Origin of the sequence: Ideonella alba (assembly GCF_018069875.1) — a bacterium.
Classification (GTDB): domain Bacteria; phylum Pseudomonadota; class Gammaproteobacteria; order Burkholderiales; family Burkholderiaceae_C; genus Ideonella; species Ideonella alba.
The window spans coordinates 1-224792 of record NZ_JAGQDF010000001.1; the positions used below are offsets into that span (position 1 = coordinate 1).

The following is a 224792-nucleotide window of genomic DNA, read 5'->3' on the forward strand; positions in this document are numbered from 1 at the left end:
TTCGCTTGTCCTCATGTCCCCCGGCCTGCGGCCTCCTCCTTGACTTCGGCCAAGCGAACTCCCCCTCACCCGCTGCCGACGTCCTCGCACTGCTCGCACGAGCAGTCCCGCAACGGCTGCCCAGACAAGGACCGAGCGGCCAGGGGCTGGCGGCGCTGTCGGGGGCGCCGAGGAGCGCAGGGCTGCAGGGCAATCCCTTCTGACTGGCCCACACTGTTTGAGCAGAGCGAGCCGCAGGCGAGCGGAGCGAGTTTGTGGGCCGCCCTGCAGCCCGAGCACCGCAGGGGAGTCGGCGCAGCCGACCGCCACCGTCTGCGACGACAGGCCCTGGTCGCTCGGGCCTTGGCTGCGCCACCACCTCTGAAGTCAATCAGGTCGACTGGCGGCTCTGGGCAGGTTGCTGACTTCAACCTTGGCCCGCCTGGGGGAATGGGACAATCGCCGCATGAGCGAGACCCTGACCCTGATCCGCCCCGATGACTGGCACCTGCACGTGCGTGATGGCGCGCCGATGCAAGCGGTCGTGCCCTACACCGCGCGTCAGTTCGGTCGCGCGATCATCATGCCCAACCTGCGTCCGCCGGTGACCACGGCGGCGCAGGCGGTGGCCTACCGCGAACGCATCCAGGCGGCGGTGCCGGCTGGCGTGGACTTCACGCCGCTGATGACGCTGTACCTGACCGACAACACGCCGCCCGACGAGATTCGCCGAGCCAAGGCCGCGGGCGTGGTGGCGCTGAAGTTGTACCCCGCCGGCGCCACCACCAACAGCGATGCCGGTGTCACCGACCTGCGCAGGACCTACGCCACGCTCGAAGCCATGCAGCGCGAAGGCCTGCTGCTGCTGGTGCATGGTGAGGTGACCGATCCGGCGATCGACCTGTTCGACCGCGAAGCCGTGTTCATCGACCAGGTGATGCAGCCGCTGCGGCGCGATTTTCCTGAACTGAAGGTGGTGTTCGAGCACATCACCACCCAGGAGGCGGCGCAGTACGTGGCCACGGCGGGCGCGCACACCGCGGCCACGATCACCGCGCATCACCTGCTCTACAACCGCAACGCGATTTTCCAGGGTGGTCTGCGGCCGCACTACTACTGCCTGCCCGTGCTCAAGCGCGAGGTGCATCGCCAGGCCCTGGTGGCGGCGGCAACCAGCGGCTCGGACCGCTTCTTCCTGGGCACCGACAGCGCGCCGCATGCCTCGGTGATGAAAGAGGCGTCGGTGTGCGGTGCAGGGTGCTTCACGGCGCTGAGCGCGCTGGAACTCTACGCCGAGGCCTTTGAGGCGGCCGGCGCAATCGACAAGCTGGAGGGCTTTGCCAGCCGCCACGGCCCGGCCTTCTACGGCCTGCCGGTCAACGCCGGGACCGTCACGCTGCGCCGCGAGGCGCTGACGCTGCCCGAGTCCGTGCCCTTCGGTGAGGCCCAACTCAAGCCGTTGCGTGGCGGCGAGACCCTGGCCTGGCGCCAGGTCGACTGAGTGCACCGGGGCACGTGCGCGCCCCGGTCCGTCATCACTGGATGATGTAGGCGTTGTCGAATTCGCCAGAGATGCCGCCCTTGATGCGCTGTGTGGTGCAGTTCTGGATCTCGTTGCGCATCGACATGTTGGCGAACAGCGCCGCCGGCGCCGTGCCGTCGTTCTCGGTGTAGGTGATCTGCGCGGTGATGTTGCCGTCGCGGACGTAGGTGAAGGTGTTTGCCTTCTTGTCCCACGAGAACTGCAGGCGCATCGGGGTGCCCGGCGTCACTGTGCCCAGCTGCACAACCAGGGCCGAGGCTCCCGGCAAGGCGGCGCTGGCCGAGCAGTCGGCGTTCGTGCACTGCGACAGCACGCCCTGGACCTGCATCACGCCCGGGGCGTCGACCGAGTTGCTGGTGCGGCGCGCACGGATCTGGGCCAGCACGTCACCGGTGCGGTCACCAGGCACCGGGCCGCCCGGACGGATGTTGAAGAACGAGCCGATCAGGCGGGCACTGGACTGACCCACGGCCGGGTTGGCAGCGCAGCTCTCGCTCTGCCAGATGTTGTCCACCGTCACATCGGCACGCAGGCCCTTGATCGGCGCCGCGATGGGAATCGTGGTGTTCCACGACTCCATCGTCAAGCCGGTGTCGGAAGCGGTGTTGCCGTACAGGAAACGACCCAGCGTCAGCTTGTTGTTGTCGACGAAGCGGGCCGCCTCGCTCTCGTTCCACTTGATGCGGTCCAGGCCGGTGTTGACATTGAAGTCGTCGTACTTGACGGACGCGGCCTGCGCGCTCAGCGAGAGCAGGCCCAGGGCCATCAGCGGAATGAAACGGAAATTCACAGCAAAGTCTCCTAGGTGTCTGCGGGGTACTGCTCACGCAGCGACCCCGCCATTGTGGTGGCGCAGCGCGAAGGGCAGAAGCCACTGCCCCCTAGCTTGCAGAGTGGCCTCGTGCGCACCTCTTCACGCCTTGTGCCGGCGCATGCGTCAGCGGACGATGCCGTAGTTGTCGAACTGCGCGCCGATGCCGGCCTTGGCACGGCCGGCCATGCAGTTGGCCACTTCGGCGCGGGCCGACACGTTGTTGAACGGTCGGCCTGGCGTGCCGGTGATGGTCACCGGGTAGGGCACGGCCACCGGTGCGCCACCGTCGCGGATGAACAGGAACTGGTTGTTCGCCGCGTCCCATTCGATCTGCAGCGTCACCTTGTCACCGACGTTGGCGGTGCCCAGGTCGACACCGCCCAGGTTGTTCGAGGTTGAGCAATCGGCGTTGGTGCACTGCGGCACGCCGCCCGCCACCCGCAGCACGCCGGGGGCGTCGGTGGAGTTGGAGGAGCGGCGCAGCCAGGCCTGGGCCAGCACGTCGCCGGTGAAGTCACCGGCCACCGGGCCGCCAGCGCGCGTGCTGAAGTAGTTGCCGATCACCCGCGCCCGCACCGTGCTGGGCGTGGTGTTGGCGGCGCAGCCGTCGAGGCGGTCGACGTCGTCCACCGAGATCGTCACCTTCACCGCGCGGGAGGGCGAGGCATCGGTCTGGCTGGTGCTCAGCTGGGTCACCGTGACCCCGCTGTTGCTGGTCGTGTTGCCGAAGCCCCACTGGCCCAGGGCCAAACGGCCGTTGTCGATGAAACGGTAGCTCTCGGGCGCGGACCAGCGCGTGTTGTCGATCTCGGGCAGGTTGAAGTTGTCGCCCACCACGGCGGCGACGGCAGAGAGACTGGCCAGCACCAGGGCACTGGCGGCGAAGAGGCGCTTCGTGTGCGTCATCATGGACTCCTGTGTGATGTCGCGGCGCGGCTCAGTAGCTGAAGCGCACGTTGTCGAAATCGGCGACGATGCCGGCCTTCACCTTGGGTGTGCTCAGGCAGTTGGCCACCTCATTGCGGATGCTGGGCTGTACGAAGCCCAGCACCGGCGGCGTGGCGCTCGAACCGGTGTAGGACACCGTCTGCGTCACCCCATTGGCGGTGAAGTCGAAGGTCTTGGCCTTCTTGGCCCAGTCGACGCGACTGATCACCTTGGTGCCCAGCGCCACCGGCGCGAAATTGACGACGCCGATCGCGGTCGAGGCGCTGCAGTCGGCGTTGCTGCAGGTCGACAGGATGCCCTGCACATCGACCTGGCCTGCCGGCAGCGTGGTGTCGCTCAGGCGGCCCAGTCGGATCTGGGCCAGCACATCACCGGTGCGGTCACCCGGCACCGGGCCACCCGGGCGCTGGTTGAAATAGGCGGCGATCAGCCGCACCCGGGCGTTGGTGTTGAAGGGGTTGGCGGCGCAGGTCTCGTCGGTCTTGACGTCGACGACGGTGATGTCGGCGCCCATCGACTTGGGCGGCGTGGTGTCGATCAGCGGCTCGTTGAAGGTGTCGGCGACCAGCCCGCTGTCGCTGGCGGCGCCACCATAGGTGAAGCGCCCCAGGCGCAGCTGCTTGGCCTGGACAAAGCGGCCTTGCTCGCTCTCGATCCACAGCGCGCGGTTGAGGCCCGGCGTGCTGAAATCGTCCTGCGTGGGCACCTTGACGGCCCAGGCCGACCCGGCCAGCGCCACCGCGGCCAGCGCGGCGACCTGCCGGGGAATTCTGCTTTCCATGTTCACCTCCAGGGACTGCTGCCGGAGCGTGAACACCACGACCGGTCGAAAACGATTGTTCCGACCGACGTGGCGGAGGTCATCCACACAATGCCCGATGACCCCCTAGTTTGACGGCGGTCAAGCCGCGGGCAGGAAGCCCTCGATCGACAGGTAGCGCTCGCCGGTGTCGTAGTTGAAACCCAGCACCTTGGCGCCGGCCGGCAGCTCGGGCAGCTTCTTCGCAATCGCTGCCAGTGTGGCGCCGCTGGAGATGCCCACCAGCAGACCCTCCTGGGCGGCGCTGCGACGGGCGTACTCGCGGGCCTCCTCGGCCTCGACCTGGATCACGCCGTCGAGCAGCTCGGTCTTCAGGTTCTTCGGGATGAAGCCGGCGCCGATGCCTTGAATGGGGTGCGGGCTGGGCGCGCCACCCGAGATCACCGGCGACTGGCTGGGCTCGACCGCGTAGACCTTCAGCTGCGGCCACTGCGCCTTCAGCACGGAGGCCACGCCGGAGAGGTGACCGCCGGTGCCCACGCCGGTGATGATCGCGTCCAGACCCTCGGGGAAGTCGGCCAGGATCTCCTGCGCGGTGGTGCGCACATGCACCTCGATGTTGGCGGGGTTCTCGAACTGCTGCGGGATCCAGGCGCCGGGCGTGGCGGCGGCCAGCTCCTCGGCCTTGGCGATCGCGCCCTTCATGCCCTTCTCGCGCGGGGTCAGCTCGAAGCTGGCGCCGTAGGCCAGCATCAGGCGGCGGCGCTCGACGCTCATGCTGTCGGGCATCACCAGCACCAGCTTGTAGCCCTTGACCGCGGCCACCATGGCCAGGCCGACGCCGGTGTTGCCCGAGGTGGGCTCGATGATCGTGCCGCCGGGCTTCAGCTGGCCGCTGGCCTCGGCCGCCTCGATCATCGCCAGCGCGATGCGGTCCTTGATCGAGCCTCCCGGGTTGCTGCGCTCGGACTTGACCCAGACCTCGTGGGTGTCGCCGAACAGGCGGTTGACGCGGATGTGTGGGGTGCGGCCGATGGTGGCCAGGACGTTGGCAGCCTTCATGGTCATCTCCTGTGAGCCGTCGATGATGCCCCAGACCGTCCCGCTCTGCCGGCATAAGCTTCTGACCGCTTCTCATGCCTCGGGCAGGGACACGGCGTCCATGGGACAATGCAGGCCGTGAAGCCGACCAGACCGCCGCTGGTGCATGGTGCCGAAAGGCCGCACTGGAGGAAGGTCCGGACTGCATAGAGCAGCGTAGCGGGTAACGCCCGTCCACCGCGAGGTGCGGATCAGAGCCACAGAGACGAGTCTTGCCGGGGGTCCCAACGGGGGTGCTCAGCGAGGGGCCGGCGCAAGCCGGCTGGCCGTCGGCGCAAGCCGGCGGCCTCGGGCGCAGCCCGAACCGAGCAGCCGCCCTTGACGGGGCAACCGCCCCGTCAAGGGTGAAACGCGGCAATCTCTACGCGCAGCAACACCAAATAGGCCGGCATTGAAGCGGCTCGCTGAGCCGGCGGGTAGGTGGCATCGAGCCAGGGTGGCAACACCCCGGCCCAGAGGAATGGCGGTCACGGCGGGTCTCGCAAGAGGCGCCGCCGCACAGAATCCGGCCTATCGGTCGACTTCACTTTTTTTTCCATGGCATTCACCGGATGAACCCTGAAGCCTCGCGCGTCTGGCGCGGTCCCCGCTGGATGCTGGCGGCGCTGCTGGCCGGCCTGGGCATGCTCGGGCCCTTCTCGATCGACACCTATCTGCCGGCCTTCACCGGCATTGCGCAGAGCCTGGGCGCCACGCCGGTGCAGATGCAGCAGACGCTGTCGGCCTACCTGCTGGGCTTCGCGCTGATGAACCTGTTCCACGGCGCGCTGGCCGACAGCTTCGGCCGGCGGCCGGTGGTGCTGGGCGGGCTGGCGGTGTTCACGCTGGCCTCGCTGGGCTGCGCGCTGTCACTCAACATCGGGCAGCTGGTGCTGTTCCGCGCGCTGCAGGGAATGTCGGCGGGTGCGGGCATGGTGGTCTCGCGGGCCATCATCCGCGACCTCTTCCACCCGGATCAGGCGCAGAAGGTGATGTCGCAGGTCACCATCTACTTCGGCGTGGCGCCGGCGGTGGCGCCGATCATCGGCGGCTGGCTGTACGTGCACCTGGGCTGGCACGCGATCTTCTGGTTCCTGGTGGGCGTCGGCCTGGTGCTGATGGTCACGATGGCGCGCATGCTGCCCGAGTCCTTGCACCCCAGCCAGCGCCAGCCCTTTGAGGCGCGGCCGCTGATGCAGGGCTACTGGCAGATGGTCAGCAACCCGGTCTTCCTGGCGCTGGCCTTTGCGTCGGGCGTGCCGTTCAACGGCATGTTCCTCTATGTGCTGTCGGCGCCGGTGTTCCTGGGCGACATCCTGCACCTGGGCCCGACCGAGTTCTTCTGGTTCTTCCTGCTGACCATCGGCGGCATCATGGGCGGCGCCTGGTGGTCCGGCCGGCTGGCCGGGCGCATCGAGCGCAGCCGGCAGATCCGCCGGGGCTTTCGCATCATGGTCGGCGTGTCGCTGCTGAACGTGGCGATGAATGCGCTGCTGACACCGCATCCGGCCTGGGCACTGCCCTTGATCGCGGTATTCGCTTTCGGCTGGGCGCTGATGGTGCCGGTGGTCACGCTGCTGGTGCTGGACCAGGTGCCCGAGCGCCGCGGCATGGCCAGCTCGCTGCAGGCCTGCCTGGGCAGCGTGGCCAACGCCTTCGTGGCGGGGGTGATCGCGCCGCTGGTGATGCATTCGGCGCTGGCGCTGGCGCTGACCTCGCTGGGGCTGATGGGCATTGGCCTGCTGGCCTGGCACTGGGTGCGGCGCCGCGTGCCGGCCTGAGCGCGTCGCGGCGACAATCACCCCGTACCCGCTGGAGACCCGATGGACGCCGCCGACACCCCCGATCAGACCGATGCCCAGGGTCTGGAGATCTCGCTGCCCGCCGCGCTGGAGCTGTGCCGGCTGGAGCTGGCCACGCTGATCGACATCCGCCAGTCCTTCGAGATCGAGATGAAGGGCGCCATCCCCGGCACCGTGCACATCCCGATGTTCGAGGTGAAGGTCATGCTGGGCGATGCACTCACCGAGGATGAGCAGGACATCCTCGACGCCGGCACGCCCAAGGACATCGACGCCAAGACCTTCTTCACGATGATCAACCAGCTGCACCACGCGCGCGACCACCTGCTGCTGTGCGTGTGCAACAGCGGCCGGCGCAGCCTGGCGGCAGCGCGCCTGCTGCGCTCGCTGGGCTACCCCAAGGCCTTGTCGGTGGCGGGGGGCTTCCAGGCCTGGAAGAAGCTGCAGGCGGCGCCGCCTGCGGCCGCTTGACCCCGGCGGGCGGCCGTCAGCCCTGGCCTTTTGGGGCGCTACCCGCGGGCGGGTGGCGCCGCAGGTGCTCCTCCAGGGCCAGCAGCAGGCTGGTGCGGTGCTGCCGCGCGACCTGCTGCCAGGGCAGGCCGCTGATCGCGCCCTCCAGCGCCCACAGCAGGTTCAGGCTGGCGCGCGGCTGCCGCGCCCGCACCTGGGCGTAGGCCGCCACCGCGCCCAGCCGGCGCAGTTGCTCGGCCGAATCGATCCCTGCCGCGCGCAACCACTCGGCGGAGCGGGGACCCAGACCGGGCAGCTCGGCCAGGCGGTCCGGCTCAGGCATCGGCCTCCGAGCTGGCGGGGTTCAGGCGCTCGAACAGCGCAATGTCCCGGATGTTCTTCTGTACGGCCACCGCACCGAACAGCGCCAGCAGGAAGGCCATCGCGTAGTAGCCCTTCTCGCTGCCGGTCAGCGTCGCATTCCACAGGCCCACCGTCAGTAACAGCAGCGCCAGACCCAGCGCCACCCAGCACAGGCCGTAGTAGATGCCGGTGACCGGGATGGCCTCCAGCCGGTCACGCACCGTCTTCTGCAGCGACACCGCAGCGAACAGCCCGAAGGCCAGCACGGTGAAGTAGTAGCCCTTCTCGTTCAGCGCCATCTGCGCGTTCCACAGACCGGTGACATAGGTCACGGCGCCCACGAAGAGGGCTGCCCAGGAGGCGCCGACGAAGGCGCCGGTCGGACGTTGCGCGGTGAGGGTGTTCATGGTGGTCTCCCTGAGTGGTCATGGTGTGCGCCGGTCGCCCGTGGCACGGGCCGATGATGCCATCGCGACCCCGCGCCGGGCTCAAGTCGGGCGCCGGTGTTCCGATAGAGCGGGTTGACATCCGCACTGGTCGGACAGGAGAACGCCATGCCCCACGCCCCTCGCAGGCTCCGCCTGAGTCTTGCGCTCGCCACCCTTGCCCTGGCCTCGGTGCCCGTCTGGGCCGGCGGTGAGCATGGCCACGCCGAACCTGCGGCCAAGCCCGCCGCCAAGCCCGCGACCGAGCCCAAGGCCGCGAACGGCAAGGAAAGCATCTCGATGGACGAGCTGCGCGAGCGGCTGGCCGCCCGGCTGGGCGCCACCAAATCGCCCGAGGCCAAGAGCAACTACGTGATGCGGGTGACGAACAAGGCCGAGGCGCCGTCGGAGCCGGTGCGCCGCGCGGCACCCAAAGCGGCGGAGCCCGCCGCCGACAGCCATGGCGGCCACGGCGGCGCGGGCGCCGCGGCCCAGCTGCTGCCGCACGCCGCGCACGATCCGCACTGGGCGTACGAGGGCGCGAACGGCCCGCAGTCCTGGGGTTCGCTGAAGCCCGAGTTCGCCACCTGCGCCAGCGGCCAGCGGCAAAGCCCGATCGACATCCGCGACGGCATCCCGCTGGAGCTGCAGCCGATCGAGTTCGCCTACATCCCCACCGGCTTCTCGGTGATCGACAACGGCCACACCGTCCAGGTCAATGTCCCCCAGGGCAACGCGATCAGCGTGCAGGGCAAACGCTTCGAGCTGCTGCAGTTCCACTTCCACCGCCCGTCGGAGGAGCGCATCAACGGCCGCCAGTTCGACATGGTGGTGCACCTGGTCCACAAGGACCTGGACGGCCGCCTGGCGGTGGTGGCGGTGATGCTGGACCGCGGCAGCGCCCACCCGCTGATCCAGGCGGTGTGGAACGCGCTGCCGCTGGAAAAGGGCGTGGCCGAGCCGGCCCCGACCACGCTGGACCTGAACCAGCTGCTGCCCAAGGACCGCCGCTACTACACCTACATGGGCTCGCTGACCACGCCGCCCTGCAGCGAGGGCGTGCTGTGGATGGTGATGAAGGAGCCGGTGCAGCTGAGCCCGCAGCAGATCGGCATCTTCGCGCGCCTGTACCCGATGAACGCCCGGCCGATCCAGAAGACCGCGGGCCGGATGATCAAGGAAGGGCAGTGAGCCGCACCTGAGGCCGCCCGGCGCGGTCGTGGGCTGCCCGGGCCGCTGGGCCGCGCGCTACTGCACCCGCTTGTAGGTGGTGTAGCCCTCGTTGGGCGCGGTGTCCGGGCTGAGCACCAGCACGCCCCAAGGCGGCACGGTCACGCCCAGCAGGCCGGCGACCGGCACCACCGGTGAGGGGCTGCCGGTCAGCAGGTCGCGCAGCGCCGAGAAGTTCATGATCTTCGAGTTGGCCACCAGCACGTGGTCCTCGACCGGCTGGTCGCTGGGATTGGCCAGCACCAGCACGGTGTCGGCGACGCGGTCGGTGTGGCGCTCGAAGGCCAGCAGCCGGGCGCTGGTGATCTCGCGCAATTCACCCACGCGCAGCGCGCGGTGGGCGCGGCGCAGCGCGATCAGCTGCTTCGTCCAGCGCAGTTCAGGGTGCCCGTCGTGGACCAGGTCCCAGGGCATCGGGGCGCGCATTTCCGGGTCGTCACCGCCGGCCAGGCCCAGCTCGCTGCCGTAGTACAGGTTGGGCGCGCCAGGCAGCGCGAACTGCAGCACCTGGGCCAGGCGGCGGGCGGCGGGGTCGGGCAGCGCGGTGGCCAGGCGGATGGTGTCGTGGTTGTCCAGCATCAGCCAGCTGCGCAGCATGTTCTCGATGCCGGCCTCGTCGACCACGCGCTGGATCATCCGCGCCGCCACCGGGCCGGGGATCTGGCCGCGCATCGTGCGCAGCAGCACCTCGCGCACGGTGAAGTTCATCACCGCGTCCAGCGACGGGAACCACTCCTTGGGGTAGTTCCAGGTCTCGCCCACCACCAGCGAGCCTGGCTTTTCCGCGTGGGCCGAGCGGGTCAGGTCTTCCAGCAGGTTGAAGCCGATGTCGTGCGCCACGTCCAGGCGCCAGCCGTCGACGCCATCGCGCAGCGCCTGGCGCACCACCGAGTTCGCGCCGGCATGGATGTGCTCGCGCACCGCCGGGTGTTCCATCACCACCTCGGGCAGGTTCTGGGCGCGGAACCAGGCGCGGGCGCCGCCGGGCAGCGCGTCGTTGAAGTCGAACCAGGCGCGGGTGGGTGCGGCCGGATCGGCCTGGGCCTGCTGGAAGGCCGGGGCGTTGCGGCCCATGTGGTTGAACACGCCGTCGAGCACCAGCTTCATGCCGCGGGCATGCACCGCGTCGGCCAGGGTGCGCAGGTCGTCGCGGGTGCCGAACTCGGGGGACACCGCGGTCCAGTCGAGAGCGTCGTACTTGTGGTTGGTCCAGGCCGCGTGGATCGGGTTCAGGTAGAGCACGTCGGCGCCCAGACCGTGCACGTGGTCCAGGCGGCTGGCGGTGCTGGCCAGGTCGCCGCCCCAGAAATCGATCTCGTGGCTCCAGACCTTGGCGTCCGGCAGGTACTCGCCGGCGCGCGGCTGCTCATGCCAGGCCCGCAGGCGCTTGGGCGCGGGGTAGAGGTGGCGCTTGGTGTCCAGGTCGGCGCTGGGCGCGAAGCGGTCGACCAGCACCTGGTAGACGATGGCGCCGCAGCGCCAGTCGGCCTCGCGGCGCTCGAAAGTGCCGGCCAGGGCCCGGTCGTGTCGGTTGGCGTGGTCCATGGCGGCAGGGTCAGGGCACCCGCTTGTAGCGGTCATAGCCGCCCATCGGCTCGGGGCGGGGCTGCAGCACCAGCACGGTCTGCGGCGGCACCTCCACCTCCAGCAGACCGGCGATCAGCGTGAAGCGCGCCGGCGTGCCGCCGGCGCTGTTCAGGACGTCGACCATCGGCGTGCCGTCCATCAGCCAGGCGTCGGGCACCGGCAGGCGCTCCTTCACCGGCTCGCGGGTGGGGTTGGCCACCACCACGCGGCTGTCCATCGGCCGGTCGGTGTGGCGCAGAAAGGCCAGAAGGCGCTCGCCATCCAGCGCGACGTGGTCGCCGATGCGCAGCGCGCGGTGTTCGCGGCGCAGGGCGGTCAACTGGCGCACCCAGGCCAGCTCGGGGTGGCCGGCCTGCACGCGGTCCCAGCGCATCGGGCCGCGGTTGGCCGGGTCGGGGCCGCCTTCCATGCCCACTTCCACGCCGTAGTACAGGTTGGGCGCACCGGGCAGCGTGAACTGCAGCGCCTGCAGCAGACGGCGCGGCGCCACCTCGGGGAACTCGGTGTGCAGGCGCGGCAGGTCGTGGTTGTCGAGCAGGGTCCAGGAGCGCAGCGTGGGCTCGATCCCCGAACGCTTCACCAGGGCGTCGATGCGCCGGCCGGTGGCGCCGCCGCTGACCTGGCCGCGCGCCAGGTCGAACAGCATCAGGCGCAGCGTGAAGCCCATCACCGCGTCATGCGACTGCAGCCAGCGGTCAGGCCAGTTGACGATCTCGCCCACCACCAGCGAGCCGGGCTTCTCGCGGTGGGCGGCGTCGGTCATCTCGCGCAGGAAGCGCGGGCCCAGCTCATAGGCGGTGTCCAGGCGCCAGCCGTCGGCGCCGTCGCGCAGGTAGCTGCGCACCACCGAATCACGGTCCAGCCACAGGTGGCGGCGCACCGGCAGGTGTTCGAGGTTCAGCTCGGGATGGTTCTGGAAACCCGTCCACACCCGCGCGCCACCGGCGTACTGCGGACCGATCGCGAACCAGTTCCGGTAGGGGCTCTTCGGGTCGGCCAGCGCCTGCTGGAAGATCGGCGCGTTGCGGCCCATGTGGTTGAACACGCCGTCGAGCACCACCTTCAGCCCCAGGCCATGGGCCTGCGCGGCCAGGCGCTTGAAGTCGGCGCGGGTGCCGTACTCGGGCGAGATGGCCTGGTAGTCCAGCGCGTCGTACTTGTGGTTGGTCCAGGCCAGGTGGATGGGGTTCAGGTACAGCACGTCGGCGCCCAGGTCGCGCAGGTGCGACAGGTGGGCGCTGGTGCTGGCCAGGTCGCCGCCCCAGAAGTCCAGCTCGGCCGAATTGACCTTGTGCTCGGGGAGCTGCACGCCGGCCGCGGGCACCTCGTCCCAGCCGCGCAGGCGCTTCGGCGCAGGGTACAGCGCGCGCTTGGCGTCGAGGTTGGCGCTGGGCGCGAAGCGGTCGACGATGACCTGGTAGACCACCGCGCCATTGCGCCAGTCGCGCTCGCGCTGGTCATAGGCGCCGGGCCCTGCCAGGGCGGTCAGCGGGCTCAGGGCCGCCAGCAGGGCGGCGGCATGCAAGCAACGTCGGCGTGGGTTCATCTCGGTGCGTAGCCGCTGGCGGCCACGATCGCGGCCGGATCACGCAGCAGGAGCAAGGTGGTCAAGGCCTGGGCACGGTCGGGGGCGCGCGCGACGAAGGCCTCGCACAGCCGTTTGCCCAGCCAGTAGCCCATGTCGGCCGGCTGACCCGCACGCGCCGGGCGGGCGTTGTAGAGCCAGTCGCCGAAGCCGGCACCGCGCGCCACGTCGGCCTGGAACGCCCGCCACAGCTCGGCCTCATGGGCCAGGCCATAGCGCTCGCGGTCGGCGGACGGGCCGCTGGAGGCGCCGCGGGCCTGCTCCATCATGTAGTCGGCGAAGCCTTCCATCAGCGTGGCGTACAGCAGGTTGAAGTCGAGCTTGGCCGGCAGGTGGCGGTGCTGGTGCACATGCGTGATCTCGTGGGCGACGAAGTCCAGCAGCAGGGCGCGCGCGTCCTGGGGCGTGTCCACGCTCTGGCACAGCACCTCCAGGCCGAGGCCCAGGCCCTGCGCCTTGGCCGTGCCACCGGAGTTCATCGCGCCGAAGAGGGCAAAGGCCGGCGCGGCCTCGGCGGGCTGGCCCAGCCGGCGCGCCACCTCGACCATCACCGCGCCGGCCTCCTGCGCCACGGCGCGGGCGGCCGGCAGGCACAGCGCGATCGCCTTGCGGTAGGCCTGCGGGTGGGCCTGCAGTGCCTGGGCCAGGTTCTGCGCCGACTCGATGCGCCCGGGCGTGAACAGCGCCACGCCAACGCTGCCCGGGGTCAGGTAGGCGCGTTGCAGCGTGTCGGCATCCGGCAGGCGGCCGTCGGCCAGCAGCGCCGCAAAGCGCTCGGCGTCGTCGACCTGCAGCGCCTGCGCCGGCGCCGCCCAGGCGCCGACCTGCGCGAGGGCCAGCAGCAGCGCGGCACAGACCGCGCGCTTCATCCCTTGACCCCGCCCGAGGTCAGGCCCGAGACGATCCAGCGCTGGGCCAGCAGGAACACCGCGGTGATCGGCAGGCCCGAAAGCACCGCCGCGGCGGCGAAGTCGCCCCACAGGTACTTCTGATCGTAGAGGTAGTACTTGGAGCCCACCGCCAGCGTGAGATTGGGCTCCTCGCGCAGCAGCACCGAGGCGATCGGGTACTCGATGATCGTGCCGATGAAGGCCAGCACGAAGACCACCACCAGGATCGGCACCGCCATCGGCAGCAGCACGCGCCAGAACGCCTGCCAGCTGGTGGCGCCGTCGACCTTGGCGCATTCCTCGATCTCGGCCGGCACGGTGTCGAAGTAGCCCTTGATCGTCCAGACGTGCATGCCGATGCCGCCCAGGTAGGCCAGGATCAGGCCGCCGTGGGTCTCCACCCCCAGCCAGGGCACCCAGCGGCCGATCGCGTCGAAGATGGCGTAGACCGCCACCAGCGCCACCGCCACCGGGAACATCTGCAGCAGCAGCAGGCTGTTCATCAGCGGCGCCTTGAAACGGAAGCGCAACCGCGCAAACGCATAGGCCGCGGTGGTGGAGAGCAGCACGATGCCGGCCGACGAGATGAAGGCCACCTTGATCGAGTTCCACAGCCACAGCAGCACCGGGAAGGGCGGCTGCACGACGGTGCCGTCGGGCTGCGTGACGGGGATGCCCAGCGCCAGCTGCCAGTGCTCGAAGCTGATGCGCTCGGGGATCAGCTGGCCGATCGCGAAATTGCCCGGCCGCAGCGAGATGCTGATGATGGCCAGCAGCGGGAACAGCGTGACGGCGATCAGCGCCCACAGCGCCGCATGGGTGGCGATGACACGCCAGCGGTGACTCTTGCCGGTGACGATGGGCATCAGCGTTTTCCTTCCTGCGCCTGGGTGAGCTTCAGGTTCAGCAGCGACAGCACCGCCACCAGCGCGAAGATCACCGTGGAGATGGCCGCCGCCAGGCCGAAGTTGGCGCCGGCGTCGGTGAAGGCGATGCGGTAGGTGTAGCTGACCAGGATGTCGGTGGTGCCGGCCGGCAGCTTGGTGTTGAGGTAGTCGGGCCGGCCATCGGTGAGCAGGCTGATCAGCACGAAGTTGTTGAAGTTGAAGGCGAAGGCGCTGATCAGCAGCGGCGTGAGCGGACGGATGATCAGCGGCAGCGTGATGCGGCGGAAGTTCACCCAGGGGCTGGCGCCGGCGATCGCCGAGGCCTCATACAGGTCCGACGGAATCGCTTTGATCAGGCCGGTGCACAGCACCAGGAAGTACGGGTAGCCCAGCCAGGTGTTGACGATCAGGATCATCGTGCGGGCCAGCGCCGGGTCGGCGAACCACGCCGGCTTGATGCCGAAGAGGTGGTCGAGGATGGCGTTGATCTCGCCGAAGTTCTGGTTGAACAGGCCCTTGAACACCAGGATCGAGATGAAGCCCGGCACCGCATAGGGCAGGAACAGCAGCGTGCGGTAGAGCGTGCGGTACTTCAGCGCCTCCCAGTTCAGCACCACCGCCAGCGTGCCGCCGATGGCCGCCGAGAACAGCACCGTCAGGCCGGCAAAGGCCACGGTCCAGACGAAGATCGAGCCGAAGGGGCCGCGCATGTCCGGATCGCCGAACAGGCGCTGGTAGTTGCCCCAGCCGACGTTGACCTGGAAGCCCGGTTGCAGGCGCGTGCCGTCGGGCGCGGTGAAGAAGCCGCTGTCGCGGTCAGGCGTGTAGCGCGTGCCGCTGCCGGTCTGGGTCAGCGCGCCGTTCTCGGCGGCCGTCCACAATGGCGTGAAAGGGGCGAACTCGCGCAGGCCGGCATAGGCCAGCACGGCGCCCTCGGGCAGGGCCACCTTCAGCGGCCGCAGGCGCTCACGCACGGCGATCAGCGCCCGCAGGTCCAGGGCCGTGCCCACCTCGCCGGCCAGCGGCTGCAGGGGCAGCGGCGCCGCAGGCACCTGGTCCGGCACGGTGGCCGCCAGACGGGCGCCATCGCGGGTGGTGAACACCAGACGCACCTGGCCGTCGGCGTCGCGGTGCGCGGTGTAGGGCAGGGCGCGCTCCATGGCCACCTCGGCCTGCTCCAGCAGGTAGGCGCGGGCGCGCTCCTCGGTGAGCAGGTTGTTCGACGAGTAGTTGGTGAAGCCGATCTGTACCGTGTAGAGCAGCGGGAAGGCGATGAAGACGACCATCGCCACCACGCCCGGGTACAGGTAGCGCCAGGCCAGCGAGCGGCTCAGGCCGTAGGTGGCGATCGCCGAGCTGCCCAGCACCAGCACGGCCACCGCCCACAGCGGGTTGCCGGCGCGCATCATGCCGGTGACCAGCCACAGCAGGGTCAACTCGGCCAGCACGCTGGCGGCCAGTGTCCAGCGACGGGGCGTCATTTGGCCTGCATCCGGGCTGCGGCGCCGTCCAGCGCCTCCTTCGGGGACTGGCGGCCCTGGGTGATGGCTTCCAGGGCGGCGTCCATCGCCGGCCAGAAGCGGCCGGTCTCCGGGATGTTGGGCAGTGGCTCGCCGGCGCGGGCGTTGGCCATGGTGGCGGCGATCTTCACGTCACCCGCCAGCTCCGCGTAGTAGGCCTTGTTGGCGGGCGTGCCCAGCGGCACGTCGGCCGAGATGGTCTTCAGGCTGTCGACGCGCAGCAGGTGCTCCTCGATGAACAGGCGCGCGATGTCCTTGTTCGGGCTGGGTGCGGCGATCATGCAGCCCAGCACGCCGGCGAAGGGCTTGCTGGGCTGGCCCGGCACCACCGCGGGCAGCGGCGCCACGCCGATCTCGATGCCGGCCTTGCGCGCGTTGTCCCAGGCCCAGGGGCCGGTGATCATCATCGCCACCTTGCCCTGCGCGAAGCCGGCTTCCATCTCGGAGTAGCGCGCACCACGCGGCATGTGGCCGCCCTCGATCAGGCGCGCCAGCGCCTGGGCGCCGCGCACCGCGCCGGGGGTGTTGACGCCGATCTGCGCGGGGTCGAGTTCGCCCAGCGCATTGCGGCCGAAGACAAAGCCGCCAGCGCCGGCCAGCAGCGGCCAGGTGAAGAAGCTCTTGTTGTAGTCCCACAGCAGCGCATGCCGGCCCTGGGTTTGCAGCTGGCGGTCCAGCGCGATCAGCTCGTCCACCGTGGCCGGCGGCGTCTTCACCAGCGCCTTGTTGTAGACCAGGCCGATCGCCTCGATCGCCAGCGGGTAGCCCCAGGTCTTGCCGCGGTAGACGAAGGCCTTCCAGGCGAAGTCGTCGATGCCCTCGCGAACCGCCGGCGACGGGTGCACCGGCACGATCAGGCCCGAGCGCGCCCATTCGCCGGCGCGGTCATGCGGCCAGCAGAAGATGTCCGGGCCCTTGCCGGCGGCGGCGGCGGCCTGGAACTTGTCCGGTGCGCCTTCCGGGTGCTGCACCACCACCGGCACGCCCGAGACCGCGGTGAAGGCGTCGCCCACCTGCTGCAGGCCGTTGTAGCCCTTGTCGCCATTGATCCAGACCAGCAGGCGCGGCGGCGCGGCCAGCGCGCCCGCGCAGGCAGCCAGCCACAGCGCCGCGAGGCCGCGGCGCGCGAACGCGGCACGCTGCTTCATGCCGCCTGACGCAGGTCCTGGGCGGCGTGGCGGCGGAAGGCCAGGCCCTGGGCGTCGAACAGGTGGCAGGCACCAGCGGGCACGCCCAGCATCAGCGGCTCGCCGCTCTTCAGGCGCAGGGCGCCGTCGAGTTCGCAGGTCAGCGTCACCTCGGTGCCCGGCAGGCTGCCGTAGGCGAAGGTCGCGCTGCCCAGCTGCTCGACGAAGGTGACCTGGGCCTGCAGGCGGTTGTCGGCATGGCCCACCACGAAATGCTCGGGGCGGATGCCCAGGGTCACCGCATCACCCACCTGGGCGCGGGCGGCATCCACCTCGCAGCGCACCGTCTCGCCGGTGCCCAGGCGCACCACCGCGTCGGCGCCGCTGGCGCTGACGATCGTGCCGGGCAGGAAGTTCATCGCCGGTGAGCCGATGAAGCCGGCGACGAACAGGTTGTCGGGGTGCTCGTAAAGCGCCAGCGGTGAGCCCACCTGCTCGATCTTGCCCGCCGACAGCACCACGATGCGGTCGGCCAGCGTCATCGCCTCGACCTGGTCGTGGGTGACGTAGATCATCGTGGTCTTCAGGTCCTCGTGCAGTTTGGCGAACTCGTAGCGCATCTTCACGCGCAGCGCGGTGTCGAGGTTGGACAGCGGCTCGTCGAACAGGAAGACCTCGGGCTTGCGCACGATGGCGCGGCCGATGGCCACGCGCTGGCGCTGGCCGCCCGACAGGTCCTTGGGCTTGCGGTGCAGCAGGTGGTCGATGTTGAGGATCTTGGCGGCCGAGTGCACCGCGCGGTCGATCTCGTCCTTGGGCACCTTGGCGAGCTTCAGGCCGAAGGCCATGTTCTCGTAGAGGTCCATGTGCGGGTAGAGCGCGTAGCTCTGGAACACCATGGCCACGCCGCGCTCGGCGGGCGGCACGTCATTGACCACGCGGCCGCCGATGCTGAGTTCGCCGCCGGTGATGTCCTCCAGCCCGGCGATCGAGCGCAGCAGCGTGGACTTGCCGCAGCCCGAGGGGCCGACGAAGACCATGAACTCGCCGTCGCGCACCTGCAGGTTGATGTCCTTGAGCACCACGGCCTCGCCATAGGCCTTCTGCACATTGACGAGCTTGACTTCTGCCATGTCGGTCTCCGGGGGATCTGCGACCGGGCTGGGCCGGTCAGGATGTAGCGAATATACATTGCCAGTCGTCCCCATCGATCGGCTTCCATGCCGGGGTTTTCCCGGTCATGTACCTATGTAAGAGGGCCTTGTGTTGCGCCGTTTTGGCGACAAAGAATGTAGTCAAACTACACAAACGGGCGGAAATTGGTGATACTTGGCTCCATCGCGCCGATGGCGGCCGCACCGCGGTCCTGGCGCCATCCCTGCCTGGAGGATCGTGATGACCACTGCCACCCGTCCCGCCACCCGCGCCGCTGGGCGCACCGCGCCGCAGCGCTCCGAACTGCCTGCGCTGGCCCGCCGCGCGCTGGCGCAGCGCAGCGACGCGCCCGCGGGCGATGCCTGCTGGACCGCGCTGGCCAGTGCCGCCCGCGAACTGCTGGCCGAGCGCTGGGCCGCCACCCAGCGTGCCGATGCCCGCCGCGGCCGCACCCGCCGGGTGCACTACCTGTCGATGGAGTTCCTCATGGGGCGCGCGCTGGGCAATGCGCTGCAGGCGCTGGACCTGCAGGACGCCGCCCAGGCGGCCCTGCCCGAGGGCGCGCCGCCGCTGGGCGAGGTGCTTGAGCACGAGCCCGACGCCGCGCTGGGCAACGGCGGCCTGGGCCGCCTGGCCGCGTGTTTCCTGGACAGCTTCGCCACGCTGGGCCTGCCGTCCTTCGGCTATGGCCTGCGCTACCGCCACGGCATGTTCGCCCAGGCCATCCAGGACGGCCGCCAGATCGAACGCCCCGACACCTGGCTCGAGGCGGGCAGCCCCTGGGAGCTGCCGCGTCCCGAGCTGCGCTACACCGTGGGCTTCGGCGGCCATGTGCGCTTCGAGGGCGGCCAGCACCGCTGGGAGCCGGCCGAGACGGTGGCGGCGCAGGCGATCGACTTCATCGTGCCGGGCCATGGCACCGAGCGCGTCAGCACCCTGCGCCAGTGGCAGGCCGAGGCCGCGCAGCCGATCGACCTGACCGCCTTCAGCCGCGGCGACCACGCCCAGGCCGGCCAGCAGCGTCTGGCCGCCGAGCGCCTGAACTGGGTGCTGTACCCCGATGACAGCACGCCTGCCGGCCGCGAGCTGCGGCTGCGCCAGGAGTTCCTGCTGGTCAGCGCCTCGCTGCAGGACCTGCTGGCGCGCCATCTGCGCGAAGGCGGCGACATCCACCAGGTCGGCCGCGCCAATGTGGTGCACCTGAACGACACCCACCCCGCGCTCGCGCCGCTGGAGCTGATGCGCCTGCTGCTTGACGAGCACGGCCTGGACTGGGACGCCGCCTGGCAGGCCACCCACCAGGCCACCAGCTACACCAACCACACCCTGATGCCCGAGGCGCTGGAGACCTGGCCGCTGGATCTGGTCGAGCGCCTGCTGCCGCGTCACCTGGCGATCGCCTACGAGATCAACCACCGCTTCCTGGACGAGGTGCGCGCGCGCTTCCCCGGCGACGAGGCGCGCGTCGCGCGCATGTCGCTGTTCGACGAAGGCCAGTCCCACCACGGTGGCGAGCGCCGGCTGCGCATGGCGGCGCTGGCGGTGGTGGCCTCGCACAAGGTCAATGGGGTCTCGGCACTGCACTCGCAGCTGATGGTCGACACGCTGTTCGCCGACTATGCGCAGCTGTGGCCCGAGCGCTTCCTCAACGTGACCAATGGCGTGACGCCGCGGCGCTGGCTGGTGCAGGCCAACCCCGGCCTGGCCGGGCTGCTGGACAAGCACATCGGAGCCGAATGGCGCCAGGACCTGTCGGCGCTGGGCGCGCTGCGCGCCAAGGCCGGCGGCAAGCGCATCGGCGCCGAGTTCCTGCGCGTCAAGCGTGCCGCCAAGGCGCGCCTGGCGGCGCATATCCGCGAGGAGCTGGGCCTGGTGGTGCGCGAGGACGCGCTGTTCGACGTCCAGGTCAAGCGCATCCACGAGTACAAGCGCCAGTTGCTGAACCTGCTGCAGGTGATCGCGCGCTACCAGGCCATCGTCGCCGACCCCGGCGCCGACTGGGTGCCGCGGGTGGTGGTGTTCGCCGGCAAGGCGGCCTCGGCCTACCGTGCCGCCAAGGGCGTGATCGCGCTGATCCACGACGTGGCGCGGGTGGTCAACACCGACCCGCGCTTGGGCGACCGCCTCAAGCTGGTCTTCCTGCCCAACTACAGCGTCAGCCTGGCCGAGCTGATCATCCCGGCGGCCGACCTGTCCGAGCAGATCAGCACCGCCGGCACCGAGGCCAGCGGCACCGGCAACATGAAGTTTGCGCTCAATGGGGCGCTGACCGTGGGCACCTGGGACGGCGCCAACATCGAGATGGCCGAGGCGATGGGCGTCGACGAGATGTTCGTCTTCGGCCTGCGCGCCGACGAGGCGGCCCGCATCAAGGCGCTGGGCTACGACCCGCGCCTGTACATCGAGGGCAGCCGTGTGCTGCAGCAGGTGATCGACGCCATCGCCCATGGCAGCTTTGCGCATGGCGACCCGCAGCGCCACCGCGAGCTGCTGCAGCCGCTGCTGCAGCATGACCCCTACCTGCTGATGGCCGATTTCGACAGCTACCTGCAGGCCCAGGCGCGCGTCGATGCGCTGTGGCGCGACCCGGCGGCCTGGGCCGCCAGCGCCCTGCGCAACATCGCCGGCCTGGGGGGGTTCAGCAGCGACCGTACCATCGGCGACTATCTGCGCGAGGTCTGGGCTCCCCCGGCCCGCTGAGGACACACCCCATCATGCTCACCGACCACGACGCCCAGGCGCTGCTGCGCGCCGAACACCCCGACCCCTTCGCCGTGCTGGGCCTGCACGCCGACGCCGACGGGCGGCTGTGGGTGCGCGCGCTGCTGCCAGGCGCGGTGGCGGTGGAGGTGGTGGCGGTGGGCACCGGCCAGCGCGTGGCCACGCTGACCGCGCGCGGCGGCACGCCGCTGTTCGAGGGCCCGGTGCCCCGGCGCCGGCAGCGCTTCGATTACCGCCTGCGCATCACCTGGGACCATGGCGGCAGCAGCGTCCTGGCCGATCCGTATGCGATCGGCCCGCTGCTGGGTGACGCCGACCTGCATTTCTTCGCCGAAGGCACCCACCTGCGCCCCTTCGAGATGCTGGGTGCGCTGCCGCTGACACTGGGCGAGGGGCCGCACGCATTGGCGGGCACCCGCTTTGCGGTCTGGGCGCCCAACGCGCGCCGCGTCAGCGTGGTGGGCGACTTCAACGCCTGGGATGGCCGCCGCCACCCGATGCGCTCGCGCGGCAGCTCGGGCGTCTGGGAGCTGTTCATTCCCGCGGCCGGCGTGGGCGACCGCTACAAGTTCGAGATCCTCGGTGCCGCCGGCCAGGTGCTGCCGCTCAAGGCCGACCCCTATGCGCGCGCCGCCGAGCTGCGCCCCGGCACCGCCAGCGTGGTTGCCGCGCTGCCGCCGCGGCGCGAGCGCGCGCCCGAGCGCCAGGTGGCCGACACCCGCGGCCAGCCGATCAGCGTCTATGAGCTGCACGCCGGCAGCTGGCGCCGCCACCCTGATGGCCGCTGGCACGACTGGGACGAGCTGGCCGCCGCGCTGCCCGCCTACGTGGCCGGGCTGGGCTTCACCCACATCGAGCTGCTGCCCATCACCGAGCACCCGTTCGACGGCAGCTGGGGCTACCAGACCCTGGGCCTGTACGCGCCCACCGCACGCTTTGGCGGCCCCGAAGCGTTTCAGCGCTTCGTCGACGCCTGCCACGCGCATGGCCTGGGCGTGGTGCTTGACTGGGTGCCAGCGCACTTTCCCACCGACGCCCACGGTCTGGCGCAGTTCGACGGCAGCGCCCTCTACGAGTACGCCGACCCGCGCGAAGGCTTCCACCGCGACTGGAACACGCTGATCTACAACTTCGGCCGGGTGGAGGTGCGCAACTTCCTGGTCGGCAGCGCGCTGTACTGGGTCGAGCGCTATGGCATCGACGGCCTGCGGGTCGACGCGGTGGCCTCGATGCTCTACCGCGACTACAGCCGCCCGGCGGGTGAATGGGTGCCCAACGTGCACGGCGGCCGCGAGAACCTGGAGGCGATCGCGCTGCTGCGCCGCACCGCCGAGGTGCTGGGCCAGGAAGCGCCCGGTGCGCTGCTGTTCGCCGAGGAGTCCACCGCTTTCCCCAAGGTGTCGGCGCCCACCTTCGACGGCGGCCTGGGCTTCCACTACAAGTGGAACATGGGCTGGATGCACGACACCCTGGCCTACCTGCGCGAAGACCCGGTGAACCGGCGCTGGCACCACGACAAGATGAGCTTCGGCCTGGTCTACGCGTTCAGCGAGCACTTCGTGCTGGCGCTCTCGCACGACGAGGTGGTGCACGGCAAGGGCTCGCTGCTGACCAAGATGCCGGGCGACGCCTGGCAGCAGGCCGCCAACCTGCGCGCCTACTACGGCTTCATGTGGGGCCATCCCGGCAAGAAGCTGCTGTTCATGGGCCAGGAGTTCGGCCAGCCCACCGAGTGGAACCACGATGCCGAGCTGCCCTGGGGCCTGCTGGCCCAGCCGCGCCACGCCGGCATCCAGCGCTGGGTGGCCGACCTCAACCGCCTCTACCGCGAACAGCCGGCGCTGCATGCGCTGGATTGCGATGGCGCCGGCTTCGAATGGTTGGTGGTGGACGAGCGCGAGCTGTCGGTGTTCGCCTGGGTGCGCCGCGATGGCCAGGGCCGCGAGGCCCTTGTGGTGTGCAACTTCACGCCGGTGCCGCGGCCGGGCTTCCGTCTGGGCGTGACGGGCGGCGCTGGCGCCTGGCGCGAGGCGCTCAACAGCGACGCCGCCGTCTATGGCGGCAGCGACCTGGGCAACGGCGGTCAGGCGCTGGCGGTGCAGGACCAGCCGGCGCAGGGCCGCGCCCGCTCGATCAGCTTGACGCTGCCGCCGCTGGCCACGCTGGTCCTGCTGCCGGCATGAGGCTTGCACGACGCTGCGCATGAACGTGCATCTCCCCACCCAGGTGCAGCCTGGCCGCCCCGAGCCGATGGGCGCGCTGGCGCGCGATGGCGGCGTGAACGTCGCCGTGTTCTCGCAGCACGCCGAGGCGATCGAGCTGTGCGTGTTCGACGCAAGCGGCACGCGCGAGCTCAAGCGCTACCGCCTGCACGGGCCGCACGACCAGGTCTTCCACGGCTTCCTGCCCGGCGTCGGGCCGGGCCTGGTCTACGGCCTGCGCGCGCACGGCCCCTACCAGCCCGAACAGGGCCACCGCTTCAACCCGCACAAGCTGCTGCTCGATCCCTGTGCGCGCGAGATCGTCGGCCACTTCCACTGGTCCGACGAGCACCACGGCTACGAGGTGGGCCACCCCGAGGGGCCGCGCAGCTTCGACCGCCGCGACAACGCCGTCACCGCGCTGAAGGCCCGCGTGCCCGAGGCCATCGGCCCGGCGCCCGGCCGCGCCAATGCGCCGCGCACCGCGGCCGCCGACCTGGTGCTCTACGAGGTGCATGTCAAGGGCTTCAGCCAGCAGCACCCGGCCATTCCGCCGGCGCTGCGTGGCAGCTACGCGGCGCTGGCCCACCCGGCCAGCATTGCCCATTTCCGGCGTCTGGGCGTGACCACGCTGAGCCTGTTGCCGGTGCAGCAGCGCCTGGACGAGTCCCACCTGGCCGAGCGCGGCGCCACCAACTACTGGGGCTACAACACGGTGGGCTTCTTCGCCCCCGAGCCCCGCCTGGCCAGCGCCGCCGCGCGCCACGACCCGGCACTGGTGCACGAGGAGTTCCGCACCATGGTCCATGCGCTGCACGAGGCTGGGCTGGAGGTGGTACTCGACGTGGTCTACAACCACACGCCCGAGGGCAGCGAGGCCGGACCCACGATCAGCTGGCGCGGCCTGGACCACGCCGCCTGGTACCTGCTGCGCGCCGACGATGCCAGCCACTGCGAGAACCACACCGGGTGCGGCAACACGCTGAACCTGTCGCACCCGCGCGTCACGCAGTTCGTGCTCGACAGCCTGCGCCACTGGGTCGAGGCCTATGGGGTGGATGGCTTCCGCTTCGACCTGGCGCCGGTGCTGGGCCGTGGCCGCCACGGCTTCGACCCGCAGGCTGCGTTCTTCACCGCGCTGCGCCAGGACCCGCTGCTGGCCCAGGTGCACCTGATCGCCGAGCCCTGGGATGCCGGCTGGGGCGGCTACCAGCTGGGCCGCTTTCCCGGCCGTTTCCTGGAGTGGAACGACAAGTTCCGCGACACCGTGCGCCGCTACTGGCTGGACCGCAGCGTGCGCCGGGGCGAGCTGGCGCGGCGCTTCACCGCCTCGTCCGATCTGTTCCACCACGGCCAGCGCAGCCCCAGCGCCAGTGTCAACTTCATCACCGCACACGACGGCTTCACGCTGGCCGATGTGGTCAGCTACGCCGGCAAGCACAACCAGGCCAACGGCGAGGACAACCGCGACGGCCGTGACGGCGAACCCTGCGCCCCCTTCGGCCCCGAAGGTCCGAGCGAGGACCCGGCGGTGATCGCGCTGCGCGGCCGGGTGCAGCGTGCGATGCTGGCCACGCTGCTGCTGGCCCAGGGCACGCCGATGCTCGGCGGCGGCGACGAGGCCGGCCGCACCCAGCAGGGCAACAACAACGCCTACTGCCACGACAGCCCCTTGACCTGGCACGACTGGACACGCGCCGATGACGCGCTGACCCAGGTGGTGGCCGACCTGATCGCGCTGCGCCGCAGTGAACCAGCGCTGCACCACGACCGCTGGTTCCAGCACGCGCCAGCGGCGGCCGGCGAGCGCAGCCTGATGTGGTTCACCCCCAATGGCCACGAGATGCAGGTGGCCGACTGGCACGACAGCCACAGCCACGCCTTCGCCTGCAAGATCCTGCCCGGCGCCGATGCGCCCGCCGACGAGCGCCGGCTGATGCTGGCCTTCAACCCCGACATCCTGCCCACCCGCTTCACGCTGCCCCCCGGGCGCTGGCAGGTGGCGCTGGACTCTTGCGGCGAACTGCTGCGCGGCCTGGAGCCGCCGCGTGGTGCGCCGCTGATGGTGCCTGCGCATGCGCTGGTCGTGCTGCGCAGCCTTGATTGACGGAGACACACGACCCATGAACCTGAACCAACGCGCCAGCGGCGTGCTGCTGCATGTGACCTCGCTGCCCGGCCCGCACGGCATCGGCGACTTCGGCCCCGACGCCTACCGCTTCGTCGACTGGCTGGCCAGCGCCGGCCAGCGCCTGTGGCAGTGGCTGCCGACCACGCCGATCGGCCCGGGCAACTCGCCCTACCAGAGCGTCTCGGCCTTCGCCGGCAGCCCGCTGATGGTGGCGCTGGAGCCGCTGGTGGAGCGCGGCTGGCTGCGCCTGGACACGGTGCCTGACTTCGACGCCAGCCGCGTCGACTTCGGCCGCATCGTGCCGTGGCGCATGGACCGCCTGCGCGACGCCTTCGCCGGCTTCGAGCGCCAGGCGCTGGCCAGCGACCGCGCCGCCCTGGCCGAGTGGCAGGCCGCCCAGGCCCATTGGCTGGACGACTACACGCTGTTCATGGCACTGGAGACGGCGCACGGCGGCCAGCCCTGGTGGACCTGGGACGACGGCCTGCGCCGCCGCCTGAAGAAGCCGCTGGCCGCCGCGCGGGCGCAGCACGCCGCCGAGATCGGCTTCTGGGCCTGGGTGCAGTGGTGCTTCGACACCCAGGCCGCGGCGCTCAAGGCCTATGCCAATGCGCGCGACGTGCATCTGATGGGCGACCTGCCGATCTTCATCGCCCACCACAGCGCCGACTGCTGGGCCCGCCCCGAGCTGTACTACCTCGACGAGCAGTGCCAGCCCACCGTGGTGGCCGGCGTGCCGCCCGATGTCTTCACCGCGCTGGGCCAGCGCTGGGGCAATCCGCTGTACCGCTGGGAGAAGATGAAGAAGGAGGACTTCGCCTGGTGGAGCGCGCGCATCCGCCGTGCGATGGACCAGGCCGATGTGTTCCGCATCGACCACTTCCGCGGCTTCGCCGGCTACTACGAGATCCCGGCCAGCTGCCCCACCGCGGTGGAGGGCACCTGGAAGCCCGGGCCGGGCAAGGCCCTGTTCGAGGCCATCGAGCGCGCGCTGGGCCCGCTGCCGATCATTGCCGAGGACCTGGGCCTGGTGACGCCCGACGTGATCGAACTGCTCGAAGCCACCGGCTTTCCGCGCATGAAGATCGTCCAGTTCGCCTTTGGCGACGACGGCACGCACGAGTTCCTGCCGCACAACTACGACCCCAACACCGTGGTCTACACCGGCACCCACGACAACGACACGGTGCGCGGCTGGTGGGCCACGGCCACGCCGCGCGAGCGCGAGTACGCCTGCTGCTACATGGCCTGCGGCGAGCACGACATCCACTGGGGCATGATCCGCGCCGCCGCCAACTCGGTGTCCAACCTGGCGGTGTTTCCGCTGCAGGACGTGCTGGGTCTGGGCCCCGAGCACCGCATGAACCTGCCGGGCAGCCTGGGCGACCACAACTGGAGCTGGCGCTTCGGCTGGGAGATGCTGGGCCCCGAGCCGGCCCGCGTGCTGGGCCTGATCACCGCGGCGGCCGGCCGCGGCCCGTTCGAGCTGCTGAAACTGCCGGCTTAGGGTCGACGCCACAGCAGGTAGGCCAGCAGGCCCAGCGAGCCGCCCACCAGCGTCAGCGCCACCCAGGGCCAGGCGGGGCGGCCCTGCGCGCGGCATTCGGGCACGACGTAGCCCAGGGCCACGCCGCAGGCCAGCACCAGGTCGATCGTGATCTGCGTGCTGCCCGGGCCGGCGAAGCCCTCGCGCCAGATGCCCAGGTAGCCCACCTGGGCCATGACCCACAGCGAGAAGGCGCCGAAGGCCGCGGTGACGATCCACAGGATGGGCTTGAGGGGGGACATGACCGGCTCCTTGGGTTGGGATGTCCGCCACTGTCGGCCCGCCAGCGCACCGCCGCAATGACCTGCCAGGTCATCGGCACCATCACCCGGCTGGCCTATGCTCGCGCCCATGCACCCCCTCACCGCCCTGCGCCGCGAGCGGCGCGTCAGCCAGATGGAGCTGGGCCTGCGCGCCGGTGTGTCCCAGCGCCACCTGAGCTGCATCGAGACCGGGCGCGCCCGCCCCACCCGCGCCACGCTGCTGGCCCTGCTGGATGCGCTGGACGCACCGCTGGCCGAGCGCAATGCCGCGCTGCTGGCCGCCGGCCTGGCGCCGGCCTACACCCAGCACGCGCTGGACGCGCCCCAGCTGGCCCCGGCACTGGATGCGGTGCGGCAGATGCTGCACGCCCCCGGCAGCCCGCCGGCGCTGGTGCTGGACGCCGAGTGGAACCTGCTGATGGCCAACGCCGGCGTGCAGCGCCTGCTGGCGCTGCTGGAGCTCTCGCTGCCCGAGGGTCCGCTGAACCTGCTGGACTGGATGCTGGGCCCGCAGGGCCTGCGCAGCCGGCTGCTCAACGAGGCCGAGACCTGCGGCGAGGTGCTGCACCGCGCGCGGCGCGAGGCCCAGCACCTGCCGGCGCTGGCGGCGCGGCTGCAGCACCTGTCGGCCGACCTGCCCGACTGGCCGATGCCCACCGCCCACACCCCGCTGCTGCTGACCCGGCTGCGCTCCAGTGCGGGCGAACTGCGGCTGTTCTCGATGTTCAGCAGCTTCGGGGCACCGCTGGATGTGACGCTGGCGTCGCTGCGCATCGAGCACCTGTGGGCGGCCGATGCCGCGACGGCGGCGCTGTTGCACGGCTGAGGGGCGCACCAGATCGGCGCATCGGCGGTCCAGTGCCGGCTTTGGCCCGTTGTTTCGCCTCAGTCAGTCGGCATTTGCGCCGATAGTGCGGGCATGCGATTCATGCGAAGGTGAGACCATGCTCCGCCACAAGCACTCCATCCGGCTGTCGGCCGTCGACCAGCGCCTTTTCGAGGCACTGACCGGCCCCGGTCAGCCCGCGCCCACCACGGTGACCGACTACAACCAGCGTCTTCGCCTGGCGGTGCAGACCTGGAGCCAGGCGCGCAGCCGCGACGAACGCGACCTGGGCGTGATCGCCGCCGGCCTGCTGCTTGACGAGCAGGACCACGCCGCGGTGATCGACCACCAGCGGCTGGCGCGCGTGCGCCACTGAGCCGCATCAGCGGGCCCGGCGCAGCAGCGCCAGCCCCAGCGGGATCAGCGCCACGCCGCTGACGAACAGCAGCCACTGCGCCGGCGTCCAGGGCGCGTCGCCCGCCAGTGCCACGGTGCCGGCGGCCAGGCAGAAGACGCCCAGGTAGATCGGCACATGGCCATAGGCCCACCGCCGCAGCTGGCGGCCGCCGGCCGCGCCGTCGACCACGCGCTCGTCGTGGGCGCGCGTCACCTCGAAGTAGCCCAGCCAGGTCAGGAAGGCCAGCGCCGCGCCCAGCAGCGCCGCCGCCACGGCCGTGCCGTGCAGCGCCGGCCCATGGTCCAGCGCATGCACCACCGAGGCCATGCCCTCGCCCAGCAGGATGATCGTGAACAGGCCGAAGCGCTCGGGCAGGTGCTCGGGGTGCGGCGGCACCGCGGCGGTGTAGCGCGCCACCCACCACGGCGAGGCCATGTCCAGCGCCAGTGCCAGCCCCCACAGCGCCAGGCGCGGCATCGGCGGCAGCGCCGCCGAGACCGCCCACAGCAGCGCCTGCAGCCCGTACAGCCCGCCATAGGCACGGATCAGGCCCTGCGCGCCGCGCCAGCGCCGCTCGGCCAGGTAGGCCACGACCAGCAGGGCCTTGAAGGCTGCCATTCCCAGCGCGAAGCCGGCGGCCCGCTCGCCGAAGGCATCGCTGACGCCGTAGGCGATCACGCAGACGGCCAGGATCTGCGCCAGGCCCAGCCGGCGCTGGTCGGCTCGCTGCTGGTCGAAGCGCGTGGCATGGAAGGTGTGGCCCAGCCAGCACCACCACATCGCCATCAGCAGCAGCGCACTGCCGGCAGCGCCGACCGCATCGAAGTGGTGGGCGTAGTGGCCCGAGAGCTGCGCCACCGCCACCACGAACACCAGGTCGAAGAACAGTTCGAACCAGGTGGCCTTGCGCGCATGCACCAGCGGGGGCAGGGCGTCGGATGCATCGGGCTGGTGGCTCATCGGCTCATCCGCGCAAAGGCAAACTGCCGCCCCTGGCCCTGCTTGAACGCCAGGTGGATCCACACCATCGCCAGGGGCTCCAGGTAGCGGGCGGCACTGAGCGGGCCCATGTCCACGGCGTCGAAGCCGATCAGCGTGGCCAGCGCCAGCACCTGCTGGCGCGCGGCGGCGTCGTCGCCGGCCACCGGCATCATCGGCGCGCCCTGTGCGTAATGGCTGTCGGCCATGTTCTCGGCGCCGGTGGTGTTGAAGGCCTTGACCACGCGGGCGCCGCGGGCCCGCGCGGCGATCTGCTCGGCGCCGCTGGTGGTGGTGCCCAGGCTCAGGCCCGACAGCCCCGGTGCCAGCGGGTTGGTGGCGTCCACCAGCACGCGGCCCTGCCAGTCCGCCCGCTCGGCCGCGATGGCCAGCGCGGCGGCATAGGGCACGGCCAGGATCACCAGGCCGCCGCTGTCAATGGCCGCGGCGCTGCCGGTGAGGCGCGCCTGCGGCCCCAGCGCCGCCACCGCATCGGCGTAGCGGGCGGGTTCGGGCACGCCCAGGGTCACCGGCTGGCCGGCGCGCAGCAGCGCACGGGCCAGGGCCATGCCGACGTTGCCGGCGCCGAGGATGCTGATTGTCATCGTCGTCTCCTGCCGGTTCAGCGGCCCAGGGCCTCGATCACCAGGCGCGCGGTCTCGCCGCCCGAGAAGTTCTGCTGGCCGGTGATCAGGTTGCCGTCGCGCACCGCGAAGCTGCGCCACAGGCCTGCCTGCACGTAATTGGCGCCCAGGGCCTTCAGGCGGTCCTCGATGCGCCAGGGCATCACATGCTTGTCGCGCGGCAGCAGGCCGTAGGACCACACGGCGTTGTCGGCGAAGTCTTCCTCGATGTTGGCAAAGCCGGTGACGGTGCGGCCCTTGGCGATGTACTCGCCGCGGCTGTCACGGGCATAGGCCAGAATCGCGCTGCCGTGGCACAGCGCGGCGGCCACCTTGCCGGCCTCGAAGAAGGCGGCAAACACCCGGTGCAGCTCGGTCGCGCCCTCGAAGCTGAACATCGGCGCCTGGCCACCGGCCACGACGATGGCGTCGAAGGCCGCGATGTCGATCTCGGCCACCGGCCGGGTCTGCTCGACCAGCGCCTTGAGCTTGGGCGTGTGGAGGAAGCCCTGGCTGATCAGGTCGGTCTGGCTGTAGCCGCTGGGGTCGTTGGGGTCGCTCATCGCGTCAGCGGTGCAGGCGCCGCCCATCGGGCTGAAGACCTCGACCTCGTAACCCACCTCGACGAAGGCGTGGTACGGGTGGGTCAGCTCGCTCCACCAGAAGCCGACCGGCCAGCCGGTGGTGGTGGACACCGCGGGGTTGGCGATCACCATCGCCACGCGCTGGCGGCGCTGGGGGTTCAGCACATTGGGGTCCTGCAGGCTCATCGGGGTCTCCTGGTCGGTGGATGCGATGGCTGGCAGTCTGGTCGCTGGCGGCGTGGCTATCAATCCATCACAATGAGACGTACTGTTGACACACGGGGCAACAATGGACCTCTCCTCGCTGCAAGCCTTCGTCAAGGTGGTCCAGACCGGCAGCTTCACCCGCGCGGCCGATGCGCTGCAGACGCACAAGGCGCGCCTGTCGCGCGTGGTGAGCGAACTGGAGCGCGAACTGGGCGTGCGCCTGCTGGAGCGCAGCACGCGCTCGCTGTCGCTGACCGAGGCCGGGCGCGAGTTCTTCGAGCGTGCCCACGCCATCCTGGGCTCGGTCGACGAGGCGCGCCAGGCGATGCAGCGCATCCGCGGCGAGCCGCAGGGCACGCTGCGCCTGACCTGCGGGGTGGAGTTCGGCCTGGTGGCGGTGGGCGGCTGGATCGCCGAGTACCTGGCCACCTACCCGCAGGTGCAGGTCGAGGCCGACTACACCAACCGCGTGGTCGACATCGTCCACGAAGGCTTCGACCTGGCGGTGCGCGTGGGTCCGCTGGCCGACTCGTCGCTGGCCGCACGCCGGCTGGGGGCGCTGGACTACGGCCTGTATGCGTCGGCCGCCTACCTGCGCCGGCAGGGTCGGCCGGACAGCCCGGCCGAGCTGGTGCAGCACGCGCAGGTGGTTTATGCAGGCGCCGCGCCGCAGGGCCAGTGGATGCTGACGCGCGGCGACGACAGCCACCGCGTCAAGCTGCAGCCGCGGCTGCGCGTCAACACCAGCCTGGCCGCGCGCGAGGCGCTGCAGCGTGGTCTGGGCATCGGCCTGCTGCCGCGCCGCGTGGCCGAGCCGGACGGCCAGCGCGCGCTGCTGCAGCGCGTGCTGCCCGACTGGGCGGCGCCCGAGGTGCCGGTGCACGCGGTATTCGCCAGTGCGCGCTACCTGACGCCCAAGGTGAGGGCCTTCATCGACCTGGCGGCGCAGCAGTTTGGCGGGCCGGTCTGAACGCAGTGTCTCCGCCACGGGTGGGAAGCCTGTCCACAAGGTTTATATTGTTGTCATACAGCCTCCAGGCCGCTCCCACCATGCCCACCACTGCTGACCAGCCCTTCGGCAATATGCCAGCCCTGCGCGTGGGCGCCCGTCTGTCGGAGCAGTTGGCCGACGCGCTGGCGCTCAGCATCCGCGACGGTCAACTCAGCGCTGGCCAGAAGCTGCCAACCGAGCAGGCGCTGGTGGAGCGTTTCGGCGTCAGCCGCACGGTGGTGCGCGAAGCCCTCTCACGGCTCAAGACGCTGGGGCTGATCGAATCCCGCCAGGGGTCGGGAGCCTACATCAAGACCGCCTCGCCGCAGGCGCTGTCGCAACTGGCGTTCGAGCCCGACGGATCGCTCGACGCGGTGATCCAGATGGTCGAGGTGCGCCGCGCACTGGAGGCCGAATCGGCCGCGCTCGCCGCGGCGCGCCGCACGCCCCAGTCGGTCAAGCAGATCAGGCAGGCCCTGCAGGCCCTGGCCAAGGCCGTGCGCCAGGGCGGCGATGGTGTGCAGGAGGATGTGGCCTTCCATACCGCGATCGCCCAGGCCTCGCGCAATCCCTTCCTGCTGGCCACGCTGGCCTACCTGAATCGTTTCCTTCTGGACGCCACGCGCGTCACCCGGGCCAACGAGGCCACCCGCGCCGACCTCGAAGCCGAGGTGCACCGGGAGCACAGCGCCATCGTCGCCGCCATCGATGCAGGCGACGTGGCCGCGGCGCGCCAGGCCGGCGCGGCACACATGGTCAATGCGGCGCGCCGCATCGGCCAGGCCGACCCGGCATTCTGGGCGCGTCATGGCCAGCAATTGGCCGACCGCCTGCGTGCCGAACTGGGCCAGCCCCAGCCAGCGGCTGCGTCGCGCCGACGCTGACACTTCGGCGGCAGTCGCGCTGCCGCCACCGCCGCTCTGTGTGTCCCGCCGGCCACCGCCGCGCCACCACCGCGCCACCGAACGCCAAGGGAAAACCCGCTCGCCAGACCATCGCGCGATCTCCTAATATTTGTATGACAACCTGACGACATGACAGCAATCGGGTTGCGCCTCGAATCCATCCAGAAGGAGACCCCGATGTCCAAGCGTTCCCTCCTGCGGCTCGCGCCCGTCCTGGGCGCCGCCCTGCTGATCGCCGCGATCCCCGCCTCGGCACAGACCGTCCTGAAGCTCGGCCACGTGCTGGCCAAGGGCTCGCATTACGACGTCGGCGCGGTCAAGTTCTGTGAAGAGATCGAGAAGGGCACGGCCGGGCGCTACAAGTGCCAGGTCTACCCGGCCAGCTCTTTGGGCGGCGAGCGCGAGGAGATCGAGGCGGTGCAACTCGGTACGCAGGATTTCGTGCTCACCTCCACCGGCCCGGTCGGCAACTTCGTGCCCGAAATCAAGGTCGTCGATGTGCCCTTCCTGTTCCGCGACTATGACCATGCACGCAAGACGCTGGACGGCCCGATCGGTCAGGAGATGCTGACCCGGTTCCCGGCCCATGGCCTGGTCGCGCTGGCCTGGAGCGAGAACGGCTTTCGCCACATGACGAACAACAAGCGCCCCATCGTCAACGCTGCCGATGCCGCCGGCCTGAAGATGCGCACGATGGAGAACAAGGTGCACATGGAGGGCTACCGGACCTTCGGCATCCTGCCCACCCCAATGGCCTTCCCCGAGGTCTTCGGCGCGCTGCAGCAGGGCGTGGTCGACGGCCAGGAGAACCCGATCCCGGTGATCCTGGCGTCCAAGTTCTCCCAGGTGCAGAAGCACCTGTCGCTGACAGGCCATGTCTACTCGCCTGCTTTGCTGCTGACCTCGCCGCGGGTCTGGAACAAGCTCAGCGACGCCGACAAGAAGGTCTTCTCCGACGCCGCCAAGGCCAGCGTCGCCGCTACCCGCAAGAAGGTCAACGATGACGAGGCCAACGGCATTGCGCAGCTCGAAAAGGAAGGCATGCAGGTCGTCCGGCAGGTCAACAGCGCCAGCTTCCGGGACGCCACCAAGCCCGCCTATGTGAACTACGCCAAGGAGTTCGGCGCCGAGCGCATCGCCGCCATCCAGGCGATCAAGTGAGTCCGTGCCCTGCCGGTTCCGCCGCACTGCGCGCAGGAACCGGCGGGCGCCTCCCCGAACCCTGTCCGAGGCTACTGCCATGCAGACCTTCGAGAACGCCCTGATGCGGCTCAACCGTGGCGCCCTGGTGCTGCTGCTGGCGGCCATGGCCGTCATCATCTTTGCCAACGTGGTGCTGCGCTACACCACCAGCGAGTCCATCGAATGGGCCGAGGAAGTGGCGCGCTACTTGATGGTGTGGCTCACCTTTCTGGGGGCGGGTCCGGTGCTGCGCTACGGCGGGCACATCGCGGTTGAGAACCTGCAGGATGCACTGCCGCCACGCGCCGCGGTAGCGCTGCGTGCGCTGATCGCCTCGATGCTGTTCGCCTTCTTCGGCTTCATGGTCTGGTTCGGTCTGCTCTATGTGGAGCGTGCGCAGTACCAGATGACACCCACCACCCAGATCTCGATGTCCTGGGTCTACGCCGCCATCCCGGTCGGCGGGCTGCTGCTGGCGCTGCATCTGGCGCTGGTGCTGCGCGGCTATGTCGGCGAACGTCGCATGGCGGCCGACGACCACTTTGACGCCAACGCGAGCGCTTCCCTATGAGCATGAGCCTGATCCTGTTGCTGAGCGCCTGCGGACTGCTGGCGATCGGCATGCCCGTGGCCTTCGCGCTGGGGGTGTCCACCCTGTGCGCCGTGATGCTGGGCAGCGACTTCCCGCTGATCGCGATGCTGAAGCAGACCTACGAGGGCGTCGACAGCTTCCCGCTGATGGCAGTGCCCTTCTTCATCCTGGCGGCCGAGCTGATGAGCGGTGGCTCGCTGACAGAGGTGCTGCTGAAATTCGCCGCGCAGTTCGTCGGCCACCGCCGAGGCGGGCTGGGCTATACCAATGTGGTCTCGCTGACTTTCTTCTCGGGCATTTCGGGCTCGGCGCTGGCCGATGCGGCCGGTCCGGGCTCGATGATGATCCGCATGATGGACAAGGCCGGTTACGACCGCGCCTACGCCGCCGCGCTGACCGCCGCCACCGCGATCGTCGGGCCCATCATTCCACCGTCGATCATCATGATCATCTACGCGCTGCAGGACGAGCGCGTGTCGGTGGGTGCACTGTTCGTCGCGGGCTTCATTCCCGGGCTGCTGATCGCCGCCGGCATGGCGGCCGTCAACTGGCGCGTCTCCACCCAGCGCAACTACCGTGGCGACGAGGATGTCGCCACCTGGCAGGACAAGCTGCAGACCACCTGGCGCGCGCTGCCTGCACTGATGCTGCCGGTGATCATCCTGGGCGGCATGCGGGCGGGCTGGTTCACCCCCACCGAGGCTTCGGTGGTGGCGGTGTTCTACGCGCTGGTGTGTGGCAAGTGGATCTACCGCACGCTGCGCTGGGAGGCGCTGCCCGACATCCTGTCGCGCTCCTCGTTGCTGACAGCGTCGGTGCTGATCATCATCGGCATGTCCAACGCCTTCGCCTGGGTGTTGACTGTCGACGGTCTGCCGCTGACGCTGGCCGAATGGATGGCGGCTCAGCAGCTCAGCGCGATGGGCTTCCTGATCGCGGTGAACATCTTCCTGCTGATCTTCGGCATCTTCATCGAGCCGCTGCCTGGTGTGATGGTGCTGGTGCCCATCCTGGCGCCGGTGGCCGCCAAGTTGGGCATCGACCCGATCCACTTCGCGATGGTGGTGATCTTCAACCTCACGCTGGGGATGATCACGCCACCCGTGGGGGGGCTGCTGTTCGTCACCTCCAATGTGTCCAAGGTACCCCTTGCTGCGCTGACCCGCGAGCTCAAGCCCTTCCTGGTGGCGCATGCGGTGATCCTGGCGCTGCTGACCTTTTGGCCGGGCCTGAGCACCTGGGCGCCGCACGCGCTGGGCTTCCAATGAACCAAGAACGACCGAACCCCATGAGTGATAAGAGCATCGGTGTGATCGGCCTGGGCGCCATGGGCCGCGGCATGGCCGCCTCCCTGCGGCGCGCAGGCTGGAGGGTGCATGTCTGCGATGTCCGCGCGGAGGCCGCCCAGGCGTTTGCCGCCGAGGGCGGCGTGGCCTGTGGCAGCCCGGCCGAACTGGCGGCGCAGTGCGAGGTGATCGTCAGTGTGGTGGTCAATGCCGCGCAGACGGAGGCCGTGCTGTTCGGTGACGGCGGCGCCGCCGTGAACATGAAGCCAGGCAGCCTGTTCATCATGTGCTCGACCGTCGACCCGAACTGGTCGGTGCAGCTCGAGGCACGCCTGGCCGCGCAGGGTGTGCTGTACCTGGACGCGCCGATCTCCGGCGGCGCGGCCAAGGCCGCTTCGGGCGAGATGACGATGATGACGGCCGGCACGCCAGCGGCCTACGCCAAGGCCGGCGGCGCTCTGGAGGCGATGGCGGCCAAGGTCTACCGGCTGGGCGAGCGTGCAGGCAACGGCAGCAAGGTCAAGATCATCAACCAGCTGCTGGCGGGCGTGCACATCGCCGCGGCCGCTGAAGCCATGGCCCTGGGCCTGCGAGAGGGCGTGAAGGCCGAAGACCTCTACGACGTCATCACCCACAGCGCGGGCAACAGCTGGATGTTCGAGAACCGCATGGCCCATGTGCTGGCTGGCGACTACACGCCGCTCTCCGCCGTGGACATCTTCGTCAAGGACCTGGGCCTGGTGCTTGACACGGCACGCGCCACCAAGTTTCCGCTGCCGCTGTCTGCCACCGCGCACCAGATGTTCATGCAGGCCTCAACGGCGGGCTACGCCCGCGAGGACGATGCCGCGGTGATCAAGATCTTCCCGGGCATCACGCTGCCACCCGGCGCGGCCGGAGCCTGAGATGCGTCTGCTGATCACCGGTGGCGCCGGCTTTCTGGGGGCGAGGCTGGCGCGCGAGCTGCTGGCGTCGCCCCAGCTGGCCTGGGGAGGTGACGAGCCGTGCGGCCTGACCGAGCTGTGGTTGACCGACCAGGTGCCGCCGCCGGCGGACCTGTGCGAGGACCCACGGGTGCGGGTGCTGAGCGGTGATCTGCTGGACCTGCTGGACAGCGGCACGCTGAGCTTGCGCGGCAAGGATGCGGTGGTGCATCTGGCCGCGGCGGTCAGCGGCGACTGCGAGCGCGATCTGGACCTGGGTCTGCGCAGCAACATCGACACCACCCGCGCACTGCTGCAGGCGGCGCGGGCGGCGGGCCATGCGCCGCTGTTCGTCTATGCCAGCTCGGTGGCGGTGTTCGGCGGCGAGCCCGGTCAGCCGCTGCCCGCGCTGATCCGCGACGACACCCTGCCCGTGCCGCAGGGCAGCTACGGCGTCCAGAAGTTCATCGGCGAGCAGTTGGTCGCCGACTACGGCCGGCGCGGGCTGGTCCGGGCGCGCACGCTTCGGCTGATGACGGTGGCGATCCGCCCGGGGCGGCCCAATGGCGCCGCCTCGGGTTTCCTAAGTGGCATGGTGCGCGAGCCCCTGGCTGGTTTGCGCGCGAGCGTTCCGGTGCCTCCGCACACCGCGGTGGCCCTGGCCTCGCCTGGCAACACCATCGCCGGCCTGCTGGCCGCACTGACCTGCTCGCACCGGGACTGGGGTCCCCGCACCGCCCTGAACCTGCCGGCACTGAGCACCACCGTTGGTGAGATCGCCGGGGCCCTGGGCCGCCTGGCCGGCCCGGCGGCGTTGGCGCTGCTGGACTGGGTGCCTGACGCGCGCATCGGCGCGATCGTCAGCGCCTGGCCCAGCCGCTTCGACACCGCCCGCGCCCACGCGCTGGGTCTGTCGCCCGACGCCAGCGTGGACGAACTTCTGGCCCAGTACGTGCGCGAGAACCGATCCGCCGTCCAGTGGCCCTGAACTGAGAGACACCCATGAGCCTCCCCTTGCTCGGCTGCATCGCCGACGACTTCACCGGGGCCACCGACCTGGCCAACAACCTGGTTCGCGCCGGCATGCGCTGCGTGCAGACCATCGGCGTGCCGCAAGGCGATGTGCAGCTGCAGGCCGACGCCCTGGTCGTGGCGCTCAAGTCGCGCACCGTGCCGGCCGCTGACGCGGTGGCGCAGTCGCTGGCGGCGCTGCGCTGGCTGCAGGCGCAGGGCGTGCAGCAGATCTACTTCAAGTACTGCTCCACCTTCGACTCCACCGCCGAGGGCAACATCGGTCCGGTCACCGAGGCGCTGATGGACGCGCTGCACGGCGCGGGTCGGGGCTTCACGATCGCCTGCCCCGCCTTTCCGGAGAATCAGCGCACGGTGTTCAAGGGCCACCTCTTCGTGGGTGACGCGCTGCTGTCCGACAGCGGCATGCGCCACCATCCGCTCACCCCGATGACCGACGCCAACCTGGTGCGCGTGATGCAGTCGCAGACCCGCCGCCAGGTAGGACTGGTGGCCCACGACGTCGTGGTCGCCGGTCCGCAGGCGATCCGTGATCGTTTCACCCGCCTGCAGGCCGAGGGTGCGGGCGTGGCGGTGGTTGACGCCATCAGCCATCAGGATCTGATGCAGATCGGCCAGGCGCTGGCGGGCATGCCCCTGGTCACCGCCGGCTCCGGCATTGCCATTGGCCTGCCGCAGAACTGGCCGCAGCTGCAAGGCCGGACCGCCGCATCACCGGCCGACGCTTTGCCCCCGGCACGGGGTTGGCAGGCCGTGGTCTCGGGCAGTTGCTCGGTGGCCACCAACGCCCAGGTGCTGGCGTTCAGGCGCAGCGGTCGCCCCAGCCTGGGCATCGACCCGCTGGCGATGGCGGCGGGCGAGGATGTAGTCGCCCAGGCGCTGGCCTGGGCCGAGCCGCTGCTGGCTTCCGGCCCGGTGCTCGTTTACGCCACGGCCGAGCCGACTGCAGTCCGGGCGGTGCAGGAGCGCTTGGGCGTGGCCCGGGCTGGTGAGATGGTGGAGCACGCGCTGTCACGCATCGCCGCCGGGCTGGTGCAGCGCGGCGTGCGCCAGCTGCTGGTGGCTGGCGGCGAGACCTCCGGCGCCGTGGTGCAGGCGCTGGGCGTGCAGCGCATGACGATCGGCCTGCAAATCGACCCTGGCGTCCCGTGGACAGCGGCGGACACGCCGCTGTGCCCGGGCGAGCCGGTGCACATGGCGCTGAAGTCAGGCAACTTCGGCAGTCCCGACTTCTTCACCAAGGCCTTCGCACAACTGGCATCGCAGCCATGACCGAATCAGCACTGCGTGACGAGATCTGCCGGGTGGGCGAGTCGCTGTTCGCGCGCGGGTATTTACACGCGACGGCGGGCAACATCAGCGTGCGCCTGCCGGACGGTGGCTACCTGATCACACCGACCGACGCCTGCCTTGGCACGCTGGATCCCGCGCGCCTGGCCCATGTCAATGCAGAGGGTGTTCAGACAGCGGGCGACCGCGCCTCCAAGACCCTGACCCTGCACCGCCGGATCTATGGCGCCGACCCGCAGGCAGGTTGCGTGATCCACACCCATTCCACCCACCTGGTCGCGCTGTCGCTGGCGCCGCGCTGGGGTGCTGACACACCGACCTCTGACGATCTGTTGCCGCCGATCACGCCCTACTTCGTGATGAAGGTCGGTCATGTGCCGATGATTCCCTACCACCGCCCGGGCGACCCCGTGGTGGGTGAGTTGGTGGCGCAGCGCATGACGCGGATGCAGGCTGCCGGCATACCGATTCGGGCCGTCATGCTGGAGCGACTGGGCCCCACCGTGTGGCACGGCAGTCCGGCCGAGGCCAGCGCTGTGCTGGAAGAGCTGGAGGAAACCGCCAGGCTTTGGCTGCTGACCGGCGCCGCACCGCTGACCCCAGACCAGATCGACGAGTTGCGCCAGCAGTTCGGCGCCGCCTGGTGAACCCTTCACTTGCCCGACAGGACGCCCATGCCCCGATTCGCAGCGAACCTCACGATGCTCTACAACGAGCATGCCTTTCTGGACCGTTTCGCCGCCGCCGCGGCCGATGGATTCCTGGGCGTTGAGTACCTGTTTCCCTACGCCTTCCCGGCCCAGGAGATCGCGGCACGGCTGCGCGACCATGGCCTGCAGCAGGTGCTGTTCAACGCGCCGCCGGGCGACTGGGAGGCTGGCGAGCGCGGACTGGCCTGCCTGCCCGGGCGCGAGTCCGAGTTCCGCGCCGGCTTTGCGCAGGCGCTGGTCTATGCCGAGGAGCTGGACTGTCCGCGCATCCACGTGATGGCCGGCCTGGCCCCGGCCGGTGCGGAGCGCGCGGCGCTGCAGGCCACCTACGAGGCCAATCTGGCCTGGGCGGCAGCGCAGGCGCAGTCCGTCGGACGCGAGGTGCTGATCGAGCCGATCAACCCGCGCGACATCCCCGGCTTCTTTCTCAATCGGCAGGACGAGGCGCACCGCACCGTGCAGGCTGTCGGCGCACCCAACCTGAAGGTGCAGTTCGACCTCTACCACTGCCAGATCGTCGAAGGCGACGTAGCGATGAAGATCCGGCAGTACCTGCCCACCGGGCGCGTCGGCCACTTCCAGATTGCGGGTGTGCCGATGCGCCACGAGCCGGACCTGGGCGAGTTGCACCACCCGTACCTGTTCGATGTCATCGACGAGGTCGCGTTGGCCAGCGGCTGGCAGGGCTGGGTGGGTTGCGAGTACCGGCCGCAGCGCGGTGCAGTACCCGGCGGCACCCGTGATGGGCTGGGCTGGATGCGCTGCTGAGAGCGGCGCCTCAGGCCGCGGTCAGCGTGTTCAGCACATCGGCATACCACGCCAGGTTCAGGCCCAGCGTTTCGTCCTGCAGGCGATCGCGCGAACTCATGTCCATGCGGGTCGAGTGCACGCCCACCAGTTGCCAGGGCAGGCCAGCGTCGCCCGGGCCGCTCAGGCGCCGGCGCCGCAGCACCGGCGCGCCGCTGCTGCCGCGGTGGGTGCGCGCATCGGTGAGGAAACAGCCCTGGCGCTGGAAGCGGATGCCGTAGGCCGAGGCCACCGAGGCGTTGCGCGCCACGGCCAGGTGGTGCACCGTGTCGTGGAAGCCCAGCGGGTAGCCGACGATGGTCAGGGCATCGCCGATGGCGATGTCCTCGTCCAGCGGATCCAGGTGGCTGCGGTCGAAGGCCTGCAGCACCGCGTTGGCGGGCAGCAGGCCGGTCTCGATCTCGATCACCGCCACGTCCACCGGTCCGCCGCTGTCGGTGGCGTCGCGCCACTGGCTCAGGCGGTTGCGGTACAGCGGCAGGCTCAGCACCGTGCAGCGGCTCAGGTCGCGCGCGTCGGTGTGCAGCAGCACCTCGAGGCGGTCGGGCTGGTGGCCGCTGGCCTCCTCGGAGAACACATGCCGGTTGCTGACCAGGAACAGTCGGCCGTCGCGCCGGAAGAAGAACCCGCTGGCGCTGGTCAGCACCTGGTAGCCGACATAGGTGGTGATCTGGGTGGTGGTGAGCAGCAGGGTCTCGGCCGGTCCGGCCGGTGGCGCGCTGGCCGACTCGGCCGGGGCGGCGCGCAGCCGCGCGGCGATGCGGGCCACGTCGCGCTCGAAGGTCGACAGCACCAGCTCGGAGATGTCGGCATGCAGCATCACGGTGCGGGCCACCTCGGCGTGGCTGTCGAAGGAGTCCCGCAGCCGGGCGCGCAGCGTGGGCGGCAAGGCGTCGATCAGGGCCGGCACCAGGGCGTCCAGGGCCACCTGGCTGCCCTTGAGTTCGCAGATGCGCTCGGTCGCCTCTTGCAGGTTCTTCATCGCCGGTCCCTCCGCAGGCCTCTGGCAACGGCCAGGGCCAAGAAAAAAGCGCGGCTGGGCCGCGCTCTCGGTGCCTGGGGCGGGGTGAACTGCCAGCGGTGGCTGGCGCTTCACGGCCCCGGGGGGAATGTCACCCGATCGAGCGGATGCGCGAGGCCTGCGGGCCCTTCTGGCCCTGGGTCACCTCGAACTCCACGCGCTGGTTCTCGGTCAGCGTCTTGAAGCCGCTGCCCTGGATTTCCTTGAAGTGGGCGAACAGGTCCTTGCCGCCGCTGTCGGGGGCGATGAAGCCAAAGCCCTTGCCTTCGTTGAACCACTTCACGGTGCCGGTTTCAGTCGTCATGATGTCTATCCTTGCTGGATGCGTTGAAAAGATGCCCCAGCTTTCGCCAGTGCGGGTCAGCAGCCTCCGGACATGGAGGCTGAATACGGTGGGGGTCGGGCCCAGGCCGGTGCAGGCACTGGGGTCGAGGCGGGTCACGGCGGTGCTCATTGGCGCGGGCCGTGGGTGTCGATCCAGGCCAGGGCCTGGTCGATCGCGAACTGCGAGGCCTGGTCGGGGCTGTCGAACACCGGCATGAAGCGCATGATGCGGTCGTGCGTCATGCTGCCGCTGCCGCTGCGGATGGACACGCCAGCGCCGAAGCGGCCGCCGATCAGCGGGCGGGGGAGGGCAGACACGAGGTACTTGCCGACCTGTAGAGATGCTTGGATGAGGATTCCTTGGAGGACCTCGCCGTCACTGAAGCGGCGATGTCCTGACTGTCTGGGGTGGGGCGCGCAGCGGTGGCGCGGGCGTCGGTCGAGCTCTGTCCGGCGTCTGGCCCGCGGGGTCGTTCGCGGCGGGCCGGAGGCAGCCAGAGAAGAGAGACAGCCGAAGCGATCAGACAGTCTGGCAGGGGATGGAGATCAGCGGGTGATCTCGGTGCGGTTGGGAGCCGCCACCAAAAACAAGAGACCCAGTCTAGCACGTCCTGCCGCAGCGCGGTGGGTTCTTTCGTGCCACACTGGTCCATGACGCAACCGCTTCTGCAAGCCGCCGATCTGCGCGGCGCCACGCGCCTGACCACCGATGCGGTGGTCGGCCTCGCCAGCCTGGTCGAAGCGATGCACGCCCGCATTGCCAGCCCGCCCTGGCTGCCCGGCCTGGGCGGTGCCGTGCCCGGGGATGAACGCACCCGCGGCCTGACCGGCCTGGTCTACAAGACGGTGCGCGGTGTGACCCACCTGGTGGGTGGCAGCACCGAACACCTGCTGGGCTGGCTTGCGCTGGCCATGGCCGATCCGCAGCCCCTGCGGGCGCCACGCCCGGAGCGCGAGGCCTTTGTCGCTGCCCTCAACGGCGTGCTGGGCGATCACCTGGCCGCCACCGACAACCCCCTGGCGCTGGCCATGGCCTTTCGACAAGGCGGCCGCGCGTTGCCGCTGGACCGGCCCTCGCTGCGCGCTCGCGTGCCGGGCGCCACACCGAAGCTGCTGGTGCTGCTGCACGGCCTGTGCATGAACGACCTGCAGTGGCAGCGCGACGGCCACGACCACGGCGAGGCGCTGGCGCGTGAACTGGGCTACACGCCGGTCTACCTGCACTACAACAGCGGCCTGAGTGTCTCCACCAACGGGCGCATCCTGGCGCCGCTGCTGGAGCGCCTGTTCGATGCCTGGCCGGTGCCGGTCCAGCGCCTGGCCCTGCTGGGCCACAGCATGGGCGGACTGGTGGCACGCAGCGCGATCTACCACGCCGCGCTGATGCAGCGCGGCGGCCTGCGCTGGCCCGGCCGGCTCGACGACCTGGTCTGCCTGGGCACACCGCACCTGGGGGCGCCGCTGGAGCGCGCCGGGCATGGCGTCGATGTGCTGCTGGGCGCGGCGCCCTACGCCGCGCCGCTGGCGCGCATCGGCAAGCTGCGCAGTGCCGGCATCAACGACCTGCGGCGCGGCAGCATCCTTGGCGCCTCGACGGCCGAGGACGACGCGCAGCGCGCAGCGGCCGTGGGCCTGCCGCCCGGCGTGCACTGCCGCGCGATCGCGGCCTGCCTGGGGCCGGCGGGTGGCAGCCTGAAGGGCCGGCTGCTGGGCGATGGCCTGGTGCCGGTGGCCAGCGCGCTGGGCCAGGATCCCGACCCCGCACGCAGCCTGGACTTCGCGCCCGAGGACCTGGCCATCGTCCACGACACCGGCCACCTGGACCTGCTGTCCTCGCCGGCGGTGTACGCGCAGCTGAAGGCCTGGCTGGCCTGAGGGCGATGGCTCAGCCGGGCGCGTCGTCCGGCGAGGCCGGCAGGACGTGCAGCAGCTCGAACACGCTGCACACCACCGGCATGTCCGGCGCCGGCGTGCGGCCGATGCGGGCGCACTCGCGAGCAAAGAAGGCCTGGTGCGCCTGGCGCCAGAAGGCCAGCGAACCATCGCCCTCGCCCTCGATCGCGGCATAGCGTGCGTCCACCTGGTCGAAGGGGCGGATGTCGACCTCGGTCAGCCGCGTGACCAGGGCCGGGCGCCCGGCGTGGTCGATCACCACCTCGATGTCACCCACCTGCGGCAGGTCCTCGCCGTCGTGCAGGGTCGCCCACAGCAGGCCGGTGCCGGCGCGTTTGCGGCCGCTGATGATCAGCGCCAGCAGTTCCCGCGACAACGCGGGCGAGTCGCCGTAGCCGTCCACCCGCACCCGGCCGGGCGGCAGGACCACGCCGCGCTCGGCCAGCGTGCGCAGCACGGCAGCGGTGTCGATCATGCGCAGTCGCGTGCCCGGCGCACGCCCTTGAGGAAGGCCCGGCGCACAGTGCCGGCGGCAATCGCGGCGGCCACCTGGCGCGAGTAGCGCTCGGCCCCGGTGAGCTTGCGCACCCAGCCACGGAAGGGCACGATGCCCTCGGCCGTGCGCTGCACCGCGTCGGCCGCCAGGTGGCCACCGCGTTCGATCAGCCCCGGGTTGGCCTCGGTGGCGGGGGCATCCAGGTCGGGGCCCAGCACCTCGTCCAGCGCGCGGATGTCGGCGGCCAGGGTGTCGCAGCGCGCATCGGCGAGCAGCGCGTAAGGCGCCTTCTGGGCCTGCTGCAGCGCCTCGGGGATCGGGGCGTTGACCAGGTTCAGGTCGTTCAATGGCGTGACGGCGGCGCCGCTGAGCTTGGTCTGGTCGGCACTGGCGCAGGCGGTGAGCCACAGCGTGGCAGCGAGGAGCAGGGGCGCGGTTCTCATCGCGCCATTCTCGGTCAGCCGTCGATCGCGAACACCGCCACCGATTGCGGCGCCAGCATGAAGGCGCCGGCATCGGCCGGGCCCGGGGCGCTGCGCCACAGCAGCCGCGGACGCACGCCCTCAGGCAGGCCCTCGGGCCGGGCCTGTGAGGTGCTGGTGCCGTAGTTGATCAGCACCAGCGTGCGCTCGCTGCCCAGCCGGCGCTGGAAGGCCAGCACCAGGCCGTCGGCGCTGCTGTGCGCGAAGTCGCCGCGGGCCAGGCTGGCCCGAGCGTTGCGCAGGCCGATCAGCTGGCGGTAGAAGTGCCACAGCGACGTCGGGTCGGCGCGCTGCGCCGCCAGGTGGTGGGTGTCGGCGTTCGGCGCGCGGCCGTTGTACGGGCCCCGGGGGCTGAACCCGGCGCTGCCTGGCTCGGCGCTCCAGCTCATCGAGCCGCGCACCGGCCGGTCGCCCGGCAGGCTCGGCAGGCTGGCCTGTCCCACTTCCTCGCCGTAATACACGAACGGCGTGCCGGGCTGCAGCAGGTAGCCGGCGGCGGCCAGGCGGTAGCGGGCGTCGTCGCCACCCACCTGGTCCCACAGGCGCAGGCCGGCGAAGATGTCGTGGCTGCTGGTGAAGGTGGCCATGCGCGGCGACGCGCTGCGGTAGTAACTGGCCAGTGCGGCCACCGACGCGGCCTCGCCCTTGGCGGCCTGCACGAAGTGGTGCTGGTAGCCGAACGCGAAGGCGCCGCCGCAGACGGCCGGGTCGCCGTAGGCCTGGGGCTCGGCGGTGGCTTCGCAGACCACGAAGCGGTTCGGGTAGGCCAGGATCGTGTCCTGCAGCCGCTTGGTCAGCGCGCGGCTCTCAGGCTGGTCGTTCCAGCGCACCGCGTCGTTCTCGATCAGGTGCGGCACCGCATCCAGCCGGAAGCCGTCCAGGCCGCGGTTGAGCCAGAAGCGCAGCGAATCGAGGTGGTAGTCGAAGACCTCGGGGCGGCGCAGGTTGAAGTCGGGCATGTGCGGCCCGAAGGTGGCGAAGAAGTGGTCCTTCGCACCCGCGGGTGCCGGCGGCTGGGTCTTCGGATCGCCATGCTCCCAGGGCCGGCTGGGCAGCCAGTACCAGGGGTTGGCGTCCCAGATGCGCCAGCCGCTGGGAGCAGCTTCGCTGAAGACGAACCAGTCGCGCCAGGGGCTCTTCGGGTCGCTGATCGCCGCCTGGAACGCGGGGTGCTGGTACGAGGCATGGTTGACCACGTAGTCCATCACCACGCCGATGCCGCGGCGGTGTGCTTCGCGCAGCAGCGTGTCGACATCGGCCAGCGTGCCATAGGCCGGCTCCACCGCGCGGTGGTCGGTGGTGGCGTAGCCGTGGTCGTGGTCGGCGCTGGCGGTGATCGGCATCAGCCACAGGCCGCGGATGCCCAGCGCCTGCAGATCATCCAGGCGGCTGATCAGGCCCTTCAGATCCCCGATGCCGTCGCCGTCGCTGTCCTGGTAGGCGCGGACGAAGATTTCCATGAACACGCCATGCTGCCAGTCGGCCGGCAGGGCGCTGGCAGACGCCTGCATCGGCTGCGGGCTGCGGTCGAAGGCCGGTGTCGGGGCAGCCATCGCCCAGGTGCAGCACAGCGCCAGGCCGGCTGCGCGAAGATTGTGTAGTAAAGCTACATACATGGCCCGACATGCTGACACATCGCAGGACAATTGCCAAGGGAAGTGGTTTCATGGATGGCGAAGAGCAATGTAATTTGGGTACATTCGGCGCCATGACGTCTGTGCTCTGGCGCGCCCTGTGGGCGCTGAATGTCGCGCTGTGGACCCCTGCCGTCCAGGCCGGCGACGACTGCAACGACCCGGCCCCGTGGCGGGTGCTGTCCGCGGCGGCCGAGCCGGCGGTCCCGGCGCGTGCGGTGCTGGCCGATCGCTCGCACCTGCGCTGGGCGGGCGCGCCGGAGGACGGCGATGTCTGGTTGCTGGCCGCGCCGCAGGGCGGACTGCGCACGCCGCCGGGCCAGGCGCCGCAGGGCGCGGTGCAGCGCTGGCGCCTGTCCGCCGCCGGCGCGGTGCCGGCCGACCTCAGCCAGCGCCTGCGCTACCTGGGCGACGGCGCCTGGCACCGGCTGCCCGCCGACGCCGTGGCGGCGCTGCCCGCGGTGCTGCGAGGTGACGCACGCGTGGTCCGGCTGGACGACGACGGCCGTGTGCTCGCCGCCGCCGGCCTGCAGATCGCCGGGGCGCTGGATGATCTGTATGCCGCGGCCGAGTCACTCGAGGACCTGGGGGCCCATCCGGGCGCCACCGGGAGCCGCTGGCGCCTGTGGGCGCCGACGGCGCAGGCGGTCTCGCTGTGCCTGTACCGCAGCGACCAGGGCCCGGCCGTCGGCCAGCATCCGCTGCAACGTGACGAGGCCACCGGCAGCTGGCAGCTGTCGCTGCCAGGCGATGCCCGCGGCCGCTACTACCGCTACCTGGTGGATGTGTGGGTGCCGGGCACGGGCCTGGTGCGCCAGCGGGTGGCCGATCCCTATGCGGTGTCGGCGGGGGTCGACGCGCGCCGCTCGTACGTCAGCGGCCTCGACGAGGCAGCCGTCACCCCCCGGGGCTGGTCCCATGACCGTGCACCGGCCACCGTGCGCCAGGCCACCGACATGACGGTCTATGAGCTGCACCTGCGCGACTTCTCGGTTGGCGACGCCAGCGTGCCGCTGCGCGACCGTGGCCGCTACACCGCCTTCACCCACGCCCGCAGCACCGGCATGCACCACCTGCGCACGCTGGCCCGCGCCGGCCTGACCGACGTGCACCTGCTGCCGGTGTTCGACCATGGCGCCGTGCCCGAAGCCGGCTGCGTCACGCCCGCTCCCCACGGCGGCCCGGCCGACGCGACCCAGCAGGCTGCGGTGGCCGCCAGCGCAGCGCGCGATTGCTTCAACTGGGGCTACGACCCGGTGCTGTTCAATGCCCCGGAGGGCAGCTACAGCCGCCGGGCGGCCGATGGTGCGTCGCGCCTGCACGAGTTCCGCCAGATGGTGATGGCGCTGCACCGCGCCGGTCTGCGGGTGGGCATGGATGTGGTCTACAACCACACCGTGGCCTCTGGCCAGCACCCCAACGCGGTGCTCGACCGGGTGGTGCCGGGCTACTACCACCGCCTGAACGCCGACGGCGTGGTCGAGCGCAGCACCTGCTGCGACAACACCGCCACCGAGCACCGGATGATGGGCAAGCTGCTGGTGGACTCGGTGCTGCTGTGGGCCCGGGCGCACCACATCGACAGCTTCCGCTTCGACCTGATGGGTCACCAGCCGCGCGCGCTGATGGAGCGGCTGCAGCAGCGGCTGCGCAGCGAGCTGCCAGACCGTGTGATCCCCCTGATCGGCGAAGGCTGGAACTTCGGCGAGGTGGCCCACGGGACGCGCTTCGAGCAGGCCAGCCAGCTCAGCCTGAACGGCAGCGGCATCGGCAGCTTCAACGACCGCTTGCGTGACGCCGTGCGGGGTGGCGGTGCCGGCGACAGCGGCGTCGCGCTGTTGCAGCGCGCCGGCTGGGCCTTCGGCCTGGCCGACCGCAGCGCGGACGACGCCGAGCTGCAGCGCGCCGCCCTGTGGCTGCGCGCCGGCGCCGCCGGCAGCCTGCGCCGGTACCCGCTGCGCCAGCCTGACGGCAGCGTGCGCGAGGCGCAGGCCGTCGACTACGCCGGTCAGCCGGCCGGCTACGCGAGCCAGCCCACCGAGGTGGTCAACTACGTCGAGAACCACGACAACCAGACGCTGTTCGACAACGGCGTGATGAAGCTGCCGCCCGACACGCCGCGCGAGGTGCGTGCGCGCGCCCAGCTGGTGGCCCTGGCCACAGTGGCCTTCAGCCAGGGGGTGGCCTACTTCCACGCCGGGGGCGAGCTGCTGCGCAGCAAGAGCCTGGACCGCAACAGCTTCGACTCGGGCGACTGGTTCAACCGCATCGACTGGACCGGCCGGGGCAACTTCTTCGGCACCGGCCTGCCGCCCGCGGGCGACAACCAGGCCGACTGGCCGGCGATGCGCGAGCGCCTGGCCGACCCCCGCATCGCACCGACGGCGCGCGAGATCACGCTGGTGCGTGAGGGTTTCATCGACCTGCTGCGCATCCGCGCCAGCACGCCGCTGTTGCGCCTGGGCAGCGCCGACGAGGTGCTGCAACGCGTGCATGTGCTGCCCACCGAGCCCGCGCTGCTGGCTGTCCACATCGACGGGCGCCGCGGTGCAGACGCGGTGTTCGGCGCGCTGTTGCTGGTCGTCAATGCCAGCCGCGAGGCGCGGCGCTTCACGCCGCCCGAAGGACGCTGGGCCCTGCACCCCGCGCTGGCCAGCGGCACCGGTGTGCTGCAGCGCGGCGCCCGCTGCGCGGCCCCGGGACCCGAGGGGTCCATCACGGTGCCGGCCCAGAGCGTGCTGGCCTGTGTGCTGCCCCGGGCGTCATCGCCCTGAGGGGCTCACGCGGTCGTCAGCCCAGCACCTGGCGCGCGGCCGCGGTGTACAGCGGAATGCCCAGCACCAGGTTGAAGGGAAAGGTCAGGCCCAGCGACAGGCCGACGTAGACCGCCGGCCGGGCCTCCGGGACCGCGTGGCGCAGCACCGCCGGCACCGCGATGTACGAGGCGCTGGCGGCCAGCACCATCAGCACCGCGCCATCGGCGGCGCCCAGACCCACCAGCGCGGCCAGGGCCAGTGCCAGCGTCGCGTGCAGCAGCGGGCCGCCCACGCCGTACAGCCACAGCGCCGGCGGCAGGCCGCGCAGGCTGCCCAGGTGGCGGGCGGTCAGCAGGCCCATGTCCAGCAGGAAGAAGGCGAGCAGGCCCTTGAACAGGTCGCCGGTGAACAGCGTCATCGAGCGCGCGCCGGCATCACCCGTGGCCAGGCCCACCAGCAGGGAACCCATCAGCAGCAGCAGGCCGCCGTCGGTACAGGCCTCCCGCACGGCCGTGCCCAGCGGTGTGCCGCTGCCCGTCGTCACCGTGGGCGTGCCGCCGCCAGCAGGCGCCGCTGCGAGCCGGCTGCGCAGCACCTGGGCAGAGGCCACCGCCAGCAGGATCGCCGGCGATTCCATCAGCGCCATCGCGGCCGCCATGTGGCCACCGGCCGGCGTGCCCTGCTGCTCCAGCACGTGCATCGCGGTGATGAAGGTCACCGCGCTCACGCTGCCATAGGTGGCCGCCACCGCCAGCGCATCAAAGGGCGGCAGCAGGCGACGCAAGGCCAGCCAGGCCAGTGCCGGCACCACCACCGACAGCACCACGGCGCAGGCCAGGGACGCCGCGATGTCCAGCGTCATGCCCGAGCGGGCCAGGGCGAAGCCGCCCTTCAGCCCCAGCGCCATCAGCAGGTACAGCGCCAGGAAGCGGGAGAGCTGGGGCGGCACCTCCAGCGAGGATTTCATCAGGCCCGCGGCGACGCCGAGGGCGAAAAACAGCAGGGCAGGGTCCAGCAGAGCGTTCATGGGGACGGGATGCTAGGGCTTCAAGGGCTTGTTGAAAAATCGATAATCCGGATTCAGGACATATCAAATCATCTATGGATCCAAGTTTCCGACGACTGCGCCTGCTGCTGGCCTTGTCGCGCACCGGCAGCATCACGGCCGCGGCGCGCGACTGCCATGTGAGCCAGCCCACCGCGTCGATGCAGCTGCGCGAGTTGTCCGAGGCGCTGGGCCTGCCCCTGCACGAGGCCGCCGGTCGTCGGGTGCGACTGACCGCGGCCGGCCACGAGGTGGCCGCAGCGGCCCAGCGCATGGTCGACGAGTGGGAGGCGCTGGAGCAGCGCATCGCCGCGATGAAAGGCCTGGAGCAGGGGCGCCTGCGGGTGTGCATGGCCAGCACGGCGAAGTACTTCCTGCCGCGCATGCTCGGTCCGTTCTGCCAGGCCCACCCCGGCATCGACATCACGCTGGAGGTGCTGAACCGCGACCGCGTGGTGCAGCGCCTGCGCGAGCAGCTGGATGACCTCTACCTGCTGTCGCAACCACCGCGTGACATCGCCCACCAGGCCGAGACGCTGATGGACAACCCGCTGGTGCTGATCGCGCCACTGGACCACCCGCTGGCTGCCGTGCCGCGGCTGCGCTGGCAGCGACTGCGTGGCGAACCTTTCATCCTGCGCGAGCACGGGTCGGGCACGCGCCTCGCGGTGGATGCCCACCTGGCCGCGCTGGGCCTGCAGCCGCGCGTGCGGCTGGAACTGGGCGACAACGAGGCGATCAAGCAGGCGGTGGCGGCCGGCATGGGCCTGGGGGTGGTGTCGCGCCATGCGCTGGCGGCGGACCCGGCCCGCGAAGGCCTGGCGCTGCCGTCGGTACAGCGCTTTCCGGTGCCCTCGTCGTGGTCGGTGCTGTGGCCCGCGGGTCGCCGCCTGTCGCCCGCGGCGCAGGCCTTTGTCGCCCACCTGCATGCGGCGTCGGCGGGCTGGGAGGCGCACTCCTGAGCCGCTGGCCCCGGGCGCGCCCGGCGGCCCGGGTGGTCAGCGGCCCGCACCCGTGGTCGCGCCTCGACCCGGTCCGCCACCGCGGCCTGCGCCCGGCGACAATGCTGGTGTTCCATCCAGCTTCGATGCCCATGGGTCTTGAGGGTTCACTTTCGAACCCCTTCCCAAGTCCTTGTTTGTGAAGCGAAATTTACGCGACGCTGCCTTTGCAATCGCGTGTAAGTGACTGATTTCATTGAATTTTTTGCTCGGATGCGTTGACCCTGGGTGGGTGGTGGGGTAAAGTGGGGGAAAGTGCACTTTTGTAGGTTCTCGTGTCCGATTTTGTGTTCCAAGGCGAGTCTGCGCTGACGCTGGACGGCAAGGGGCGGGTCACCGTCCCCGCCCGTTTCCGCGATGTGCTGGCCGCCCTGTGCGCCGGACAGATGACCGTGACCAAGCACCCCAGCCGCTGCCTGCTGCTGTTTCCGCGCCCGGCCTGGGTGGAGTTCCGCGGCAAGCTGATGGCGCTGCCGATGGGCTCCGAGGCCTGGCGGCGCCTGTTCATCGGCAGCGCGATGGATGTCGAGATCGACGGCGGCTCGCGCGTGCTGCTGTCGCCCGAGCTGCGCCAATGGGCCGGCCTGGGCAAGGACCTGATGCTGGTGGGCATGGGCTCGCGCATGGAGATCTGGGACCGCGAGCGCTACCTGGCCAACGAAGAGGCCACGCTGGCCGGCCCGATGCCCGATGGCCTGGCCAACATGGTGATGTGACGTGAGCGACGCCCCGTTCACCCACACCACCGTGCTGCTGCACGAGACCGTCGAGGCGGTGCTCGCGCGGCCCGAGGGCTGCTATGTGGACGGCACCTTCGGCCGCGGTGGTCACTCACGGCTGCTGCTGTCGAAGCTGGCGCCCGCCGGTCGCCTGATCGCCTTCGACAAGGACCCCGAGGCGGTGGCCGCCGCCACCTCTGGCGCCAACGCCATCACCGACCCGCGCTTCGAGATCCGCCACGCCAGCTTCACCGCGATGGTCGAGCTGCTGGCCGAGCGCGGCGCCGGCACGCTGGACGGCGTGATGCTGGACCTGGGCGTCTCGTCGCCGCAGATCGACAACCCCGAGCGCGGGTTCAGCTTCCGTTTCGACGGTCCGCTGGACATGCGCATGGATCCGACCCGTGGCGAGTCCGCCGCGGATTTCTTGGCCCGCGCCGACGAGCGCCAGATAGCACAGGTGATTCGCGACTATGGGGAAGAACGGTTTGCTGTACCGATTTCAAAGGCGCTTGCTGCTCGCCGGGCGAGCGGGAAGCCTGTTCGAACCACAGGCGAGCTGGCCGAGCTCGTGGCTCGCACGGTCAAGACCCGCGAGCCGGGCCAGGACCCTGCAACGCGCACATTTCAGGCTCTACGGATTCTCGTCAACGCCGAGCTTGAAGAGCTCGAGCAGGGACTGAGTGCCGCGCTGGAACTGCTGCGTGAGGGCGGCCGCCTGGCGGTGATCAGCTTCCACTCGCTGGAAGACCGCATCGTCAAGAGCTTCATCGCCCGCGAGAGCAAGGCCGAGGTCGATCGCCGCGCACCCTTTGCGCCGCCCACGCGGCCGCTGCGCCTGAAGGCGCTGGGCCGCATTCGCGCCGGGCAGGCCGAGCTGTCGGTCAATCCGCGCGCCCGCTCGGCGGTGCTGCGCGTGGCCGAGCGCACGCCGGAGGGCTTCGTCGCATGATGCGCCTGTCCGTGCTGCTGCTGATCGCGCTGGTTGCCAGCGGCCTGTACCTGGTGCGCACCAGCTACGAGTCGCGCCGCCTGTTCGTCGAGATCGAGAAGGCCAAGAACGACGAGAAGCAGCTGCTGGCCGATGAAAAGCGCCTGGACGCCGAGCGCCAGGCCCAGGCGACCCACCTGCGCGTCGAGCGCGTGGCGCGCGAGAAGCTGGGCATGCGCATGGCGGCCCCGGATGTCACCGTCTATGTCAGTGATGCGCGCAGCGCGTCCGGTGCCTCGGGGGCCCTGCGGTGAAACTCTTCCAGCGCTCGGCCAGCACCGGCGTGCAGTCGGTGCGTGGCGTCAACTACTCCAGCAGCCCGCTGCTGGCCTCCAAGACCCCGCCCTGGCGCAGCCGCTTCCTGGTGATGCTGTTCGGCGCGGGCTCGGTGGTGCTGGTCGGCCGCGCGCTCTACATCCAGGTGCTGCAGTCCGAGTTCTTCCAGAAGAAGGGCGAGGAGCGCTATGCGTCCACCGTGGCGCTGCCGGCCAACCGGGGCCGTATCGTCGACCGCGAGGGCCGCATCCTGGCGATCAGCGTCAATGCGCCCACCATCGCGGTCAACCCGCAGCACTTCCAGGCCAGCGGCGAGCAGAAGAAGGAGCTGGCCACGCTGCTCAAGCTGCCGCTCAAGGAGGTCGACCAGCGTCTGGCCGACGGCGGCGCCTATGCGGTGCTGCGTCGCCAGGTGGACGACGGCGTGGCCCAGCAGGTGCGCGCGCTGAAGATCAAGGGCCTGCAGTTCGAACCCGGCTACATCCGCCGCTACCCCGAGAGCGAAGCCGCCGCGCACGTGGTGGGCTTCACCGACATCGAGGACCACGGCCAGGAAGGCATCGAGCTGGCTCTGCAGCGCCAGTTGAAGGGCCAGGGCGGCTCGCGCGCGGTGGTCAAGGACCGGCTGGGCCGGGTGGTCGAGGAACTGGGCGACCCGGTCGATCCGCGCGACGGCCGCGACGTGACGCTGACCATCGACTCCAAGGTCCAGGCCCTGGCCTACCAGCGCCTGCGCGACGCGGTGCAGCAACACAAGGCCAAGGCCGGCTCGGTGGTGGTGCTCGACGCCCAGACCGGCGAGATCCTGGCGCTGGCCAACTACCCCAGCTATGTGCCGGGTGACCGCCGCAACCTCAGCGGCAACCAGCTGCGCAACCGCGCGATCACCGACGTCTTCGAGCCCGGCTCCACCGTCAAGCCCTTCATCATCGGCCGGGCGCTGGAAGAAGGCCTGGTGCGCCCCGAGACCGTGCTGGACACCCGGCCCTTCATGGTCGGCCCGCTGCGCGTCAATGATGGCGACCACGGCCGCCCCGAGATGTCGGTGGCGCAGATCATCCAGAAGTCGTCCAACGTCGGCACGGTCAAGCTGGCCCAGCGCATCGACACCCGCACCATGGGCGAGCTCTACCAGAGCGTGGGCTTCGGCCAGAAGCCGCAGATCGGCTTTCCCGGCACCGCCACCGGCAAGCTGCGGCCCTGGAAGAGCTGGCTGCCGGTCGAGAAGGCGACGATGGCCTATGGCTACGGCCTGTCGGCCTCGCTGCTGCAGATCGCCCGCGCCTACACCGCGATCGCCCGCGACGGCGAACTGGCGCCGCTGACCCTGGTCAAGGGCGGTGAGGCCCTGCCCACCGCACGCGTCTTCCGCCCCGAGACCGCCCGCACTCTGCGTCAGATGATGCGCGGCACGGTCAGCAAGGACGGCACCGCGCCGCTGGCCCAGCCGCTGGGCTACTCGGCAGGCGGCAAGACCGGCACCGCCGCCAAGCAGGAAGGCAAGGGCTACGCCAGCCACAAGTACCGCGCCTGGTTCGCCGGCTTCTCGCCGGTGGACCACCCGCGCGTGGTGGTGGCGGTGATGATCGACGAGCCCAGCAACGGGGTGTACTACGGCGGCCTGGTGGCCGCGCCGGTGTTCAAGGTCGTCGTTGAGCAGGCGCTGCGCACGCTGGGTGTGCCGCCTGATCTGGATGTCAAGCCGCAGGTGGTGGCGCAGGCGCCCGCCACCACGTCCAACAAGGTGCAGTGAGATGCCGCTGACCCGCCTGAAGAATCCCGACGCCGCCGCCCGCTGGCTCAGCTCCTGGGTCACCGGTGCGCTGCGCACCGACAGCCGCCAGGTCCGACCGGGTGATGCCTTCATCGCCTGGCCCGGCTACGCCACCGACGGCCGCCGCTTCGTGCAGGCGGCGCTGGAGGCCGGCGCCTCGACCTGCCTGGTCGAGGCCGAGGGCATCGAGGCCTTCGGTTTCGACGACGCCCGCATCGCGGTGCTGCCCGGCCTGAAGGCCGCAACGCCGCTGATCGCCCATGCCTTCTACCGCCAGCCCAGCGCCGCGTTGCGGGTGGTGGCCACCACCGGCACCAATGGCAAGACCAGCACCGCCTGGTGGACGGCCCAGGCGCTGTCGCTGCTGGGCCAGCGCTGCGGCGTGGTCGGCACGCTGGGCGTGGGCACGCCGCCCACGCCGGGCGACGACGCCGGCGAGATCGTCTACACCGGTCTGACCACCCCCGACCCGGTGGTGCTGCAGCAGGGTTTTCGCCGCATGGTCGACGCCGGCTATGCGGCCTGCGCGATCGAGGCCTCGTCGATCGGCATCGTCGAGCACCGGCTGGATGCCACCGCCATCGATGTGGCGCTGTTCACCAACTTCACGCAGGACCACCTGGACTACCACGGCGACATGGCCACCTACCGCGCCGCCAAGCGCGCGCTGTTCGACTGGCCGGGTCTGAAGGCGGCGGTGATCAATGTCGACGACCCCACCGGCGCCGAGCTGGTGGCCGAGCTGGCTGGCCGCGGCCCGGCGCTGTGGACGGTGTCGGTCGAGGGTGAGGCGCGCCTGTCGGCCCAGCATGTGCGCTGGGAAGACGGCGGCCTGGTGTTCTCGGTGGTCGAGGGCGACCGGCGCGCCGAGGCGCGCACCGGCCTGATCGGCGACTACAACGTCAGCAACCTGCTGGTGGTGATCGGCGCGCTGCGTGCGCTGGGCGTGCCGCTGTCCGAAGCCGTGGCCGCGGCCGCCCGCGTGACGCCGGTGCCCGGCCGCATGCAGCGCGTGGTGGGCGAGGGCGCCGGCCCCGAAGTGGTGGTCGACTACGCCCACACCCCCGACGCCCTGGACAAGGCCCTGGGCGCGCTCAAGCCGCTGGCTGAGGCGCGTGGCGGCCAGCTCTGGTGCGTGTTCGGCTGCGGCGGCGACCGCGACCCGGGCAAGCGTTCGCTGATGGGCGCGATCGCCGAGCGCTATGCCCACCGCGTGGTGGTCACCAGCGACAACCCGCGCTCCGAGGACCCGCAGGCCATCATCGAGCAGATCGTCAGCGGCCTGTCGGAGGGCGCTGGCACGCTCAAGCTGACGGTGGAGGTGGACCGCCGCCTGGCCATCCTCGAGGCGCTGGCCGCGGCCGGCCCGCAGGACGTGGTGCTGATCGCCGGCAAGGGCCATGAGGACTACCAGGAGGTGCACGGCGTGCGCCACCCGTTCTCGGATGCCGCGGTCGCGGCTGGCGCGCTGCACGCGAGGGCCACCGCATGACGCTGATGTCGCTCGGTCGTGCTGCCCAGCTGCTCGGCGCCGATGCCGCGCTGTTGGGCGACGCTGGCGTGGACTTCGCCCGCGTGCACACCGACACCCGTACGCTGCAGCCGGGCGACCTGTTCGTCGCGCTGCTCGGCGAGCGCTTCGACGCGCACGACTTCCTGCCCCAGGCCCGTGCCGCCGGCGCGGTGGCCGCGCTGGCCGAGCGCGGTCTGGCCGAGGCCGGCCTGCCGGGCCTGCAGGTGGCCGACAGCCTGCGCGGCCTGCAGCGCCTGGCCACCGCCTGGCGTGCCACGCAGACGCTGCCGCTGATCGCCGTGACCGGCAGCAATGGCAAGACCACGGTCACGCAGATGATCGCCAGCATCCTGCGCGCCGCCCATGGCGAGCGCGCGCTGGCCACCAGCGGCAACCTGAACAACCACATCGGCGTGCCGCTGACCGTGCTGCGCCTGAACGGGCATGCGGCGGCGGTGGTCGAGCTGGGCATGAACCACCCGGGCGAGATCGCCGAGCTGGCCGCGATCGCCCAGCCCACGGTGGCCCTGGTCAACAACGCGCAGCGCGAGCACCAGGAGTTCATGGGCACGGTCGAGGCCGTGGCGCGCGAGAACGGCTGCGCGATCAGCGCGCTGCCCGCCGAAGGCGTGGCGGTCTTCCCGGCCGATGACGCCTACACCGCCGTCTGGCGCGAGCTGGCCGGCGCCCGCCGCACGCTGAGCTTTGCGCTCGGCGCGGCCGCCGACGTCACCGGCGAGGCGCGCTGGGACATCGACCACTGGGCGCTGCGTCTGCGCACGCCGCAGGGCGAGGCCGGTCTGGCGCTGCGCATCGCCGGACAGCACAACGTCAAGAACGCGCTGGCCGCGGCGGCTTCGGCGTTGGCCGCCGGCATCCCGCTGTCGGCGGTGCGCGACGGCCTGGCCGCCTTCGAGCCGGTCAAGGGTCGCTCGCAGGTCAAGCCGCTGGCACGCGGCGGCCGCGCGCTGACCCTGATCGACGACACCTACAACGCCAACCCCGATTCGGTGCGTGCCGCGATCGACGTGCTGGCCGCGTTGCCGGCGCCGCGCTGGCTGCTGCTGGGCGACATGGGCGAGGTGGGCGACCAGGGACCGGCCTTCCACACCGAGGTGGGCGCCTATGCGCGTGAACGCGGCATCGAGACTGTCTGGTGCACCGGCACGCTGGCGGCCGATGCCGCGCGTGCCGCCGGCGGGCGCCATTTTGCCGAGGTGCCCCAGCTGCTGGCGGCGCTGAACGAGGCGCCCGCGTTCGCATCGGTGCTGGTCAAGGGATCGCGCTTCATGCAGATGGAGCGGGTGGTGGCGGCCCTGCAGGCCGCCGATCCGGCGCAGGAGGGCGCATGCTGCTGAGTCTGGCCCAATGGCTGCAATCCCTGTACCCGGAGAGCCTGGGCTTTCTGCGCGTCTTCCAGTACATCACCTTCCGTGCGGTGCTGGCGGCGATGACCGCGCTGCTGATCGGCCTGGCCTTCGGCCCCTGGCTGATCCGCCGCCTGACCGAGCTGAAGATCGGCCAGCCGGTGCGCGGCTATGCGATGGAAACGCACCTGGTCAAGAGCGGCACGCCCACCATGGGCGGCGCGCTGATCCTGATCGGCATCTTCGTCGCCACGCTGCTGTGGAGCGACTGGAGCAACCGCTTCGTCTGGATCGTGATGATCGTCACCTTCGGCTTCGGCGCGATCGGCTGGGTCGATGACTGGCGCAAGGTGGTCGACAAGAACCCCGAGGGCATGGCCTCGCGCGAGAAGTTCATGTGGCAGACGCTGATCGGCGTGCTGGCCGCGATCTACCTGGCCTTCAGCGTGTCCGAGACCAGCAACCTGCGCGTGATCGAGCTGTTCTTCCGCTGGATCCAGAGCGGCTTCTCGAACGACCTGCCGCCCAAGGCCGACCTGATGCTGCCCTTCTTCAAGACGGTCAGCTACCCGCTGGGCGTGTTCGGCTTCATGTTCTTCGCCTGGTTCGTCATCGTCGGCATGAGCAACGCGGTCAACCTGACCGACGGCCTGGACGGCCTGGCGATCATGCCGGTGGTGCTGGTGGCGGCGGCACTGGCGATCTTCAGCTATGTCGTGGGCAATGCGGTGTACTCGAAGTACCTGCTGTTCCCGCACATTCCCGGCGCGGGCGAGCTGATGATCTTCTGCGCCGCGATCAGCGGGGCCGGCCTGGCCTTCCTGTGGTTCAACGCCTACCCGGCGCAGGTCTTCATGGGCGACGTCGGCGCCCTGGCGCTGGGTGGCGCGCTGGGCACGGTGGCGGTGATCACGCGCCAGGAGATCCTGCTCGGGATCATGGGCGGCGTGTTCGTCGTCGAGGCGGCGTCGGTGGCGCTTCAGGTGGGCTGGTTCAAGTACACCAGGCGCAAGTACGGCGAGGGCCGACGCATCCTGCTGATGGCGCCGCTGCACCACCATTTCGAAAAGTCGGGCTGGAACGAGACCCAGGTCGTCATCCGTTTCTGGATCATCACCATGCTGCTGTGCCTGGTCGGCCTGGCATCACTGAAGCTTCGCTGACCGTGCATTTCCTCCACGACCTCTCCGTGCTGATCCTGGGCCTGGGTGACTCCGGTCTGGCGATGGCGCGTTGGTGCGCCCGCCAGGGCGCGGCGACGATCCGGGTCTGGGATTCGCGCGAGGCGCCGCCGCAGGCCGCCGCGCTGGCGACCGACGTGCCCGCGGCCACGCTGTTCAGCGGTGCCTTGGGGGCCGGGCAACTGGGTGACGCCAGGCTGGTGCTGAAAAGCCCCGGCCTGGCGCCCACCGATGCGCGCATCGCGCCGCTGCTGGACGCCGCGCGCGCCCAAGGGCTGGCGGTGATGGGCGAGCTGGACCTGTTCGCCCACGCGCTGGCCGACCTGAAGACTGCGCGCGGCTATGCGCCCAAGGTGCTGGCGATCACCGGCACCAATGGCAAGACCACGACCACCTCGCTGACGGCGATGCTGGTCGAGCGCGCCGGCCTGCGCGTGGGCCTGGCGGGCAACATCGGCCCGACGATGCTGGACACGCTGGCCGCTGCGCTGGCGCTGGAGCCGGCGCCCGAGGCCGCCGCTGCCGAACAGACTGAGGCCGAGCACGAGACACCTGAGGACGTCGTTGGGCAGTACGCCGAACCCGCCGGAGACACGGCCGGGGCGGCGATCGACGCGCCAGGGGTGCATGGGGAGCCCGCGGACGATACCGCGGACGGATCTGAACCTGGGGAGGAGGGGGCGCCGCTCGTGCTGGCACCTCCCCCTCCCAAGGATCCGGTGTTCGCCCACCTGCCCCAGGTCTGGGTGCTGGAGCTCAGCAGCTTCCAGCTCGACGGCGTGCGCGGCTTCGAGCCCAGCGCCGCCACCGTGCTCAACATCAGCCAGGACCACCTGGACTGGCACGGCGACATGGCCGCCTACGCCGCGGCCAAGGCGCGCATCTTCGGCGAGCAGGGGCTGATGGTCATCAACCGTGACGAGCCGCTGGTCGAGGCCATGGTGCCCGCGCCGCAACTCGTCAAGGGCGGCCGCGGCAAGCCCGCCAAGGCGGTGGGCCGCGCGGTGCTGCGCTTCGGTCTGGACGCACCGCAGCGCCCGGGCGACTTCGGTCTGGTCACCGAGGGCGGCATGGCCTGGCTGGTGCGCGCGATGCCCGCTGATGAGACCATCAAGCGCAAGAAGGGTGAAGAGGAAGAGCTGATCATCCAGCGCCTGATGCCTGCCGATGCGCTGCGCATCCGCGGCCGCCACAACGCCAGCAATGCGCTGGCCGCGCTGGCGCTGGCCACGGCGATCGGCTGCCCGCTGGCGCCGATGCTGCACGGCTTGCGCGAGTACCGCGGCGAGCCGCACCGCGTCGAGCCGATCGGCATCGTGGGTGGCATCGAGGCGGTGGACGACAGCAAGGGCACCAATGTCGGCGCCACCGTGGCGGCGATCAAGGGCCTGGGCGAGGACCGCGTCAGCAGCAAGCTGGTGGTGATCCTGGGCGGTGACGGCAAGGGCCAGGACTTCGCGCCGCTGGCCCAGCCAGTGCAGCGCCATGTGCGTGCGGTGGCCCTGATCGGCCGCGACGCCGAGGCCATCGCCGCCGCGCTGGCCGGCACGGGGGTGCCGATGCAGCGCCACGACACGCTGGAGGCCGCCGTGCCCTGGTGCTTCGCGCAGGCGCAGGAAGGCGACGCCGTGTTGCTCAGCCCGGCCTGCGCCAGCCTGGACATGTTCCGCAACTACGCCCACCGCGCCCAGGTCTTTGCCGACGCGGTGCAGCAGCTGGCGCATGATCGCGGGGAGCTGCTGTCATGAACTTCGCCGCCGCGCTCAAGCCCGATGTGGCCGGCTGGCGCGCCCGCCTGGCGGGCCTGTTCGGCCGCCGGGGCGAGGGCAGTGAGCCGCTGCCGCCGATCCGCGACTGGGTGGGCGGCAGCGAAGGCCGCCCGGCCGCCATCGCCGGCATCGACCTGGCCCTGATCTGGGTGACGGTGGCGCTGCTGGCGCTGGGCCTGGTGATGGTCTATTCGGCCTCGGTGGCGCTGCCCGACAACCCCAAGTTCGCCAAGTACACGCCCACCTATTTCCTGGGCCGCCAGGCGATGTTCATTGTGGTGTCCTTCGTCGCCGCGCTGATCACGCTGCAGATCCCGATCGCGGTGTGGGAGAAGTGGGCGCCGTGGCTGTTCGCGATCTCGCTGGCGATGCTGATCGTGGTGCTGATCCCGCACGTGGGCAAGGGCGTCAACGGTGCGCGGCGCTGGCTGCCGCTGGGGGTGATGAACTTCCAGCCCAGCGAGCTGGCCAAGTTGTCGATCGCGATGTACGCGGCCAGCTACATGGTCCGCAAGATGGACGTCAAGGAGAACTTCTTCAAGGCGGTCTGGCCGATGGCGGTGTCGCTGGGCGTGATCGGCGTGCTGCTGCTGGCCGAGCCTGACATGGGCGCCTTCATGGTGATCGCCGCAGTGGCGCTGGCCATCCTGTTCCTGGGCGGCGTCAACGGCCGGATGTTCCTGCTCAGCGTGGCGGTGCTGGTCGGCGCCTTCGTGCTGATGATCGTCTTCAGCGAATTCCGCCGCCAGCGCATCTTCGCCTACCTCGACCCCTGGAACCCCGACTACGCCCAGGGCAAGGCCTACCAGCTGACGCACTCGCTGATCGCCTTCGGCCGCGGCGAGCTGTTCGGTCAGGGCCTGGGCTCGTCGATCGAGAAGCTGCACTACCTGCCCGAGGCGCACACCGACTTCCTGCTGGCGGTGATCGGCGAGGAGCTCGGCTTCGTCGCCGTGCTGTCGGTGGTGCTGGCCTTCTTCTGGCTGACCCGCCGCATCTTCGTCATCGGCCGCCAGGCGATCGCGCTGGACCGCGTCTTCGCCGGCCTGATGGTGCAGGGCATCGGCGTGTGGTTCGGCGGCCAGAGCTTCATCAACATGGGCGTCAACCTGGGCGTGCTGCCCACCAAGGGCCTGACGCTGCCGCTGCTGAGCTATGGCGGCTCGGGCATCCTGATGAACCTGATCGCGCTTGCCATCGTCTTGCGCGTCGACCAAGAGAATCGCCAATTGATGCGGGGAGGGCGCGCGTGAGCCGTCACCTCGTGGTCATGGCAGCCGGCACGGGCGGCCACGTGATTCCCGGCCTGGCGGTGGCGCGCGAGATGCTCTCGCGCGGCTGGACCGTCAGCTGGCTGGGCACCGAGGGTGGCATGGAGAACCGGCTGGTGCCGCCCAGCGGCATCAGCATGGACCGGCTGTCCTTCACCGGCCTGCGCGGCAAGGGTTGGCTGCACACGCTGACCGGCGGTGTGCGCCTGCTCAAGGCCTTCTGGGACGCGCTGCGCATCCTGCGCCAGCGCCGCGCCGACGCGGTGCTGGGCATGGGCGGCTATGTCTGCTTCCCGGGCGGGCTGATGGCCTCGCTGCTGGGCAAGCCGCTGATGCTGGTGAACGCCGACGCGGCGCTGCTGATGAGCAACAAGGCGCTGCTGCCGGTGGCCGACGCGGTGGCCTTCGGTTTCGACGGCCCCGACGCCGCACGCGTGCGCCATGGCAAGGTCACCGGCAACCCGGTGCGCCAGGAGATCGAGCAGATGCCGCAGCCCGCCGCGCGCTTCGCCGGCCGCGAGGGTCCGCTGCGCCTGCTGCTGGTGGGCGGCAGCCTGGGTGCCAAGGTGCTCAACGAGACCCTGCCCGCCGCACTGGCACACCTGCCGGCCGATGCCCGCCCGCAGGTCACGCACCAGACCGGCATGGCCCACCTGGACGATGTGCGCGGGCGCTACGCCACGCTGGGCGTCGAGGCCGAGATCCTGCCCTTCATCGATGACATGGACCGTCGCCTGGCCGACTGCGATGTGGTGCTGTGCCGCGCCGGCGCGATCACGGTGAGTGAGCTGTGTGCCGGCGGTGTGGCCAGCGTGCTGGTGCCGCTGATCGTCTCGACCACCTCGCACCAGCGCGACAACGCGGCCTGGATGGCCGAGCGTGGCGCCGCGATCCACCTGCCGCAGACCGAGATGACCCCGCAGTCGCTGGCCGACCTGCTGCAGGGCCTGTCGCGCGACAAGCTGCTGGCGATGGCCGAGGCCGCGCGCGGCCTGGCCCGCCCCCATGCCGCCGCGAAGGTGGCTGACGAGATCGAGGGACTGGTGGCATGAAGCACGCCGTCAAGCACATCCACTTCGTGGGCGTCGGCGGTGCCGGCATGAGCGGCATCGCCGAAATCCTGCACAACCTGGGCTACACCGTGTCCGGCTCGGACCAGTCCGACAGCGCGGTCACGCGCCGCCTGGCTGAGCTGGGCATCCGCATCCACACCGGCCACGACGCCGCCCACATCGCCGGCGCCGAGGCGCTGGTCACCTCCACCGCGGTCAAGGGCGACAACCCCGAGGTCATCGCCGCCCGCGCCCGGCGCGTGCCGGTGGTGCCGCGCGCGGTGATGCTGGCCGAGCTGATGCGCCTGAAGAAGGGCATCGCGATCGCCGGCACCCACGGCAAGACCACCACCACCTCGCTGGTCACCAGCGTGCTGGCCGAGGCCGGGCTGGACCCGACCTTCGTGATCGGCGGCAAGCTCAACTCGGCCGGTGCCAACTCGGCGCTGGGCTCGGGCGACTTCATCGTCGTCGAGGCCGATGAATCCGATGCTTCGTTCCTGAACCTGATGCCCATCCTGTCGGTCGTCACCAACATCGACGCCGACCACATGGACACCTACGGCCACGACTTCGCGCGGCTGAAGGCCGCCTTCGTCGACTTCCTGCACCGCATGCCCTTCTACGGTGCCGCCATCGTCTGCGGCGACGACCCTGGCGTGAAGAGCATCGTGCCGATGATCTCGCGACCGGTGGTCACCTACGGCCTGGGCGAGGACGTGCAGGTGCGGGCGATCGACGTGCAGGCCCTGCCCGGCGGCCAGATGCGCTTCACCTGCCAGCGCCGCAACGGCGTGGTGATGCCCGACCTGCAGATCACGCTGAACCTGCCCGGCGAGCACAACGTGCGCAACGCGCTGGCGGCGATCGCCATCGCCACCGAGCTGGAACTGCCCGACGCGCCGATCGTCGCGGCGCTGGCCAAGTTCAGCGGCGTCGGCCGGCGCTTCCAGCGCTGGGGCGAGGTGCGGCCCACCCAGGGCGGCGCGGTCACGCTGATCGACGACTACGGCCACCACCCGGTGGAGATGGCCGCGGTGCTGTCGGCGGCGCGCGGCGCCTTCCCGGGCCAGCGCCTGGTGCTGGCCTTCCAGCCGCACCGCTACACCCGCACCCGCGACTGCTTCGAGGACTTCGTCAAGGTGATGGGCCAGGCCGATGCGGTGCTGCTGACCGAGGTCTACGCCGCCGGCGAGGCACCGATCGTGGCGGCCGATGGCCGCTCGCTGGCGCGCGCGCTGCGCGTGGCGGGCAAGGTGGATCCGGTCTTCGTCGACGACGTGGCCGAGTTGCCGCAGCAGCTGCTCGACTTCACGCGCGACGGCGACGTGGTGATCCTGATGGGCGCCGGATCGATCGGCGGCGTGCCGGCCAAGGTGGTGGAACTCGCAGGGAGCAGCGCGGCATGAAGGCGATCGACGTCAAGACACTGGGCAAGGTGGCGGTGCTGATGGGCGGCCACTCGGCCGAGCGCGAGGTCTCGGCCACGATGTCCGGCCCCGGCGTGCTGGCTGCGCTGCGCTCGCAGGGCGTGGACGCGCACCCCTTCGACCCGGCCGAGCGCGAGCTGGGTGAACTCAAGCGCGAGGGCTTCCAGCGCTGCTTCATCGCGCTGCATGGTCGCGGCGGCGAGGACGGCACGGTGCAGGGCGCGCTCGAGCTGTTGGGCATTCCCTACACCGGCTCGGGCGTGATGGCCTCGGCGATCGCCATGGACAAGGTCATGACCAAGCGGGTCTGGATGGCCGAGGGCCTGCCCACACCCGCCTGGCGTCTCCTCGGAAAAGGCCATCACACGCGGGAAGACACGCGCGCCGTGCCCGACGTGCTGGGCCTGCCGATGATCGTCAAGCCGGCGCGCGAGGGTTCGTCCTTTGGTGTCACCAAGGTCGAAGGCTACTCAAATGTGATGGAAGCGGTCACTCTCGCGGCACAATACGACTCCGACGTGCTTTGCGAAGAATTCATCGATGGCGACGAAGTCACCTGCCCGGTGCTGGGAGAGGGTGACGCCGCCGTCGCACTGCCGGTGGTGCGCATCGTGGCCCCCGACGGCAACTACGACTTCGAACACAAGTACGTCTCCAACGACACCACCTACCTGTGCCCGAGCGGCCTGTCCGAGGCCGAGGAGCGCGCGATCCAGCGCCTGGTGGTGCAGGCCTATCGCCTGCTGGGCTGCCGCGGCTGGGGCCGTGCCGACCTGATGATCCGCGCCAGCGACCGCCAGCCCTTCCTGCTGGAGATGAACACCTCGCCGGGCATGACCAGCCATTCGCTGGTGCCCAAGTCGGCGGCGCACGCCGGCATCAGTTATGAGCAGCTGTGCCTGCACCTGCTGGCCGGCGCCACGCTCGACAGCGTGGCCCACAAGGACGCCTGACCCACCATGGCCGCCACCCTGCCCGCCGACATCCGCCTGATGAACGCCACCGCGGCGCTCGTGGGCCTGCTCGCGCTGGGCACGCTAGCGCTGGGCGCGGCGGCCTGGGTGGCGCGCCAGCCGGCGTTCGCGCTGCGCCAGATCCGTCTGGAAGGTGAAACCGCGCGTAACAACGCGGCCACCGTGCGCGCCCATGTGATGCCGCGCCTGGCCGGCAACTTCTTCACCCTGAACCTGCAGGCCGCTCGCGAGGCCTTCGAGGCCGTGCCCTGGGTGCGCCACGCGGTGGTGCGCAAGGTCTGGCCGAACCGGCTGGTGGTGCAGCTCGAGGAACACCATCCGGTGGCGGTGTGGAAGGGCGAGGAGGGCGATGACCGCCTGGTCAACAGCCACGGCGAGGTCTTCGAGGCCAACCTGGGCGACGTCGACGAGGCCCAGCTGCCCGATTTCGCCGGCCCGCTGGCCGAAGCGCCGCAGATCCTGGCCATGTACCGACAACTGCGCCCGGTCTTCGAGCCGCTGGGCCGCGAGCCGGTGAGCCTGTCGCTGTCGGGTCGCGGGTCCTGGCGGGTCGAGCTGGACGACGGTGTCGCCGTCGAGCTGGGCCGCGGCAGCGAGACCGAGGTGCTGGAACGCACCGCGCGCTTCGTGCGCACCATCACCCAGGTCGGAGGCGCCAGCCGCCGATCCATCGATTACGCCGACCTGCGGCACGCCGACGGTTACGCGGTGCGCTTCAAGGGCGGTCCCGGGGCTGCCGCCACGCCCAACGGAGCCCACTGAGGAAGGCCATGGCCAAGGAATACAAGGATCTCGTTGTCGGCCTGGACATCGGCACCGCCAAGGTGATGGCGGTGGTGGCCGAGGTCGTGGGTGGTGAGCTGCGCGTTGCCGGCCTGGGGGTGGCCAGCTCGCATGGCCTGAAGCGCGGCGTGGTGGTCAACATCGACGCCACGGTGCAGAGCATCCAGCAGGCGCTCAAAGAGGCCGAGATGATGGCCGCCTGCAAGATCGAGCGCGTCTACACCGGCATCACCGGCAGCCACATCCGCGGCCAGAACAGCACCGGCATGGTGATCGTGCGCGACAACCGCGAGGTCACGCCCACCGATGTGGCGCGCGTCATCGAGACCGCCAAGGCGATCAACATCCCCAACGACCAGCGCCTGCTGCTGGTGGAGTCGCAGGAGTTCGTGATCGACGGCCACGAGGTCAAGGAGCCGATCGGCATGAGCGGCAGCCGGCTCGAGGTCAAGGTGCACATCGCCACCGGCGCGCAGAGCGCGGCGGAGAACATCGTCAAGTGCGTGCGCCGCTGCGGCCTGGAGGTCGAGCAGCTGTGCCTGTCGCCCACCGCCGCCGCCGCCGCGGTGCTGACCGACGACGAGAAGGACCTGGGCGTGGCGGTGGTGGACATCGGCGCCGGCACCACCGATGTGAGCATCTTCACCGGTGGCTCGATCCGCCACACCGCGGTCATCCCCATCGCCGGCGACCTGATCACCAGCGACATCGCCATGGCGCTGCGCACGCCCACCAAGGACGCCGAGGAAATCAAGGTCGAGTACGGCGTGGCCAAGCAGATGCTGGCCGACCCGAACGAGCAGGTCGAGGTGCCGGGCCTGGGCGACCGCGTGCCGCGCATGCTCAGCCGCCAGGCGCTGGCCGGCGTGATCGAGCCGCGGGTGGAAGAGATCTACTCGCTGGTGCACCAGGTGATCCGCGATTCGGGCTACGAGGAGCTGCTGTCCTCGGGCATCGTGATCACCGGCGGCACGGCGGTGATGCCGGGCATGGTCGAGCTGGGCGAGGACATCTTCCTCAAGCCCGTGCGCAAGGGTCTGCCCACCTATTCGGGGCCGCTGTTCGACATGGTGGCCAACCCGCGCTCGGCCACCGTGATGGGCCTGCTGGAAGAAGCCCGACTGGCCCATGCACGCGGTCACAAGGCACAACAGCAGGCCGGCTCGGTGAAGACCTTGTTCGGCCGGGCGAAGGACTGGTTCTTGGGTAATTTCTGACCGGCGGGGCCGGCATTCACGAAGACGGACGACTCAACGATCCGCACAGGTAGTCAGCGTTTTTTCATTCAGGCAACTGCACACAGCACGACGGAGGTTCCACATGGCCATCGAGATGATCGAAGACTTCGACCAGGGCACGCAGATCAAGGTGATCGGCGTGGGCGGCGGCGGCGGCAACGCGGTCGAGCACATGATCGCCCAGGGCGTCCAGGGGGTGGAGTTCATCGTCGCCAACACCGACGCGCAGGCGCTCAACCGCAGCGGCGCCGGCCAGCTGGTGCAACTGGGCACCACCGGCCTGGGCGCCGGCTCCAAGCCCGAGGTCGGCAGCAGCGCCGCCCAGGAGGCCGAGGGCCGCATCCGCGAGGCCATCGCCGGCGCGCACATGCTGTTCATCACCGCCGGCATGGGTGGCGGCACCGGCACCGGCGCGGCGCCGGTGATCGCCCGCATCGCCAAGGACATGGGCATCCTGACCGTGGGCGTGGTCACCAAGCCGTTTGAATTCGAAGGCGGCCGCCGCTCCAAGCAGGCCGATGCCGGCGTGACCGAGCTGGAGGCCAATGTCGACAGCCTGATCGTGGTGCTCAACGAGAAGCTGCTGGAGGTCATGGGCGACGACGTCACCCAGGAAGAGGCCTTCGCCCACGCCAATGACGTGCTGAAGAACGCCGTGGGCGGCATCTCGGACATCATCCACATCCCCGGCCTGGTCAACGTCGACTTCGAGGACGTCAAGACCGTGATGAGCGAGCCGGGCAAGGCGATGATGGGCACGGCCATGGCCGGCGGCCCGGACCGCGCCACCAAGGCCGCTGAAGCGGCGGTGGCCTGCCCGCTGCTCGAAGGCATCGACCTGTCCGGCGCGCGTGGCGTGCTGGTGCTGATCGCTGCGGCGCGCAGCACCTTCAAGCTGAGCGAAAGCAAGAACGCGATGAACACCATCCGTCGCTACGCGGCGGAAGATGCGCACGTGATCTACGGCACCGCCTACGACGACAGCCTGGGCGACCAGCTGCGCGTCACCGTGATCGCCACCGGCCTGTCCTCGGCCCGCCGTGCGGCTGCGCCGCTGACGGTGGTGCAGACCCAGAGCCAGCCGCAGACCGTGCTGCGCACCGGCACCGACAACCTGCCGGTGCTGAGCAGCCCGATCGGTGCCACCGCCGCCCCGGTGATGGGCGCCACCGACTACGCCGGCATGGCCACGCCCAGCGTCTGGCGTACTGGCCGCACGCAGGCCGCCGCCAAGGTCGAAGCGCTGAGCAGCAACGGCATGGACGAGATCGAGATCCCGGCCTTCCTGCGCAAGCAGGCCGACTGAGGTCGCGCCAGCGCCTGTACGTCCTGGCCTGGCCGGCCCGGCGTGCTGCCGTCGTCTGAATTCAAGGGGGTGCCCGCGCCGGGCGCCCCCTTTTTTCTTGTCTGATCGCGCCGGACCGCGCGTGACATAAGCCCTTGGCCGGCGACGTGCCGGTGCAGTACGCTGGGCGCTGTATGTCGCAGTACCCATCGCAGGCTCGGGTCCCGAGCATTTTTCTTCACGTGCCCAAGAGCGCCGGCTCCACCCTGCGCACCGTCTTCCACCAGGCCCTGGGCGATGAGCTGCTGTGGTTCCGCAACCCTGAGTCGCGCCAGCCCGCCGAGGCGGGCCACCCCCGACTCATCACCGACCTGTCCTTGCTGGAGCGGCCCGAATCCTGGATGGGTGTGCGCCTGGTGGGCGGGCATTTCCCCGCCTGGAAGCTGCCGCTGGGGCTGCGTGAGCGCCGGCCGCTGCTGATGGCGGTGCTGCGTGAGCCGGTGGCACGCATCGAGTCGCTCTACACCTACATCCGGCGCGAGCGGTCGCATATCCTGCATGCCGAACTGCAGGCACGCACCCTGCGCGAGGCGCTGGAACTCCCGGCCTTCCGCCGCGTGGTGCCGCAGGGACAGCTGCGCTTCCTGCGCACCACCCAGCGGCCCTTCCATGCGCGTCTGCTGGCGCCTTTTCCGGTGCTGATCGGCAAGCACGAGCATCTGCCCGCCTTCGTCGCGGCGGCCAGCCGCCGCACCGGTCTGGACCTGGACCTGGCCGACGTGTCGGCCAATGTCAGCCCCTCGGGCTACCGGGACGCCCTGCGCGAGCAGCCGGGCTACGAGGAAGCGCGCGCGCTGATCGCCAGCCTGACCGAGGACGAGGCCGAGTTCATGCGCAGCTTCGACCAGCTCTACGAGCACGAGGCCGGCGACGGGCCGGTGGAGACCCCGCGCACCACCCGGCCGCGCGCCGCCAGCGCGCCGATGCCGCTGAGGACCCAGGTGCCGCCTCTGGCGCCGGTGGCCGCGAAGCCCGCCCCGGCGTCGGTCACCGCTGCCGCAACCCCCGCCGCCGCCAAGGCCCCGAGCGATGCCCAGGCGGACCGGCGGGCCGCTCGCCGCGAGGCGCGGCGCAGCGCCCGGCAGGCGGAGCGCCGGCGCTCACGCCAGCCGGACGCCGATCCCCAGGACAGCCCGACTCAGTAGACGACGACCTTCAGCGCATCCATGCCCCAGCTCTCGTCATTCAGGTCCTGGATGCCCTCGCCTTCGATGCGGAAGGTGATCACGGCGCTCGACGCGGTGTGGGCAATGCGCTTGAGGCGCGGCTCGCCGCCCAGCCAGTAGGCGCTGTCCAGGTAGTAGGTGCCCTGGCTGAAGCCCAGGTCCACGCGGCGCGCCAGCACGAAGCCGGGCTTGCTGGGCTGGTAACTCTGCACCTGCGACTCGGTGGCGTTGGCGAAGGATTCGCGGAAGACCGAGACGCCGTCGACCTCGACGTTGAGGAAGTCGCCGGACGGGAAGGTGCCGGTGCCATCGAGCGAATCGATCGCGGCGAACAGGAAGTCGATGCCCAGGTGCCTGTGGGCCGGCAGGTCGGTCAGCGTGAGCGTCACCACATTGCCGGTGGCACTGCGCAGCATCTGGCCGCCGAAGACCCGTTTGCCATAGGCCAGGCCGGCATAGCCTTGCACGCCCTCGGTGGCGGCCGTGCCGGGCGCGATCTGCGCCGGGACGCCGTTGTCGAAGCTGGTCTTGAAGACGGTGATCTTGGTGGCGGCGGCCTGGGCGCTGAGGCTGGCAGCGGCCAGGGCGAGGGCAAACAGGGTGCGTGTCATCGGTACGGCTCGAGTGAACGGGAACACACGCTGCAACATAGCCGCTCAGGGCCCCAGCGGCACTCCCTAAGGCCGGTCACCTTGCCAGGTGCTACCCACGCCGCGCCGCCTCGACCGCGGCGATGTCGATCTTCGTCATGGTCATCATCGCCTCGAAGGCACGCTTCGCGGCGGCGGGGTCCGGGTCGGCAATCGCCTCGGACAAGGCGCGCGGCGTGATCTGCCAGGACAGGCCCCAGCGGTCCTTGCACCAGCCGCAGGCGCTGGGCTGGCCGCCGTGGTCGATGATCGCGTGCCAGAGCCGGTCGGTCTCGGCCTGGTCCTCGGTCACCACCTGGAACGAAAAGGCCTCGGAGTGGCGGAAGGCCGGGCCGCCGTTCAGGCCCAGGCAGGCGATGCCCAGGACGGTGAACTCGACCGTCAGCACGTCGCCCGCGCGGCCCGAGGGGTAATCGGCCGGCGCCCGGTAGACCGCGCCGACGGCGCTGTCGGCAAAGGTGGCCGCGTAGAACTGCGCGGCGTCCAGCGCCGTACCGTCGTACCAGAGGCAGATGCGGTGTCGGATGTCCATGTTGCTCTCCCGCGGTGGTGCTCAGCGTGCGCCCATCCTACGCGGACCGGCGCATCGTCCGGGCCGACGGCCGGCGGCGACGGCGGCGTTCCACCGCGCTGAACCCCGCCCAACGTGGGGCTCAGCCAGGGTGCTGCGGCGTGATGCGGCCCAGCCACTGGCGCAGCGCGGCCAGGTCCACCGGCTTGCGCAGGCACGGCAGGTCCAGGGCCTGCAGACGCCCGGCGGTATCGGGCCGCGTGTCGCCACTGACGATCAGGGCCGCCAGCGGGTGAGCGCAGCGCAGGCGCAGGCGCTCGATCTGCGCCACACCGTCGCCGCCGGCGTCGGCAGCCAGTTGCAGATCGGTGATCACGCCATCCAGCGCGGGCAGCGTGTCCAGCACGGCTTCGATGGACCGGGCGTCTTCGCCCTCGGTCACCCGGCAGCCCTGGCTGCGCAGCCAGCCGGCCAGCGCACGGCGGCTGCCCTCGTCGTCCTCGATCACCGCCAGGTGCAGGGGGCGCGGCAGCGGCGGCAGCGTTGCCGCCACCAGCGCCGCCGAAGCAGGCAGGCCCGCATGGCCGGGCACGCGCAGCTCGAAACAGCTGCCCCGGCCGGGCGCCGAGCGCAGGCTCAGCGGGTGATCCAGTGCGCGGGCCAGACGCTGCACGATGGCCAGCCCCAGGCCCTGTCCCAGCTGGCGCTGGCGGCCCGGGTTGTCCAGCTGCACAAAGGGCTCGAAGATCGCCTGCTGGTGCTCGGCCGCGATGCCGATGCCACTGTCGCGCACCTGCAGGCGCCAGACCGGCTGGCCGGTGCCGTCGCGGGCGGCTCGGGCGCACAGCAGCACGGTGCCCTCGGGCGTGTACTTCAGGGCGTTGCCCAGCAGGTTGCGCAGCAGGGACTCCAGCAGCAGCGCGTCGCTCAGTGCGGCCGGCGGCAAGGCGTTGCTGACACGCAGGCTCAGCTGCAGCCCGCGTGACTCGGCCTGGGGCTGGTGTTCGCTGGCCAGGCGCAGCAGCAGGTCGCGCAGGTCCAGCGGGGCCGGCCGGGCGCGGGCCTCGCCGGCCTCGGCGCGCGAGAGGTCCAGCAGGCTGTCGAGCATGCCGCGCAAGGCCTGCACGCAGGCGTTCATTTCGGACAGCATCGCGTGTTGCGCCGGGTCGTTCAGCAGGGGCTCGAACATCGCCGCCCGCAGCGACAGCGCATGCAGCGGCTGGCGCAGGTCGTGGCTGGCGGCGGCCAGGAAGCGGGTCTTGGCGGCGTCGGCCTGCGCCAGCGCGGTGTTCAGCTCGGCCAGGCGGCGGCCCTCCTGCAGCGCGCGGTCGCGCTGGTCGGCCAGGCGGGCCAGCTCCAGCCGGATCGACAGGGCCAGGCGCTGGGCCTCGGCCGCGCGCCGGTGGGCCTGCTCGCCCAGCGTGGCCGCGCGGCGCTGGTGGCGCAGCGCGCCGGCCAGGTCGCCCAGGGCTTCGCAGGCGCGGGCGGCCTCGTCGTGCAGGCGGCAGGCATCGGCCGGAAACGTGGCGCCTTCGAAGCCCTCGGGGTCGTGCTGGCGCAGCCGCTCCAGCAGGTCCCAGGCCTCGCGCGCTCGGCCCTGGTCGGTCCAGACCGCCGCCTGCCCCCAGACCCACTCGACCGGCGGGTGCGCCGGGTCGGCGCACAGCGGCAGCGACACATCCAGCCAGTGCTGGGCCAGCTCCAGCCGGCCGGCACGCTGGTAGACCGAGCCATAGAACGCACTGCGGACCCAGCGCTGGTAGGCGTTGAAGTGCGCCTCCCACGCCGACAGCCGGTCGGCCAGCGCCGCGGCCTGGGCGTGCTGGTCGGTGCCGCTGAGCGCCATCATCAGGTTGATGCCGGCCACATGGATGGCCGGCCACTGGTCGGTGTCGGCGCACAGCGACCAGGCCTCGCGGCAGTGTTCGATCGCGCCCTGGTGGTCGAGCAGGCTGGCCTGGTAGCCGCCCAGGCTGCCCAGGGCGATGGCCAGCAGCACCGGGGCATGCACCGCGCGGGCGGTCTGGATCGCCTCGAAGTGGTGGCGCAGCGCCATCTCGGGCTGCCTGAGCCGCTCGTGTGCCACGGCCAGGCGATGGAGCAGCGTGAAGGTCTGCAGCGGGTGCGTGGGCGGCGCCAGGTGGGCCAGCCAGGGCGTCAGCAGCGCCACCACCTCGTCGGCGCGGTTGTGCCGGTGCAGCCACTGCGTGGCCAGGTCGTCGCAGGCCATGGCCAGCGCCTGCCGGCCCGGGTGGGCCGGGGACAGGCCAGCCAGGTGGCGGCGGGCGTCGGCCAGCGCGTCCTCGTACGCTGCGGTGTCGCCCAGCCAGAGCTGGCGCCGGCCCTCGAACGTGGCGGCCAGGCCCTGGGCCAGCGCATCATCGGGTGCGTGGGCGCGCAGCGCCGCCACCGCCGGGTTGGGCGCGCAGCGGTCCTGCGCATGCGCCTGCCAGGCCAGGTCGATCAGCGCGGACAGCGGGGCGGCATCAGTCATGCGGGGGGCAGGCCGGGGCGGACGCCTGATGATAGGCTGCGACAGTGCCGCCCAGCAGGCCGCGCCGGGCCGCCCAGAGGGTACTGATCCCCGGTGCGGGGTGGCCTGGGCGCGGCGGGGCCATGGGGTTGCTCAGTAGCAGATCCGCGCCTCGTAGGTGGCGCCCAGCCCGGGGTAGCTGGCCGGCCCCTGGTAGCAGCGGCTGTCATAGGCGCCCAGGTTCCAGGTGGACACCAGCGCGCCGCCCGAGTACAGCTCCACGCGCAGCGCGCCCGGCCCTTGCGGCAGTGCCACCAGTGTGCCGTCGGGGAAGACCATCTGGCCGCCGGCGTCCAGCGGCAGCGGCTCGGGCGCCACCGGCAGGCCGTAGGTGGTGCCGCATTCCAGCAGGTCGTCGCGCCCCATGCACAGGTACAGGCTGGCGGCGGCCGGGAAGCTGATGCTGGGCGTGTAGTTGGCCACCTGGGTCACGGCCGGGTCGTTGTTGTTCTGCGTGCTGGACTCGGCCACGCCCTGCAGCACCTGCGCGCGCCCGGTCAGGGTCAGCGTCTGGCTGGTGTTGGACACGCGCAGCGGCAGGTGCACAGTCTTGGTCTCGCCCACCGCAATGCCGGGCCAGACGCAGGCCAGCACGCGGGTGTTGCTGTTCCAGCTGCAGCCCGGCGGCAGGTTCAGCACCCAGCTGCCATTGCTGCCGCGCTGCAGGTCGGGCGACACGCTGCTGGGCAGGTTGATGTAGCCGCGCGTCTGGCCGGCAGCCGCCACGCCATCGTTGCGCAGACTCAGCGTCCAGAACGCGCCCTTGCCACGCTGCAGCTGGGCGGGGCCGCTGAAATCGGTGACGATGTCGGGGCGCGGCGTGTTGTTCTGGGCCGCAGCCAGACTGGTGCCCAGGGTCAGGGCGAGCAGAGCCAGGGTCTTGTGCATGGTGGATCCTCTTCAGTGGGGGACAGACAGGTGGCCGTGTGAACCGGCGCCAGGCCAGTGTCTGGCCCGCTCAGCGACGCACACCCGTCCAGTTGGACGGGTCGGCGCCCCCCAGTTCATGGATGATCGACACCCAGCCGCCCCACCGCGATGAACCTGCCCGTCCTGATCGTCGAAGACCACCCGCTGTTTCGCAGCGCGCTGGCATCCACCGTGCAGGCCGCCGGCCTGGCCGCCGACTGCGTGGCCGTGGGCAGCGCCGCGCAGGCCCGCGCGCTGTGGCGCCCCGGCGTGCGCTACGCGCTGGCGCTGATCGACCAGCGCCTGCCCGACGGCCTGGGCCTGCGCCTGGCCCAGGAGGCCCGCGCCTGGGCCGATCGCTGCGTGCTGTTGACCGGTGCCGAAGAGCCCGGCCTGGCGCACCAGGCGCGCCAGCTGGGCCTGGACGGCTTCATCCCCAAGTCACTGCCCCCTGAAGCGCTGGTGGCCGCGCTGCGCCGCGTGCTGCGCGGCGACCGCTGGTACCCCGAACAACCCACCGCCGCCGCCGCCCCGCTGACCGAACGCCAGCGCCAGGTGCTGCGCGAAGTGGGCCGCGGCCGCTCCAACCGCGAGATCGCCGCCCACCTGGGCATCAGCGAGCGAACGGTGAAGGAACACCTCAGCGTGGTCTTCATCCGCCTGGGCACCAACCGGCGGGCGGAGGCGATTGCGCAGGCGACGTCGCTGGGCTTGATTGATTTTGAGGGGGAGGGGTGAGGGGGCTGACGCGCCGGTGGCGATGCCTGGCTGGCGGATGGGGCTGACCGCCTTGCAGCGGCTGCCGTCATCAGGCCCTGGCAGCCGATGGACCGGTGCAGGCGCGACAGGAGACGTCCGGGCGTGGACGTCCCGGTGCGTGCAACGCGACGCTTCACAGGCCTGGGAGTTCGCTCAACGCGCACCCGATCGGCGCAGAACAGCCGCCACGATGGGGTCGATGCACGACGGCGGAAAAGGCGACACGCTGCTGACGTTGATCTCGCAGAGTACATAGCGCTCCGGCTCGCCTGCCCGGGCGTTGCCGAACATGAAGTCGCAGTCCCACAGCAGCGGCAGATGCTCCGCAGACAAGCCCACACATTCGCGCAGCTGGGTGATCCAGCCCGACTCCAGTCGCTGCCTCAGGCTTTGGCAAGACGCCAGGTCCGGCCCGTGATACAGACGGGGTCCTGGCTGGGCGTGGTCGGGATGCAGCGCGTTGATCGCCTGGTGGCCGAACCCGGCCACGCGGTCACCCACCAGGTAGGCGCGAACCATGCCGTCAGCCAGGCGAGGTTGCCAGGCCTGGTCGATCATGTGGCCGCCGGCTTCGGGCTCGAAATACGGCGCGAGCAAGGCGATGAAGTCGGCCAGGGTCATGTTCAGGGGACCGCTACCCCGCTGAGCATGGCGCACCAGCACCTCCTCGCGACCGGTGGCTTCAACACGCCAGATGCCGATGCCGCTGTGGCCGCGGTGCTGCTTGAGCACCCGTGGCCCGGCCTGCAGTCGCACAGGCAGCTCGACCGCCAGTTGCGCCAGACTGTCCACCCGGTGGACATCGCTGCCGAAGGGCAGTTGGCGCGTTGCGAAGAGCACGTCCTTGGTGCCCAGACGCTGCACGGCCTCGGGATGGGCGCTGACGATGACACCCTGCTGTGCGGCCTCTTGCAGCACGGCGTCCAGCCGATGTCGCCGGCGTCCGCCCTCGATGGGGTTGCACCACACCAGCACCAGTGCCACCTGGCGCAGTTGCAGCGCCACTTCATCGGCGAAGTCCTCATGCCAGATGGCGGGCTCTGCGGCCACGCCTGCGGCCTGGAAGGCGTCGAAGAGCGCCGCGAACCGGCTGGCCGAGGGGTCGGCCCTGTCTCGGTCCTCACGGCTGCCCGGGTACAGCAGTGCGACGCGTGGCTGCCCTGATGTCGCTGCGGCGCTCATGATCACCCGCTCCGATCAGAAGCCCAGTGCCGACCGGCCCAGCTGGAACGCCAGGCCGGCGACGCCCGCACCCAGCACCACCGGGATCACGCCCAGCTTGAAGCGGAACAAGGCCAGCGCCGCTGCGGCGCCAATGATCGCGCTGGCCCATTCGAAGCGCCCACCGAAGCCTTGCGGCCACAAGACGTGGTACGCGAAGAACACGGCCAGGTTCACGATCACGCCCACCACGGCGGCGGTGATGCCCGTCAGCGGTGCGGTGAACGTCAGGTTGCCATGCGTGGATTCGATGAACGGCCCGCCCATCAGGATGAAGAAGAACGAGGGCAGGAAGGTGAAGAAGGTCACCACCACCGCGGCCGCCGTACCGGCCAGGAACAGCGAGTCGCTGCCGAAGATCTGGGTGGTCCAGCCGCCGACGAAGCCCACAAACGCCACCACCATGATCAGCGGCCCGGGCGTGGTCTCGCCGAGTGCCAGGCCGTCGATCATCTGCGGCGCCGTGAGCCATTGGAAATGGTCCACCGCCCCCTGGTAGACGTAGGGCAGCACCGCGTAGGCGCCGCCGAAGGTCAGCAGCGCCGCCTTGGTGAAGAACCAACCCATCTGGGTCAGCACGCCATTCCAGCCGTGCAAGGCCATCAGGCTGCCCAGCGCCACGGCCCAGAGTGTCAGGCCAGCCACCATCACCACCCGGAAGCGCGCCCAGGTGAACCGTGCGTGCGCTGGTGTGGGTGTGTCGTCATCGATCAGGGCCGGACCGAAGTCCTTCCTGGAGGCGCCATGGCCACCACCGGCCTTGAACTTGTCGGGTACCAGCTTGCCGCCCACATAGCCCGTCAGGCCCGCGATCAGCACGATGAGTGGAAACGGCAGATCCAGCGCGAAGATCGCCAGGAACGACCCGGCTGCGATCGACCACAGCCAGGCGTTCTTCAGAGCCCGCGAGCCCACGCGCCACGCTGCATGCACGACCAGCGCCGTCACCGCTGGTTTGATGCCATAGAACAGCCCCGCGATAGCCGGCACTGTGCCGAAGGCCATGTAGACCCACGACAACGCGATCAGCAGGAACAGCGACGGCAGCACGAACAGCCCGCCGGCGACGACACCGCCCCAGGTGCGGTGCATCAGCCAGCCAATGTAGGTGGCCAACTGCTGCGCTTCGGGCCCGGGCAGCACCATGCAGTAGTTCAGGGCGTGCAGGAAGCGGTTCTCCGATATCCAGCGGCGCCGCTCCACGAGCTCCTCATGCATGATGGCAATCTGCCCCGCCGGCCCGCCAAAGCTGATGCAGCCCAGCTTGAGCCAGTAGCGGAAGGCTTCCGCGCGAGAGATGGATGGCGGCGAGGCTTCGGCGTCTGCGGTGTGTTGGTCAGGGGTCACTCGGGGTCTCCAATGCGGCGTAGCAAGCATCAAACACGGACAGCGCTGCTGCCAACAGGGCGTGATCGTCGGCATGCCGGGCTTGCAAGCCGCGGATCAGCATCTCCAGCCCCGGCGCCTCTTCAACGGGCATGCCGCCGATATCAATGCAATGGACCAGCGCAGCCAGCCGCTGCAGCGCCGGGTCGCCCAGCAGACCAAAGGTTTCGGCCACCACCTCGAACGTGACCCGCTCGCCCACATGTGTGAAGGTGGCACCGTCGAAGTCATAGCCCAGCGCCGACTTCGGGCACTTGCGCGCGTCGGCCAGCCAGATGAAGGTGGGGCTCTTGTCGATGAAGCGCTGGATCAACCAGGCCGTGGCCAGGCGGTCTACCCACGGGCGCTGGCGTGTGGCCCAGGTGCGCCCCTGAAAATCAGCCACCTCGCACCGCGCGATGGCCGCAGCGGTGGCCGACGGCTCATCTGGCGCGAGATGCAGTTCGATCTCGCGGCGCAACGCGACCATGGCGTCGACAGCCTTGTCGCTGGCCCTGCCCGGGAAGAAGTCAATGGCCTGGATGGCGTGGAGCTGCGTCTGCAGGCCTCGCAGGGTCTTGCGCAGTGTGGCCTCGGTGGCTGACCTGAGCCGGGTGCGCGCCTCCTTGGCGGTCTGCAGGAATTCCGCGTAAAGCTCCGCCCGGTCAAAGAGCGACCTGAACGCCTGCTCCTGCGCATCGTCACGCGCCTGCACCACGAGCAGGTGCGCTACGGCCCCCGCATCGACGATGGTGCGCTCCAACGCCGACAGTGCGCTGGCGCTGGGCGCGTGCTCGGGCAGCACATAGACGCCTTCTCGCAACGCGCCGGCACCGGTCGCCCTGAGCGCCCGCCAGACCTTCACCCGAAGCCCGCTGGGCGAGGTCGGCAGGGTCGCGGTCAGGATCAACCAGGAGGTCATGAAGCAATCATCGCATGATGAAACAAATGTTGCAAAGCCGGTATGCCGGGCGCCATCCGACCAGCGTGGCCATGACCGCCTTCCAGCGCCGGACCGACTTCGCGTCCTCGTCCTTCGACCCGGCCCATTGGAGCGGCCTGTCCGAGCGCCTGAGCCGCCACCCAGCAGCACCTGACCGAGGCGCAGTCCAGCGAGGACCCGCCGGCCCGTTCAGGACAACGAACTCAAGCGCGAACACCGGCTGCGCACCGGCTCCGTGGCGCTGCACGGGTTGTACGTCGACAGCCTGGGGGCAACGGGCCATGGCCTGAGCCTGTGCCTTGACCTGCTGGCCCACCGGGCGTCTGGTGCCGCGGGCACCGGTGCGGGCTTCGCCTTTGCGCCGTTCATCGGCGCCGCGGTGGCCGTCGCGTTGGGTGATCGCGACTTCAGCCTGTGGATGCTGCCGGGAAGTGCGCTGATGCGGTCGGGCGTGAGGGTCCGTTTGGCGGAGTCACGCGGGCACGAGCACACCCACGACGGCGGCCACCATGACCATGGACACGAGATCGTGCCGCAGGGCGCGCACGGCCACGCGCATCGACATGACGGGGTGACGCACGATCACGCGCAGGTGCCCGATCTTCACCACGCGCACCGGCATGGAGCGACCGGCCAGGCAGCAGCGCGGCCTGCAACGTTGCCCGCCCTCGGGCGTGAACAGCCATGGGCGACGAGGACTCCCTGCACGGCGCGGCGCATCTGAAGCCCGGGCAACTTCGGCGGCCAGTGGGGTGTTCCAAGGCCTGACCGTCCCGGCCATCCCTGGTCCCTCCGACAGGAATCGAACCTGTATCTGGCGCTTAGGAGGCGCCCGTTCTATCCATTGAACTACGGAGAGGCCCGCGCGGTGCGGGGCACTGCGCGAAAGCGCGAATTCTCGCATGCAGGCTGGGCGGGTTACGCTGCGGCACCTGGAAACACGAAGGATGTGCCATGACGATGGTGGGCAAGGTGGGCGTGCTGCTGGCCGTGATCGGCATGGCGGCGCAGCTGGGTGAGGCGGGGCCGTGGGCGGGCTGGGTGCTGCTGGCGGGCCTGGTGGCCTTGGGCGTGGACGTGGTCCGCGGGGTCAAGGCCTTCCTGTCGGCGGACGGGCGCTGAGCCATGGGGACCGCTCGCAGGACGGGTACACGGGTTCTGGGCGCGCTGACGATGGCGCTGGGGATGGCCTGTGCGATGCAGGGCGCGGCGGCGCAGACATCGCCGACGGCGCCGCCGGCCCCCGCGGCCTCCTCCCCGCCGGCCGCCTTTGATGAGGCCCTGGCCGCCCGCACCGGCGCCGATGAGTACGGCATGAAGCGCTATGTGTTCGTGCTGCTGCGCACCGGGCCGAACCGCATGCCCGATGGGCCGGCGCGCGACGAGATGTTCCGCGGCCACTTTGCGAACATGAAGCGGCTGGCCGATGCGGGCCACCTGGTGCTGGCCGGGCCCTTCGATGGCGTGGATGGCTGGCGCGGCCTGTTCATCCTGGCGGTCAAGGACATCGACGAGGCGAAGAAGCTGGCCTCGACCGACCCGGTGCTGGCCTCGGGCGAGATGGTGGCCGAGTACCACCGCTACTTCGGCTCGGCGGCGCTGGTGATGGTCAACGAACTGCACGCCAGGCTGGCGAAGAAGTCGTTCTGACACCCGGGCGCCGGGCCTGAACCCTGGTGGCTCAGGCGTTCAGGGCCAGCGCCAGCTCCAGATCAGGTCCACCGCGTTGTCCTCGCCCGACTGCGCGCGCAGCGTGAAGCGCTGGGCGATGCGGTAGACCAGCTGCCAGGTGCCGGTGGTGGCGTTGACACCGCGCTCGTAGCCCACATACCAGCGCCGGCTGAGTTGCTTGCCCACGCTCACCACCATCTGCCGCACGTCGTTGGCGTCGGTGGATTGGCGCAGCGAGAAATCGGTCAGGCCCAGGGCCTTCATCACCGCGTCGGTGGGCGCCTCGCCTTCGCCGGCCAGCAGGGCCACGGCGGCGCGCTGCAGCAGCGCGGTGTCGGCTTCGCCCAGGCCGTCGGGCTCGCGGCCCAGCACCAGCCAGCTCAGCTTGTAGGCGTCGCTCATCTCGGGCTCGCTGGCCAGGCGCACGCGCGGGTTGAGCGCGCTGCCGGTGACCTGCACGCCCACCTTCACGTCCAGGTTGGGGCGCACCGCGAAGATGTCCAGCCGCGGGTCTTCCACCGGGCCGTTGAAGCTGAGCACGCCACGTTCGATGTCCAGGTTCTGGCCGTAGGCCACGTAGTGGCCGTCGTCCAGCCGCACGCTGCCGTTGATCGACAGCTTCTGGTTGGCCACGCTGGCCAGCAGCTCGCCGCGCAGCGTGCCGTCGATGCCGCGGCCCTTGATGCGCAGGCGCTCGCCCAGGTCGAGCCTGGCCTTGAGCTGCATGGGCCGCAGGCTGCGGCCGTTGCTGGCGGTGTCGGTGCTGGCCGGGCGGGCGCTGGCGAAGACGACGTCGCTGTCCAGGCCGGGGGCGTCGCCCTGGCTCACATCGACCAGGCCTTCGTCCACCGTCAGGGCGCCGTCCAGCAGCCAGCGCTCGGGGCTCAGGTTCAGCGTGGCCTGGCCGCTGGTGACCAGGCGGCGGTCGATGCGGCCCAGCACCTGGAAGCGCTCGGCCAGGGCTTGCAGGCGCAGCTCGGGGCGCGCGCCCAGGCGGGCCTCGCCCTGCAGCGTGACGCGGCCCTCGCCGCCGCGGAAGCTGAACTGCTCGATGTGGGCGCGCTCGCCGTCCAGGCGCATGTCGACCTGGCCGTCGCTCAGCTGCACGCCCATCAGCGCATGGCGTGCCTCCAGGCGTTCGCCGCTGAGGCGGCCGGTGACCTCGGGAGCGCCGAAGCGGCCACCGAAGCCGGCGGTCACCGCCAGCGCGCCGCCCAGGCGCCAGCCCGGCGGCACCCAGGCGCCCCAGGCGCCCAGGTTGGCCACGCGCAGCTGCAGCACGCCGTTGAGCGGCGCATCGGCGTGGGGCCAGGCCAGCTCGGGGCGGGTCTGCAGCGTGGCCACGCCGGCCATCTCGCCCAGCGCACGCCCAGCCAGGGCCTGGGTGAAGTGCCAGGTGCCGTCGTGCGCCGACAGCGCCAGGCGCAGGTCACTCAGGGCCAGTGGCTGCACGCGGCTGCGCGGGTCGCGCGCGTCGTCCACCATGGCCAGGTCGCCGCCCAGGCGCTCGAAGACGAGTTCGGCGTCAAAGCGGTCCTCACGCCGGATCTGCACCGAGCCGCCCAGGCGCAGGTCGCCGCGCCAGCCCAGCTCGGGCTGGGCGCGGGCCAGCAGCGGGGCCAGCGCGAAGGGCTCGATCTGCGCGTCCAGCGCCAGCGCGGGCGCGGCCACGCCGGGGCGCCAGCGGGCCTCGGCCTGGCGCCAGCGCAGGCGGGTTTCGGGCAGCACCAGCTCGCCGGGCTGCAGCGTGGCGCGCAGCGGGTGGGCCTGGGCATCCAGCTGCAGTTCGGCCTGCAGGCCGCTGCCGGACAACCAGTCGCTGCCGGCGGCGTTGCCGGTGCCCCGGGCACGCAAGCGCAGTTCCGCCAGCGTGGCGTGCCAGTGGCCGGCCCAGCCGTCGCCGTCGGTCTGCCAGCGGCCCTGGCCGGCCAGCCGCAGCTCGGTGCCGTTGCCGCCCGGCGTGCCCAGCGCCTGCGCGAGCAGCTCGCCGGGCCGGGCCGGGCCGCTGGCTATCAGGCTCAGGCGGTGCTCGGCCAGGCGGCCCTCCACGCGGGCCTGGGCCTGGTCCAGCTGCAGGGCGCCGGCCACCAGACCGCGCAGTTGGGCGTCCAGCAGCAGCGGGCCGTCGGACCCGCCCGGCCAGACCAGGCGGGCCTGGCCCTGGGTGAGTTGCAGGCCGGGCAGTTGCACGGCGTCGGCCTGTCCCTCGGCCTGCCAGGCGCGCTGGCCAGGCGCGCGGCTGGCGGTGGCCTGCAGCCGGCCGCCGGTGGGTGCCCACGCAGGATCGATCAGGCGCAGCAGCGGCGCGGCCGCGGCCAGCGCGGGGGCGTCCAGGCGCAGCTCGCCCCCCAGCGCGTCGGTGTCGCCCTGCCAGCGGGCCTGCAGGCGGTTGCCGGCCAGCTCCAGCTGGGCGCTGCCCTCGCTGCGGGCCTGACGCTCCCAGGTCAGCTGGCCCTGCAGCGGCACGCCGGCCAGGAGGCTGGGTTGCAGCTCGGCGCTGAGCCGCCCCAGCCAGGCCTGGGGCCAGGCGCTCACCGCCGACCCGGCCAGGCGGGCGGTGTCCAGCCGGCCTTGCGCCTGCCACTGACCCTGCAGCCGGTGCGGGCCGCGGCGCCAGGGGCTGTCGGCGGCCAGCGGCCACCACAGCGTGGGGTCCAGTTGCTGCAGGCCGCCTTGCAGCTGCAGCTGCCAGCGGCCGCTGCCTTCCGGGACGGCCTGGCCGCTCAGCGTGGCGCGGGCCTCGCCGGCCTTCAGCTCGGCGCGCGCCAGCTGCAGCTGGCGGGCATCGGCCCGCAGGTCCAGCGCCAGTCCCAGGTCCTGCGCCGTTGGCGCGCCGGCGAGCCGGCCCTGCCAATCCGCCGTCAACTGGCCGCGCAGCGCATCGGGCTGCAGCGCCGCACGGCCGGCCAGCCAATCGTCCAGGGACGGCAGACCGCTGAGCCGCCCCGTCAGCGGACCGCTCCAGGTGCTGGCGCGCAGGCGACGGTCCAGCGCATCGGGGCGCAGGGCGCGCAGCCGGGCGTCCAGCGTCAGGGTGTCGGCCTGCCAGTCGAGTGTGGCGTCGGCCTGGCCGCCATCGGGCAGCGTGGCCTGCAGGCGCTCGAGCGTCAGGCCGCGCGGCAGCATCGCGCCGGCATCGGCCCAGTGCCAGCGGGCCTGCCACTGCAGACGGGCCAGCGGCAGGCGGGCGCTGTCCCAGGGGCCGGCGGCGGCGTTGTCGATACGACCCTCCCAGGCCGTGGGCTGAGCGGCCTGGCGGGCGGCCAGCGAGACGTTGGCGTCCAGCGCGGTGCGCGGCCAGCCGCCCTGCAGGGCGGACAGGTCCAGCGCCTGGCTGCGCAGCTGCAGCGCGCCCAGCGGCCAGGCGCTGAAGGGTTGGAGCCGGGCCTCCGCATCCAGCGACGGTGCGTTCTGGCCCGCCGGGGCCTGACCCCGCAGCGTGGCGCGCGCCCGCAGTTCGGCCAGCGGACCCTCGGCCTGCAGCGTGGCCTGCCAGGGGGTGGCGGCGCCGTCCAGGCTGCGCGCCTGCACCTGGGCCTGCAGCGGCAGCGGCGCGTGGGCGCCCAGCTGCAGCGTGCCGCTGAAGCCGGCCTGGCGGGTCTGCGCCTGGGTGAGCGTCAGCCGGTGTTCGGTGGGGCCGGCGCGCCCGCTGCCGGCCAGCGCCTGCAGGGCTTCGGCCTGGTCGATCTGCAGGCGGCCGATCTGCCAGCGCGCCAGGTCCAGCACCAGCGGCAGCGCCAGGCTGTCCGGCACGGGCGTGGGGCCGGACGAGGGCGCACTGCGCCACTGCACGCTGTCGGCCTGCAGCGCCTCGGCCTGCAGGCCCAGCCAGGCGCCATCCGCAGGGCGCCACTGCCAGCGCAGGCCCCGCAGCTGCCAGGCGCCCAGGTCGAGCTGACCGGCGCTGCCTTGCCAGTGCAGCGCACGGGCGCTCAGGTCCGGTCCGCTCAGCGTGCCTTGCAGCCCGTCAACGCGCAGCCCGGACACCTGGCCCAGCGCCCAGGCGGCGCCGGCCTCGGTGCGCAGCAGCCAGCCACCGGCGCCGACGGCCGCCGCCGCCACCAGGCCCAGCGCCAGCAACGCGGCGGGCCAGCGCCGAGCGCGCGGGGCGGGGGCGGCGGGCGTGTCCATCAGAAGGCGATGCCCACGCTCAGGTGCAGGCGCGCGCTGCGCACTTCCTGGCCATAGGCCAGGTCCAGCTTCAGCGGCCCCACCGGGCTGCGCCAGCGCACCCCCAGGCCATAGCCCAGCGCGGGCGAGAAACCGCGCCAGCTGTCGCTGGCCCGACCGGCGTCGACGAACGCCGCCCACCACACCGAGGGCAGCGCAGCCGACACCGGCCGCGCGATCTCGGCGCTGGCGGTGGCCAGCACGCGGCCGCCGGTCAGGCTGCCGTCGCCGCGCGTGGGCGCCAGGCTGCGCCAGGCGTAGCCGCGCACGGATTCGTCCCCGCCGGCGCGAAAGCGCAGCGCATCGGGCACCTGCACGTCATCGCGCATCAGCACCTGGCCGGCCTCCAGCCGCAGCTGGCTGTACCAGCTCTGGCCGATCGGCCAGTAGCCGGTGGCGCGGGCCTGCACGCGGCCGAAGCTGCCGCGGGCGCTGTCGCTGCCATCGGCCGCACCCAGGCCCAGGCCCAGCTGCACGGTGTAGCCGCGGGTGGGCAGCAGGGCGTTGTCGACGCGGCGCATCGTCCAGTCGGCCTGCAGCGACAGCGCCGACAGCGTCTGGCAGGTGCCGGCGGCCAGGCCGCTGGCGCACTCGCGGCTGCGGTCGGCATCGACATGGACGAAACGCTCGATGCCACCGCGGTCGGTGGAGCGGCCCACGCGCAGGCGCTGCAGCAGCACGGTGTCGGTGTCGCCCACGGTGCGGTCCAGCGTGCCGCCCAGCACCCAGCGGCGGTAATCACGGTCGGGGTGGGTGGAGAGCTCGCCGTCCCAGCTCTGTTCCGAGGCGCCCCACAGCAGCTTGTTGCGCAGCGACAGGTCGCGATCGAACAGGCGGCGCTGCACATGCTCCAGCGAGATCCGCGGGCCGGTGTTGGCGCTGTAGCCCACGCCCACAGTGGCGGCCTGGCGCGGTGCTTCATGCAACTGCACGTTGACGGTGGCGGCGCCGGCCTGGGTGGGGTCGGGGTCGAAGCCGACGTTGACGCTTTCGTACAGGCCGGTCTTCAGCAACGTGGTCTGGTAGTCCAGCAGGCGCTGCTCGGTCAGGGCGGCGCCGCTGTCGAAGGGGGCCAGCGCACGGGCGCGCTCGGGCGGCTGGTGCGTCAGGCCGCTCACCGCAATCACCCCGGCGCGGAACAGCGGGCCGCTGTCGGCCACCAGGAACAGGCGCACGCCGGTCAGCTCGGCGTCGACCTCGGCGGCGGTGCCGGCCCAGCTGGCCGCGGCGTAGCCCTGGGCCCGCAGGCTGGCGATCACCGTGTTCTTGGCCTCGCTCCAGGCGGCGTTGGTGAAGGCGCTGCCCGGCGCCAGTGGCCAGCGCTGGCTCAGGCCCTGCTGCAGCGTGCGGGCGTCGCTGTCGCCGCGCTCGGCGCGTTCGACCAGCTCGCCCGTCCACTCCAGGGTCAGGCGGCTGACCTGCGCCGCCTCGCCCGGCGTGATGCGCAGCGTCAGCGTGCCGTCGTCGGCGCGCTGCACCTCGGCCTGGGCCCGGAACAGGCCCAGCGGCTGCACCAGCTGGCGGGCCTGGGCAGGGGCACTGCCGATCAGGCGTGACCATTCCAGGTCGTTGAAGCTGGCGGCGTCAGGCTGGGCGATGGCGCGGGCCAGGTCCAGGTGCTTCTCCAGCAGCTCGCGCACCGCGCCCGGGGCGTCGATGCGCAGCCGGGGGACCTTGCCAGCGCTGACGGCCGCATCGGCCGCGGGTTGCGTGGCGTCCGGGGCCGAGGCGGTGGCGCCCGGCGCGGCAGGCTGGGCCAGCGCCACCCAGGGTGCCGCCGCCAGCGCGCACAGCGCTGCGGCCAGCCGCGCGCGCCGGCTCATTTGCTGAGCAGTCGCATCGCCCCTTCCAGGCCCTGCAGCGTCAGCGGGAACATGCGCTGGCTCACCAGCTGCTGCACGATCGCGATGCTCTGCCGGTACTGCCAGACGCCTTGCGGCTCGGGGTTGATCCAGGCGAACTTGGGGAAGGCGTGGGTGAGCCGCTGCAGCCATTCGGCGCCGGGCTCCTCGTTGTTGTATTCGACGCTGCCGCCGGGCTGCAGGATCTCATAGGGGCTCATCGTGGCGTCGCCCACGAAGATCAGGCGCCAGTCCTTGTTGTACTTGCGGATGATGTCCCAGGTGGCGCTCTTCTCGGTGTAGCGCCGGCGGTTGTTCTTCCACATGAAGTCGTAGACGCAGTTGTGGAAGTAGTAGAACTCCAGGTGCTTGAACTCGCTGCGTGCGGCCGAGAAGAGCTCCTCCACGCGGTGGATGTGCTCGTCCATCGTGCCGCCCACATCCATCAGCAGCAGCACCTTCACCTTGTTGTGCCGCTCGGGCACCATCTTGATGTCCAGCAGCCCGGCATTGGCGGCGGTGCTGTGGATGGTGTCGTCCAGGTCCAGCTCCAGCTCGGAGCCCTCGCGGGCGAAGCGGCGCAGGCGGCGCAGCGCCACCTTGATGTTGCGCGTGCCCAGCTCCTTGGTGTCGTCATAGTCGGCGTAGGCGCGCTGGTCCCACACCTTGACCGCGCTGCGGTTCTTGCCCGGGCCGCCGATGCGCACGCCCTGGGGGTTGTAGCCGCCGTGACCGAAGGGGCTGGTGCCGCCGGTGCCGATCCACTTGCTGCCGCCTTCATGCCGGCCCTGCTGTTCCTCGAGGCGCTTCTTCAGCGTCTCCATCAGCTCGTCCCAGCCCATCTTCTCGATGGCGGCCTTCTGTTCGGGTGTGAGCTCGTTCTCGAGGACCTTGCGCAGCCACTCCAGCGGGATCTCCTTGCCGAAGTCGGTGAGCAGCTCCACGCCCTTGAAGTAGGCCCCGAAGGCGCGGTCGAACTTGTCGTAGTGGGCCTCGTCCTTGACCAGGGTGGTGCGCGACAGGTAGTAGAAGTCGTTCACCGACGGGCCGATCACGCCGGCCTTGAGCGCCTCGAGCAGCGTCAGGTACTCCTTGACCGACACCGGCAGCTTGGCGGAACGCAGCGTGTAGAAGAAATCGATCAGCATGGTGTCGGTGCGCCACGACGGCGTCAGAGGCCGATTGTGCCGAATCCGGACCGTCCAGGGGCGACCAGGGGGACAGCGTTGCCGGCTTGTGCCCATAATGCGCGCAGAGACACCGGGGAGGTCCGGGCCGTGAACAACGTCAACAACACCCTGCTGGCTGTCCTGGCCGTCCAGGCTGCGCTGTGCGGCGCGGGCTGGTGGGTGGGTGCGGCCACGCTGAGCCTGTCGCGCTCGGCCGCGCTGCACTGGATGGGGCTGTGCCTGTGCATCGGCCTGGGCTCGGTGCTGTTCATGCCCGGCCTGGAGGTGCCGCTGGCGCTGAGCCTGCCGGCGCGCAACCTGCTGGTGCTGGTGGGCTGCATGCTGCTGCGCCGCGGCAATGCGCTGTTCCTGCGCGGCGACACGGCCGACCTGGAGCAGGCGCTGCTGCTGGCCGTGGCGGTGCTGGCGATGCTGCTGATCGGCATGGAGCCGGGCGAGCAGTGGGTGCGGGCGCTGACCTTGTCGTCGGCGATCGGCTGGGTGCTGCTGCGCGGCGGCATCGAGCTGGTGCGCGGCCTCACGCGCGAGCACAGCTGGGCCGCCGCCCTGACGATCAGCCTGCCGATGCTGCTGCTGGGCGCGGCGCTGATGGGCCGCGCCGCGGCGGCGCTGGTGGTGCCGCCGCAGTCGCCGATGCTCGACCTGTCGCAGCCCAGCTCGGCCGGCACCGGCCTGCTGCTGACCGCCTTGCTGGTGTTCGGCACCACCCAGCTGATGCTGCTGTACCTGGTGATCATGCGCCTGGTGCGCCGTCTGCGCGAGGTGGCCAGCCAGGACCCGCTGACCCGCCTGCTCAACCGCCGCGCCTGGATGCTGGCGCTGCAGGCCGAGCGCGTGCGCATGCAGCGCCATCCCTGCGCCACCGCCATGGCGGTGATCGACATCGACGGCTTTCGCCACCTCAACCAGCGCTACGGCAATGCCCAGGGCGACGAGTTGCTGCAGCAGTTGGCCCGCTGCCTGGAAGAGACCGCCCGCGCCACCGATGTGGTGGCCCGCCTGGGTGCCGACCAGTTCGGCGTGCTGCTCTCCGACACCGACGCCGATGGCGCCACCGAGGCCGCCGAGCGCCTGCGCCAGGCCGTGGCCGGTCTGAACCTGCGCGTGGGCGAGGAGCGCGTGCCCCTGACCATCAGCGTGGGCGTGGCGGTGCAGCCGGCCGATCTGGCCCTGCAGCTGTCCTTCTCGGCCCTGCAGCTGCGCGCCGACGAGGCGCTCAGCTCGGCCAAGGCCGGTGGCGGCAACCGGGTGCAGATCGACCGTCGGCCGGTCAGCCTGGTGCTGGCCTGATTAAGGCAACGCTGAACACGTCCCTCGCGGCGTGCGCATCCCTGCTTCGGGCGGTCTGCGGCGTTGCACATCCTCGCCATAGCCCGGGCTATGGCTGTGGTGTGCGCCTGGCAGCCCATCCCGAATCAGGGCGCGCCCATCCGCGGCGACGTGTTCAGCGTCGCCTCAGGCCTTCACCCGGTCGTAGCGCGCCAGCCAGTCGAAGAAGGCCTGGTGCCACTGCCGGCTGTTGCGCGGCTTGAGCACCCAGTGGTTCTCGTCCGGGAACCACAGCATGCGGGCCGGCACGCCCCGCGCCTTGAGGGTGTTGTAGTAGGCAAAGCCCTGGGCATCGGGCACGCGGTAGTCCAGCGCGCCGTGCACCACCAGCGTGGGCGTGCTGAAGCCGCTGGCAAAGGCATGCGGGCTCTGCGAGGCGATCTTGGCCGGGTCCTCCCAGTACCAGGCGCCCATCTCGTCGCCGGTCCAGGGCCAGCAGTCGTCGGCGAACATCGCCGTCCAGTCGTAGCAGCCGGCATGGCACACGTAGGCGGCGTAGCGGCCCGGCGCGCAGTGGCCGTTCATCCAGGCCACCATGTAGCCGCCGTAGCTGCCGCCGCTGGCGAAGACACGGCGCTTGTCCACCCAGCGCTTGGCCAGCAGCCAGTCGGTGGCGGCCTCGATGTCCTGCAGCTCCAGCTCGCCCCAGCGGTGCGAGATCGAGTCCTTGAAGGCATGGCCGAAGCTGCTGGAGCCGTGGTAGTTGACGCTGGCCACCACATAGCCCTGCGCCGCGAAGACCTTGTTGTTCCAGCGCCAGTGCCAGTTGTCGCCGGGCGCGGTGTGCGGCCCGCCATGGATGGTGTGCAGCACCGGGTGCTTCTTCTTCGGGTCGAAGCCCGGCGGGTAGTGCAGCCACACCTGCACCGCATCGCCCAGTGCGCCGGTGATCCAGACCTCCTCGGTGCGGCCCAGCTCGAAGGCGGCCAGCGCGCGGTCGTTGAGGTGCTCCATGCGGCGTGGCTCGTCGCCGGGCAGGTGGGCCTGCAGTCGGGCGGGGTGATCGGCGCAGTCGGCCAGCGTGACCAGGGTGCCGGCGGCCTTGTCGAAGGCCAGCACCCAGCCGCCCTCGACCACCACCTCGGCGCGGCGGTCGGGCAGGTCGAAGCGCCACAGGTGCTGGCGGCCGCGCTGCTCGGCGGTGAACAGCAGGGCCTGGCCGTCGTCCTCCCAGTGCAGCGGCGCCTGCACCTCGTGGTCCCAGGTGGCGCTGGGCACCTCCCAGGCGCCGTCCTCGCGGCGCCACAGGCCCAGCTGCTGCGGCATCGTGTGCTTCTGGCCGCGATGGCAGGCCAGGAAGGCCACGGCCTCGCCGTCGGGCGCGTAGGCGGGCTTGGTGAAGCCCCACTCGGCGTCCTGCGCCAGCGTCTGGAAGCGCCGGCTGCGCAGGCGCAACTCGACGATCGCCGGTCGGCTGTCGGTGCGCTTGGCCGGGTCCGGGTCCCAGGCGAAGACCAGGCTCTGGCCGTCCGGAGCGATGTCGAAACACAGCTCATCGGGCTCGAAGCGGGTCAGCTCATAGGGCGTGCCTTCGAACAGATCGGTGGTGCGGCCGGTGTCCAGGTCCAGCACCAGCAGATGCGGCACGCGGTCCATCGGGATAATGTGGTCCCAGAAGCGCACGATCTCGGCGTCGCTGTCGATGCCGGTTTCCTTGCGCTCGGTGAAGGCCAGGTGCGCCTTGGCCTGGGCCGCCGCGCCCTTCAGGCCCGGCCGCACCCACGAGACGAAGGCGATGCGCCGGCCATCGGGGAACCACTTGAAGCCGCCGACGCCGGTGGCCACGCTGCCGACGCGGCGGGCCTCGCCGCCGTCGGGCGGGATCACGTAGAACTGCGGCTCGCTGTCCTTGGCGCCCTCCTGCTCGCGACGGGCGACGAAGCCGACCAGGTCGCCCTGCGGCGAGAAGCGCGGCGCGCCGTCCTTGTCGCCGCAGCGGGTCAGCTCGCGCGGGCGACCGCCCAGCGTGGAGAACAGCCACAGTGCGGTCGGCGTCCGGTTGGCGGCCATGTCCGGCCGGGTGACCGCGGCCACCGCCTGGGCGCCGTCGGGGGACAGGCTGGGCGCACCGATCCTCGCCAGGCGCCAGAGATCATCGATCGTGAAGGGCTTGTGGCGGGGCATGATGGGTGGGTCTCCTCAGCGGGGCCGGCTCAGCTGGTGGTCCAGGTGCTGCCGGATGGTCGGCCATTCGGCCGCGGTGATGCTGTAGACGGCGGTGTCGCGCAGGCTGCCGTCGGCGGTGCGCTGGTGGGCACGCAGGATGCCGTCGAGCTGGGCGCCCAGGCGCTCGATCGCGCGGCGGCTCTGGGTGTTCAGCCGGTGGGTGCGGAACTCCACCGCGATGCAGTCCAGCGTGTCAAAGGCATGTGCCAGCAGCATCCGCTTGCACTCGGTGTTCAGCGCGGTGCGCTGCACGCGCTGCGCATACCAGGTGCTGCCGATCTCGACCCGGCGGTGCACGCGGTCGATGTTCATGTAGGTGGTCATGCCCGCCGGCACGCCCTGCGCATCCAGCACCGCGAAGGGCAGCATGCTGCCGGCGGCGTGCAGGCCCAGGCGGCGTTCGATCTCGGCGGCCACGGCCTCGGGGCGCGGCACGGCGGTGTACCAGAGCCGCCACAACTCGCCCTCGCGCACGGCCTCGGCCAGGGCGGGCGCATGGGTGGCGTCCAGCGGCACCAGGCTGGCGTGCTGGCCGCGCAGGGTCACCGGCTGCAGCAGTTCACTCATCCCGGTCTCCCGACTGGGCGCGACGCCAGGCGCGCGCGCCCTGCAGGCCCAGGCCGCCACCCAGGCCGACCAGCACGATGGCGCCGATGCTCTCGCCGCCATAGCCCTGGGCGAACAGGTCCCAGCCCAGCCCGCGGCCCAGCCAGAAACCGGCCAGCGCGCCGCCGACGAAACCCACCGCGTCGGAGACGCCCTCGACCCAGGGGCTCAACGGTTCCTCGACTGCATGAAGACCAGCTTCTCGAACAGCGTCACGTCCTGCTCGTTCTTCAGCAGCGCGCCCACCAGCGGCGGCAGCACCACCTTCTCGTCGCCGCTGCGCAGCACCTCGGCCGGGATGTCCTCGGCCACCAGCAGCTTGAGCCAGTCGATCAGCTCGCTGGTGCTGGGCTTCTTCTTCAGGCCGGGCAGGTTGCGCACGTCGTAGAAGCTCTTCATCGCCGCGGCCAGCAGCTCCTGCTTCAGGCCGGGGAAGTGCACCGCCACGATCTTCTTCATCGTGTCGGCATCGGGGAACTTGATGTAGTGGAAGAAGCAGCGGCGCAGGAAGGCGTCGGGCAGCTCCTTCTCGTTGTTCGAGGTGATGAAGACCAGCGGCCGGTGCTTGGCGCGGATCGTCTGGCGCGTCTCGTAGCAGTGGAACTCCATGCGGTCGATCTCGCGCAGCAGGTCGTTCGGAAACTCGATGTCGGCCTTGTCGATCTCGTCGATCAGCAGCGCCACTGGCGTGTCCGATTCAAAGGCCTGCCACAGCGTGCCCTTGACGATGTAGTTGCGGATGTCGCGCACCTTTTCGGCGCTCTCGGCATCGGACAGTTGGCTGTCGCGCAGGCGACTCACCGCGTCGTACTCGTACAGGCCCTGGTGGGCCTTGGTGGTGCTCTTGATGTGCCACTCCAGCAGCGGCAGGCCCAGCGCGCGGGCGGCCTCCTCGGCCAGCATGGTCTTGCCGGTGCCGGGCTCGCCCTTGACCAGCAACGGGCGCTTGAGCGTGATCGCGGCGTTGACCGCCAGCATCAGGTCATCGGTGGCGACGTAGTTCTCGGTGCCTTGGAATTTCATGGGCGGCTGACAGGGGTGAGCGGTTCAGTATATGCGTGGCATCCACGCCACGCGCCACCAGGGTTGCCCGGACCAATCGGGCGGGCAATTGCGCGGGTAATCGGGCCTGTTTTCCCCCCTTTCCGGCCTCGGCGCGCTGGCACAGTGGTGACCGATCCCAACCGGTGCGCGCAGCCTCGCGTGCCGAAGGGGCACCCCACCCACGCCATGCTGAAGAAGATCCCCGTTTCCCAAGTCCGCCTGGGCATGCACCTGCATGCGCTGGAGGGGGCGTGGATCGACCACCCGTTCTGGAAGACCAAGTTCGTCATCCGCGACCGGGAAGACCTGCTGAAGCTGCAGAACAGCGCGATCACCGAGGTCTGGATCGACCCCGATAAGGGCCTGGATGTGGCCGAGGCGGGCGATGACCGACCCGTCCCCCGGCGCGCGGCGCCCGTGGCGAGCCCTGCGCCGAGCGGTTCGCCCATGCCGGCGGCCAGCGCCGCGGCGCGTGCGGCGCCCGCCGAGCCGCCAGCGCCGCCAGCCACGCGCAGCCTGCGCGAAGAGCTCAGCCAGGCCGCCGCGCTCTACCGCCAGAGCAGGGCCCAGGTCACCTCGATGTTCAACGAGGCCCGGCTGGGCAAGGCGATCGACGCCGAGCAGTGCCTGCCGCTGGTCGAGGAGATCTCGAGCTCGGTGTTCCGCAATCCGGGCGCACTGGTGAGCCTGGCGCGCCTGAAGACCGCCGACGACTACACCTACATGCACTCGGTGGCGGTGTGCGCGCTGATGGTGGCCCTGGGCCGCGAGCTGGGCCTGAACGAGGCCGAGTGCCGCGAGGCCGGCTTCGCCGGACTGCTCCACGACCTGGGCAAGGCGGCGATGCCGCTGGAGGTGCTGAACAAGCCCGGCAAGCTGACCGACGAGGAGTTCGGCATCATGAAGTCGCACCCCGAGCGCGGCTGGGAGATGCTGTCCGAATCGGGCAGCGTGGGCGAGGGAGCGCTGGACGTGTGCCTGCATCACCACGAGCGCATGGACGGCACCGGCTACCCGCACCGCCTGCCGGCCGAGCAGATCAGCCGCCTGGCCCGCATGGGCGCGGTCTGCGATGTCTATGACGCGATCACCTCCAACCGGCCCTACAAGGCCGGCTGGGACCCGGCCGAATCCATCGCCAAGATGGCCTCGTGGAAGGGCCATTTCGACCCGGCGATCTTCGCCGCCTTCGTCAAGAGCCTGGGCATCTACCCGGTGGGCTCGCTGGTGCGTCTGAAATCGGGCCGGCTGGCGGTGGTGATCGAGCAGAACCCCAGCGCGCTGACGGCGCCCTTCGTCAAGGTCTTCTTCTCGACCAAGTCGCAGATGCCGATGGCGCCGCAGGTGCTGGACCTGTCGTCATCGACCGACCGCATCGAGGCACGCGAGAACCCCGCCACCTGGGGCTTCAAGCACCTGGACGAGCTGTGGGCGGGCGACGCGCTGCCGGCGCGCCGCTGATCACTCCAGCGGCGCGACAAAGCGCTCGAAGCGCGGCGACCAGCTGCCCAGGATGTCGGCCGACACCAGCGTGCGCGTGGCGCGGCCGATCAGCAGCTCGCGCGGCACGCTGCCGATGAAGCGCGAATCCTCGCTGTTGTCGCGGTTGTCGCCCATCATGAAGTAGTGGTCGGCGGCCAGCGTCACCGGCCCGAAATCGCGGCCATGACCCGCGCCACCCAGGAACTGCACCGCGTGCTGGTGGCCGGCCAGGTCTTCGCGCGCGCGCAGCGCCGGCCAGATCACGCCCGGTGCCACCGGCTCCGCCACCTCGTGCGGCGCGCTGTAGGCCTGCTCGGTGCCATTGATCAGCAGGCGCCCGGCGCGCACCTCGACCTGGTCGCCCGGCAGGGCCACCAGGCGCTTGATCAGGCGCGTGCCGTCGCGCGGTGAATCGAAGGTGACGATGTCGCCGCGCTGCGGCTCGCCCAGGCGGGCCAGCACCACATGGGTCAGCGGCAGCTTCAGGTCGTAGGCCAGGCGGTCGACCAGCACCACGTCGCCCTCCAGGATGGTGGGCCGCATCGAGCCCGAGGGCACCGGGTTCCAGTCGGCCACGGCGGTGCGCAGCAGGCCCATGCCCAGCAGCAGGGCGAGAAAGCCACGATTGTTCTTCAGCCAGGTGCGCATCCAGCGGCTCCTTGAGGGGTGATGAGCAGTGCGACCGCCGGGGCCGGCCGAAGTTCCGGACCTTGCAGACCTGGCTTTGGGGGGCTCAGCGCAGCGCCACGCTGTCGCGCCGCCAGACCGGATCGGCCCAGCGCTTGAAGGCCAGCAGCAGGTCCGGCGTCGAGGCCTGCCGCTCCACGCTCAGATCGGCGGTCTGCACCACCTCGAAGCGGCGTTGCCAGCGGCCGTCGGTGCGGGCTTCGCGGGCCAGCAGCAGACGGGGCGTCGGCTCCGCCGTCCAGCCGGCGGCTTCGACATAGCCCAGGTCCTCCCCCAGCGGGTTGCCGGCCACCGGTGGCAGCACCTCCAGGGTCCAGCCTTGCGCGGTGCGCCGGGCCAGCCACAGCTCGCGCCAGGTGGCCAGCGGTTGCACGGCGATGGTCGCTGCCTCGCCCCGGGGGTGGCTGGCCGCCGAAGCGGCCCAGGCCACGCCCCAGGTGCAGCGGCGCAGCAGGGGATCGGCCTCGGCATGCGCTGCATCGATGAGCAGCACGCAGGTCTCGCCGGGACGGCCAGGGCGGGTGATGAAGCGCGCGTGGCTGCTGGCCGGCGTCGCGATCGGTGCCTGGGCGGCCCAGCGGCTGGCGCCAACCCGCACGGCGGCTTCGGTGTAGTCGGCCTGGTCCTCGTCGGGCAACTGGGCCTTGTCCACCGCGGCCAGCGCGGCGCCCGCCTGTTCGCCGGCGGACCGCATGTCCTCGCCCCGGCGTGCCTGCTGGAAGGCCAGCGCCGACCACACGGCGGCGCGGCGCATCTGCAGCCGCTGGCGCAGCTCGGTGGGCAGGGTGGCGACGGCGCTGTCGGGCAGGCTGCCCAGCAGCGTGGCGTGCTGGCGCAGTTGGGCGTCCTGCTCCACCACCGGCAGGGCGGGATCGATGCATTCCGGACGGCTCAGGCCCAGTACGGCGCGGCCGCGTGCTTCCGGGCCGGCTTGCGGCATGGCCAGCACCTGACGCCAGGCCGCACCGTCGTAGCACAGGCGCATGCGGCCGTCGCGCTCCATCCCCTGCAGGCGCACGCCATAGGCGGCGACCGCGTCGAGCTGGGCGGCCAGGCGAGGGTCGCTGGCGCCGGCCGCGCTGGCGCGTCGGGCCAGGCGCTCGGCCAGGGTGCCGATCAGCTCGAACGGCTCGCTGCCCAGTTCGCGCGCCGGCACCGCCTGCAGATAGGCCGCCGCGTAGCCGATGGCCAGCGACTCGGCGCCCGGCTGGTCGCGCAGGAAGCGCAGCACGGCCAGCAGGCCGGGTGCGTCCTGCGGACCGCTGCCGATGACGCGCAGCTGGCTGCGCTTGACGAAGCCGCCGCGCTCGCGCCGGTGGTCCCAGACCTGCCAGTGGTCCAGGCGTTCGCCGCGCAGCTCCAGCGTGTCGCCGGGTGTCAGCTGGGCATGCAGGGCGGCGTTGTCGTGCGGGCTGGCACGCAGCGCGGCGCCGTCCGGGCCGACCAGGGCCAGCGCGGCCAGCGTGGCGGCCGCCAGGGTGGTGGCAGGCATCTCAGTGCACCTCGTCGGCGTTGTCGGCCGCCGTGTCGGCCGCGGCGGTGGCCACGCTCTTCGGGCCGCCCAGCAGCGCGGCGCCGATGAAGTCGCCGTTGGCGGGCGGCGGCGCGATGATGACCTGCACCTTGTCGCTGAGCTTGTCGGCCATGGTCTTCTGGATCAGCAGCGGGTGGCGGCTGAGCAGCGCGCCCTCGCGGGCCATCTGTTCGGCATTGATCTGGCCCACCTTCTGCAGGCGGTAGGCCTCGGCGTCGGCCAGCTTCTGGCGCGAGTCGGCCTCGCCCTGGCTCTCGATGCGGCGCGCCTGGGCGCTGGCCTCGGCGCCCTTGATGCGGGCGGTCTTCTCGGCCTCGGCCTCCAGCGCGCGCTGCTCGATCTGCTTCTGCTTGAAGGGCAGCACATGCCGCATGGCCTCCTCCTGGGCCTGGGCCGCGATGACCTGCTCGCGCGCCGCCGCTTCGGCGTCCTTCTCGCGGCGCACCTTGGCGGCCTGGGCTTCCAGCGCGGTCTGCTCGACCTGCCTTTCCTTCAGCGCCAGCGTGTAGCGCATCTGCTCGGTGGCCAGCTCGGCCGACAGCAGCGCGTCCATGCCGCGCTTGTAGTCGGCTGGCAGGTCCACCTGTCCAAGCTGGACGCTGCGCAGCAGGATGCCTTCAGCGGCCAGACGGGGCTTCAGCTCGGCCTCGATCTCGGCCTGGATCTGCGCGCGCTTGGTCGAGAAGATCTCGCGCACCGTGTAGCGCGAGAAGCTCTTGTAGACCACGCCCTGCACCGCCGGCTGGACCAGGCCGGCGCCGACGTCCTCCGGCCACCGGGTGGATGCGCTGACCAGTTGGGCCGGGTCCGGCGCGTAGCGCACCGCGATGTCGACGCCCAGCGACAGACCCTCGATGCTCTGGAAGGGCGCCGGACCGTCCGCGCGGGCACTGCCGCTGGGGTGGTAGATCGCGTCGCGCAGCGGGTACAGACGCAGCTGGTGCAGGCCGGGCAGCACCACGGCGCTGCCCTCGCGCAGTTCGGTGATGCCACCGGTCAGCGCATTCGTGCGCAGGCCGACCTCGCCGCGCGGGATCGGCTGCAGCGGCGGGTGCTGCACCAGCAGCCAGGCCGTGCCGGCCAGCACCGCGCCGCCCAGCCACCAGGCTCGCCCGCCCAGCAGGCCTTGGGTGGCGTGCCGGCCCATTGCGAGGCTGTGCTGCCAGCCTCGGGTCAGGCCCTGGCCGATGGCGCCGGCCAGGCGGTTCAGGCGGGGAAAACGGGCGGTGCGGGGGGTGTCCATGTGCAGGCTTCCTTGGGTGGGTGGCCGTGTCCTCACGGCCTGGAAGCCATTCTTCGCAGCCCGCCCGGAAGGCAACAGGCACCGCCGGGGCGTCTTTGCTCCGTTGCCCGGAAGAAAGCTTCACACCGCCGGCCGCAGGGCACCGGGATAATCAGCCGCATGGTCCGCATCGCCGTCATCGAGGACGATCCCCCCACCAGCCGCCAGCTCTGCGGCTGGATCGCCGGCGCCCGCCCGGATGCGCAGATCGATTGCTGGTTCGACCGCGACAGCGCCGACGCCGCGCTGGCCCGCGAGCGCTACGACCTGGTGCTGCTCGACATCGAACTGGGCCGCGAGCGCAATGCCGGCGTCGCGCTGATCAATGCGATCAACAAGCGCCACGCGGGCACGCCGGTGCTGGTGGTCTCGGCCATGCCGGCGGCCATCTACCGCAGCATCATGAAGGCGCTGGACGCCTGGGACTACCTGCAGAAATCCACCTTCGAGGAGGCTGACTTCGTCGAGACCTTCCTGGACATCCTGCGCGCCACGCGTGACCGCACGCCCGCCGCTGCAGCGGCGGCGGCCGACCCCGACGCGGTGCTGATCGACCCGCTGCGCCAGGGCGCCGCGATCTGGCGCGGCCAGAAGGTCAACCTGCCGCTGACGGCGCAGCGCATCCTGGCCGCGCTGCTGGCGCGCAAGGGCGAGGTGGTCAGCTACGACGAGCTTTACCAGGTGGTCAAGAGCGGCCGCAACCGCGACAACATCCGCAAGCACGTCAGCACCATCCGTGATGCCCTGCGCGAGATCGATCCCGCCTTCGACGGCATCGCCAACATCCCGATGCGCGGGTTCCGCTGGGGATGATCCGCCTGCGCCCGCGCATCCCGCTGCGGTTGCGCTTCTTCTTCCGCGCCGCCTTCGCGCTGCTGGCGCTGGCCGTGCTGGGACTGGCGCTGACGCTGCTGGCCGAGGAAAAGGAGCGGGCCTGGCGCAGCCGGCGCGACGGTGTGGACCAGACGCTGGCGCAGATCGGTGCGAGGCTGCGCCACCCCACCGGCCAGCTGGCCCTGATGAACCCCGAGGCACGGCCCGGGCCGCCGCTGCGGCCGCTGGTGCTGCCCTTCGGCGCGATCGACTTCGACGACCGCGCCAAGGCACAGCAGGCGGTGGAGATGGCCGGCTGCGCGCTGCAGTACGCCGATGCGGTGCAGCTGTGCGCGGCGGTGGGCTCCAACCCGGCGGCCGGCGGCTTCCTGTACCTGGTGGGGCAGCTGCCGCTGGGCCCGCTGGCGGCGCGCGCCCCCGGCGACACCGACTTCAGCCACGCCCACCGCGCCCAGGTGCGGGTGGCGATGCGCGGCCGCGAGTGGCGCTGGCTGGCGCCCTACGAGCTGCCGGCCGATGCCGGGGCCGGTGCCGGGCGCGGCAAGCTGACCGGCTTCGCGGTCGAGGCCGGCACCGTCGCCGACCGCCCGCAGCGCGACTTCCGCGGCTGGCTGTGGCAGGACGCGCGCTGCATCGATGGCGGCAGCGCCGACGACTGCCTGCGGCGCAGCTACTACTCGCTGCGCCTGCCGGTGGAGCTGTTCCGCGAGGACCTGCAGGCCGCGCGCGGCCGACCGGTCTGGCCGCCGGCCGACCTGGACCGCATCGAGGTGCACCTGCGCCTGCTCGGCCCGGGCGATGACGCCGCGGCGCCGCTGTTCGATTCCGACCAGCCCGGCGCCACACCGCCCTTCACGCTGGCCGAGCTGGCGCGGCTGCTGCAGCCGGGTGAATCACTGCGGGTGCGGCGTCTGGGGCCGGGCCGTGCCACCGAGGTGGCGCTGCTCAGTGGGCCGGAGGACCTCGCGCAGCCGCTGTTACCGCTGCTGGAGCGGCTGATTCGCGCCCTGCCGGTGCAGGACAACCCGGCGCCGCTGCAGGCCAGCGACACCGTGACGACACCCACCGGCCGCTATGAATTGCAGCTGACGGGCGATCGCCGCGGGGTGGATCGCGCCCTGGGCCGCGTCGCCACCCGCACCGCCTGGTTCGTGGGCGCGCTGCTGCTGGCCATCGGCCTGACCTGGGCGGCGATCGAGCTGCGGGTGATCCGCCGCATCACGCTGCTGACCCGGCGTGCCGCGGCGGTGCGTCGCGACGTCAAGGAGGGCGGCGAGATCCGCCTCGACGTGGCCGAGCTGCGCGGCAGCGACGAGCTGGGGGTGCTGGCAGGCACGCTGGCCGAGCTGATGCAGCGCGTCAACGAGGATGTGCACCGCGAGCACATTCGCGCCCGGCAGGAAAAGGACCAGTGGCATGCGGTCGGTCACGAGATCCTGTCGCCGCTGCAGTCGCTGCTGGCGCTGCACGGCGATCCGGCCGATCCCAGCCACCGCTACATCCAGCGCATGCAGCAGGCGGTGCGCGTGCTGTACGGCCAGGCCTCGCCGACCGAGGCCTTCCAGGCCACCGCGCTGGGCCTCAGCGCCCTGGACCTGGACCAGTTCCTGCGCCAGGTGGCCGAGAACGCGCCGCATGCCGGCATCGACGCGGTGGCTTACGAAGGACCCGGTGGTCCGCTGGCGGTGCAGGGCGATGACTACGCGCTGGAGGACGTGGTCACCCACGTGCTGCGCAATGCCGCGCGCCACCGCTGGCCGGGCACACCGATCACGATGCAACTGCAGCGTGCCGGGCAGCGGGCGGAACTGCGCCTGCACAACCAGGGACCGCAGATCGAGCCGGCCCAGCTCGAGCGCATCTTCGAGTACGGCGTGTCGGATGCGCCGGCCGATTCGGGCAGCCGGGGCCAGGGCCTGTTCGTCGCCCGCACCTGGATGGCCAAGATGGGCGGCACCATCGTGGCCCGCAACGAGGCGGACGGCGTCAGCTTCGTGCTGAGCCTGCCGCTGGCCTGATCAGCGCCAGCCGAAATGCTGGCGCAGCAGCGCGGCGCTGGCATTGACCGGCTGGTGCAGCACATTGGGGAAGCGCGCCACGGCGCCGCGGGTCGGGACCTGCGGCTTGATGGGGTCGGCGCCCAGCACGGCGATCTTCTCGATGCGCCAGCCGGCGCGGCCGAAGGCCTCCAGGTAGGCCTGGGCGTCGGGCAGGCCCTGCGGGTCCAGCGGGCTGCCCTGCGGTGACAGGATGAACGCGGTGTGGGTGCAGCGCTGGCGCTGCACCTCGGCGATGAAGTCCTGCGGCGGGGTGCGCGTGTCCTGCAGCGCCGAGACGCGGGCATACAGGCGCACGGTCTGGCCGCTGGTCAGTTCGATGTCGCGCAGATTGCGGCTGTAGCAGCCGGTCAGGCAGCGCAGCAGCGTGGACTTGCGGGTGCGCGGGCTGCCGATCAGTACATAGGCGGTGAGGGTCATGGGTTGAGCTTAGCGAATCGCGTGCCTGCGTGGCCCGGTATTGCGACAATCTTGCGCCATGAACGCTCCGATGACCCGACGGGATGCCGAGTTCACGCGCCTGTTCTCGGCCGACGCCACCGGCGCACTGATCGACCCCCACGGCCGCACCCGCGCGCTGGTGCTGGACTGGCCCGCCCCGGCCGACTGGGCGGCCATGGGCACGCTGTGGCGCGGTGTGCAGGACACGCTGGGCTGGCCGGCGCCGGCGATCGCGGTGTCGGGCGACGCGCTGCAGCTGTGGTTCTCGCTGGCCGAGCCGGTGGACGCCGCCACCGCGCAGGCCCTGCTGGCCGCGCTGCGCGAACGCTTCCTGCCGGCGTCCCAGGCCGCCCGGGTGGGCGGCTGGCCGCGCGACGGTCAGGCCGCGCCGCGACCCGGGGCTGTGCTGCCTGGCGAGGACCGCTGGTCGGCCTTCGTGGCGCCCGACCTGGCGCCGCTGTTCGCCCAGACGCCCTGGCTGGACGTGCCGCCCGGCGACGACGGCCAGGCCACGCTGCTGGCCGGCCTGGGCAGCGTGTCGGCCGATCGGCTGACGCCGCTGCAGCCGACGGCCCAGCCCGCGGCCACAGCGGTCACGGCGGTCACGGCGGTCACCGCCGCGACCGACCCGCGGGCCTTCCTGCTGCAGGTGATGAATGATCCGGCGGTGCCGCTGGCGCTGCGCATCGACGCCGCCAAGGCCCTGCTGCCGCGCTGACGCGTTGCCCGGTGGCCGCAGGCGGCGTCGCATCCGTCGTCGGCCGGGGACCCGGCACAGCCAGCGCTAACGGCGCTAATCGCCAGCGCGGCTCGCGGATTCCTATACTGCCGCTGGACAGCGGGCGCGCCAGTCTCCGGCGGGGCCTGCCCCACTTCGTACGAGGAGCGATGCCATGGCCGATTACCTGTCCGAGAGCGAGTGGAAAAAGGAGCTCAAGAAGCACGACAAGCTGTCCGCCACGGGCCTCTCCGAATTGCTGCGCGACATCGACAAATGCGCTGCCCGGAAGGACCATGCGGGCCAGCTGAAGGCCCTCGACGAGCTGCGCGACAAGGTCGGCAAGCTGCGCGCCAAGCAGTCCTCGAACAAGGAGCTGTGCAAATACCTCGACGCGATGCTGGCGGCGATCAAGGACGCCGAAAAGCAGGTCGAGAAGCGCCTGGAGGACGACGACAGCGAGGTTGACGAGGGCGCCAAGCTCGGCGAGCTGCTGCTGGCGGTGCTGCCCCGGGTGCGGCGACTGAAGGTCGAGGCCCCCTGGCACTTTGTCGTCGCCCAGGGCAAGCCGCCCGGACTGTTCATCTCGCGCACCGCGATCTCACCCGCCCATGTGCAGCGGGCCAAGGACGCGCGCACCGGCAGCGGTGCCATCCTCAAGGGCGACTGCTACGGGGAGGAAGGCATCACTGTCTTCGATCTGCTGGAGCAGGTGCCGCCGCCGGGTCTGGGCAAGCGGCTCAAGGAGGCGATCAAGGCGCTCACGGGCCTCAATGTCAAGCTGGTGGTGCGCGGGGGCGGGGCCCAGATCGACGATGAGCTCGACGAGGACGATCCGGGCGTGTCCAACCCGCAGCCGCTGTACGGTGAACAGGCCAACCAGGAGCAGGCCTACCGACAGCTGCTGCAGGAGGTGGCGCCGCTGCTCAATGCCGCACTGGTGGCGCCGGACGCGCCCGCCGATGCGCTGCGCCAGGCCTTCACCGAGGCCGGCCGGCTGGCTGGCGAACGCCGTTTTGGCGATGCGCTCGCGCCGCTGCGCGAGGTCCTGGAATCCGCCCGGGATGCGCTGGCTGCCGCCACACGCCACGTCACCGACTGGGCGCAGCCGCAGGCACTGGAGCTGTCGCAGCTCAAGGCTGCAGGGTCACCCCACCTGGCGGAGCTGACCCGGCTGATGCAGGCGGCGCTGGAACATGCCCGCGGTCGTCGCTGGAGCGAAGCGGTCACCGCGATGGAGGACTTCGACGCGCTGCTGATCCGCGCCCGCACCGAGGCCCGCGCGCCCGAGCTGTCGCGCGCGAGCCAGGGGCATGCCGACGAGCGCCAACGCCAGCTGTTCAGCGACTGGGCCAATGGCCTGGCGCCGGAGCTGTTGCGCCTGAAGAACGGCAGCCACCCCGATATCGAGACGATTGCCGCGGCAGTCAAGCAGGCCCTGGAGCAATCGGCCAAGGGTGATTTCGAGACCGCTGCCCGCCTGATGGACGGCGCCAACGACAAGCTGCTGGCGGCCCTGACCGATCAGCGCAGCGACGAGGTCCGGCAGTCCACGGCGCAGGCGTTCAGTGAGCAGACGGCCTTCTTCACGGAGTGGGCCAAGGGCACGACGGCGTCGCTGACCGAGCTCAAGCTGGGCGGCGCCCCGGGCCTGGCCGAGATCGGCGAGCTGATCAAGGCGACGCTCGAGGCCGCCCGGCAGCACCGCTGGGACGACGCGGTGCAGGCCATGCAGGACGCCGATGCGCTGATCGCCGAGGCGCTGCGGACCCTCAGTGCAAGCCGCGTGCTGGCCGACCTCGACCAACCCCGCGATGAGGCCGAGAGGCTCTACCGCACGCGTCGTCAGGCGCTGGAGGAGCGGCTTCAGCGCGCCCGCACGGATCCCGCGATCCAGGGACCGGCCAAGGCGTTGTTCGATGGCATCGACGAGGCCGTCGCCCAGGGCCAGTTCGTTGTCGCGCTGAACCAGCTCAACCAGTTGGTGGCGCTTTGCCAGGAGCGCGGCAGCACGCTGCGCCAGACGCTGGCGGAGCTGTACGACAGCGCTGACCCGAATGTCTGGCCCCTGTCGATGGACAAGGATGCCGACCGCTGGCGCAACGACATCACGCGCCTGCTCAAGGACTGGGACCTGGGCACCGCCGCCGCCGAGCTGGCGAAGTTCCGCGAGGCGATCCAGGTGGCCAAGCGGGCGTTGCCGGTGGACTTCACCGAGATGCGCGACCTGCGCGATCTAGAAACCCGGCACCGCAACGCCGGCCTGCAGAACGCGGCCTTCGCGCGCAACACCGAGCAGTCGCGCAGCGCCGCCTTGCGCATCGTGCGCGAGGACGGCACGCTGTCGATCGACCAACTGCCCGAGTTGATGCGCGACCTGCCGTTCTCGCGCTCCGACGAGAGCCTGGGCGCGGTGCTCGAGGACATGGGCGAGAGTGGGGTCGACCACCTGCCGCCGTCCAAGCACACCCGGCGCATGCTTGAGCGCCTGCGTGACGAGCCCGAACTGCGCGAAGCGCTGATGGCGATCCGGGCGCCGGCCCCCGAGAGTCCGGCGAGCGACATGATCCGGGCGACCCTGGGACTGCCCAACGATGCGGTGCTGACCGATGCCCATGCGCGCCGTGCCGCCACGGCGGCGCTGCTGAGCCAACTGCGCCAGTCGGACGCCGGCTCGTGCTTTGCGACCTCGGTGGCGATCGGCGCGCAGACGCGCAACCCCGCGCGCTTTCTGCAGGACCTGCAGTCGCTGTTCAGCAGCGGCAAGATCACCCGCACGCTCAACGGCAAGCCGGTCGAAGCCCGGTTGAACCTGGACATGAGCACCACCGACCTGGAGAAGGTTCAGCCGGTGCGCCGGGAGGCGTCGGGTCTGGACAAGACGCCGGCCTTCATGGCCGTGCTCCATGCACTGGGCCTGCCGCCCAAGGAGCATGCCGGCGCGATCGACCGGGCCCTGGCTGAGCTGCTGGGCGGCGCCGACCAGGGTGATCTGGCGCCGCAGACCATCATCGCCACCCTGGTCAAGCAGCAGAAGGCCGCGCGCCAACTGGGCGATGAGGACGCGAAGAAGCTGGACAACGCGGCACGCACCGCCTTCCAGGGCCAGCAGGACAACCGACTGCTGCGGGCCTGGGAGTACACCGTGGCCTCGTTGGTCGAGGATGACTCGCGGTCGCAGTCACGCACCCAGACCTTGCGCGCGACCGCCTCGTCCGACCTTACCTCGCAACTGTTGACCTCCGCGAACGCGACACTGACCAGCGGCGGCTCGGGCGGAGCCAATGCGCAGCAGGTCTTCAATGCGCTGCGTGGCGAAATGAGTCGGCTCGTGGGGACGCGGCTGAAGGCCGTCTACGATGCATCGACCAAGACGGCGCCCGCCCCCGACGGATCGTCCAGCCGCGGCGTCTGGGCGCTGCTGGACAGCGAGACCGGGACCAAGCTGGGCGATCCGGCCAGCTACAAGAAGTCGCTCGATGCGATCGCGCGCCAGGCCCTGGCGGTGTTTCCATCCGATCCGGAGCGCGCACTGGCGCAGCGCTTCGTCGACCGGCTGGTGGCCGACCTCGCGCCCGCGAAGGCGCCCCAAGGCGGCGGCGGGCATGGCTCGCGTGACATGATCAGCGTGTTCTACGGGCACGACACGGCGATCGAGGTCGAGGACATCACCAACCCGACGCCCGACCAGCTGATGACCTGGGTGATCGGCCGCAGCGATGCGATGCACAAGAGCCACGGGAAGGACTTCAGCGAGCAGCCGGAGTCGTCCGGCACGCTGATGCGCAACAGCATCCACGCCTTCAACTTCCGTCCCGGGACGGCAGGACTGCGGGACATGGCCGGCGAAGGCGATGCCACGCCGCAGGAGAAGGCCGAACAGTTCAAGAAGGACGAGAAGGCGCGCAATCGGGTGCTGCGCGCGGTCAGCCTGCCGTTGAATGACCCGATCGATGGCCCGGTCCAGCAGATCGTGGACGATGCGATCAGTTGGTACAACTCCACAACGCGGGCCAGCGTCCGAGCGACGATCCAGAACAAGCTGCGGGCCCTGGGCAAGCGTGAGGTCAGTGCCGGCTGGCTGGCCAAGGTGATCGAGGCTGCGGTGGACGAGACTGAGCCCACGCACGCCAATGTCGCGAAGCGCAAGAAGAAGGCCATGGGCAACCTGTCCAGGTCGGTGATGGCCCGCGTGGCCCCCCCGGTGCCTGCGTCGGAGGTCGACGGACGGCTGGACGAGGTACTGGGAGCACTGAAGGTGCCGCAGGACCAACTGGCCGAGGGCAAGAAGAAGGCCCTGGCACGTCTGCCCAAGGGCAAGGACGCCGGGATGAGCGTGCTCAAGGACGCGGTCGACGCCGCCCTCAACGAGCAGGGCGTGCCGCGCAGCGACGACAACAGCGGCCACCGCATCTTCGAGGCCCTCAAGCCCAAGCCGTCGCTCAAGGGACTGGTGTTCGCCGACACCAACTGGGGCGACGGTGACCATGTCACCATGATGACGTGGATCCTCAATCCGGTGACGGACGAGGTGGAACTGTGGGCGATGAACGAGGATGGCAGTGGCGCCCATCAACTGGAGCACGACGACTGGATCAAGGGCACCAACTGGTCCGTGCCGAAGGATCCTTCACAGGTGGGAGGCGTGCGCGGTTGAGGCCGCGCCGCTGACCTGACATCGCCCACCAGGGCGCTGGCGCAGCAGGGGCGGGGTGACGGCCTGCCGCGCTGCCCGGCGACGCCCGCCAGGCCACGCTGCCGGCCGGCCTGGGCAGCGTGGCGCCCGATCGGCTGACGCCGCCGCGGCCGCCGGCCCAGCCCGCGGCGGTACCGGTCGCAGCCGCCGCCGACACCGCCGACCCGCGGGCCTTCCTGCTGCCCGTGATGAACGATCCGGCGGTGCCGTTGGCGCTGCGCATCGACGCGGCCAAGGCCCTGCTGCCGCGCTGAGGATGCTCGCGCAAGCGCCGGCGCAGGCGCAGAATCGGCGCTGGGCGCTTCGACCCGGACACCGACAGGAGACACCATGTTCCAGCGCGATACCTGCTGCACCCTGGTCCCGTATTTCACCGTCCAGGAGGGGCGGCTCAACGACTTCCAGGCCCTGGGGCCGCGCTTCGTCGAGAAGACGCGCACCGAACCGGGCTGTCTGCACTACGCCTTCTCCTACAGTGGCAACACCGCCCACTGCCGTGAAGGCTATGTGGACGCCGCCGCGGTGCTGGCCCACCTGGACAACGTGGGTGAGCTGCTGGGCGAGGCGCTGAAGATCGCCAGCATCCAGCGGCTGGAAGTGCATGGTCCGGCGGCTGAACTGGACAAGCTGCGCGGGCCGATGGCGGCGCTGAACCCGCAGTTCTTCGTGCTGGACGAGGGCATCCGGCGCGCCTGAGGCGCGGGCGTCTCAGCGCGGCCCGTCCGGGTCCCAGCCCGGCGCGCGCTGGCGCTGCGCCAGCGCCTCGCGCTCCTGGGCGAACAGCTCTTCGAGCTGCTGCCGGCCCTGCTTGGCCATCGACACCAGCGCCTGCTCGTCGCGGTGGTGGGGGTACGTGCGCTCGATCTGCTCCACCAGGTGCTGGCGGTAGCGCATGGCCAGCTGGCGGGCCTGGTGGGGCAGCCAGCCCAGTTGCTCCAGCACGCGGCGGGCGCTGAACAGCGCCGAGTCCATGGTCTCGCGGTCGATCATGTCCACACCCCGGTCGCGCAGCGCGTAGTAATGCTGCACGTTGCGCGCCCGGGCCACCAGCGTCAGCTGGGGGAAGTGCTGGCGGGCGGCCTCGGCCAGCGCGATGCTCTGCTCGACATCGTCGATCGCGATCACCAGCACCCGCGCCTGCTCGGCGCCGGCCAGGCGCAGCAGGTCCAGCCGGGTGGCATCGCCATAGTGCACCCGGAAGCCGAACTTGCGCAGGAACTCGACCTGCTCGGCAGAGTGGTCCAGCACGGTGGGGCGGATGCCGTTGGCGTACAGCAGGCGGCCGATCACCTGTCCGTAGCGGCCGAAGCCGGCGATGATCACCGGTGCGTCCTGCGGCTCGGCCAGCGCATGCGGTGAATCGCCGTTGCCGCGGGCGAAGCGGGGCAGCACCAGGCGATCGATCAGCACCAGCAGCAGCGGTGTCACCAGCATCGACAGCGCCACCGTGCCCACCAGCAGTGCGCCGTGGCGCGTGCCGATCACGCCGGCGCCTTCGGCCTGCTGGAACACCACGAAGGCGAACTCGCCGCCCTGGGCCAGCAGCAGCGTCAGCACCGGTCGCTCGGCCAGCGGCACCTCCACGGCCGTGGCCAGGGCCCAGATCACGGCGGCCTTCAGCGCCAGGAAGCCCAGCAGCAGGCCCAGCACCAGCCAGCGGTCGGCCCACAGCGCGGCAAAGTCCATCGACATGCCCACGGCCATGAAGAACAGGCCCAGCAGCAGGCCCTTGAAGGGCTCGACGTCGGTCTCCAGCTCGCGCTTGTACTCGCTCTCGGCCAGCAGCACGCCGCCCAGGAAGGCGCCCAGCGCCATCGACAGGCCGGCGGCCTCCATCAGGCTGGCAATGCCCACCACCAGGCCCAGTGCCGCGGCGGTGAAGATCTCGGGCGAACGGCTGCGCGCCACCCAGCGCAGCGCATGGCGCAGCAGCAGCCGACCGCCCAGGATGATCGCCGCGATCACGCCCACCGCCTTCAGCGCCTCCCAGGCCGGGTGGCCGGTGCCGGCCGCCCCCTGGCCCAGCAGCGGGATCAGCGCCAGGATGGGGATGGCCGCCACATCCTGCAGCAGCAGGATCGCGAAGCCCGCCTGGCCGCCCGTGGTGGGCAGCAGGTGGCGCTCCTGCATGATCTGCAGCGACACCGCGGTAGACGACAGCGCCAGCGCCAGGCCGGCGATCACGGCCATCGTCCACGGCGCGCCCAGCGCCCAGCCGGCACCGCCCAGCACCAGCGCGCAGCCCAGCAGCTGGGTCGTGCCCCAGCCGAAGATCGGCCGGCGCAGCGCCCACAGCCGCGGCGGCTCCAGCTCCAGGCCGATCAGGAACATCATCAGCACCACGCCGAACTCGGCGGCGTGCAGGATCGATTCGGGGTCCTTCACCACCCCCAGGCCGAACGGCCCGATGGCCACACCGGCCCCCAGGTAGCCGATGATCGAGCCCAGGCCGAAGCGCTTGGCCAGCGGCACGAAGAGCACCGCGGCGGTCAGGTAGATCAGCGCGGCATGCAGCCACTGCGAGTTCATCAGCGGTTCTCCTGGGCGGGCCGGTCGCGCAGCGGCACCTGGCACTCGGGGCACTCGCTCATCTCGGCGATCTCGGGCCAGTCGGGGTAGTCGCGCAGGCGGCTGGCGTAGGTCTGCGCATGGGCCTGCAGCGCCTGGGCCGACAGCTGGTGCGCACCATGCTGCACCATCGGCGGCAGGAAGCGCAGGCCGCACAGCGCGGCGGTCTGCTCATAGGGCGGCAGGAAGGCATCCAGGAAGTAGCGGTTGTAGCCCTGCGGGTGGTAGGCGGCCTCGGTGCCGCCGGTGCTCAGCACCAGCCACAGGTCCTTGCCCTGCAGTGCGCGGGTGCTGCGGCCCTCGGCGTGGCCGTAGGCCCAGCCGTAGGCCAGCACCTCGTCCAGCCACAGCTTCATCAGCGGCGGCATCGAGTACCACTGCAGCGGGTGCTGCCAGACGATCAGGTCGGCGGCCGCCGCCGCGGCCTGTTCGGCCGCCACGTCGATCGCGTAGTCGGGGTAGAGCGCGTACAGGTCGCGCACCTGCACGCCGGGCACCGCGCGGGCGGCGTCCATCAGCGGCCGGTTGACCTGCGAGTGCTGCAGCGCCGGATGGGCCACCAGCACCAGGATCGATGGCGTGCTCATCGGCGGCCTCCTTCGGCCAGTTGCCTCGCCAGTGCGTTGTGCCGCTCCAGCAGCGGCTCCAGTTCCAGCGTGGCCAGACGGCCTTCACGCACGACCACCCGGCCGTTGACCACGGTGAACGCGGTGCTGGCCGAGGCGCACAGCAGCAGCGCGCCCACCGGGTCGTGCACCGCGCCGCCGGCGAAGCCCAGCGTGCGGGTGTCGAACAGCGCCAGATCGGCCGACATGCCCGGCGCCAGGTGGCCGATGTCGTCGCGGCCCAGCACGCGCGCGCCGCCGCGGGTGGCGATCTCCAGCGCGTCGCGGGCGGTGAATTCCGCCGGGCCATGGTCGCAGCCGAAGGGTTCCAGTGCGCGCCCCACGCGGCCCAGCAGCATCGCCTGCCGCGCCTCGTTCAGCAGGTGGGCGGCGTCGTTGCTGGCGCTGCCGTCCACGCCCAGGCCCACCGGCACGCCGGCGCTGCGCAGGCGCTGCACCGGCGCGATGCCCGAGGCCAGGCGCATGTTGCTGCAGGGGCAGTGGGCCACACCGGTGCCGGTGGCGGCGAAGCGGGCGATGCCGTGGGCATCGAGCTTGACGCAGTGGGCGTGCCAGACATCGTGGCCCAGCCAGCCCAGGCTCTCGGCGTATTCGGTGGGGGTCTGGCCGAACTTCTCGCGGCTGTAGGCCAGGTCGTGGTCGTTCTCGGCCAGGTGGGTGTGCAGGCGCGTGCCGGTGGCGCGGGCCAGTGCGGCGGCGTCGCGCATCAGGCCGGGGCTGACGCTGAAGGGCGAGCAGGGCGCCACGCCCACCCGCAGCATCGAATGACGCGAGGGGTCGTGGAAGGCCTCGATGACGCGGCGGGTGTCGCGCAGGATCGCGTCCTCGCGCTCGACCAGGTGGTCGGGCGGCAGGCCGCCGGCGCTCTCGCCCACGCTCATGCTGCCGCGCGTGGGATGGAAGCGCAGGCCGATGCTGGCCGCGGCCTCGATCGTGTCGTCCAGCCGCACGCCGTTGGGGTACAGGTAGAGGTGGTCGCTGCTGGTGGTGCAGCCCGAGAGCAGCAGCTCGGCCATCGCCACCTGGGCGCTGACGCGCGCCATCTCGGGCGTCAGGCCGGCCCAGATCGGGTAGAGCGTTCGCAGCCAGCCGAACAACTCGGCGTCCTGCGCCGCCGGGATCGCCCGCGTGAGCGACTGGTACATGTGGTGGTGGGTGTTGACCAGGCCCGGGATCACCACATGGCCGCGGGCGTCGATCACCTCGTCGGCCTCGCGTGGCAGGGTGTCGGCGGGGCCGATCGCCTCGATCGCGCGGCCGCGGATCAGCACACTGGCGCGCGGCAGCTCGCGGCGCTCGTCGTCCATCGTCGCGACCACGTCGGCGTCGCGGATCAGCAGGGTGGGGTCGGTCATTTGGGCGGGCAGGGCTGCTATCGTCGGCGGGGTCCCCAAGTGTTGCACGCGCCATGCCCCGTTTCGCCGCCAACTGCTCGATGCTGTTCACCGAGGTGCCGTTCCCGGAGCGCTTCGCGCGCGCCGCGGCGGCGGGCTTCCGGGCGGTCGAGTTCCAGTTCCCCTACGACTGGCCAGCGCAGGCGCTGCGGCGCAGCCTGGATGCGGCTGGCGTCACCGCCGTGCTGCACAACCTGCCGGCCGGCGACTGGGCGGCGGGCGACCGCGGCCTGGCCTGCGACGCCACGCGCCAGGCCGAATTCCGCGCCGGCGTGCCGCGCGCCATCGCCTATGCCCAGGCGCTGGGCGCACCGCGCCTGAACCTGCTGGCCGGCCGCGCCGGCGCCGGCCAGACCGAGGCGCAGACGCACGCGCTGTTCATCGACAACCTGCGCTTCGCCGCCGACGCGCTGGCCGCGCACGGCCTGATGCTGATGATCGAGCCGATCAACACCCGCGACGTGCCGGGCTTCTGGCTGAACACCAGCGCGCAGGCCGCCGCGCTGCTCGACGAAGCCGGCTGCGCCAACGCCTTCATCCAGTTCGACCTGTACCACATGCAGCGCATGGAGGGCGACCTGGCGGCCACGCTGCGCCGGCTGCTGCCGCGCATCGGCCACGTGCAGTTCGCCGACAACCCGGGCCGCCATGAGCCGGGCACCGGCGAGTTGAACTTCGCCTTTCTGTTCGCCGAACTGGACCGGCTGGGCTATGCCGGCTGGGTCGGCGCCGAGTACCTCCCCTCGGCGTGCACCGAGGACACGCTGGCCTGGCTGGGGGCGCCGCGGTGAGCCCCGATCCACGCACCGCGCTGCGCGCGCTGTTTGACGCCGCGGTGGCCCGCGCCCAGCCGGCGGTGGTGCTGCCGGGGCGCCTGCCGCCACCACCACGCGGGCGCACCGTGGTGCTGGGCGCCGGCAAGGCGGCCGGGGCGATGGCGCTGGCGGTCGAGGCGCTGTGGCCTGCCGACGCTCCGATGACCGGCCTGGTCGTCACCCGCTACGGCCACACGCCGCCGGCGTACCAGCCCGGCGCCGGCCGGATCGAGATCGTCGAAGCCGCGCACCCCGTACCCGACGAGGCCGGCGTGGCTGCCAGCGCACGCATGGCTGCCCTGGCCCAGGGCCTGGGCGCGGACGATCTGGTGCTGTGCCTGATCTCGGGCGGCGGCTCCGCACTGCTGACGATGCCGCAGGTCGGCCTGACGCTGGCCGACAAGCAGGCGCTGAACCGCGCGTTGCTGGAGAGCGGCGCGCCGATCGAGGCGATGAACACGGTGCGCAAGCACTGCTCGGCGATCAAGGGCGGCCAGCTGGCTGCGCGCTGCGCGCCCGCGCAGGTGGTGACGCTGCTGATCTCCGATGTGCCGGGCGACGACCCGGCCATCATCGCCAGCGGCCCCACGGTGCCCGATCCCAGCCGCTGCGCCGACGCGCTGGCGGTGTGTGAACGCTGGGGCATCCCGCTGCCGCCCGCGGCGCGCGCCGGCCTGCGCAGCGGTGCCTTCGAGACGCCCAAGCCGGGTGATGCCTGCTTCGCGCGCCAGCAGGTCCAGGTCATTGCCACGCCACAGGCCAGCCTGGAAGCGGCCGCGGCGGCGGCGCGGGCGATGGGCATGCCGGCGCATATCCTGTCCGATGCGATCGAGGGCGAATCGCAGGTGGTGGGCGGCGTGCACGCCGCGCTGGCGCGCGCGGTGGCGCAGCGCGGCCAGCCGTTCGCGCGGCCCTGCGTGATCCTGTCGGGCGGTGAAACCACCGTCACGGTGCGGCCGCGCGCGCCGGGCCAGGCCAGGGGCCGCGGCGGCCGCGCCACCGAGTTCCTGCTCGGCTGCGCGCTGGGTCTGCAAGGGCAGGCCGGCGTGTGGGCGCTGGCGGCCGATACCGACGGCATCGATGGCGTCGAGACCAACGCCGGCGCCATCGTCACCCCCGACACGCTGGCCCGCGCCGTGGCGGCTGGCCTGTCTGCGGCCGACCACCTGGCGCGCAACGACGCCTACCGCTTCTTCGAGGCGCTGGACGACCTGGTCGTGACCGGGCCCACGCACACCAACGTCAACGACTTCCGGGCGATCTGGGTGGCTTAGGGCAGGTCGCAGCGCCGTTGGATGAGGACGCCGCGGCGCGCAGGAAGGGCAGGCGAGCCGCCCAGCCAGACTCAGCGCGGGGCGCTGCCGGCCGCCGCCGGGTCGGTGGGGCGGTCGGCGTTGGGGCCCAGTTCGCGCAGCACCTGGGCGCTGATGGTGTCGAGCACCGCGCGCATGCCGGCCGGCAGCTCGATGCGCATCTGCTGGGCGTCGGCACCGGCCCCGGCCGGCCAGGCCAGGCGTTCGCGCAGCGGGCCCCAGTCCGAGGTCAGCCAGGCCTGCACCTGCCAGCCGGGCGTGGTCAGCACGTCCAGCGTCCAGGGCCGCGCGGGCGCGCCGTCGCAGGCCGGGAGTCCGTCCACCTGCCAGCCGCTGATCGGGCCGTCGAGCCCGGAGTCCAGGTGGCGCCGCATCACGAAGCCGTTGCTCGGCCAGGCACGGTGGCTGTTCCACCAGCGGTCACGCACCCGCTCGAGCGCGGCGAAGGTGCTGTCGCGATCGACCGCACCCAGTTCGGTCAGTGTGGTGTCGAGCTCGCGTGTCACCGCCACGTCCCACGGCTCGGGCCGGCGCAGTGCGCGCTGGGCCACCTGCAGCCCGACCAGGTGCGAGACACCGTCTTCGTAGCTGAAGGCCGAGGCGCGCTCGGAGACGGGCGGCAGCGTCTCCTGCCCCAGCCAGGTCAGCACCTCGTGCCAGGTGAGCATCCACCAGACCAGCTGCGAGGCCATGCTTGCCACGCGCTCGTTGTCCAGCCCTGCCTCGGTGGCCACGGGCCGCCGCCAGCGCAGCGACAGGCGGGTCGAGCCGTCGGAGCCCGCAGCATCCAGGGTGGTGGCGCCGCGGTCGATCTCGCGGCGCAGCAGGCGATACAGGTGGCCGGTCCAGTCGGCGGCGTCGCGCAGGTGGTCGATGTCGAGGAAGCCGGCCGCGCAGGTATAGACCAGGCCGTCGTTCTCGTCGGCGTGGCTGCGCCAGTCGTGGCGGCCCAGATCGGCACGCTCGATGATGCGGTTGCGCAGCAGCGGCATGACATAGGGCGTGGGCAGCTGGCCGAAGCGACGCGACGGCATGTCGTCGCGCTCGGGGGGAAGCGCCAACCCCGGCCCGGCGGTCAGGGCCACTGTCAGCACGACCAGCCGGCGCCACCGGGCGCGGTTGGCGGACCGCCGGGTGCCGGCCCTCATGGCTGCCGCCTGGTGGGTACGGCGCGCTCCAGTGGCAGGGGCAGGGGCGGTCTCACGGCTCGGGGTTTCAGCAGGCCAGCGACTCACGCCAGCGTGCCCGCGGCGGTGCGCCCAGTCGCAGCGATCGGGCGTCGATCACCACCGCCTCGCCGCGCGCCAGCTGCAGCTCCAGCCGCAGCGCACCCTCCAGGGCCTGGGGCAGCGGCAGTTCGCGCCAGGCCCGGCCCTGGGCGTCGATGAGGCGGCCCTCAGCCAGGCGGCCCAGCAGCGCGGGCGGCGGCGCGGCGGTCTGCAGCACCAGCACGACCGGGGCCAGGTGGCCGGCCTGCCAGACACCGTCGCGCTGCTCGGCCACCTGCGCGGCCGAGAAGCGCAGCCGCCAGCCGCCGGTGGTCGGCTCGACCGCGGCGACCTCGCTGTCGGCGAAGGCGAAACGGCGTCCTGGCGCGGGCAGCATCCACTGCATGTGCCATTTGCCGATCTCGCGGCCGTCGTCCAGCGCCAGCGCACGCGGCTCGCAGCCCCAGGCGATGAAGCCGCAGTCCTCGTATACCCGCCTGGCGCTGGCGTTGCCATCGCTGACGGTCAGCTCCAGCAGGCGCAAGCCGGGCCAGGTCCGGGCATCGGCCATCAGCGTGCGCACCAGGCGGCGTGCGATGCCCTGGCGCCGGTGGTCGGGCTCGACCGCCACGCCGAACACGAAGCCGCGGTGGGCGGTGCGCTCGCGTGCCTCGCGTGACAGGCCGGCGGCGCCGACCAGCTGCTCGCCGATGAACGCGCCCCAGACCTGCTCGTCGCTGCCGGCCGGCCCCAGCCGGCGCGCCCACCAGTCCAGCGGCAGGTGTTCGCGCTCGGTCACGCTGGAGGTGAAGGCCTCGGGCTCGCGCTGGTAGGCGCCCAGCATCAGCGCGCGGTGCGCGGCTGCGTCCTCGGGGCCCAGGCGGCGGATCGTGACGGAATACGCAGCAGTCATTGCTCGATTGTGCGGCGCTCCCGAGAGTTGGGGGGCGACCGCAGGCTTAATCGTCACACCACCGTCACGGAGTGGCTGCACAATGATCTCCATTGCGACAAACCCAACCGACCGCAGCAATGGGCGGAACGCCGGAACCCGTCACCGGTGTCGCAACACCCAGCCAGGGCTGAAGCCCCGGCGCGAGAGGCCACCGCAAGGTGGCCTTTTGTCCTTCCAGGGCCCCGGGCATGTCCCTACGTGGTTTCCACGGCGCTGGGCCGATCGCCTTGGCGATGATCCGGCCATGGAACACACCACCGCCTTCAACCGCCGCCACGCGCTGGCGCTGGCCGCTGCCGGCCTCCTTCCTGCCCTGTCACGGGCCCAGGCCAGCTGGCCGTCCAAGGCCGTGCGCTTCGTCGTGCCCTTTGCCCCTGGCGGCAGCTCCGAGATCGTGGCCCGTGCCAGCGCGCAGGAGCTGAGCCGGCTGCTGGGCCAGAGCGTCTTCGTCGACAACAAACCTGGTGGCGCCGGCAACGTGGCGATGGCCGAAGTGGCGCGCGCCGACGACCAGCACACCGTGATCCTGGGTCACATCGGCACGCTGGCGGTGAACCCCTTCATCTTCGACAAGCTGCCCTACGATCCGCTGAAGGACTTCAAGCCGGTCAGCCTGCTGGCCAAGGTGCCCAGCCTGTACCTGGTGCACCCCGACCTGCCGGTGAAGAACCTCAAGGAATTCATCGCGCTGGCCAGGAAGCAGCCGGGCCGGCTGAACTACGGCTCGGCCGGCAACGGCAGCGCCGGCCACCTGGCGATGGAATACCTGAAGATGGCCACCGAGACCTTCATCCTGCATGTGCCCTACCGAGGCACCGGCCCGCAGCTGACCGATCTGCTGGCCGGGCGGCTCGATGCCGCCTCGGTGGGTGCACCGGCGGTGATGCAGTTCATCAAGACCGGCAAGCTGCGCTGCATTGCCACCGGCACCACCCAGCGCCTGCCTCAGCTGCCCGATGTGCCCACCGTGGCCGAGCAGGGCTGGCCGGGCTTCGAGATGACCCAGTGGTACGGCATGCTGGCGCCCTCGTCGATGCCGCAGGCCGCGGTGGACAAGCTGGCCGCCGCCTGTGGCAAGGCGATGCGCGAGCCCGCCGCGCTGGAGCACCTGGCCAAGGACGCCGCGATCGCGGTGGGCGGCACGCCGGCCGAGTTCGCGGCCTTCATCGCCACCGAGCGCAAGCGCTGGCAGCCGGTGATCGCGCGGGCGAAGATCAAGCCCGACTGATCACGGCCTTCACTGGTCGTCGAACAGCGCCCGGTCCCAGGCCTTCACCGGCAGGCGCTGCTCGCCCAGGCCACTGATGCCCAGGCGCATCTCGTCGCCAGGCTGCAGGAAGCGCGGCAGCGGCTTCATGCCCATGCCCACGCCCGGCGGCGTGCCGGTGGCGATCAGGTCGCCCGGGTGCAGCGTGCAGTAGCGGCTGATGGTGCTGATCAAGGCGGCCACACCGAACACCATGGTGCGGGTGTTGCCGGTCTGCATGCGCTGGCCGTTGACGTCCAGCCACAGGTCCAGCGCCTGCGGGTCAGGCACCTCGTCGGCGGTCACCAGCCAGGGGCCGACCGGGCCGAAGGTGTCGCAGCCCTTGCCCTTGTCCCAGGTGCCGCCGCGCTCCAGCTGGAAGCTGCGCTCGGACACATCGTTGACCACGCAGTAGCCGGCCACATGGGCCAGCGCCTCCTCGGGCTCGATGCAGCGGGCAGTGCGGCCGATCACCACGCCCAGCTCCACCTCCCAGTCGCCCTTGGTGGCGCCCTGGGGCAGCACCACGGTGTCCTGGGCGCCCACCAGGCTGCTGAGCTGCTTGGTGAACAGGATCGGCTCGGTCGGCAGCGCCATGCCGGCTTCGGCGGCATGGTCGGCGTAGTTCAGGCCGACGCACAGGAACTTGCGGCAGCCGCGCCAGGGCAGGCCGGGGCGCAGGCCTTCGGGCAGCAGCGGCAGCGCGGCCGGATCGACGGCCCGCAGCGCGGCCAGGCCTTCGGGCGACAGGGTGCGCGGGGTGATGTCGCGCAGCAGGCCGCTCAGGTCACGGGCGTGACCCTGGGCGTCCAGCAGGGCCGGGCGTTCCTGGCCGCGGGGGCCGAGGCGAAGCAGTTTCATGGGCGCGGGTCGTTCAATGGCACGAAAGCCGATGGTACGCGGCCGCAGGATTTGAGCCAGATCGCATACCTCGTGCGGTAGAACCGCTGGCGGGGAGTGGGCTTGATCTGGCGCAACACACGGGGGTGAATGCTCGCTGACATTCGACCGCAACCCAGTGACTGCAATGCCGCGAGAGCCGCATGGACCAGCCTACCCTCAGCCCCCCCAGCCCCCCGACCGAACGCGCACCGCTGACGCGGCTGCGCGCCTCGAGCCGCGTGGCTGCCGCCCCCGCGCCGCTTGGCCCGGGCATGTCGATGCTGCCTGATGCCCGCCAGTGGGGGCAGTTGTTTGGCGGTGCCGCCTTGGGCCACGCCGAGGCCTCCGCGCTGAACGAGGCCACCCGGCCGCGCCGGGTACCGGCCGGTCTGCTGGTCTTTGCCCAGGGCGAGCGGCCCCGCGGCCTGCTGCTGGTCGTCGATGGCGATGTGGCCCTGGGCCTGCGCGGCAGCGACATGGCCTTCCGCACCGAGCGCCACCTGCACGGCCCCGCCTGGCTGGACCTGAGCGCCGGCTGGCTGGGCGAGCCCCACGCGATCGACGGCCGGGCGATGACCAGCGCCACGATCGCCGAACTCTCGCGCGAGGCCATGGGCAGCGTGCTGGAGCGCTTCCCGGTGCTGGCGCGCCGTCTGGTGACCACACTCGCGCGCGAGGTGCGCGCGCTGGCGGTCAACACCCATGACCTGATGCACAAGGATGCGCCAGCGCGCCTGGCGGCCTGGCTGAACGAGCGCTGCCAGCCCGATCCGGTGCACCCGGAGCGCGCGCTGATCCAGTTGCCCATGCGCAAGCGCGACATCGCCTCGCAGCTGGCGATCACCCCTGAGACGCTGTCACGCCTGATGCGCAGCTTCACCAGCCAGGGTGTGCTGCAGGTGGCCGGCTACACCGTCCATGTGCTGGATCCGGCCGCGCTGGCGGCCATCGCCCGCTCGCACTGAAAGACTCTCAGCCTCTGAGCGGCGGGCCCGGGCCGCTCAGGTCAGCAGCAGCTTCACCGCCACCGCGCCCAGCACCACTGCGATCGCGTAGCGGATGAAGGCCAGCGGTGCGCGGGTGCTGATCACCGAGCCGATCAGCACGCCAGGCACCGAACCGATCAGCAGGTTCAGCAGCAGCGTCCAGTTGACGTTGCCCAGCGCCAGATGGCCCAGGCCGGCGATCAGCGCCAGCGGGATGGCGTGGGCCAGGTCGGTGCCCACCAGCTTGGCGGCGTTCAGGCGCAGCGGGTACAGGTAGACCAGCATCACCGTGCCCAGCGCGCCGGCGCCGATCGAGGTCAGCGTGACCATCACCCCCAGCACCACGCCACCCAGCACGGTCAGCACCGGCTGCAGGTGCTTGAACTGGTCGGCATTGCCCACGCGCAGCTTGCGGCCCAGGCCGTGCAGCCAATCCTTGGTCAGCATGCCCAGCGCGGTGATGATCAGCATCGTGGCCACCATGCTGATGATGAAGCCGTCCTTGATGCGCGAGGCCTCGGAGAAATGCATCCAGGCCAGCGTCAGCGCCGCCGCCGGCAGGCTGCCCAGCGCCAGGCGGCGCACCACCTGCCAGTCCACCGTGCCATGGCCGTGGTGCACGCCCACGCCGAACATCTTGGTGATCGACGCGTAGAGCAGGTCGGTGCCTACCGCCGTGGTGGGCGCGATGCCGAACAGCATCACCAGGATCGGTGTCATCAGCGAGCCGCCGCCCACCCCGGTGACGCCCACCATCGTGCCGACCAGCAGGCCGGCCAGTGCGGGCATGGATTCCAATTGCATGGGCAGGGGCTCCGATATGAGAAAAGCGATGAACGGTCTGGATTCTTCCATCGCGTTTTCGGCAGCGAACCCCCTAAAACAATTTCTGACTAAACTTATTCGCGGAACAAATAAGCAGTTCAGCCGGGTGCGTGCGGCCAGGCGGCCAGCAACTGCGCCACCACCGCCACCGCGATCACGCCCGGCTCCTTGCCGCTGATGCCGGGCCAGCCGATCGGGCAGTGCATGGCGGCGATGCGCTCGGCCGGGATGCCGCGCTCGGCCAGGCGGTGCTCGAAGCGGGCGCGCTTGGTGGCCGAGCCGATCAGGCCGAACCAGCCGACATCGTCGCGCCGCAGGATGGCCTGGGTCAGCGCCAGGTCCAGGTCGTGGCTGTGGGTGAGCACCAGGTAGGCGCTGCCGGGTGGGGCCAGCGCCACCTCGGCCTCGACCGGCTCGACGCAGACCCGCTGGATGTGCGGCGGCAGCGGCGCGGGCGGAAATTCGCTCTCGCGCTCGTCGATCCACTGCACCCGGCAGGGGATCTGCGCCAGCAACGTGATGATCGCCCGACCGACGTGACCAGCCCCGTAGAGCTGCAGGTGAAAGCGCGGCGTGTCCCGCGGCCAGTCGGCCAGTGCGGCCGCGTCCAGCGGCCGGAAATGCAGTGTCAGCGCGCCGCCGCAGCACTGGCCCAGCGACGGGCCCAGCGCCACCGGCCAGTCCCAGGCTGGCGGGGCGCCGGCGGTCAGCCGCTCGCGCGCCTGGGCGATGGCCTGCCACTCCAGGTGACCGCCGCCGATCGTGCCGGCCACCTCGTCCAGGGCCACCAGCATGCGGGTGCCGCGCTCGCGTGGCACCGAGCCACGTGTCTCCCCCACCACCACCACCACCGCAGGCCTGCCGCGGCCCAGCCAGTCGGCGGCGAGTGCGGCATCGGCCACCGGCAGGGCAGCGGGGGCAGGGTGGGGCGCGGTCATCGCCGCGATTGTCTCAGTCGCGCACCGCGTCGATGGCCCGCAGCAGCGCCTCGGGCGTGGCGGGGGCGAGCAGCGGCGGCTGGCAGCCTGGCGCACCGGCCGCGGCCACCGCATCGCGCAGGGCCAGCCAGACCGAGAAGGCCAGCAGCAGCGGCGGCTCGCCCACCGCCTTGCTGCGGTGGATGCTGTCGGCGACGTTGGCGTTCTCGAACAGCCGGGTGTGCAGCGCGTCAGGCACGTCGTTGGCGGTCGGGATCTTGTAGGTCGACGGCGCATGGGTCAGCAGCGCACCACTCTGCGGGTGCCAGACCAGCTCCTCACTGGTCAGCCAGCCCATGCCCTGGACGAAGGCGCCTTCGACCTGGCCGATGTCCAGCGCCGGGTTCAGCGAGCGGCCAACGTCGTGCAGCAGGTCGGCGCGCAGCAGTCGCCATTCGCCGGTCAGCGTGTCGAGCAGCACCTCGGACACCGCGGCGCCGTAGGCGAAGTAGTAGAAGGGCTTGCCGGTCAGCGTGGCGCGGTCCCAGTGCAGGCCGGGCGTGGCGTAGAAGCCCTCGCTCCACAGCTGCACGCGGGCCACGTAGGCGCGCTGCACCAGGGCGTCGAAGGCCACCGTGCGGCCGTCCGGCGCCTGCACCTGGCCGTCGGCGAAGGCGATGGCCTCGGCCGCCACGCCCCACTCGGCCGCCTGCAGCGCCGCCAGGCGACCGCGGATGCGCCGCGCCGCGTCCTGTGCCGCCTGGCCGTTCAGGTCGGCGCCGGTGGACGCCGCGGTGGCCGAGGTGTTGGCCACCTTGCTGGTGTCGGTGGCGCTGCAGCGCACGCGGCCGATGGGCAGGCCCAGCTCATGGGCCACCACCTGGGCGACCTTGGTGTTCAGGCCCTGGCCCATCTCGGTGCCGCCGTGGTTGACCAGCACCGAGCCGTCCAGGTAGACATGCACCAGCGCACCGGCCTGGTTGTAGTGGTTGACGTTGAAGGAGATGCCGAACTTCACCGGCGACAGCGCCAGGCCCTTCTTCAGCACCGGGCTGGCGGCGTTGAACAGCGCCACCTCGGCGCGGCGCTTGGCGTACTCCGCGCTGCCGGTGAGTTCATCCACCAGCGGCGCGATCACGTTGTCCTCGACCAGCTGGCCGTAGGGCGTGACGTTGTGGTCGTCGGTGCCGTACCAGTTGGCCTGGTGCACCGCCAGCAGGTCGAGTGCGCGGTGGCGCGCGATGTGGTCCAGGATGAGCTCGGTGATCAGCGCGCCCTGCGGGCCGCCGAAGCCGCGAAAGGCGGTGTTGCTCTGGCGGTTCGTGCGCGGCAGGTAACCGTGCAGCGCCACATTGGGCAGCCAGCAGGCGTTGTCGATGTGGCACAGCGCGCGCGTCATCACCGGCGGCGACAGGTCGGCCGAGTGGCCGGCGTCGCCCAGCAGCGTGACCTCCAGCGCCAGCACGCGGCCGGCATCGTCAAAGCCCACCGTCCAGTCGAACTCGAAGCCATGCCGGCGGCCGGTGATCAGGAAGTCATCGTCACGGTCCACGCGCAGCTTGACCGGTCGCTGCAGCCGCCGCGCCGCCAGCGCGGCCACGCAGGCGAACAGCGCCGACTGCGACTCCTTGCCACCGAAGCCGCCGCCCATGCGCCGGCAGCTCACCTGCACCGCGTGGCTGGGCAGCTGCAGTGCATGGCCGATCAGCGCCTGCATCTCGCTGGGGTGCTGGGTGGAGCAGTGCACCAGCAGGCCGCCATCGTCCTGCGGCAGCGCGAAGCTGATCTGGCCTTCGAGGTAGAACTGTTCCTGGCCGCCCAGCGTCCAGCGGCCGCTCAGGCGGTGCGGCGCCTCGGCCATCGCGGCGTCGACACCGCCGGGGTGCGTGGCGCGGCTGAGGTGCATCGGCGGCACCACCCAGTCGGCGGCCGCATGGGCGGCGCGCAGGTCCAGCTGCGCCGGCAGCGGCTCGATCCGCAGCACCGCCTTGGCCTGTGCGGCGGCGCGGCGCGCCGCATCGCGGCTGGTGGCCACCACGGCGAAGACCGGCTGACCCAGGTAGCGCAACGTGCCGTCAGCCAGGATCGGGTCGTCGTGAACGATCGGACCACAGTCGTTCGGGCCCGGGATGTCGGCGGCGGTGAAGACCTCGACCACACCGGGCAGCGCGCGCAAGCGCTCAAGGTCGATGCCCAGCAGCCGACCGTGTGCCACGGGCGACAGCCCCAGCGCGGCGTGCAGCGTGCCGACGGGTTCGGGGATGTCGTCGCAGTAGGCGGCGCGGCCGCTGACATGGCCGCGGGCGGATTCGTGGGGCAGCGGCAGGCCGACGACACCGGTATTCAGGCGCGGGTTCATGCGCAGCCCTCCCAGACGCGCAGCGCCTGCGCGGGCAGCGGCGCGTCGCCGCGGGTCTCCAGCCACAGACGCCGCAGCAGGGCGCGGGCCACGCGTTGGCGGTAGGCGGCGCTGGCGCGCAGGTCGGTGAGCGGGGTGAAGTCGGCATCCAGCGCGGCCTGGGCCGCCTGCAGCGTGGCCTCGGTCCAGGCCTGGCCGGTCAGCGCCGCCTCGGCGCCAGCGGCGCGGCGCACCGTCGCCGCCATGCCGCCAAAGGCCAGCCGGGCCTGCTGCACCACGCCCTGCTCGATGCGCAGCACCAGACCGGCGCTGACGCCGGAGATGTCGCAGTCGAAGCGCTTGCTCTGCTTCCAGCCCCGCACGGTCCATCCGGGGCCGGCGGTGGCCAGCGGCACCTCCACCGCCTCGACGAACTCGCCGGGCTGCAGCGCGTTCTTCATGTAGTCGAGGTAGAAGTCCTCCAGGGCCAGGTGGCGCGTGACACCGCCCTGTCGCAGGCGCAGCCGGGCGCCCAGCGCCATCAGCACCGGCGGGGCGTCGCCGATCGGCGAGCCGTTGGCCAGGTTTCCCACCAGGGTGCCGGCATGGCGCACCGGCGGTGCAGCGAAGCGGCGGTGCATCTCGGACAGCGTGGGCCAGCGCGCCACCAGGGCGCGCCAGCCGTCTTCCAGCGTCACCGCGGCGCCGATCCGCAGCATGCCGTCGGCCTCGTCGATGCGGCGCAGCTCGGCCACGTCGCCCAGCCAGATCAGCTCGCCCAGGTCGCGCAACTGCTTGGTGACCCACAGGCCCACATCGGTGGCGCCGGCCAGCAGCCGGGCCTGGGGCCGGGCTGCACGCAAGGTGGCCAACTCGGTCAGGCTGCGCGGCGCGTGCCAGCGGCCGGGCAGGCTCAGTGCCGGGGCGGCCTGCAGCCCGCGCAGCTGCTCGGCCAGGCCGTCCAGCGGCAGCCCGCGCGACAGGTCCTGGCCCATGCGCTGGCCGGCGTCCAGGATCGGCCGGTAGCCGGTGCAGCGGCACAGGTTGCCGGCGATCGCATCGGCCAGCTCGCTCCGGCTGGGAGGGGGCCCGCCGGCGCGCTGGCGCTCGTGCTCGGCGGCCAGGCTCATCGCGAAGCCCGGGGTGCAGAACCCGCACTGGTGGCCGTGGCAGTCGACCAGGGCCTGCTGGGCGGGGTGCAGCGGTGCATCGGGCGATGGGCCGGCCAGGTCCTCCACCGTCAGCAGCGCCTTGCCGTCCAGGCTGGGCAGAAAGCGGATGCAGGCATTGACCGGGCGGATCGCCAGGCCGGCGCTGCGCACCGCGGCGGTGTCGCCCAGCACCGTTTCGGCGAGTTCGGCCAGTTCAGCCACCAACACGGTGCAGGCACCGCAGTCGCCCTCGGCGCAGCCTTCCTTGGTGCCGCAGGCGCGAGCGTCCTCGCGCAGCCACTGCAGCACGCTGCGCGTGGGGGGCGCGTCGTTCACCTCCACGGTGCGGCCACGGAAGACGAAGCGCACCGGGCGGGTGGCGGCCTCGGGAGAAACCTGGGGGTGGGCGTCCATGGCGTGAACTTACCTGCGGCAGGCCGATGTTGGCATACGATATGCGACATGCAGGGAATATGCCCACGCGTATGACGAAGCCGTCCGATGCCGCCAACATCGACCTCCATCTCGTGAAGGTCCTGCACACCGTGATCACTGAACGCAGCGTTTCCCGTGCCGCGATGCGCCTGGGCAGCAGCCAGCCCCAGGTCAGCGCGCAGCTGCGCCGCCTGCGTGCGCTGACCGGTGATGCGCTGCTGGTGCGCGCCGGTGGCGGCATGGTGCCCACCGAGGCCGCGCAGGCCATGCTGGCGCCCGCCGAGAGCCTGCTGCGCGAGGCCGAAGCGCTGTTCGGCGGCGCCCGCGTGCAGCGCCGCTTCGAGCCGCAGCGCGCCGAGATGACGCTGCGCATCGCCGCCAGCGACTACCTCGACCCGCAGTTCCTGCCCGGCGTGGCTGCCGAACTGCGCCGGGCGGCGCCGGGCCTGACGCTGGAGATCCATCCGCTGTCGGCCGAGTTCGACTACCGCCGCAAGCTGGCCTCGGGCGAGGTGGACCTGGTGATCGGCAACTGGCTGCGCCCGCCCGATGAGTTGCACCTGGGCCGCCTGCTCAGCGACGAGGTGGTCTGCCTGGTGGCCGCCGACCACCCGGCGGTGAAGAACCCGCGCAGCTGGACCGAGGAGCGTTACCTGGACGCCGAGCACATCGCCCCGATGCCGCTGCATCCCGGCGCGCTGGGCGTGATCGACGAGCACCTGGCGGCCCGTGGCCTGAAGCGGCGCATCGCGGTGCGCTGCGCCCACTTCGGTCTGGCACCGCGCATGGTGGCCGACAGCCGCCTGGTGCTGACCACCGGTCGCCAGTTCTGCCAGCGCTACCTGGGCGCCCTGCCGCTGCGCATCGTGCGCTGCCCGGCCGGCTTTCCGCCGATGGCCTACTACCAGCTGTGGCACGACCGCGCCCATGCGGCGCCGGCCCAGCGCTGGCTGCGTGAGCAGGTGCGCGACGTGGCGCGTGCGCTGGCGGGGAGTGCCACATGAGCCTGCATGTGGGGCACGACCAGAAGCTGGCGCTGTTCGGCGACCTGCTCGATTTCACTGAAGCGCCGCCGCTGGCCGATCCCGGCGCCGAGCCCCGCTGGCGCCCGGCGCACTGGCTGCTGATCGAGGCCGGCCGCATCGTCGGCGTGCAGCGCCACGAGCCCGATGCCAGCTGGCCCAAGGAGCGCCACCCCGGCCGGCTGATCCTGCCCGGCTTCATCGACACCCATGTGCACAGCGCGCAGATCGATGTGCTGGGGGCCTGGGGCACCGAGCTGCTCGACTGGCTGGAGCGCCACACCTTCCCGGCCGAGGCGCGCATGGACGACCCGGAGCATGCGCGCTTCATCTCGGCGCTGTTCCTGGATGGCCTGCTGGCCACCGGCACCACCTCGGCGATGGTCTTTCCCACGGTGCACCGCGATTCGGTGGATGCACTGTTCGAGGCCGGCAGTGCGCGCGGCATGCGCCTGATCGCCGGCAAGGTGCTGATGGACCGCCACGCGCCCGAATTCCTGCGCGACGACGTGGCCCAGGCCGAGCAGGACTGCGTGGAGCTGATCGCCCGCTGGCACGGACATGGCCGCCTGGCCTACGCGGTGACGCCGCGCTTCGCACCCACCTCCACCGATGCCCAGCTGGCCATGGCCGGCGCGCTGATGGCCGCCCACCCGGGCCTGTATATGCAGACCCATGTGGCCGAGAACCGCGACGAGGTGCGCTGGGTCGGCGAGCTGTTCCCCTGGTCGCGCAGCTACCTGGACGTGTACGAGCATTTCCGCCTGCTGGGCCCGCGCAGCATGCTGGCCCACGGCATCTGGCTGGATGCCGACGACCGTGCCTGCCTGGCGGCCACCGGCGCCATGATTTCGCACTGCCCCAGCTCCAACCTGTTCCTGGGCAGCGGACTGTTCGACTGGCCGGCGGCGCGCGCCGGCGGCGCGGCGGTGACGATGGGCTGCGATGTGGGCGGCGGCACCAGCCTGTCGATGCTGCGCACGCTGGCCGATGGCTACCAGGTGCAAGCCCTGGCCGGCCGGCGCATCACCGCCTGGGCGCTGCTGCATGCGGCCACCCGTGGCGCCGCCGAGGCCCTGGGTCTGGCCCATGAAATCGGCTCGCTTGAGCCCGGTACACTGGCCGACGTGGTCGTCTGGGACACCGCCCGTTCGCCTGTCGAGCGCCGCCGCCAGTCGGTGGCCCGCGACTTGCATGATGCGATCTTTGCCTGGCTGACCCTGGCTGGCGACGACCACGTGGTGAGCACCCGCGTGGCCGGCGTCGAGCGGTACCGGCGGCCGGCCGACCACGACGAGAAGCCCACCGCATGACCTTCCTCCCCGCACGCCTCGAACTGCGCGGCATCACCAAGCAGTACCCCGCGGTCCGGGCCAACGACAGCGTGGCGCTGAGCGTGGCCCCCGGCCAGATCCATGCGGTGCTGGGCGAGAACGGTGCCGGCAAGTCCACACTGATGAAGATCATCTACGGCGCGGTCAAGCCCGACGCCGGCGAGATCCTCTGGAACGGCCAGCCGGTGCAGGTGGCCAGCCCGGCGGCGGCGCGGCAGCTGGGCATCAGCATGGTCTACCAGCACTTCTCGCTGTTCGACACCCTCACCGCCGCCGAGAACGTCTGGCTGGGCCTGGACAAGGCGATGAGCCTGGACGAGGTGACGGCCCGCATCCGCGAGGTCGCCGCCGGCTACGGCCTGGAGGTCGACCCGCTGCGCCCGGTGCACACCCTCAGCGTGGGCGAGCGCCAGCGCGTCGAGATCGTGCGCGCGCTGCTCACCAAGCCGCAGCTGCTGATCCTGGACGAGCCCACCTCGGTGCTCACCCCGCAGGCGGTGGAGAAGCTCTTCGTCACGCTGCGCCAGCTCAGCAGCGAGGGCTGCTCCATCCTCTACATCAGCCACAAGCTCGACGAGATCCGCAGCCTGTGCCACCACTGCACCGTGCTGCGCGGTGGCAAGGTGACGGGTGAGGTCGACCCCAGCCAGGAGACCAACGCCGGTCTGTCGCGCCTGATGATCGGCGCCGAGCCGCCGGCGTTGCACGCGCGCGCCGCCACGCAAGGCGCCACGGTGCTGCAGGTCCGGGGCCTGTCGCTGCCCACCACCGACCCCTTCGGCATGGCGCTCAAGGACATCGCGCTGGACGTGCGCGCCGGCGAGATCCTGGGCATCGCCGGGGTCTCGGGCAATGGCCAGCAGGAGCTGATGGCTGCGCTCTCGGGCGAGGACCCGCGGGCGCCGGCCGGCTCGGTCACGCTGTTCGGCCACGACATCGCCACCGCCTCGCCGCGCAAGCGGCGCCACCTGGGCCTGCACTTCGTGCCCGAGGAGCGCCTGGGCCGCGGCGCGGTGCCCACGCTGTCATTGGCCGCCAACACGCTGCTCACCCGCACCGAGGCCGTGGGCCGCGGCGGCTGGCTTGATCTGTCGGCCACGCGTGCGCTGGCGGCCAGCCTGATCGATCGCTTCAAGGTCAAGGCGGGCGGGCCGGATGCCGCGGCCAGGTCGCTGTCGGGCGGCAACCTGCAGAAGTTCATCGTCGGCCGCGAGATTGACGCGAATCCGAAGCTGCTGATCGTCGCCCAGCCCACCTGGGGCGTGGACGTGGGCGCGGCCGCACAGATCCGCGGCGAGCTGCTGAAGCTGCGCGACGCCGGTTGTGCACTGCTGGTGGTCAGCGAGGAACTGGACGAGCTGTTCGAGCTGAGCGACCGCCTGCAGGTGATCGCGCAAGGGCGGCTGTCGCCATCGGTGCCGGTCAAGGAGGCCACGGTGGAGATGATCGGCGAGTGGATGTCGGGCCTGTGGAACGCCGCCCCGGCCGCGCAGGGGGTGGCCGCATGATCCGCCTGATTCCGCGCCCGCAGCCCTCGAAGGCCATGTCCTTCGCCTCGCCGCTGATCGCGCTGGCGATCACCGTGCTGGTGGGTGTCGTGCTGTTCAGCGTGCTGGGCAAGGACCCGCTGAGGGCGCTGCAGGTCTTCTTCATCGAGCCGGTGAAGAACGGCTATGCGCTGTCCGAGCTGAGCGTCAAGGCGGTGCCGCTGGTGCTGATCGCGCTGGGCCTGTCGGTGTGCTACCGCTCGAATGTCTGGAACATCGGTGCCGAGGGGCAGTTCGTGCTGGGCGCGATCTTCGCCAGCGGCGTGGCCATGCAGGCCGGGCCCGACACCTCACGCTGGGTGGTGGTGCCGGTGCTGGCCGCCGGCGTGCTGGGCGGCATGGTGTGGAGCGGCATCGTCGCGCTGCTGCGCGACCGCTTCAACGCCAGCGAGATCCTGGTCAGCCTGATGATGGTCTATGTGGCCGACATGCTGCTGGCCTGGCTGGTCTACGGCCCCTGGAAGGACCCGGCCGGCTACAACTTCCCGCAGACCATCACCTTCGCCGCGGCGACCAAGATTCCGCGCCTGGTCGATGGCTGGCGCATGAACGTGGGCGTCTTCATCGCGCTGGCCGCGGTGCTGGGCCTGTGGGCCTTCCTGTTCCGCACCTACCGCGGCTTCTCGCTGCAGGTGGGCGGTCTGGCGCCCGATGCGGCGCGCTACGCCGGCTTCTCGTCGCGGCGCGCGCTGTGGATCGCGCTGCTGATCAGCGGCGGTCTGGCCGGTCTGGCCGGCGGCCTGGAAGCGGCCGGTCCGCTGGGGCAACTCACCCCATACGTGCCGGCCGGCTACGGCTTTGCCGCGATCATCGTCGCCTATGTGGGGCGGCTGCATCCGGTGGGGGCGGTGTTCTCGGCGGTGCTGATGAGCATGTTCTACATCGGCGGCGAGCTGGCGCAGTCGCGCCTGGGCCTGCCCAAGGCGCTGACCGGCGTGTTCCAGGGCCTGCTGCTGTTCGCGCTGCTGGCCTGCGACACGCTGATCCACTACAAGCCACAGTTCGGACGGAGGGGCCCGTGATGGAACAGTTCGCGCTGCTGCTGGGCGCCACCTTCAATGCCGGCACCGTGCTGGCGATCGCCGGCCTGGGCCTGCTGATCAATGAGCGTGCCGGCATCATCAACCTGGGCGCCGAGGGCATGATGCTGGTGGCGGCGATCGCCGGCTTTGCCACGGCGGCGCACACCGGCTCCGACCTGGCGGCCTTTGCCGCGGGCGCGGGCGTGGGGGCCGTGATGGCCGCCATCTTCGGCGTGCTGGTGATCTGGCTGAACACCAACCAGTACGCCACCGGGCTGGCGCTGAGCCTGTTCGGCACCGGCTTCTCGGCCTTCGTGGGCACCGCCTACACGCAGGCGCGCCTGAGCGACCGCGCCAAGTTCGACATCCCGCTGCTGGCCGACCTTCCGCTGATCGGGCCGGCGCTGTTCCGCCATCATCCGCTGGTCTATGGGGCGGTGCTGCTGGCGCTGGGCCTGGCCTGGTTCCTGTACCGCTCGCGGCCGGGCCTGGTGCTGCGCGCGGTGGGCGAGTCGCCCGAGTCGGCGCATGCGCTGGGCTACCCGGTGCGGCGCATCCGGCTGGCGGCGGTGATGACCGGTGGCGCGCTGTGCGGTCTGGCCGGCGCCTACCTGTCGGTAATCTACACGCCGCTGTGGGTGGAGGGCATGGTGGCCGGCAAGGGCTGGATCGCGCTGGCCCTGACCACCTTCGCCACCTGGCGCCCGGCGCGGGTGCTGCTGGGCGCCTACCTGTTCGGCGGCGTCACCATGCTGCAGTTCCACCTGCAGGGCGAGGGCGTGCAGATCGCCAGCCAGTGGCTCACCATGCTGCCGTATGTGGCCACCATCGTCGTGCTGGTGCTGATCTCGCGCAATCCGACCTGGATTCGTGTGAACATGCCGGCTTCGCTGGGCAAACCCTTCTTCCCGGGCGGCTGAGCCGCCCACGACCCCCGCTTTCATCCCCCCACGCACGGAGAACCCATGACCCTGCACACCAAGCGTTCGATGCTTCGCCTGTCCGGACTGGCCACGGTGGCCGCCGCTGCCGCCCTGGTCGGTTGCGGCAAGAAGGAAGAGGCCGCGCCGGCCGCTGCGTCGGCGCCGGCCTCGGCCGCCGCCCCTGCCAAGGCCGAGCCGCTGAAGGTGGCCTTCGCCTACGTCGGCCCGGTGGGCGACGGCGGCTGGACCTTCGCCCACGACAACGCCCGCAAGGCGCTGGAGAAGGAACTGGGCGACAAGATCGTCACCAGCTTCGTCGAGAAGGTTCCCGAGGCTGCCGACGCCGAGCGCGTCTTCCGCGACATGATCGGCCAGGGCAACACGCTGATCTTCGGCACCACCTTCGGCTACATGGAGCCGATGCTCAAGGTGGCCGCCGACAGCCCGAACGTCAAGTTCGAGCACGCCACCGGCTACAAGACCGCGCCCAACCTGCGCACCTATGACAGCCGCACCTACGAGGGCGCCTACATGGCGGGCGTGGTGGCGGGTGCCATGACCAAGTCGAACACGCTGGGCGTGGTCGGCTCGATCCCCATCCCCGAGGTGATCCGCAACATCAACAGCTTCACCATGGGCGCGCAGAGCGTGAACCCCAAGGTCAAGACCAAGGTGGTCTGGGTCAACGAGTGGTTCAACCCGCCCAAGGAAACCGAGGCCGCCACCGCGCTGATCAACGGCGGCGCCGACGTGCTGATGCAGAACACCGATTCGCCGGCCGTGCTCAAGACCGCGCAGGAAAAGGGCAAGCGCGCCTTCGGCTGGGACTCCGACATGACCGCCTACGGCCCCAAGGCCCACCTGGGCTCGGCCGTGATCAACTGGGGTCCGTACTACATCAAGGCCACCAAGGACGCGCTGGAAGGCAAGTGGGCCACCGGCCAGAGCTGGTGGGGCGTCAAGGAAGGCGCGATCGATTTCGTCTCGATCGCCGAGGACGTGCCGGCCGACGTGAAGGCCAAGGTCGACGCCGTCAAGGCCGGCCTGAAGGACGGCAGCTTCGCGATCTGGAAGGGCCCGATCGTCGACAACACCGGCAAGGAAGTCCTGGCCAAGGACGCCGTGGCCGATGACGCCTTCCTGGGCGGCATCAAGTTCTACGTCAAGGGCGTGGAAGGCACGGTGCCGGGCGCCAAGTAAGCACCCTCGGCCGCCAAGGGCGGCCGACTTTCGAGGGTGTGCCGCCCGCGGCGGCGCCCACCCCCACCACAGGGCCGGTCGCCTCAGCGTCCGGCCCTGTGTCTTTGTCGGCGCTGTGATGCCGACGCTGTGGGCAGGCCCGGGGGAGGCCGGTGGTGGCGTGGCGCGGCCCGCGCACCACCGGGGTGCGGCGGGTTGCCTCCCCGACCCGCTGCGCTGTCACCGCCGCAGTTAGGGGTGGATCCTGGTGCACCGAGGCGTCAGGATGCCCGGTCACGGCGCTGCGACGGGGCCGGCCTGAGGGGGGATGACACATGACCACGAGACTGCTGGCGGGTTGCCTGCGGGTGCTGGGCCTGGCCGTGCTGCTGGTGGCCAGCGCTGGTGCCACCCCCCGGCCGCCGAACATCGTGTTCATCCTGACCGATGACATGGATGCGGAACTGCTGCAGCACCTGCCGCGCCTGCAGTCGCTGATGGTGCAGCAGGGCATGTCGTTCAACCAGCACTTCGTCAGCCTGTCGGCCTGCTGCCCCTCGCGCTCGGCCACGCTGCGCGGACAGTTCGCGCACAACACCGGGATGTACGCCAACAAGGGCGCCAACGGCGGCTTCGACAAGTTCTTCGGCGACGGGCTGGAGCAGCAGACCCTGGCCACCTCACTGCAGGCGGCCGGCTACGTCACCGCGCTGATGGGCAAGTACCTCAACGGGTACCCGAGCCGCCATCCGGGCAACCGCTACATCCCGCCGGGATGGTCCGAGTGGGCGGTGCCCAACCACGGCTCGCCGGCCCGGCAGTACAACTACGCGCTGAACGTCAACGGGCAGACGGTCCGCTACGACGCCTTGCCGTCCGACTACCTGGTGGACGTGCTGACCCGCCGCGCCACCCGGTTCATCCGGCAGACCACGGCGGAGCGTCCGGACGCGCCCTTCTTCCTCTATGTCTCGCCGCTGACGCCGCACTTCCCCTCGGTGCCGCCCAGGCGCTACCGCAACCTGTTTCCGGACGCCAAGGCGCCCCGGCCACCGTCCTTCAACGAGGCCGACGTCAGCGACAAGCCCGGCTGGCTGGCGCGCCGGGACCTGCTGCCCCGCGCGCAGGTGAACCTGATCGATGCGCTGTACCGCAAGCGCCTGCGCAGCATGTTGGCGGTGGAGGACATGGTCGAGCAGGTGATGCAGACCCTCAAGGATCTGGCGATCGACGGCCGCACCTATGTCTTCTTCACCTCGGACAACGGCTACCACCTGGGCCAGCACCGCCTGCCGCCCGGCAAGGGCACCGAGTTCGACGAAGACCTGAGGGTGCCCTTGCTGGTCACCGGCCCGGGCGTGCGCGCGGGCTCACAGGTGACGCAACTCACCGCCAACGTCGACTATGCGGCGACGATAGCCGAACTCGCAGGCATCGCGCCGCTGCCGTTCAACGATGGCCGCTCGCTGGTGCCGCTGCTCAAGCGCCAGGCCACCGGACCCTGGCGAGACGCCCTGCTGCTGGAGCACGCCGCAGAACGAGGCGCGCCCCGCCAGACCCGGCCCTGGCTGGAGCCGCTGGACCCCGGCGACAGTCCGGCACCGGCGCCGATGGTCGAGTGGCGATCGCCCTACATCGGGTTGCGGCTGGCGGACAACCGGACCTACATCGAGTACGAGAGCGGCGAGCGCGAGTACTACGACATGAACACCGACCCCCACCAGCTGAGCAACGGCTACGCGCGGCTGCCGGCGGCCGAGAAGGCCCGGCTGTCGGCCTGGGCCCGGCGGCTGGCCGCGGCGGCCGGCCAGACCCTGCGCGACGCCGAGGTGGCGCCCCCGATCAGCCCCTGACCAGCCCCTGATCAGCCCGGCCCGCGCTGCCATGCCGCGGGCCGGCCTGCCTCAAAGCAGGCGCAGAGTGTGCCGGGTCTGTTCAGCCGCCGAACAGGCGCTTGAGCCAGCCCAGCAGGCCACCGCCGCCGCTGGCGGCGGGGGCGGCAGCCACTGGTGCCGGGGCCGGGCGGACCGGCGCGGGCGCTGCTCGGGCGGCCACGGCGGGTGCCGCGGCACGGGCCGGGGCGGCTGTCGGCGCCGCGGGCTGCGACGCGCGGGCCGCCTGCGCGGCTTGCCACTGGGCGTAGTGGCGCTTGAGCACGGCGTCGGTGGGCGGCAGGCCCAGCAGGCGGTTGCGCTCGGTGATGGCATGGCGGCGCAGCACGGCGTCGGTGGGCAGGTCGTCAGATGCGGACATCAACTCGTCTCCTCGGTCGCCGGTCGGTGCCGGCTTCATGCTCACCGCGCGGCGCGCGGCCCCGTGCATCTTGCAAGTTGCAGGCCCACCGCCAACAGGGTTTTCACCACTGACCGTAGAACACGCCCGCCTTCTTGTGGTTGTCGGTGCCGCGCTCGATCTGTTCCAGGCTGACCGTGGTGCGTCGCTTGCGCGCGGCCAGCCAGACCAGGAGCTGCCCTCGGAAGGCCTGGCGCACGCCCTCGGTCGCGGCGGATCGGCCCAGGTCGACGAACTGGTCCGGGTCGGCCTGCAGGTCGTAGAGCTGCTCGGGCGCGCTCTGCCAGTAGACATAGCGCCAGCGGGCGTTGCGCAGGCTCCAGGCCTGGCATTGGTCCGGCGCCAGGCCCAGGCGGCGGCGCGCGGCCTTGTAGGCAAAGTCCAGTTCGCTGACCGTGGTGTCGCGCCAGGACGGCAGCGTCTGGCCGCGCGTGAGCGGCAGCAGGCTGCGGCCCTCGATGCGGTGCTGGGGGATGGCCATGCCCAGCGCATCCAGGATGGTGGGCACCACATCGATGCCCTCGACGAAGCGATCGTCGGTGCTGCCGCGCGTGGCGTCGGCCGCGGCACTGGGGTCGACGACGATGAAGGGCACGCGCTGCACGGTGTCGTAGAACAGCTCCTTCTCGCCCAGCCAATGGTCGCCCAGGAAGTCGCCGTGGTCGGCGCAGAAGACGATCAGCGTGTCCTTGAAGCGGCCCTGCTGCTCCAGCGCGTTGAAGAGGCGACCCAGGTGGTGGTCGAGCTGCTCGATCAGGCCCTGGTAGGCCGGACGCACGGTGCGGATGCAGTCGTCCCGGCTGAAGCTCTGGCTCTCCTCGCTCTGGCGGTAGGCGGCCAGCACCGGGTGGGCGTCGATGGTCTCGGCCTCGTTGCGCACCACCGGCAGGCACTGCTCGGGCGTGTAGCGGGCGTGGTAGGGGGCCGGCGCCATGTAGGGCCAGTGTGGCTTCACATAGCTCAGGTGCAGCACCCAGGGTTGATCGCCCATGCGCCGGATGTAGGCCAGCGCCTGGTCGGTCATGTAGGCGGTTTCGGAATGCTCTTCGCGCACGCGGGCCGGCAGGTGCACATGGCGCATGTGCCAGCCGCTGACGACCTGGCCGCCCGCATCAACGCCGCTGATGACGTAGTCACTCCAGGGGTCGGCGCTGTCGTAGCCGTGCGCGCGCAGGAAGGCCGGGTAGCCGCTCTCGGTGCCCGGCGCGTGGTGGCCGTCGTAGCGGTCGATCTCCTCGAAGCCGCCGCGGGTGAGCAGCGTGTGCAGCTCGGAGCCGCCCTCCAGCTGCAGCCGCGCCAGGCCCTCGTGGTCGACCATCACATGGGTCTTGCCGGCCAGCGCCAGGTGCAGGCCCTGGCCGCGCAGGTACTCGCCCAGCGTGACCTCGCCCACCGACAGCGGCACACGGTTCCAGGTGGCGCCATGGCTGCTGGGCGTGCGGCCGGTGTAGTAGCTCATGCGGCTGGGGCCGCAGACGCCGCTGTTGACATAGGCCTGGGTGAAGCGCACGCCGCGGCGCGCCAGCGCGTCAATGTTGGGCGTGCGCAGGTACGGGTGGCCGGCGCAGGCCAGGTGGTCCCAGCGCAGCTGGTCGGCCATGATGAACAGCACGTTCATCGCTGTCCCCTCAATCGGCCGGCTTGTAGCCCGAGGCGCGGATCGGCGGACCCCAGCGCTCGTAGTCGGCCTTCATGATGGCGGCCAGCTGCGCCGGGCCATGGCCGGTGGGCTCCAGGCCCATCTCGACCAGGCGCTTGTGCACGGCCGGGTCGTTGACGGCGGCCGCAGCGGCCTTGGCCAGGCGATCGATCGTGGCCGGCGGCGTGCCGGCCGGGGCGAACAGCGCATACCAGGGCTGGGCCACCAGGTCGTAGCCCAGCTGCTTGAAGGTGGGCACCTCAGGGAAGGCCGGGTCGCGCTGCTCGCCGGCCACCGCCAGCAGCCGCGCCTTGCCTGCGGCCACCAGCGGCTTGATGTCGGCCACCACGGTGGAGGCGGCATTCACCTCGCCCGCCGCCAGCGCCTGCATCGCCGGGGCGGTGCCCTTGTAGGGCACGTGGGTCATCGTGATGCCGGCCGAGCGCGCGAACATCACGCCGAAGAAATGCGGGATGCTGCCGGCCGCGGCCGAGGCGTAGAAGCCGTTCTTGTCCGAATCGGCCTTGACCCAGGCCACATAGTCGGCCAGCGTCTTCACCGGCGCCGCCGACTGCACCGCCAGGCCCACCTGGAAGTTGCTCAGGTGGGCCACCGGCGCGAAGTCCTTGAACGGGTCGTAGCGCAGCTGGCCGGCGTACGAGTGCGGGAAGATCGACATCGTCGCCACCGGCGTCATCAGCAGCGTCAGGCCATCGGGCGCCGCGGCCTTGACCGCCTCATTGGCGATGCGGCCGCCGGCCCCGGCCTTGTTGTCCACCACCACCGTCTGCTTGAGCGTGCGCTGCATGTGCTCGGCGACGATGCGGGTCAGCGAATCGCTGGTGGCGCCGGGCGGGTAGCCCACGATCAGCTTGATCGTGCCCTCCTGGGCGCCGGCTGGCAGCGCGCAGGCCAGCGCGGCGGCGGCCAGCCAGGTGCGGCGGGTGAAACGGTGGCTCATGGTGTCTCCTCGTGTGCGCGGTGGCGTTGGCCGCTAATCTAGGCGCGGCCGGATCAATTGTTGAAATCAACCATCACCGGGATTCACCCTGAGCCTGCGCGAGCCCACCACCCTGGACGACCTGCTGAACTACCGCCTGCTGCGCCTGTTCGCGCTGGGCGGTGCGCCGGTGGTGCGCCTGCTGGAGGGCCGCTATGGCATTGCCCGGCGCGAATGGCGGCTGCTGGCGCTGCTGGCGGCGCGCGGGCCAATGTCGCCCTCGGCGCTGGCCGAGGCCGCGCAGCTCGACCGCCCGCGCACCTCGCGCGCCGCCGGCGTGCTGGCGGCCAAGGGCCTGGTTCAGCGCCAGGCGCAGTCCGGCGATGCGCGCCGCGCGGTGCTGACGCTGACCGAGGCCGGGCACCAGCTGCACGACGATCTTTTCCCGCAGATCGCCGCCATCAACGCCCGCCTGGTGGCGGTGCTGGATGAGGCACAGCTGGCCGTGCTGGACCAGGCGCTGGCGCAGCTGACCGCGCACGCGCGCCAGCTCAACACCGAGCTGGCGCAGGACGTGCGCGCCGACCGCCGCGCCGGTGGCAGCCGCCGCATCCGACGCTGAGCGCTATGCTCACCAGCCATGAATGACATGCCCTTTTCCGCCGCCCAGGCCGACATGCGCCAGGGCTATCTGGATGGTGCGCCCGGCGTGCTCGCCTCGTCCCTGGCCTGGCTGGTGGCCGCCGGCGTGGCCTGGCAGGTCTCGGCCCCGGCCGCGGTGCTGACGCTGCTGGCCGGCGGTGCGCTGATCCACCCGGTGGGCGTGCTGCTGGCCCGGGCCCTGGGCCGACGTGGCGCACACACGCCCGGCAACCCCCTGGCCAGGCTGGCGGTGGAGGGCACGCTGTGGATGCTGGCCGGCATCGCCGTGGCCTACGGCCTGCAGGTGCTGCGCATCGAGTGGTTCTTCCCGGCGATGCTGCTGGCCATCGGCGGCCGCTACCTGAGCTTCCAGACCCTGTATGGCTTGCGGGTCTACTGGGTGATGGGTGGCGTGTTGTGCGTGCTCGGTCTGGGCCTGGCCCTGGCCCGCGCGGCACCGGTGTCCGCGGCGCTGGCCGGCGGCCTGGTGGAGGCGGCCTTCGCCGCCGCCCTCCTGGCTCAGGCGCGCCGCGGCTGATCGTCCTGCGGGGCGTGGCAGGCCACGCCCAGTTTGTTGCCGTCAGGGTCGCGGAAGTAGGCGCCCCAGTAGTGCGGGTGGTAGTGCGGCCGCAGCCCCGGCGGGCCTTCGCAACGGCCGCCCAGCGCCAGCGCGGTGGCGTGGGCGCGGTTCACCTGCTCGCGCGTGGCGGCCAGCAGTGCCACCATCTGGCCGTTGCCGGGCGCGTGTTCGCCCGCGAACGGGTGGCCGATCAGCAGCAGCGGGCGCGGCCCGGGGCTGCTCTGCCAGCCGGCCCAGGGGCGGCTGCGGTCGACGAAGCGCGGTGCGATCTCCAGCACCTCGGCCAGCGCGCTGTAGAAGCCCAGCGCCCGCTCGAAATCGGTGACGCCGATGAACACATGGGACAGCATGGCCTGGCAGTCTACGGGGTAAGCTGGGCCATGGGCCATGAACACGACTGTGCACATCCGCTGCTGCGGGTGGAGGAGCTGGGCGAGGCGCCGCAGGCGGTGCGCCTGCTGGGTGAGGACTGGGTGGTCTGGCGTGATGGCCAGGGCCAGGCCCGCGCCGCGCGCGACCAGTGCCCGCACCGCGGCGCGCGGCTGTCGCTGGGCCGCGTCTGCGCGGGGCAGCTGGAGTGCCCCTACCACGGCTGGCGTTTCGACGGCGATGGCCGCTGCGTGGCCATCCCGGCGGTGCCGGGCTTCACGCCGCCGGCCTCGCATGGCCTGGCGGTGCGGCCGCTGACGGCCTTCGCCGGCTTGTGGTGGCTGTTGCCCACCGACGCGGCGCTGCCGCCGGCCTTTGCCGCCGAGCACGAGCCACGCCTGCGCAAGCTCACCGTCGGGCCGTTTGATGTGGCCACCAGCGCGCCACGGGTGGTGGAGAACTTCCTCGACATGGCGCATTTCGGCTTTGTGCACGAGGGCTGGCTGGGCGAGCGCAGCCATGGCGAGGTGCCGCCCTACCAGGTGGACGTCACCCCCGACGGCCTGCACGCCCACGGCTGCCGCGCCTGGCAGCCGCGCAGCAACCTGCAGTCCACCGAGGGCTCCTGGGTCGACTACGCCTACCGCGTGCCGGCGCCCTACACGGCGGTGCTGGAGAAGGCGCCCGATGCGCAGCAGGGCTGGCGTGAAGGCATTGCGCTGTTCATCTGCCCGCGGGACGAGGAACACAGCCGCGCCTGGTTCCGCCTGGCCGTGCCCGATTGGGATTCCAGCGACGAACAGGTGGCGGCCTTCCAGCACACCATCTTCGCCCAGGACCAGCCGGTGCTGGAGTCGCAGCGGCCGCGCCGCCTGCCGCTGAGTGGCGAGGTGCACAGCGCCGCCGACCGGATGTCCAGCGCCTACCGGCGTTGGCTGCGCGAGCGGGGGGTGGGCTTCGGCGTCCTGCCCTGATCAGGCCAGGTCCAGCGTCGGCACGCCCTGGTAGCGGCCGTCCAGGCACTGGGCCAGCACACAGGCCAGGCCCATGTCGCCGGTCCACAGGCCGTGCCAGGGCTGGCCGTGCTGTTGCTGCAGGGCCCGCATCTGGCCGATCGCATGCATCGCGAAGGCGCGCGCCCGCTGCAGCCAGCGCGCGTCGCCCTGGCGGGCATGCAGCGCCAGCAGCGCCAGCGCGTTGCCGGCCGTGCCGTGGCAGACGCCATGGCCCTTGGCCAGCGGGCCGGCCTGCCAGATGGCTTCGCCAGCGGCCTCCAGCAGCGCCTCGAACCCGGCGTCAAGGTCCGAGGGCAGGGGGTGCATCGCGCACAGGATGCCCGGGGCGCCATGGCACCACTGCAGCAGGGCCAGCGCGCCGCCGGGGCGCGGGGTGTACAGGCCGGGCGGCCAGTTGGCCAGCGCGCCCTCGCGCCGCGCGGTGCGGCTCAGCGTGTCGATCGCCAGGGCCTGCAGCGCGGCGCGCTCGGACGCGGGCAGCCAGGGGCTGGCCAGCAGCAGCGCATGCAGGTTGCCGGCAAAGCCGTGGCCGGCGCCCAGGTAGATCACCTCGCGGCCATGGATGCCCTGGGTCCACACCTGGCAGCCGCTGTCGTCATGGCGGTGCAGGCCTGCCAGGACGGCGCTGACATTGGCGCGCAGTTCGTCGACGGCGCGTGGGTCGTTGGCCAGGTGCGCCAGGTGCCAGGCCCCGAGCATCGTGCCCGGGGCGCCCCACAGCGCCTCCTGGCTGGGGTGGTGGCGGTTGGCGGCCGCCACGGCCAGCAGGCGGCTGGCCGCGTCATCACGGCCGGTCAGCCGCCACTGCACCAGGCGCAGGCCAGCCTCGCCCAGGAACCAGGAGGGCAGGGGCTCGCCGTTGTCGGGCGCGCGCTGCCAGGCCGCGGCCAGCGCGTCAACGCGCGTCGCCGGGTCCCATGGCAGCGTGGCGTGGCCCTGGCGGCACAGCCACCACAGCGCCCACAGCAGGCCGGCGCCGCCCAGGTAGAGGCCCTTGAAGCCGCCCTCGGGGGTGTCGCCCTCGTCGTCGCGGGGATGCACGGGCCAGGTGCCGTCGGGGCGGGCAGCGGCCTCGCAGCTGCTGACGATCTCCTGCACGGTGGCGCGTGCAGCGTCCGCATCCCAGGCCGGTGCGTCCAGCGGCGTGTGTCGTTCGGGGTGGAAGATCAGGCTCATCCGGGGCGCCATTCCATCAGTCGGTCGGGCGCGGCTGGCGGGCCGAAACCGAAGGGGCGGTACAGCTCGTGGGCGTCGCGCGTGGCCAGCAGCCAGCGGCGCAGGCCCTGGAGTTCGGGGTGGGTGGTGATCGCGCCCAGCAGCTGGCGGGCCAGACCGCGGCCGCGGTGCGACTCCAGCACGTAGACATCGGCCAGGTAGGCGAAGCTGCTGCGGTCAGTGACCACCCGGGCGAAGCCCACCTGGGCGCCATCGTCATAGACGCCAAAGCACATCGAGTGGGCGATGGCGCGGGCCACCTTCTCGCGGGCGATGCCGGGCGACCAGTAGGAGCGGCTGAGGAAGGCGTGCACCGCGTCCAGGTCGATGCGCGCCGGGTCGTCGCTGACCTCGATCATGGGGCGGCCACCACGCCGTCGCCGTGCGGCGCGCGCTGGAAGCTGGGCTGCTGTTCGGCCTGGGCCGACAGCGCTGCCAGCGTGGGGTAGGGCGCCGGGTCGACACCGCCCAGCGTGGCGATCAGGAAGTGCCAGACCACGGCGCTGGTGATCGCGTCCTGGGTGGGCTGCTGCCAGTCCACCGGCTGGCCCGCATGGGCAGCCTCCAGCGCCGCCAGGCCGCCATGCAGCTGCATGGTCACGCGGTCGACCCAGGGCTGGTGGCGCTTCTCCTCGGGCCGGATCGCCCGCTCGTAGACCAGCTGCACCGCCTTCTCGCAGGCCGCCAGTGCCAGGCCCAGGCGGTGCAGCGCCTGGCGGCGCCCGGGCAGCGTGCGGGGCATCAGGCTGCGTGGCGCGGCCAGGGCCTCGGCGTAGTCCAGGATCAGCGTCGAATCGGTCAGCATGGTGCCGTCGTCGCAGACCAGCGTGGGGGCCTTGACGACCGGGTTGATGCGGCGGAACTCGTCCACGTGGCGGAACACCGACAGGGGTCGGTGCTCGAAGGGCAGGCCCAGGGCCTGCAGCGAGACCGCCACGCGGCGGACATAGGGCGAATCAAGCATGCCGATGAGTTGCATCGCGGGGTTCCCGTCGTGGTGCTGTCCATAATCATCGCAAAGCACGCGGGGAGATGCATCCATGGGAGCGATGATGGGGATCAGGCAGGCACTGGCGGCCGCGTTGTTCGGGGTGCTGCAGGGCGCGATGGCGGCCACCCAGCCGGCGGTGATCGACACCCGGCCTGGCGTCGATGCGGTGCTGGAAGGCCGCGGCTGGATCGCGCTGCGCCTGGCCGCTCCGTTGGCCGAGCCGCCGCAGGCGCTGTGCGACATCTGGGGCCTGCGCTCGGCGGTGCCGGTGGAGGTGGCGCAGGGCGCCCAGCGGCTGCAACTGCTGGACGCCGCCGGCGTGCCCGCATCGCAGCGCGATGCCGGTGCGGCCAAGCCCTGGACCGTGCTGCGCTGCCAGGCCGCCTTGCCCGACGGTGCGCCGCTGTCGCTGCGCTGGCTGCGTCCGCGGCGTGACGATGCTGCGGCCGGCCTGATGCTGTGGGACAGCCAGCGCCTGGACTTCCGTGCGCGCAGCGACTGGCCGCTCAGCGTGGAGTGCTCGCGCAGCACCCAGGGCAGCGGCTGCAGTCCGCTGGAGCCGGTCAGGGTGCAGTTCCAGCAGCCGGTGCGCCTGGCCGATCTGGCCAAGGTGCGCCTGAAGGCCGCCGATGGCTCGCTGGTGGCGCCGCGCGAGCCGGTCGCCAGCGGCGACGGGGTCGGCGACCAACTGGTGTTCGGACCGCTGTCGCCCAAGAGCCGCTACCAGCTGGTCTGGCCCAGCCCGCTGGCCGGGGCCGATGGCCGCGACCTGCTGGGTCGCGCGCGCACGCTGGCGCCGCTGCCGGTGCTGGTGGGCGACACGCCGCCGCTGGCCAAGTTCGGTGGCCGTTTCGGCATTGCGGAGCGGGCGATCGGCGGCGTGGTGCCGCTGACGGTGCGCCAGGTCGAAGGCAAGGGCGACACGGTGCAGGCCACGCTGCGCACGCTGCGCATCACCGACGACGCGACGATGATCCGCGCCTACCAGGAGCTGATGCGCGTCACGCAGGCTGATGACAGCCATGCCCGCCTGGGCGACGACTGGGCCGAGGGCGACGAGTCCGAACCCGACGCACCCGCTGCCCGCCAAGGGACCGCGGCCTTTCGCTACGCCTTCAAGTCCAAGCCCGATGCCGACACCCGCGCGCTGCCCTGGCTGAAGACGCTGCGCGAGGCCCGCAGCCAGGCGCTGCCGCGCCAGTTCGAGGGCCGCGCCTTCGAGGTGCTGGGCGTGCCGCTGCCGGAGCCCGGCCTGCACCTGATGGAGGTGGAGAGTCGCGCGCTGGGCCGCGGCCTGCTGGGCGGGGCGCAGACCATGTACGTGCGCGCCGGCGCGCTGGTCACCGACCTGGGCGTGCACCTGCACCTGTCCGAGCGCCAGGCCGCGGTGTGGGTGACGCGGCTGTCCAGCGGTCAGCCGGTGGCCGATGCGGCGGTCACGCTGTACGACTGCCGGGCCAAGGTGCTCGCCCGCGGGCGCGCCAACACCCAGGGCTGGCTGACCTTGGCCGCGACCCAGGGCGACGACCGCTGGTCCTGCCCGGTCTTCGCCTTCGCCCATGTGGGCGACGACACCGGCTTCGTCAGCAGTCGCTGGCAGCAGGGCATCGAGACCTGGCGTTTCGAGCAGCTGCGCGACAGCTGGGCGCCCACCTCGGACCGCATCACCCACGCGGTGCTGGCGCGCTCGCTGCTGCGCCCGGGCGAGACCCTGCATGCGCGCCTGTACTGGCGCCGCATCGGCCCGCATGGCGAGCTGCTGGCCCCCGACGCAGCGCAGCTGCCGCGCGCGATCGACCTGGTGCACCAGGGCAGTGGCGAGCGCCGCAGCCTGCCGGTGAGCTGGGACGCGCGCGGCCAGGCCGAGCTGGTCTGGCCGCTGCCCTCGGGCCTCAAGCGCGGCGCCTGGGCGCTGGCCTTTGGCGATGCCTATGGCGAGACCGTGCAGTTCCGCGTCGAGGAGTTCCGCCTGCCGCTGCTGAAGGCCGAGGTGCTGACGCCAACGGCCCCGCAGGTGCTGCCACCGATCAGCGACGGCCAGCCGGCGCGCGTGGCCGCCTCGCTGCGCCTGTCCTACCTGGCCGGTGGCGCGGCGGCGGGCGAGAGCGTCAAGCTGTCGCAGCGACTGGTGCCCCTGACGCCACGCTTCGAGCAGTTCGAGGGTTTCTGGTTCGGCTTTGATGACCGCTGGCGCAGCGAGGATGCCGGCAGCGAGGCCGCACTGGGCAGCACGGTCGAGGGCGAGGCGGTGGGCGATGAACGCGCCCGCACGCTGGACGCCCAGGGCACGCTGAAGGCGGAGGCGCTGGTCCAGCGACCGCTGGACCGCCCGCGCACCCTGGTCACCGAGATGGAATACCGCGACCCCAACGGCGAAACCTACCGCGCCCAGGGCCGCACGCCGCTGTGGCCGGCGTCCTTCGTGCTGGGCATCCGCGCCGCGCCCTGGAGCCAAGAGGCCAGGCGCAGCGTCGAACTGCTCGCGGTGGACCCCAGCGGCAAGCCGGTGCCCGACGCCGCGGTGCGGCTGGAAGGCGGCTGGGACGGCTATGTTTCGTACCGCCGCCGCTCAGTGGGCGGCTTCTACGGCTACGCGAGCGAGCGCCGCGAGTACCGGCCCGAGCCCGTCTGCGAAGGCCGCACCGACGCCCAGGGCCGGCTGCGCTGCCAGGTGGCGCCCACGATGGACGGCCTGGACGCGGGCGAGTACACACTGCGCGGCACCGCCACCGACGCCCAGGGCCGCCAGGCCCGGGTGGGCACCACGCTGTGGTTCTATGGCGGCGGCGAGCTGTGGTTCGCCCAGGGCGACCACGACCGCATCGATGTGCTGTCCGAGAAGACCCGCTTCAAGCCCGGCGAGACCGCCACGCTGCAGGTGCGCTCGCCCTTCCGCGAGGCCACCGCCTGGGTCAACGTGATGCGCGGCGGCCAGGTGGTCGACACGCTGGTGCTGCCGATCAGCGGCCAGCAGCCGCAGATCAGCCTGCCGATCAAGCCCAGCTATGCGCCCAACGTGTTCGTCAACGTGCTGGTGATGCGCGGCCGCGTGGCCGAGCCGCCGGCCACCGCGCTGGTCGACCTGGCGCGCCCGGCCTTCAAGCTGGGCCTGGTGGGACTGCAGGTGGGGGCCGACGGGCAGAAGCTGGCCGTGTCGGTGAAGACCGACAAGCCGGCCTACCAGACCCGTGAGAAGGCGCGCGTGTCCCTGCAGGTGCGTGCGGCCGACGGCGCGCTGCCGGCCCAGCGCGAGGCCACGGTCTTCGTCGTCGACGAGGCATTGCTGGAGCTGATGCCCAACACCAGCTGGGATCTGTTCAGCGTGATGTTGGCGCGGCGCGGCTATGGCTTCGAGACCGCCAGCGCCGCGATGCAGGTGCTGGGCAAGCGCCACTACGGCCGCAAGGCGCTGCCCCCGGGCGGCGGGGGCGGGCGCAGCGCCGCGCGCGAGCTGTTCGACACCCTGCTGCTGTGGCAGGCCGCGGTGCCGCTGGATGCCGAGGGCCGCGCCACGGTGGAGGTGCCGATCAACGACAGCCTGACGCGCTTTCGCGTAGTGGCGGTGGCTGATGCTGGCAGCGATCGCTTTGGCACCGGCGAGGCCAGCTTCACCGTCAGCAAGGACCTGCAGCTGTTTTCCGGCTTGCCGGCCACGGTGCGCGAAGGCGACCGCTTCAGCGCCGGCTTCACGCTGCGCAACACCACCAGCGCGCCGATGAAGATCAGCGTGCAGGCCACGCTGGGCGGCCAGGCGCTGCCGGCGCGCAGCCTGAGCCTGGCCGGCGGCGAGGCGCGCGGCGTGGACTGGCCGGTCGACGTGCCGGCTGGCGCCAGCGCGTTGGAGTGGAGCGTGCAGGCGCGCGGCGAAGGGCCCGGCGGCGTGCGCGAGGACGCGCTGAAGCTGCGCCAGCCGGTGCACTCGCCGCTGCAGCCGCTGCGCTACGACGTCGGCCTGCTGAAGCTGCAGCCCGGCGCCGACGCGCAGACCCTCGGCGTGCAGCCGCCCACCGGCAGCCTGGCCGGACGCGGCGAGGTGCGTGTCAGCCTGGCCCCGGCGCTGGCTGCCGACGCCTCGGGCGTGCGCGCCTACATGCGGGGCTACCCCTTCGCCTGCCTGGAGCAGCGCACCAGCAAGGCGGTGTCGCTGCGCGACCCGGCGCTGTGGCGCGTGATCAGCGAGGGCATCGATGCCTACCAGACCTCCAGCGGCCTGCTGACCTACTACCCCGGCAGCGGCAACGCCGATCAGGGCTTCGATGTGCTGACCAGCTATGTGCTGTCGGTGGCCCACGAAGCCGGCCTGAGCCTGCCCGAGGACGCCCAGCGCCGCGCACTGGATGCGCTGGAGCAGTTCGTGCGCGGCCGGCTGACGCTGCGCTGGGACTACTGGGGCGGCGACGGCCTGGACCTGACCGAGCGCAAGCTGCTGGCGCTCGAAGCCTTGTCGCGCTGGCGCAAGCTGCCGCCCGCACTGGGTGAGAGCCTGCGCCTGGACCCGGCCAAGGACCTGCCCAGGCTGAGCCACCGGGCCATCGTGCAGTGGCTGGACCTGCTGCAGCGCACCCGCTGGCCGCGCCAGGACGAGGCCACGGCCGCGGCGCTGGCCGAGCTGGACAAACGCCTGGTCGATGACGGCCAGGGGGGCCTGCGCCTGCGCACCCGCGCCGAGGAGCGCCGCTGGTACTTCATGTACAGCGAACCCGTCAGCCAGGTCCGGCTGGCGCTGCTGGCGCTGGACCACCCGGCGCTGAAGGCTCGCGCCGATGCGCTGGCGCGCGGTGCGCTGCACCTGCAGAACCCCGGCGGCCATTGGTGGGACACCCAGGCCAATGTCTGGGGCGCGCTGATGCTGGACAAGCGCGCCCGCCAGGCCAGTGGCGAAATTACCGGCAGCACCGTGCTGGCCCTGGGCACACAGACGCGCACCCACGACTGGGCCCGCCAGCCCGCGGGCGAGACCTATGTCTTCAGCGCCGAGGGTCTGGGCCCGCAGCGCCCGGGCGCGGTGGCCGCCCGCCACCTGGGCACCGGCCAGCCGGTGCTGACCGCGCAGGCCAGCGCGCTGGGACCGCTCACCAGCGCGCAGGCCCATGGTGCCGAGCTCAGCCGCAGCGTGCGCGCCCTCAAGCAGGCCCGGCCCGGCCAATGGAGCGTGGGCGACGTGCTGGAGGTGACGCTGCGCTGGCGCCTGCAGCAGCCCGGCGGCGCACTGGTGGTCAGCGACCCCATCCCCAGCGGCGCCACGCTGCTGGGCAGCGGCCTGAAGGGCCAGGCCCCCGTGGATGCCGGCGGCGGGCGGCGCGGCTGGCGACGCGAGGACGGCAGCTGGGAGGCCTGGCCGGCCTACATCGAGCGCGGCTTCACCCAGGTGCGCGCCTACTACGAGTACCTGTGGGGCGAGGGGCCGTTCACGATGACCTACCAGCTGCGCCTGAACAACGCCGGCCGCTTTGCGCTGCCGCCGGTGCAACTGGAGGCGATGTACGACCCCGAGGTCTGGGCCGCGCTGCCGGGCAGCACGGTGGAGGTGAAGTGAGGGACCGACTTGCCGCGCTGCTGGTGGCCGGCGTCTGCGGCGTCGCCGCCGCGCAGACGCTGCCCAGCTTCGAGCAGGTGCGCACCGCCCACCGGCCCAGCGACGCACTGCTGCTGGACCGCCATGGCGAGCCGATCGGCGCGCGGCGCGTGGATGCCACGGTGCGGCGGCTGGCCTGGGTCAGCCTGGACGAGGTGTCGCCCGCGCTGCCGGAAGCCCTGTTGTGGGCCGAGGACCAGCGCTTCTGGCAGCACGGCGGCGTGGACTGGGCGGCCGCCGCGGCGGCGCTGTGGCAGCACGCCAGCGGCGGCAGCGCGCGTGGCGCCAGCACGATCAGCATGCAGGTGGCGGCGATGCTCGATCCGGCACTGGCCCGGGGTGGCGCGCCGCGCGACCTGTCCCGCAAATGGAGCCAGGCCGAGGCCGCCTGGGCGCTGGAGCGGGCCTGGAGCAAGCCGCAGATCCTGGAGGCCTACCTCAACGGCCTGGGCTTTCGCGGTGAGCTGCAAGGCCTGCGCGCCGCCAGCCAGGGCCTGTTCGGCAAGGCGCCCGATGGTCTGGACAGGCAGGACAGCGCGCTGCTGGCTGCACTGGTGCGCGCGCCCGGCGCCCCGGCCACCACCGTGGCCCGCCGCGCCTGCCAGATCCTGGCCCACACCCGGCCGGGCGAGCCCTGCGACGCGCCGGCGCTGGCCAGCCTGCTGAATGCCGCGCAGCCGCCGCAGCCGGCCGAGCCGCTGGCGCCGCATGCGGCGCGGCGCCTGCTGGCGGATGGCCAGACACGGCGCAGCAGCCTGGACGCCGCCCTGCAGCGCACCGCGCGCCAGGTGCTGGCGGCCCAGGTGGCGCAGCTGGCGCCACGCGGCGTGGAGGACGCCGCCGCGGTGCTGCTGGATCGCCGCAGCGGCGAGGTGCTGGCCTATGTGGGCTCGTCCGGCGGCTTCAGCCGCGCCGCGCAGGTGGACGCGGCCGACGCGCCGCGCCAGGCGGGCTCCACGCTCAAGCCCTTCTTCTACGCGCTGGCGCTGGAGCGCGGCTTGCTTACGCCGGCCACGCTGCTGGATGACAGCCCGCTGGCGCTGGCGGGTGAGGCCGGCGTCTACGCGCCACGCAATTACGACGGCCGCTACCAGGGGCCGGTGTCGGTGCGGCGGGCCTTGGCCTCGTCGCTGAACGTGCCGGCGGTGCGCACCGTCGGTCTGGTCGGCGTGCCGGCGGCGCATGCGCTGCTGCGCGCGCTGGCGTTGCCGCTGCTGCCCGAGCCGGCGCACTACGGCGACTCACTGGCGCTGGGCAGTGCCGACGTGACGCTGCTGTCGCTGACCAACGCCTACCGTGCGCTGGCCAACGGCGGCGTCTGGAGCCCGGTGCGCTGGAGCGCAGACGACCCCATGGCGCCGGGCCGTCGCGTGCTGGTCGCCCCGGCCGCCTGGCTGGTCGGTCACATGCTGTCGGACAACGCCGCGCGCGAGACCACCTTCGGTTTCGACAGCGTGCTGGCCACGCCGGTGTGGAGCGCCGCCAAGACCGGCACCAGCAAGGACATGCGCGACAACTGGTGCATCGGCTTCACAGAACACTATGTGCTGGGCGTCTGGGTGGGCAATGCCAGCGGCGCGCCGATGCGCGATGTCTCGGGCGTCAGCGGCGCCGCACCGGCCTGGGCCGAGCTGGTGCGCAGCCTGCACCGCGACCTGGCCAGCCGGCCGCCGCCGCCCCCGCCTGGCCTGCGCGCCCAGGCGGTGCGCTACGAGCCGCCGGTCGAGCCGCCGCGCGACGAGTGGTTCCTGGCCGGCAGCGTGCCCGCTGGCACGGTGGTGGTGACGCTGCAGGACAGCGCCGGCCGGCCGCGCATCCTGGCGCCACAGGCGGGTGCGCTGCTGGCCTGGGACCCTGATATTCCGCCCGGCCACCAGGCCCTGGTGGCGCGCCATTCCGACCCGCAGCGCGCGCTGCAGTGGCAACTGGACGGTCGCGACGCTGGCCAGGGCGCCACGCTGACCGTGCCGCTGGTGCCCGGGCCACACCGCCTGAGCCTGCTGGACGCCGCCGGCCAGGTGCTGGACGAGCGCCTGTTCGAGGTGCGCGGCGGCCCGGGCACGCCGCGTGCAAGCCGCTGAACTATCCTTGCGCCATTCCCCCACGGAGCCTGCCATGACCCCCGCGATCGCCTTCGACCGCATCCCCCGCGACCGCCTTCCGGCGCTGCTGCAGCGCATGCCCAAGGCCGAGCTGCATATCCACATCGAGGGTTCGCTCGAGCCCGAGCTGATCTTCGCGCTGGCCCAGCGCAACGGCCTGACGCTGGCCTACCCCAGCGTCGAGGCGCTGCGCGCCGCCTACGCCTTCACCGACCTGCAGAGCTTCCTGGACATCTACTACGCCGGCGCCAGCGTGCTGCTGCACGAGCAGGATTTCTTCGACATGGCCTGGGCCTACTTCCAGAAGGCGGCGGCTGACCATGTGGTGCACGCCGAGCTCTTCTTCGACCCGCAGACCCACACCGAGCGCGGCGTCGACATCGGCGTGGTGATCCGCGGCCTGCACCGCGCCTGCCAGCAGGCGCAGGCCGAACTGGGCGTCAGCGCCCGCCTGATCCTGTGCTTCCTGCGCCACCTCAGCGAGGAGGCCGCGTTCGACACGCTGGAGGCGGCGCTGCCGTACCGCGAGCTGTTCATTGGCGTGGGCCTGGACAGCTCGGAGGTGGGCCACCCGCCCGAGAAGTTCGCGCGCGTGTTCGCCAAGTGCCGCGCCCTGGGCCTGCATGTGGTGGCCCATGCCGGCGAGGAGGGCCCGCCCGCCTACATCCATGCGGCGCTGGACGTGCTGCAGGTCGAGCGCATCGACCACGGCGTACGCAGCGTCGAGGACCCGGCGCTGATGCAGCGCCTGGCTGCCAGCCGCATGCCGCTGACGGTCTGCCCGCTGTCCAACGTCAAGCTGTGCGTCTACCGCACGATGGCCGAGCACCAGCTGCCGGCGCTGCTGTCGGCTGGGCTGTGCGCGATGGTCAACTCGGACGACCCGGCCTACTTCGGCGGCTACATGAACGACAACTTCCTGGCCACCTTCGAAGGCCTGCCGCAGCTGGGCGCCCGCGAGGCCTGGCAGCTGGCCGCCAACAGCTTCGAGGCCAGCTTCGTGCCGGCTGCGCAGAAGGCGGTGTGGCAGGCTGAGCTGGACCGCGTCTTCGCCGACGCCGCGGCCTGATCAGACGGCGGCAGGCCGCGGCCGAGAACCGCGGATCACGGCCTGCCAGGCCGCGCCAATGGCCATCAGCGTCAGCGCGCCCAGGCCCCACAGCGTCCACAGCAGTGGCGCCAGCCATTCGGCCAGCCACTGCAGCAGGCGCCATTCGTGCGCCGCACCCAGGCCCACCGACACCAGCAGCAGAGCGTCGTCCAGCAGGTTCACCACACCATCGCGCGCCTGGCGGGCCCAGTCGCCCCAGCCCTCCAGGGTGGGCAGCCCATGCAGCGCCTGCTGCGTCGCCAGCACCGTCGCCTGCGGGTCGGCCAGCAGCGCATGCACGCCCCACAGCGCGCCGCTCCACAGCGCCAGCAGCACGCCGAGTACCATCCACATCAGAGTGATCGCCATCAGGGCTTCGACTCTACGCCACGCCCGAGTTCCCCGATGCCGACGTCCCGCGACAGCCGCCCCGTCTACTCCACCGACACCGGCCGCCTGTGCCCCGAGTGCGCCCAGCCGGTGGCGCAGTGCCGCTGCCAGGCGCTGGCGCGCGCGGCGGCGCGGCCCGCGGGTGATGGCGTGGTGCGCGTCTCGCGTGAAGTGGCCGGCCGCGGCGGCAAGGTGGTCACCGTGGTGCGCGGCCTGCCCGGCAGCGAGACCGAGCTGGCCGCCACCGCCAAGGCGCTGAAAGCGGCCTGCGGCAGCGGCGGCACGCTGAAGGACGGCGTGCTGGAAATCCAGGGCGAGCAGCGCGACAAGGTGGTGGCCTGGCTGCAGGCCCGCGGGCTGAGCGTCAAGCGCGCCGGCGGCTGATCGACGAGAATCCGCGGCTTTCGAGGAGTCCCGCCATGCGCATCGCCGCCGATCTCGTCACCGCCCTGGTGGCTGCCCTCCATGTCTACATCCTGGTGCTGGAGATGTTCTGGTGGGACACGCCCAAGGGCCGCAAGGCCTTCGGCCTGACGCCCGAGTTCAGCGCCGCCACCAAGGTGCTGGCGGCCAACCAGGGCCTGTACAACGGCTTCCTGGCGGCCGGCCTGATCTGGGGCCTGTGGCTGGGGCCGGCGGGGGATGCCGTGAAGGTGTTCTTCCTGCTGTGCGTGGCGGTGGCGGGCCTGTACGGCGCGGCCACGGCCTCGAAGCGCATCCTGTTCGTGCAGACGGTACCGGCGGTGCTGGGACTGGCGCTGCTGTTCCCGCTGCAGGGATGAGGCCCGGGGCCCTGACCCTCAGGGCTTGACGCGCTGCACCTTCAGCACCGTGGCATTGCGCTTGAGGGTGCGCAGCACATCGGCCAGGTGCAGGCGGTCGCGCACGCTGACCAGCAGGCGCAGCTCGGCCACCTCGCCCGGGGGTTCGTCACCCATGTCGATGTGGGTGATGTCGGCCTCGGCGGCGCTCACCGCCTGGGCCACCTGGGCCAGCACGCCCTTGCCGTTCTTCAGCAGGATCAGCACGCCGGCCTCGAAGGGCCGCACCGGCTCCTCGGCCCATTCCACCTGCATCCAGCGCTCGCGGTCGCGCTCGAACAGGCGCTTGCCGGTGGAGCACTCGGCGGTGTGGACCACCAGCCCTTCGCCGCGGCCCAGGTAGCCGACGATCGCGTCGCCCGGGATCGGCCGGCAACAGGTCGCCAGGCTGACCGAGGCGCCCTCGGTGCCGTCGATCACCACCAGGCCCTGGGTGGGGGCGGAGTCGTCGCCGCCGTAGCGGCCCAGGCTCAGCGTCAGGGCATCGGGCCGCTGGCCGGCTTCGCGCAGCTGCTGCGCCATGCGCTTGGCGACGATGGTGGCAATCTTGCGGCCCAGGCCGATGTCGACCAGCAGGTCGGCCGGCGTGCGGTTGCCGCTCCAGCGCAGCACCGGCTGCCAGATCGCGGTGAGCGGCTCACCCTCGCGCGCGGGCAGTGCCAGGCCTTCGGCACGCAGCGCCTGGCCCAGCATCTTCTCGCCCAGCGCCTGCGACTCGGCGTGCTCCAGGTTCTTCAGGTAGTGACGGATCTTGGAGCGCGCACGCCCGGTGCGCACGAAGTTCAGCCAGGCCGGGTTGGGCCGGGCGCCAGGCGCCGAGATGACCTCGACCACGTCACCCGAGCGCAGCTCGGTGCGCAGCGCCGCGGCCTCGCCGTTGATCTTCACCGCCACCGTGCGGTCGCCCACGTCGGAGTGGATCGCGTAGGCGAAATCCACCGCGGTGGCGCCGCGCGGCAGCGCCAGGATCTTGCTCTTGGGCGTGAACACGTAGACCGCGTCGGGCACCAGGTCGATCTTGACGTGCTCCAGGAACTCCGACGAATCGCGCGTGTCCTGCTGGATGTCGAGCAGCGACTTCAGCCACATCGCGCCCAGGCGCTGGGCGACATCGGAGGGGCTGCCGCCGATCTTCTGGCCGGTCTTGTAGAGCCAGTGCGCGGCGATGCCGGCCTCGGCCACCGCATGCATCTCCTCGGTGCGCACCTGGAACTCCACCGCCGTGCCCAGCGGGCTGACCAGCGTGGTGTGCAGCGACTGGTAGCCATTGGGCTTGGGGATCGCGATGTAGTCCTTGAAGCGGCCCGGCACCGGCTTGTAGAGCTGGTGCAGCACGCCCAGCGCCAGGTAGCACTCGGGCAGGGTCTGCACGACGATGCGGAAGCCGAAGATGTCGTTGACCTGCGCAAAGCCGGCGTGCTTCTCGCGCATCTTGCGGTAGATCGAGAAGACGGTCTTCTCGCGGCCGGAGATCTCGGCCTTGAGCTTGTTGTGCGCGAAGGCCTTGACCACATCGTCCTGCACCTTGGAGACGATGTCGCGCCGGTAGCCGCGGGCGCGCTGCACCGCCTTCTCCAGCGCCGCATGGCGCCAGGGGTGGATGTAGCTGAAGGACAGCTCCTGCAGCTCGCGGTAGGTCTGGTTCAGGCCCAGGCGGTGGGCAATGGGCGCGTAGATGTCCAGCGTCTCGCGGGCGATGCGGGCGCGCTTGTTGGCGGCCATGGCCGCCATCGTGCGCATGTTGTGCAGGCGGTCGGCCAGCTTGACCAGGATGACGCGCACATCGCGCGACATCGCCAGCAGCATCTTGCGGAAGGACTCGGCCTGGCCCTCCTCGCGGGTGGAGAACTGCAGCTTGTCGAGCTTGGTCAGGCCGTCGACCAGCTCGGCCGTGGGCGCGCCGAAGCGCTCGATCAGCTCGGTCTTGGTGACGCCGCAGTCCTCCATGGCGTCATGCATCAGCGCGGCCATGATGGCCTGCGCGTCCAGCCGCCAGTCGGCCACCAGGCCGGCCACCGCGATCGGGTGGGTGATGTAGGGTTCGCCGCTGGCGCGGAACTGGCCCAGGTGGGCCTCGTCGGCGAACTTGTAGGCGTCGCGCACCAGCTTCAGGTCGGCCTTGCCCAGGTAGCCCAGCTTGTCGGCCAGGCCGGCGAAGGTGGAGACCTCGGGCTCGCGCGGGGCGCCGCCGCCGGGCGCAGCCTTGGCCCGGCCGGCCAGTGCGGCGGGGATCAGCTCGGCGGCGAAGGATCGGATGCCCATCGCCCGAATCTAACCGAGAAAGCGCACCCTGAAAGTGCAACGGGCGCCAATCTGGCGCCCGTCGTCAGGGTATGCGCAGCGCGTGGGTCAGGTCGGGACCTTGCGCAGCATCTCCAGGCCCACTTCACCGGCGGCGATTTCGCGCAGCGCGGTCACGCCGGGCTTGTTCTTGGACTCGACCTTGGGCGCGTGGCCCTGGCTCAGCATGCGGGCCCGGTAGGTGGCGGCCAGCACGAGCTGGAAGCGGTTGGGGACCTTGTTCAGGCAGTCTTCAACGGTGATGCGGGCCATGGGTGTCCTTGCGGAGGTCGGCGCCCCGGGGCGCCGAGCGTTCAGGAAATGTCCAGCGCGGCAAACACCTGGGATTTGGCGCGCCGCTGGGCGGCGTACTTCAGGCGCTGGGAGTGAACCACCGTCTTCAGATCGAAGAGGGCGGTTTCGAACAAGCTGTTGATTATAACAAAGTCGAAGTGCCGGGCCTGGGCCACCTCGGTGCGGGCGTTGGCCATGCGCAGCGCGATGACGTCGGGCTGGTCCTCGCCGCGGCGCTTCAGGCGCTGCTCCAGCTCCTGCCAGCTGGGCGGCAGGATGAAGATCAGCACCGCGTGCGGGAAGATCTGCTTGATCTGCAGCGCGCCCTGCCAGTCGATCTCGAGGATCACATCCTCGCCGGCCATCAGCCGCGCCTCGATGCCCACGCGCGAGGTGCCGTAGCACCGCCCGTGCACCTCGGCCCACTCGAAGAACTCGCCGCGGTCCGCCATGGCCTGGAAGACCTCGGGCGTGACGAAGTGGTATTCCCGGCCGTCCTGCTCCTGGCCGCGTGGCGCCCGCGTGGTGTGCGAGACCGACACGCCCAGGTGCGAGTCCAGCTCCAGCAGCGCCTTGACCAGGCTGGACTTGCCGGCCCCGCTGGGGGCGGCGACGACGAACAGGTTGCCGGGGGTTTCCATGCGACGAAGCCCGGGCCGAGCGGCCCGGGTGGGGTGCGAAGCGGCCCGATTCTAGCGGCGGGCGGTCTTCGTCGTCGGGGCGCTGGGCGCCTGGCAGGACCAGTTCGCGGCCTGTTCCACATCGCCCGAGCCGTTGTAGCGCGCCACCTGCGGGAAGGGGCACAGCGGGCGGGTCCGGCTGGGCGACCAGCTGGCCGGCACGTCGGCATTGACGCCGCCCGGGTTCCCGGTGCCGCGCGCCTGGGCCACGATCGCCTGCGGCGCCTGGCCCTGCTCGACCCAGGCCACCAGCGGGCTCAGGAAGTCGGCCTGGTCGGTCGCCGGGCCGCCCGAGCAATGGCCCATGCCGGGGACGCGGTACAGGCGGGCGAAGTCGCTGCGCTTGCCCTTCGAGTTGGCCAGCAGGTGGCGGTACCAGTCCACGGTGTCGTCGACCGAGAAGATCGGGTCGCTGACGCCGTGGTAGACCATGATCTTGCCGCCGCGGCGGTAGACGTCGCCGAAGTCGCTGTCGCCAGGCGTCATGAAGGACATCGCCGACTCGGTGTAGGTGGCGTCGGTCGCCTGCAGTTCAGACAGGGCCTGGTCGATCCCCAGCCCCAGCGAGAACGCCGGTCCGTTCGTCAGGGCGGCGATGCTGGGAGGCACCTTGAAGATCACGCCCACCGCGCCCGAATCCAGGTTCAGCGGTGCGGTGAACTCCCAGAAGGCCGTGCCGCTGCCACCAACGCCGCTGTCGTACGGGAAGCTGTTGTAGAACGCCGCGCCCGCCGAGGTGGTGGCGCCCTTGAAGATGCCGTCCACCACGCTCTTCTGCGTGTCGGTCAGGCAGCTGCCGTCACGCGCGCCAGTGCAGGTGGGCACGTCGCGCTTGAGCTTGAAGGCCTTCTGGCAGGCCTTGGTGTCCTGCACCAGACCATCGACCGCGCCATCCAGCGCGTCGCAGCGCGCCAGCACCGCGTTGGCGACCAGGGTGCGCTCGGCGGCGGTGTAGGCGGTTTCCAGGCCGGCCGGCGTGGCCGGGTCGCCGGTGGCGACCGTGGCGTAGCGCTGCGCGCCCCAGATGTTGGCCAGCGCGGCCAGCGGCAGGCGGTAGCCGGGGGCGCCGGCCAGGAAGCCGTCGTACTCCTGCGCGTAACGCGCGGCGGCCACCAGGGTGTGGCGGCCGCCGTTCGAGCAGCCGCCGAAGTAGGAGCGGTCCGGTGCGCGCTCGTAGGCGGCGGCGATCAGCTGCTTGGCCATTGGCGTCAGTGCGCCCACGGCAGCATAGCCATAGTCCTTGCGCGCCTGCGGGTCCAGGCCGAAGGCCGGGCCGCCCTGGGCCAGGGTGTGGCCGGCGTCGGAGGACAGCACCGCGAAGCCCTGCTTCAGTGCCCCGGTCAGCGGGCCGCCGCCCAGCGCGCCCAGCGCGGTGACCACCGAGCCGTCGATGCCGCCGTTGCCCTGGTGGTAGAAGCGACCGTTCCAGGCCTTGGGCAGGCGCATCTCGAAGCCGATGGCGTAGGTCTTGCCGTCCACCGGGCTGACCCGCTCGTTCATCCGGCCGGTCACCCGGCAGTGCTCGGCGATCGGCTGGCCGCCCTGGCTGAGCGTGCCGGCCGGCACGGTGGTGCTGGCGGTGATCACGGTGTTGGCCAGTCCGCCCAGGCGGGCGGGCAGGTCCTCGCAGGTGCCGGCAAAGCTGCCCGGCTGGGCCGGGGGCAGCTGCGGTGGGGCGGCCAGGGCCAGGGCCGGGGCACTCAGGGCTGAGCAAGCCAGCGCGGCGATACTCGCGGCGCGCAGGCGCGGATGGGGATGTGACATGCGGTCTCCTCGGTGTGCGACGCGGCGGACAGCCTGGGTGGACCACCTGGCGCCTGGCGTCTGATAGTTATTCTGCTTATCTAATTTATCGACTGACATCGGGCTTACACCGATGCCCATGGTGACAGTATGGTTCACCCGTTGAACGAATCGAGGGCCTTTCCATGACCCGCAAGACCGCTGCAGTCGCAGCCGAGCGCACGCCGGTCGGCCGCCTGGCCGAGCCCGGCTTGCACGACATCATGGGCTACCAGCTGGCGCAGGCCAGCGTGGTCACCAACGCGATCTTTCGCCGCTGCGTGGCCGAGCCCGAAGGCATGGGCAAGGTCGAGTTCACCATCCTGGCGCTGGTGCAGGCCAACCCCGAGGTCAGCGCGCGCCAGCTGGCGCAGGCGCTGGCGGTGACGCCGCCGAACATCGCGATGTGGCTGGACAAGCTGGAGCAGCGCGGCTGGGTGGCCCGCACCCGCAGCACGCGCGATGCCCGTGTGCAGCACGTCAGCCTCACCGCCGAGGGCACCGCCACGGTGAACCGCTGTGTGCAGGCCCTGCACGCCGCCGAGCACGAGGCCATGGCCACCCTGAGCACGGCCGAGCAGGCGATGCTGGTGGAGCTGCTGCACAAGCTGGCCTGCGCGCGCAGCCGATCCTGACCTCACGGGGCGTTCTGCCTGCTTGGCGTCAGCCCGGTGGCTCGCAACCCTGGACGCCGATAGTCAGAAGGGGGAACAGACCGCCTGCGCTGCCCTGCCGCGCCTTGGCTGAGATACTCCGCCCATTCAGGTCCCGCCAACGGGACACAGCGACAGCACGGCGCCGCGCACGGCGAGCGCTTCGCTGTCGGGCGTCACCCAATTCTCTCTGCGGAACGGTCATCACGCATGGACAAGCTGCTTTCAGCGATCGGCTCGGTGCTCTACGGCATGCGGTTCACGATGCTGTTCTTCTACGTGGGCCTGGTCACGATCATCATCGGCATCCTGGGCAAGTTCGTGCTCGAGACCCATAAGCTGATGACCACGCTGCTGTTTGGCGAGCTGGCGAAGATCGACCTGATCATCAAGGTGCTGGAGCTGGTCGACATGACGATGGTGGCGCAGCTGGTCTGGGTGGTGGCGCTGGCCGGCGTGTCGCTCTTCGTGACCACGGGGCACTTCGACAAGCAGGACATGAAAAAGCCCGACTGGCTGGACCATGTCAACACCTACAACCTCAAGCTGAAGCTGGCCTTCGCCATCATCTCGATCTCGGGTGTGCACGCCTTGAAGACCTACCTGAGCGGCGACCTGAGCCTGGAGAACATCCGGATCGTGGCGATCGTGGCGGTCATCCACTTCACCTTCGTGCTCTCCGCGATCGGCATCTCCGTGGCGGAGCGCCTGACGCGCGACAAGGCCTGAGCGAGCCCGTCGACCTGACCCGTTCGGGGGCGGCCCATGCCCGCGGACGTCAGGGCGTTCAGCGCAGGCCCCGGGGGGCAGCGAGAGCTGCGGATCCCGGGAGCCGCTACTCGATGTTCTGCACCTGCTCGCGCATCTGCTCGATCAGCACCTTCATCTCCACCGAGATGCCGGTGAGCTCCAGCGCCGCCGACTTGCTGCCCAGCGTGTTGGCCTCGCGGTGCAGCTCCTGGATCAGGAAGTCCAGGCGCTTGCCCAGTTCGCCGCCGGCCTTCAGCAGGCGCTCGATCTCGTCGAGGTGGGCGCTCAGGCGCGACAGCTCCTCGGCCACGTCGATGCGGATCGCGAAGGCCGCGGCCTCACCCAGCGCGCGGTCGCGCGCTGATTCGGCGCTGACCTGGGCGCCGGCGCCGGCGTTGTCCAGCGCCTCGTTCCAGCGCTCCAGGAAGCGCTCCTGCTGCTTCTTCACCACGGCCGGGATCAGCGGCGCGGCCTGGGTGGCCAGTGCGCGCAGGGCGTCGATGCGCTCCATCAGGATGGCCACCAGGCGCTCGCCCTCGCGGGCGCGGGCCTCCTTGAGGCCTTCAATCGCCTGCCGGCCGGCCTGCATCGCCAGCTCGTCCAGGGATTCGCGCGGCGTGCTGACGCCGCTGCCGCGGCACCATTGCAGCGCCTCATGCACGCTCAGCGGTGCGGCCTTGGGCAGCCAGGCGCTGACCTGAGATTCCAGACGCGCCAGGCGCGACAGCTGCTCGCTGCTGGGCAAGGGCAGGGCGCCGTCGGCCGCGCGCTCGAGGTTGCCGCGCACCTCCACCTTGCCGCGGCGAAGTGCCGCGGTCAGGGCTTCGCGCAGCGAAGGCTCGATCTGGCGCAGCTCGTCCGGAAGGCGAAAGGCAATGTCCAGGAAACGGCTGTTGACCGAGCGGAGCTCAAGGTGGACGCCGTCGGTGGCAGCGCCACCCTCGGCCGACGGCTTCGCGCCCGCATGGGCGAAACCGGTCATGCTGTAGACTGGCATGGCGCTTTTCTTGCAGGAAGACAGAACGCGATTATGTCAAAGCCCAAACCCGCCCCGTTGCCCGCCGGCACCGTGGTCGGCGGCTACCAGATCATCAAGAAGCTGGCCGCTGGCGGGTTTGGCGTGGTCTACCTCGCCGAAGACGAACAGCGCCGCCTGGTGGCCTTGAAGGAGTACCTGCCGGCCTCGCTGGCCGAGCGCTCCGCGGGCGAACTGATTCCGCGTGTGCGTCCCGAAAAGCAGCCGCTGTACCGCCTGGGCCTGAAGAGCTTCTTCGAGGAAGGTCGCGCACTGGCCCAGATTTCCCACGCCAGCGTGGTCTCGGTGCTGAACTTCTTCCGCGAGAACGAGACCGTCTACATGGTGATGAACTACCTGCAGGGCGACACGCTGCAGGACTTCATCGTCACCGCGCGCGAACTCAAGCGCGAGAAGGTCTTCCGAGAGTCCACCATCCGCAGCCTGTTTGATGAGATCCTGCGCGGCCTGCGCATCGTCCACCAGCACAAGATGCTGCACCTGGACATCAAGCCGGCCAACATCTTCATCACCAACGACAACAAGGCGGTGCTGCTGGACTTCGGCGCGGCGCGCGAGGTGCTGTCCAAGGAAGGCAACTTCATCCGCCCGATGTACACGCCGGGCTTCGCCGCCCCCGAGATGTACCGCCGCGACGGCAGCCTGGGCCCCTGGACCGACATCTACGCGATCGGCGCCTGCATCTATGCCTGCATGCAGGGCTATCCGCCGGCCGACGCGCCGCAGCGCATCGAGAAGGACCGCCTGCCGATGTCGCTCTCGCGCATGCGCAACACCTACTCCGACAACCTGATCGAGGTGGCCGAGTGGTGCATGTCGCTGGACCCGTTGTCGCGGCCGCAAAGCGTGTTCGCCCTGCAGAAGGAACTCTCGCGTGAGACCGAGCGCCGCTACACCGCGCTGAGCTTCACCGAGCGTCTGAAGCTGCAGATCGAGAACCTGAAGTCCGGCGCCCGAACTTGAGAGGCTGAAAGTCTTTCACTCATGCCCGCCTTTCACCTGAAAACGCCCCCGCTCGTCGTTGCAAATGCTCGCCATAGCCCGAGCTATGGCTGCGCTTTGCGCCTAGATCGGAGGCGTTTGCAGGCGCCTGTCGGGCACGATCGAAAAACTCTCAGCCTCTGAGCCGAGCCACCATGCGTTTCTCCGTCTACCAGATCAGCCGCAAGGGCGGCCGCGAGCTCAACGAAGACCGCATGGGCTACTGCTACACGCGCGACTCCGGCCTGTTCGCGCTGGCCGACGGCATGGGCGGCCACCCGGAAGGCGAGGTGGCCGCGCAGCTGGCGCTGCAGACCCTGGCCTCCACCTTCCAGCGCGAGGCCAAGCCGGTCCTGAAGAACCCCTCGAAGTTCCTGCAGGACGCGGTGCTCGCCGGCCACCACCAGCTGCTGCGCTACGCCACCGAGAAAGGCCTGGTCGACACGCCGCGTACCACCGTGGTCGCCTGCGTGATCCAGGGCAAGTCGGCCTACTGGGCGCACTGCGGCGACTCGCGCCTGTACCTGGTGCGCGGCGGCCAGCTGCACGCCCGCACCCGCGACCACAGCTATGCCGAGCTGCAGCAGACGCTGGCCCAGGTCGTGCCCATCGAGGCCAATTTCAACCGCTCGGTGCTGTTCACCTGCCTGGGCAGCCCGGGCAAGCCGGTGGTCGACACCGCCGGCCCCACGGTGCTCAAGCCCGGCGACCGCCTGGTGCTGTGCTCCGACGGCCTGTGGAGCGTGGTGCCCGACGACGAGATCGTCGACACCCTGACCCAGCGCCCCTTGTCGGACGCCGTGCCCGAGCTGGTCGAGCAGGCGCTGCGCAACGGCGGCAGCCATGCCGACAACGTCACCGTGCTGGTGGTCGAATGGGAGGCCGCCGAGGACACCGACTCCACCCAGGGCATCTCCACCCGCACGCTGGGCGAGGATGTGTTTGCGTCCACCATCCAGGCCAGCGTCGGCGATGGCCTGCTGGCCGACCTGGACGAGGCCGAGATCGAACGCTCGATCCGCGAGATCAACGAGGCCATCCAGCGCTCGGCCCGCAAGCCGACCTGAGCCACTGCATCCCACCCCGGCGGCCGGCATGATGCCGGCCGCGCCACTTCGAGAGACTGTCATGAGCTACCAACGCAGCGCCGAACGCGCCGCCAACGCCCTGCGCCCGCTGCGCATCACCCGTGGCTATACCCGCCATGCCGAAGGCTCGGTGCTGATCGAGTTCGGCCAGACCCGGGTGCTGTGCACCGCGTCGGTGGAGGAACGCGTGCCGCCGCACCAGAAGGGCAGCGGCGAAGGCTGGGTCACCGCCGAGTACGGCATGCTGCCGCGCGCCACCCACACCCGCGGCGCCCGCGAGGCCGCCAAGGGCAAGCAGAGCGGCCGCACGCAGGAGATCCAGCGCCTGATCGGCCGCTCGCTGCGCGCGGTGTTCGACCTGAAGGCGCTGGGCGAGCGCACCATCACGCTGGACTGCGACGTGCTGCAGGCCGACGGCGGCACCCGCACCGCGGCCATCACCGGCGCCTTCGTCGCCGCGCGGGACGCGGTCAACGGCCTGCTGGCCAGTGGCGCGCTGAAGACCGATCCGATCCGCGACCAGGTGGCTGCGATCAGCGTGGGCATCGTCCAGGGCACACCGCTGCTGGACCTGGAGTACACCGAGGACTCGGCCTGCGACACCGACATGAACGTGGTGATGACCGGCTCCGGCGGCTTCGTCGAGGTCCAGGGCACGGCCGAAGGCGTGCCCTTCAGCCGCGCCGAGATGGACGCGCTGCTGCAACTGGCCGCTGACGGCATCGCCACCCTGGTGCAGGCCCAGCAGGCCGCGCTGGCGCAGCCCCTGGTGAAGGACTGAGTCGGTGAAGCTGGTCCTGGCCTCCAACAACGCGAAGAAGCTGAAGGAGCTCTCGGCGCTGTTCGGCGCGCTGCCGATCGAGCTGGTCACGCAGGGCAGCCTGGGGGTGGCCGAGGCCGAGGAGCCGCACATCACCTTCGTCGAGAACGCGCTGGCCAAGGCCCGCCAAGCCGCGCAGGCCACCGGCCTGCCGGCGATCGCCGATGACAGCGGCCTGTGCGTGGACGCGCTGGGCGGCCACCCCGGTGTGCAGAGCGCCGTCTACGCGCCACTGCAGGCGCCCGAGGGCCTGGAGCGCGAGGCCCGCCGGGCGCTGCAGGACGAGGCCAACAACGCGCTGCTGCTGCAGCGGCTGCAGGACCAGGCCGACCGCCGCGCCAGCTTCGTCTGCGCGCTGGTGGCGCTGCGCAGCGCCGACGACCCCGAGCCGCTGATCGCCTTCGGCCGCTGGGGCGGCGAGATCCTCACCGCGCGCCAGGGCCAGGGCGGTTTCGGCTACGACCCGCTGATGTTCATCCCGGTCTTCGGCCAGACCGTGGCCGAGCTGGCCGCCGAGGTCAAGAACGCACACAGCCACCGCGCGCTGGCCGCGGCGCAGATGGTGGCGCTGATGTGCTCGGCCTGGGGCCTCTGAGCGGCGCATGGACGAGCTGCAATCGCGCTATCTGCGCCCCGGCACACTGCAGCTGGGCGCGCCGCCGCCGCTGTCGGTCTATGTGCACCTGCCCTGGTGCCTGCAGAAGTGCCCGTACTGCGACTTCAACTCGCACGCCGCACCGGCCGACGGCCTGCCCGAGGTGCGCTACCTGGACGCGCTGCGCGCCGACCTGGAGCAGAGCCTGCCGCTGGTCTGGGGCCGCAGCGTGCACAGCGTGTTCATCGGCGGCGGCACGCCCAGCCTGTTCTCGCCCGAGGGCATCGAGCGCCTGCTGGCCGACCTGCGCAGCCTGCTGCCACTGCAGCCCGGCTGCGAGGTCACGCTGGAGGCCAACCCCGGCACCTTCGAGCAGGGGCGCTTCCGGGCCTTCCGCGCGGCCGGGGTGACCCGGCTGTCGATCGGCGTGCAGAGCTTTGACGACGCTGCGCTCAAGGCGCTGGGCCGGGTGCATGACCGGGGCCAGGCCATCGCTGCGGCCACGCTGGCCGCCGAGGTCTTCGACACCTTCAACCTCGACCTGATGTACGCGCTGCCGGGCCAGGACCTGGCGGCACTGGACCGCGACCTGGACCAGGCCCTGGCCTTTGCGCCGCCACACCTGTCGCTCTACCACCTGACGCTGGAGCCCAACACGCTGTTCGCGCGGCAGCCGCCGGTGCTGCCCGACGAGGACACCGCGGCGCTGATGCTGGACCGCCTGGCCGAGCGCACCGCGGCCGCCGGCCTGCAGCGCTACGAGGTCTCGGCCTACGCCCGGCCCGGCCACCGCTGCGCCCACAACCTGAACTACTGGCAGTTCGGCGACTACCTGGGCCTGGGCGCCGGGGCGCACGGCAAGCTGAGCTTTCCGCACCGCGTGCTGCGCACCGTCAAGTGGCGCGAGCCGGCGGCCTATCTGCGCGAGGCGCTGGCGGGACGCGCCACCTCGAACGAGGAGGAGGTGGGCCGCAAGGCGCTGCCCTTCGAGTTCATGCTCAATGCGCTGCGGCTGCGCGAGGGCTTCGAGGAAGCACTGTTCATGGAACGCACTGGCCTGCCCCCGTCGGCCGTGTTGCCGCGCCTGGAGGCCGCCGCGGCCGAAGGGCTGATCGAGCCCTTGATGACGGCGCAGGGCCGCTGGTGGCGCCCCACCGCCCGTGGCTTCGACTTCCTCAGCGACCTGCAGGAACGCTTCCTCTGACATCGGCGCGCCACGGGCGCGTCACGGTCTGGTCACCCCGTGTGGCGAGCATGTGCTGCTCGTCCCGCCAGCACGGCGGACGTCAGATGACGAACACAGGAGGACCTTCATGCACACCCCCCTCTGGCGCGCGCTCGCGCTGGCCGCTGCCGCGCTGGTTCTGCAGGCCTGCAGCGGTGGCGACACCGTCACCACGCTGGATGGTGGCCCGACCCTGGTCATCGGGCACCGGGGGGCTTCGGGCCTGCGCCCGGAGCACACGCTGGCCAGCTACCAGCGCGCGATTGACGACGGCGCCGACTTCATCGAGCCGGACCTGGTGCTCACCGCCGACGGCGAAATGGTCGCCCGCCACGAACCCATGCTCGACAGCACGACAGACGTGGCCGACAAGTTCCCGGCCAGCCGCATGCGCACCCGCCTGGTCGATGGCGTCGAAACCACAGCCTATTTCGCCGGTGACTTCACGCTGGCCGAGATCAAGACGCTGCGCGCCCGGCAGTCACGCGCAGGCCGCTCCACCGCCTACGACGGCCTGTATGAGATCCCGACGCTCGCCGAGGTCATTGCCCTGGCCCTGGGCGCGGGCCGCACGGTCGGCATCTACCCTGAGATCAAGCACTCCACGTTTCATGCCGGGCTGTTCGGCGTGAACGTCTTCGAGGACAAGCTGGTCGCGGCCCTGCACGCCGCCTGGGGCAACCGTGCCGATGCCCCGGTGTACATCCAGTCCTTCGAGGTGTCGAACCTGCAGTACCTGCGCACGCGCACGGCGATGCGGCTGGTGCAGCTGATCGATGCCGATGACGTCAAGGCCGACGGCTCGATGTCGCTGGTCGCCCCCTACCGCCAGCCCTACGACTTCGTCGTCAAGGGCGATCCCCGCACCTTCGCCGATCTGCTGAGCGACCAGGGCCTGGATTTCGTGAAGGGCTATGCCGACGCGGTGGGCCCCTGGAAGCCCTACCTGGTGAAGACGGTCGACGACGGCACGGACCGCGATGGCGATGGCCAACTGACGATCAACGACCGGCGCCTCGTGGGATCGACGGGCGTCATCGAGCGGGCGCACCAGCGTGGCCTGCGGGTCCACACCTGGACCTTCCGCAACGACGCCAGCGGCTACGGCTTCAGCGATCCGCAGCAGGAGATGACCTACTACATGCAGCTGGGTGTGGACGGTGTGTTCACCGACTTCCCGGCCACCGGCGTCGCGGCACGCAAGGCACTGTGACCGGGCGGCGCCGCGCTCAGACCCGGTGCAGCATCGCGCCGTGGGTGGCGCGCAGGCGCTCGATCAGCTTGGGCGCGATCTGGGTGAGCGGCAGCACCTCGTTGGCGGCGCCGTGGTTGATGGCTTCGCGCGGCATGCCGAAGACCACGCAGCTGGCCTCGTCCTGGCAGTAGTTGTAGGCGCCGGCATCGCGCATCGCCTTCATGGCCTTGGCGCCGTCGCCGCCCATGCCGGTCAGCATGATGCCGAAGGCATTGGGGCCGACCACGCGCGCGGCGGATTCGAACAGCACCTCGACCGAGGGCTTGTGGCGGTTCACCGGCTCGCCGTCGCGCACGCGGGCGATGTAGTTGGCGCCGGAGCGCTCCACGCTCAGGTGCAGGCCGCCCGGCGCGATGTAGGCGTGGCCGGGCAGGATGCGTTCGCCGTCCACCGCTTCCTTCACCCGGATCTTGCACAGCCCGTCCAGCCGCGCCGCGTAGCTGCGCGTGAAACCGGGCGGCATGTGCTGGGTGATCACCACCGCGGGCGAGTCGGGGGGCAGGTTGACCAGCACTTCCTTGGTGGCCTCGGTGCCGCCGGTGGAGGCGCCGATGAAGATCAGCTTCTCGGTCGACACCCGGCCCAGGCTGGGCAGGGGCGCGCTGGGCGCGGCGGCGGCCGGCGCCGCGCCGGCCTGGGCCACGGTGGACGGCGGCAGGCGACGGATGTGGGCGCGGCTGGCGATGCGGATCTTGTCGGTGATCTCCTCGGCCAGCTGTTTCAGGCCATCGGAGATGCCGACCTTGGGCTTGGCGACGAAGTCCACCGCGCCCAGCTCCAGCGCCTTGAGCGTGACCTCGGCGCCGCGCTCGGTCAGCGTGGAGACCATCACCACCGGCATCGGCCGCAGGCGCATCAGGCGGGCCAGGAAATCGATGCCGTCCATGCGCGGCATTTCCACGTCCAGCGTGATGACGTCGGGGTTGATGTTGCGGATCATCTCGCGCGCCGCAAAGGGATCGGCGGCAGTGCCCACGCACTGCATGTCCGGTTGCCGGTTGATGATCTCGGCCAGCAGGTTGCGCACCAGCGCCGAGTCGTCGACCACCACGACACGTGTCTTGGCCATGTTGTTTTCCTTGGGTTCGTGGTCCTCAGAACAGATCGATCGAGCCGCCGCCGGTGCTGGCCGGCACCACCTTCTGGGCCGCGGCGCGTTCCTGCGCCACCAGGGCCTCGGCATTGGTGGGCGCCAGGCGCTTGACCATGGCCTTGCCGCTGGCCGGCAGGAAGCAGACCTTGCGCGGGTAGACGTCCATCACGTCCTTGGAGACGATGGGAATGCGCTCGGTGGCCAGGAAGTGGGTGACGAACTCGGTGTTGCGCTCGCCCACGTTGATCGAGTTCATGCCGCTGATCACCGCGCCGCCGCCGAAGATCTTGGCCTCCATCGTCAGGCGCGAGGCGCCGCGCTTCATCATCTCGTTGATCAGCAGTTCCATCGCGTAGCTGCCGTAGCGGCCGCTGTCGCCGCTGCCTTCGGGCAGCATGAAGTGGTTCATGCCGCCAATGCGCTTTTCGCGGTCCCACAGGCAGGCGGCGATGCACGAGCCCAGCGTGGTCATCACCAGCAGGTCCTCGTTGTCGACGTAGTACTCGCCGGGCAGCACCTTGACCGCCTCGTTCTTGAAGTGCGCGTCGTAGAAGAAGAAGGAGGCCTCGCCGGGCTTGCGCGACACGGCCTTGAGCCGCTCCAGGCGCGAACCGGCCGGGCTCTGGCCCGTCATCAGGCCGCTCAGGCGCGGAGGCGGCATCGCAGGCCGGGGCGAGGAGGTCGAGGGGGTCAGGGCCATGGGGTGTCCTGTGGAGCGGGTGGGTTCGGGGTCAGCTGCGCTGGTAGATGGTCTTGCCGCGCAGCTGGAACAGGTCGCGCGAATCGGTGAAGTTCTCCGAATGGCCGACGAACAGCAGGCCGCCCGGTCGCATCACGCCGTGGATGCGCTCCAGGACCTTTCGCTGGGTGGCATGGTCGAAATAGATCATCACGTTGCGGCAGAACACCATGTCGAAGGGTTCGCCCAGCGACCAGCTGGTGGACATCAGGTTGAACTGGCGGAACTCCACCAGCCGCGCCAGCTCGGGCTTGACGCGGATGAAGCCGGCGTTCGGCCCGGTGCCGCGCATGAAGTGGCGGCGCAGCCGCTCGGGCGACAGGCCGCGCGCGTCGGCTGGGTACACCCCGCGCTGCGCGGTGGCCAGCACCTTGGTGTCGATGTCGCTGCACATCAGCTTCCAGCCGGCACCGTTGCCCAGCACCTCGGACAGCACCATGGCCAGCGAGTAGGGCTCCTCGCCGGTGGAGGCGGCGTTGCACCACAGGCGCACCGGCTTGCCGGTGGGATGGGCGCGCAGCGCTTCGGTCAGCGCGTGGAAATGGTGCTCCTCGCGGAAGAAGGAGGTCAGGTTGGTGGTCAGGCAGTTGATGAACTCCTGCCACTCCGATTCGCCGGCACCGTTCTCCAGCCAGCGCAGGTATTCGGCAAAGCTGCGGTGGCCGGTCTCGCGCAGCCGGCGCGACAGCCGGCTGTAGACCATGGCGCGCTTGCCGTCATGCAGGCTGATGCCGGCGCGCTGGTAGATCAGCTGGCGGGTGCGCTCGAAATCGGCGGTGCCGAAGGCGAACTCCTGCTCGCTCTCGTCGCCCGGGCGTTGGATCTCGGCTAGCTGGTTCATCGTGGCGCACGCGGTGGTCGTGATCGGTGGTGACAGGCCGCGCCCGGGGCGCAGACCTGCGTCATGCCCCACAGTCTTGCGGCTGGCGGCCGGCTGTGGCGGGTGGAGTTGCACCCGCTTTGGGGGCCTTTTCCGGGCCCTGGCCGGGTGGGGCCCGCTGCTAGACTGATCCGCACCACCGGGACCCTGCCCAGGCAGGCCGGACAACCGCCTTTTCGTGCCGTGACGCCACCCCTTGCCACCCGTCTGTCGGACACCACCGCGCTGCGGCTGGACTCGGCGCTGCAACTGCTGCAGCAGTCGGGCCACGCCGCGTTGCCGGGTGCGCCGGGCAGCGTGGCCTGGCTGCAGGGGGTGATCGACGCGCTGTGCGACCTCTCCAGCCGTGACGCGCTGACCGGTCTGGCCAACCGCCGCGCCTTCGAGGCGGCGCTGGGCCGCGAGATCGACCGCGTCGCCCGCTCCGGCGAGCCGGCCCTGCTGCTGCTGCTGGACATCGACCATTTCAAGCGGGTCAACGACACCTACGGCCACCAGGCTGGCGACGTCGTCATCCAGGCGGTGGCCGACATCCTGCGCGACTGCGTCCGGCCGATGGACCTGCCGGCCCGCATCGGCGGCGAGGAGTTCGCCATCGTGCTGCCCAACTGCCCGCCGGCCTTCGGCCAGACCGTGGCCGAGCGCCTGCGCGCCCGGCTCGAGAGCCAGACCATCGCGCTGGGCCCGCAGCAGCACCTGGGTGTGACGGTCAGCGTCGGTGGTGCCTATGCCCCGCAGTGGGTGCGCTCCTCGTCCACGCTGTGGATCGAGCGGGCCGACCTGCAGCTCTACCGCGCGAAGGCCGAGGGCCGCAACCGCACCTGTCTGGAACCGACTCCCGTGTCGCTGGTGAGCGCCGAGGAGAAGGGCATGCTCTTTGGCGGCCCGAGCTGGGATCAATCATGACGACCGCCTCCGCCCCCACCGATCGCCGCGCCCAGATCACCGCCATCACCAGCGGCAAGGGTGGCGTGGGCAAGACCTTCGTCTCGGCCAACCTGGCCGCCGCGCTGGCCCGCCAGGGCGAGCGGGTGCTGGTGCTGGACGCCGACCTGGGCCTGGCCAACCTGGACGTGGTGCTGAACCTCTTCCCCAAGGTCACGCTGCACGACGTCTTCACCGGCAAGAACTCGCTGGAGGACGCGATCCTGCCGGCCCCCGGCGGCTTCTCGGTGCTGCTGGCCGGCTCGGGCATGGTCGAGTACTCGCGCCTGACGCCCGAGGTGCGTGACCAGCTGACCGAGGTGATCCAGCGCGTGCGCCCGCGCTTCGACCGCATCCTGCTCGACACCGGCGCCGGCATCTCCGATGTGGTGCTCTACACCGTCTCACTGGCCGACGAGGTGCTGGTGGTGGCCACGCCCGAGCCCACCTCGCTGACCGACGCCTATGCCACCATCAAGGTCCTGGCCACCACCCAGGGCCGGCGTGACCTGCAGCTGCTGGTCAACCAGGTCGGCCGCAGCGGCGAGGGCCGCACCATCCGCGGCCAGCTGCAGCAGGTGGTCGATCGCTACGTCACGCCCGGCCTGTCCGAGCCGGTGAAGCTGGCCTTTGTGGGCGAGCTGCCGGTGGACCCCAACGTGCGCGAGGCCGTGAAGCGGCGACAATTGCTGCTCGAATGCTTCCCCGGGAGCCCCGCCGCCCAGGCCGTGGTGGCCGTGGCCACCCGCCTGGCCACGTGAGCTCTGCAGACCACCCCGACGACGCCCCCCCGCCCGGCCCCACGCCCTTTGACCGCCTCGGCGGCGAGAGCGGCGTGCGCGCCCTGGTCGACCGCTTCTACGACCTGATGGACCTGGAGCCGGCCTACGCCCGGCTGCGCGCCGTGCACGGCAGCACACTGGCCGACGCCCGCGACAAGCTGTTCTGGTTCCTGTGCGGCTGGCTGGGCGGCCCGGACCATTACATCCAGCGTTTCGGCCACCCGCGGCTGCGCGCGCGCCACCTGCCCTTCAGGATCGGCAGCGTCGAGCGCGACCAGTGGCTGGCCTGCATGTTCCAGGCGATGCAGGAACTGAACGTGGAGCGCAGCCTGGCCGAGCGGCTCGAGAAGAGCCTGTTCGACACGGCCGACTGGATGCGCAACACGCCGGGCTGACCGGATCCAGCTGGCGCCGCGACGGCGGCGTTTCGCGCCGCGCGCCGTCATTTCATCGCACGCCCCATGCGGCGCGGCGTCCCGGCCGCGACAGTCTCCCCATCGATTGATTCACCGGAGACTGCCATGACCGCCACCATCCCCACCTGGGTTCCCGTCCTGTTCGTCGCGCTGGCCTGGCTGGGCTACCGCCTGTCGCAGCCGCGCACGGTCCGCCCCGGCAAGCTGCTGCTGGTGGCGCTGGGCATGTTTGCCTTCTCGCTCTACGGCCTGGTCGGCACCTTCGGGCTGGCGCCGCTGGCGCTGGGGCTGTGGCTGCTGGGCTATGCCTTGTCGATGACCCTGGGCGCCCGGCACTTCACGGCGCGCGGCCTGACAGCCGTGGGTGAGCTGGTCCGCATGCCTGGCAGCTGGGTGCCGCTGGCGCTCCTGATGGGGATCTTCATGGCCAAGTTCGTGCTGGGCGCGGCCATGGCGGTGCGCTCGCCGATGCTGCACGACCTGGCCTTCATCGCGGGCATGAGCGGGGTGCTGGGTGTCCTGAGCGGTGGCTTCGGAGCCCGTGCGCTGGCGGCGCTGCGTTGCGTGGCCCAGACCCCGGCGGCCTGAGGCCTCCCAACCAGCGCCCGGTTCAGGACGCCGGATCGAACATGATCTCCCGCACGTCCTGGGCACAGCGGCAGGCACGGGCGATCTTCGCCGCCCAGGCCAGCGCCTCGTCGCGCGTGGCCACCTCGATCACCGAGAAGCCGCCGACCACCGCCTTGCGCTCGGGCACCGGACCGGGGGTGACGGTGCCGTCCGGCGCCACGACGGCGGCCTGCTGACGCTGCAGGCCGCCGCCAAAGATCCAGACGCCGGCGGCCTTGGCCTCACTCAGCACGGCGTGCGCGGCCTCGCCGACGGCGGGCCAGTCGGCGTCGGGGATGTGGTCCATCGCGCCGTCGTCGAAGGAGATCAGGTAGCGGGGCATCGCGGGTGTCCTTGTATCGTGGGCGGTGTCGAACCGGGCCGGGTTCATTCGTCGTCCTGGCTCCACCCCTCGTCTTTGAAAGGCACCCGACCATGGCCACCGGCACCGTCCGACTGCACCGCATCCTCAAGGCGCCGCCCGAGCGTGTCTACCGGGCTTTCCTCGAGCCCGACGCGCTGGCGCGCTGGCTGCCGCCCTATGGCTTCACGTGCATCGTCCACCACCTGGACGCCCGCGTGGGCGGTACGCACCGCCTGTCCTTCCGCAACTTCGGCAGCGGGCACGCCCACTCCTTTGGCGGCGAGTACCTGGAGCTGGTGCCGAACGAGCGCCTGCGCTACACCGACCGCTTCGACGACGCGAACCTGCCTGGCGAGATGACGGTCACCGTGCAGCTGCGGGCCGTGGTCTGCGGCACCGAGCTGAGCGTGGTGCAAGAGGGCATTCCGGCCGTGATCCCCACCGAGATGTGCTATCTGGGATGGCAGGAATCGCTGGAGCAGCTGGCCCGCCTGGTCGAGCCCGAGATCCCGGGCTGAGCGGCGGGCGGCTCAGCGCTGCCGGCTGGCCAGCAGCACGATCAGTGCGCCGGCGCCGCCCTGCGGCCCGCTGGCCTGCGCGAAGGCGATGACTTCCTGGCGCTGCGCCAGCCAGCGCTGCACCTTGGCCTTGAGCACCGGCTGCTTGCCGGGCGAGCCATGGCCCTTGCCGTGGATCACGCGCACGCAGCGGTGGCTTTGCTGGTGGGCCTGGCGGATGAAGTCGGCCAGGCTCTCGCGCGCCTCGTCGCGGCGCAGGCCGTGCAGGTCCAGCTGGCGCTGGATCGCCCAGTGGCCCTTGCGCAGCTTGGCCAGCACATCGGGTGCGATGGCGGGGCGGCGAAAGCCCAGGCCGTCGTCGGTCAGCAGCAGCGACTCGACATCGACCTCGTCGGACAGCGCCTCGGCCAGCGCAGCCTGTTCGTCCAGCTCGCGCTGGCGCGGCTCGGGCGGCGGCGGCTGGTGGGCGTGCAGCACCCGCTGCGGTCCCTTGACCGGCTGCACCGGGCCCACGGCCAGCGCGAAGGCCTGCTGCTCACGCCACCGGCGCGCCTGCTCGGCGGCCTGGCGCTGGCGCTCGGCCTCGGCAGCCGCCTCGGCGCGGCGCAGCTCGTCGCGCAGGGCGCCGAGATCACGCAGGTCGCGGACAGCTCGCTTGGTCATGGCCCAAGGCTAACCGATCGCAGAGCAAGCCCGGGCGGACCAGCCGCAAACCCCCTCGTCACACTGACTGGAGCCTCCCTCTCGGAGGGAGGCTGGAGGGAGCCAAACGCCGAACTGGAGCCCCCTTCTCGGAGGGGGGCTCGGGGGAGCTCAACGCGATAGCCTCAGGCTAGGAGCCCTGTGGGCTCCTAGCCTTCCCGGCGCAGCGCCGGGAACAGGATGACGTCGCGGATGCTGGGCGAGTTGGTCAGCAGCATCATCAGGCGGTCGATGCCGATGCCGCAGCCGCCGGTGGGGGGCATGCCGTACTCCAGCGCGCGGATGAAGTCGGCGTCATAGAACATCGCCTCGTCGTCGCCGGCTTCCTTGTTGGCCACCTGGGCGTGGAAGCGCTGGGCCTGGTCCTCGGCATCGTTCAGCTCGGAGAAGCCGTTGCCGAACTCGCGGCCAGTGATGAACAGCTCGAAGCGCTCGGTGATGGTCGGGTTGCTGTCGCTGGCGCGGGCCAGCGGCGAGACCTCCACCGGGTAGTCGATGATGAAGGTGGGCTGCCACAGCTGCTCCTCCACCACCGCTTCGAACAGACCGAACTGCAGCTGCGCCAGGCCCCAGTGCTTGGGCGGCTCCTCGCCCAGTTCCTTCAGCCGGGCGTGGATGGCGGCGGCATCGTCGGCCTGGGCGGCGGTCAGGCCGGCGTGGGCCACCAGCGAGTCGCGCACCGACAGGCGGGCGAAGGGCTCGTCCAGGCGCACTTCCTTGTCACCGTAGACCAGGCGGGCGGTGCCGGTGGCCGCGCGCGCGGCATGGCGCAGCAGGGCCTCGGTGAAGTCCATCAGGTCGTGGTGGTTCCAGTAGGCCGCATAGAACTCCATCATCGTGAATTCCGGGTTGTGCCGGACGCTGATGCCTTCGTTGCGGAAGTTGCGGTTGATCTCGAACACCCGCTCGAAGCCGCCCACCACCAGGCGCTTGAGGTAGAGCTCGGGCGCGATGCGCAGGAACATCTCCTGGTCCAGCGCGTTGTGGTGGGTGGTGAAGGGTCGCGCATTGGCGCCGCCCGGGATCGGGTGCAGCATCGGCGTCTCAACCTCGAGGAAGCCGTGCTCGACCATGAAGTTGCGGATCGAGGCCACGCCCTTGCTGCGGGCGATGAAACGGGTGCGCGCCTCCTCGTCGGTCATCAGGTCGACGTAGCGCTGGCGGTACTTCTGCTCCTGGTCGGTCATGCCGTGGAACTTGTCCGGCAGCGGGCGCAGGCTCTTGGTCAGCAGGCGGATGCGGCTGGCCTTGACCGAGAGTTCACCGGTCTTGGTCTTGAACAGCGTGCCCTCGCAGCCCAGGATGTCGCCCAGGTCCCAGTGCTTGAACGCGGCCAGCGCCTCGGGGCCGACCATGTCCTGGGTGATGTAGAGCTGGATGCGGCCGGTGGCGTCCTGCAGCGTGGCGAAGCAGGCCTTGCCCATCACGCGCTTGAGCATCATGCGGCCGGCCACGCTGACCTGCACGGGGGCGCCTTCGAGCGCCTCGTTGTCCTTCTCGCCATGCGCCTGGTGCAGCGCGGCGGCGCGATGGCCGGGCTTGAAGTCGTTGGGGAACACCGCCTGGCCGCTGGCCTGGGCCGCGGCGCGCAGGCCGGCCAGTTTCTCGCGGCGCTCGGCGATCAGCTGGTTGTCGTCGTCGGGCGTCAGGGGAACAGGCGTGTCGTGGCTCATGGCGGAAGACAAGAAGGGGTGAGGCCCGGAAGCTGCGGGCAAACCCCCGATTGTAGGTGGCCGGCTGAACCGGACATGACGGGCTCGGGCGCCTTCTAGAATGCGCGCAGCATGAACGCCGCCCTGCGCGCTGCGCTGGACCAGGGCTATTTCCTGGTGCTGCAGCTGATCAATGTCCTCCACGGCCTGCTGCCCTTTGCGCTGCGGCCGCTGCTGTACCGGGCCTGCGGCTACCGGGTGCACCGCAGCGCCACGCTGCAGGGCGGGGTGCGCTTCTTCCACGTGGGGCGGCTGGAGGTGGGCGAGGGCTCGCTGGTCAACCGCGGCGTGCTGCTGGACAACCGCGGCGGCATCCGCATCGGCCGGCAGGTCTCGATCGCCCACGATGCGCGCATCTACACCATGGGCCACGACCCGCATGATCCGGATTTCGTCACCAAGTCGGCGCCGGTGCAGATCGACGACCACGCGGTGGTGTTCGCCGCCGCGATGATCATGCCCGGCGTGCACCTGGGCGAGGGCTGCGTGGTGATGGCCGGCTCGGTCGTCACGCAGGACGTGCCGCCCGGCCGGATGGTCGGCGGCAACCCGGCGCGTGACCTGGGCGAGCGTCGCTGCACGCCGCGCTACCGCCTCAAGCGCCGCTTCTGGTTCGCGCATTGAGCACGGCGGCACCGCGGCGCATCGCCCTGGTCGACCCGGGCGCCTATGTGTTGCCCTACCTGTACCAGCTGGTGCGGGCGCTGGCCGCGCGCGGCGATGTGGTGAGCGTGTGGCTGTCGAGCACCCGCTACAACGCCGAGTTCGGCCAGGCCTTGCGCGCGCTGCCGGGCGTGGTGCTGCACGAGCGGGCCATCTCGTCCTCGGTGGCGCCGCGCTGGCGCGGGGCGCTGGCCTACCTGGCGCAGCTGGCCAGCGTGCTGCGCCATGCACGGCGTCAGGACTTGGTGAACCTGCAGTGGGTGGGCGCCGGGCCGTGGTGGCTGGAGGGCCTGGTGTTCGGCGTGCTGCTGCCGTGTCTGGGGGTGCCGCTGGCGCTGACCGTGCACAACGCGGTGCCGCATGGCTTTGCGGGCCGACAGCACCGGCCCACGCGCTGGCTGGCGACGCGTGCGGCGCGGCTGATCTTCGCCAGCCAGGCCTCGCTGGACGACTTCCTGGCCCGCTACGGGGAATCCTTCCGCTCGCGCAGCACGCTGCTGCCGCACGGCCTGCTGCCACTCACCCCCGAGGCGCCCGCCCAGCCCTGCGAGCCGCTGCCGCGACCCGAGGCCCTGGTGTTCTGGGGCCGCGTCCAGCGCTACAAGGGCATTGAGCTGTTCGCCGACCTGGCGCGCCACCCTGGCTGGCACGCGCGCGGCCTGCCGCTGGAAGTGCACGGCGCCTGGGCTGCCGAACTGCACCCGCTGCGCGACGAGCTGCGGGGGCTGGGCGTGACCGTGGTCGATGCCTACCTGGACGAGGCCGCGCTGCGGGCCCTGATGCAGCGCCCGGTGCTGTTCCTGCTGCCCTACCAGCGCGCCACGCAGTCGGGGGCGATGTATGCGCTGCTGCACCATGGCCGCTGCTTCGCCTGCAGCGACAGCGGCGACCTGGGGCAGTTCATGCGCGGCCATGGTCTGCAGGACCTGCTGCTGGGCGAGCGCAGCGCCGAGGCGGTGCTGGCGCTGCTGGACCGCCTGGCCGCGCGCGCCGAACCCCTGGCGGCGGCCTTCGCCCAGGCCCAGCAGGCGCTGGGCTGGGACCGGCTGCTGGCGGCCCACCCCGAGGCCTACGCAGCCTGGCGCTGAGCCCGTTCCCCCGGTGCGACAATGCCGGGTTCCATGAAAAGCATCGTCAAAGCCGCGCTGGCCGGGGCCGGCTGGGAACTCTCCCGCCCCGCCGAGCGTGAAGACCAGGCCCTGGCCGACCTGAGCGAAGCCGACCGCGCCATCGTCCGCCGCGTGGCCCCGTTCACGATGACCGGGCTGGAGCGCCGCGCCAGCCTGCTGGGCGCGGTCGACCATGTGGTGCGCCACCGCATCCCGGGCGACATCGTCGAGTGCGGTGTCTGGCGCGGCGGCAGCATGATGGCGATCGCGCTGGCGCTGATGGCGCGCGGTGATACCTCGCGCCACCTGTACCTCTACGACACCTTCGAGGGCATGAGCGCGCCCACCGAGCACGACCGCGCGCTCAGCGGTGAGGCCGCCGCCGACCAGCTGGCCCGCACCGGGCGCGACCACCCGCTGTGGGCCGTGGCCAGCCTGGAGGACGTGCAGGCCAACCTGGCCAGCACCGGCTACCCGGCCGAGCGCATCCATTTCGTGCGCGGCAAGGTGGAAGACACCATCCCCGCCACGCTGCCCGGCGCGGTGGCCTTGCTGCGCCTGGACACCGACTGGTACGAGAGCACCCGGCATGAGCTGCAGCACCTCTACCCGCTGCTGGCCCGCCACGGCCTGCTGATCATCGACGACTACGGCCACTGGCAGGGCGCGCGGCGGGCGGTGGACGAGTACTTCGCCGCCCAGCCCGAGCCGGTCTTCCTGCACCGCGTGGACTACACCGCGCGGCTGGTGGTCAAGCACGGCTGACGATGGCCTCGCCGCGGCTGCTGCATGCGCTGCCTGCCGTCTACGCGGCGGCGGCGGTGCGCCTGCTGCAGCCGCTGCTGGTGCTGCCGCTGATGGCCCAGCGGCTGGGCCCCGAGGCCTTTGGACGGGTCAGCTTCGTGCTGGTCTGGAGCGCGCTGCTGGCGATGCTGGTGGAGGGCGGCTTCCTGGCGGCGGCCACGCGTCTGGCGGTGAATGCCGACGCGCCGCAGCGCTGGCGCCTGGCCCAGCAGGTGGCCAGCGCGCGCAGCCTGCTGTGCCTGCCCACGGTGCTGCTGGCCGGGCTGGTGGTGGGGGCGCTCGGTGCGCCCGGCACCGGCGTCATCGAGGCCCTGGTGATCGCCGCGCTGGCCTGCGCACTGGGCTGGCCGGCCACCTGGTACCTGCAGGCCAGCCAGCAGCTGGCCGGCTGGGCGCGCACCGAGCTGGTGGTCTATGCCGCGCTGATCGCGACCACGGTGTGGCTGGCGCATGACGCCGCCACCTTCCTGGCGCTGCAGCTGGCGGCCAGCAGCGCGCTGGCGCTGCTGGGCTGGCGCTGGCTGCAGCGCGACCTCGCCCCTGCGGCCGAGGGCAGCGGTCTGTTGCAGCGCGACGCGCTGGCGCCGGGCCTGCGCCTGGGCTGGACGATGCTGCCGGTGTCGGTGGCGGGCGCCGCCTACAGCGCCGCGCTGCCGGCCGCGGCCTCGGTGCAGATGGGGCCACAGGCGCTGGGCACCTACTTCCTGGGAGACCGGCTGCTGCGGGCGGTGCTGAACGCCGCCGAGCCAGTGTTCGCACTCGTGTACCCGCGCATCGTGGCGCGCCAGGCCCAGGGGCTGCGCGCCTCGCTGGTCTACGCCGGCCGCTGGGCGGTGGGCGGCGGCCTGGCCGGCCTGGCGCTGCTGGGCGGGCTGACCCTGGCCTGGCAGATGCTGGAGCCGCTGGTGGCGCAGCGCGCCGGCCAGGTCGACCTGCCGGCGCTGCGCGAAGTGCTGGCGCGCCTGGGCTGGCTGCTGCCGCTGTTGCTGGGCTGGAAGTTCATCGGCTACTGGATGCTGGGCAGCGGCCGCTTCGATGGCGCCTACCGCACCTGCGTGGTGGTGGGCGGCGTGGCCGGCACGCTGGGCGCGGCCACCTGGGCCACAGCGGCGACGCCGCCGGGCCTGGCGCTGCTGGCCGTGGGGGTGGAACTGCTGGTGATCGCGGTGGCGGTGGCCGGCATGGCGCTGACGCGCCGCTGAGCGACAAGAAAGAACGAGCGACCGTGGGCATCGACATCCACAACCTGAACCTGCTGGCCCACGCGCAGGACCTGGGCGTGTCCTACACGCGCACGCTGGCCATCGGCCGCCAGGCCTTGTTCATCGAGGCCTACGAGCTGGAGGACCACCGCCGCCTGCGCGGCCTGCCGCCGCTGGTCGAGCCGCCCCGGCCGGCGGGCGCGCCGCGCTACTTCGAGCCGCTGCTGACCCAGTGGCTGGGCGCCCGGTCGGCCGAGTCGGTCGATGCCTCGGCCTACGAGCAGGCCAGCCACCTGCACGACATGAACCGCCCCTGGCCCGCCGACAGCCCGCTGCCCGGCCAGTTCGACGCGGTGCTGGACTTCGGCTGCCTGGAGCATGTCTTCGACTTTCCGGTGGCCTGGCGCAATGTCACGGCGGCCTGCCGCGTGGGCGGGCATGTGCTGCATGCGCTGCCGGCCAACAACCTGTCGGGCCATGGCTTCTACCAGTTCTCGCCCGAGCTGTTCTTCAACCTCTACCGGCCCGAGCGCGGCTTCGAGCTGCGCGGCCTGTGGTTTGCCGTGAAGGGCGACCGCCGCCACTGGTGGCAGGTGGCCAATCCGCGCGAACTGCGACGGCGCGTCAACCTGTGCAATGCGCACGAGGTCTACATGATGGTGCTGGCGCGCAAGCTGCACGAACCGGGCGAGCTGCCGCCGCCACAGCAGAGCGACTACGCCGACGACGAGTGGCTCAAGACCCCCGCCGCCGCTGCGCCAGCCAGCGCTCCGGGCCTGCGCCAGCGCCTGCACGGCGCGCTGGGCCGACAGGGCCTGATCGACCCGCTGCGTGCGCTGCGCGACCGCCTGCGCGCGATCGGCGCCAGCGGCTGGGCACTGCCCGCCCCTGACTACACGCGCGTGGATGTGCACGCGCTGATCCGCAAGTGAGCACGCCACCCAGCGCGCTGCTGCTGTGCGAGCGGCTGGACATTGCCGGCGGCGTCGAGCGCTTCGCCTGCGAACTGGCCAATCACCTGGCCGGCCAGGGCTGGGCTGTGGCGCTGGGCAGCCTGGACACGCCGCGCGAGGCCGTGCGCTATCCGCTCGACCCCGGGGTGCGCGTGCTCTGCGGGCCGCCGGAACGGGCCGCGGCCGCCGCCCGCTCCCGCCTGGGCCGGCTGTGGACCATGGCCCGTCACCAGCTTCGCCTGGGCCGCGTGCTGGCCGCGCAGATCCGCGGCTCGCAGGCCGATGTGGTGCTGCTCAACGGCCTGACCACCGCGGCCTCGGTGCTGCCCCGGTTGCGCCGCGACGAGGCCGCCCGCGTGGTCTGCTGCGACCACAACCACTTCTTCGCCCGCTCGCGCTTCTGGCAATGGCTGCGCGCGCGCCAGTACCCCCGGGTGGCCGCGCTGGTCAGCCTGACCCAGGCCGACGCGCCGCGCTTTGCCCGCCTGCACCCGGTGACCCGCGTGATCGCCAATGCGTCGGCGCTGCAGGCCGCGCAGGCCGGTGCGGTCGAGGCGCCGGTGGTGCTGGCGGTGGGACGCCATGTGGCGCAGAAGGGCTTCGACCGCCTGCTGCAGGCCTGGGCCCGGGTGCGGCCCGGCCGGCCCGCGGCCGAGCTGCGCCTGATCGGTGACGGGCCGCTGCTGGCCGCCCATCAGGCGCTGGCGCAGCAGCTGGGCGTGGCCGACAGCGTGCGTTTCCTGCCGCCCACGCCGGCGATGGCCGAGGCCTACCGCGACGGCGCCGTCTTCGTGCTGCCCTCGCGCTACGAGGGCATGCCGCTGGTGCTGCTGGAAGCCCAGGCGATGGGCCTGCCGGCCGTGGCCTTCGATTGCCCGACCGGCCCGGCCGACGTGATCGCGCCCGAGACCGGCGTGCTGGTGCCCGACGGCGACATCGACGGCCTGGCCCGGGCACTGGGCGAGCTGCTGGACGACCCGGCGCGCCGCCAGCGCCTGGGCGCCGCGGCGATCGAGCGCAGCCAGCGCCTCTTCAGCCCGCAGCGCCACACCCAGGCCTGGACCACGCTGCTGCAGGCGGTGGCGCGCCGTACGCCGGTGCCGGAGGTGCTGGCATGACCGCGCTGCATTGGCCGCCCGCCGAGCCGGGCTGGGTGTCGGTGATCGTGCCCTGCCGCAACGAGGCCCGCTACATCGACACCTTCTGCACCAGCGCGCTGGCCCAGCAGCTGCCCGCCGGCTGGCAGCTGGAGCTGCTGGTGGCCGACGGTCAGAGCGACGATGGCACCCGCGAGCGCCTGCAGTCGCTGGCCGCCGCCGACGCCCGGCTGCGCTGGGTGGACAACCCGGGGCGCATCGTCTCCTGCGGCCTGAACGCGGCGCTGCAGCAGTCGCGCGGCGAGGTGATCGTGCGCATGGACGTGCACACCGAGTACGCGCCCGATTACATCGCCCAGTGCCTGGCGGTGCTGGCCGAGACCGGTGCCGACAACGTCGGCGGCCCCTGGCATGCGGTGCCCGAACCCGGCGCCGGGCCGATGCAGCAGGCGGTGGCCGCGGCCTTCCAGTCGCGCTGGGTGGCTGGCGGCGCGCGCTCGCGCGATCTGGGCTTCGAGGGCTGGGTCGACACCGTCTACCTGGGCTGCTGGCCACGCCGCGTGCTGGCCCAGCATGGCGGCTTTGACGAATCGTTGGTGCGCAACCAGGACGACGAGCACAACCTGCGCCTGACACGCGCCGGCGCGCGGGTGTGGCAGTCCAGCCGCATCCGCAGCACCTACCGGCCGCGGGCGCGGCTGGCTCAGGTGTTCCGGCAGTACCAGCAGTACGGCTACTGGAAGCCCTTCGTGATGCGCAAGCACGGGCAGGCGGCGGCGCTGCGCCAGCTGGTGCCGGGTCTGTTCGTGGCCGCACTGGGGCTGGCCTTGCTGGCCTGGCCGCTGGCGGGTTCCGGTCTGCTGCTGGGCCTGCTGTCGCTCTACGCCGCGGCCGTGGCCGCGATGACGGGCGCAGTGGCCGCGTCGTCCGACCTGGACCGCGCCGCCGTGGCGCGCGTGCCCGCGGTGATCGCCGCCTACCACCTGGGCTACGGCCTGGGCTCGCTGCAGGGCTGGTGGGCCGTGCTGCGCGGTCGGGGGCCGCGGGACCGCTTCGCGAGACTGACCCGATGAGCACCCCCCCCGACGACGCCGAGGCCCGCGCGCTGCGCGAACGCTACGCCCGCCGCGCGCCGCAGGACCCGCGCTATGCGCTGACCAACCCGGCCGCGCTGTGGCCGCAGCAGGAGCGCCAGCGCGCGCTGGTGGCGCTGCTGCGCCGCCACGGCTGGGCCGATCCGTCGGCTTGCCGGCTGCATGAGGTGGGCTGCGGCCACGGCGGCAACCTGCTCGAGGCGCTGCAGCTGGGCTTCCAGCCTGCGCTGCTCAGCGGCACCGAGCTGCTGGCCGAGCGTTTCGCCACGGCCCGCGAGCGGCTGCCGAGCGCGCTGACGCTGTGGCGGGGCGACGCCCGCCACCTCGGCCCGGCGCCCGCCAGCGTGGACGTGGTGATGCAATCCACCGTGTTCTCCTCGCTGCTGGACGACACGGTGCAGCAGCAGCTGGCCCAGGCGATGTGGGCGCAGCTGCGCCCGGGCGGCGCGGTGCTGTGGTACGACTTCACCGTCAACAACCCGCGCAACCCCGATGTGCGCGGCGTGCCACTGGCGCGCGTGCGCGCACTGTTCCCGCAGGGCCGCATCGACGCCCGCCGGGTGACGCTGGCGCCACCGATCGCCCGCGCGGCAGCCCGCTGGCATCCGTCGCTCTACACTGTCCTCAACGCCCTGCCGCCGCTGCGCACGCACCTGCTGGCCTGGATCGCCAAACCCGCATGACCGACACCAAGCCCCCGTTCCTGGCCTTCGCCCTGCCCGACATCGGCGAGGAGGAGATCGCCGAGGTGGTCGATACGCTGCGCAGCGGCTGGGTCACCACCGGCCCCAAGGCGCGCCGCTTCGAGGACGATTTCGCGCGCTACCTGGGCGAGCCGGGGCTGCAGGCGATCGCCGTCAACTCGGCCACTGCCGGCCTGCACCTGGCGCTGGAAGCCCTGGGCATCGGCCCCGGCGACGAGGTCATCGTGCCTACCCACACCTTCACCGCCACCGCCGAGGTGGTGCGCTACCTGGGCGCCGACGTGCGCCTGGTGGACGTGGACCCGGTGACGCTGAACATCGACCCGGCGCGGGTGGAAGCCGCCATCACGCCGCGCACCAAGGCCTTCGTCCCGGTGCACTACGCCGGCCTGGCGGCCGACATGCCGGCGCTGCTGGAGATCGCCCGCCGCCACGGCCTGAAGGTGGTGGAAGACGCGGCCCATGCGCTGCCCAGCACCAGCGGCGGCCGGCTGGTCGGCACGCTGGACAGCCACGCCACGGTGTTCAGCTTCTATGCCAACAAGACCATCACAACCGGCGAGGGCGGCATGCTGGTCACCCGCGATCCGGCGCTGGCGGCACGCGCGCGGGTGATGCGCCTGCATGGCATCAGCCGCGACGCCTTCGACCGCTTCACCGCCACCGTGCCCAGCTGGTACTACGAGATCGTGGCGCCGGGCTTCAAGTACAACCTGACCGACATCGCTGCCGCGCTGGGCCTGCACCAGCTGCGCAAGGCCGACGCCTTTGCCGCGCGCCGTGCCGAGCTGGTGGCACGCTACGACGCCGCGCTGGCCGACCTGCCCGTGCTGCGGCCAGCCCATGCGCCGGCCGGCGAGCGCCACGCCTGGCACCTGTATGTGCTGCGCCTGGCAGATTCGGTGCGCCTGGGCCGCGACCAGGTCATCGAGGCGCTGTTCGCCGCCGGCATCGGCTGCAGCGTGCACTACATCCCGCTGCACCTGCAGCCCTACTGGCGCGACCGCTACGGCCTGCGGCCCGAGCAGTTCCCGCACAGCCAGCGCGCCTATGAGCGCATGCTGAGCCTGCCGCTGCACACCCGCATGAGCGATGCCGACGTCGACCGCGTGGCCGCGGCGCTGCGCACGGCGCTGGCCTGAGCCATCCATGGCCAAGCGCGTGATGGACCTGCTCGTCTCGGCCCTGGCGCTGACGCTGCTGGCGCCGCTGCTGCTGCTGATCGCGCTGGCGGTGAAGCTGGATTCGGCCGGCCCGGTGTTCTTTCGCCAGGAACGGGTGGGGCAGGGCGGACGGGTCTTTCGCATCCACAAGTTCCGCACCATGCGCACCGACGCCGAGCGCCTGGGCCCGCAGGTCACCGTGGGCCGCGACCCGCGCATCACCCGCGTCGGCCACTGGCTGCGCGACCGCCGCCTGGACGAGCTGCCGCAGCTGATCGACGTGCTGCGCGGCGAGATGAGCCTGGTCGGCCCGCGCCCCGAGGTGCCGCGCTACGTGGCCCACTATCCCGCCGCGCTGAAGGCCGAGGTGCTGGCCGTGCGCCCGGGCCTGACCGACCCCGCCACGCTGGCCCACCTGGACGAGGCCGCGCTGCTGGCCGCCGCGCCCGACCCCGAGCGCGCCTACATCGACGAGGTGCTGCCGCGCAAGCTGGCGCTGCAGGCCGACTACGCCCGCCGCGCCACGCTGCGCGGCGACCTGTCCCTGCTGTGGCGCACGCTGTGCGCGCTGGTGCGCCGATGAGCAGCACCCCCGGCTTCTGGCACCGGCTGGACCGCTTCCTGGCGCGGCTGCGGCCGCACCGCGAACCCTTGTCGATGCTGATCGACGGCGCGCTGGTGGCCCTGGCCTGGAACGTCACCTACCTGTTCCGCCTGGGCTTCGAGCGCTGGCTCAGCGCCCGCCCGGGCTACGACGGCTGGGTGCTGCTGGGCATCGTTGCGGTGTACATGGTGGCCTTCCGGGCGCTGCGCGTGCCGCAGGGCATGTGGCGCTTCTCCGGCTTCGGCGAGGTGCGCCGCATCGCGCTGGCCTGCATGGCCGCCGGCCTCGTCAGCGCCGTGGGCGTGCTGATGCTGCAGCTGGTGCAGGTGCCGCGCGCGGTGCTGGCGCTGCACCCCTTTGTCGCGCTGATGGCGCTGGCGCTGGTGCGCATGGGCTACCGCACGCTCTATGAACACGCCCGCGCGCAGATCACCGGCAGCGAGCGCGAGGTGCGCCGCGCGCTGGTGCTGGGTGCCGGCGACGCCGCGCGGCGCCTGCTGGCCGGCATCCACCAGCAGGGCTGGATCGTGCTGGGCCTGCTCGACGACGACCCTGACAAGCAGGGCGCACGCATCGCCGGCATCCCGGTGCTGGGGCCGCTGACCGCGGTGACCGACAAGGCCCTGCTGCGCGGCGTCACCCACCTGGTGATCGCGCTGCCCGGCGCCACCGCGGCGCAGCGCCGCCGCGCGGTGGCACTGGCCGGTGGCACCGGTCTGCCCGTGCTGACGGTGCCGTCGGCCGACGAGCTGCGCAGCGGCCAGGCCGAGCGGGTGCGCGACATCGAACCCGAGGACCTGCTGGGCCGTGAGCCGGTGCAGCTGGACGAGGCCGGCATCGCCGAGACCGTGCATGGCCGCACCGTGCTGGTCACCGGCGGCGGTGGCAGCATCGGCAGCGAGCTCTGCCGCCAGCTGGCGCGTTTCGCGCCGGCCCGGCTGGTGCTGGTGGAGCTGTCCGAATACAACCTGTATGCGATCGAGCAGGAGCTGGCGCGCCACTTTCCCGGCCTGCCGCTGGTGCCGCTGATCGCCGACGTCAAGGACCTGCCGGCGCTGCGCGCCCTGATGCTGCGCTGGCGGCCGGAGCTGGTCTTCCATGCCGCGGCCTACAAGCATGTGCCGCTGATGGAGGTCGACAACGCCTGGGCGGCGCTGCGCAACAACACCCTGGGCACCTGGCATGCCGCGCTGGCGGCGGCCGAGGCGGGTGCCGAGCGCTTCGTGCTGATCAGCACCGACAAGGCCGTCAATCCGACGAATGTGATGGGGGCCACCAAGCGGGCGGCCGAGCTGGTGGTCTCGGCCATGGCGGCGGCGCACCCGGGCACGCGCTTCATGGCGGTGCGCTTCGGCAATGTGCTGGGCAGCAGCGGCAGCGTGATCCCGAAGTTCAAGGAACAGATCGCCCGCGGCGGCCCGCTCACCGTGACGCATCCGGACATCATCCGCTACTTCATGACCATCCCCGAAGCCGCCCGGCTGGTGCTGCAGGCCGCGGCGATCGGCGAGACCGCGCAGGTGCTGGTGCTGGACATGGGCGAGCCGGTGCGCATCGTCGAGCTGGCCCGCACTCTGATCCGTCTGGCGGGCAAGACCGAGACCGAGGTGGGCATCGTCTTCACCGGCCTGCGGCCCGGTGAGAAGCTGTACGAGGAGCTGCTGGCCGACGCCGACACCACGCTGCCCACCCGCTTTGCCCGCCTGCGCCTGGCCCGGCTGCCGCCGCCAGGCGACGACACGGCGGTCTTCGACTGGCTGGCCGAGATCGGGTCCGGCCCCTGCGAGGACGCGGCCGTGCGCGCCCGCCTGCAGGCCCTGGTGCCCGAGTTTTCCCCGGGTCCGGTGACCTAGAATCGCAGGGTTTTGGCCGCCCGACAGGCGGCCCGCGCCCAGGCGGCGTCCACCGCGGCGCCGTCGAACCTGCGAGCCTGCATGACCGAACCCCAGATCTCCCCCGAAGCCCTGAGCGCCGCCGATCGCGAGTGGAGCGCACTGGACCTGGCCCTGGTGCTGTCACGCCGTCTGCGCCTGCTGGTGCTGGCGCCGCTGACCGTGGCGGTGATCGCCTTCGGCGCCACCTACCTGATGCCGCTGACCTTCACCGCGCATGCGCAGATCCTGCCGCCGCAGCAGCAGGGCAGCGCGGCCTCGGCCCTGCTGGGCTCGCTGGGCGGTCTGGCGGGCATGCTGGGCGGTGGTGGCGGCGGCGGTCTGGGCGGCCTGAAGAACCCTGCCGACCAGTGGATCGGCTTCATGAAGAGCCGCACCATCGCCGACGCGCTGATCGAGCGCTTCGACCTGATGAAGGTCTATGAGGCCGATCTGCACTTCCTGGCCCGCGACGAACTGGAGAAGCGCACCCGCATCTCCTCGGGCAAGGACGGCCTGATCGACATCGAGGTCGACGACCGCGACCCGAAGCGTGCCGCCGACATCGCCAATGCCTACATCGACGAGCTGCAGAAGCTCTCGCGCACGATGGCGCTGACCGAAGCCTCGCAGCGCCGCCGCTTCTTCGAGCGCCAGCTGCAGGAGGCCAAGGACAACCTGACCCGCGCCGAACAGGCGCTGAAGGCTGGTGGCGTCTCGGCCAGCGTGCTCAAGACCAGCCCGGAGGCGGCCGTGGCCGAGCTGGCGCAGATCAAGGCCCAGGTGGCGGTGTCCGAGACCCGGCTGGCGGTGCTGCGCGGCACGCTGACCGACAGCGCGCCCGAGGTGCAGCAGGCGCTGCGCGAGCTGTCCTCGCTGCGCGGACTGATGACGCGCACCGAGGCCCGTGATCCGGACAACGGCAAGGGCGACGGTGCGGCCTATGTGGCGCGCTTTCGCGACTTCAAGTACTACGAAACCCTGTTCGAGCTGATGGCCCGCCAGTACGAGATGGCCCGTGTGGACGAGGCCCGCCAGGGCAGCGAGCTGCAGGTGCTGGATGCGGCGGTGGTCCCCGAATGGAAGTCCGGCCCGAAGCGCGGCCTGATCGCGGTGCTGGCCCTGGTGGGCAGCTTCCTGCTGCTGGCGGGCTGGACCGTCTGGCGGGCCTGGCTGGACGGCCAGTCGCGCGAGGCCAGCAGCGCCGAGACGCTGTCCGAGATCCGGGTCGCGCTGCGCCGTGCCCTGGGCCGCCGCGCCTGACGAGACGCCTGCATGCACAAGATCGCGCTGGGCACCGTCCAGTTCGGCCTGACCTACGGGGCCTTCAACACGGCCGGACAGGTGCCGCCTGACGAGGTCGCGCGCTTGCTCGCGCGCGCGGCCGAGGCGGGCGTGGGCCTGCTGGACACCGCCCACGCCTATGGGCGCAGCGAGGAGGTGCTCGGCGAGGTGGGCGCTGGCGCGCGTTTTCGCATCGTCACCAAGGTGCCGGCACTCAACGAGCAGGCGTCGGCCGAAGCGGTGCACCGCTTCGTGGCCGAGAGCCTGCAGCGCCTGCGTGTCGAACGCGTGGACGGGTTGCTGCTGCACCGCGCGGCCGACCTGCTGGGACCGCAGGGACCGGCCGTCTGGTCGGCGCTGCAGGCGCTGCGTGACGAGGGCCGGGTGGGGCGCATCGGCGTCTCCGGCTATGGCGCCGACGAGGTGCTGCAGGTGCTGGACCGCTACCCGGTGGGTCTGGTGCAGCTTCCGATCAATGTCTTCGACCGCCGCCACCAGCAGGCCGGTGTGCTGGCGCGCTGCCAGGCCCAGGGCGTGGAGGTCCATGCGCGGTCGGCCTTCCTGCAGGGCTTTGCGCTGGCCGACACCGCCGCGCTGACACCGCACCTGGCCACCTACACCGAGGTCCTGACCGCCTTCGATGCGCGCTGTCGCGCGCTGGGCCTGTCGCGCCTGGCCGGTGCGCTGCATGCGGTGGCCGACCTGCCGGAGGTGGCCCAGGTGGTGGTGGGGGTCGACCGGCTGGCGCAGCTGGACGAGATCCTGGCCGCGGCCACCACGCCCTCGCCCGGTCCGGCGGCCTGGGACGGGCTGGGCAGCGACGCACTGGAACTGATCGAACCCGGGAGATGGCGATGAGCGAGGACCACCTGTTCGTGCGGCGACTGGGCCCGGGCCTGGACCACGGTGGCCCGATCCGCCTGCGGCCGCTGCTGCCCGACGACCTGGGCGAGCGCTACGAGGCCTGGTTCCGCGACGAGCAGGTCACGCGCTACCTGGAGGCGCGCGGCATCAGTGCCTTTGATGCGCTGCGCCACCTGATGGACGGCTTCCAGTCCGAGGCCTGGTTCATGTACGCGATCGAGCAGAAGGCGCCGCAGCCGCGCCACGTGGGCAACCTGAAGATCGGCCCGATCAATCGCCGCCATGCCACGGCCGAGATCTCGATCGTCATCGGCGAGCGCGACTGCTGGGGCCGCGGCGTGGCCACCGAGGCAGTGCGCCTGGGCACCGAGCTGGCCTTTGGCCGCTTCGGCCTGCGCAAACTGTACGCCGGCATGGTCGAGGGCAACGAGGGGTCGGTGCGGGCCTTCGAGAAGGCCGGCTGGCGGGTCGAATCGCGTCTGCCCGGCGCCTTCATCCACGAGGGGACCATCAAGGGCAAGGTGGTGGTGACGATTGACAACCCGGGATTCCATGTCGGCACCTGAGCAAGGACCCGTGCGCACCGTCCTGTTCCTGGAGAACCGCGAGAAGACCGCCCTGTGGGCCCAGGTGGCGCGCCGCTTGCGGGCTCAGCGCCACCGCGTGGTCTGGCTGGTGCAGAACCCGGCCTTTGCGCCGCGCGCCGAGGGCTGTGCCGACGACCTGCGCCGCATGCCCTGGCCCGCCGCCGGTGGCAGCGCGGATGAGGCCGCCGCCCTGCGGCGTCACCCGGTGCTGGTGCGCGAGCGGGGACGCCTGCATTTCGACGCGGGCTGCGCCCACTACGACCACTACGCCGCCGAGATCGCCCGTGCGCTGGACGACTGGCGCCCCGACCTGGTGGTGGGCGAGTGCACCTTGTTCCACGAGCTGCTGGCGATCGAGGCCTGCCGCGCCCGTGGCATCGCCTTTGTCCACCCCTGTGCCAACCGCTATCCGGCCGGCCGCTTCGCGCTGTTCCAGGGCGACACCCAGCTGCCGGCGGCCGGCAGCGGCGAACGCTGGCCCGCCGATCAGCTGGCTGATCTGGCCGAGCGCATCGCCAGCAACCGGGAGCTGCCCTTCTACATGCGCCGCCCCGGGACGGCCGAGCGTGCCTGGCGCCGCGTCCTATGGGCAGCCACCCGGGGCCGCGTCTGGTGGGCCCGGCTGCAGGGCGAGCGCTACAACACGCCATCCCTGGCCCTCAAGTGGCGCCTGTCGCGGGGGGTGAAGGGGCTGCTGCTGCGCTGGCAGGCGCTCGCCCGTCGGCCGTCCGATCCGTCGACCACGCTGCTGTATCCGCTGCAATTGCAGCCCGAGGCCAACATCGATGTCTGGGGTCGCCCCTACTCGGACCAGCTGGCCTTGGTGCAGCGCCTGTTGGCGGCCCTGCCGGCCACGCACACGCTGGCGCTGAAGGCCAACCCGAAATCGAAGTACGAGCTGAGCGATGCGCTGCTGGCGCTGGCCGCGCGCGAGCCGCGCCTGTGCCTGCTGCCGCTGGACCTGCCGATGCCCGAGGCGCACCGGATGAGCCTGGGCGCGGTCACCGTCAGTGGCACCGTGGGCCTGGAGGCGGTGTTTGGCAAGGGCCGCTGCCTGTCGCTGCGCCACCCGGTGATCGAACAGCTGTTCCCGCATTGCCACGCCGAGTCGCCCGAGCAGGCGGTCGAGCGCCTGCTGGCCGACCCGGCGGCGGGTCTGGGCCGCCCCGGCGACGGCCCGCGCCTGCTGGCCGAGCTGATCGCCCACTCCTTCCCCGGCCTGGTCAGTGACCCGCTGTCGCACCCGGCCTGTCTGGAGGAGGACAATATCGACCGCGTTGCCCAGGGCCTGCTGGCCTGGCTGCGCACCCACGAGCCCGCGCCGTCGCCCGACGGCCCCACGCCATGACCACAGTCGCCATCATCCAGGCCCGCATGTCCAGCAGCCGGCTGCCCGGCAAGGTGCTCAAGCCCCTGCTGGGCCTGCCGTCCATCGTCTTCATGGCGCAGCGCGTGCGCCAGGCGCGCTGCGTCGACCGGCTGATCGTCGCCACCAGCGTCGACGCCAGCGACGATCCGCTGGCCGAGGTGCTGGCGGCCCACGGCATCGAATGCTTCCGCGGTCCGTTGGCCGATGTGCTGGCGCGCTTCCATCAGGCGGCGAGCCATGCCGGCGCCGACGTGGTGCTGCGCCTGACCGGCGACTGCCCGCTGATCGACCCCGAACTGATCGACCGCGTGGCTGCGCTGGTCATCGAGGGCAGCGCCGCCTACGCCACCAATGCGGTGCCGGCCAGCTTCCCCGACGGCCTGGATGTCGAGGCGATGCGCATCGAGGCCCTGGCCGCCGCCGCCGCCGAGGCCACGCTGCCCTCCGACCGCGAGCACGTCACGCCCTTCATCCGCCGCGAGGTGCAGCGCTTTCCGGCACGGTCGGTCAGCGCCTTTGCCGACCTGTCGTCGATGCGCTGGACCGTCGACCACCCGGACGACCTGGCGCATGTCGAGGCGCTGCTGGCCGCGGTGGGCGCCACCTCGCCCACCGGCTTCGACCGCTTCGATCTGTACCGCGCGATCGAACGCCACGGCGTGCAGCGCGGCCAGGACCACCAACGCAACGAGGGCTACCTCAAGAGCCTGCGCGACGACGCCGCCGCCTGACCGGCTGCGCCGCCCGCCCCCTTTCCTCCGGACCCCGAGAGACCGCCATGAAATCCTTCCAGCGCTCCGAAGCCTTTCTTGAACGCGCCCAGCGCACCATCCCCCTGGGCAGCCAGACCTTCAGCAAGAGCCGCACCCAGTACCCGCACGGCGTGTCGCCCTATTTCATCACCCGCGGCCAGGGCTCGCGGGTGTGGGATCTGGACGGCAACGAGTACATCGACTTCGTCAGCAGCCTGTGCTCGGTGACCCTGGGCTACCAGGACCCGGACGTGACGAATGCGGTGCGCACCCAGCTCGACGAATCCGGCGTGATCTTCTCGCTGCCGCACCCGCTGGAAGCCGAGGTGGCCGAGCTGATCTGCGAGATGGTGCCCTGCGCCGAGATGGTCCGCTTCGGCAAGAACGGCTCCGACGCCACCTCCGGCGCGATCCGCCTGGCCCGCGCCTGGACCGAGCGCGACCGCGTGGCGGTCAGCGGCTACCACGGCTGGCAGGACTGGTACATCGGCTCGACCGCGCGCAACCGCGGCGTGCCCCAGGCCACGCGCGAGCTGACCCACACCTTCACCTACAACAACCTCGAGTCGCTCGAGACCCTGCTCAAGGCGCACCCGGGCGAGTTCGCCGCGGTCATCCTCGAGCCGATGAACGTGGCCGAGCCGCAGCCCGGCTTCCTCGAGGGCGTCAAGGCGCTGGCCCATGCGCATGGCGCGCTGCTGGTGTTCGACGAGACGATCACCGGTTTCCGCTATGCCAACGGCGGCGCGCAGCAGCTGTTCGGCGTCACCCCCGACCTGGCCACCTTCGGCAAGGGCCTGGCCAACGGCTACCCGGTGTCGGCCGTGGCCGGCCGGGCTGACGTGATGAAGCTGATGGAGGAGATCTTCTTCTCCTTCACCTTCGGCGGCGAGGCGCTGTCGCTGGCGGCGGCCAAGGCCACGCTGACCAAGCTGAAGAACGAGCCGGTGGTGCAGACCATCGAGGCGCGCGGCCGGGCGGTGATCGACGGCACCCGCCAGGTGATCGAGTCGGCCGGCCTGGGCGACATCTTCTCGATGGCCGGCCACCCCAGCTGGAGCTTCCTGATGCTCAAGGACGCCCGCGGCGCCACCAGCTTCGAGATCAAGACCCTGCTGATGCAGGAGCTGCACCAGCGCGGTTTCCTGTCGGTGGGCACGCACAACATCAGCTACGCCCACAGCGAGGCCGATGTGCAGGCCCTGTTGGCCGCCTATGGCGACATCCTGCCGATGATCGGGCGCACGCTCGATGCCGGCACGCTGCGCCAGAGCCTGCGCTGCGAGCCGCTGGTGCCGCTGTTCAAGGTGCGCTGAGCGCACGGGAGACCCACGCATGAGCCAGCAGGACATCCGCATCGGCGAGCGCCTGGTCGGCGCCGGACACCGGCCCTACCTGATCGCCGAGATGTCGGGCAACCACAACCAGTCGCTGGAGCGGGCGCTGGAGATCGTCGATGCCGCCGCCCAGGCCGGCGCCGACGCGATCAAGCTGCAGACCTACACCGCGCAGACGATGACGCTGGACTGCCGCAAGCCCGGCTTCGTCATCGAGGACCCGAAGAGCCTGTGGGCCGGCCGCCAGCTCTACGAGCTCTACGACGAGGCCCACACGCCCTGGGAGTGGCATGCGCCCATCATGGCCCGCGCGGCCAGCCACGGCCTGCACTGCTTCAGCAGCCCGTTTGATGAGACCGCGGTCGATTTCCTGGAAACGCTGGGCGTGCCGGCCTACAAGATCGCCTCCTTCGAGATGACCGATCTGCCGCTGATCGCCCGCGTGGCGCGCACCGGCAAGCCGATGATCATCTCCACCGGCATGGCCAGCGTGGCCGAGATCGATGACGCGGTGCGCTGCGCGCGCGAGGCCGGCGCCACCCAGATCGTGCTGCTCAAGTGCACCAGCACCTACCCGGCCACGCCGGAGAACACCAACATCCTGACCATCCCGCACATGCGGCAGACCTTTGGCTGTCCGGTGGGCCTGTCCGACCACACGATGGGCTGCGGCGTGTCGGTGGCCTCGGTGGCGCTGGGCGCGGTGCTGATCGAAAAGCACTTCACGCTGCGCCGCGCCGACGGCGGCGTCGATTCGGCCTTCTCGATGGAGCCCGAGGAATTCCGGCTGCTGCGCACCGAGTCCGAGCGCGCCTGGCTGTCGGTCGGTGAGGTGCGCTACGGCGGCACCCAGGCCGAAGAGAAATCACGCGCCTTCCGCCGCTCGCTGTACGTGGCCGAGGACATGTTGGCCGGTGAGGTCTTCACGCCGCGCAACCTGCGCGCCGTGCGGCCCGGCTTCGGCCTGCCGCCCAAGTTCCTGGCCTCGCTGATGGGTCAGCGCATCGCGCGCGATGCCGAGCGCGGCACGCCCTGCACCTGGGACCTGCTGGTTCCGCGCGAGGACTGAGGCCGCGCCGGACGGGCACCGATGCTGTTCCACCCCGAGCGCGTCGCACTGGCCGGCCTGCTGGTCTGGCTGCTGCTGTGGCTGATCGCGCCGCTGGACCAGGTGTTCCCGCTGGCCTGGCAGCCGATGGCCTACATGGCCGCCGGCTACGCCGGTTTCTGGCTGGGCTGTCTGGCGCTGAGCGGCCGGCTCAAGCGCGTCATCGCGCCGCAGCGTCGGCGCCAGTTCGGTGCGCGCGCGTTCTGGCTGGTGCTGCTGATCGGCGTGGCCGGCATGGCGCTGCGCCTGTACGACAAGTTCTTCATCCGCGGCATCGACCTGACCGTCGACGCGATGGAGTCGCGCGAGTTGCTCGCCGATGCCGAGGCCGGCCCGCTGGCGGCGGTGGGCGGCGTGCTGTACCCGTTCTGCTACGTGCCGCTGATGCTGTGGTGGGCGCGGCACCGCGACAGCGGCCTGCCCGGCTGGGCGCGCCCGCTGGCGATCGCCGCCTTCGTGCTGCCGGCGGTGGACGCGCTGATCCTGCTGTCGCGCTCGCAGATGCTGGTGGCGCTGAGCATGATGTACCTGTCGGCCGCCTGCGTGCTGTACCAGGGCCAGCCGCTGCACGCGCGGCTGGTGCGGCCGCTGCTGATCGGCTTCACGGCCCTGCTGGGCATCTCGGTGGCCGCCTTCATGTCGCGTCTGGGCCAGATGGACATGGACATCATCTTCAGCATCCTGAACTCCGCCTACGGCTATGTGCTGACGCCCAACAAGACCGCCTTGCTGCTGATCGGCGAGAACGGTCTGGCCGGCCGCGCGCTGGCTGCGCTGCTGCCGCTGAGCCAGTACTACCTGCACGGCGTCTACGAGTTCAGCCTGCTGTGGACCCGGCCCGATGCCCAGGTGTTCACGCTGGGCACGCAGCACTTTGCGCCCTACATCAAGGCCGCCAGCATCTTCAAGCTGATCACCTACCCGGACTTCGGCACCTACGACATCTACTACCGCACGGGGGTGTTCACCACCTTCTTCGGACCGCTGTGGGCCGATTTCGCCTGGGGCGGGCCGCTGTTCACGATGCTGCTGGGCATGCTGGCCAAGCGCTGCGGGCAGTGGGCGCGCGAGGGCCGCATCGCGGTGATGCCGCTGTACGCCTACCTGTGCGTGGTGGTCTTCTTCATGCCGGTGGTGAACCTGCTGGTCAGCGCCCAGGGCATGTACATCGTCAACGCCTTCGTGCTGGTGGCGCTGCTGTTCGGGCGCCATCGCCGAAGCGCGGCGCCACTGCCGTCTGCCGTGGCGCAAGGAAGCTCCTGAGGGCGTCGGGAACAATCGCGAGATGAAGGCGCTGCTGCTGCAACTCGAACGTGCCCTGTGGGGCCGCGCGCCCTTGCGCTGGCTGGTGCTGGGCCTGGACCGGCTGGCGCGGCGCGGGCTGTGGCTGTGGGGGCGGATGCGCTTCGCGGCGCTGGTGCCGCAACGCGGCCAGGGCTGCGTGTGCCACTGGAACGCCGACCTGAAGTACCCCGAACGCCTGACGCTGGGGGATGGCGTGGTGATCGGCACCAATGTGTCGATCGGCGCGCACAGCCCGGTGACGATCGGCCACCGCGTGCGCCTGTCGCGCGAGGTGATGATCGAGACCGCCGGCCTGGACTTCAGCGCGCTGCAGCCGCCCTACACCCACCGTTCGGCCCCCATCGTCATCGAGGAGGGCGTCTGGATCGGCGCCCGTGCCCTGGTGCTGGGTGGCGTGACCATCGGGGCCCATTCGGTGATCGCCGCCGGCGCCGTGGTCACACGCAGCTGCCCGCCGCGCTCGGTGCTCGGGGGCGTGCCGGCCCGGGTGCTGTCCACGATCGACGAACTCTCTGCAAAGGAATCCCGCGCATGATCGCCCGCAAGCTCAAGCGCCTGAAGATGGTGCTGTCCGATTCCCGCTGGTGGGGCTTCTATGTCCAGCGACGCTTCATGTCGCCGCGCACCCGCAACTGGCTGGCCGACCGCATGGCGCGCCGCCGCCCGGCCGGCACCGCCACCGATGCCGCCGCCGCAGCGGCAGCGCAGGCGCTGCGCCAGGACGGCATCTTCATGCTGGGCGAGCTGTTCACGCCCGCGCAGTGCCAGGAACTGCGCAGCTACTTCGAGGGCCTGGACGCCCACGACCCCTACCGCCCGGGCAGCCCGCGCTTCAAGCCGCTGGGCGAGGGCCGGCACCCCGAGGCCCACATCGCGCACCATGACGCCGAGGACATCCTCAACGCGCCCTACCTGCTGCAGCTGGCCAATGACCCGCGCATCATCGCCGCGGTGACCGCCTTCCTGGGCTGCAAGCCCAGCATCGGCTACCTGGCCGCCTGGTGGAGCTACCACACCGCGCTGGGCGCGCAGCAGGCCGAGTTCTTCCACCGCGACGTGGACGACTGGCGCTTCGTCAAGCTCTTCGTCTACCTGACCGACGTCGGCGCCGACAGCGGCCCGCACGTGTATGTGCGCGCCTCGTCGAACGACGAGCGCCTGGCCGAGATCCGGCGCTTCCCCGACGAGGAGGTGGCCCAGGTCTTCGGCGAGCAGGCCATCATGACGATGACTGCCCAAGCCGGCCAGGGCTTCCTGGAGGACACCTTCGGCATCCACAAGGGTCAGCCGGTGGCCCAGGGCACCCGACTGATCTTCCAGGCGGTCTATGGCCTGTCGCCGCTGCCCTATGGCCCGCGCGAGCCGGTGCCGTCGTCGCGCGTGCGCCTGCCGCCGGGGCTGGACCGCTGGACCAACCGCTTCTACGTGGCTTGAGCCGCTCGCGGATGGTTTCGGTCCTCAGAGCGCTGCTGGCGCTGTGCCTGCCCACCTCGCTGGTGCGTCCGCTGCTGAACCTGCTGGGCTGGCGCCTGGCGGCGGGCGCCCGCATCGGCCTGGCCTGGGTGCAGGCCGAGCGCCTGCACATGGCGCCGGGGGCCCGCATCGGCCACCTGAACCTGGTGCGTCTGCGCCGCGTGGCGATGCGCGAGGGCGCCTACCTGGGCCGCGGCAACCTGCTGAGCGGGCCGCTGAGCCTGCGCATGGCCGAACAGGCCGGCATCGGCAACCGCAACCGCGTGCTGCGCGCCGCGCGCGGGGTGGTCAGCGGCCCCTCGGTGCTGCGCATGGGGCGGCTGTCCAAGATCACCGCCGACCACCGGCTGGACTGCACCTGCTCGGTGGCCCTGGGCCACTACAGCACGATGGCCGGCGCCCAGACGCAGCTGTGGACCCATGGCTATGTGCACGGTGAGCAGGGCCACGACCGCTACCGCATCGACGGCCAGGTGATCATCGAGGACAACGTCTACATCGGGTCGGCCTGCCTGATCTCGATGGGCGTGCGCATCGGACGCGGCGTCATCGTGGGCGGCGGCACCGCGGTCTCCAAGAGCCTGCCCGGGCCCGGCATGTACGTGTCCTCACCGGTGCGCGCCCTGGCGCGCCCGGCCGACCCCGACACCCGGCCCGACCTGGAACGCCTGGCCGACCCCGGCCTGGTCGAGGCGGTCTACCGCAAGCGGCGGCCCTGAGTGCCCGGGCGGCTGGATCGGCTGTGGCGGCTGGCGCGCTACCTGGGGGCCTTCGGGCTGGCCCGGGGCGGGCTGTTCATCGCCCCGCTGCTGATCGCCAACGCCTTGCCGGCCGCTGACTATGGTCGGCTGGAGTTCGCCCAGGCGGCCGGCTCGCTGGCGGCCAGCGTGCTGGGTCTGGGCACCGCGGCCGCCGTGCCGCTGGCGCTGATCCAGCAGCACGCCCAGGTCCGCTGGTCGGCGCTGCTGCTGCACCAGTTGCATCTGGCGCTGTGGCTGCTGCTGGCGCTGGCCGTGGCCTGGTGGTGGGTCGGGCCGGTCAGCGCGGGCGCGATGGCGGTGCTGTTCGCGCTGTCGCTGGCCCTGCAGGGCCTGTGGAGCACGCGCCTGAAGTCGGCCGGGCGGGCCGAGGCCTCGCTGGTCATGGACACCGGCCAGTGGCTGGTGCTGGCCCTGGCCACGCTGGGTGCCGCTGCGCTGGCGGTGCCGGCCGGCGATCGCCTGCCTTGGGCGGTGGCGGTGATGATGGCCTATGGCGCCGCGCTGCTGCTGTTCACCGGGGCGCGCTGGCGCCGGGCCCAGCCGCCGGCCGACCGGCAGAGCTACCGTGATGCGCTGCGCCACAGCGTGCCGCTGATGCTGGCCGGTGTGCTGGCGCTGGTGGTCACCACCTCGGGGCGGCTGGGCATGGGCCTGCTCGGCGGCGCCGAACTGACCGGTGCCTACGCCGCGCTGGCGCGTGCGGCGGCCCTGCCCATCGTGGCCCACCAGGTGGTAATGGTGGCGCGTTTTCGCGCGCTGTTCGAACTGCCGCAGGCGGCGCTGGAGCGCGCGCTGCGCAGCGTGGTCTGGGCGGTGGTCGCGGCGGTGCTGGTGTTCGGCGTGGCCAGCGGGCCGCTGGGCCACTGGCTGGGCCCGGCCTTCTCGACCCAGTTCGCCGCCCACCGCGTGGCGGGTCTGTCCATCCTGGCGCAGAGCGTGCTGTGGTCGGCGATCGCGCTGAACGATCTGGTCAATGCCCGCCACGGGTCGGCTGCGGCCACCAACCGCTGGACGGCCGCCTGCCTGCTGCTGGCGCTGCCGCTGGCGGCCGCCTGGCTGCTGGACCGCGGCGTGACGCTGGAGCGCTATGCGCTGGTCCATTCCGGCGTGATGCTGGCCTACTACCTGTGCCAGGCCGCCGGCATGTGGCGCGCCGGGGTGCGCCTGCCGGCCGTCTGGTGGCCGGCGGCGCTGGCCTTTCTCTGCCTGAGCCTGCTTGCCCATGTCGTCTGAGTCCCTGTCCCCCCGTCCCGGCCGCGTGGTCCACTGGGCCAAGTTCTACCCGCCCGAGATGGGCGGCATGGAAAGCGTGGCCGTCAGCCTGGCGCGCGGTGCGGCGCAGGCGGGCTGGCAGGTCGAGGTGGTCTGCTTTGCCAAGGTCCATCTGCCCAGCGGTCCGGACGGCCAGGGCGTGCAGGTCTGGCGGGCGCCGGTGCGCTGGGCGCCGGCTTCGCAGCCGCTGTCGCTGCGCTACCTGTGGCAGGCCTGGCGCCGCGGGCGGCAGGCGGATGTGGTCCACCTGCACGTGCCCAACATGCTGGCGGCGCTGGCGGCGCTGGCCTTGCCGCGGCGCACCCGCGTGCTGGTGCACTGGCACAGCGACGTGGTCGGCAAGGGCCTGCTGGGCCGGGTGCTGGCGCCGCTGGAGCGCGCCCTGCTGCGGCGCGCCGACCGTGTCGTGGCCACCTCGCAGGCCTATGCCGACGGCTCACCCAGCCTGCGTGGCATCGGCCACCGCCTGCGGGTGGTGCCGATCGGCGTGCCGGAGCCGGCGGTCGAGGCGGGCGCGCTGGACCCGGCCGTGCAGGCCTGGCTGGGCCCGCGGCGGCTGGTGCTGGCCGTGGGCCGGCTGGTGCCCTACAAGGGCTTTGCCACGCTGATGGACGCGGCGGCCGCGTTGCCGTCCGATGCCGCGGTGGTGATCGTCGGTGGTGGACCGCTGCACGACGAGCTGAGCCAGCGCATCGCCGCTGCCGGCCTGGGCCAGCGCGTGCTGCTGGCCGGCCGCCAGGGCGACGCCGAACTCGCCGCGCTGCTGCGCCGCGCCGCACTGTTCTGCCTGCCCTCGGTGGAGCGCTCCGAGGCCTTCGGCGTGGTGCTGGTCGAGGCGATGACGCATGGCCTGCCGATCGTCGCGACGCGGATCCCGGGCTCGGGCGTGCCCTGGGTCAACGCGGACGGTGAGTCCGGCCTGAACGTGCCCCCGGGCGATGCCCAGGCGCTGGCCCAGGCCTGCACGCGGCTGCTGACCGACGAGCCGCTGCGCGCCGCGCTGGCGCAAGGGGCCCGCCGGCGCTACGAGGCGGTCTTCACCGAGGCGGCCTCGGTCCAGGCGATGCTGGCGGTCTACGCCGACGCGCTGCGGCGCTGAGCGCTCAGCGAGCGCCGCGCGAGGCGTCGCCGTCGCGGTCGCGGATCTCGTAGCCCATGCGTTGCGCGGCCGCCTCGTGGCCCCGGTAGCGCTGAAGGGCCAGCTTGCCGCCGCTGTTGTCGGAGAAGATGCTGTTGCTGACCTCGACGTCGCGCACATTGGCCGTGTTGGCCCAGTCGAAGCCCACGGCCTGGCCGCCCTGGTCGAAGCGGAAGAAGCTCTGGCGGAACTCGACGCTGCGCACTGCGGCGCGGGCGTCGCCATGGCCCAGCGTGACCCCTGCCGCCGGACACAGCCGGCCCAGGCGGTAGCGGTCGTTGAAGATGAAGCGGTTGTTGGTGAAGCTGCTGCTCGACAGGAAGCGCGCGCCGATGTGGGCGCTGAGGTTGTTGTCGAACTCGCAGCCCTCGACCCACTGCCGGCTGGTGGCCGTCAGTGCGCCAGCGAAGTACAACCCGAAGGCCTGGTCCGCCGGCGCGGCGTTCTCGTGCTGCCAGCCGCAGGCCGAGAACGAGCACTTGGTGTAGGAGTGCGAGGAGCTCTGGACGAACGCGCCCCCCTGCTTGCACAGCACGAAGACACAGCGGTCCCAGCTCCAGGCCGGGCTGACCTGCACGCCGCCGTCGTCGATGAAGCCCCAGCCGCCGCAGCGCTCGATCCAGGTGCTGCGCACGAACATCGTCGAGGCGGAGAAATCGGGGTTGCGGTTGATCGCCAGGTCGGACACGGCGCGGATGCCGTGGCGTCCGAAGCCCATCACCCGGCACTGCTCGATCTCGCCGTACCACCAGCCCATCAGCTCCAGCGCGTCGCATTCGGGACCGGCACCACTGCCGTCCAGGGTCAGCGCGCGCAGGCCGCCGCCCCAGAAGAAGGTGGTGCTCACCGGCCCCTGGGCCGGCAGACCGCGCACCCGCAGCAAGGGGCCGCTGCGCCCCACATAGCGCAGCACCGTGCTGTGCATGCCCTCGCCCTGGAAGCTGATGCCCGAGGTGCGGCCGGTGCCAGGCAAGGTCCAGCTCAGGCTGCGCTCCAGCCGGTAGGTGCCGGCCGGGATGCGCAGCACGCCGCCGCCCTCGGCGAGCTGGTCGATCGCCTGCTGGAAGGCGGCCGAGGCATCGCGCTGGCCGCTGCGGTCGGCGCCCAGGTCGGTGACGTCCACGCTGCGCACCGCGGAGGCCGCGCGCCCGGCCAGGGGCCAGGCCGCGGCCAGGGCCAGGGTGAGCAGGCGGCGGCGCAGCGGCGATGTCATCGGAACCTCGCTCAGTTGGTGGCGGACCGCAGACCGGCCAGGCCCAGGCCCAGCTGGTACAGGATCTGGGTCCAGTCCTTGGCGTCCTGCAGGCGCGTGGTCTTGTTCATTTCCTCGGGCACGAACAGCGTGTCACCGGGCAGGGCGGTCATGCCGGCCAGCGGGCCGCTGCTGAACCAGCCCGCGCCCTGCAGGTTGCTGACCACGCTGCCATTGGCGCGCAGCACGAAGACGGCGTCCTTGTCGGCACCCCGGGTGGGGCCGCCGGCCATCTGCAGGTAGTCGCCCAGGTTGCGGCTGCCGTCGTAGACGAAGTTGCCCGTGTTGAAGACGCTGCCGAACACCCCCACCGAGGTCGGGCGGGCCGGCACGTACAGGCGGTCGCCGTCTTCCAGCTGCATCGGCGGCAGCGCGGCGCTGTCGGGCGCCATCTGCAGCACCAGGCGGCCGTCGGGCTGCAGGTTGCGCATCTTCTCGACCAGGCGCGCCGCAGCGTCGGCCCGGGCCTCCTGGGCCTTGACCTCGTCGCTGCTGGCGATGCGCTGGGTGGAGCTGGCGCGGGTGATGTCGACCTCGAGGTCGCGCAGCACGCGCTCGTAGTTGATCATCTGCGCCTGGCGCACGGTCTCGCGGGTGAACTGCGCGCCGAAGACATAGGCGTTGCCGGTGAAGCCGCCGGCCAGCTTGATGAGGTCGTCCAGGCTGCTGGCGGCCGGCAGCACATACACGCCGGGACGCAGCACCTCGCCCTCGATCACGACGCGCTTGTTCTGCCGCACCGTGGGCTGGCGCGGATCCACCGCGCTGTGCACCGTGACGATGTCGCCGCGGCCCAGCGGGCGACGCGCCGCCTCGGACAGCGGCACCTCGAAGACGCGGGCGCCGTTGCGGTCGTCCAGCGGCTCGATCGACAGGCGGTTGGCGTCCGCCACCGAGGACAGGCCACCGACCATCTTCAGCGCGTTGTCCAGCGTCTCGCCGGGCTTGAGCTCGACCACCGCCGGCAGGTTCACGCTGCCCAGCAGCGCCACCTGGGGGCCGACCGGCAGCACATGCACCACATCGTCCGGCTGCAGCACCTGGTCGGCGCGGCGGTCGCCGCTGACCAGCAGGTCATACAGGTCGAAGGGCATCGGTGCCTGGCCCTTGCGGCGCAGCTCGATGCGGCGGAAGCTGCCGGCCGCGGTGGGGCCGCCCGCCTGGATCAGCGCCGACGAGACCGTGGACAGGCCGCTGACCACGTAGCTGCCGGGGCGGGCCACGAAGCCGGTCAGGTAGACCCGCATGCCGCGCAGCTGGCCCAGCGACACGTTGAGGTTGAAGTTGCGGAAGACCTTGGCCAACTGGCGGTTCAACAGCGCCGGCAGCTCGCTGTAGCGGGTGCCGGCAACCATCACGCTGCCCGCGCGCGGCAGCGTGATGCGGCCCGCACGGTCCACCTGCACGCGGGTATCGACATCGACCGAGCCCCAGACGGTGATCGCCAGCTCGTCGCCGGGCACCACCACATAGTCGGCCGGCACCACCGGCGAGGGATCGGTGGCGCCCAGGTCGGGCTGCATCAGCTCGGCGCCCAGGCGGCGCACCATCACTGGCATCGCCAGGCGCTGCACGTACTGTTCGAACTCGCCGGGCACGTAAGGCACCGCCTCCGGCTGCCAGATCTGGCCGGGCAGGCCCTGCAGCCGCTGCTGCTGGCCTGGGTTCTGCAGGGTGCGCAGACCGCCGGGACGGCCTTGCAGGCGCGGGTCGAGCGGCTGCATGCTGGAGGGCGGGACCTGCATCTGAGGCATGCCCATCGTGTTGCCCTGGCCGTAGCCGCCGACCGTGCCGGTCTGGTTGCCGTAGACGCCGGTGGTCGAGCCCGTGGTGTTGTTGCCGTTGTTGCCCAGCACCTGGCCGGCGTAGCCCCCGGTGTTGCCGGTGACCACCGGCAGCCCCAGGTTGTTGTTCAGCGAATTGTTGGACTGGGCCTGCAACACCGGCGAAGCCAGTCCCAGCAGAGCCGAGAGGATCAGCGGCAGCGCACGCTGGACGACGGGGGCGAGGTGAGAGGGCAGGCGCATCGTCTTCTGAAAGTGGTCACGTCCAGGACCGCGTCGCCAGGGCGCCGCAGCACCCAGGCGGTCCGCACGGTTCGCGCTGGCGCGCGGCCCGCGCCGACGGGTCGAGCCGGCCATTGTAGGGGGCGACCCTCAGGGGCGGCGGTAAGATGGCGGGATGGAGATCCTGTTGACATCTTTCACGGTGGCCTGGGTCCTGACCCTTATCGCGGTGAGATCGTCACGGCATTTTGCGCACCTGTCGCACGACAACGACCTGTCGGGCCCGCAGAAGATCCACGCTGAACCGGTGCCCCGCATCGGCGGGCTGGGCATCTTCGGTGGCGTGCTGGCAGCGGTGGTGCTGCTCGACTGGCGCGGGGGCCCGGGATGGTCGTTCGGTGCCTTGCTGATGATGGCCGCGGTGCCGGCCTTTGCCGCCGGTTTCATCGAAGACCTGCTCAAGTCGGTCAGCCCCTTGCGTCGGCTGCTCGCCACCGCGGCGTCGGCGGCACTCGCGGCCGTGCTGGTCGATGCGCTGGTGCGGCGCACCGACATCCCTGGCCTGGACTGGGTGGCTGCGTCCACCGTGGGTGCCGCCGTGCTGACCATCCCGGCCGTGGCGGGCATTGCCAACGCGGTCAACATCATCGACGGCTTCAATGGACTGGCCTCGATGTGTTCGATGCTGATGCTGGCTGCCATCGCCTACGTGGCCTTTCAGGTGGGCGACCAGGAACTGGTCTACCTGGCCGTGGCGGGGATTGGCGCCGTGCTGGGCTTCTTCCTGTGGAACTACCCGGCCGGCCAGATCTTCCTGGGCGATGGCGGCGCCTACTTCCTGGGCTTCTTCGTGGCCGAACTGGGCGTGCTGCTGATCGTGCGCAACCAGCAGGTCTCGCCGCTGTTCCCGCTGGTGGTGTGCATCTACCCGGTCTTCGAGACCCTGTTCTCGATCTACCGCCGGGTGGTGGTGCGTGGCCACCATGCCAGCCACCCGGATGGCGTGCACCTGCACTCCCTGGTCTTCAAGCGCCTGATGCGCTGGGCGGTGGGCAGCCAGGACCCGCGCCAGCGCACCCGCCGCAATTCCCTGACCTCGCCCTACCTGTGGGTGCTGTGCTCGCTGCCCCTGGCGCCGGCGGTGCTGAGCTGGCACAGCTCGGCCATCCAGGCGGCGCTGCTGGTCACCTTTGCCCTGATCTACGTGGCGCTGTATTCGCGCATCGTGACCTTCCGCACGCCGCGTTGGCTGATCTTCCGCCGCTGATCCTCGCCCCGGCCGCCCGAGGCGGCAGCGAGATAATCCCCTCTTCAGTCCCCGTCAACACCATGCTCAGCAACCAGACCATTCTCGTCACCGGCGGTACCGGCTCCTTCGGCAACACCTTCGTGCCGATGACCCTGGCCAAGTACAACCCGAAGAAGATCATCATCTACTCGCGCGACGAGATGAAGCAATGGGACATGGCCAAGAAGTTCCAGGGCGATCCGCGCGTGCGCTTCTTCATCGGTGATGTGCGTGACCGCGAGCGCCTGTACCGCGCGCTCGACGGCGTTGACCTGGTCGTGCACGCCGCCGCCACCAAGATCGTCCCCACCGCCGAGTACAACCCCTTCGAGTGCGTCAAGACCAATGTGCTGGGCGCGATGCACCTGATCGACGCCTGCATCGACCGCGGTGTGCGCCGCGTGGTGGCCCTGTCCACCGACAAGGCCTCCAGCCCGGTCAACCTGTATGGCGCCACCAAGCTGGCCTCGGACAAGCTGTTCGTCGCCGGCAACTCCTACGCTGGCGGCCATGACACCCGCTTTGCGGTCGTGCGCTACGGCAACGTGATGGGCTCGCGCGGCTCGGTGATCCCCTTCTTCCTGTCGATCCGCGACAAGGGCGAGCTGCCGATCACCGACGACCGCATGACCCGCTTCATGATCTCGCTGGAGCAGGGCGTGGAGCTGGTCTGGCACGCCTTCGAGGACATGGTGGGCGGCGAGATCTACGTCAAGAAGATCCCCTCGATGAAGGTCACCGACCTGGCCACCGCGGTGGCGCCCGAAGCCACGCAGAAGGTGGTCGGCATCCGCCCGGGCGAGAAGCTGCACGAGCAGATGATCAGCCCCGAGGACTCGTTCTACACCTACGAGTACCCGGAGCACTTCAAGATCCTGCCCGCCATCCACAACTGGGACACCACCAGCGAGCGCATCAAGGACGGTGTCAAGGTGCCCGAGGGCTTCGAGTACGCCAGCGACAACAACAGCGAGTGGATGAGCATCGAGCAGCTGCGCGAATGGGTGGCTGCCAACGCCCACAAGATCGGCAACATCTGATGATCCCCTACGGCCGCCAGAACATCACCGACGCCGACGTTGCCGCTGTCGTCGAGGCGCTGCGCTCCGACTGGATCACCCAGGGCCCGGCGATTCCCCGCTTCGAGCAGGCGCTGGCCGAGCGCGTGGGCGCGCGCCACGGCGTGGCGATGTGCAACGCCACCGCCGCGCTGCATGTGGCCTGCATGGCGCTGGGTCTGGGCCCGGGCGACCGGCTCTGGACCAGCCCGATCACCTTCGTCGCCTCGGCCAACTGCGGCCTGTACTGCGGCGCGACGGTCGATTTCGTCGACATCGACCCCCGCAGCTACAACATGGACGTGGTCGCGCTGGAGGCCAAGCTGCGGGCCGCACAGGCCAGCGGCACGCTGCCCAAGGTGGTGGTGCCGGTGCACTTTGCCGGTCAGAGCTGCGACATGGCGGCCATCCACGCGCTGGGCCAGCGCTACGGCTTTCGCATCATCGAGGATGCCTCGCACGCGGTGGGCGGCAGCTACCTCGGTCAGCCGGTGGGCAACTGCCGCTACAGCGACATCACCGTCTTCAGCTTCCACCCGGTCAAGATCATCACCACCGCCGAGGGCGGCATGGCGATGACCCATGATCCGGCGCTGGCGCAGGCCATGGAGCGGCTGCGCAGCCACGGCATCACCCGCGACCCGGCGCAGATGGACGGCGCCCCGGAAGGCGGCTGGGACTACCAGCAGATCGACCTGGGCTACAACTACCGTCTGACCGACCTGCAGGCGGCGCTGGGCCACTCGCAGCTGAGCCAATTGGAGGGCTCGGTGGCGCGCCGCCACGCCATTGCGCAGCGCTACGACGCCGAACTGGCCAGCCTGCCGCTGATCACCCCCTGGCAGTCGCCCGACGCCCACTCGGCGCTGCACCTCTACCCCATCCAGGTCGATCCGTCGCGCACCGCCGTCAGCCGCCGTGCGCTGTTCGACGGCCTGCGCGCCGCGGGCATCGGCGTCAACGTGCACTACATCCCGGTGCACACCCAGCCGCACTACCGCCGCCTGGGCTTTGCCCGCGGCGATTTCCCCGTGGCCGAGGCCTACTACGCCCACGCGGTGTCGCTGCCGATGTTCCCCACCCTCACCGAGGCCGAGCAGGGCACGGTCATCGCCGCGCTGCGCCGCCTGCTGGGCTGATGGACGCACGCGGCCGACGCCTGCTGGTCCGGGCCGATGCCTCGACCACGCTGGGCGCCGGCCATGTGATGCGAACGCTGACGCTGGCCAACGCCTGGCGCGAGCGCGGCGGCGAAGCGCTGTTTGTCTGCCGTGAAGCGCCCGGCCACCTGGGGGATCTCGTCGTCGCGCGGGGCCACGGCCTGCGCCTGCTGCCGCCCGAAGCGGCCGCGCCAGCGCAGGATGCGCTGCAGACCTTGCAGGCCAGCGCCGACTGGCGTGGTGCGACACCGCTGGACTGGGCGTTGGTGGACCACTACGGCCTGGCGGCCGACTGGGAGCGCCCCTGGCGCGGGCCGGCCGCGCGGGTGGCGGTGATCGACGACCTGGCCGACCGGGCGCACGACGTGGACCTGCTGCTGGACCAGAACCTGGGTCGGCAGGCCACCGATTACGACGCTCTGGTGCCTGCCCAGGCGCGCCGCCTGATCGGGCCAGCCCATGCGCTGCTGCGGCCCGAGTTTGCAGCGCGGCGGACAGACAGCCTGGCACGCAGGGCGAACGGCGAGCTGCGCCACCTGGTGATCAGCATGGGCGGCTCCGACCCGGGCGGGGCCACCGCACGCTGCCTGGCCGCGCTGGCAGCGGCACCGGCGCTGCCGCTGGCGCGCGTCACCGTGGTGCTGGGGCCGCAGGCCCAGACACTGGCGCAGGTGCGCCAGGCGCTGGCCGCGTTGCCCCTGCCCACCGAGCTGCGCCTGAACGAGCCCGACATGGCCAGCCTGCTGGCCAGCGCCGACCTGGCGCTGGGCGCGGCCGGCGGCAGTGCCTGGGAGCGCTGCTGCCTGGGCCTGCCCACGCTGCTGCTGGTGCTGGCCGACAACCAGGCGCCGGGCGCCCGGGCCCTGGCGGCCCAGGGCGCTGCGCTGTCGCTGGGCGGGCCTGATGACCTGCCGCAGGCGCTGGTGCCGGCGCTGCAGGCGCTGTCCGAGCCGGCGCGCCTGCTGGCCCTGTCGCGGGCGGCGGCGGCGCTGTGCGATGGCCTGGGGGCGGCACGCGTGGTGCAGGCCCTGCTGGACGAGGGGCCCCGTGGTGAGCACTGACCGCCTGCGGCCGCTGCGGGCCGAGGACCTGCCGCTGGTGCGCGCCTGGCGCAACCACCCCGCGGTGCGCCAGCACATGTTCACCACCCACGAGATCACGGCCGACGAGCATGCGCAGTGGTTCCAGCGCCAGCAGGCCGACGCCACCCGGCGCCTCTACCTGTTCGAGCGCGACGGCGTGCCCCAGGGCTTCATGCACCTGAGCGGGGTGCGGCCGGGCGGGGTGTGCGAATGGGGCTTCTACGCCGCGCCCGATGCGCCGCGCGGCACCGGTCGGGCCATGGGCGCGGCCACGCTGGCCGAACTCTTCGAGGTCGAGCAGGTGCACAAGATCTGCGGCCAGGTGCTGCAGGGCAATCGGGCGTCCTTGCGCTTTCATGAGGCACTGGGCTTCCAGCCCGAGGGCGTGCTGCCGCAGCCGCACGTCGGCGCTGACGGCCAGCGACAGGACGTGCACTGCTACGGCCTGCAGGCCGAGGCCTGGCGCGCCACGCGCACCGGCTGATCAGGGCAGCTCGGCCAGCATCCGGTCCACCCCGACCTGCCAGTGCGGCAGCACTAGGTCGAAGGCCTGCTGCAGGCGCCGCGTGTCCAGCCGCGAGTTCAGCGGCCGCTGTGCCGGCGTGGGGTACTGGGTGGTGGGAATGGCGCGGATCGCCGCGGGCGCCACCTTCACCGGCCGGCCCTGGGCACGCGCCCACGCGATCACATGCTGCGCGTAGCCATGCCAGCTGACCTCGCCGCCGGCCACGCAGTGGTACAGGCCGGCCAGCTCGGGCCGCTGCTGCAGCGCGCGCAGCGCGTGCGCACTGACATCGGCCAGCAGCTCGGCCCCGGTGGGCGCGCCGATCTGGTCGTCGATCACGTTCAGCGCGTCGCGCTCGGCGGCCAGGCGCAGCATGGTCCTGGCGAAGTTGCCGCCGCGTGCGGCGTAGACCCAGCTGGTGCGCAGGATCAGGTGGCGGCAGCCGCTGGCCTGGATCTGCTGCTCGCCACCCAGCTTGCTGCGGCCGTAGACGCTCAAGGGGCCGGTGGCGGCGTCCTCGTCGCGCGGCGTGTGGCCGCTGCCGTCGAAGACGTAGTCGGTGCTGAAGTGCAGCAGCGTGGCGCCGAGCGCGGCGGCTTCACGGGCCAGCACGCCGGGGGCGTCGGCGTTGATCGCCTGGGCCAGCGCGGGCTCGCTCTCAGCCTTGTCGACCGCGGTGTGGGCGGCGGCATTGACGATCACGTCGGGGCGCACGGTGCGCACCGTGGCGGCCAGGGCCTCGGGCTGGCTCAGATCAGCGTGCAGCGTGGCGTGGCCACGCCCGGGGGCGATGAGCTCGCCCAGCGGTGCCAGCGCGCGCTGCAGCTCCCAGCCGACCTGACCGTTCGGTCCGAGCAGAAGAATCTTCATCGCGCGCTGTAGTGGGTGCCGATCCAGTCCTGGTAGGCACCGCTCTGCACATTGGCCACCCAGGCCGCGTTGTCCAGGTACCACTGCACCGTCTTGCGGATGCCGGTGGCGAAGGTCTCGGCCGGGCGCCAGCCCAGTTCGCGCTCGATCTTGCGCGCATCGATCGCGTAGCGGCGGTCGTGGCCGGGGCGGTCGGTCACATGGGTGATCAGCCGGGCGTAGGGGCCGGCTGGGTCGGGGCGCAGCTCATCGAGCAGCGCGCACACCGTGTGGACGATGTCGATGTTGGCCATCTCGTTCCAGCCGCCGATGTTGTAGGTCTCGCCCACGCGGCCGCCGGCCAGCACTGCGCGGATGCCGCTGCAGTGGTCCTTGACATACAGCCAGTCGCGGATCTGCCGGCCGTCGCCGTACACCGGCAGCGGCTTGCCGGCCAGCGCGTTGACGATCATCAGCGGGATCAGCTTCTCGGGGAAGTGGTAGGGCCCGTAGTTGTTGGAGCAGTTGGTGGTCAGCACCGGCAGGCCGTAGGTGTGGTGCCAGGCCCGCACCAGGTGGTCGCTGGCGGCCTTGCTGGCGCTGTAGGGGCTGTTGGGCTCGTAGGGGTTGGTCTCGGCAAACGGCGGGTCGCTGGGCTTGAGGGAGCCATAGACCTCGTCGGTGCTGACGTGGTGGAAGCGGAAGGCGGCCTTCCCGGCACCGTCCAGCGTGTTCCAGAAACCCCGCGCGGCCTCGAGCAGGGTGAAGGTGCCCTCGACATTGGTCTTCACGAAGGCGCCGGGGCCATGGATGCTGCGGTCCACATGGCTCTCGGCCGCGAAGTGGACGATGGCGCGCGGGCGGTGGGTGGCCAGCAGGCCATCGACCAGCGCGCGGTCGCCGATGTCGCCGTGCACGAAGACGTGGCGCGCATCGCCGTCCAGCGCGGCCAGGTTGGCACGGTTGCCGGCGTAGGTGAGGGCGTCGAGGTTGACGACCGGCTCATCGCTCTGCGCGAGCCAGTCCAGGACGAAGTTGCTGCCGATGAAGCCGGCGCCGCCGGTGACAAGAATCATGACCGTTTCAGGGAATCAATACACGCGTTCGCGCAGGATCTGCTGCAGGTACTGGCCGTAGCCGCTCTTGGCCAGCGGGGCGGCCAGGGCCTCGAGCTGGGCGTCGCTGATCCAGCCCTGGCGCCAGCAGATCTCCTCGGGGCAGCAGACCTTCAGGCCCTGGCGCTTCTCCAGCGTCTGCACGAAGGCGCTGGCCTCCAGCAGGCTGTCGTGGGTGCCGGTGTCCAGCCAGGCGTCGCCGCGGCCGAAACGCTGCACGTCCAGCTCGCCCGCGTCCAGGTACAGGCGGTTCAGGTCGGTGATCTCCAACTCGCCCCGGGCGCTGGGCCGCAGCGCCTTGGCGCGCTCGACCACCTGGGTGTCATAGAAATACAGGCCGGTCACGGCGAATCGGCTGCGCGGCTGGCGGGGCTTTTCCTCCAGGCTCACGGCGCGGCCGTCGCGGTCGAACTCGACCACGCCGTAGCGTTCGGGGTCGGTCACCGGGTAGGCGAAGACCGTGGCGCCATGCGCCTGGCGCGCCGCCGCCTCGACCCGGCGACCCAGGTCGTGGCCGAAGAAGATGTTGTCGCCCAACACCAGCGCGCTGCGGGCATCGCCCAGGAAGTGCTCGCCGATCAGGAAGGCCTGGGCCAGGCCGTCCGGGCTGGGCTGCACCGCGTACTGCAGCGACAGGCCCCAGGCGCTGCCGTCGCCCAGCAACTGCTGGAAGCGCGGCGTGTCCTGTGGCGTGCTGATCAGCAGGATCTCGCGGATGCCGGCCAGCAGCAGCGCGGACAGCGGGTAATACACCATCGGCTTGTCGTACACCGGGATCAGCTGCTTGCTGATCGCCAGCGTGGCCGGGTGCAGCCGGGTGCCGGAGCCGCCGGCCAGGATGATGCCCTTGCGAGGGGTAGACACGTCGACAACTCCCGTCTGGATGCGGTGGCTGGGCGCCCGGGAAGTGGGGCGTCAAGCCAGTGTAAACACGCACGATCCGGCCAAGCGGCGATAATTGGGGGACATGAACCCTGAATCTCAGGCCGACCAGGCCAGCCCCGCGACCCCGACCGAGTCCGCGCCCCCCGCCCGTTTCGACACCCTGCCGCTGGACGCCAAGCTGCTGCGCGCCGTCGACGACCAGGGCTACGCGACGATGACGCCGATCCAGGCCAAGGCCATCCCGATCGTGCTGTCCGGCCGCGACGTGATGGGCGCCGCCCAGACCGGCACCGGCAAGACCGCGGCCTTTTCGATCCCGCTGCTGCAGAAAATGATGCGGCACGAGAACACCAGCGCCTCGCCCGCCCGCCACCCGGTGCGCGCACTGGTGCTGGCGCCCACCCGCGAGCTGGCCGACCAGGTGGCCAACAACGTCAAGGCCTACTGCAAGCACACCGGCCTGCGTGCCGCGGTGGTCTTCGGCGGCGTCGACATGAAGCCGCAGACGGCCGAATTGAAGCGCGGCGTCGAGATCCTGATCGCCACCCCGGGCCGGCTGCTCGACCACATCGAGGCCAAGAACTGCGTGCTCAACCAGGTCGAGTATGTGGTTCTGGACGAGGCCGACCGCATGCTCGACATCGGCTTCCTGCCCGATCTGCAGCGCATCCTCAGCTATCTGCCCAAGGGCAACCGCCAGACCCTGCTGTTCTCGGCCACCTTCAGCCCCGAGATCAAGAAGCTGGCCAACAGCTACCTGCACGACCCGGTGCTGGTCGAGGTGGCGCGGCCCAATGCCACGGCCTCCACCGTGGAGCAGCGCTTCTACAGCGTGTCGGATGACGACAAGCGCGCGGTGGTGCGCCAGCAGCTGCGCCAGCGCGACCTGAAGCAGGCCATCGTCTTCGTGAACTCCAAGCTGGGCGCGGCCCGGCTGGCCCGCTCCTTCGAGCGCGACGGCCTGCGCACCGCCGCGCTGCACGGCGACAAGAGCCAGGACGAGCGCCTGAAGTCGCTGGCCGCCTTCAAGGCCGGCGAGGTCGACCTGCTGGTGGCCACCGATGTGGCCGCCCGCGGCCTGGACATCGCCGACCTGCCCGCCGTCTTCAACTTCGACGTGCCCTTCAACGCCGAGGACTACGTGCACCGCATCGGCCGCACCGGCCGTGCCGGCGCCTCGGGCGTGGCGATCACGCTGGTCACGCGCGACGACAGCCGGCTGGTGTCGGACATCGAGAAGCTGATCAAGAAGAAGATCGACCTGGAAGCCATCGAGCTGGAGGACGAGCGTCCGCGCCGCCCGCCGCGCCGCCGCGAGGACGAGGACGCCCCGGCCGAGCGCCGCAGCGCCGAGCCGGCGCCGCGCCGCCCGGCGCCCAGCGCGTCGCGCGACCCCTTCTTCGACAAGCCCTACGAGGCCTCCGACCGCGCCGAACCGGCCGCCTGGGAAAAGGAAAAGGCCGCGGCCCCGACCCCGGCGGCGGCGGCCCGCGTGTCGCCCAACATCCGCGCCAAGCGCAAGGTGGCCTCGCTGCTGGGCGGCGGCAAAGCCTGATCGGCGTGCGGCGCACCGGCACCTGGCGTGCGCTGTTCGCCAGCGCGCTGCTCGTCATCCTGTGGCTGGCGCTGCGCCCCAACCCGGGCGGCCCGGACTGGTTTGACCATGCCGACAAGCTGCGCCATGCCGCGGCGTTTGCCGCGCTCTGGCTGGTGGGCTACCGCGCCGGCGGCCGTGGCTGGCGCCTGGCGCTCGGCCTGCTGGTCTTTGGCGGGCTGATCGAGGTCCTGCAGTCGCTGACCCCGGACCGCGAGCCGTCGCTGGCCGATGTGGCGGCCGACGCGGTGGGACTGGCGCTGGGCGCGGTCTGGACCCGTTGGCGCTGATCAGGCCAGCCAGAGAAACACGGCCGGCAGCGTGTCGGGCAGCACCGGTGGCTGGCGCCGCCAGTCGGCCACCGTGCGGGTGGCGCAGAAGCCCCCCGGCGAGGTGAGCCCGCAGGCCAGCGACAGCCGCGTGCCGGGCTGCAGCGTGGCCAGCAGCGCGTCGGCCAGCGCCTGGTTGCGGTAGGGCGTTTCGATCACCAGCTGGGTCTGGCCTTCCTGGCGCGAGCGCTGCTCCAGCGCCTTCACGCGGCGCGCACGCTCGCCGGCGTCCTGCGGCAGGTAGCCTTCGAAGGCGAAGCGCTGGCCATTGAGGCCGCTGGCCGCCAGCGCCAGCGTCAGCGAGGACGCGCCGGCCAGCACCTCCACCGCCACGCCGCGCGCATGGGCCGCGGCCACCAGGCGCGCGCCCGGGTCGGCCACGGCCGGCAGACCGGCATCCGACAGCAGGCCCAGGGCCTGGCCAGCCAGCGCTGGCGCCAGCAGCTGTTCCCAGGCGCGGGCGTCGGTGTCGTCGGCGGGCGCGCCCTTGCGCGGGCGGGGCAGCTCGGTGATGGCCAGGCTCTGCAGCGGCTGCGCCAGCGGCACCACCTCGCCCACCCGCTTCAGGAAGCTGCGCGCCGCCTTGGCGTTCTCGACCACCCAGTGGCCGATGCCGGCCGCCCGGGCGATCGCGCCCTGGCTCAGGACCTCGGTGATCGGGGTGGGGGTGGCGCCCAGGTCCAGCGTGCTGGGCACCAGCACCAGGCGGCCGGCCCCGCTCATCGGGCCTGGCGCACCGGGTCGAGCCCGGCGGCGCGCAGCAGGGCGCTGGTGCGGATCAGCGGCAGGCCGACCAGGGCGGTCGGGTCGTCGGACTCGATCGCCGACAGCAGCGCGATGCCCAGCGTCTCGCACTTGGCGCTGCCGGCGCAGTCGTAGGGCTGCTCCAGGCGCAGGTAGCGCTCGATCTCGTCATCGTCCAGGTCGCGAAAGCGCACGGTGACGGGCACGCGCTCGACCTGCTCGAAGCCGGTATCGGGTCGGACCACCGCCACCGCGGTCTGGAAGACCACCGCGCGGCCGCTCATGCGGCGCAGCTGGGCCACGGCGCGCTCGTGCGTGCCGGGCTTGCCGATCGCCTCGCCATCGACATCGGCCACCTGGTCGGAGCCGATCACCAGCGCCCCCGGATGGCGCGACGCCACCTCGCGGGCCTTGGCCAGCGCCAGCCGGGTGGCCAGCGCGGCCGGGGCCTCGCCGGGCAGCGGGGTTTCGTCGACGCGCGGGGCATCGGCCGTGAAGGGCAGGCGCAGGCGCTCAAGCAGCTCGCGCCGGTAGCGCGAGGTCGAGCCCAGGATCAGCGGGGGCAGGGCGGTCATCGCGGAATTCTCCCATCGGCCCGTACACTGGCGGCATGAAACCGAAGTCGAGGTCACACGACCCCCTGAAGCTGGACATGGCCGCCTTTGCCGGCGACCACGGCGAGCTGGCTGGCGACTGGCCGCTTCAGACGCTGCCGCGCCTGGCCGAGTCGGCGATGCCCGAGGCCTCGGCCGACGCCGTCGTGCACTGGCAGGCCCGGGGCGAGCTGCGTCCGCTGCCCGACGGCACGGCCGAGGTCTGGCTGCAGCTCAAGGCCGACGTGCGCCTGGCGCTGTGCTGCCAGCGCTGCCTGGGGCCGGTGGAAGAGACCGTGGCGCTGGACCGGGCGCTGCGCTTTGTCGCCGACGAGCATCAGGCGGCGGCGCTCGATGCCGAGCTGGAAGACGACGTGCTGTCGCTGGAGCGCGCGCTGGACCTGCGGGAACTGGTCGAGGACGAACTGCTGCTGGCCCTGCCGCTGGTCCCGCGCCACGCCGACTGCCCGCAGCCGCTGCCGCTGGCCGGCGACGACGAACCCGAGGAAGAACGTCCCAACCCGTTCGCGGTGCTGGCGGCGCTGAAGGGCCAGGGCGGGCGCGGCACTGGCTAGCGGCCGGCCCGCATGCTATACTTTCGGGCTTTCCCGACTCAGGGGTGCTGCTGTGGTATGGCCGCAGCAGGGCCGATGGGGTCCGGAAGACCACCCTTTTTCCAACATTCACGGCGGCCGGCCGGGGCAACCCGGTGTCTTGAGCCGCATTGAGCCGCACGCGCGAGTCCTGCCAGTGCGCCGCAACCCGGCGCCGGTGGGTCCAGGCGCACCCAGGAGAGTTCCATGGCCGTCCAGCAGAACAAGAAGTCGCCCTCGAAGCGCGGCATGCACCGCTCGCACAACGCGCTGACCAACCCGGGCACCGCGATCGAGCCGACCACCGGTGAAGTGCATCTGCGCCACCACATCAGCCCGACCGGCTTCTACCGCGGCCGCAAGGTCCTGAAGGGCAAGGCCGAGGCCTGATCCTGAGCATGCTGCCGGGTCGGCATCCCATGCCGAGCCTCGCCGCCCTGAACCCGGACCGGCTGGCGCGTTCGTCGCCCCGGTCCTGCCCTCATCGCCCGCTGCATTGCGCCTGTGCCGCCACGGCCTGGGCGCGTTCGCGCGCGCACTGACGGCTCCGCTCCGCCCGTGACCCATCGCCTGAACTTCCAGCCGCTTGAGCGCGTGCGCCTCGCCGTCGACTGCATGGGCGGTGATCACGGCCCGTCGGTCACGCTGCCGGCCTGCCGCGCCTTCCTCGACTCGCACCCCCACGCCGAGCTGCTGCTTGTCGGCCAGGCCGACGCCCTGCAGGAAGCCGCCAGCTGGAGCCGCTGCACGCTGGTCGAAGCCACCGAGGTGGTGGCGATGGACGACCCGGTCGAGGTGGCGCTGCGCCGCAAGCGCGACTCGTCGATGCGCGTGGCGATCTCCCAGCTCAAGGCCGACGAGGCCGGCGTGGTGCGTGCCGATGCCTGCGTGTCGGCCGGCAACACCGGCGCGCTGATGGCGCTGGCGCGCTACCTGCTGAAGACCCTGGACGGCATCGACCGCCCGGCCATCGCCTCGGTGCTGCCCAATGAGAAGGGCGCCTTCACCACGATGCTGGACCTGGGCGCCAACGTCGATTGCACGCCCGAGCACCTGCTGCAGTTTGCCGTCATGGGCAGCGCCCTGGTGGCCGCGATCGACGGCAAGCCCGATCCCACCGTGGGCCTGCTCAACATCGGCGCCGAGGTCATCAAGGGCTCCGAGGTCATCAAGCGCGCTGGTGAGCTGCTGCGCGCCGCCGGCGCCGACGGCCACATCCACTACATCGGCAACGTTGAAGGCAACGACATCTTCACCGGCACGGTGGACTTGGTCGTCTGCGACGGCTTCGTCGGCAACGTCGCGCTCAAGACCTCCGAAGGTCTGGCCCACGCGCTGGCGCAGTTCATCAAGGAAGAGTTCACCCGCACCTGGTGGACCAAGCTGATCGCGCTGGCCGCGCTGCCGGTGCTGGGCCGCTTCAAGAAGCGCGTCGATCCGCGCGGCTACAACGGCGCGGCGCTGCTGGGTCTGCGCGGCCTGGTCTTCAAGAGCCACGGCTCGGCCGACGCGATGGCCTTCGGCAACGCGCTGGCGCGCGCTTATGATGCGGCTCGCAACCGTTTGCTCGACCAGGTGCACGACCGCATCGTCGAAACCCTCGAGGCGATGCCGGCCACGCCGGCCGACGCCGCCGCCTGACCCCCTTTGCGACAACACCGCGTGGACACGCAACGCTACGCCCGCATCACCGGCACCGGCAGCTGCCTGCCGACCCGCCGCGTCACCAATGCCGAACTGGCCGCCGAGCTGGCCACGCGTGGTCTGGAGACCTCCGACGACTGGATCGTCGAGCGCACCGGCATCCGGGCGCGCCACTTCGCCGCCGCTGATCAGTCGTCCAGCGACCTGGGCGTGACCGCGGCCCGGCACGCGCTGGAGGCCGCCGGCCGGCTGCCGGAAGACGTGGACCTGATCATCGTCGCCACGTCCACCCCGGACATGGTTTTTCCGTCCACCGCCACCATCGTCCAGCACAAGCTGGGCATCGCCGGCTGCCCGGCCTTCGACGTGCAGGCGGTGTGCTCGGGCTTCGTCTATGCGTTGACGGTGGCCGACGCAATGATCCGCACCGGCGCCGCCAACTGCGCGCTGGTGATCGGTGCCGAGGTCTTCTCGCGCATCCTGGATTTCAACGACCGCACCACCTGCGTGCTGTTCGGCGATGGCGCCGGCGCGGTGGTGCTGGAGTCCTCCAGCGAGACCGGACTGCTGGCCTGCAAGCTGCACGCCGACGGCAAGCACCGCGAGATCCTGCAGGTGCCCGGCACCGTCAGCGGCGGCCAGGTGCTGGGTGATCCGCTGCTGAAGATGGACGGTCAGGCGGTGTTCAAGCTGGCCGTGGGCGTGCTCGACGAGGTCGCCCGCGAGGCCCTGGAGGCAGCCGGCCGCACGCCCGCCGACATCGACTGGCTGGTGCCCCACCAGGCCAACATCCGCATCATGCAGGGCACCGCCCGCAAGCTGAAGCTGCCGGCCGAGCGCGTGGTGGTGACCGTGCACGAGCACGGCAACACCTCGGCCGCCTCGATCCCGCTGGCCTTGGACCACGGTGTGCGCAGCGGCCAGGTCAAGAAGGGCCAGACCGTGCTGCTTGAAGGCGTGGGCGGCGGCTTCACCTGGGGTGCCGTGCTGCTTGAGCTCTGAGCGGCCCGCTGCCCGCTCGCCCGAAAGACCCCTCCAAGAGATCCGCCATGAGCACCGCATTCGCATTCGTCTTCCCCGGCCAGGGCTCGCAGACCGTGGGCATGCTCGACGCCTGGGGTGACCACCCGGCCGTGGCCGCCACGCTGGCCGAGGCCTCGGCCGCGCTGAACGAGGACATCGGCGCCCTGATCAAGAACGGCCCGAAGGAGCAGCTGGACCTGACTGCCAACACCCAGCCGGTGATGCTGACCGCTGGCATCGCCTGCTACCGGGCCTGGCTGGCCGAGACCGGCCTGCCGCCGGCGGCGGTGGCGGGCCATTCGCTGGGCGAGTACAGCGCGCTGGTGGCCGCGGGCGTGCTGACGCTGTCTGACGCGCTGCCGCTGGTGCGCCTGCGCGCCCAGGCCATGCAGGAGGCCGTGCCGGTGGGCGTGGGCGCGATGGCCGCGATCCTGGGCCTGGACGCCCAGGCGGTGCGCGAGGGCTGCGCCGAGGCGGCCGCCGCCAGTGGCGAGGTGGTCGAGGCCGCCAACTTCAACGACCCCAAGCAGACCGTGATCGCTGGCACCAAGGCCGGTGTCGACAAGGCCTGCGAGGTGCTGAAGGCCAAGGGCGCCAAGCGTGCGCTGCCGCTGGCGGTGTCGGCGCCGTTCCACTCCAGCCTGATGAAGCCGGCCGCCGAGCGCCTGAAGACCCATCTGGCCGCGGTCACGCTGGCCGCGCCGCAGATCCCGGTGGTCAACAACATCGACGTGGCCGTGGTGTCCGACCCCGACGCCATCCGCGATGCGCTGTACCGCCAGGCCTTCGGCCCGGTGCGCTGGGTCGAGGTGGTGCAGGCGCTGCGTGCGCGCGGCGTGGGCGCCATCCTCGAATGCGGCCCGGGCAAGGTGCTGGCCGGCATGGTCAAGCGCATTGATGCCGAGGCCGCCAGCGCCACCGTCCTCGATCCGGCCTCGCTGGCCGAGGCCCGCGCGCTGCTGGGCTGAACTGCAGGAGCTTTCCCGAACATGAGCGACACCACTTCGCGCCAGGTGGCCCTGGTCACCGGCGCTTCGCGCGGCATCGGCCGCTCGATCGCCGCCACGCTGGCTGCCAAGGGCTTCACCGTCATCGGCACCGCCACCACGGAGTCCGGCGCCGCCGGCATCACCGAGGCGCTGGCCGCCCAGGGCGGCCGCGGCGTCAAGCTCGACGTCAACGATGCGGCCGCTTCCGAAGCCCTGGTCGACGCCATCGTCAAGGAACACGGCGCGCTGCAGGTGCTGGTCAACAACGCCGGCATCACCCGCGACACGCTGGCGATGCGCATGAAGGACGAGGACTGGGACGCCGTCCTGGACACCAACCTGAAGGCGGTGTTCCGGCTCGCCCGCGCCGTGGTGCGCCCGATGATGAAGCAGCGCTATGGCCGCATCATCAGCATCACCTCGGTGGTGGGCGCCTCGGGCAACCCGGGCCAGGCCAATTACGCCGCCGCCAAGGCCGGCGTGGCCGGCATGACCCGCGCGCTGGCGCGCGAACTGGGCAGCCGTGGCATCACCGTCAACTGCGTCGCGCCGGGCTTCATCGCCACCGACATGACCGGCGAACTGCCCGAGGCCCAGAAGGCCGCGCTGCTGGCACAGATCCCGCTACAGCGGCTGGGCCAACCCGAAGAGATCGCCCACGCCGTGGCCTTCCTGGCCTCGCCCGAGGCCGGCTACATCACCGGCACTGAAATGCACGTCAACGGCGGCATGTTCATGGGCTGAAACCCGCAGGCGGGTCCCACCATCACCCCGGGTAGAATCCGGGCCGTTTTGCACCAACCTCCTGGAGGAGTCATGAGCGATATCGAAGCACGCGTCAAGAAGATCATTGCCGAACAACTGGGCGTTCCCGAAACCGACGTCAGCAACGAGAAGGCCTTCGTCGCCGATCTCGGCGCCGACTCGCTGGACACCGTCGAGCTGGTGATGGCCCTCGAAGACGAGTTCGGCATCGAGATCCCGGACGAAGAAGCCGAGAAGATCACCACCGTGCAGCTGGCGATCGACTACGCCAAGAACCACGCCAAGGCCTGAGCGGCCTGCGTCGCTCGGGCGCGCCCTGACCCGAGCGCCCGAACTGACAACGAAGTGAAGAACGCATGACTCGTCGTCGCGTCGTCGTGACCGGTCTCGGGCTGATCAGCCCGGTCGGCAACACCGTCACCGAAGGCTGGGCGAACCTGATCGCCGGCCGCCCGGGCATCGCCCCCATCACCAAGTTCGACGCATCCGGCATCTCGTGCCAGTTCGCGGGCGAGGTCAAGGGCTTCAAGGTCGAGGACTACATCCCCGGCAAGGAAGCCAAGGCGATGGACAGCTTCATCCACTACGGCATGGCTGCGGCCATCCAGGCCGTGCAGGATGCGGGCCTGCCCACCAATGACGCCCTCACCGAGGAGACGGCCGAGCGCATCGGCTGCATGATCGGTTCGGGCATCGGCGGCCTGCCCGAGATCGAGGCCACCACGCGCACCGTGGTGGAGCGCGGTCCGCGCCGGATCTCGCCGTTCTTCGTGCCCGCCTCGATCATCAACATGATCAGCGGCCACGTCTCGATCCGCTTTGGTTTCACCGGCCCCAACCTGGCCGTGGTCACCGCCTGCACCACCGGTCTGCACTGCATCGGTGAGGCCGGCCGCATGATCGAGTACGGCGACGTCGACGTGATGATTGCCGGCGGCTCGGAGGCCACCGTGTCGATGCTGGGCGTCGGCGGCTTTGCCGCGGCACGCGCGCTGTCCACCCGCAACGAATCGCCCGAGACCGCCTCCCGCCCCTGGGACAAGGACCGCGACGGCTTCGTGCTGGGCGAGGGCGCCGGCGTGGTCGTGCTGGAAGAGTACGAACACGCGAAGAAGCGCGGCGCCAAGATCTACGCCGAGCTGCGCGGTTTCGGCATGGGCGCGGACGCGTACCACATGACCGCACCCAACGTGGATGGTCCCAAGCGCTCGATGAAGGCGGCGCTGCGCAATGCCGGCATCAATGCCGACCAGGTGCAGTACCTCAACGCGCACGGCACCTCCACCCCGCTGGGCGACCTCAACGAGACCAACGCGATCAAGCTGGCCTTCGGCGACCACGCGAAGAAGCTGGTCGTCAACTCCACCAAGTCGATGACCGGCCACCTGCTGGGCGGCGCGGGCGGCGTGGAGTCGGTCTTCACGATCCTGGCGCTGCACCACCAGATCTCGCCACCGACGATCAACATCTTCAACCAGGACCCGGAGTGCGACCTGGACTACTGCGCCAACACCGCGCGCGAGATGAAGATCGACCTGGCGGTGAAGAACAACTTCGGCTTCGGCGGCACCAACGGCACGTTGGTCTTCGGCCGGATCTGAGACCGCCACGCACCGGGGCCCACCACTGACGATGCGCGCTGCCCCCACGATCGAGATCCAGGCCGACCTGCGGGGCGGCTGGTGGATCGCGGCGTGGCTGCTGTGGGGCCTGGCCGCACTGGCCTGGGCCGGCACGCTGGCCTGGCACATCGACGCCGAGGGCCTGCCCGGCCTGGACGGTCCGCTCAGCACCTGGCTGCTGGTCGGCCTGGGGGGGCTGGGGGTGCTGACGGCGGCTGTCACGGCGCTGTGGCATGCCCGCCACCACCCGGCTCAGCTGCGCTGGACAGGTACCGAATGGCGCTGCACCCTGCCGGGCCAATGGCAGGTGCGCGCCTCCGATGAGGGTGAACCCGGACAGGTTGATACCGTGATCGACGTCGGCGATGCCATGCTGCTGCGCTGGGAGTCCGAGCCCGCCGACGGCCGACGCCGGCGCCGCGTCTGGTTGCCGGTGGCCCGCTCCAGCCAGGGCAGCGCCTGGCACCCGCTGCGGGTGGCCCTGCGCCAGACCGCCGCCCCGGCGGAGGGACCGCTGGCGTGAGCGCCGAACAGGCGGACGCCGACGCCGCCCTGGTCGACCGGGTCAAACGAGGGGATACCCGGGCTTTCGAGATGCTGGTCGTCAAGTACCAGCGCCGGATCGAGCGTCTGATCGCCCGGATGGTGCGCGACACCGACCTGGTCGAGGACATTGCCCAGGAGACCTTCATCCGTGCCTACCGGGCGCTGCCGCAGTTCCGCGGCGAGAGCGCCTTCTACACCTGGCTCTACCGGATCGCGGTCAACACGGCCAAGAAAACCCTGCTGGAGCTCAAACGCGACCCGATCGTGACCGAATCGGCGTTGGCACCGGTCGACGAGGAGGAAACTTCCGGCCGCCAGGTGGAACCAACCGACATGGCCACGCCCGATGCCCTGCTGGCCAGCAAGGAGATTGCCGCCACGGTGAACGCGGCGATCGAATCGCTGTCTGAGGACCTGCGCCAGGCGATCACGCTGCGCGAGATCGAAGGTTTGAGCTACGAAGAGATATCCGAAGTGATGAACTGTCCGATCGGCACCGTCCGCTCGCGCATCTTCCGTGCGCGCGAGGCCATCGCCGAACGCCTGCGGCCGCTGCTCGACACGCGCGACGGCGAACGCTGGTGACCGGACTGCTAGAAGTGGAAGGTGGAAGTCGATGAAGCCGCAAGTCCAGACCGATGCCGGTGACTCCCTGCCGCAGCGCCTCTCCGCGCTGTGCGACGGGGAAGCCCGGGGGCCCGAACTCGACGCCGCCCTGCAGGCCTGGCGCGACGACGCACCCCAGGCCCGGCAGCGCTGGCATGCCTACACCCTGATCGGTGATGTGCTGCGATCCGACGACCTGTGTCCACGCAGCGCAGGCCATGACGCCGCCTTCCTGGCGCGCTTCCAGCAGCGTCTGGCCCAGGAGCCGGTGGTGCTGGCGCCGAAGCCCGACGCCCGGGCCGTGGTGTCGCGCTCGGCGGTGCGCACCTGGCGACGCCTGAGTGCCCCGATGGCCATGGCCGCTGGCGTGATGACCGTGGTTGGCGTGGCGGTCATGATGCGGCCCGGCGCGCCGGAGTCGATGGCGCCCGCCCAGATGGCCCAGGTGGACCAGGGCGTTCAGCCCGTCTCGACCACCGCTGCGCCGCGCAACGTCGCTGCGGTTGCCCCGGCGGGCAGCGATGTGCTGCTGCGCGATCCGCTGCTGGACCGCTACCTGGAAGAACACCGGCTGCGCTCGCGCGGCGCCACGGTGGCACTGAGCCCGGAGGACGGTGTCCGCCAGGTCGTGGTGCCGGCCCGCTGAGCACGCGCTGCCGATGTCACCGAAGCGTCCCCGCCGCCAGCTCTGCCTGGCCGTCCTCGGCCCGTGCCTGACGTCCGGCCTCGCCTGGGCCCAGCCGGCCTGGCCGCCCGCCCCTGAGGCGCCGCATGATGCGCGGGCCTGGGTGGGCCGCAGCCAGGAGGCCGCGGCCCACCGCAACTACCAGGGCACGCTGGTGGTCAGCGTCAATGGCCTGTCCAGCGCCTCGCGGCTGGTGCATTACAGCGACGGGAACCAGCAGGCCGAACGCATCGAGTGGCTGGACGGTGAGAGCCGCCTGATGATCCGCGTCAACGAGGTCCAGCACACGCTGTGGCCGCGCTCGCGCCTGGCCGTGGTCGAGTCGCGCGATGCCCGCAGCGCCTTTCCGGCGGTCTTTGCCGCCGGCGTGCGGCAGGTGCTGGAGTCCTACGAATGGCGCCGCATCGGCCGCGACCGCGTCGCCGGGCTGGACGCCGAGGTCGTGCTGATGCGCGCCCGCGATCCGCTGCGCTACAGCCAGCGCCTGTGGTCCGAGCTCAACAGCGGTCTGCTGCTGCGCGCCGAAATCCTGGCCCCCAGCGGCCAGGTGCTGGAGTCGGTCGGATTCACCGAGGTGGCGCTGGGCGTGCGGCCGCAGATCGATGCGCTGCAGGCACCGCTGCGCCAGCTCGACAACTACCGCGTCGCCAAGGCCACCGCGCTGCCGGTGCGCCTGGAGGCCGAAGGCTGGCAACTGGGTGCGCTGCCGGCCGGCTTTCGCGAACTGCATTGCGTGCGCCGCGTGCTGGGGCCCGCCAATGAGCCGAACGCCCCGGTGGTGCTGCAGGCCATCTACGGTGACGGCCTGACCCATGTGTCGGTGTTCATTGAACCTCTTCAGCCCGAGCGACACCAACCCCGGGCCAGCGCTCCGGTCGGTGCCACCAGCACCCTGACCCTGCGCCGTGACACCTACTGGATCACTCTGGTCGGCGACGTGCCGGCCGAGACCCTCCAGCGCTTCGGCGAGGCCCTGGTCCGGCGACGGCCCTGACCTTGGCCGCCCGACCGCCTTGCCGACCTTCCCTGGTCTGCCCACTGTGATGTTCAAGGAGTTCTGATGTCGACGATGTCCCTCGCCTCGCCCCTGCCGCGCGTGCGCCGTACGCTGTCGGCCGCGGCGCTGCTGTGCGCCGCCACGCTGGCGGTGTACGCACCCGAGGTGCCTGCCCAGGTGCGCCCGGGGCCCGATTTCACCGAGCTGGTCGAGCAGACCAGTCCGTCGGTGGTCAACATCCGCACCAGCGAGAAAGCCAAGATCGGCAACCGCGGCTCGCAGCAGCTCGATCCCGGCATGGAGGAGTTCCTGCGCCGCTTCGGCATCCCGGTGCCCAACGGCCGCTCGCCGCGGGGCAACGAGGACGACGCGCCGCAGCGCCGCGGCGTGGGCTCGGGCTTCATCCTGACGGCCGACGGCCTGATCATGACCAACGCCCATGTGGTGGACGGCGCCGACGAACTGATCGTCACGCTCACCGACAAGCGCGAGTTCAAGGCCAAGCTGATCGGCGCTGACGCGCGCACCGACGTGGCTGTGGTCAAGATCGAGGCCAACGGCCTGCCCGCGGTGAAGATCGGCGACGTCAGCCGGCTGAAGGTGGGCGAGTGGGTGATGGCGATCGGCTCGCCCTTCAACCTGGAGAACACCGTGACCGCCGGCATCGTCAGCGCCAAGCAGCGCGACACCGGCGACTACCTGCCCTTCATCCAGACCGACGTGGCGATCAACCCCGGCAACTCCGGCGGTCCGCTGCTGAACATGCGCGGCGAGGTGGTGGGCATCAACTCCCAGATCTACAGCCCCTCAGGCGGCTACGCCGGCATCTCGTTCGCCATTCCCATCGACGAGGCGATGCGCGTGGCCGACCAGCTGCGCAGCAATGGCCGCGTGGTGCGGGGCCGCATCGGCGTGCGCATTGCGCCGGTGAGCAAGGACGTGGCCGAGTCGCTGGGCCTGGGCAAGAACCAGGGCGCGCTGGTGCAGGGTGTCGAGCCCGGCACGCCGGCCGAGAAGGCGGGCGTCGAGGCGGGCGACATCATCACCAAGGTCGACGGCAAGCCGGTCGAGCGCTCGGTTGATCTGCCGCGCATCATCGGCGGCACCAAGCCGGGCACCAAGCTGCCGATCACCGTGTTCCGCCGCGGCACGGCCAAGGACCTGGTGGTCACCGTGGCCGAGCTGGAGCCCGACACCAAGACCAGCAAGGCCCCGGCCGAGCCGGCCTCGTCGCCGGTGAAGTCGGCCCTGGGCCTGACGGTCAGCGACTTGGGCGAGGCCGCGCGCAAGGAGCTGAAGATCAAGGGCGGCGTCAAGGTCGAGTCGGTCGACGGCGCGGCAGCGCGGGCCGGTCTGCGCGAGGGTGATGTGCTGCTGCAGATCGACAACGCGGACATCACCGACGCCAAGCAGTTCACCGCCCTGGTGGCCAAGCTGGACAAGAACAAGGCGGTCTCGGTGCTGGCCCGCCGTGGCGACTGGGTCAGCTACTACGTGATCCGGCCCACCAAGTGATCGGTGCGCGGGCCGCCGCCGCGGCCCGCGAAGCCGGCGGTCATCACCCAAGTGGAAGCCTGGGTCTTTTCACTTGGCGGGATGCCCGCCCTGCGAGTCCGGTCATGGGTGTCAATAGTGAGTATTCGCTGACTTTTGAAGCTCCCGGCATTGACGCTGCCGAGCGCTACAATAGGGCCCGTTTCGACGCTGTTTAGGCGCTTGTTTCGCAATAGCCCACGGTCCGTCACGCTGCGATCGCCCGGCATCCGGGCAATGTGCATAAGCTGTGGATAAATACGCTGTTGGCGACCTGCAACGACGCCTGGGCGAACAAATTCGCGGCTTGCGGCGGGGGCCTTTTGGCTACAATGAAGGCCCAACAAGCAGTTGCCATACGTTTTGTTGGAAGGCGCGTCTCACCTTGGACGTGCCTTTTTTTTAGCTCCTACCGGACGCCCGCCAGACGGGGCGTCCGACGCCTCCGACGGACCCGCGTCACCACCCCGGCGGTGACCGCTCCAGGCGCCCAGATCTCCCCATGGACCACATCCGCAATTTCTCGATCATTGCCCACATCGACCACGGCAAGAGCACGCTGGCCGACCGCATCATCCAGCGCTGCGGCGGGCTGTCCGATCGCGAGATGGAGGCCCAGGTGCTCGACTCGATGGACATCGAGCGCGAGCGCGGCATCACGATCAAGGCGCAGACCGCCGCGCTGCAGTACACCGCGCGCGACGGGCGGGTCTACAACCTCAACCTGATCGACACCCCGGGCCACGTCGACTTCTCGTACGAGGTGAGCCGTTCGCTGTCGGCCTGTGAGGGCGCGCTGCTGGTGGTCGATGCCTCGCAGGGCGTTGAAGCCCAGACCGTGGCCAACTGCTACACCGCGCTCGACCTGGGCGTCGAGGTGGTGCCGGTGCTCAACAAGATGGACCTGCCCTCGGCCGACCCCGAGAACGCCAAGTCCGAGATCGAGGACGTCATCGGCATCGATGCCACCGACGCCATTCCCTGCTCGGCCAAGACCGGCATGGGCATCGACGAGATCCTCGAGGCGGTGATCGCCCGCATGCCGGCGCCGCGCGGCAACCCCGACGGCGCACCGCGGGCGATGATCATCGACGCCTGGTTCGACAACTACGTCGGCGTGGTGATGCTGGTGCGGGTGGTCGACGGCCAGCTGGCGCGTGGCGAGCGCATCCGGCTGATGGCGACCAACTCGGTCTACGGCATTGAACACCTGGGCGTCTTCACGCCCAAGAGCGAGAACCGCGAGCTGCTGAAGGCCGGCGAGGTGGGCTTCCTCATCTGCGGCATCAAGGAACTGGCGGCGGCCAAGGTGGGTGACACCGTCACCATCGAGAAGAAGCTGCCCAACAACGCCGGCCCCGCCAGCGAGGCGCTGCCCGGCTTCAAGGAAATCCAGCCGCAGGTCTTTGCGGGCCTGTACCCCACCGAGGCCTCCGAGTACGACCAGCTGCGCGACGCGCTGGAAAAGCTCAAGCTCAACGACAGCTCGCTGCGCTTCGAGCCCGAGGTCTCGCAGGCGCTGGGCTTCGGCTTCCGCTGTGGCTTCCTGGGCCTGCTGCACATGGAGATCGTGCAGGAACGCCTGGAGCGCGAGTTCGACCAGGACCTGGTGACCACCGCCCCCAGCGTGGTCTACGAGGTGGAACTGGGCGACGGCACCGTGCTGCAGGTCGAGAACCCCAGCAAGATGCCCGACCAGGGCCGCATCCGCGAGATCCGCGAGCCCATCGTCACCGTCCACCTGTACATGCCGCAGGACTACGTGGGCGTGGTGATGACGCTGTGCAACCAGAAGCGTGGCGTGCAGCT

General features: G+C 71.2%; 206 protein-coding genes, 1 tRNA gene and 1 other RNA gene (1 of these 208 running past the window's edge). 128 read left to right on the forward strand and 80 right to left on the reverse strand.

Going from position 1 to position 224792, the window contains the following annotated elements; translation table 11 throughout:
* The first annotated feature begins 445 nt into the window (after positions 1-445).
* The gene (gene pyrC, locus KAK07_RS00005; protein ID WP_210858276.1) at positions 446-1480 is read left to right on the forward strand and encodes a dihydroorotase; all 1035 of its coding nucleotides are present in this window, start codon (positions 446-448) and stop codon (positions 1478-1480) included.
* A gap of 34 nt (positions 1481-1514) precedes the next feature.
* Here the strand turns inward: pyrC and KAK07_RS00010 are convergent, their stop codons facing one another.
* From KAK07_RS00010 to cysK, 4 genes are all read right to left on the reverse strand, one after another.
* Entirely contained in the window at positions 1515-2312 is a 798-nt protein-coding gene (locus KAK07_RS00010) for a hypothetical protein (RefSeq protein WP_210858278.1), read from the reverse strand.
* 147 nt (positions 2313-2459) lie between these two features.
* A complete protein-coding gene (locus KAK07_RS00015) occupies positions 2460-3242 on the reverse strand; it encodes a hypothetical protein (RefSeq protein WP_210858280.1) in 783 nt (260 codons plus the stop codon).
* A gap of 31 nt (positions 3243-3273) precedes the next feature.
* Positions 3274-4065 (reverse strand): hypothetical protein, encoded by a 792-nt coding sequence (locus tag KAK07_RS00020; protein WP_210858282.1) that lies wholly within the window; start codon positions 4063-4065, stop codon positions 3274-3276.
* Between the two features lie 120 nt (positions 4066-4185).
* Positions 4186-5106: a cysteine synthase A gene (cysK, locus tag KAK07_RS00025; RefSeq protein WP_210858284.1), complete on the reverse strand. Its 921-nt coding sequence runs from the start codon at positions 5104-5106 to the stop codon at positions 4186-4188.
* 119 nt (positions 5107-5225) lie between these two features.
* Here cysK and rnpB point away from each other — a divergent pair.
* The 3 genes from rnpB (at position 5226) to KAK07_RS00040 (ending at position 7397) form a co-directional block, all read left to right on the forward strand.
* Positions 5226-5674, forward strand: an RNA gene (gene rnpB / locus KAK07_RS00030) — RNase P RNA component class A.
* 22 nt (positions 5675-5696) lie between these two features.
* The gene (locus KAK07_RS00035; RefSeq protein WP_210854900.1) at positions 5697-6905 is read left to right on the forward strand and encodes a multidrug effflux MFS transporter; all 1209 of its coding nucleotides are present in this window, start codon (positions 5697-5699) and stop codon (positions 6903-6905) included.
* 42 nt (positions 6906-6947) lie between these two features.
* Complete coding sequence (locus KAK07_RS00040; protein ID WP_210854898.1) at positions 6948-7397, forward strand: rhodanese-like domain-containing protein; 450 nt, start codon at positions 6948-6950, stop codon at positions 7395-7397.
* A 16-nt stretch (positions 7398-7413) separates the two neighbouring features.
* Here the strand turns inward: KAK07_RS00040 and KAK07_RS00045 are convergent, their stop codons facing one another.
* A complete protein-coding gene (locus KAK07_RS00045) occupies positions 7414-7719 on the reverse strand; it encodes a TfoX/Sxy family protein (RefSeq protein WP_210854896.1) in 306 nt (101 codons plus the stop codon).
* The gene (gene yiaA / locus KAK07_RS00050; RefSeq protein ID WP_210854894.1) at positions 7712-8146 is read right to left on the reverse strand and encodes an inner membrane protein YiaA; all 435 of its coding nucleotides are present in this window, start codon (positions 8144-8146) and stop codon (positions 7712-7714) included. Before yiaA ends, KAK07_RS00045 begins: the two co-directional genes overlap by 8 nt.
* A gap of 147 nt (positions 8147-8293) precedes the next feature.
* On the opposite strand from yiaA, the gene KAK07_RS00055 reads away from it, so the two are divergent.
* Positions 8294-9355: a carbonic anhydrase gene (locus tag KAK07_RS00055; RefSeq protein WP_210854892.1), complete on the forward strand. Its 1062-nt coding sequence runs from the start codon at positions 8294-8296 to the stop codon at positions 9353-9355.
* A gap of 57 nt (positions 9356-9412) precedes the next feature.
* Here the strand turns inward: KAK07_RS00055 and KAK07_RS00060 are convergent, their stop codons facing one another.
* The 7 genes from KAK07_RS00060 to KAK07_RS00090 are packed head-to-tail and all read right to left on the reverse strand — an operon-like array spanning position 9413 to position 18123.
* Positions 9413-10939 (reverse strand): alpha-amylase family glycosyl hydrolase, encoded by a 1527-nt coding sequence (locus KAK07_RS00060; protein ID WP_210854890.1) that lies wholly within the window; start codon positions 10937-10939, stop codon positions 9413-9415.
* A gap of 10 nt (positions 10940-10949) precedes the next feature.
* Complete coding sequence (locus tag KAK07_RS00065) at positions 10950-12506, reverse strand: alpha-amylase family glycosyl hydrolase (RefSeq protein WP_210858286.1); 1557 nt, start codon at positions 12504-12506, stop codon at positions 10950-10952.
* A 17-nt stretch (positions 12507-12523) separates the two neighbouring features.
* Entirely contained in the window at positions 12524-13435 is a 912-nt protein-coding gene (locus KAK07_RS00070) for a DUF2268 domain-containing putative Zn-dependent protease (protein ID WP_210858288.1), read from the reverse strand.
* Positions 13432-14322: a maltose ABC transporter permease MalG gene (gene malG, locus KAK07_RS00075; protein ID WP_210854883.1), complete on the reverse strand. Its 891-nt coding sequence runs from the start codon at positions 14320-14322 to the stop codon at positions 13432-13434. Before malG ends, KAK07_RS00070 begins: the two co-directional genes overlap by 4 nt.
* Positions 14322-15824 carry a maltose ABC transporter permease MalF gene (gene malF / locus KAK07_RS00080; protein WP_210858290.1) on the reverse strand — a complete coding sequence of 501 codons (1503 nt, stop codon included), beginning with the start codon at positions 15822-15824 and terminating at the stop codon, positions 14322-14324. Before malF ends, malG begins: the two co-directional genes overlap by 1 nt.
* Complete coding sequence (gene malE / locus KAK07_RS00085) at positions 15821-17011, reverse strand: maltose/maltodextrin ABC transporter substrate-binding protein MalE (protein ID WP_210858293.1); 1191 nt, start codon at positions 17009-17011, stop codon at positions 15821-15823. Before malE ends, malF begins: the two co-directional genes overlap by 4 nt.
* Positions 17008-18123, reverse strand: coding sequence for an ABC transporter ATP-binding protein (locus KAK07_RS00090; protein ID WP_210854877.1), 1116 nt, complete (start codon positions 18121-18123; stop codon positions 17008-17010). The genes malE and KAK07_RS00090 overlap by 4 nt, the downstream gene beginning before the upstream one ends.
* A 262-nt stretch (positions 18124-18385) precedes the next feature.
* Here KAK07_RS00090 and KAK07_RS00095 point away from each other — a divergent pair, with 262 nt between their 5' ends.
* Genes KAK07_RS00095 through malQ form a run of 4 tightly spaced genes read left to right on the forward strand, consistent with a single transcriptional unit; the run spans position 18386 to position 26705 of the window.
* Complete coding sequence (locus KAK07_RS00095; protein ID WP_210858295.1) at positions 18386-20845, forward strand: glycogen/starch/alpha-glucan phosphorylase; 2460 nt, start codon at positions 18386-18388, stop codon at positions 20843-20845.
* A gap of 14 nt (positions 20846-20859) precedes the next feature.
* Positions 20860-23049: a 1,4-alpha-glucan branching protein GlgB gene (glgB, locus tag KAK07_RS00100; protein WP_210858297.1), complete on the forward strand. Its 2190-nt coding sequence runs from the start codon at positions 20860-20862 to the stop codon at positions 23047-23049.
* A 19-nt stretch (positions 23050-23068) separates the two neighbouring features.
* Positions 23069-25174, forward strand: coding sequence for a glycogen debranching protein GlgX (glgX, locus tag KAK07_RS00105; protein WP_210858299.1), 2106 nt, complete (start codon positions 23069-23071; stop codon positions 25172-25174).
* Between the two features lie 16 nt (positions 25175-25190).
* The gene (gene malQ / locus KAK07_RS00110) at positions 25191-26705 is read left to right on the forward strand and encodes a 4-alpha-glucanotransferase (protein ID WP_210858300.1); all 1515 of its coding nucleotides are present in this window, start codon (positions 25191-25193) and stop codon (positions 26703-26705) included.
* On the opposite strand, the gene KAK07_RS00115 is transcribed toward malQ, so the two are convergent.
* Positions 26702-26986: a DUF2834 domain-containing protein gene (locus tag KAK07_RS00115; RefSeq protein WP_210854868.1), complete on the reverse strand. Its 285-nt coding sequence runs from the start codon at positions 26984-26986 to the stop codon at positions 26702-26704. The two genes, malQ and KAK07_RS00115, sit on opposite strands and share 4 nt — an antisense overlap.
* A gap of 109 nt (positions 26987-27095) precedes the next feature.
* Here KAK07_RS00115 and KAK07_RS00120 point away from each other — a divergent pair, with 109 nt between their 5' ends.
* Entirely contained in the window at positions 27096-27833 is a 738-nt protein-coding gene (locus tag KAK07_RS00120; protein ID WP_247664191.1) for a helix-turn-helix domain-containing protein, read from the forward strand.
* A 118-nt stretch (positions 27834-27951) separates the two neighbouring features.
* On the forward strand, positions 27952-28209 hold the full coding sequence (locus tag KAK07_RS00125; RefSeq protein ID WP_210854866.1) for a hypothetical protein: 258 nt from the start codon (positions 27952-27954) through the stop codon (positions 28207-28209).
* A gap of 6 nt (positions 28210-28215) precedes the next feature.
* On the opposite strand, the gene KAK07_RS00130 is transcribed toward KAK07_RS00125, so the two are convergent.
* From KAK07_RS00130 to KAK07_RS00140, 3 genes are read right to left on the reverse strand one after another with little or no spacing between them, the layout of a single operon-like run.
* A complete protein-coding gene (locus KAK07_RS00130; RefSeq protein WP_210854863.1) occupies positions 28216-29190 on the reverse strand; it encodes a low temperature requirement protein A in 975 nt (324 codons plus the stop codon).
* Positions 29187-29813 (reverse strand): NADPH-dependent F420 reductase, encoded by a 627-nt coding sequence (locus tag KAK07_RS00135; RefSeq protein ID WP_210854860.1) that lies wholly within the window; start codon positions 29811-29813, stop codon positions 29187-29189. Before KAK07_RS00135 ends, KAK07_RS00130 begins: the two co-directional genes overlap by 4 nt.
* A gap of 17 nt (positions 29814-29830) precedes the next feature.
* Complete coding sequence (locus KAK07_RS00140) at positions 29831-30601, reverse strand: type 1 glutamine amidotransferase domain-containing protein (RefSeq protein ID WP_210854857.1); 771 nt, start codon at positions 30599-30601, stop codon at positions 29831-29833.
* 103 nt (positions 30602-30704) lie between these two features.
* Between KAK07_RS00140 and KAK07_RS00145 the strand changes: the two genes are divergently transcribed.
* The 10 genes from KAK07_RS00145 to otnI all read left to right on the forward strand — a co-directional run bounded on the left by KAK07_RS00145 (position 30705) and on the right by otnI (position 40301).
* The gene (locus tag KAK07_RS00145) at positions 30705-31592 is read left to right on the forward strand and encodes a LysR family transcriptional regulator (RefSeq protein WP_210858304.1); all 888 of its coding nucleotides are present in this window, start codon (positions 30705-30707) and stop codon (positions 31590-31592) included.
* An 80-nt stretch (positions 31593-31672) separates the two neighbouring features.
* A complete protein-coding gene (locus KAK07_RS00150; protein ID WP_247661187.1) occupies positions 31673-32497 on the forward strand; it encodes a FadR/GntR family transcriptional regulator in 825 nt (274 codons plus the stop codon).
* A 198-nt stretch (positions 32498-32695) separates the two neighbouring features.
* Complete coding sequence (locus KAK07_RS00155) at positions 32696-33679, forward strand: TRAP transporter substrate-binding protein (RefSeq protein ID WP_210854853.1); 984 nt, start codon at positions 32696-32698, stop codon at positions 33677-33679.
* Between the two features lie 79 nt (positions 33680-33758).
* Entirely contained in the window at positions 33759-34271 is a 513-nt protein-coding gene (locus tag KAK07_RS00160) for a TRAP transporter small permease (RefSeq protein WP_210854850.1), read from the forward strand.
* Positions 34272-34273: 2 nt separating this feature from the next.
* The gene (locus tag KAK07_RS00165) at positions 34274-35560 is read left to right on the forward strand and encodes a TRAP transporter large permease (protein ID WP_210854847.1); all 1287 of its coding nucleotides are present in this window, start codon (positions 34274-34276) and stop codon (positions 35558-35560) included.
* Positions 35557-36483: an L-threonate dehydrogenase gene (gene ltnD, locus KAK07_RS00170; RefSeq protein WP_256441010.1), complete on the forward strand. Its 927-nt coding sequence runs from the start codon at positions 35557-35559 to the stop codon at positions 36481-36483. Before KAK07_RS00165 ends, ltnD begins: the two co-directional genes overlap by 4 nt.
* A gap of 1 nt (position 36484) precedes the next feature.
* On the forward strand, positions 36485-37489 hold the full coding sequence (gene denD / locus KAK07_RS00175) for a D-erythronate dehydrogenase (protein ID WP_210854840.1): 1005 nt from the start codon (positions 36485-36487) through the stop codon (positions 37487-37489).
* A 14-nt stretch (positions 37490-37503) separates the two neighbouring features.
* Positions 37504-38805: a 3-oxo-tetronate kinase gene (gene otnK, locus KAK07_RS00180; protein WP_210858306.1), complete on the forward strand. Its 1302-nt coding sequence runs from the start codon at positions 37504-37506 to the stop codon at positions 38803-38805.
* The gene (locus tag KAK07_RS00185) at positions 38802-39470 is read left to right on the forward strand and encodes a class II aldolase/adducin family protein (protein WP_210858308.1); all 669 of its coding nucleotides are present in this window, start codon (positions 38802-38804) and stop codon (positions 39468-39470) included. The genes otnK and KAK07_RS00185 overlap by 4 nt, the downstream gene beginning before the upstream one ends.
* Before the next feature lie 27 nt (positions 39471-39497).
* Positions 39498-40301 carry a 2-oxo-tetronate isomerase gene (otnI, locus tag KAK07_RS00190; protein WP_210854833.1) on the forward strand — a complete coding sequence of 268 codons (804 nt, stop codon included), beginning with the start codon at positions 39498-39500 and terminating at the stop codon, positions 40299-40301.
* Between the two features lie 10 nt (positions 40302-40311).
* Here otnI and KAK07_RS00195 read toward each other — a convergent pair whose 3' ends face one another.
* From KAK07_RS00195 to KAK07_RS00205, 3 genes are all read right to left on the reverse strand, one after another.
* On the reverse strand, positions 40312-41322 hold the full coding sequence (locus KAK07_RS00195) for a trypsin-like serine peptidase (protein WP_210854830.1): 1011 nt from the start codon (positions 41320-41322) through the stop codon (positions 40312-40314).
* 130 nt (positions 41323-41452) lie between these two features.
* Positions 41453-41665 carry a transcription antiterminator/RNA stability regulator CspE gene (gene cspE, locus KAK07_RS00200; protein WP_210854828.1) on the reverse strand — a complete coding sequence of 71 codons (213 nt, stop codon included), beginning with the start codon at positions 41663-41665 and terminating at the stop codon, positions 41453-41455.
* A 146-nt stretch (positions 41666-41811) separates the two neighbouring features.
* On the reverse strand, positions 41812-42003 hold the full coding sequence (locus tag KAK07_RS00205) for a hypothetical protein (RefSeq protein WP_247664221.1): 192 nt from the start codon (positions 42001-42003) through the stop codon (positions 41812-41814).
* A 333-nt stretch (positions 42004-42336) separates the two neighbouring features.
* Here KAK07_RS00205 and KAK07_RS00210 point away from each other — a divergent pair, with 333 nt between their 5' ends.
* Positions 42337-43560 (forward strand): esterase/lipase family protein, encoded by a 1224-nt coding sequence (locus KAK07_RS00210; RefSeq protein ID WP_210858310.1) that lies wholly within the window; start codon positions 42337-42339, stop codon positions 43558-43560.
* 10 nt (positions 43561-43570) lie between these two features.
* Here the strand turns inward: KAK07_RS00210 and KAK07_RS00215 are convergent, their stop codons facing one another.
* The 3 genes from KAK07_RS00215 to KAK07_RS00225 are packed head-to-tail and all read right to left on the reverse strand — an operon-like array spanning position 43571 to position 46109.
* Positions 43571-44053, reverse strand: coding sequence for an ASCH domain-containing protein (locus KAK07_RS00215; protein ID WP_210854822.1), 483 nt, complete (start codon positions 44051-44053; stop codon positions 43571-43573).
* Positions 44050-44517, reverse strand: a complete 468-nt coding sequence (locus KAK07_RS00220) for a hypothetical protein (protein ID WP_210854819.1) — start codon at positions 44515-44517, stop codon at positions 44050-44052. The genes KAK07_RS00215 and KAK07_RS00220 overlap by 4 nt, the downstream gene beginning before the upstream one ends.
* Before the next feature lie 14 nt (positions 44518-44531).
* Positions 44532-46109 (reverse strand): alpha-amylase family glycosyl hydrolase, encoded by a 1578-nt coding sequence (locus KAK07_RS00225; RefSeq protein WP_210858312.1) that lies wholly within the window; start codon positions 46107-46109, stop codon positions 44532-44534.
* A gap of 155 nt (positions 46110-46264) precedes the next feature.
* Between KAK07_RS00225 and KAK07_RS00230 the strand changes: the two genes are divergently transcribed.
* Positions 46265-48964, forward strand: a complete 2700-nt coding sequence (locus KAK07_RS00230) for an alpha-1,6-glucosidase domain-containing protein (protein ID WP_247664192.1) — start codon at positions 46265-46267, stop codon at positions 48962-48964.
* Positions 48965-48980: 16 nt separating this feature from the next.
* Here KAK07_RS00230 and KAK07_RS00235 read toward each other — a convergent pair whose 3' ends face one another.
* Positions 48981-49973 (reverse strand): sodium-dependent bicarbonate transport family permease, encoded by a 993-nt coding sequence (locus KAK07_RS00235; protein WP_210854813.1) that lies wholly within the window; start codon positions 49971-49973, stop codon positions 48981-48983.
* 74 nt (positions 49974-50047) lie between these two features.
* Here KAK07_RS00235 and KAK07_RS00240 point away from each other — a divergent pair, with 74 nt between their 5' ends.
* The 17 genes from KAK07_RS00240 to KAK07_RS00320 all read left to right on the forward strand — a co-directional run bounded on the left by KAK07_RS00240 (position 50048) and on the right by KAK07_RS00320 (position 69820).
* Positions 50048-50953, forward strand: coding sequence for a LysR family transcriptional regulator (locus KAK07_RS00240; RefSeq protein WP_210854811.1), 906 nt, complete (start codon positions 50048-50050; stop codon positions 50951-50953).
* Positions 50954-51279: 326 nt separating this feature from the next.
* Positions 51280-51708: a division/cell wall cluster transcriptional repressor MraZ gene (locus KAK07_RS00245; RefSeq protein WP_210854961.1), complete on the forward strand. Its 429-nt coding sequence runs from the start codon at positions 51280-51282 to the stop codon at positions 51706-51708.
* Position 51709: 1 nt separating this feature from the next.
* Positions 51710-52663 (forward strand): 16S rRNA (cytosine(1402)-N(4))-methyltransferase RsmH, encoded by a 954-nt coding sequence (gene rsmH / locus KAK07_RS00250; protein ID WP_210854810.1) that lies wholly within the window; start codon positions 51710-51712, stop codon positions 52661-52663.
* Entirely contained in the window at positions 52660-52956 is a 297-nt protein-coding gene (gene ftsL / locus KAK07_RS00255; RefSeq protein ID WP_210854808.1) for a cell division protein FtsL, read from the forward strand. Before rsmH ends, ftsL begins: the two co-directional genes overlap by 4 nt.
* On the forward strand, positions 52953-54731 hold the full coding sequence (locus KAK07_RS00260) for a peptidoglycan D,D-transpeptidase FtsI family protein (RefSeq protein ID WP_310738617.1): 1779 nt from the start codon (positions 52953-52955) through the stop codon (positions 54729-54731). The genes ftsL and KAK07_RS00260 overlap by 4 nt, the downstream gene beginning before the upstream one ends.
* 1 nt (position 54732) lies before the next feature.
* Positions 54733-56244: a UDP-N-acetylmuramoyl-L-alanyl-D-glutamate--2,6-diaminopimelate ligase gene (locus KAK07_RS00265; protein WP_210854807.1), complete on the forward strand. Its 1512-nt coding sequence runs from the start codon at positions 54733-54735 to the stop codon at positions 56242-56244.
* Complete coding sequence (locus tag KAK07_RS00270; RefSeq protein ID WP_375141208.1) at positions 56241-57623, forward strand: UDP-N-acetylmuramoyl-tripeptide--D-alanyl-D-alanine ligase; 1383 nt, start codon at positions 56241-56243, stop codon at positions 57621-57623. The genes KAK07_RS00265 and KAK07_RS00270 overlap by 4 nt, the downstream gene beginning before the upstream one ends.
* Entirely contained in the window at positions 57614-58795 is a 1182-nt protein-coding gene (gene mraY / locus KAK07_RS00275) for a phospho-N-acetylmuramoyl-pentapeptide-transferase (protein WP_210858318.1), read from the forward strand. Before KAK07_RS00270 ends, mraY begins: the two co-directional genes overlap by 10 nt.
* Positions 58796-58797: 2 nt before the next feature.
* A complete protein-coding gene (murD, locus tag KAK07_RS00280) occupies positions 58798-60561 on the forward strand; it encodes a UDP-N-acetylmuramoyl-L-alanine--D-glutamate ligase (RefSeq protein ID WP_375141209.1) in 1764 nt (587 codons plus the stop codon).
* The gene (ftsW, locus tag KAK07_RS00285) at positions 60558-61835 is read left to right on the forward strand and encodes a putative lipid II flippase FtsW (protein WP_210858320.1); all 1278 of its coding nucleotides are present in this window, start codon (positions 60558-60560) and stop codon (positions 61833-61835) included. Before murD ends, ftsW begins: the two co-directional genes overlap by 4 nt.
* Positions 61836-61852: 17 nt before the next feature.
* A complete protein-coding gene (gene murG, locus KAK07_RS00290; protein ID WP_210854954.1) occupies positions 61853-62905 on the forward strand; it encodes an undecaprenyldiphospho-muramoylpentapeptide beta-N-acetylglucosaminyltransferase in 1053 nt (350 codons plus the stop codon).
* Entirely contained in the window at positions 62902-64314 is a 1413-nt protein-coding gene (gene murC, locus KAK07_RS00295) for a UDP-N-acetylmuramate--L-alanine ligase (protein WP_210854797.1), read from the forward strand. Before murG ends, murC begins: the two co-directional genes overlap by 4 nt.
* A complete protein-coding gene (locus KAK07_RS00300) occupies positions 64311-65288 on the forward strand; it encodes a D-alanine--D-alanine ligase (RefSeq protein WP_210854795.1) in 978 nt (325 codons plus the stop codon). Before murC ends, KAK07_RS00300 begins: the two co-directional genes overlap by 4 nt.
* A gap of 6 nt (positions 65289-65294) precedes the next feature.
* A complete protein-coding gene (locus KAK07_RS00305) occupies positions 65295-66071 on the forward strand; it encodes a cell division protein FtsQ/DivIB (protein ID WP_210854794.1) in 777 nt (258 codons plus the stop codon).
* An 8-nt stretch (positions 66072-66079) separates the two neighbouring features.
* Positions 66080-67309 (forward strand): cell division protein FtsA, encoded by a 1230-nt coding sequence (gene ftsA / locus KAK07_RS00310; RefSeq protein ID WP_210800742.1) that lies wholly within the window; start codon positions 66080-66082, stop codon positions 67307-67309.
* A gap of 103 nt (positions 67310-67412) precedes the next feature.
* Complete coding sequence (gene ftsZ / locus KAK07_RS00315) at positions 67413-68636, forward strand: cell division protein FtsZ (RefSeq protein ID WP_210854793.1); 1224 nt, start codon at positions 67413-67415, stop codon at positions 68634-68636.
* A gap of 221 nt (positions 68637-68857) precedes the next feature.
* Positions 68858-69820: a hypothetical protein gene (locus KAK07_RS00320; protein ID WP_210858322.1), complete on the forward strand. Its 963-nt coding sequence runs from the start codon at positions 68858-68860 to the stop codon at positions 69818-69820.
* Here KAK07_RS00320 and KAK07_RS00325 read toward each other — a convergent pair.
* From KAK07_RS00325 to KAK07_RS00340, 4 genes are all read right to left on the reverse strand, one after another.
* A complete protein-coding gene (locus KAK07_RS00325) occupies positions 69814-70452 on the reverse strand; it encodes a PEP-CTERM sorting domain-containing protein (protein ID WP_210858323.1) in 639 nt (212 codons plus the stop codon). The genes KAK07_RS00320 and KAK07_RS00325 overlap by 7 nt on opposite strands.
* A 91-nt stretch (positions 70453-70543) precedes the next feature.
* Positions 70544-71023, reverse strand: coding sequence for a VOC family protein (locus KAK07_RS00330; protein ID WP_210858326.1), 480 nt, complete (start codon positions 71021-71023; stop codon positions 70544-70546).
* 121 nt (positions 71024-71144) lie between these two features.
* Positions 71145-73496: a hybrid sensor histidine kinase/response regulator gene (locus KAK07_RS00335; protein ID WP_210858327.1), complete on the reverse strand. Its 2352-nt coding sequence runs from the start codon at positions 73494-73496 to the stop codon at positions 71145-71147.
* Between the two features lie 132 nt (positions 73497-73628).
* Entirely contained in the window at positions 73629-74423 is a 795-nt protein-coding gene (locus KAK07_RS00340) for a hypothetical protein (protein ID WP_210854781.1), read from the reverse strand.
* Positions 74424-74573: 150 nt separating this feature from the next.
* On the opposite strand from KAK07_RS00340, the gene KAK07_RS00345 reads away from it, so the two are divergent.
* Positions 74574-75182 (forward strand): response regulator transcription factor, encoded by a 609-nt coding sequence (locus KAK07_RS00345; protein WP_210858335.1) that lies wholly within the window; start codon positions 74574-74576, stop codon positions 75180-75182.
* Positions 75183-75356: 174 nt separating this feature from the next.
* Here KAK07_RS00345 and KAK07_RS00350 read toward each other — a convergent pair whose 3' ends face one another.
* From KAK07_RS00350 to KAK07_RS00370, 5 genes are all read right to left on the reverse strand, one after another.
* Entirely contained in the window at positions 75357-76385 is a 1029-nt protein-coding gene (locus tag KAK07_RS00350) for a Cj0069 family protein (protein WP_210858337.1), read from the reverse strand.
* 15 nt (positions 76386-76400) lie between these two features.
* Positions 76401-77801 (reverse strand): chromate efflux transporter, encoded by a 1401-nt coding sequence (chrA, locus tag KAK07_RS00355; protein ID WP_210859040.1) that lies wholly within the window; start codon positions 77799-77801, stop codon positions 76401-76403.
* Positions 77761-78711, reverse strand: a complete 951-nt coding sequence (locus KAK07_RS00360) for a chromate resistance protein ChrB domain-containing protein (protein ID WP_210858338.1) — start codon at positions 78709-78711, stop codon at positions 77761-77763. Before KAK07_RS00360 ends, chrA begins: the two co-directional genes overlap by 41 nt.
* Before the next feature lie 493 nt (positions 78712-79204).
* Complete coding sequence (locus KAK07_RS00365; protein WP_210858339.1) at positions 79205-79354, reverse strand: hypothetical protein; 150 nt, start codon at positions 79352-79354, stop codon at positions 79205-79207.
* A 162-nt stretch (positions 79355-79516) separates the two neighbouring features.
* Positions 79517-79591 (reverse strand) — tRNA-Arg (locus KAK07_RS00370).
* Positions 79592-79686: 95 nt separating this feature from the next.
* On the opposite strand from KAK07_RS00370, the gene KAK07_RS00375 reads away from it, so the two are divergent.
* Together KAK07_RS00375 and KAK07_RS00380 are read left to right on the forward strand one after the other, a co-directional pair.
* On the forward strand, positions 79687-79854 hold the full coding sequence (locus KAK07_RS00375; protein WP_210854771.1) for a hypothetical protein: 168 nt from the start codon (positions 79687-79689) through the stop codon (positions 79852-79854).
* Positions 79855-79917: 63 nt separating this feature from the next.
* Positions 79918-80382 (forward strand): YciI family protein, encoded by a 465-nt coding sequence (locus KAK07_RS00380; RefSeq protein WP_210858340.1) that lies wholly within the window; start codon positions 79918-79920, stop codon positions 80380-80382.
* A 39-nt stretch (positions 80383-80421) separates the two neighbouring features.
* Here KAK07_RS00380 and KAK07_RS00385 read toward each other — a convergent pair whose 3' ends face one another.
* The 3 genes from KAK07_RS00385 to KAK07_RS00395 are packed head-to-tail and all read right to left on the reverse strand — an operon-like array spanning position 80422 to position 87562.
* On the reverse strand, positions 80422-84534 hold the full coding sequence (locus KAK07_RS00385; protein ID WP_210858341.1) for a translocation/assembly module TamB domain-containing protein: 4113 nt from the start codon (positions 84532-84534) through the stop codon (positions 80422-80424).
* Positions 84534-86396 carry an autotransporter assembly complex protein TamA gene (locus KAK07_RS00390; RefSeq protein ID WP_210858342.1) on the reverse strand — a complete coding sequence of 621 codons (1863 nt, stop codon included), beginning with the start codon at positions 86394-86396 and terminating at the stop codon, positions 84534-84536. The genes KAK07_RS00385 and KAK07_RS00390 overlap by 1 nt, the downstream gene beginning before the upstream one ends.
* Positions 86393-87562, reverse strand: coding sequence for a vWA domain-containing protein (locus KAK07_RS00395; RefSeq protein WP_210854763.1), 1170 nt, complete (start codon positions 87560-87562; stop codon positions 86393-86395). The genes KAK07_RS00390 and KAK07_RS00395 overlap by 4 nt, the downstream gene beginning before the upstream one ends.
* Positions 87563-87691: 129 nt before the next feature.
* Here KAK07_RS00395 and KAK07_RS25650 point away from each other — a divergent pair, with 129 nt between their 5' ends.
* Positions 87692-88894, forward strand: a complete 1203-nt coding sequence (locus KAK07_RS25650; RefSeq protein WP_210858343.1) for a GGDEF domain-containing protein — start codon at positions 87692-87694, stop codon at positions 88892-88894.
* 165 nt (positions 88895-89059) lie between these two features.
* Here KAK07_RS25650 and KAK07_RS00405 read toward each other — a convergent pair whose 3' ends face one another.
* From KAK07_RS00405 to KAK07_RS00420, 4 genes are read right to left on the reverse strand one after another with little or no spacing between them, the layout of a single operon-like run.
* Positions 89060-91057 (reverse strand): S9 family peptidase, encoded by a 1998-nt coding sequence (locus KAK07_RS00405; RefSeq protein ID WP_210858345.1) that lies wholly within the window; start codon positions 91055-91057, stop codon positions 89060-89062.
* A gap of 15 nt (positions 91058-91072) precedes the next feature.
* Positions 91073-91666: a GNAT family N-acetyltransferase gene (locus tag KAK07_RS00410; RefSeq protein WP_210858346.1), complete on the reverse strand. Its 594-nt coding sequence runs from the start codon at positions 91664-91666 to the stop codon at positions 91073-91075.
* Positions 91659-91877, reverse strand: coding sequence for a hypothetical protein (locus KAK07_RS00415; protein WP_210854757.1), 219 nt, complete (start codon positions 91875-91877; stop codon positions 91659-91661). Before KAK07_RS00415 ends, KAK07_RS00410 begins: the two co-directional genes overlap by 8 nt.
* A complete protein-coding gene (locus tag KAK07_RS00420) occupies positions 91874-92728 on the reverse strand; it encodes an AAA family ATPase (RefSeq protein ID WP_210854756.1) in 855 nt (284 codons plus the stop codon). Before KAK07_RS00420 ends, KAK07_RS00415 begins: the two co-directional genes overlap by 4 nt.
* Before the next feature lie 207 nt (positions 92729-92935).
* Here KAK07_RS00420 and KAK07_RS00425 point away from each other — a divergent pair, with 207 nt between their 5' ends.
* Complete coding sequence (locus tag KAK07_RS00425) at positions 92936-94210, forward strand: cyclic di-GMP phosphodiesterase (protein ID WP_210854754.1); 1275 nt, start codon at positions 92936-92938, stop codon at positions 94208-94210.
* On the opposite strand, the gene lepB is transcribed toward KAK07_RS00425, so the two are convergent.
* The 3 genes from lepB to KAK07_RS00440 all read right to left on the reverse strand — a co-directional run bounded on the left by lepB (position 94211) and on the right by KAK07_RS00440 (position 97695).
* Positions 94211-94879, reverse strand: a complete 669-nt coding sequence (gene lepB / locus KAK07_RS00430) for a signal peptidase I (protein WP_210858347.1) — start codon at positions 94877-94879, stop codon at positions 94211-94213.
* Positions 94880-94964: 85 nt separating this feature from the next.
* On the reverse strand, positions 94965-96410 hold the full coding sequence (locus KAK07_RS00435) for a hypothetical protein (protein WP_210854750.1): 1446 nt from the start codon (positions 96408-96410) through the stop codon (positions 94965-94967).
* Position 96411: 1 nt separating this feature from the next.
* Entirely contained in the window at positions 96412-97695 is a 1284-nt protein-coding gene (locus KAK07_RS00440) for an SPFH domain-containing protein (RefSeq protein WP_210858348.1), read from the reverse strand.
* Positions 97696-97854: 159 nt separating this feature from the next.
* On the opposite strand from KAK07_RS00440, the gene KAK07_RS00445 reads away from it, so the two are divergent.
* Both KAK07_RS00445 and KAK07_RS00450 read left to right on the forward strand, forming a co-directional pair.
* Entirely contained in the window at positions 97855-98547 is a 693-nt protein-coding gene (locus tag KAK07_RS00445; RefSeq protein WP_210854747.1) for a response regulator transcription factor, read from the forward strand.
* Positions 98544-100586 carry a sensor histidine kinase gene (locus KAK07_RS00450; RefSeq protein WP_210858349.1) on the forward strand — a complete coding sequence of 681 codons (2043 nt, stop codon included), beginning with the start codon at positions 98544-98546 and terminating at the stop codon, positions 100584-100586. Before KAK07_RS00445 ends, KAK07_RS00450 begins: the two co-directional genes overlap by 4 nt.
* On the opposite strand, the gene KAK07_RS00455 is transcribed toward KAK07_RS00450, so the two are convergent.
* Entirely contained in the window at positions 100587-101045 is a 459-nt protein-coding gene (locus KAK07_RS00455; RefSeq protein WP_210854744.1) for a hypothetical protein, read from the reverse strand.
* Positions 101046-101103: 58 nt separating this feature from the next.
* Here KAK07_RS00455 and KAK07_RS00460 point away from each other — a divergent pair, with 58 nt between their 5' ends.
* From KAK07_RS00460 to KAK07_RS00475, 4 genes are all read left to right on the forward strand, one after another.
* The gene (locus KAK07_RS00460) at positions 101104-101784 is read left to right on the forward strand and encodes a hypothetical protein (RefSeq protein WP_210858350.1); all 681 of its coding nucleotides are present in this window, start codon (positions 101104-101106) and stop codon (positions 101782-101784) included.
* Positions 101785-101959: 175 nt separating this feature from the next.
* Positions 101960-106441 (forward strand): AAA family ATPase, encoded by a 4482-nt coding sequence (locus KAK07_RS00465; RefSeq protein ID WP_210858351.1) that lies wholly within the window; start codon positions 101960-101962, stop codon positions 106439-106441.
* Positions 106442-106560: 119 nt separating this feature from the next.
* Complete coding sequence (locus tag KAK07_RS00470; RefSeq protein WP_210858354.1) at positions 106561-106734, forward strand: hypothetical protein; 174 nt, start codon at positions 106561-106563, stop codon at positions 106732-106734.
* Between the two features lie 76 nt (positions 106735-106810).
* On the forward strand, positions 106811-107176 hold the full coding sequence (locus KAK07_RS00475) for a putative quinol monooxygenase (RefSeq protein WP_210854741.1): 366 nt from the start codon (positions 106811-106813) through the stop codon (positions 107174-107176).
* 12 nt (positions 107177-107188) lie between these two features.
* Here the strand turns inward: KAK07_RS00475 and kefC are convergent, their stop codons facing one another.
* From kefC to KAK07_RS00490, 3 genes are read right to left on the reverse strand one after another with little or no spacing between them, the layout of a single operon-like run.
* Positions 107189-109009 carry a glutathione-regulated potassium-efflux system protein KefC gene (gene kefC / locus KAK07_RS00480; RefSeq protein WP_210858356.1) on the reverse strand — a complete coding sequence of 607 codons (1821 nt, stop codon included), beginning with the start codon at positions 109007-109009 and terminating at the stop codon, positions 107189-107191.
* Positions 109009-109635, reverse strand: coding sequence for a glutathione-regulated potassium-efflux system oxidoreductase KefF (gene kefF / locus KAK07_RS00485; protein WP_210854738.1), 627 nt, complete (start codon positions 109633-109635; stop codon positions 109009-109011). Before kefF ends, kefC begins: the two co-directional genes overlap by 1 nt.
* Positions 109632-111029 carry an 8-oxoguanine deaminase gene (locus KAK07_RS00490; protein WP_210858357.1) on the reverse strand — a complete coding sequence of 466 codons (1398 nt, stop codon included), beginning with the start codon at positions 111027-111029 and terminating at the stop codon, positions 109632-109634. The genes kefF and KAK07_RS00490 overlap by 4 nt, the downstream gene beginning before the upstream one ends.
* A gap of 53 nt (positions 111030-111082) precedes the next feature.
* On the opposite strand from KAK07_RS00490, the gene hyi reads away from it, so the two are divergent.
* On the forward strand, positions 111083-111859 hold the full coding sequence (hyi, locus tag KAK07_RS00495) for a hydroxypyruvate isomerase (protein ID WP_210858359.1): 777 nt from the start codon (positions 111083-111085) through the stop codon (positions 111857-111859).
* On the forward strand, positions 111856-113157 hold the full coding sequence (locus tag KAK07_RS00500) for a glycerate kinase type-2 family protein (protein WP_310740680.1): 1302 nt from the start codon (positions 111856-111858) through the stop codon (positions 113155-113157). The genes hyi and KAK07_RS00500 overlap by 4 nt, the downstream gene beginning before the upstream one ends.
* 71 nt (positions 113158-113228) lie before the next feature.
* Here KAK07_RS00500 and KAK07_RS00505 read toward each other — a convergent pair whose 3' ends face one another.
* Both KAK07_RS00505 and KAK07_RS00510 read right to left on the reverse strand, forming a co-directional pair.
* Positions 113229-114344, reverse strand: coding sequence for a DUF4056 domain-containing protein (locus KAK07_RS00505; protein WP_210858361.1), 1116 nt, complete (start codon positions 114342-114344; stop codon positions 113229-113231).
* Positions 114345-114411: 67 nt separating this feature from the next.
* Positions 114412-115317, reverse strand: coding sequence for a GNAT family N-acetyltransferase (locus KAK07_RS00510; protein WP_210858369.1), 906 nt, complete (start codon positions 115315-115317; stop codon positions 114412-114414).
* A gap of 286 nt (positions 115318-115603) precedes the next feature.
* Between KAK07_RS00510 and KAK07_RS00515 the strand changes: the two genes are divergently transcribed.
* On the forward strand, positions 115604-116587 hold the full coding sequence (locus KAK07_RS00515; RefSeq protein WP_210851828.1) for a Bug family tripartite tricarboxylate transporter substrate binding protein: 984 nt from the start codon (positions 115604-115606) through the stop codon (positions 116585-116587).
* Positions 116588-116596: 9 nt separating this feature from the next.
* Here KAK07_RS00515 and KAK07_RS00520 read toward each other — a convergent pair whose 3' ends face one another.
* Positions 116597-117466, reverse strand: a complete 870-nt coding sequence (locus KAK07_RS00520; RefSeq protein WP_210851829.1) for a fumarylacetoacetate hydrolase family protein — start codon at positions 117464-117466, stop codon at positions 116597-116599.
* Between the two features lie 182 nt (positions 117467-117648).
* Here KAK07_RS00520 and KAK07_RS00525 point away from each other — a divergent pair, with 182 nt between their 5' ends.
* Positions 117649-118452: a Crp/Fnr family transcriptional regulator gene (locus KAK07_RS00525; RefSeq protein ID WP_247664194.1), complete on the forward strand. Its 804-nt coding sequence runs from the start codon at positions 117649-117651 to the stop codon at positions 118450-118452.
* A 36-nt stretch (positions 118453-118488) separates the two neighbouring features.
* Here KAK07_RS00525 and KAK07_RS00530 read toward each other — a convergent pair whose 3' ends face one another.
* The 4 genes from KAK07_RS00530 to xdhA all read right to left on the reverse strand — a co-directional run bounded on the left by KAK07_RS00530 (position 118489) and on the right by xdhA (position 124118).
* On the reverse strand, positions 118489-119277 hold the full coding sequence (locus KAK07_RS00530) for a sulfite exporter TauE/SafE family protein (RefSeq protein ID WP_247660924.1): 789 nt from the start codon (positions 119275-119277) through the stop codon (positions 118489-118491).
* Positions 119278-119396: 119 nt separating this feature from the next.
* Positions 119397-120236: a xanthine dehydrogenase accessory protein XdhC gene (gene xdhC / locus KAK07_RS00535; RefSeq protein WP_210858371.1), complete on the reverse strand. Its 840-nt coding sequence runs from the start codon at positions 120234-120236 to the stop codon at positions 119397-119399.
* A 13-nt stretch (positions 120237-120249) separates the two neighbouring features.
* Positions 120250-122574 (reverse strand): xanthine dehydrogenase molybdopterin binding subunit, encoded by a 2325-nt coding sequence (gene xdhB / locus KAK07_RS00540; RefSeq protein WP_210858373.1) that lies wholly within the window; start codon positions 122572-122574, stop codon positions 120250-120252.
* The gene (xdhA, locus tag KAK07_RS00545) at positions 122571-124118 is read right to left on the reverse strand and encodes a xanthine dehydrogenase small subunit (protein ID WP_210858376.1); all 1548 of its coding nucleotides are present in this window, start codon (positions 124116-124118) and stop codon (positions 122571-122573) included. Before xdhA ends, xdhB begins: the two co-directional genes overlap by 4 nt.
* A gap of 71 nt (positions 124119-124189) precedes the next feature.
* Between xdhA and KAK07_RS00550 the strand changes: the two genes are divergently transcribed.
* From KAK07_RS00550 to KAK07_RS00580, 7 genes are all read left to right on the forward strand, one after another.
* On the forward strand, positions 124190-125143 hold the full coding sequence (locus KAK07_RS00550) for a LysR family transcriptional regulator (RefSeq protein ID WP_210851834.1): 954 nt from the start codon (positions 124190-124192) through the stop codon (positions 125141-125143).
* A complete protein-coding gene (gene guaD / locus KAK07_RS00555) occupies positions 125140-126474 on the forward strand; it encodes a guanine deaminase (protein WP_210851835.1) in 1335 nt (444 codons plus the stop codon). Before KAK07_RS00550 ends, guaD begins: the two co-directional genes overlap by 4 nt.
* A complete protein-coding gene (locus KAK07_RS00560) occupies positions 126471-128003 on the forward strand; it encodes an ABC transporter ATP-binding protein (protein ID WP_210851836.1) in 1533 nt (510 codons plus the stop codon). The genes guaD and KAK07_RS00560 overlap by 4 nt, the downstream gene beginning before the upstream one ends.
* Positions 128000-129064, forward strand: coding sequence for an ABC transporter permease (locus KAK07_RS00565; RefSeq protein WP_210851837.1), 1065 nt, complete (start codon positions 128000-128002; stop codon positions 129062-129064). Before KAK07_RS00560 ends, KAK07_RS00565 begins: the two co-directional genes overlap by 4 nt.
* Positions 129064-129984 carry an ABC transporter permease gene (locus KAK07_RS00570; protein ID WP_210851838.1) on the forward strand — a complete coding sequence of 307 codons (921 nt, stop codon included), beginning with the start codon at positions 129064-129066 and terminating at the stop codon, positions 129982-129984. The genes KAK07_RS00565 and KAK07_RS00570 overlap by 1 nt, the downstream gene beginning before the upstream one ends.
* Before the next feature lie 45 nt (positions 129985-130029).
* Positions 130030-131187, forward strand: coding sequence for a BMP family ABC transporter substrate-binding protein (locus KAK07_RS00575; RefSeq protein ID WP_210851839.1), 1158 nt, complete (start codon positions 130030-130032; stop codon positions 131185-131187).
* Between the two features lie 314 nt (positions 131188-131501).
* On the forward strand, positions 131502-133019 hold the full coding sequence (locus tag KAK07_RS00580; protein WP_210858378.1) for a sulfatase family protein: 1518 nt from the start codon (positions 131502-131504) through the stop codon (positions 133017-133019).
* Between the two features lie 82 nt (positions 133020-133101).
* Here the strand turns inward: KAK07_RS00580 and KAK07_RS00585 are convergent, their stop codons facing one another.
* The 3 genes from KAK07_RS00585 to KAK07_RS00595 all read right to left on the reverse strand — a co-directional run bounded on the left by KAK07_RS00585 (position 133102) and on the right by KAK07_RS00595 (position 136058).
* On the reverse strand, positions 133102-133419 hold the full coding sequence (locus KAK07_RS00585) for a hypothetical protein (protein WP_210852285.1): 318 nt from the start codon (positions 133417-133419) through the stop codon (positions 133102-133104).
* Between the two features lie 103 nt (positions 133420-133522).
* On the reverse strand, positions 133523-135076 hold the full coding sequence (locus KAK07_RS00590) for a sulfatase-like hydrolase/transferase (RefSeq protein ID WP_210858380.1): 1554 nt from the start codon (positions 135074-135076) through the stop codon (positions 133523-133525).
* Positions 135077-135086: 10 nt separating this feature from the next.
* Positions 135087-136058 (reverse strand): tripartite tricarboxylate transporter substrate-binding protein, encoded by a 972-nt coding sequence (locus KAK07_RS00595; RefSeq protein ID WP_210858382.1) that lies wholly within the window; start codon positions 136056-136058, stop codon positions 135087-135089.
* 169 nt (positions 136059-136227) lie between these two features.
* Between KAK07_RS00595 and KAK07_RS00600 the strand changes: the two genes are divergently transcribed.
* Both KAK07_RS00600 and KAK07_RS00605 read left to right on the forward strand, forming a co-directional pair.
* Complete coding sequence (locus tag KAK07_RS00600; RefSeq protein WP_310740681.1) at positions 136228-136659, forward strand: MarR family winged helix-turn-helix transcriptional regulator; 432 nt, start codon at positions 136228-136230, stop codon at positions 136657-136659.
* Between the two features lie 18 nt (positions 136660-136677).
* A complete protein-coding gene (locus KAK07_RS00605; protein WP_210851843.1) occupies positions 136678-137217 on the forward strand; it encodes a DUF7010 family protein in 540 nt (179 codons plus the stop codon).
* Here KAK07_RS00605 and KAK07_RS00610 read toward each other — a convergent pair.
* Positions 137199-137609, reverse strand: a complete 411-nt coding sequence (locus KAK07_RS00610) for a VOC family protein (RefSeq protein WP_210858384.1) — start codon at positions 137607-137609, stop codon at positions 137199-137201. The genes KAK07_RS00605 and KAK07_RS00610 overlap by 19 nt on opposite strands.
* Positions 137610-137639: 30 nt before the next feature.
* Between KAK07_RS00610 and KAK07_RS00615 the strand changes: the two genes are divergently transcribed.
* Entirely contained in the window at positions 137640-138602 is a 963-nt protein-coding gene (locus KAK07_RS00615; protein ID WP_210858386.1) for a Rieske 2Fe-2S domain-containing protein, read from the forward strand.
* Here KAK07_RS00615 and KAK07_RS00620 read toward each other — a convergent pair whose 3' ends face one another.
* From KAK07_RS00620 to KAK07_RS00630, 3 genes are read right to left on the reverse strand one after another with little or no spacing between them, the layout of a single operon-like run.
* Positions 138603-139820 (reverse strand): lanthionine synthetase C family protein, encoded by a 1218-nt coding sequence (locus KAK07_RS00620; RefSeq protein ID WP_210858388.1) that lies wholly within the window; start codon positions 139818-139820, stop codon positions 138603-138605.
* Positions 139817-140218 carry a GNAT family N-acetyltransferase gene (locus tag KAK07_RS00625; RefSeq protein ID WP_210851847.1) on the reverse strand — a complete coding sequence of 134 codons (402 nt, stop codon included), beginning with the start codon at positions 140216-140218 and terminating at the stop codon, positions 139817-139819. The genes KAK07_RS00620 and KAK07_RS00625 overlap by 4 nt, the downstream gene beginning before the upstream one ends.
* The gene (locus KAK07_RS00630) at positions 140215-140838 is read right to left on the reverse strand and encodes a glutathione S-transferase family protein (protein ID WP_210858390.1); all 624 of its coding nucleotides are present in this window, start codon (positions 140836-140838) and stop codon (positions 140215-140217) included. Before KAK07_RS00630 ends, KAK07_RS00625 begins: the two co-directional genes overlap by 4 nt.
* Before the next feature lie 61 nt (positions 140839-140899).
* Here KAK07_RS00630 and KAK07_RS00635 point away from each other — a divergent pair, with 61 nt between their 5' ends.
* From KAK07_RS00635 to KAK07_RS00645, 3 genes are read left to right on the forward strand one after another with little or no spacing between them, the layout of a single operon-like run.
* A complete protein-coding gene (locus KAK07_RS00635) occupies positions 140900-146386 on the forward strand; it encodes an alpha-2-macroglobulin family protein (protein WP_210858391.1) in 5487 nt (1828 codons plus the stop codon).
* The gene (gene pbpC, locus KAK07_RS00640) at positions 146383-148506 is read left to right on the forward strand and encodes a penicillin-binding protein 1C (RefSeq protein WP_310740682.1); all 2124 of its coding nucleotides are present in this window, start codon (positions 146383-146385) and stop codon (positions 148504-148506) included. The genes KAK07_RS00635 and pbpC overlap by 4 nt, the downstream gene beginning before the upstream one ends.
* Before the next feature lie 34 nt (positions 148507-148540).
* On the forward strand, positions 148541-149596 hold the full coding sequence (locus tag KAK07_RS00645; RefSeq protein WP_210858393.1) for an adenosine deaminase: 1056 nt from the start codon (positions 148541-148543) through the stop codon (positions 149594-149596).
* Here KAK07_RS00645 and KAK07_RS00650 read toward each other — a convergent pair whose 3' ends face one another.
* Positions 149597-149986, reverse strand: a complete 390-nt coding sequence (locus tag KAK07_RS00650) for a hypothetical protein (protein WP_210858395.1) — start codon at positions 149984-149986, stop codon at positions 149597-149599.
* Positions 149987-150022: 36 nt separating this feature from the next.
* Between KAK07_RS00650 and KAK07_RS00655 the strand changes: the two genes are divergently transcribed.
* Together KAK07_RS00655 and KAK07_RS00660 are read left to right on the forward strand one after the other, a co-directional pair.
* Positions 150023-150391: a translation initiation factor Sui1 gene (locus KAK07_RS00655; protein WP_210858397.1), complete on the forward strand. Its 369-nt coding sequence runs from the start codon at positions 150023-150025 to the stop codon at positions 150389-150391.
* A gap of 35 nt (positions 150392-150426) precedes the next feature.
* Positions 150427-150789, forward strand: a complete 363-nt coding sequence (locus KAK07_RS00660; protein WP_210858399.1) for a DUF1304 domain-containing protein — start codon at positions 150427-150429, stop codon at positions 150787-150789.
* Between the two features lie 18 nt (positions 150790-150807).
* Here the strand turns inward: KAK07_RS00660 and KAK07_RS00665 are convergent, their stop codons facing one another.
* The 4 genes from KAK07_RS00665 to KAK07_RS00680 all read right to left on the reverse strand — a co-directional run bounded on the left by KAK07_RS00665 (position 150808) and on the right by KAK07_RS00680 (position 155846).
* A complete protein-coding gene (locus KAK07_RS00665) occupies positions 150808-153090 on the reverse strand; it encodes a RelA/SpoT family protein (protein ID WP_210858401.1) in 2283 nt (760 codons plus the stop codon).
* Positions 153091-153177: 87 nt separating this feature from the next.
* On the reverse strand, positions 153178-153381 hold the full coding sequence (rpoZ, locus tag KAK07_RS00670; protein WP_210800813.1) for a DNA-directed RNA polymerase subunit omega: 204 nt from the start codon (positions 153379-153381) through the stop codon (positions 153178-153180).
* Between the two features lie 41 nt (positions 153382-153422).
* A complete protein-coding gene (gene gmk, locus KAK07_RS00675; RefSeq protein WP_210851855.1) occupies positions 153423-154043 on the reverse strand; it encodes a guanylate kinase in 621 nt (206 codons plus the stop codon).
* A 51-nt stretch (positions 154044-154094) separates the two neighbouring features.
* Complete coding sequence (locus tag KAK07_RS00680) at positions 154095-155846, reverse strand: tannase/feruloyl esterase family alpha/beta hydrolase (RefSeq protein ID WP_210858407.1); 1752 nt, start codon at positions 155844-155846, stop codon at positions 154095-154097.
* A 164-nt stretch (positions 155847-156010) separates the two neighbouring features.
* Between KAK07_RS00680 and KAK07_RS00685 the strand changes: the two genes are divergently transcribed.
* A complete protein-coding gene (locus KAK07_RS00685; protein ID WP_210858408.1) occupies positions 156011-156499 on the forward strand; it encodes a MarR family winged helix-turn-helix transcriptional regulator in 489 nt (162 codons plus the stop codon).
* 228 nt (positions 156500-156727) lie between these two features.
* Positions 156728-157246, forward strand: coding sequence for a YqhA family protein (locus KAK07_RS00690; RefSeq protein WP_210858409.1), 519 nt, complete (start codon positions 156728-156730; stop codon positions 157244-157246).
* A gap of 106 nt (positions 157247-157352) precedes the next feature.
* Here KAK07_RS00690 and KAK07_RS00695 read toward each other — a convergent pair whose 3' ends face one another.
* The gene (locus KAK07_RS00695) at positions 157353-158264 is read right to left on the reverse strand and encodes a YicC/YloC family endoribonuclease (RefSeq protein WP_210858410.1); all 912 of its coding nucleotides are present in this window, start codon (positions 158262-158264) and stop codon (positions 157353-157355) included.
* A gap of 33 nt (positions 158265-158297) precedes the next feature.
* Between KAK07_RS00695 and KAK07_RS00700 the strand changes: the two genes are divergently transcribed.
* From KAK07_RS00700 to KAK07_RS00725, 6 genes are all read left to right on the forward strand, one after another.
* Entirely contained in the window at positions 158298-159266 is a 969-nt protein-coding gene (locus KAK07_RS00700) for a serine/threonine protein kinase (protein WP_210800820.1), read from the forward strand.
* A 173-nt stretch (positions 159267-159439) separates the two neighbouring features.
* The gene (locus KAK07_RS00705) at positions 159440-160351 is read left to right on the forward strand and encodes a PP2C family protein-serine/threonine phosphatase (protein ID WP_210851860.1); all 912 of its coding nucleotides are present in this window, start codon (positions 159440-159442) and stop codon (positions 160349-160351) included.
* A 61-nt stretch (positions 160352-160412) separates the two neighbouring features.
* Complete coding sequence (rph, locus tag KAK07_RS00710) at positions 160413-161153, forward strand: ribonuclease PH (RefSeq protein WP_210851861.1); 741 nt, start codon at positions 160413-160415, stop codon at positions 161151-161153.
* Between the two features lie 4 nt (positions 161154-161157).
* The gene (locus tag KAK07_RS00715) at positions 161158-161787 is read left to right on the forward strand and encodes a non-canonical purine NTP pyrophosphatase (protein ID WP_210858417.1); all 630 of its coding nucleotides are present in this window, start codon (positions 161158-161160) and stop codon (positions 161785-161787) included.
* Between the two features lie 7 nt (positions 161788-161794).
* Positions 161795-162991, forward strand: coding sequence for a radical SAM family heme chaperone HemW (gene hemW / locus KAK07_RS00720; RefSeq protein WP_210858419.1), 1197 nt, complete (start codon positions 161795-161797; stop codon positions 162989-162991).
* Positions 162992-163100: 109 nt separating this feature from the next.
* Positions 163101-164225, forward strand: a complete 1125-nt coding sequence (locus KAK07_RS00725; protein WP_210858421.1) for a glycerophosphodiester phosphodiesterase family protein — start codon at positions 163101-163103, stop codon at positions 164223-164225.
* Positions 164226-164241: 16 nt separating this feature from the next.
* Here the strand turns inward: KAK07_RS00725 and KAK07_RS00730 are convergent, their stop codons facing one another.
* Genes KAK07_RS00730 through KAK07_RS00740 form a run of 3 tightly spaced genes read right to left on the reverse strand, consistent with a single transcriptional unit; the run spans position 164242 to position 166940 of the window.
* Positions 164242-165336 carry a protein-glutamate methylesterase/protein-glutamine glutaminase gene (locus KAK07_RS00730; RefSeq protein WP_210851864.1) on the reverse strand — a complete coding sequence of 365 codons (1095 nt, stop codon included), beginning with the start codon at positions 165334-165336 and terminating at the stop codon, positions 164242-164244.
* A gap of 25 nt (positions 165337-165361) precedes the next feature.
* Positions 165362-166060, reverse strand: coding sequence for a chemoreceptor glutamine deamidase CheD (gene cheD / locus KAK07_RS00735; protein ID WP_210858423.1), 699 nt, complete (start codon positions 166058-166060; stop codon positions 165362-165364).
* 31 nt (positions 166061-166091) lie between these two features.
* Positions 166092-166940 carry a CheR family methyltransferase gene (locus KAK07_RS00740; protein WP_210858425.1) on the reverse strand — a complete coding sequence of 283 codons (849 nt, stop codon included), beginning with the start codon at positions 166938-166940 and terminating at the stop codon, positions 166092-166094.
* Between the two features lie 222 nt (positions 166941-167162).
* On the opposite strand from KAK07_RS00740, the gene KAK07_RS00745 reads away from it, so the two are divergent.
* The 4 genes from KAK07_RS00745 (at position 167163) to KAK07_RS00760 (ending at position 169689) form a co-directional block, all read left to right on the forward strand.
* A complete protein-coding gene (locus tag KAK07_RS00745) occupies positions 167163-167885 on the forward strand; it encodes a GGDEF domain-containing protein (RefSeq protein ID WP_310738461.1) in 723 nt (240 codons plus the stop codon).
* Positions 167882-168664: a MinD/ParA family protein gene (locus tag KAK07_RS00750; RefSeq protein ID WP_210851868.1), complete on the forward strand. Its 783-nt coding sequence runs from the start codon at positions 167882-167884 to the stop codon at positions 168662-168664. Before KAK07_RS00745 ends, KAK07_RS00750 begins: the two co-directional genes overlap by 4 nt.
* Positions 168661-169080 (forward strand): group II truncated hemoglobin, encoded by a 420-nt coding sequence (locus KAK07_RS00755; protein WP_310738463.1) that lies wholly within the window; start codon positions 168661-168663, stop codon positions 169078-169080. Before KAK07_RS00750 ends, KAK07_RS00755 begins: the two co-directional genes overlap by 4 nt.
* Before the next feature lie 126 nt (positions 169081-169206).
* Complete coding sequence (locus KAK07_RS00760; protein WP_210858427.1) at positions 169207-169689, forward strand: DUF6622 family protein; 483 nt, start codon at positions 169207-169209, stop codon at positions 169687-169689.
* Positions 169690-169711: 22 nt separating this feature from the next.
* Here KAK07_RS00760 and KAK07_RS00765 read toward each other — a convergent pair whose 3' ends face one another.
* Positions 169712-170053, reverse strand: coding sequence for a YciI family protein (locus tag KAK07_RS00765; protein WP_210858429.1), 342 nt, complete (start codon positions 170051-170053; stop codon positions 169712-169714).
* A gap of 92 nt (positions 170054-170145) precedes the next feature.
* Here KAK07_RS00765 and KAK07_RS00770 point away from each other — a divergent pair, with 92 nt between their 5' ends.
* The gene (locus KAK07_RS00770; protein ID WP_210858431.1) at positions 170146-170592 is read left to right on the forward strand and encodes an SRPBCC family protein; all 447 of its coding nucleotides are present in this window, start codon (positions 170146-170148) and stop codon (positions 170590-170592) included.
* A gap of 12 nt (positions 170593-170604) precedes the next feature.
* On the opposite strand, the gene KAK07_RS00775 is transcribed toward KAK07_RS00770, so the two are convergent.
* Together KAK07_RS00775 and lysS are read right to left on the reverse strand one after the other, a co-directional pair.
* Positions 170605-171255 (reverse strand): Smr/MutS family protein, encoded by a 651-nt coding sequence (locus tag KAK07_RS00775; protein WP_210851873.1) that lies wholly within the window; start codon positions 171253-171255, stop codon positions 170605-170607.
* Between the two features lie 188 nt (positions 171256-171443).
* Positions 171444-172967 (reverse strand): lysine--tRNA ligase, encoded by a 1524-nt coding sequence (lysS, locus tag KAK07_RS00780; RefSeq protein ID WP_210858433.1) that lies wholly within the window; start codon positions 172965-172967, stop codon positions 171444-171446.
* A gap of 111 nt (positions 172968-173078) precedes the next feature.
* Between lysS and KAK07_RS25655 the strand changes: the two genes are divergently transcribed.
* From KAK07_RS25655 to KAK07_RS00900, 24 genes are all read left to right on the forward strand, one after another.
* A complete protein-coding gene (locus tag KAK07_RS25655; protein ID WP_210851875.1) occupies positions 173079-173630 on the forward strand; it encodes an acyltransferase in 552 nt (183 codons plus the stop codon).
* The gene (locus KAK07_RS00790) at positions 173627-174757 is read left to right on the forward strand and encodes a glycosyltransferase (protein ID WP_210858435.1); all 1131 of its coding nucleotides are present in this window, start codon (positions 173627-173629) and stop codon (positions 174755-174757) included. The genes KAK07_RS25655 and KAK07_RS00790 overlap by 4 nt, the downstream gene beginning before the upstream one ends.
* A gap of 33 nt (positions 174758-174790) precedes the next feature.
* Positions 174791-175543 (forward strand): TylF/MycF/NovP-related O-methyltransferase, encoded by a 753-nt coding sequence (locus tag KAK07_RS00795; RefSeq protein ID WP_210851877.1) that lies wholly within the window; start codon positions 174791-174793, stop codon positions 175541-175543.
* 2 nt (positions 175544-175545) lie between these two features.
* Positions 175546-176784: an oligosaccharide flippase family protein gene (locus KAK07_RS00800; RefSeq protein ID WP_210858444.1), complete on the forward strand. Its 1239-nt coding sequence runs from the start codon at positions 175546-175548 to the stop codon at positions 176782-176784.
* Between the two features lie 23 nt (positions 176785-176807).
* Entirely contained in the window at positions 176808-177716 is a 909-nt protein-coding gene (locus KAK07_RS00805) for a class I SAM-dependent methyltransferase (RefSeq protein ID WP_210858446.1), read from the forward strand.
* Complete coding sequence (locus KAK07_RS00810; RefSeq protein WP_210858447.1) at positions 177713-178855, forward strand: glycosyltransferase family 4 protein; 1143 nt, start codon at positions 177713-177715, stop codon at positions 178853-178855. The genes KAK07_RS00805 and KAK07_RS00810 overlap by 4 nt, the downstream gene beginning before the upstream one ends.
* Positions 178852-179907 carry a glycosyltransferase family 2 protein gene (locus tag KAK07_RS00815; RefSeq protein ID WP_210858448.1) on the forward strand — a complete coding sequence of 352 codons (1056 nt, stop codon included), beginning with the start codon at positions 178852-178854 and terminating at the stop codon, positions 179905-179907. The genes KAK07_RS00810 and KAK07_RS00815 overlap by 4 nt, the downstream gene beginning before the upstream one ends.
* Positions 179904-180611, forward strand: a complete 708-nt coding sequence (locus tag KAK07_RS00820) for a class I SAM-dependent methyltransferase (RefSeq protein ID WP_210858449.1) — start codon at positions 179904-179906, stop codon at positions 180609-180611. The genes KAK07_RS00815 and KAK07_RS00820 overlap by 4 nt, the downstream gene beginning before the upstream one ends.
* Positions 180608-181774, forward strand: coding sequence for a DegT/DnrJ/EryC1/StrS family aminotransferase (locus KAK07_RS00825; RefSeq protein WP_210858450.1), 1167 nt, complete (start codon positions 180608-180610; stop codon positions 181772-181774). Before KAK07_RS00820 ends, KAK07_RS00825 begins: the two co-directional genes overlap by 4 nt.
* A 7-nt stretch (positions 181775-181781) precedes the next feature.
* Positions 181782-182378, forward strand: a complete 597-nt coding sequence (locus tag KAK07_RS00830) for a sugar transferase (protein ID WP_210851884.1) — start codon at positions 181782-181784, stop codon at positions 182376-182378.
* Positions 182375-184252 carry a polysaccharide biosynthesis protein gene (locus KAK07_RS00835; protein ID WP_210851885.1) on the forward strand — a complete coding sequence of 626 codons (1878 nt, stop codon included), beginning with the start codon at positions 182375-182377 and terminating at the stop codon, positions 184250-184252. Before KAK07_RS00830 ends, KAK07_RS00835 begins: the two co-directional genes overlap by 4 nt.
* A gap of 81 nt (positions 184253-184333) precedes the next feature.
* On the forward strand, positions 184334-185533 hold the full coding sequence (locus tag KAK07_RS00840; RefSeq protein WP_210858451.1) for a Wzz/FepE/Etk N-terminal domain-containing protein: 1200 nt from the start codon (positions 184334-184336) through the stop codon (positions 185531-185533).
* Positions 185534-185545: 12 nt separating this feature from the next.
* The gene (locus KAK07_RS00845) at positions 185546-186412 is read left to right on the forward strand and encodes an aldo/keto reductase (RefSeq protein ID WP_210858452.1); all 867 of its coding nucleotides are present in this window, start codon (positions 185546-185548) and stop codon (positions 186410-186412) included.
* The gene (locus tag KAK07_RS00850; RefSeq protein WP_210858454.1) at positions 186409-186984 is read left to right on the forward strand and encodes a GNAT family N-acetyltransferase; all 576 of its coding nucleotides are present in this window, start codon (positions 186409-186411) and stop codon (positions 186982-186984) included. Before KAK07_RS00845 ends, KAK07_RS00850 begins: the two co-directional genes overlap by 4 nt.
* A 10-nt stretch (positions 186985-186994) precedes the next feature.
* Positions 186995-188353 carry a hypothetical protein gene (locus tag KAK07_RS00855; protein WP_210858457.1) on the forward strand — a complete coding sequence of 453 codons (1359 nt, stop codon included), beginning with the start codon at positions 186995-186997 and terminating at the stop codon, positions 188351-188353.
* Positions 188350-189105, forward strand: a complete 756-nt coding sequence (locus tag KAK07_RS00860; protein ID WP_210858459.1) for a cytidylyltransferase domain-containing protein — start codon at positions 188350-188352, stop codon at positions 189103-189105. Before KAK07_RS00855 ends, KAK07_RS00860 begins: the two co-directional genes overlap by 4 nt.
* Positions 189106-189152: 47 nt before the next feature.
* Positions 189153-190442, forward strand: a complete 1290-nt coding sequence (locus KAK07_RS00865) for an aminotransferase class III-fold pyridoxal phosphate-dependent enzyme (protein ID WP_210851891.1) — start codon at positions 189153-189155, stop codon at positions 190440-190442.
* A gap of 19 nt (positions 190443-190461) precedes the next feature.
* Complete coding sequence (gene pseI / locus KAK07_RS00870; protein ID WP_210851892.1) at positions 190462-191532, forward strand: pseudaminic acid synthase; 1071 nt, start codon at positions 190462-190464, stop codon at positions 191530-191532.
* A gap of 21 nt (positions 191533-191553) precedes the next feature.
* The gene (locus KAK07_RS00875; RefSeq protein WP_210858461.1) at positions 191554-192834 is read left to right on the forward strand and encodes a hypothetical protein; all 1281 of its coding nucleotides are present in this window, start codon (positions 191554-191556) and stop codon (positions 192832-192834) included.
* Positions 192835-192856: 22 nt separating this feature from the next.
* Complete coding sequence (locus KAK07_RS00880; RefSeq protein WP_210851894.1) at positions 192857-193411, forward strand: acyltransferase; 555 nt, start codon at positions 192857-192859, stop codon at positions 193409-193411.
* Positions 193408-194310: a hypothetical protein gene (locus tag KAK07_RS00885; protein WP_210851895.1), complete on the forward strand. Its 903-nt coding sequence runs from the start codon at positions 193408-193410 to the stop codon at positions 194308-194310. Before KAK07_RS00880 ends, KAK07_RS00885 begins: the two co-directional genes overlap by 4 nt.
* A gap of 11 nt (positions 194311-194321) precedes the next feature.
* Entirely contained in the window at positions 194322-195068 is a 747-nt protein-coding gene (locus KAK07_RS00890) for a DapH/DapD/GlmU-related protein (RefSeq protein WP_210851896.1), read from the forward strand.
* Positions 195069-196343, forward strand: coding sequence for a hypothetical protein (locus KAK07_RS00895; protein ID WP_210858463.1), 1275 nt, complete (start codon positions 195069-195071; stop codon positions 196341-196343).
* Positions 196333-197481 carry a glycosyltransferase gene (locus KAK07_RS00900; RefSeq protein WP_210858466.1) on the forward strand — a complete coding sequence of 383 codons (1149 nt, stop codon included), beginning with the start codon at positions 196333-196335 and terminating at the stop codon, positions 197479-197481. Before KAK07_RS00895 ends, KAK07_RS00900 begins: the two co-directional genes overlap by 11 nt.
* Positions 197482-197485: 4 nt before the next feature.
* Here KAK07_RS00900 and KAK07_RS00905 read toward each other — a convergent pair whose 3' ends face one another.
* Positions 197486-198733, reverse strand: a complete 1248-nt coding sequence (locus tag KAK07_RS00905) for a glycosyl hydrolase family 28-related protein (protein ID WP_210858468.1) — start codon at positions 198731-198733, stop codon at positions 197486-197488.
* A gap of 11 nt (positions 198734-198744) precedes the next feature.
* Positions 198745-200799 carry an SLBB domain-containing protein gene (locus tag KAK07_RS00910; protein ID WP_210858470.1) on the reverse strand — a complete coding sequence of 685 codons (2055 nt, stop codon included), beginning with the start codon at positions 200797-200799 and terminating at the stop codon, positions 198745-198747.
* Positions 200800-200953: 154 nt separating this feature from the next.
* Between KAK07_RS00910 and KAK07_RS00915 the strand changes: the two genes are divergently transcribed.
* The 5 genes from KAK07_RS00915 (at position 200954) to pseH (ending at position 205850) form a co-directional block, all read left to right on the forward strand.
* Positions 200954-202045: an MraY family glycosyltransferase gene (locus KAK07_RS00915; protein WP_210851901.1), complete on the forward strand. Its 1092-nt coding sequence runs from the start codon at positions 200954-200956 to the stop codon at positions 202043-202045.
* A gap of 62 nt (positions 202046-202107) precedes the next feature.
* Positions 202108-203106 (forward strand): UDP-N-acetylglucosamine 4,6-dehydratase (inverting), encoded by a 999-nt coding sequence (gene pseB / locus KAK07_RS00920; protein WP_210851902.1) that lies wholly within the window; start codon positions 202108-202110, stop codon positions 203104-203106.
* Positions 203106-204263: a UDP-4-amino-4,6-dideoxy-N-acetyl-beta-L-altrosamine transaminase gene (pseC, locus tag KAK07_RS00925; protein ID WP_210858478.1), complete on the forward strand. Its 1158-nt coding sequence runs from the start codon at positions 203106-203108 to the stop codon at positions 204261-204263. The genes pseB and pseC overlap by 1 nt, the downstream gene beginning before the upstream one ends.
* Positions 204263-205345, forward strand: a complete 1083-nt coding sequence (gene pseG, locus KAK07_RS00930; RefSeq protein ID WP_210858480.1) for a UDP-2,4-diacetamido-2,4,6-trideoxy-beta-L-altropyranose hydrolase — start codon at positions 204263-204265, stop codon at positions 205343-205345. Before pseC ends, pseG begins: the two co-directional genes overlap by 1 nt.
* Positions 205335-205850 carry a UDP-4-amino-4,6-dideoxy-N-acetyl-beta-L-altrosamine N-acetyltransferase gene (pseH, locus tag KAK07_RS00935; protein WP_310740683.1) on the forward strand — a complete coding sequence of 172 codons (516 nt, stop codon included), beginning with the start codon at positions 205335-205337 and terminating at the stop codon, positions 205848-205850. Before pseG ends, pseH begins: the two co-directional genes overlap by 11 nt.
* Here the strand turns inward: pseH and rfbD are convergent, their stop codons facing one another.
* The 3 genes from rfbD to rfbA are packed head-to-tail and all read right to left on the reverse strand — an operon-like array spanning position 205851 to position 208699.
* Positions 205851-206741 carry a dTDP-4-dehydrorhamnose reductase gene (rfbD, locus tag KAK07_RS00940; protein WP_210858484.1) on the reverse strand — a complete coding sequence of 297 codons (891 nt, stop codon included), beginning with the start codon at positions 206739-206741 and terminating at the stop codon, positions 205851-205853.
* Positions 206738-207796, reverse strand: a complete 1059-nt coding sequence (rfbB, locus tag KAK07_RS00945) for a dTDP-glucose 4,6-dehydratase (RefSeq protein ID WP_210858486.1) — start codon at positions 207794-207796, stop codon at positions 206738-206740. The genes rfbD and rfbB overlap by 4 nt, the downstream gene beginning before the upstream one ends.
* A gap of 15 nt (positions 207797-207811) precedes the next feature.
* Positions 207812-208699, reverse strand: a complete 888-nt coding sequence (gene rfbA, locus KAK07_RS00950; protein ID WP_210858488.1) for a glucose-1-phosphate thymidylyltransferase RfbA — start codon at positions 208697-208699, stop codon at positions 207812-207814.
* Positions 208700-208802: 103 nt separating this feature from the next.
* On the opposite strand from rfbA, the gene KAK07_RS00955 reads away from it, so the two are divergent.
* Together KAK07_RS00955 and KAK07_RS00960 are read left to right on the forward strand one after the other, a co-directional pair.
* The gene (locus KAK07_RS00955) at positions 208803-210275 is read left to right on the forward strand and encodes a DEAD/DEAH box helicase (protein WP_210851909.1); all 1473 of its coding nucleotides are present in this window, start codon (positions 208803-208805) and stop codon (positions 210273-210275) included.
* A gap of 5 nt (positions 210276-210280) precedes the next feature.
* Positions 210281-210604, forward strand: a complete 324-nt coding sequence (locus tag KAK07_RS00960; protein ID WP_210851910.1) for a VanZ family protein — start codon at positions 210281-210283, stop codon at positions 210602-210604.
* On the opposite strand, the gene KAK07_RS00965 is transcribed toward KAK07_RS00960, so the two are convergent.
* Both KAK07_RS00965 and KAK07_RS00970 read right to left on the reverse strand, forming a co-directional pair.
* Positions 210605-211366, reverse strand: coding sequence for an SAM-dependent methyltransferase (locus KAK07_RS00965; RefSeq protein ID WP_210851911.1), 762 nt, complete (start codon positions 211364-211366; stop codon positions 210605-210607).
* Entirely contained in the window at positions 211363-211962 is a 600-nt protein-coding gene (locus KAK07_RS00970) for a Maf family nucleotide pyrophosphatase (RefSeq protein WP_310738467.1), read from the reverse strand. Before KAK07_RS00970 ends, KAK07_RS00965 begins: the two co-directional genes overlap by 4 nt.
* A gap of 35 nt (positions 211963-211997) precedes the next feature.
* Between KAK07_RS00970 and KAK07_RS00975 the strand changes: the two genes are divergently transcribed.
* The 14 genes from KAK07_RS00975 to lepA all read left to right on the forward strand — a co-directional run.
* Positions 211998-212555, forward strand: coding sequence for a YceD family protein (locus KAK07_RS00975; protein WP_210851912.1), 558 nt, complete (start codon positions 211998-212000; stop codon positions 212553-212555).
* Between the two features lie 225 nt (positions 212556-212780).
* The gene (rpmF, locus tag KAK07_RS00980) at positions 212781-212963 is read left to right on the forward strand and encodes a 50S ribosomal protein L32 (protein WP_210800878.1); all 183 of its coding nucleotides are present in this window, start codon (positions 212781-212783) and stop codon (positions 212961-212963) included.
* Between the two features lie 225 nt (positions 212964-213188).
* Positions 213189-214214 (forward strand): phosphate acyltransferase PlsX, encoded by a 1026-nt coding sequence (gene plsX / locus KAK07_RS00985; protein WP_247660944.1) that lies wholly within the window; start codon positions 213189-213191, stop codon positions 214212-214214.
* Between the two features lie 21 nt (positions 214215-214235).
* Entirely contained in the window at positions 214236-215219 is a 984-nt protein-coding gene (locus tag KAK07_RS00990) for a beta-ketoacyl-ACP synthase III (protein ID WP_210851913.1), read from the forward strand.
* Positions 215220-215266: 47 nt separating this feature from the next.
* Positions 215267-216208: an ACP S-malonyltransferase gene (gene fabD / locus KAK07_RS00995; RefSeq protein WP_210858490.1), complete on the forward strand. Its 942-nt coding sequence runs from the start codon at positions 215267-215269 to the stop codon at positions 216206-216208.
* Positions 216209-216229: 21 nt separating this feature from the next.
* A complete protein-coding gene (gene fabG / locus KAK07_RS01000) occupies positions 216230-216973 on the forward strand; it encodes a 3-oxoacyl-ACP reductase FabG (protein ID WP_210851915.1) in 744 nt (247 codons plus the stop codon).
* Positions 216974-217045: 72 nt separating this feature from the next.
* Positions 217046-217285 carry an acyl carrier protein gene (acpP, locus tag KAK07_RS01005; protein ID WP_210800882.1) on the forward strand — a complete coding sequence of 80 codons (240 nt, stop codon included), beginning with the start codon at positions 217046-217048 and terminating at the stop codon, positions 217283-217285.
* Positions 217286-217350: 65 nt separating this feature from the next.
* On the forward strand, positions 217351-218595 hold the full coding sequence (gene fabF / locus KAK07_RS01010) for a beta-ketoacyl-ACP synthase II (RefSeq protein ID WP_210851916.1): 1245 nt from the start codon (positions 217351-217353) through the stop codon (positions 218593-218595).
* 31 nt (positions 218596-218626) lie between these two features.
* On the forward strand, positions 218627-219139 hold the full coding sequence (locus KAK07_RS01015) for a hypothetical protein (RefSeq protein WP_210851917.1): 513 nt from the start codon (positions 218627-218629) through the stop codon (positions 219137-219139).
* A complete protein-coding gene (rpoE, locus tag KAK07_RS01020) occupies positions 219136-219747 on the forward strand; it encodes an RNA polymerase sigma factor RpoE (RefSeq protein ID WP_210851918.1) in 612 nt (203 codons plus the stop codon). Before KAK07_RS01015 ends, rpoE begins: the two co-directional genes overlap by 4 nt.
* A gap of 31 nt (positions 219748-219778) precedes the next feature.
* Positions 219779-220414, forward strand: a complete 636-nt coding sequence (locus tag KAK07_RS01025) for a sigma-E factor negative regulatory protein (protein ID WP_210851919.1) — start codon at positions 219779-219781, stop codon at positions 220412-220414.
* 13 nt (positions 220415-220427) lie between these two features.
* A complete protein-coding gene (locus KAK07_RS01030; RefSeq protein ID WP_247664195.1) occupies positions 220428-221447 on the forward strand; it encodes a MucB/RseB family sigma factor regulatory protein in 1020 nt (339 codons plus the stop codon).
* 66 nt (positions 221448-221513) lie between these two features.
* Complete coding sequence (locus KAK07_RS01035) at positions 221514-222965, forward strand: DegQ family serine endoprotease (RefSeq protein ID WP_310740684.1); 1452 nt, start codon at positions 221514-221516, stop codon at positions 222963-222965.
* 520 nt (positions 222966-223485) lie between these two features.
* Positions 223486-224792, forward strand: partial view of a translation elongation factor 4 gene (lepA, locus tag KAK07_RS01040; protein WP_210858494.1) — the 5' portion only. The gene runs 502 nt beyond the window's last position; 1307 of the gene's 1809 nt are visible here — the first part of the coding sequence; it begins with the start codon at positions 223486-223488; the stop codon falls past the right edge of the window.

Coding starts and splice junctions, on each gene's coding strand:
- KAK07_RS00970 (WP_310738467.1), bottom strand. CDS start 211,962: ATGACCGCCCTGCCCCCGCTGATCCTGGGCTCGACCTCGCGCTACCGG.
- KAK07_RS00740 (WP_210858425.1), bottom strand. CDS start 166,940: ATGAACCAGCTAGCCGAGATCCAACGCCCGGGCGACGAGAGCGAGCAG.
- fabD (WP_210858490.1), top strand. CDS start 215,267: ATGAGCACCGCATTCGCATTCGTCTTCCCCGGCCAGGGCTCGCAGACC.
- KAK07_RS00605 (WP_210851843.1), top strand. CDS start 136,678: ATGAATGACATGCCCTTTTCCGCCGCCCAGGCCGACATGCGCCAGGGC.
- denD (WP_210854840.1), top strand. CDS start 36,485: ATGCGTCTGCTGATCACCGGTGGCGCCGGCTTTCTGGGGGCGAGGCTG.
- ftsW (WP_210858320.1), top strand. CDS start 60,558: ATGAACTTCGCCGCCGCGCTCAAGCCCGATGTGGCCGGCTGGCGCGCC.
- KAK07_RS00885 (WP_210851895.1), top strand. CDS start 193,408: ATGATCGCCCGCAAGCTCAAGCGCCTGAAGATGGTGCTGTCCGATTCC.
- KAK07_RS00575 (WP_210851839.1), top strand. CDS start 130,030: ATGACCCTGCACACCAAGCGTTCGATGCTTCGCCTGTCCGGACTGGCC.
- fabG (WP_210851915.1), top strand. CDS start 216,230: ATGAGCGACACCACTTCGCGCCAGGTGGCCCTGGTCACCGGCGCTTCG.
- KAK07_RS00595 (WP_210858382.1), bottom strand. CDS start 136,058: ATGAGCCACCGTTTCACCCGCCGCACCTGGCTGGCCGCCGCCGCGCTG.
- KAK07_RS00365 (WP_210858339.1), bottom strand. CDS start 79,354: ATGCCGGTGCGCGTGGTGAAGATCGGGCACCTGCGCGTGATCGTGCGT.
- KAK07_RS00565 (WP_210851837.1), top strand. CDS start 128,000: ATGATCCGCCTGATTCCGCGCCCGCAGCCCTCGAAGGCCATGTCCTTC.
- KAK07_RS00425 (WP_210854754.1), top strand. CDS start 92,936: ATGCTGAAGAAGATCCCCGTTTCCCAAGTCCGCCTGGGCATGCACCTG.
- cspE (WP_210854828.1), bottom strand. CDS start 41,665: ATGACGACTGAAACCGGCACCGTGAAGTGGTTCAACGAAGGCAAGGGC.
- KAK07_RS00305 (WP_210854794.1), top strand. CDS start 65,295: ATGGCCGCCACCCTGCCCGCCGACATCCGCCTGATGAACGCCACCGCG.
- KAK07_RS00520 (WP_210851829.1), bottom strand. CDS start 117,466: ATGAAACTGCTTCGCCTCGGCCCCCGCGGCCAGGAACGCCCGGCCCTG.
- KAK07_RS00490 (WP_210858357.1), bottom strand. CDS start 111,029: ATGACCGACCCCACCCTGCTGATCCGCGACGCCGACGTGGTCGCGACG.
- KAK07_RS00375 (WP_210854771.1), top strand. CDS start 79,687: ATGACGATGGTGGGCAAGGTGGGCGTGCTGCTGGCCGTGATCGGCATG.
- KAK07_RS01015 (WP_210851917.1), top strand. CDS start 218,627: ATGCGCGCTGCCCCCACGATCGAGATCCAGGCCGACCTGCGGGGCGGC.
- KAK07_RS00630 (WP_210858390.1), bottom strand. CDS start 140,838: ATGCAACTCATCGGCATGCTTGATTCGCCCTATGTCCGCCGCGTGGCG.
- chrA (WP_210859040.1), bottom strand. CDS start 77,801: ATGCTTGCTACGCCGCATTGGAGACCCCGAGTGACCCCTGACCAACAC.
- KAK07_RS00095 (WP_210858295.1), top strand. CDS start 18,386: ATGACCACTGCCACCCGTCCCGCCACCCGCGCCGCTGGGCGCACCGCG.
- KAK07_RS00380 (WP_210858340.1), top strand. CDS start 79,918: ATGGCCTGTGCGATGCAGGGCGCGGCGGCGCAGACATCGCCGACGGCG.
- otnI (WP_210854833.1), top strand. CDS start 39,498: ATGCCCCGATTCGCAGCGAACCTCACGATGCTCTACAACGAGCATGCC.
- KAK07_RS00300 (WP_210854795.1), top strand. CDS start 64,311: ATGAAGGCGATCGACGTCAAGACACTGGGCAAGGTGGCGGTGCTGATG.
- KAK07_RS00345 (WP_210858335.1), top strand. CDS start 74,574: ATGAACCTGCCCGTCCTGATCGTCGAAGACCACCCGCTGTTTCGCAGC.
- hemW (WP_210858419.1), top strand. CDS start 161,795: ATGGACGAGCTGCAATCGCGCTATCTGCGCCCCGGCACACTGCAGCTG.
- KAK07_RS00550 (WP_210851834.1), top strand. CDS start 124,190: ATGACGAAGCCGTCCGATGCCGCCAACATCGACCTCCATCTCGTGAAG.
- rfbD (WP_210858484.1), bottom strand. CDS start 206,741: ATGAAGATTCTTCTGCTCGGACCGAACGGTCAGGTCGGCTGGGAGCTG.
- plsX (WP_247660944.1), top strand. CDS start 213,189: ATGGGCGGTGATCACGGCCCGTCGGTCACGCTGCCGGCCTGCCGCGCC.
- fabF (WP_210851916.1), top strand. CDS start 217,351: ATGACTCGTCGTCGCGTCGTCGTGACCGGTCTCGGGCTGATCAGCCCG.
- KAK07_RS00125 (WP_210854866.1), top strand. CDS start 27,952: ATGCTCCGCCACAAGCACTCCATCCGGCTGTCGGCCGTCGACCAGCGC.
- KAK07_RS00880 (WP_210851894.1), top strand. CDS start 192,857: ATGAAGGCGCTGCTGCTGCAACTCGAACGTGCCCTGTGGGGCCGCGCG.
- KAK07_RS25655 (WP_210851875.1), top strand. CDS start 173,079: ATGAACGCCGCCCTGCGCGCTGCGCTGGACCAGGGCTATTTCCTGGTG.
- KAK07_RS00015 (WP_210858280.1), bottom strand. CDS start 3,242: ATGACGCACACGAAGCGCCTCTTCGCCGCCAGTGCCCTGGTGCTGGCC.
- lysS (WP_210858433.1), bottom strand. CDS start 172,967: ATGAGCCACGACACGCCTGTTCCCCTGACGCCCGACGACGACAACCAG.
- KAK07_RS00840 (WP_210858451.1), top strand. CDS start 184,334: ATGACCGAACCCCAGATCTCCCCCGAAGCCCTGAGCGCCGCCGATCGC.
- KAK07_RS00385 (WP_210858341.1), bottom strand. CDS start 84,534: ATGGACACGCCCGCCGCCCCCGCCCCGCGCGCTCGGCGCTGGCCCGCC.
- KAK07_RS00580 (WP_210858378.1), top strand. CDS start 131,502: ATGACCACGAGACTGCTGGCGGGTTGCCTGCGGGTGCTGGGCCTGGCC.
- KAK07_RS00215 (WP_210854822.1), bottom strand. CDS start 44,053: ATGATCGACACCGCTGCCGTGCTGCGCACGCTGGCCGAGCGCGGCGTG.
- KAK07_RS00325 (WP_210858323.1), bottom strand. CDS start 70,452: ATGACACGCACCCTGTTTGCCCTCGCCCTGGCCGCTGCCAGCCTCAGC.
- KAK07_RS00560 (WP_210851836.1), top strand. CDS start 126,471: ATGACCTTCCTCCCCGCACGCCTCGAACTGCGCGGCATCACCAAGCAG.
- KAK07_RS00955 (WP_210851909.1), top strand. CDS start 208,803: ATGAACCCTGAATCTCAGGCCGACCAGGCCAGCCCCGCGACCCCGACC.
- rph (WP_210851861.1), top strand. CDS start 160,413: ATGAGCTACCAACGCAGCGCCGAACGCGCCGCCAACGCCCTGCGCCCG.
- KAK07_RS00850 (WP_210858454.1), top strand. CDS start 186,409: ATGAGCGAGGACCACCTGTTCGTGCGGCGACTGGGCCCGGGCCTGGAC.
- KAK07_RS00130 (WP_210854863.1), bottom strand. CDS start 29,190: ATGAGCCACCAGCCCGATGCATCCGACGCCCTGCCCCCGCTGGTGCAT.
- KAK07_RS00120 (WP_247664191.1), top strand. CDS start 27,096: ATGCACCCCCTCACCGCCCTGCGCCGCGAGCGGCGCGTCAGCCAGATG.
- KAK07_RS00060 (WP_210854890.1), bottom strand. CDS start 10,939: ATGGACCACGCCAACCGACACGACCGGGCCCTGGCCGGCACTTTCGAG.
- KAK07_RS00665 (WP_210858401.1), bottom strand. CDS start 153,090: ATGGGCATCCGATCCTTCGCCGCCGAGCTGATCCCCGCCGCACTGGCC.
- KAK07_RS00845 (WP_210858452.1), top strand. CDS start 185,546: ATGCACAAGATCGCGCTGGGCACCGTCCAGTTCGGCCTGACCTACGGG.
- KAK07_RS00525 (WP_247664194.1), top strand. CDS start 117,649: ATGGACCAGCCTACCCTCAGCCCCCCCAGCCCCCCGACCGAACGCGCA.
- KAK07_RS00760 (WP_210858427.1), top strand. CDS start 169,207: ATGACCGCCACCATCCCCACCTGGGTTCCCGTCCTGTTCGTCGCGCTG.
- KAK07_RS00570 (WP_210851838.1), top strand. CDS start 129,064: ATGGAACAGTTCGCGCTGCTGCTGGGCGCCACCTTCAATGCCGGCACC.
- pseI (WP_210851892.1), top strand. CDS start 190,462: ATGAGCCAGCAGGACATCCGCATCGGCGAGCGCCTGGTCGGCGCCGGA.
- KAK07_RS00145 (WP_210858304.1), top strand. CDS start 30,705: ATGGACCTCTCCTCGCTGCAAGCCTTCGTCAAGGTGGTCCAGACCGGC.
- KAK07_RS00445 (WP_210854747.1), top strand. CDS start 97,855: ATGGTCCGCATCGCCGTCATCGAGGACGATCCCCCCACCAGCCGCCAG.
- malG (WP_210854883.1), bottom strand. CDS start 14,322: ATGCCCATCGTCACCGGCAAGAGTCACCGCTGGCGTGTCATCGCCACC.
- hyi (WP_210858359.1), top strand. CDS start 111,083: ATGCCCCGTTTCGCCGCCAACTGCTCGATGCTGTTCACCGAGGTGCCG.
- rpoZ (WP_210800813.1), bottom strand. CDS start 153,381: ATGGCCCGCATCACCGTTGAAGACTGCCTGAACAAGGTCCCCAACCGC.
- KAK07_RS00650 (WP_210858395.1), bottom strand. CDS start 149,986: ATGGCGATCACTCTGATGTGGATGGTACTCGGCGTGCTGCTGGCGCTG.
- KAK07_RS00235 (WP_210854813.1), bottom strand. CDS start 49,973: ATGAACGCTCTGCTGGACCCTGCCCTGCTGTTTTTCGCCCTCGGCGTC.
- KAK07_RS00515 (WP_210851828.1), top strand. CDS start 115,604: ATGGAACACACCACCGCCTTCAACCGCCGCCACGCGCTGGCGCTGGCC.
- KAK07_RS01035 (WP_310740684.1), top strand. CDS start 221,514: ATGTCGACGATGTCCCTCGCCTCGCCCCTGCCGCGCGTGCGCCGTACG.
- KAK07_RS00765 (WP_210858429.1), bottom strand. CDS start 170,053: ATGCCCCGCTACCTGATCTCCTTCGACGACGGCGCGATGGACCACATC.
- KAK07_RS01025 (WP_210851919.1), top strand. CDS start 219,779: ATGAAGCCGCAAGTCCAGACCGATGCCGGTGACTCCCTGCCGCAGCGC.
- KAK07_RS00390 (WP_210858342.1), bottom strand. CDS start 86,396: ATGAGCCGGCGCGCGCGGCTGGCCGCAGCGCTGTGCGCGCTGGCGGCG.
- KAK07_RS00150 (WP_247661187.1), top strand. CDS start 31,673: ATGCCCACCACTGCTGACCAGCCCTTCGGCAATATGCCAGCCCTGCGC.
- KAK07_RS00815 (WP_210858448.1), top strand. CDS start 178,852: ATGACCGCGCTGCATTGGCCGCCCGCCGAGCCGGGCTGGGTGTCGGTG.
- KAK07_RS00965 (WP_210851911.1), bottom strand. CDS start 211,366: ATGAGCGGGGCCGGCCGCCTGGTGCTGGTGCCCAGCACGCTGGACCTG.
- KAK07_RS00530 (WP_247660924.1), bottom strand. CDS start 119,277: ATGCAATTGGAATCCATGCCCGCACTGGCCGGCCTGCTGGTCGGCACG.
- KAK07_RS00410 (WP_210858346.1), bottom strand. CDS start 91,666: ATGAGTGAACTGCTGCAGCCGGTGACCCTGCGCGGCCAGCACGCCAGC.
- murC (WP_210854797.1), top strand. CDS start 62,902: ATGAAGCACGCCGTCAAGCACATCCACTTCGTGGGCGTCGGCGGTGCC.
- KAK07_RS00165 (WP_210854847.1), top strand. CDS start 34,274: ATGAGCCTGATCCTGTTGCTGAGCGCCTGCGGACTGCTGGCGATCGGC.
- KAK07_RS00465 (WP_210858351.1), top strand. CDS start 101,960: ATGGCCGATTACCTGTCCGAGAGCGAGTGGAAAAAGGAGCTCAAGAAG.
- KAK07_RS00340 (WP_210854781.1), bottom strand. CDS start 74,423: ATGCACAAGACCCTGGCTCTGCTCGCCCTGACCCTGGGCACCAGTCTG.
- glgX (WP_210858299.1), top strand. CDS start 23,069: ATGAACGTGCATCTCCCCACCCAGGTGCAGCCTGGCCGCCCCGAGCCG.
- KAK07_RS00270 (WP_375141208.1), top strand. CDS start 56,241: ATGACGCTGATGTCGCTCGGTCGTGCTGCCCAGCTGCTCGGCGCCGAT.
- KAK07_RS00905 (WP_210858468.1), bottom strand. CDS start 198,733: ATGACATCGCCGCTGCGCCGCCGCCTGCTCACCCTGGCCCTGGCCGCG.
- KAK07_RS00350 (WP_210858337.1), bottom strand. CDS start 76,385: ATGAGCGCCGCAGCGACATCAGGGCAGCCACGCGTCGCACTGCTGTAC.
- malF (WP_210858290.1), bottom strand. CDS start 15,824: ATGACGCCCCGTCGCTGGACACTGGCCGCCAGCGTGCTGGCCGAGTTG.
- KAK07_RS00625 (WP_210851847.1), bottom strand. CDS start 140,218: ATGATCGAGGTCAGCGACGACCCGGCGCGCATCGACCTGGACGCGGTG.
- KAK07_RS00040 (WP_210854898.1), top strand. CDS start 6,948: ATGGACGCCGCCGACACCCCCGATCAGACCGATGCCCAGGGTCTGGAG.
- KAK07_RS00505 (WP_210858361.1), bottom strand. CDS start 114,344: ATGAGGGCCGGCACCCGGCGGTCCGCCAACCGCGCCCGGTGGCGCCGG.
- ltnD (WP_256441010.1), top strand. CDS start 35,557: ATGAACCAAGAACGACCGAACCCCATGAGTGATAAGAGCATCGGTGTG.
- KAK07_RS00800 (WP_210858444.1), top strand. CDS start 175,546: ATGGCCTCGCCGCGGCTGCTGCATGCGCTGCCTGCCGTCTACGCGGCG.
- KAK07_RS00455 (WP_210854744.1), bottom strand. CDS start 101,045: ATGACCCTCACCGCCTATGTACTGATCGGCAGCCCGCGCACCCGCAAG.
- KAK07_RS00140 (WP_210854857.1), bottom strand. CDS start 30,601: ATGAGCCTGCAGGACCCCAATGTGCTGAACCCCCAGCGCCGCCAGCGC.
- murG (WP_210854954.1), top strand. CDS start 61,853: ATGGCAGCCGGCACGGGCGGCCACGTGATTCCCGGCCTGGCGGTGGCG.
- KAK07_RS00610 (WP_210858384.1), bottom strand. CDS start 137,609: ATGCTGTCCCATGTGTTCATCGGCGTCACCGATTTCGAGCGGGCGCTG.
- KAK07_RS00070 (WP_210858288.1), bottom strand. CDS start 13,435: ATGAAGCGCGCGGTCTGTGCCGCGCTGCTGCTGGCCCTCGCGCAGGTC.
- KAK07_RS00750 (WP_210851868.1), top strand. CDS start 167,882: ATGACGACCGCCTCCGCCCCCACCGATCGCCGCGCCCAGATCACCGCC.
- KAK07_RS00590 (WP_210858380.1), bottom strand. CDS start 135,076: ATGAACGTGCTGTTCATCATGGCCGACCAGCTGCGCTGGGACCACCTG.
- KAK07_RS00695 (WP_210858410.1), bottom strand. CDS start 158,264: ATGCCAGTCTACAGCATGACCGGTTTCGCCCATGCGGGCGCGAAGCCG.
- KAK07_RS00265 (WP_210854807.1), top strand. CDS start 54,733: ATGCCGCTGACCCGCCTGAAGAATCCCGACGCCGCCGCCCGCTGGCTC.
- KAK07_RS00730 (WP_210851864.1), bottom strand. CDS start 165,336: ATGGCCAAGACACGTGTCGTGGTGGTCGACGACTCGGCGCTGGTGCGC.
- cysK (WP_210858284.1), bottom strand. CDS start 5,106: ATGAAGGCTGCCAACGTCCTGGCCACCATCGGCCGCACCCCACACATC.
- xdhA (WP_210858376.1), bottom strand. CDS start 124,118: ATGGACGCCCACCCCCAGGTTTCTCCCGAGGCCGCCACCCGCCCGGTG.
- rfbB (WP_210858486.1), bottom strand. CDS start 207,796: ATGATTCTTGTCACCGGCGGCGCCGGCTTCATCGGCAGCAACTTCGTC.
- KAK07_RS00220 (WP_210854819.1), bottom strand. CDS start 44,517: ATGAGAACCGCGCCCCTGCTCCTCGCTGCCACGCTGTGGCTCACCGCC.
- KAK07_RS00195 (WP_210854830.1), bottom strand. CDS start 41,322: ATGAAGAACCTGCAAGAGGCGACCGAGCGCATCTGCGAACTCAAGGGC.
- KAK07_RS00865 (WP_210851891.1), top strand. CDS start 189,153: ATGAAATCCTTCCAGCGCTCCGAAGCCTTTCTTGAACGCGCCCAGCGC.
- KAK07_RS00475 (WP_210854741.1), top strand. CDS start 106,811: ATGTTCCAGCGCGATACCTGCTGCACCCTGGTCCCGTATTTCACCGTC.
- yiaA (WP_210854894.1), bottom strand. CDS start 8,146: ATGAACACCCTCACCGCGCAACGTCCGACCGGCGCCTTCGTCGGCGCC.
- KAK07_RS00510 (WP_210858369.1), bottom strand. CDS start 115,317: ATGACTGCTGCGTATTCCGTCACGATCCGCCGCCTGGGCCCCGAGGAC.
- KAK07_RS00825 (WP_210858450.1), top strand. CDS start 180,608: ATGACCGACACCAAGCCCCCGTTCCTGGCCTTCGCCCTGCCCGACATC.
- xdhC (WP_210858371.1), bottom strand. CDS start 120,236: ATGACCGCGCCCCACCCTGCCCCCGCTGCCCTGCCGGTGGCCGATGCC.
- cheD (WP_210858423.1), bottom strand. CDS start 166,060: ATGGCCCTGACCCCCTCGACCTCCTCGCCCCGGCCTGCGATGCCGCCT.
- pseB (WP_210851902.1), top strand. CDS start 202,108: ATGCTCAGCAACCAGACCATTCTCGTCACCGGCGGTACCGGCTCCTTC.
- KAK07_RS00705 (WP_210851860.1), top strand. CDS start 159,440: ATGCGTTTCTCCGTCTACCAGATCAGCCGCAAGGGCGGCCGCGAGCTC.
- KAK07_RS00770 (WP_210858431.1), top strand. CDS start 170,146: ATGGCCACCGGCACCGTCCGACTGCACCGCATCCTCAAGGCGCCGCCC.
- xdhB (WP_210858373.1), bottom strand. CDS start 122,574: ATGAACCCGCGCCTGAATACCGGTGTCGTCGGCCTGCCGCTGCCCCAC.
- KAK07_RS00450 (WP_210858349.1), top strand. CDS start 98,544: ATGATCCGCCTGCGCCCGCGCATCCCGCTGCGGTTGCGCTTCTTCTTC.
- pyrC (WP_210858276.1), top strand. CDS start 446: ATGAGCGAGACCCTGACCCTGATCCGCCCCGATGACTGGCACCTGCAC.
- pseG (WP_210858480.1), top strand. CDS start 204,263: ATGGACGCACGCGGCCGACGCCTGCTGGTCCGGGCCGATGCCTCGACC.
- KAK07_RS00795 (WP_210851877.1), top strand. CDS start 174,791: ATGAAAAGCATCGTCAAAGCCGCGCTGGCCGGGGCCGGCTGGGAACTC.
- KAK07_RS00460 (WP_210858350.1), top strand. CDS start 101,104: ATGAACGCTCCGATGACCCGACGGGATGCCGAGTTCACGCGCCTGTTC.
- KAK07_RS00435 (WP_210854750.1), bottom strand. CDS start 96,410: ATGCCTGCCACCACCCTGGCGGCCGCCACGCTGGCCGCGCTGGCCCTG.
- KAK07_RS00330 (WP_210858326.1), bottom strand. CDS start 71,023: ATGGACATCCGACACCGCATCTGCCTCTGGTACGACGGTACGGCGCTG.
- KAK07_RS00910 (WP_210858470.1), bottom strand. CDS start 200,799: ATGCGCCTGCCCTCTCACCTCGCCCCCGTCGTCCAGCGTGCGCTGCCG.
- KAK07_RS00685 (WP_210858408.1), top strand. CDS start 156,011: ATGACCCGCAAGACCGCTGCAGTCGCAGCCGAGCGCACGCCGGTCGGC.
- pseC (WP_210858478.1), top strand. CDS start 203,106: ATGATCCCCTACGGCCGCCAGAACATCACCGACGCCGACGTTGCCGCT.
- acpP (WP_210800882.1), top strand. CDS start 217,046: ATGAGCGATATCGAAGCACGCGTCAAGAAGATCATTGCCGAACAACTG.
- KAK07_RS00230 (WP_247664192.1), top strand. CDS start 46,265: ATGACGTCTGTGCTCTGGCGCGCCCTGTGGGCGCTGAATGTCGCGCTG.
- KAK07_RS00055 (WP_210854892.1), top strand. CDS start 8,294: ATGCCCCACGCCCCTCGCAGGCTCCGCCTGAGTCTTGCGCTCGCCACC.
- KAK07_RS00830 (WP_210851884.1), top strand. CDS start 181,782: ATGGCCAAGCGCGTGATGGACCTGCTCGTCTCGGCCCTGGCGCTGACG.
- KAK07_RS00185 (WP_210858308.1), top strand. CDS start 38,802: ATGACCGAATCAGCACTGCGTGACGAGATCTGCCGGGTGGGCGAGTCG.
- KAK07_RS00900 (WP_210858466.1), top strand. CDS start 196,333: ATGTCGTCTGAGTCCCTGTCCCCCCGTCCCGGCCGCGTGGTCCACTGG.
- KAK07_RS00360 (WP_210858338.1), bottom strand. CDS start 78,711: ATGACCTCCTGGTTGATCCTGACCGCGACCCTGCCGACCTCGCCCAGC.
- KAK07_RS00620 (WP_210858388.1), bottom strand. CDS start 139,820: ATGAGCCTGATCTTCCACCCCGAACGACACACGCCGCTGGACGCACCG.
- KAK07_RS00160 (WP_210854850.1), top strand. CDS start 33,759: ATGCAGACCTTCGAGAACGCCCTGATGCGGCTCAACCGTGGCGCCCTG.
- KAK07_RS00915 (WP_210851901.1), top strand. CDS start 200,954: ATGGAGATCCTGTTGACATCTTTCACGGTGGCCTGGGTCCTGACCCTT.
- kefF (WP_210854738.1), bottom strand. CDS start 109,635: ATGAGCACGCCATCGATCCTGGTGCTGGTGGCCCATCCGGCGCTGCAG.
- KAK07_RS00135 (WP_210854860.1), bottom strand. CDS start 29,813: ATGACAATCAGCATCCTCGGCGCCGGCAACGTCGGCATGGCCCTGGCC.
- gmk (WP_210851855.1), bottom strand. CDS start 154,043: ATGGAAACCCCCGGCAACCTGTTCGTCGTCGCCGCCCCCAGCGGGGCC.
- KAK07_RS00860 (WP_210858459.1), top strand. CDS start 188,350: ATGACCACAGTCGCCATCATCCAGGCCCGCATGTCCAGCAGCCGGCTG.
- KAK07_RS00420 (WP_210854756.1), bottom strand. CDS start 92,728: ATGAAATTCCAAGGCACCGAGAACTACGTCGCCACCGATGACCTGATG.
- ftsA (WP_210800742.1), top strand. CDS start 66,080: ATGGCCAAGGAATACAAGGATCTCGTTGTCGGCCTGGACATCGGCACC.
- ftsZ (WP_210854793.1), top strand. CDS start 67,413: ATGGCCATCGAGATGATCGAAGACTTCGACCAGGGCACGCAGATCAAG.
- KAK07_RS00700 (WP_210800820.1), top strand. CDS start 158,298: ATGTCAAAGCCCAAACCCGCCCCGTTGCCCGCCGGCACCGTGGTCGGC.
- lepB (WP_210858347.1), bottom strand. CDS start 94,879: ATGCGCACCTGGCTGAAGAACAATCGTGGCTTTCTCGCCCTGCTGCTG.
- malE (WP_210858293.1), bottom strand. CDS start 17,011: ATGAAGCAGCGTGCCGCGTTCGCGCGCCGCGGCCTCGCGGCGCTGTGG.
- KAK07_RS00645 (WP_210858393.1), top strand. CDS start 148,541: ATGACCCCCGCGATCGCCTTCGACCGCATCCCCCGCGACCGCCTTCCG.
- KAK07_RS00155 (WP_210854853.1), top strand. CDS start 32,696: ATGTCCAAGCGTTCCCTCCTGCGGCTCGCGCCCGTCCTGGGCGCCGCC.
- KAK07_RS00775 (WP_210851873.1), bottom strand. CDS start 171,255: ATGACCAAGCGAGCTGTCCGCGACCTGCGTGATCTCGGCGCCCTGCGC.
- KAK07_RS00045 (WP_210854896.1), bottom strand. CDS start 7,719: ATGCCTGAGCCGGACCGCCTGGCCGAGCTGCCCGGTCTGGGTCCCCGC.
- KAK07_RS01030 (WP_247664195.1), top strand. CDS start 220,428: ATGTCACCGAAGCGTCCCCGCCGCCAGCTCTGCCTGGCCGTCCTCGGC.
- malQ (WP_210858300.1), top strand. CDS start 25,191: ATGAACCTGAACCAACGCGCCAGCGGCGTGCTGCTGCATGTGACCTCG.
- KAK07_RS00395 (WP_210854763.1), bottom strand. CDS start 87,562: ATGCTGATCGATTTCTTCTACACGCTGCGTTCCGCCAAGCTGCCGGTG.
- KAK07_RS00680 (WP_210858407.1), bottom strand. CDS start 155,846: ATGTCACATCCCCATCCGCGCCTGCGCGCCGCGAGTATCGCCGCGCTG.
- KAK07_RS00655 (WP_210858397.1), top strand. CDS start 150,023: ATGCCGACGTCCCGCGACAGCCGCCCCGTCTACTCCACCGACACCGGC.
- KAK07_RS00890 (WP_210851896.1), top strand. CDS start 194,322: ATGGTTTCGGTCCTCAGAGCGCTGCTGGCGCTGTGCCTGCCCACCTCG.
- KAK07_RS00115 (WP_210854868.1), bottom strand. CDS start 26,986: ATGTCCCCCCTCAAGCCCATCCTGTGGATCGTCACCGCGGCCTTCGGC.
- otnK (WP_210858306.1), top strand. CDS start 37,504: ATGAGCCTCCCCTTGCTCGGCTGCATCGCCGACGACTTCACCGGGGCC.
- guaD (WP_210851835.1), top strand. CDS start 125,140: ATGAGCCTGCATGTGGGGCACGACCAGAAGCTGGCGCTGTTCGGCGAC.
- KAK07_RS00225 (WP_210858312.1), bottom strand. CDS start 46,109: ATGGCTGCCCCGACACCGGCCTTCGACCGCAGCCCGCAGCCGATGCAG.
- KAK07_RS00615 (WP_210858386.1), top strand. CDS start 137,640: ATGGGCCATGAACACGACTGTGCACATCCGCTGCTGCGGGTGGAGGAG.
- KAK07_RS00020 (WP_210858282.1), bottom strand. CDS start 4,065: ATGGAAAGCAGAATTCCCCGGCAGGTCGCCGCGCTGGCCGCGGTGGCG.
- KAK07_RS00820 (WP_210858449.1), top strand. CDS start 179,904: ATGAGCACCCCCCCCGACGACGCCGAGGCCCGCGCGCTGCGCGAACGC.
- KAK07_RS00660 (WP_210858399.1), top strand. CDS start 150,427: ATGCGCATCGCCGCCGATCTCGTCACCGCCCTGGTGGCTGCCCTCCAT.
- KAK07_RS00090 (WP_210854877.1), bottom strand. CDS start 18,123: ATGGCAGAAGTCAAGCTCGTCAATGTGCAGAAGGCCTATGGCGAGGCC.
- mraY (WP_210858318.1), top strand. CDS start 57,614: ATGCTGCTGAGTCTGGCCCAATGGCTGCAATCCCTGTACCCGGAGAGC.
- rpmF (WP_210800878.1), top strand. CDS start 212,781: ATGGCCGTCCAGCAGAACAAGAAGTCGCCCTCGAAGCGCGGCATGCAC.
- KAK07_RS00035 (WP_210854900.1), top strand. CDS start 5,697: ATGAACCCTGAAGCCTCGCGCGTCTGGCGCGGTCCCCGCTGGATGCTG.
- KAK07_RS00405 (WP_210858345.1), bottom strand. CDS start 91,057: ATGCCCCGCCACAAGCCCTTCACGATCGATGATCTCTGGCGCCTGGCG.
- KAK07_RS00440 (WP_210858348.1), bottom strand. CDS start 97,695: ATGGACACCCCCCGCACCGCCCGTTTTCCCCGCCTGAACCGCCTGGCC.
- ftsL (WP_210854808.1), top strand. CDS start 52,660: ATGATGCGCCTGTCCGTGCTGCTGCTGATCGCGCTGGTTGCCAGCGGC.
- KAK07_RS00335 (WP_210858327.1), bottom strand. CDS start 73,496: ATGACTGATGCCGCCCCGCTGTCCGCGCTGATCGACCTGGCCTGGCAG.
- KAK07_RS00690 (WP_210858409.1), top strand. CDS start 156,728: ATGGACAAGCTGCTTTCAGCGATCGGCTCGGTGCTCTACGGCATGCGG.
- KAK07_RS00875 (WP_210858461.1), top strand. CDS start 191,554: ATGCTGTTCCACCCCGAGCGCGTCGCACTGGCCGGCCTGCTGGTCTGG.
- KAK07_RS00975 (WP_210851912.1), top strand. CDS start 211,998: ATGAAACCGAAGTCGAGGTCACACGACCCCCTGAAGCTGGACATGGCC.
- glgB (WP_210858297.1), top strand. CDS start 20,860: ATGCTCACCGACCACGACGCCCAGGCGCTGCTGCGCGCCGAACACCCC.
- kefC (WP_210858356.1), bottom strand. CDS start 109,009: ATGAACTCGCAGTGGCTGCATGCCGCGCTGATCTACCTGACCGCCGCG.
- KAK07_RS00725 (WP_210858421.1), top strand. CDS start 163,101: ATGCACACCCCCCTCTGGCGCGCGCTCGCGCTGGCCGCTGCCGCGCTG.
- KAK07_RS00210 (WP_210858310.1), top strand. CDS start 42,337: ATGACGCAACCGCTTCTGCAAGCCGCCGATCTGCGCGGCGCCACGCGC.
- KAK07_RS00240 (WP_210854811.1), top strand. CDS start 50,048: ATGGATCCAAGTTTCCGACGACTGCGCCTGCTGCTGGCCTTGTCGCGC.
- KAK07_RS00635 (WP_210858391.1), top strand. CDS start 140,900: ATGGGAGCGATGATGGGGATCAGGCAGGCACTGGCGGCCGCGTTGTTC.
- KAK07_RS00835 (WP_210851885.1), top strand. CDS start 182,375: ATGAGCAGCACCCCCGGCTTCTGGCACCGGCTGGACCGCTTCCTGGCG.
- KAK07_RS00585 (WP_210852285.1), bottom strand. CDS start 133,419: ATGTCCGCATCTGACGACCTGCCCACCGACGCCGTGCTGCGCCGCCAT.